The organism is Puia dinghuensis (assembly GCF_014642875.1).
In the GTDB taxonomy this organism is placed as follows: Bacteria; Bacteroidota; Bacteroidia; order Chitinophagales; family Chitinophagaceae; genus Puia; species Puia dinghuensis.
The window spans coordinates 1,032,406-1,263,091 of record NZ_BMJC01000001.1; the positions used below are offsets into that span (position 1 = coordinate 1,032,406).

The window sequence follows — 230,686 nt, forward strand, 5'->3', positions numbered from 1 at the left end:
CTGAACCGGTTGTTCAGGTAGTTGAAATTATATCCCGCGCCGGCGGTCACCGTAGGGATATAGGCCCATTTGTTGTATTTGACGTTGGCTTGTTCCAGCCGCTTCTGCGTCATCAGTTGCTGATATTCGATGCGCTTGGAATAGTCCGGAAGCGCCAGGGTATCGATATAGACTTCGGCTTCCATCTGAGCGCTGTCATAAACAAGGTGCAGGGAATCCGGTGCGGTATATCCCATCAGCTGTTTCAACACGGCATATTTGGCCTTGAGCGTCTCTTCGTTGGTTTTCTTCTGGGCCTTGCTGTTGTTGAGGGAAATGGTGGCGCGTTTGTAATCGGTCTTATCCACAAGCCCGCCGCGGTATTGGTTATAGGTATCTTTTAAATTCCGCTCTAATCGCACAATATCATCATTCAGCACATCGATCTGTTTCTCGGTGAGCAGGACATCGTAAAAGGCCTTGCTCACGTTGACCGTCACATCGATCTTGTCACTCACCGTCGTCTGGCGGATATTGGTCATAACGTCATTCTTTGTCCTGGCCGCCAGAAGCACGTCGCGGGTAAACAGGTTCTGGGAGAGCGCAAAGCCCACCGTCGAGGTATTGTAGACTCCGCTCTTGATAACCTGGCCATTGAAAGCGATGGATTGCAGCTGGAAGTTATTCTGGTAATTGGCGTTGAGGTTGATCTGCGGATACCAGTCAGCCAGTTTGCTCTTCACCTGCCGTTCGGTGATCTGCTCATCCAGCAAGGCCTGCTGGACCAGGGGATAATGTTTGAGGGCATACTGTACGCAAGCCTGCAACGTCGCACTGGACAAGGTGTCCGTTGCCTTTTGAGCGCTTGCGAAAAGAACTAACATACTAAATCCACTGCTGATGAATATTCGCTTCATATTGTGAATGCTATGGTGATCGCCTAATCTTATGTCTGGCCTTCGCCGTCGAACCTCCGGTCCGCCCGAGGCTTGCAAAAATCGTTAGAATTCCGGGTTGCCCCGAGCCGTTGATGGAATACCCACCTACGTGTCAAAATAAGAGGCCAAAGTTAAACAAACGTTTGAATTAAACAAACGTTTAATCAAATCTTAACCCTACATCTTTGTAAACAATTATATAACAATATTTTACAAAAAACATACTATGGTAACCCAGGGTCTATCTATCTTTATGCCCTAAATTCGAACCCATGTCGATCCATACCATCCTTGGCGCAGGTGGCGCCATCGCCGACATCCTGGCGAAGGAACTCATTTCCCGCGGGCTGCCCGTTCGACTCGTATCCCGGCATCCGAAAGAACAGCCCGGAGCGACCATAGTCGCCGCCGACATTACTCAACCCGACCAGGCATTGCAAGCTATCAGCGGCTCATCCGTCGTCTACAATTGCATCGGGTTGAAATATGATTATTATCTCTGGCGTGAACAGTGGCCACGCATCATGGACAACCAGATCGAAGCCTGTAAAAGGGCAGGAGCAAAACTCATTTTCTTCGACAACGTCTATATGTACGGGAGAGTCGATGGCCCGATGACGGAAGACACACCCTACGACCCCTCCAGCCGCAAGGGTGATCTTCGGGCCCGCATCGCAACAAAATTGATGAGCGAGGTTCGAAAAGGGAACATCACCGCCACCATCGCCCGGGCGGCTGACTTCTATGGCCCCGGTACGAATAAGACTAGTGTCCCCGACATTCTCATTTTTCAAAGAATGCTAAAAGACCAGCCTGCTCAATGGCTGGTAAATGCCCACGCAGGGCACTCTTTCACCTATACGCCGGATGCGGCAAAAGCACTGGCGCTGCTCGCCACAGACGATAATTCCTGGAACCAGGTGTGGCACCTGCCGACGGCGGCGCCGACCATCACGGCAGCGGAATTCATCAGGCAGGCAGCCATGGCCATGGGCAAAAGCGAAAGGTACAAGATAATGCCGAAATGGATGATCCGGCTGGGAGGGGTTTTCGATACGACGACGGCCGAATTGTACGAAATGCTTTATCAATATGCCTTCGACTACCACTTCGATTCGACAAAATTTCAAATAGCCTATCGCTTCCAGCCTACCTCGTACGAAGAGGGTATTAAAGCGACAGCCAATGCACATCTGCATGGCACTGGCTTTTAAAAGGATTGCTGTAATCGGGTCTAAGGTGACAGATCAGAAACGGGCTTAGGCCTTCCACTCAAATATAGTGCTTTTTTTCATTACTGGCATCAACGATGTATCCTATAGTAAGCTCGATGAAGATTGATCTTCGTCACTGGCGCCACCACCAGCGGCAGCTTCTCGACAACAGTCTCGCTGGAATCCAGGCCAAAAGCCTTTTCTTCGGCCAGCGCCAGCTTCTTCAGGCTGAAATAGCTGTTCAGGATGAACCCGTCGCGCACGGAGAATTCGTTGTCGTAAGAAAGGAATTTCTCGAGGATGACGAATCTAAAGTCCTCGGCGATATTATGCTTCTTCAGGGAAGGATAACGGCTGACAATATCCAGCTCTTTGTTACAGATCATTTCCGTCACCACTTTCCTGAACATCAGGCCAACGTTCTGCTTGACGCGGAAGCCCAGCCGAAACTCTACCCGGATCACCTTGTCGTTCATCAGCTCTTCCACGCCGTATTCCATCGTATAGGGTTCGTCGGTACGTTCGATATGGACAAACCAGTAGACATCCGCTCTTTTGGGGTTATGGCTGAAAATGGAATACAATATCTTTTCTTCTATCTGGTTGGGCCGGTTGGCTTTGGTGAGATAGATGAGGTGTGACGAGAATTTCGGGATGGATTCATCCTTGCTGAGGCCTTCCAGCAACGGGATGTGCTCATTCAGATCGATAAAGTTGAGGAACCGGTTGTTGATCTTTCTGGCATTATACCAGATATACATGGTAAAGATGAGCCCGAATTCGAAGACCAGGAAGAAAAGGCGCTTGACGATCTTCACTGCGTTGGCGACAAAGAACGAAGACTCCACGCTGATAAAAACAACCAGGATGGGGACCACTAGCCACATAGGCAGGTGCTTTGTCCTTCGCAGGAAGTAATACATGAGGATGGTCGTCATCAGCATGGCGACGGTGATGGAGAAACCATAGGCCGCCGTCATGGCTTCCGATGTCCTGAAATACAGCACCACCAGGAAACAGCCGGTACAGAGTATCCAGTTGATGCTGGGGATATAGATCTGACCGCGGACATCAGTAGGAAATTTGACCGTCACCTTTGGCCAGAAATTCAAGCTGATGGCTTCGTTTATTAGGGTGAACGACCCGCTGATCAAGGCCTGGCTGGCGATGATGGAAGCCGCCGTGGCGATAAACACGCTAGGGATGAGAAACCAGTGAGGGACGATGGCGAAAAAGGGGTTGACACCGCCCAGGCTGTCTGTATGCTGCAAGAGCACCCACGCGCCCTGTCCGAGATAGTTGAGCACCAGGCAGATCTTTACGAAGATCCAGCTTACCTGGATATTCTTGCGGCCGCAATGGCCCAGGTCGCTATACAACGCTTCGGCCCCGGTGGTACAAAGGAAAACGGCGCCCAGCAGCCAGAACCCGTTGGGATGGCGGATCAGCAGCTCCAGGCCATAATGCGGGCTCAGGGCCTTCAACACCATGGGGTAATGTATTATCTGGTTGACACCCAGGATAGCCAGCATGGAGAACCAGACGAACATGATCGGTCCGAAAGACCCACCCACCACCTTCGTCCCAAACCGCTGGAAGATGAATAGCAGCAACAGAATGACCAGCACGATCTCTACCACCAGGTTGTTGCCCGGGACGATGATGTTCTCCAGGCCATGAACCGAGTTCAACCCTTCGATGGCCGATGTTACGGAGATTGGCGGCGTGATGATGCCGTCGGCCAGCAACGTTCCGGCGCCGATGATGGCGGGGTAAACCAGCTTTTTCCCATACCGGCGGACGAGGGCGTACAGGGAGAACACGCCACCCTCCCCCTTGTTATCAGCCTTTAGGGTTATAAAGACGTATTTGAAGGTCGTCTGCAGGGTCAGGGTCCAGAAAACGCAGGAAATGGCCCCGAGGACCAATTCTTCCGTTACTTTTCCGCCTTCTGTCATGATTGTCTGGAAAGTATACAGCGGGGATGTACCGATGTCACCGAAAATAATACCAAGAGTGATGAGGAGTCCCGCGGTCGAGATCTTCTTTGAATGGCTTAAATCCATAATGCGGCCCGGGGTGCAAAAAACGTACCCGGCGCGCAAAGTAACAGAAAAATTATGTCATTTTAAGAATGAATATTATCGATCTTCCCGAAGCGAGCGGACCTGCTCCCCATAGGCCCGGAGCATGTCGCCAAAACTCATCTTTTTCATCATCGCATCCACGATCTGGCTGATGCGACGGGTCCGCGTAGCTTCCATTTTGGCAGTCTTGACCCAGTTGCCATACCAGTTCTGATGAGATTTTGGCAGGCTCTTGAAATGTTCCAGCGCCTTCGGCTCGTCGGCAAGGCAGTCCAGGAGATCTTTTGGCGGAAGGATGACCTTGCCATCCACCTCCAGCTGCACGTCCAGGGTGTCCCCTTTTTGCTTGCGAAGGGATTTGCGGATCGCGGCCTTCAGCGCCATGATAAAATCCCCCTCCCCCATGGGAAGCAGGGCCATCCCGCTAATGGCAAGGTCATCCAGCTTCCCTTTTACGCGGAATGATTTCTTATTACCAGGTTTTAACTGTTCGGCCAGCTTCGCAGAGATCTTGATATACGACCAGCCGCTTTTATCCCCCATCTCCTGGAATTGCAATATTTTGGTCTTAAACTTTACCATATATCAAAAAATCCGGGGCCTTCAGCCCCGGATTTTTTATGCTCTCTTCTTTTTCTGTTTCAGCTTTAGTGCGTCTTCGATCCCCTTCCGGAGATTCTCGAAGGTAGGCTTCCCGGTAAAAAGGACGCCGTTGATAAAGAAGGCCGGCACATCCCGCACCCCCTTATTCAGTCCTTCCAGCAGATCGCTCCGCACTTGCCACCCATAGGTGGAATTGACCAGGTGGTCCAGGAATTTCTTGTCCACTACTCCAACATCTTTCGCATATTCCCGGAGGCTGATCGCTCCCAGCCGGCGGCGATGGGCAAAAAGGGTATTGTGCATCTCCCAGAACTTGCCTTCCTGGGCCGCACCAAGGGAAGCCTCAGCTGCCTTCATGGCATGTTGATGGATCTTAGTCAACGGAAAATGCCGGAAATTGAATCGTAGCTTTCCATCAAACTGTTCCAGGAGCTTCCCTACCACCTCATTGACCTTTGCACAGGCCTCGCTTTCATAATCTCCGTACTCCGTTAAGGTTACGGGAGCTTTTGGATCACCCACGAAAACATCCTTAGTCGGGATGATCACGGCTGCTTCTTTTGCTTTCATCATATGTGTAACACTTTACCGCTCTTTTGGTTCGGCAAAATGTGGCTGTTCGTTGCGGAATACTACGACCCCGTCAAAAACATCCACCAACACCGGGACGGTCCGATCGATATCCCCAGCCAATATCTTCTTACTCAACTGGTTAACTATTTCCTTCTGGATCAGCCGTTTCAGCGGCCGGGCGCCGAACTGAGGGTCGAATCCGTTTTCGGCAAGGTAGTCGACGGCATAATCGCTGAATTGCAGATTTATCCCGTTTTTAGCTACCAGCTGCCGCAGGTTGTCCAGCTGGATCTTGATGATCCCCCTGATCTCCGTTTTCAACAGCGGCTGAAACAGGATGATCTCGTCTATCCGGTTGAGAAATTCAGGCCGGATGGTCTGCCGCACCTGGTCGATGACTTCCAGCCGGGTCCTTTCCATCACTTCTTCCCGGTTCTTCTCCGTGACATTCTCAAAATTGGCCTGGATCACCTGGCTGCCCATATTGCTGGTCATGATGATGATGGTATTCTTAAAGTTGACCACGCGTCCTTTGTTATCAGTCAGCCGGCCATCATCCAACACCTGCAGCAGGATATTGAAGACATCCGGGTGGGCTTTTTCAATTTCATCCAGCAGGATGACGGAATAGGGTTTCCGCCGTACGGCTTCCGTCAGCTGACCGCCTTCATCATACCCGACATAACCGGGAGGGGCGCCGATGAGCCGGCTAACCGTGTGTTTCTCCTGGTATTCGCTCATATCGATACGGGTGATCATGCTTTCATCATCGAAAAGATATTCCGCAAGGGCCTTGGCTAATTCGGTCTTACCGACACCGGTCGTCCCTAAAAAGATGAAGGAACCGATGGGCCGCTTGGGGTCCTGGAGACCGGCGCGGCTTCTGCGAATGGCATCGGCCACGGCGGTGATAGCCTCATCCTGGCCTACCACCCGCTTGTGCAGCTCATCTTCCAGGTTAAGCAATTTATCCTTTTCGCTCTGCAACATCCGGGTTACCGGGATACCGGTGGCTTTTGCCACGGCTTCCGCGATGTCCTCGGCATCCACTTCTTCCTTCATCAGGCGGGAACCCGCGCTGATGGCAGAAAGTTGGGCCGAATACTCGTCAATGATCTTTTCCTGCTCCTTTATCTTTCCATAACGAATCTCCGCTACCTGTCCATACTGCCCTTCCCGCTCGGCCTTTTCTGCGGCGAGTTTTAGATTTTCGATACTGGCCTTGGCATTCTGTACCTTCTCCACCAGTTCCTTCTCCTGTTTCCACTTGGCCTTCAGCGTATCTCTCTCCACACTTTGATTCCCGATCTCGGCGCTGAGCTCGCGCAGCTTTTCTTCGTCCTTTTCCCGCTTGATGGCTTCCCTTTCGATCTCCAATTGGCGGATCGATCGCTCGAGCCTGTCGAGCTCTTCCGGCATGGAGTTCATCTCCAGCCGAAGCTTGGCGGCGCTTTCATCGATGAGGTCGATGGCTTTGTCCGGCAGAAACCGGTCGGTAATATACCGATGTGACAATTCCACGGCAGCGATGATAGCTTCGTCTTTTATACGTACATGGTGATGCGTCTCGTAACGGTCTTTCAATCCCCGCAGGATCGAGATCGCGTCTTCCACGTTGGGCTCATCGATCATCACCTTCTGGAAACGACGCTCGAGCGCCTTATCCTTTTCAAAAAATTTCTGGTATTCATTAAGGGTAGTAGCGCCGATGGCCCGAAGTTCGCCACGCGCCAGGGCCGGCTTCAGGATATTGGCGGCATCCATGGCCCCTTCACCCCCGCCGGCGCCGACCAGGGTATGGATCTCATCGATAAACATCACGATCTCCCCGTCGCTGCCCGCCACTTCTTTTACGACGCTCTTTAATCTTTCCTCGAATTCCCCTTTATACTTGGCGCCCGCGATCAGCTGTCCCATGTCGAGGGCATAGATGGTTTTCGACCGGAGATTCTCCGGCACGTCCCCGTTGACGATGCGATGGGCGAGCCCTTCAGCGATGGCCGTCTTACCAACACCGGGTTCCCCAACGAGGATGGGATTGTTCTTGCTTCGGCGAGATAGAATATGAAGGGTTCTTCTGATTTCTTCATCCCGGCCAATAACCGGGTCCAACTTCCCCTGCCGGGCCAGCTCGTTGAGATTCTTTGCATATTTATTGAGGGCATTAAAGGTGGTTTCGGTCGTCTGGCTGTTGACCGTAGACCCTTTCCGCAGATCTTTAATGGCCGCTATTAATCCTTTTTCAGTAAGGCCGGCATCCTTTAGAAGCTTGGCCGTATTATCACTACCTTGTACCAAACCAAGGAGAAGATGTTCTACGCTGACGAATTCATCGCCAAACTGCTTCAGATCGCTGCCCGCCCGGAGAATGACATTGTTCAATTCCCGGCTGATGGTCTGAGCCGGTTGAGCACCGGCGCCACTTATCTTGGGAAGCTTCTGAAGACTCTCTTCCAGTTTACTCTCCACAAACCCCACATTCACATTGTTCTTCTTAAGCAGAAACTCCACCAGCGAATCTTCCTCATTGAGCAACGCCTTCAGAAGATGATCCGTATCTATTGCCGGGTTCGAACCGTCAAATGCCAGTTGCTGCGACCGGGCGATCGCCTCCTGGGCCTTGATGGTAAAATTATTCAGGTTCATAGATTTATATGGTTTTCCTTTTTAATTAATAAATAGTAATCTTGTGACGCAAAATCCAAACCAGGACCTCAATCCCGATATTATGTCATATCAAATCAGGTTTAACTGCCGACGCTTCAGTTTGTTCGTTCTTCCGCTGCTATTCTGTCTGCATTCCCTTGCACAGGGCAATTTTGATGCTGTAGATCAATTACTTAAACAGAATCAGAAGGCTTTCGGTGGGGGGTATGTCATGCTGGTCTGGAAGGATGGCAAGATCGTTTATCAGAAGCAGGCAAACCAGGATTTCACGGGCAAGACCCCGGCTCCCATTGCCGGCGCGGGTAACTGGCTGACGGCCGCCCTGGTGATGACCTTCGTGGATGAGGGCAAACTATCGCTGGATGATAAGGTGACGCAATATATCCCCCTGTTCGGGAAATATATGAAGGGATACATTACCATCCGCAACTGTCTGACCAATACCACCGGCATCAAGACCGATCAAAGCGTTACAAGCGTCCTGGCGAAACAAAAGTTCGAGACGCTTGAAGACATGGTCAATTCCTACGCCAGCAAGCATGATATCGGGACCAATCCCGGCACTGAGTTCTTTTACAGCAACTTCGGACCCAACATCGCCGCCCGGGTACTGGAGATCGTTTCGAAAAAATCATTCGAACGGCTGATGCGCGAACGCATCACGAATCCCCTTAAAATGCGGGGCACCAACTTTGCCAATGAAGAAGGCGGGGCGACCAATCCCTCCGGCGGGGCCAAATCTACCGCCAACGACTATCTCAACTTTCTCACCATGCTCCTGAATAAGGGAACGTTCGAAGGCAAACGCATCCTGAGCGAAAAAGCGGTAGAAGAGCTGGAGGCCTCCCAGTTCGCCGATCTCCCGATAAAATACCTGCCTAAGGAATTAACCGGTGCTCATTTTGGGCTCGGGGAATTCATCACCGGAACCAACGCCTCGGGCGGCAGCGCCATCCTGGCTTGCCCCAACCTGTTGGGCACGGCTCCCTTCATCGATAAATGCCGGAATTATGCGGCGATCCTGATCGCCGAAAAACCCGAAGAAGAAAAGAAACCGCTCTATCAAAACCTCGTGAACCTCGTCGGTGAAGCCATCGGCGGTGGATGTCAGTAAGGCGGGCGCGCCGGGCGGTGCTACTCTTTCTTCACCAGCACCACCTTTTGGTTGTCCGCCTGGTATAACTGCTCATAGAAGCGAACGAGGCCGGGATAGTCGGCAGGCGGATAGTGTTTAATGGATTGCTGCAGGTAGCGGTAGTAGATCAATTTGTCGTTGTCGAATTTTACACTGGCCTTAAAGCGGCCGTACTTCCCGTCAATGGTGACATCTTCCGGCATGGCCTCGGGCTGGTAACCGGGAGGAACCGATATCTCCACACTGTCAATATCGGTATAAGCCCTGTCGGTGATATAATCGTATTTGCGGACGCTGTCTGCCGGCAGACGTTTGTGGCTGCGGTCAACGAGATTGGGTGCGATGAAGAGCCGCCGGCCCGATACCCCGGCATAGTTGGGCGCCAGCAAATGCAGGTCTTCTTTTACGACAGGCAGAGGGCCCTTCTCCTCCTCGTAATGGCTTTTGTCCACCGTATAGGTCGGCAAAGAGAAAAGCTCATTCAGGTATTTCGTCCTGTCCTCCGCCGACATCTCATCTATCATGGACTGCGGCAGGTCCTGGCGGACGCAGCGGTACATCGTGTTCACACTGGCGTCAAGATTACCGTCAGCGCCGATCTGTGCCCGGATGACCCGGCATCGCGTATTATCATCTGCAGAATAGGAAGGTGTCGCAACTATATGCGCACCATCATCATCGATGAGGATCGCTTTGCGCCCGCCCGTAAATGTGCCCATATACCCAACAGGTACCGTCTGGTTGGTGCATTCCAGCCAAAGGCTGTCCTTACCCATAGGCACGCATGTAATGATATGGTTGGACTGACGGCTGGAGAATGCTTCGATCATCGGCGGTGCATCATTTCCTGACATGATCTCTACATATCTTGCCGGGATGCCAGCTTCCTTCAGCAGGGCTACCATGTAGTTGGACAGGGCCTTGCAGTCACCATATTTCTTCACGGCCACATATTCGGCAGGGAATGGCTGCAAGCCGCCGATACCCAATGACACGTTCATATAATGGGTGTTCTGCTGAAGATAATGATACAGGGCGTATACTTTCCGTCGCTTGTCGGGAATGGTGTCCACCAGCGCATGCACCTGTTGCCGGATATTGTCAGGCAGGATGTCACGCCCGGCGCGCAACTGGGCGATAAACTTTCCGTAGTTCTCCCAGGTGGACATGTTTCCCTTATATCCCTGGGCCTCGAAGTCAGAAGGCGCGATGAGGACATAAGGGACCATCTCCCGCCAGCGGGGTCCCGAGGGTTCGGTATTACGCGCGGGGAGATTGCTTGCCTCCCAGGTGTAGATCTTTTTATCCCGGTTTTCCGTTATCAGCGGCGGCGCAGCCCCGTTCATCAGCATATAACGCACAGTGTAATCCTTTGGGGCAATGATGGTATACTTGCAGTGCTGAGTAGAGATACCGGAGTTGAGGAGGGGTATCCAATCGCTGAAATCAAGGATCCCATTTATATCATCTTCTTCCTGGTAATCCACTGTATAAGGATAGACCTTGCAATAGAAATTGTACTCGAGATAGCGGGTATCGGAAACAAGACTCATATCGTCAACATAAGTCTTGTCCTGCATATCCTTTCGCTTCACCTTCCGCACCTGTTTCCCCAGGCTGTCATAGAGCACCCCCGAGATTTCGTTGATGGAATTAAACTTACCAAAGGAGGAGGTATAGCCTCCCAGGTTATCGCCATTGGGGCTAAGGATGGTATAGACATTGTGCTCTTTTTCCACCGCTTTCCCCGGCGATTTGATCTCCAATATCAGCTCCGATTCCCGGATAACCGCACGCGCGCCTTTTCGCAGCGAGTCGGGTAGCAGCGCCGTGCTGTAGTTTTGCGCCTGCGCCAGGCAAGGGACGGCCAGCAACAGAAGATACGCTATTCGCTTCATGCTTAGGAATTATTTCTTTTTCAGAACGATCGGCTCGCTTTCCTTCTTGACGATAAAGGCAAAGAAGTCCCGGAGAGCGCTATAGTCTTCCGGCTGAAACTGGGCCCTGTTCAACTTTACCCTGCAGCGCATCTGAATCATCCCGCCGCCCTGTTGTATCAGGTATTCGAAATAGCCCTGGTCGGCGTTGAAAGCCACTTTGGCCGATTTTGGCAGTTCGTCCACACTGTACCCCTGGGGTATTTCCATCGATAAGATATAGGTCTCGTCCATGGTGTAAGGCATTTCGACGGGATACTTCCGGTCTTCAGCGGGATAGGGATTTTCCCGGTAACCTTCGCCCAGCATCGGGGTCAGATAGAACACCGAAGCACCCGCAGTCTGCTTCAGGAGAAATTCATAATGTACCTTTATGGGCTCCTCCGGTTTGTCCAGGGAATCGATGCCGCCATTGCTGATGTCCATGTCTTCCCCCCAGCTTGTCTGGATATCTTTGAAGTAAGCCTGCTCCCCTTTTTCACTCACTCTTTTTCGCACCTCATAGGATTCTTCCGGACCCAGCGTTGTTTGCCACTGTCCTTCTATTCCTTTGTCCGTATTGGAGATCAGCACCATCGTGGTCTTCTTTTCCTTCAGGGAGTCGGCCCAGAACCATACGGACGCCGAGTCGCTGTTGCTGATGATACGGGCATGCCCGTTGTAGCAGTTGCCGGCCAACTGGCCAAAACCCAATTGGGGATGGGCCGCATCAAGATAGTAGATATGGTCATCTATCTTTAGCCGGGCGACCACATAGTTCAATCGCTGCAGAATGGGATAGGTCGCCAGATTGAACCCATGCTCCCTCGTGCTCAGCACGACAGGATCGACGTGCATGGCCTTTCTGCGGAGCATGGCGATGAGCAGGAGATTGATATCGCCGACGGTTCCGCGGTTGCTCTTCAGGACATCCCGCAGATTGGTCTTGATATATTTATCGTAATGGTCGGTGCAGGTGAAATGCCGGCTTACATAATAATAGATGGCCTTTGCCTGCGCTAATTGGCCGTCGCCGGTAGCGATCTTATCGGTCAGCGCATTCAACTGATCATTGTCCTGCTCCAGGGCGCCGCCAAAATCATCCCTTTTCAACAGCTCCTCAGTGGCTTTGGCCCAGCTGTTTGTCTGATCATAGGAGGTCTCTCCGTCATTGGTGGCGGACAGTTGAAAATCTATCTTGTCGAGATAATTCTCCGGGGTGGTGAGGAATCGTTCGTCGCCAAAAGCCGGGATCTCTTTCATGGCCCAGGTATGTTTGATGGTATTGATGCTGTAATACCGATCCTGGTCCAGGCTTGTTGCGGTGCGGCTGTTGTGGATGTTATAGGACCCGCTCCCCTCCGCCCCCTTATCCGTCGAATAGGGATGGGCGCCCTGACGGACAAAAATGAACGATAGGGTTCTGGGTATCTCCACCTGGTATTGGCTGAACAGGCAGGGGTAGCTCTCCCATTGGAATTGCCAGTAAGGAAGATAATGCCAGTACTCCGATGTTATCGTATAGGTGTATTCGATAATAGACCCTTCTTTTACCCCGGGAAGGGAAAATTTTGCTTCCGTTTGTTCCTTATCCATCCGGTTGAGGAAAACGTCCTTTGCTTCCAGCTTGGTCTGAATCACCTGTCCATTATCCATATTATAGGTGGCGGCTTGTACATTGCTGATCCTTTCCGCACTCTCATCCCGGCCATAGAGACCGACGGAGATGGTAGCCAGGTCGAATGCTTTCTTGTTGATGATCTTTATCCGGGTCTGCCGCGTATAAACATACGAGAACCACCCGGTCTTGCTGCCGATGTAGTGGACGCTGCCTTCATCGTCAAGGATGACGGCGTTGGTATTGTTGTCGATTATCGGCGATTTGGCGGAGAGGGAAAAATCCGCGGGAGTGATCTTTCCCCATGTATTCTTAGCTTTGCCCTGGGCAGAACAAAGATCACTCAGAAGACATAGGCATACAATCGCGGCGATATAGGTTAACGGCTTCAGGGGGACCATAATGGCTCGGTTAGGGAGTAATCGATCCCAAAATAAATAAATTACTCATATATTTCTGCTCCCTGGGGATAAAAATGTAACAGTTGACAAAAAGCGACCATACACATCTCATTAAGAAATGGAGCCACGAGCTGGGTTTTCAGTATTGCGGCATCGCCCGGGCCGTCCGCCTGGACGACGATGCCCGGCGCCTGGAAGCCTGGCTCAACAAGGGTATGCAGGGAACCATGCAGTATATGGAAAACCATTTCGATCTGCGCATCGATCCTTCCCGGCTGGTTCCCGGCGCCAGATCGGTAATCACCCTGCTGATGAACTACTATCCACCCGTCCGGCAACAACCGGAGGCGCCCCGGGTAGCTAAATATGCGTATGGCAAGGATTATCATGAGGTGATCCGAAGCAGGTTAAAGGAATTGCTCGCGAAGATGCGGGCGGCCATCGGCGAAGTGGACGGCCGTGGTTTTGTCGACAGCGCCCCGGTGCTCGAACGGAGCTGGGCGGTACGCAGCGGCCTTGGATTCGTAGGCAGGAATGGTAATCTCCTCGTCAAACAAGCCGGATCCTTCTTCTTCATTGCCACCCTGATTGTCGACATCGAGCTTGAATATGATTCTCCATTCTCCGGCGACTATTGCGGCACCTGCCGCCGGTGCATCGATGCCTGTCCCACGGATGCCATCGGCGAAGATAAAGTGGTGGACGGCAGTAAGTGTATCTCGTATTTTACCATCGAGCTAAAAGACCTGTTGATCCCCGATGAGATGAAAGGGAAGTTCGATAACTGGCTGTTTGGCTGTGATACCTGCCAGGACGTATGTCCCTGGAACCGCTTCTCGCGGCCTGCGACGGAGCTGGAGTTCACCCCGATTCCCGCCATCCTGAATTTCAAGACCTCGGACTGGGAGCAGTTGACGGAAGAGGGGTTCAAGGAGATATTCCGTCATTCGGCGATCAAGCGCACCCGTTATACCGGAATACGCCGCAACCTGCGTTTCCTGGAAGGGGAATGAGCGCACCCGCCGGCAGCGGCAATCCACCCGGGCATCAACCTCCAGGGCCTATTTGTGCGCCGGCACTACCACCACGCGGATGCCGGTGTAAAGGAAATGCTGGTCGCCCAGGTTGCTGCTATTGATCAGCGGCGTCAACCCATACTGCACCTGCGGCCCCAGCTGGATGCGGATGCCGTGAAAAGGCAGACCAACCATCAGGGCGGAGGAAACATCGAACTGCGTTTTTTGAATAACGTTGGCGTCTTTATAATAAATTCCGGTACTGCTGTTATAGAGCAGGGCATTGGCGCCCATCAGGCGCGACAGGGAAAAGCCACCCTCCAGGAAGAGGGGAAGCATCCTGCTCTTGTTGATCTTCCATTGCAGACCTACCGGCAATTCCAGGAAATAAAAGCGATTGGTATAGAATTGCTGGTCACCCGCAGTATAGACCGCGGCACTTTGGGTAGCGCTAAGCGTGGTCGGTGTGATCAGGGAGACGGATGCCGGCACATAGGTGCTCACCTGCTGGCCGATGGTGATCCGGGTAGAATAATAATGCAGGTTCATCCCGAGATTGATGCTCCACCGGTCGGAAAGCGGTTTCTCCAGGTAGATGCCCGCCATGTAAGATATCTCCGACCGTACATCGGAAACATAGTGTTTACCCCCGTAGGATTGGGACGTGGCCAGCGACGATACCGATCGGTTGGTAGCAGAGGAATAGTTAAGATTGACAAAGGAAGTGGCATTCGTGGCCACATCGGAAGCACTGACACTCAACCGGTTGAGACGTGAAAGACCGGCCCCGGCCATAAATCCGGCTTCCCAGGGCCTTCCCGGCTTTTGCAGGGTCTTCACCGCGACAGTGGTCTTTTTTGCTGAAAGGTTCGCAGCCCGGATACCAGCGGCGATGCCCTGAGCGGCCCGATCGGGCTGATAGAGATAAGGGGCAGGAAGGGCAAGGGTTGCTGCGGACACAGCCGGTTCAACGTCGGTGATGGCCCGGTCTCCGGCATCGCCTTCCGTGGTTTGGTCGGGGTGATCAACAGTTTTGCCGTGACGATCACGCCGGCCAGGGATAGTGGTCTTGCCATCGACAGCAGATCGCTTGCGGGTAGCGGCATGGACAGCAGCGACGGTCTCGTCCCTGTCACCGGCAGCAGTAATCGCAGCAGGCGAAGCAGGCTTGGAGATCGCCTTTCCGGTCGGCGTCACCGTCCTGGACGTGGTGGCGGCAGCAACATTGGCTGGAGTAGAGGCAGCAGTGGCCGGGGTAGCAGCGGCTTTGGTTGAGGTAGCAGCGGTGGTTGAGGCAGCGGTGACCGGACTTTTCGCCGGGGACGAGGTAGCAACAGGCCGGACCAGCAGAAACAGCCCACCTACCGAGCCGGCCAATATGATACCGGGGACGGCAAACCGCCAGAAGAAGAACGGCATGCGCCGGCGACGACGGCTGGCAACGGCATTTTCTATGTTTGCCCACACCGACTCTGAAGGAATGAATTGCAATCCCTCCATCTTTTGCCGCACTCCTTTTTCGAAATTAGGGTCGTACATAGGTCGATTCATTTTTATTAGCGGCCGAATACTTGTGTATCCAGCTTATCAGCAAAGACCTGGCCCGCGCATATTGCGACCGGGAGGTCCCTTCCTTGATACCTAATATCTTTCCTATCTCTACATGACTATACCCTTCTATAGCATGTAAGTTGAAGATCGCCTGATAACCCGGAGGCAGTTGCCGGATCAGCTCCGCCAGCTCCTTCGTGCTGAGAGAAACCTCGGGGTCATCGTCGGACACCGGATGAAGGGTCCCCTCCGTGAACAACAGATCGGCCTGATAACGGCTATGTTTTTTAAGGTAATTGATGGCCGTGTTGACCATGATCCGGCGAATCCAACCACCCAGTTCGCCTGTGAAGCTGAACTGGTGCAAATTCTTGAAAACCATGATAAACCCTTCCTGTAAAACATCTTCCGCGTCGACCATGGATTTCGTATAGCGGTAGCAGACGCCCAGCATCCCCGCAGCGAAATGCTCGTATAGTTGCTTTTGTGAAGCAGCATCCCCTCTAAGGCAGTCTTTTACCAACTGATGATAATCCATATCCGTTGTTGCGCTTGTTGACAAGCAAAATGGGTTGTTCGTTGCACCGGCGCCTCTATACCCCCCTTTTTTCGCTATTACGTACCTTTACGCCCATGACAACATCATTGACGCAACGGGACAGGCAGGTAATCTGGCACCCCTACACCCAGCATAAGGGTTTTCTCCCCCCCATCCCGGTTGTTAAAGGCAAAGGTAGTCTGTTATTTGATGACGAGGGCAACGCTTATATCGACGCAATCAGCAGCTGGTGGGTCAATATCCATGGACATGCGCATCCCTATATAGCGGAAAAGCTTTATCAACAGGCCCTACGGCTCGAGCACGTCATCTTCACCGGCTTTACCCACGAGCCGGCGGTAGCGCTTGCCGAACGACTGCTGCCGCTGCTGCCGGGCGACTTTAGCCGGGTCTTCTATTCCGACAACGGGTCTACTGCGGTGGAAGTCGCCATCAAAATGGCCATCCAGTATTGGAGCAACCAGGCAGACACCGGGCCTTCGGCATCCGGCGCTCTCCGGGCACGTCCCGGCGGCCGAAACAAAGTGTTAGCCTTCCACCACTCCTACCACGGAGACACATTTGGCGCAATGAGCGTCAGCGAACGCAGCGTCTTTACGGACGCCTTTCGCGAATATCTCTTCGAACCCGTTTTCATCGACACCCCATCACTGGAGAACCTGGACGAGCTGTTGTCCTTCCTCCGGCTGCGGGGAAAGGAATTCGCGGGCATCATCTACGAACCGCTGCTACAGGGTGCGGGAGGAATGCGGATGTATGATGCGGCCTCGCTCGACCGTTTTCTTTCCGCGGCGGCCGGACAAGGCATCCTCTGCATCGCCGATGAGGTCCTCACCGGCTTTGGGCGGACGGGGAAATTATTCGCGGGAGAGTATCTGCAGCATAAGGCCGACATCATCTGCCTGAGCAAGGGGCTCACCGGCGGCACGATGGCCCTGGGGGTAACGGCCACGACCGAACGCATTTTTGAGGCCTTTCTCAGCGATGACAAACGAAAGACGCTTTTCCACGGCCACTCTTTCACCGCCAATCCGCTGGCCTGCACCGCCGCCCTGGCCAGCCTCGACCTCCTCGAAGAGGGCCGGCGCGGCATCAGCTATATCTCCGGCCGGCATGCCCGCTTCCTGGAAACGCTCCCCTCCTACCCCATCGTCCGCAACGCACGGGCGCTGGGAACCATCCTGGCCTTCGAGATCAATACCGGGCGCGATGAATATATCAACGCCATCGCACCGGTCATTACACGTGACGCGCTTGCAGCAGGCATCTATCTGCGTCCCCTGGGCAGTACGGTCTATTTCATGCCGCCTTATTGTATCACGGAAAAAGAAATGGACCAGGTGTATGATTTCCTGGTCCATTGCCTTGTGCAATATGCTGAACAACCGGTTACTTGACGGGAACAGCAACCTTGGTCTTGTCCCATGCCATCGTGATCTCGTGGCCATTGGTCGTCATGGTCCATTGTTCTACCGGGGAGCTGAGGCTCTGGACAGGCACGTCCACCTTCAGGACATCCTGGTCGGCATGCTGATCATGCTGCGTACCCCACATCGTCAGATTGGAGTTGAGAATCACCGTCCATTTGTCTTTCTCAGGAACGGCAAACAAGGAATAGGTTCCCGCCTTTACAGGCTTACCACCGAAGGTCACGTCCTTGGCGAAGGTCACCTTCGTAGGTTCATCGGCCCCGCACCGGTAGGTCTTCCCATAGGGGACAAGAGCGCCGAAGATATCCCTCCCCTTCTTGTACGGGCGGCCGTAGGTGATAGTGATATCTTTTGTCTTGATGGTGTCGTGCGGGCTGTTCGGATGGCTGGGTTGTGCATAGGAAACCGTCGCAGCCAGTAACATGGCAGACAAGCATAGAATAGCGTTACGTAATCGCATATGGTGGTTTTTTTAAGTGACTCATGTAAGAACAGGGTACGGGCCGGACTCCGCCGGTCTAAGTTAACGGGATTTTTCCAAAAACAGCTTCAGGCTATCCAAAGATTCCTCCATGATGGGGCCCAGTTTCCGGTCGTACACAAAGACGCCCAGTTTTTCCCAGGGATACCACCGGAAATCGAAATTGAACCACCATTGAATGGTGAGGCTGTCGCGATTCACCGACAACAGGTCAAAACCGCCAACATACCGCTTTCCACCCTTGAGGTCCCACTGCAAGGCTACTCCGTCGGTATCTACCGCCGTCTCCCGGATAGTAAGCTCATCGGAGGATAGCCACGCGCCTTTCCCGCTGGCGGGTATGGAATATTGCTTATGGGTCAGCGGGGTATTCCGGATAAACCCATTCCATTCGTCCCAGGTGCGCAGATCGCCGATCACGCCGGTTACGCTTGACCGCGGTTTCGCTACATTGATCACCCGGGATATGTGCAGATGGGCGGGAACGAGCAGGGAAAGTGCCATCAGCACCAGGAAAAACGTCACGACAAAGAATATAAAGAATTTCACGAAACGCATAGACTCAGATTTATTCCCACTTGAAGACCTTTACAGCCACGGCATAGGTGGCAATACCCCACAGCGTCAGGATACCCAGCTGCTTCCAGCAGTCGGTGAGATGTGCGCCTTCGAAGGCCACGTTGCGCATGGCGTCGTTGAGCTGTTTCAACGGCAGTATCTCACAGATCTTCTGGAGCCATTTGGGAAATGCCTCCACGGAAAAGAAGGTTCCGCCAAGCAAAAACTGCGGCAGGGTGAACAGGTTGGCAAATGGCGGGATGGTGCTCTCGCTTTTGGCCGTACTGCTGATGATGAATCCAAACCCCATAAAGACGATGAGCCCGAAGAGACTCAGCACCAGCATCTCCATAAAAGTAAGCCAGCCATGCACCAGCGTGAAATGGAACACCACTTTCCCAATGCCGATGATGACAACGGCGGTTATCAATTGAAAGATCACCCGGGAAAGTCCTTCGCCCAACACGATGTATCGCTTGCCGATGGGTGTAGCATAATATCTTTTCAGCACCAGTTGCTGGCGAAGACTAAAGAACAGGAAGGCGACTCCGAATACGGCAGCGCTGAGCAGCGAGAATCCGAGCATCCCGGGCAGAATGAAGTCGATCATCGAATATTCGCGCCCGGCCAGTTGCGGCAGCTCCGTGATAATGATGGGCCGGTATTGCTCCGGCATATTCTTATCCACTGCATATTCCAGCACCTGCGCCAGGGCCGCTTTCAATATCGGATATTTATCGGCACTTGCCGAAGAGGTACGGGTACGGATGATATATTGTGTAAACCCTGCCGGAGATTTTGTCGAATCCACGGACACGATCGCGGCAATGCGACCCTTTATCAGATTATCCCGGATGGCAACCGTATCCGTCACATCGGACAGCCTGATCATCGGGTTCTTTAGCAACCCCCTGATCACCACTGCGGACGTGTCCTGCCGATTAGTAAGCGCAATGGATACAGTGGGTGCCCCCCCATCGATAAAACCAAAAACAAGAATAAAGATCAGCGGAAAACCGAAGCTGAACGCCACGGCAGATGGGTTTCTCAGGATCGCCTTAAAACTGCCTTTCGTGATCGCCAGCATCGCCCGCAGCTGGCTATAGTTGTTTGCCATATCATTCAATAGTCAGATCGAAGGGAAGCCTGGTCTCGGTGACCCCGATCATACTCTTTACTTTTTTCAAAATGGTATAGGTACGGTATCCATCCTCGCCAATCTCGGATTTGACGGCCTGGACACTCGCATTGCGCTTATATGTTCCGAGCAGTCTGTCCAGGAAGCTCTTTGGCTCGGGATATTCCACCAGCCGGTAATTGCTGGTCTTTGCCATCCGCGCCGCACAATCCACCGCGTCCTGCAGCGTCCCGATCCTGTCTACGAGGCCCAGCGAAAGTCCCATCGTACCACTCCAGACCCGGCCCTGGGCGATGCTGTCGACATAACCGATGTCTTTCTTTCGGCCGTCGGCGACCCGCGACTTGAAATCATGATAAATGGTGTCGATCACATTTTGCACCATGGTCCGTTCATTAGCCGTCAACGGCCGGGTGGCAGACAGGATATCCGCCTCGGGCGCCGTTTTCACCCCATCAAAGGTGACCCCTAATTTATTTTTGAAGAAGGACTGGAGGTTGGTAATGATCGTAAAGACCCCGATGGAGCCGGTGATGGTGCCGGGTAGTGCAAAGATGCTGTCGGCGTTGCAGGAAAGATAGTAGGCGCCGGAAGCGGCCACATCGCCAAAGCTGATGACGACCGGCTTCTCTTTCCGGGCAAGCGTAATTTCCCGCCAGATATTCTCGCTGGCCAGCGAACTGCCGCCACCGGAGTTCACCCGGATAACGATAGCCTTTACATCTTTATCGAACCTTGCCTTGCGGATAAGCCAGCGATAGGTTTCCGAACCGATCTCATCCTTTTCTCCTTTGCCGTCGACGACCTCCCCTTCTGCATAGATGAGGCTGATCTTATCCTTCCCCGTGGCTTTGAAATTAACCGCCTTGGCATACTTGCCGATCGGGATGAAATTGAGCCAGGCATGGCTGTCGACTTTGAGCTTCGAACGGATCAAATCCTTTACTTCATCGTCGTACAGCAACCCGTCGACGAGTTTATAATCCAGGGCGTCGGCCGCACGACGAATAAGGCTTTGGTTGACACATTTCCGCAAGACGGCCGTATCCAGTCCCCTGGCCTCGGCCGTGGTCTCCAGAAACCGGTCGTAAAAACCGTTGAGCAGCTCGGTCAGCTGAATGCGGTTGGCTTCGGTCATATGATCTTCCCGCAGGGGCTCCGTGGCGCTCTTGAATTTGCCGGCATAAAAGATCTGGGGTTGTATCTCGAGCTTCTGCAAGGCCCCTTTCAGGTACAACATTTCGGTGGCAAACCCCTTCCATTCTACTTCGCCCTTGGGGTTACAATAGATCTTGTCCGCCACGCTGGCGACATAATAGGCCTTCTGGCTGATGCCTTCCCCATAGGCATATACGAATTTTCCGCTTTTTTTGAAATCGGCAATCGCGATGCGTAGCTCTTCGTTGGTGGCAAACCCGTTAGGATCGTTGTTGCATTTGAGATAAATTCCCTTTATCGCCGTGTCCTCCTTTGCATGTCGCAGCAACCGGACAACGTCATAAAGTCCCGGCACATCATACTGTTCGTCCGAACCAAGATCGGCAAAAGGGTTGTCCTGCACCTGCTCTTTGTACGTCTGGCCGAGATCGACAACCAGGACGGCCCTCCCGCCAACCTCTGGCTTCGAAGGCGAAAGCACGCCACCGATGATCCCCAACAGCAGGAAGAAGACCACCACGGCGAAGACCACCAGCGCCAACAATGCCGCAAAAAACGTTTTAAAAAATCCTCGCATAAGTTTTTTAAGCTAAGTCCAAAAATAAAGATATTTGGGCCCCCGAAAGTAAGGAATCTATGAACATCTCCTATTTATTGATAGGTGGCAACGAAGGCGACCGGATGGCTGCCCTGGCCGCGGCAAGGGCGAACATCGAAGCGGCCGCCGGCTCCATCCGCACTTGCTCTTCCCTGTATGAAACGGAGCCCTGGGGCAAAACCGATCAGGCCGATTTTCTTAACCAGGCCCTTTGCCTGGAGACGGTAGCGGACGCACCATCCCTGATGAATATCCTGCTGGGTATAGAAGAAAAAATGGGGCGAAAAAGGATGGAGAAGTATGGTTCGAGGATCATCGATATAGATATACTCTTTTTTAATGATGCGATCATCCACCAACCCGGATTGATCATCCCGCACGCTGAGGTGCAGAACCGCCGTTTCGCCCTGGCGCCATTGGAAGAGATCGCGCCCGATTATATTCATCCGGTTTTGGGCGTATCGGTACGGGAATTGCTACTCACCTGCACCGACCCGTTGGCGGTGAAAAAGATCAATGCATGAAGTACCACTTTGTAACCATCGAGGGCAATATTGGGGCGGGAAAGACGACACTGGCGCACATGCTGGCCCGGCATTACAATGCCCGGCTCATCCTGGAGCAGTTTGCCGATAACCCCTTCCTCCCCAAATTCTATGAGAACCCCGCACAATATGCTTTTCCGCTCGAGCTGTTCTTTATGGCCGAACGCTATAAGCAGCTCAAAGAGCTGGTACATACCGGCGATCTCTTCCAGTCGCTGACCATCTCCGATTATCTCTTTACAAAATGCCTGCTCTTCGCCCGGGTCAATCTTCCCGAACAGGAATACAAGCTCTACCAGGGGCTTTTCGAGATCATGCAATCACAGCTGGTACAGCCGCAGATACTGATCTACCTGCATGCCCCGGTTGCGAAGCTGCAAGCGAATATCCGTATACGCAACCGACCCTATGAGCAGAACATTCCCGACGAATACCTCGCCAGCATCCAGGAAACCTATACCCAGTATATCCGTCAACACAATATCCGCACCCTTTTCGTGGACGTAAGCAATGCCGACTTCCTGGGCAATGAAGCACATCTGAAAGTAGTGCTGGATGCGTTGGAAAACGATAGCGAAGACGGGCAACAATATTTTACGTTACCTTAGTACCGATGGAAGACCGAAGACGCCCCACCGCACTGGATGTATTACGCATTCCTGAATACAGGAATTTTATCACCGCCCGCTTCTTCTACATCATGGCCCTGCGAATGGTAACGACCATTGTCGGCTGGCGCATCTATGAGATCACGCACAATCCCTTTGCCATCGGGCTCATCGGCCTCTCCGAATTCCTGCCGGCTTTTTGCCTGGCGCTCTATGCCGGTCATGTCATCGATAAAAGCGATAAGCGCACCCTGCTTCTCCGTACGACAGCCTTTTATGCCCTTTGCGTAGCGGGCTTGCTGGCCCTCGCGTTTGGTCCCATTTCGAATTCGCTTCAGCATCACTGGGTCCAGTGGCTGACATATACGATCATTTTCTGTACGGGAGTCATCCGCGCCTTCGCCGGGCCCGCGCTGCAGGCCATCATCGCGCAGATAGTGCCAAAGGAAAAATTACCCGGCGCAGTCACGCTGAACACCAGCGCCTTTTTATTTGCATCGGTGACAGGGCATGCCACGGCGGGATTCCTCATCGCGCACACCAGCTATCTCGTCTGTTTCAGCGTCGTCGCCCTGTATGTGATCATTGCGTGGACCTTCCTTTTCACTCTATCGCCGAAAAAACATTTCATGACAGCCGGGGAACAAAAGACCTGGGATAGTATAAAAGAGGGCCTGCGTTTTGTCTTTCACACCAAGGAAGTGCTGGGAGCGCTGGCGCTCGATCTGTTCGCCGTCCTTTTCGGCGGCGCCGTGGCCATGATCCCCGTCTATGCCCGCGATATCCTGAAAGTAGGACCGATAGGTTTTGGCTGGCTCAACGCAGCCGATGACATCGGCTCCATCTGCATGATCACGGCGATGGCGCTCAGGCCCCTGCACCGCCGCCAGGGCTATATTCTCCTGTACGCCGTATTTGGCTTTGGCGCCTGCATCATCGTTTTCGGGCTGTCGAAATGGTACCTGCTCTCCTTTCTGGCGCTCTTATGCAGTGGCATGCTGGACGGCATCAGCGTTGTCATCAGGGGCACCATCGTACAGGTGAAGACCCCCGACAGCATGCGGGGAAGGGTATCATCGGTGAATTCCATGTTCATCAATTCCAGCAACGAGCTGGGACAATTCGAAAGCGGCGTAATGGCCCGTCTGCTGGGAGTCGTACCTTCCGTCGTCTTTGGCGGATGTATGACCATCCTCGTGGTGATCACTACCTGGTTCAAAGCGCCTACCCTGCGGAAATTACAGTATTGAATGACTGCAGGACGCATCCCTTACCCGGTGCTCTTCGAATGCAAACAATTGAATATCAGATGATTTAAAATACACATCAATTTTTTCCCGCTTAATAATACATAGCTGAGAAAATATTTTTACTTACCTTTACACCAACAACACCCGCCACGCCTCTGATTCAAGCGCACTTTGGTGGGTTTCCTTTTTTTAAACCCGTCCAATGAAATATACTGACCCCGCCCTTACAATCGACGAGCAGATCATTCGTCTTAAAAGTAAGCACCTCATAATTCAGGAAGAAGATTCAGTCAAGGCCATCTTGTCGTCTATTGGTTATTTTCGTTTGAATAACTATATGAAATATTTCATAAAAGGCGGTCAGTTCCTTAATGACACAGTGATCGAGGACATTCTCGCTCTTTATGAATTCGACAAGTTTTTAAGAATAACCCTTTTTGATGCGATTGCCGATATTGAGGTAGCAATGAAGTCCCTCATTAACAGTTCTCTGTGTTGCAAATATGGTTCCCACTGGCTTACGAACACTTCGATATTCAAGCCTGAATTTTACGGTTATCATCAGTCGATGATGAATGAAATAGTTGAATATTGCAAGAATACTCCTGATGAACAATTCATAAAGAAATATAAGCAAACGTATAATGAACCAGACCTGCCCCCGACCTGGATGATCCTGGAAGTAATGTCCTTTGGAAAAATATCTATGATCTATGACGGGCTTTTGAAAACAGAGGACAGGGTAAGCATTTCTGCCTTCCTGAGAACACATGACAATATTCTTAATTCCTGGCTGCATAGCCTTGCCTACGTTCGAAATCTATGCGCTCACCATGCAAAAATATTAGACAGGACACTTACGATTAAACCGACCATGCCTAGCCGAAAAAAGAATCGCTTTTTGACCGATATCGAAGAGTTAGATGTATCAAAAATATACGCTGTGCTGTGCGTAATTCAATTTTTACTAAAGAGTGTGAAACGGAATCGCGATTTTAAGGACAACATCGTCAATTTGATCAATAATAATCCGATAATAAAGCCTGCATCATTAGGGTTCACGTCGCAATGGAATAGGGAGGAAATCTGGCAATAGCGGGTCATTCGCCGGCTGCGATCAATTTCTCCAGCACAAAATAAACAATAGGACAAAAAGTAGAATTCTTTTGCGTCAGCGCAGGCCGGCGCACCAGGACATCCTCATCGGTATATGGGAAACGCTCGCAGTCGGAGGGTCTCACCTCATAGATGCTGCAATAATTATCGGCGCCCAGAAAAGGACAAGGGGTCGACTTGGCAACGTAATCCCCGTCCTCATCCAACCGAAGATAACGCTCGATGAAGTCGCTCTCTTTCAGCTTCAGATGTTTTGCAATACGTTTTATATCCGGCGTTTTAAACCGGGGGGAATAATGCTTGCAGCAATTGGCGCACTGAAGACAATCGACCCGCTGAAAAGCTTCCTCATGCAGCTCGGGGAGCTGCTCCAAAACCCGGTTCCGTACCGCCGGTTTCCCGGCTTTTTCCAGGAAGCGCTTATATTCCTTCTGTCTGTCCTTCGACTTTTTCTCCCAGTTATTCAACAAATCACTCATATGTAGGCATTTGCATTTACGTAACAATACCCTGCTGCAAAGGTGCGTTATTTGCCGTAATTTTAGCTCGTGGAAAACCTTAGGGAACAAATACTCATACTGATCAGTACGCCCATCTACATTATTATCATCGGGTTGGAGATACTTCTTAGCAACTACCGGCGTAAGAAGGCCTATACCTGGAAAGATACCCTCAGCAATCTCTACCTGATGCTGCTCAACAGCGCCATCGACCTGTTGTTCAGGGGCATTTATCTATTGATACTAGAGCTGTGTTACCGGCATCACTGGATATCCATCACCAACGTCTTTTCTTATTGGTTCGTCCTGCTGCTGGCCGAGGACTTCCTGTACTATTGGCTGCACCGGTGGGACCATGAGATCCGGTTCTTCTGGGCGGTGCACGTTACCCACCATTCCTCCGAACACATGAACTTCTCTGTCGGTTTCCGATCGTCCGTGTTTCAACCGCTATATCGTTTCGTCTATTTTATCCCGCTGGCTTTATTGGGTTTCAAACCGTTGGACATCGTATTCATGTATTCGGCCACCCAAATATGGGGAATCTTCGTCCATACCGAACTCATCCGCAAGATGGGCTGGCTGGAATATATCCTGGTCACCCCTTCCCACCACCGTGTCCATCATGCTTCGAATCCCCGCTACCTGGATAAGAATATGGGGATGTTCCTCATCATCTGGGACCAGCTGTTTGGAACCTTCCAGCCCGAGCTGACGCCGGAGGAATACCAGCCTACCAGATACGGACTCACAAAACCTGTGGAAAATGACGGTCCTGCCGGCATCGTTTTCCATGAATGGCAGGCCATCGGGAAAGACCTGTCGCGGAAGGACATCGGCTTGCGGGAAAAATGGCAGTATCTTTTTGGCCCCCCTGGCTGGAGTCATGACGGCAGCCGCCAGACCAGCGAACAAATGCGGGAGGCAGAATCCGTTGAATCACTGGATTTTGCACCTGACCCTCAATTTTAATTCCGTTTTAATATTTTCTATTTTCCATTTCGGGCCTGCTGAGGTACTTTTGTACCAGCAATTCATTCATGCCTACGCACGAATAGTTTAGCATTCAATTTTTAGGGTTTAGGGGTTTTTAAGAGAAAAGGCCAGTCCCATCTTGTCAAAGTAGGGACGGCCTTTTCTCATTTATCGTCCTGCGCGGCCTTCGGCCGCGCAGGACGGCGTTATACACCTCTTCCCCACCGATGTGCCAATTTGCAATGAATTCTCCCCGCATCGTCGTACCTTTGCAGTTCTTTAAAAAATGGTCAACTCTAGCTATGAATCTATTCGAACAGCAAGCGAATGAATTTGCCGGGCGCCACATCGGCCCGAACGAGAAAGAAACCTCCGGAATGCTGAAATCCATTGGAGTAGGCTCTCTGGATGAACTTATCGACCGGACCATCCCGGCTTCCATCCGAAGCAAAAAGCCCTTGAACATCCCCGGCCCCCTGAGCGAAAATCAATACCTTACTTCGCTGCGGCAGATTGCCAACGGCAATAAAGTATTCAGATCATACATCGGCCAGGGCTACTATGGCACCATCGTACCAAGCGTGATCTTGCGCAATGTCTTCGAGAACCCGGGCTGGTATACCCAATATACCCCCTACCAGGCAGAGATCTCCCAGGGCCGCCTGGAGAGCCTCCTCAACTTCCAGACCATGATCGCCGACCTCACCGGCCTGCCGCTGGCCAATGCCTCTCTTCTCGACGAGGGGACAGCCGCAGCGGAAGCCATGACCATGTTCTTCAACGGGAAGAACAAGGACCATGACCATATCACCACCCCCCGGTTCTTTGTCGACAGCAATATCTTCGACCAGACAAAAGACCTGCTGCTCACCCGTGCACAGCCTATCGGCATCGAGGTGGTTGTCGGGGACTACCACAAGGCCGTCATCGATGGCTCCTACTTTGGCGCTATCGTTCAATACCCGGCCAGCGACGGGTCCATCCACGACTATCGTACCTTTATCCAGCATGTTCACAAAGCAGGAGCCTATGTGGCGATGGCCACCGACCTGCTGGCCCTTACCCTGCTGACCCCGCCAGGCGAACTGGGTGCAGATGTAGCGATCGGCTCCTCCCAACGCTTTGGCGTACCGATGGGCTTCGGTGGTCCGCATGCCGCCTTCTTCACGGCAAAAGAGGACTTCAAGCGCAGCATCCCCGGCCGTATCATCGGCGTAAGCATCGACGCACAAGGCAACCGCGCCCTGCGGATGGCGCTGCAGACCCGCGAACAGCATATCAAACGCGAAAAAGCCACCTCCAACATCTGCACCGCGCAGGCGCTGCTGGCCAATATGTCGGCCATGTATGCCGTCTACCACGGTCCGGAAGGACTTACCCGCATCGCCAAACGCGTGAGCCTGCTGACCCGCACCCTTGCAACTGAACTGGAGGCCATGGGCTACCCCAATCTGAATGACTATTATTTCGATACGATCAGGCTCAAAGTAAAAGACCTTATCTCCCTCCGGCAAACGGCGGAAGCACACGGGATCAACTTCCATTACCACGTCGACGGAACAGTAAGTATCACCCTCGACGAGACAACGTCCCAGGAAGACGTAGTCGATATCCTCTCGGTGTTCGGCCATCTCACCGGCATCTCACTGGTGTCGGCAACCTTCGATGTGGACAATACCCTTGCCAACATCCCTTCCTCCGTCACCCGGGTATCGGAATTCCTGACGCATCCCGTCTTCAATACCTACCACTCCGAGACAAAGATGATGCGCTATCTGCGCAGCCTCGAGAACAAGGACCTTTCCCTCAACACCTCCATGATCTCCCTCGGCTCATGCACGATGAAGCTGAATGCGGCCACAGAACTCATTCCCGTTAGTTGGCCGGAATTTGGCACCCTGCATCCTTTTGCCCCCGCCGATCAATGGAAAGGCTATCGCCAGATCCTCACTGAGCTCGAAGATTGGCTTAGCGAGATCACCGGCTTTGCGGCTACTTCCCTGCAGCCGAACAGCGGCGCCAACGGTGAATATGCCGGTCTGCTGACGATTCGCGGCTATCATAATGCCCACAACGGCTCGCATAGAGACGTAATGCTGATCCCCATCTCCGCCCACGGCACCAACCCGGCCAGCGCTATCATGGCAGGCATGAAGGTAGTCGTCGTGAAGAGCGACGACGAGGGTCACATCGATGTCCGGGACCTGAAAGAGAAAGCAGAACAATACAAGGATTCTCTTGCTGGTCTGATGGTCACCTATCCTTCCACGCATGGCGTATTTGAAGAGAGCATCAAGGATATCTGCCGCACTATCCACGATAATGGCGGTCTCGTCTATATGGATGGCGCCAATATGAATGCCCAGGTCGGGCTCACCAGCCCCGGGCTCATCGGCGCCGATGTCTGTCACCTCAACCTGCACAAGACCTTTGCCATCCCCCACGGCGGTGGTGGCCCCGGCATGGGGCCCATTTGTGTGACTGCCCGGTTGAAGCCTTATCTGCCGTCCCATGTATACGGTACGGATACCCGGCGCCGGTCTGCCGGCAACGGGCAGGCAGCAACAGGCGCCGCCGGACATGCCGTATCGGCTGCACCCTTTGGCTCCGCCAGCATCCTGCTCATCAGCTATGCCTATATCAAGATGCTGGGCGCGGAAGGCCTCACCAACGCCACCCGCTACGCTATCCTGAATGCCAACTATATGAAGGCCCGCCTGGAGAAGCACTACAAGATCCTCTACACCGGCGCCAACGGCACCTGCGCCCATGAATTTATTGTCGACCTGCGTCCCTTCAAGGCCAGCGCCGGTGTCGAAGCGGAAGACGTGGCCAAGCGCCTGATGGATTATGGCTTCCACGCCCCTACCCTCAGCTTCCCAGTACCGGGTACGATAATGATCGAGCCAACGGAAAGCGAGGACAAAGCCGAACTCGATCGCTTCTGTGATGCGATGATCGCCATCCATGAAGAGATTCTTGCCATCGAAGATGGTAAGGCCGATAAAACGGACAATGCGCTTAAGAATGCTCCCCACACGCAACATATGATCATTGCCGAAGAGTGGAAGCACGCTTATACCCGCAACCAGGCCGCCTTCCCGCTGCCATATGTCAGGGAGAACAAGTTCTGGCCCAGCGTCGCCCGCGTCAACAATACGTATGGCGACCGCAACCTCATCTGCACCTGCGAGCCGGTAAGCTCGTATGCAGAGGAGGTGATAGCGAATTAATACTGGGCCTGTAACACGTTGATCGACATGCCGGAATTATTCGAAGACTTTATCCCGCTAAGCCAGATGGTGTAGGCATTTCCCGCCTGCAGGCTGACGGTGGGGGAAGTAGCGATAACGCTGTCGGTAACGGCATTCTTCACCGTAATGGTATAATTGGCAGCCGTCATCGGTTGAAATTTATTAAATCCATCGTTGGCGGCATTGTCCGCCGGAGTCCGGTTGGATTGGGTAAGCAGGCCATTGAAATACACGCTCACCTGGGGATAGTCCGGCGCCAGATTAAAGAAGCGGTAATAAGCATTGGCGGAAGTGACGCTGCTGAAATCATCCCAGATCTTCAGGACATGGGCTGTGCCGCCGGTGACACTTGCGCCGCTGTTAAAACTATTATATAGCAACAGAGTATAAAAGTTAAGCGTGTCGTAAGAGGAAGAGACCAACTGGTCGAGAATGCTGTCAGTCCCTGCTTTTTTAAACTTCACCGCATAGGACCCCGGCCGGATCGTGCCGTATTTAGGGGAAAAGGCGCCGGTAGCGATACCGGTTGTCTGGGTGATCAGCGTATCATTAAGGTAGATGGTGGCGGCGCTGGTATAAGGGGCGCCATGAATCACCGCTAAGTAGGTAACCGCGCTGGTTGTGGTCGTAGAACCGGCTTTCGAGCAACTGTCCAAGGAAATTGCTAAAATTGCTAAAATCCCGATCGTCCAATAGAAATGTCGTGTGCTTTTTCTCATGATTTCCATGACAACTCTTACGGCTTTTTCGTTGCGTTGGTTGCTTAGGGCAAAGAAAGCCCCCGGCGAAGCCGGGGGCTTGAATGAAGAGTCTTATTTCACAGTGACGTTGATCGTAGTCGCCAGCTGGCTGCCATAGCTGCGGTGGATGCCATCCGCAAACTGGAGGGTCAACACATGCTTCCCGGGAGCAAGCTTTACTTCAGCGCTGGACTGAGCCTTACCGAAGTGCAGATGCGTGGAATCCTTTGGTACAACCGTCCCCTTCGGGATAGAATCCCCCGCATCGATCAGCAGGTGGTGGTGCCCCGTACCGGCAACTATTGCCCCGGCAGTATCCAGTTTCAGGCCATCAACGCCCATCTCCACTTTCACCGGCGACGTCACCGTCTGGCCGTTCTTAAGGTTCTTGAAATATACCTTGGCGCCCGCCGGAACAGGCGGAACATCCGGAACTGCCTTGGTAGAATCAACTGGGGCCATAGCCATACCCGTATCCTTGGTGGCCGTTTTGGTCGTATCCGCACCAGCAGCGGATTTGTTGTCCGCATTGTTGCAGGCAACCATTCCCACCAGCAGGGCAGCAGGAAGAAAATAGATCTTGCGCATGATAAGTAGTTTATTTTGTGCAATAAAAGTACAGAAAAAACAAACGAACCAGCCCCAAAACAAAAAACCCCATCCGCTTGAAAGCGAACGGGGTAATAAAATCTCTGTAAGAGATGGACGTTTCTTACAGCAGAGCCTAAAACGTCAGGCGGACATTGGACACTAATTCACAGGTATGGATAATCAGTTTGGCAGTTCGAAGGATACGGACTAAATTTTCATTCATTCACTGGCGCAAAGTTCCATTCCTATTAGGGATTTTCAAAAATCGAACATGAACAATTGATTACCTTTTGTGGTTATCTTACTCTCTTCTAACAAGAAACCCCTATGCCTTCGTAGATGCCGAAGAGTAGCCCGGAAATCCCCTAGTTCCATTTCTCGTATACTCCCGGTGGCTGGACCGTAAATTCCGAATCCTTCTTTTTTATTATCTTGCGCGTATTCAATTCTTCCACAAACTCAATAGCCACCGGATGCGTTTCCTACTTTCCATCGCACTTCTGCTGCTGTCCCTCACAGGCTTCTCGCAGCAATACTATCTTTTTGTCGGCACCTATACAGATGGTCCGTCTGCCGAAGGCAGCAAGGGTATCTATGTGTATACTTTCGATGCAGCCACCGGAGATCTCAAGCCGGTGAGTACGATCGCTACTCAAAACCCTTCCTATCTCACCATCGCCCCGGGCGGAAAATTCGTCTATGCCGTGGGCGAGACGCATGGAGCCACCCCGGGCAGCGTCAGCGCCTTTTCTTTTGACAAGACCACCGGAAAGCTCACCTTTATCGACAAACAGCTAAGCGGCGGGGCAGATCCCTGCTATGTCACCGTGGACGCCCATCGCAAATGGGCGATGGTTGCTAACTACAGCGGTGGTAATTTCTCCGCCCTGCCCATCGCCGCCGACGGCTCGTTGCAGCCCGCCACCGAAACCATCCAGCATACGGGCGCCGGCGGCAACAAAAACCGCCAGGATAAAGCCCATGTGCACTCCACCATCCTCTCCCCGGATGAAAAATACCTCGTCGTTTGCGACCTGGGGATGGACAATCTTTCCGTCCTCCATTTCAATCCCGCTGCCACAAAACAGCCGCTCACCAACGCCACAGATTCGGTGGTGACCCTGCAACCCGGCGTAGGCCCGCGTCATTCGGCCTTTGTTCCCGGCAAACCTTACGCCTATGTCATCGATGAACTCACCGGTACTGTGGATGCATTCCACTACAGCAACGGTAAGTTCACGCCCATCCAACATATCTCTTCCCTCCCCGATGGATTCAAGGGCGACATCGGCAGCGCCGACATCCATGTTTCGCCTAATGGGAAATTCCTCTATGCCTCCAACCGCGGCGACGCCAACAGCATCGTCATCTACGCCATCGATGCGACGACGGGGAAATTGACGGTAAAAGGATTCCAGTCCACGATGGGAAAGACACCCCGTAATTTCATGATCGACCCCACAGGCCATTGGCTGCTGGCAGCCAACCAAAACGGAAAGAATGTGGTGATCTTCAAGATCGATCAGCAAACAGGTATGCTGACCCCGACGGGTAAGCAGCTCGAAATACCAGCCCCCGTCTGCCTGAAGATGACGCCGGTGAAGTAGGAAGACGCCGGTCGCCGGACACTATGTCCAGGCCTTACGCAGCAAGCGCAGCCAATTGCCATGCAGGATTCCCTCGATATCTGTCTGGCTGTATCCCCGCTTTGTCAGCAGTTCGGGCAACTTTTGCAGATCGGCGATCGTCTCCAGGTCGTAAGGACACTGTTCCTTGCCGAAGGCGCCATCCAGATCGGTGCCGATGCCCACATGCAAGGCATTGCCGGCGATTTGGCAGATATGATCGAGATGGTCGATCACCTTCTCCAGGTTACAACCCATGCCCTCCGGGGTCGACTTGCCCCTCACCCACCCCGGCACCATCATCCATGCATCAAGGGCGCCGCCGATCACCGCCCCTTTGGCTATAAGCGCTTTGATCATCTCATCACTGAATTGCCGGTTGTGATCGACCAGCGCACGACAGTTGTTATGACTCGCCCATACAGGGCCATGAAAGAGGTCCATCGCGTCCCAGAAAGCATCATCACAGAGATGGGTGGCGTCCAGGATGATGCCGAGACGTTCCATCTCGCGCAACAGGTTCTTGCCCTGCGGCTGCAGGCCACCCTGACTGTCGGTGCCATTGGCGTACCTGCCGGGGCCATAATGCGCCGGACCGATGGCCCTCAGCCCATATTCATAGGCAACGGATAAATAATCGGTCGTCACCATCGAATCTGCGCCTTCGAGACTGAGGATATACCCGATGGGCCGCCGGGCACCATCCGCATGCGAGTCAACCACGCCTGTCTCCTCTTCCATCCAGGCAGCCACGTGTTTGTCCAGCGAAGCCAGGTCTTTTATCATCACCATCTCCCCTGCCGCCTCCATCGCTTTATACCAGGCCAGCTGTCCCTGGGTCTGCGCCCACGCCTGCCAGGGAGAATGCCAGCCGGGAAGCGGGTTGTCGGGCGCAACGTACCGGGCGATCTGCGTAGCTACCACCAACCCGATATGTCCCTGGCGCAACGCCGGCAACGAAACCGTGCCTTTGGCCCTGTCAGGTTTGTCGGCCAGGCCGGCCTCGCGTTTTCTGATATCGTCAACGGACAGCCGCAGATCGCGGTTCCACTCCATAGCATTCATGCTAAGATCAAGATGTGCATCGATTATAAACATAGAGATTCAACGAATGATACGGCCGGAAGAGCCGTGCTGAATAAATTGTTCGACCTCCGATTTTGTGACGAGCGCCCAGTCGCCTGCAATACTTTGCTTCAGGGCGCCGCAAGCAACGGCAAACTCAATTATTTGCTGCGGAAGAAGCCCCCGCATCAGCCCATACAGCATACCCGCCGTAAAGGCATCGCCGCTGCCGATCTGGTCGGTGATGAACGGCAGCTCATGAACAGTGGAAAAATAATATTCCCCTTTATAATACAACGCGCCGCTGTAAGCATGCTGGATACCATGGGGAGTCCGGAAGCTCATCGCCAGCACCTCGAGGGGAGGTATCCTCTCCTTCAACGTCCTGCTGCATTGCCGGAAACGATCTTCGAAGGACGCCGATTTGTCCGTCTCTATCCCATAGTACACGGCAGCCGAATCGAGGTCGGCCACCGCCACCGTACTGTGCTGCAGGAGGTCGGGCATCACTTCCCGCGGATGCTTACCATATTTCCACAGCGTAGTCCGGTAATTGAAGTCTGCGGAAATGCAGACACCTTTTTCCCGGGCAATGGCAAGAGCTTCGGCGGAAGCCTCGGCGGAATGCTGGGATACAGCCGCGGCAATCCCACTCCAGTGAAACCAGGCTGCTCCATCCAGACAGCTTCGCCAATCGATGACACCCGGGCCCGTCTTCGCATAGGAAGAGCCGTCCCGGTCGTAGATGACCCGGGTAGGACGAATAGCATTTCCCTGCTCGGTGAAATAAACGCCCAGCTTCTCGCCTGTGTAAACGATGTGATCCGTGCCAACTCCCTGCGCCTGGAGCTGCCGGACACCCGCCATAGCGATGTCGTTGTCCGGCAGGACGGTAACATAGTCGACGCCGATGCCCAGCCGCGCCAGCAACACACAGGCGTTCGCCTCCGCGCCTGCATAATAAGCATCATAACCGTCCGTCTGCGCAAAGCGCCGGCCCTGCCTGCCATGCAGGCGTAACATCAATTCTCCAAAAGCAACCAGTTCGACGGTATTTTTCACTACTCAAACCTACACAAAAAAAATGTCAATGCAACAGGAAAACGGCTTCTATCTCCACCGGGATATTATCCGGCAACGATCCAAACCCAACCGCGCTGCGCACGCCGATGCCGTTGTCCTTTCCCCAGATGGAAGCAAAGAGTTCACTACACCCGTTGATCACATAAGGATGACGTTCGAATTCCGGGGTGCAATTCACCATCCCGAAGATCTTTACCACCCTTTTTATTCTATCCAGGCCTCCCAAATGGGTATGGATGGTGGAGAGCATCGTAAGGCCGACCTGCCGGGCCGCCAGCTTCCCCTGCTCGATATCCAATTCCCGGCCGATGCGGCCGATGATCAGGCTTTGGTCGTCTTGTACAGGTCCATGCCCGGACAAATAGAGGTAATTTCCTTCGATAAGATAAGGTTTGTACACTCCCAGGGGGGCAGGAGCCGGTGGCAGCTTCAGGCCCAAACGGATTACTTGTTCTGCTGTGGTTTTGTTTTCCATGTCTTATTATAGTTTCATTGGCGCTATTGCTTATCCCACCAGATGCGGGTCATCAGGTTATCGGGCCCCTGGCGGGCGACAGCCGCGTTATAGTTCGTCGTGTTCAGCGTTTGTTCGGAGATGGGGTATAAAAATCTTCTGAAGATCTGGCCACCCGTGGCATTCGTCGGATAATTGTTGGGCACCAGCGCGGGATATCCCGTACGGCGGTAATTATTATACACTTCCTGCGCGTCGGGGAAGATACTCACCCAAAACTGGGTATAGATCTGTTTCATCTGCTGGTCTAAAGTACCCGTTACGAGGGGGTTGTTGTTCACATAGGTGTTGATCGCCGACGCGGAAATAGTCCCTGCGCTGCCGGCGACGATCGACCAATGTCGCATGGCCGCCTGGATGCCAAGCGTGTAAAGCGAACTGGCGGTTGCCCCGCTGTACCAGCCGCGAAGCGCTGCCTCCGTCAGCAGGAAATAGGATTCAGCCGCCGTGAACAACAGCTTGGACGAGCCCAAACCGAGCACCGTTGCGGGATTGGGTTCGGAAAAAGTGACGAAGTTGGCCGGTATCTTGTTTGCGATGTCCTGCGACATCCCCAGTTGTTTGGAAGATGTGGTGTCCGGTTTTCCGCCGATCCACACCACGGAGATGATGGGCAGCCGGGGATCGTTCGTCGACTGCAGATAACTGATCCAGGTGTCCGCGTATTTGCCGCCTTCCGTATTGGTCTGGCCGTTCTGGGCAATGTAGTCATTGTTCCAGAGATCGAGCACGAGAGGATTCTTGTTGATGTTCTGACCGTTGGCGATATACGTCATCTTGGCGATGTCGGCATCCTGGAGGATCACCCCGCCGGCGATGGCTTTCGTCACCCAGGTCTGTGCGGAGGCGATATCCACTTTGGTCAACCGCATGCCCATCCGGAGCATGAGGGAATAGGCGAACTTCTTCCATTGCGCCGTATTCCCGCCATAGATGAGGTCGGAGGCGCCGAACGTGCTTTTGGTCGCGTCGAGGCTTTGCGCCGCCGCATCCAGCTCGGACAGCAGGTTCATATAGATGCTTTGCTGCGGGTCGTAGGCGGGTTTATACAGCGAGGAATCGTAGCCAAGCCCAGCCTGGGAATACGGGATGTCACCGTACAGGTCAGTTTGCCGCATATAGCAATACACCCGCCAGATCCTCGCCTCCGCCAGCCAGTTGATCTTGGTAGGGTCGGTCTTCACCGCCTTCATTACAATGCCCAGTTCGTTGATCTCGTCGGGATAGGCAGCGTTGAAGGCGCCATAGGTCTGCTGTACCTGGCTGTTGATGTACTTGGAGCCAAAGCCGGCCACATCATTATAACTGGTGGTATACTGCATCGTCCCCAGCAGGAAGTCAGCGGCGCTGCTGCCATATTGCCCGCCATAACCGCACCCGTCATATTCGGCCAGCGTAAAGACATACTGGGGAGTGGGCGAACTCACCGCGTCGGGGTTTACGTTCAGCTGCTTGTACCCTTTGTCACACGAGGCCAGCAGGATGGCCGCCATCGCAGCCGAAAGAATTCCTTTATAATTCAATTTGACTATTTTCATCGTTGTTGAGTTTAATGTTTGACCTTCGGTCGATCCGCTTCCAGCGGATCAGGGAGGATTAAAACTTCACAGACAGATTGAGACCGTAACTTCTTGTCCGGGGTAGGCCGATGGATTCGAAACCCTGGGCATTGCTGCTGGTAAAGCTCTGCTCAGGATCGAAGTTGTGGGTCTGCCGGTAGAGGATGAACAGGTTTCGCGCAACGAAGGAGATATTGGCCGACTGTATCTTCAGCGTCGAGATATGCTGAACCGGTATCTGGTACGTCAATATCACCTGCCGCAGCTTGATAAAGCTGCCGTCATGAAGGAACAGCTCCGAGTAGGTCTTGTAGTTGTCGTAATAGTTGCGCAGTACCCCATTGGTCTGGGTGATGACGGTGTCGTAGGGCGCACCGGTCTGGTCGACGCCCTTCAGCTCCAAACCACCCGCACGGCCCGGTAACGTGCTCTTCAGCTTACCCATACGCGTTGCATACAGCTCGAAAATGGAAAAGATCTTGTTCCCGAATTTTCCATCCAGCAGGATGCTCAACGTAAAGCGTTTATACTTGAAATCGTTGGTGAGCCCCATGGTGTAGGGAGCCACGCTGTTACCCAATATCTGGGTGGCGGTGGTCATCACCGGAGTGTGCGTAGTACGATTGAAAACAACCAATCCCGTCTTGGCATCCCTTGTCATCCTCGTACCAACCAGTGTTCCGAACGGCTGGCCGACTATCTGCTGCAGGGTAGCCCAGCCGTTGACGCTGGCAGCTATCTGGATGGAAGGCAAACCTGGCGCCAGTGCCACAACTTTGTTGGCGTTGTAGGCAACGTTGTAGCTGACATTCCAGCTGAAATTATTCGTCCGCACAGGTTTTCCGGTGAGCAGGAGCTCGACGCCGCTGTTGCGCAATTCCCCGATGTTGAGGATCACATTGCTGTAACCCGAAGTGGTGGAGACCGCCGTATTGACGATGTCATTGGTGGTTTGCCGGTTATAATAGGTGAAGTCGATACCCAACCTGCTCTTCAGCATCTGTAATTCAAGCCCCCCTTCGTATGTGGTGGACGTATAGGGCTTCAGGTTGGGGTTAGTAATGACATTACTACCGGAGTTGGCGTCGGGCGTCACATTCTGCAAGGTGGGGCCACTGCTGGTCACATTGCTGTATGTGAGGTTGATCTGGTATGGATCGGGGGCCCCGCCACCCACCTGCGCCCAGGAACCTCTCAGCTTTGCATAAGTGAAGAAGTCAGGCAGATGCACGGCATCCGATAGAATAAAGCTGCCACCGACACTGGGATAAAAAATATGATTATTCTGCGGACTTAATGTCGAGAACCAGTCCTCCCTTCCGGCAAAGGTGAGGAAGAGCAGGCTTTTGAAATCCAGGTCGACCGACCCGAAGATCGAGTTGACGCCGATGCGCGGAGAATACGGAACGGTCGATTGTGACGCCAGGTTGGAGAAGCTGTAAAAATATGGAATGGTAAAATTGAGGCCATTCAGCGTCAGCCGGTTCTCTGCATACTTGCGGCTGTTGGCCCCCGCCAGCGCGGAAAGTCCGATGTCCTTTGTCAGCGCCGTCTTATAGGAGGCGGTGACCAGACCGTTGAATTCGGATACGTCGGTCTTCAGCGCCGTATACTGCCCGTTGGGTATATACAGCGTTCCCGTCGGCAGGATATTATAGTAGTTGTAGTTGTAAAAGTCCTCGCTCGCCGTTCCCTTGATCACGAGGTTCTTCACCAGTTCGTAGGAGACCGAAGCCTGACCGATAAACCGGTTCTTCGTATCCTTTTCCTGGTATTTGTTGATCACAAAATATCCGTTGGAGGCGATGGCGGCATCGTTCCATATCTGTTCGTTGCCGTTGGAATCATATCCCGGCTTCAGCCAGCGCACATCGGCCGTGTTGGCTATCTCCAGCGGCGTCCAGTTGGGGTTGCCGAGCGCATCCCCGGCGCCGGTGCGGTTGACACCCGTCTCGAGGTTGTACTGCGCCAGCGCCTCGATGCCAAGCCGGTCGGTCAGTTTGCTGTTGAGGGAGAGATTAAGGGTCTTGCGGTCGTACGTCGTCTTAGGCAGGATGCCATTGCTGTTGAGATCGGCCGCGGAGAATCGGTATACCGTCTTTTCGTTGCCGCCGGCAAAGGCAATGCTGTTGGTGAAGGTGCTGCCCGTCTGATAGAAATTTTGCAGGTTGTCTTTCTTTGCCGTATAAGAATGGTGTTGACCGTCGACGGCCACATAGTTATTGTTGCCGTCTATCAGCGCTCCCCAGGACTTACGGCCCGATGCCCGTGCACTGTTGAGGTCGGTGGACATAACGCCATCCAGCCCCTGTCCATACGTATATTGAAAATCCGGTATAACCGCTACATTCTCCAATGTTGCGGTAGAATTGTATTCGACACCGACGCCCCGCTGCGCGCGGCCTTTCTTTGTCGTGATAAGAATGACCCCATTGGCAGCACGGCTGCCATACAGCGCGGAGGCGGTGCCCCCTTTCAATACGCTGATGGATTCGATATCATCCGGGTTGATGCCGGCGATGCCATCACCGCGGTCGACGTTATTGGTAATGCCGTTGACGGTGGGTGCTCCGCCAGGAACGGAGTTGTCGATGGGCATCCCGTTGACGACATAAAGCGGTTGATTATCCCCGCCCAGTGTCCCGTTGCCGCGAATGGTCACCCGGCTCGAACCACCCGGCCCGGTAGAAAGACCCGCCGCATTGACGCCTGCCACCTTTCCGGTGAGGGCGTTGGCAATATTGTTCTCCCTGGCCGTTGTAAACTCATCACCCTTCACCGTGGTAACGGCATAGCCCAGTGATTTCTTCTCCCTGTTGATACCAAGGGCCGTCACGACCACTTCATTGAGCGAAGATTTTGTGTTGTCCATTGTTACGGCTACGACATATTGCCCCCGCTGGACAGATACCCGCCGGGTCTCAAAGCCGACAGAGCTAACTTCCAGTTCTATCGGTCCGGCCTCGCCCGCAGGCAGGCTGAGCGTAAATGCACCGGTGGCATCGGTGGCAGTGGCCGTTCTTCTGTCGGTGACGAGCGCAACAGTGGCGCCGACGAGAGGGTTGCCGTCAGGACCTTTTACAGTACCCCTGAGCCGGCGATCGCCCTGCTGGGCCTGGCTGAAGAGCAGAAAGAGACAGCAACAGGCCAAAAAGCAGCCCCGGAGGGCCGATTCGAATTTTGTCATGAGCAGTTGTTTTATGTTTTGGTATAGCCGAATTTGCATTTTCTGCAAATTCTAAACCGAATATATTATTAAAAAACCGAAATGAGAAAAATTATTGCAAATAATTTGCAATAACTGGTACAAATTCGATCAATCCTGGGCCAACTATGTCTTATCGGCGCAAAAATTGCAAAAAATGCAAATTAATGGCGGTACAACGCAACAGATATCCTATCTTTATCCATCCAAGAAAGCATCATCTGCTGTCATGATCAAACCAAAATCCAACGGTTCTACACCTGTCGCCTTGCAAAAAAAAGATCGGAAAAGTCTGATCCTTAAGCAGGTAAATATCCACACGCGTCTGATGTACAACGATCTTGTAAACCTGATAGACGTGTCCGAGGACACTATTCGCCGGGATGTCAACGAACTGGCCGAAGAAGGACAGCTCATCCGGATTAAAGGTGGGGCCATGTCGGCCGCCTATCATTATGGACATGACGCAAAGACCTATGCGCAATCCAGCAAACTGGTCATCGCCGAAAAATCCCTTACCCTGCTGCGGGACGATATCATCGTACTCATCGGCGGCGGAACCACGGTGCGGGAGTTTATCAAAAAGATACCCAATACGCTTCGTGCTACCTTTATTACAGTCAACGTCCTGACGGCGGTCGAACTCCTGGACAAACCGATGATCAAGACGATCATGATCGGCGGGCAGCTGTCCACCTATAGCCAGATGACCGTGAGCGGGGAAGTATTCGAATACCTCGCCAACATCCGCGCCGATCTTTGCCTGATGGGGACCAATGCCATCGACAGCAGCGCCGGCCTCACCGACTCCGACTGGGAGACGATACAGGTGAAAAAGGCCATGATAAAGGCTGCGGAAAAAGTGGCCATCATCGCCATTTCCGAAAAGCTCAATTCTTCCATGCAGATGAAGATCGCCGACATCGACGAAATAGATTATCTCATCACCGAGTTGTCCCCCGATAGCCCGGAGCTCCAGTCCTATCGTTCTAAGAACCTGACCATCCTTTAATATGCCGGGGCAGGTTGGTACAGGACAGTTGATCATCCTTCCTGCTTATATTTGCCCCTCAACCGTCTTCGCCATGAGAAAAACTCTCGTATTGCCTGCCCTTTTGCTATCCTCTTTGTCCGTCTTCTCCCAAGTGAGCGTATCCCATCTCCTGACCGAGAACCTCCCCAACCCCATCAGCATCGACAATAAGACGCCGCGTCTGAGCTGGCAGCTGTCATCTCCCGACCGCAGCGAACTCCAGACAGCCTACGAGATACAGGTAAGCGATCGCCCCGGCGGCAAGCCTTCCGCCTGGAATTCCGGGAAAGTGGCATCCGAACAATCCGTATGGGTCACCTACGGCGGCACAGCCCTGCAGGCAGGAAAAAAATATTTCTGGCGCGTACGCGTCTGGGATAATAAAGGCCGGGAGTCCGGCTGGAGCAAACCGGCTTCCTGGCAGATGGGCCTCCTTACACCGGCGGATTGGAAGGCCCAATGGATACAATCGGCTGCCAAAGAGGATGCTTCACAGCCAAGCCCCCTGTTCCGAACCACGTTCACGGCAAAGAATGGTATCGCCTCCGCAACGGCCTATATCACGGCCCATGGGTTATATGAAGCACAGCTAAATGGCCAACGCATCGGCGACGCTTATTTCACTCCGGGCTGGACCTCCTATAATAAACGACTTCAATACCAGGCATACGATGTCACGAGTCTCATCCACCCCGGTAAGAACGCGGTAGGCGCAATGCTGGGCAGCGGCTGGTACCGGGGATATATTTGCTATGACTGGCAGCATAATTTCTACGGCAGCGATCTGTCCCTGCTGATGCAGATCATCATCCGCTATGACAACGGGCGCATCGATACCATCGCGTCGGATGGCAGCTGGAAAACTGCCACGGGGGAAGTACGGCATTCGGAGATCTATGACGGAGAGCTGATCGACCACCGGCAGGACCAAAAAGGTTGGAGCCTGCCCGATTTTGACGATGCCGCCTGGACCAGCGTACAGCCGGCCAGCTATCCAAAAGACAATCTTGTCGCTACCGGCAACGAGCCTGTGAAAAAACAGGAGACCTTTCATACCGGGAAGCTGCTGACCACTCCAAAAGGCGAACGGGTCATCGACTTCGGGCAGAATCTCACCGGGTGGGTGATCCTAAAGCTAAAAGGCCGGGCCGGCGACAGCATTCGCCTGTCCCACGCCGAAGTGCTGGATAAAGCGGGCAACTTCTATACGGACAACCTGCGCCGGGCGAAGGCCCAGGACGTCTTTATTCTGAAAGGTAGAGAAGAAGAGACCTTCGAACCGCATTTTACGTTTCATGGTTTCCGTTATATCCGCATCGAAGGGACGGCTGGTGAGATAAACCCGGATGACTATACGGCCGTAGCCCTCTATTCGGCGATGCCCAAAACTGGCGAATTCGAATGTTCCGATGCACTGATCAACCAACTACAGCACAACATCCAATGGGGACAACAAGGGAATTTCCTGGATATCCCCACCGACTGCCCGCAACGCGACGAACGCCTGGGCTGGACAGGGGATGCGCAGGTGTTTTCCCGGACTGCTGCCTTCAACCGGGGCGTAGATAACTTTTTCGCCAAATGGCTCAAAGACCTTGCGGCCGATCAAAAGCCAAACGGGGCCGTCCCCTTTGTCATCCCCAATGTCACGGGCAACGGCACAAGCGCCGGCTGGGCCGATGTCGCCACGATCATCCCCTGGAATCTCTATCTCGCGTATGGCGACCGCAAAGTTCTCGAAGATCAATACTCCAGCATGAAGGCCTGGGTGGAATATATCCGGGGACAGGCAAAGAACGATCTCTGGAACACCGGCTTTCACTTCGGCGACTGGCTTTTCTACCGGCCTGCGGATGACAACGACGGCCGCTCGGCTGTGACGGATAAATATTTCATCGCCCAATGCTTCTACGCACACTCCACACAATTGCTCATCAACGCCGCTACCGTGCTCGGTAAAAAAGAAGACGCCGATGCGTATTCGGCACTGCTGCGTCGGATAAAGGATGCCTTCTTAAATGAATATGTGACACCCGACGGCAGGCTTGTTTCTGGCACACAGACGGCCTATGTGCTGGCTCTCGAGTTCGACATGCTGCCGGAGGCGACCCGCAAAAAGGCAGCCGCCAGACTGGTACAGAATATCCAGGACTATAATTATCATCTTACCACAGGTTTCCTGGGTACGCCCTATCTCTGTCATGTGCTAAGCCAATATAATTATACCACCGTGGCCTACAAGCTGCTGTTGCAGGATACCTACCCTTCCTGGCTCTACCCTGTAAAGATGGGGGCCACGACCATCTGGGAGCGCTGGGACGGCATCCGGCCGGACGGCAGTTTCCAGACCCCGGGCATGAACTCTTTCAACCATTACTCCTATGGCGCTATTGGGGACTGGATGTACCGCGTGGTAGCCGGCATCGACACCTATGAGGACGGACCCGGTTATCATCATAGCCGCATTTCGCCGCATCCGGGAGGAGGACTCACCTCCGCCGCTGCCGACCTGGAGACCTGCTATGGTAAGATCAGCAGTCACTGGCGCATGACCAGCGATTCCCTTGCCATCGACATCGATATCCCCGCCAATACCACGTCCACCGTCTATATCCCCGCGCCCGAGGGCGGGGTCATCACGGAAGGCGGGCAAAAACTTTCCGCGGTTGCTTCCATCCACATCGATGGAGTGGAAAAAGGCTATCTTGTCCTCGGCCTGGGGTCGGGTAGTTATCACTTCCTGGTGCGCGCAGACTACCAGGAAAACTAAACCAATGAAGCAATTTTTACTGTCAACCTTCCTTATCCTGAGCCTGTCCGCACTGACGACCCCTTCCATAGCCCAATCCCCGGCTGCCGCCGGAAAGGATAGCATCACCAGGCTGTTGCGCATCTATGAAGACAATGATGGGATCAATATCTTTGGCCAATGGACGGATGACGCTTATACCGCCGGCACCCGCATCGATCTTTTTTACCAGCCTGCTACACGTCCCCACGGGCTGCTGGGGAAATATGCGCTCCGGGCGGGCGACAGCAGCATCGATAGCTATGGCTGGGGAGTCATGCAACTGATGTACACTCCGGAAGACCTCAGCCAGACCACTTTTCAGCCGAACGACTATCCCTATTCAGGCGGACTCATCGCCACACATGCCCGGTATTCCTACAACCCGGTGAAGCACTACGATCTCCAGACCGAACTGGTCATGGGGGTGCTTGGGCCCGCATCCCTGGCCCAACAAACCCAATCCCTTGTTCACCGCCTGACAGGATTCATGGAGCCCAAGGGCTGGGGAACACAATTCCGCAACGCCCCCCTGCTGAATATTAATATTACAGCGGAAAAGCAGTTGTTCGCCGCCGGCAACACCCTGCGCATCATCGGCGGGGGACAACTCTATGCCGGGACGATGCAAAACGGCGCAGCCGTATATCCATTGATCTTATTGGGGAAAATGGCTCCCTATTTCGACGGGTTCTTCAGCCAGTATACAAGCCCCGGGCGGGACCACCGGGGGCGAAAAAAATGGCAGCTCTATTTCATGGCCAAACCTGAGTTACAATACTTTCTGACAAACGCCCTGCTGGAAGGCGGCGTGTTCTCTACCAATCCCAATAAACCCAAGTATACAGCTTCCATCCCCGCCCTGCAACCCTTGTTCAGCACGTTTGCCTTTGGGGGTGTTCTTACTTACGGCCGCTTGGGCATCTCCTTTGTCCAAAACGTTTCTTCCGCTGCACTAAAAGGACTGTATTGTCACGATGTAGGGAATGTCTCCGTTTATTTTGGCTGGTAAAAATTTTTTTTCGCGCACGTTGAACCTTTTCGTTTCAAAAGGGTAATATATACATCGACAGAAAAAATAGGATAAGATTAACAGTTGAATTGACAAGCGGCCGCGCATGGCATTATTTGTTCATCAGGAAAAAAGATTGAATGGATAGGAACATGATCATTAGACGAGCACAAGCTAAACAGACAGGAAATGACACGAATTCTACTACTGCTCTTCGTCGTTGGAGAGCTATTGGCGACCACTGGCCGCTCCCAGACACAATCCCCGGAGACAACAAAAAATGATAAGAACAAGGTAACCGCATTATTCCGCAGTTACGAAGACGATGACTTTATCAATTTCTGGGGTCATGGAACCGACAACGCCTACACCAACGGCACCCGCCTCGATTATTTCTATCAACCGGCACAACGCCCTCACGGCATCCTGGGCCGGCACGCCCTCCGGGCAGGTGACAGCAGCATAGATATTTACAGTTGGGGTCTCATGGAGATCATGTATACCCCCGACGACCTCACCGTAAAAGAGTGGCAGCCTAACGACTATCAATATGCAGGTGCATTGGTAGTCTCGCATGCTCTCTACTCCTACAACCCGGTGAAGAAATACGATCTTCAGACGGAAGTAGTCTTTGGCATCATCGGACCAGCAGCCCTGGGACGCGAGTTCCAAACTCAATTCCATCGGATGATCCATTACATCATACCCCAGGGCTGGGGCCATCAGTTTCGCAACGATGCCCTACTGAATCTCAACCTTACCGCGGAGAAAGAGATATTCTCGGCAGGCAACGGGTTAAAGGTCATCGCCGGTGGACAGGTCTATGCCGGTACGATGCAGAACGGTGCAGCTATCTATCCGCTGATCCTTATCGGCAAAATGAACCCCTATTTCAACGGCTACTTCAGCCAGTACACCAGTACCGGAGCCGGCCGGAAGAAATGGCAGACCTATTTAATGTTCAAGCCCGAACTCCAGCTCTTCCTGCAGAATGCCATGCTCCAGGGCGGAATGTTCACCCATAATCCCAACCTGGAACAAACCAAATCCAAATTTCATAGCAGCACGGCCAGCACGCCCCAGGCGAATACGGCGCCACCAAAACTGCCCGAACTGCAGCAATGGCTCCCTTCGTTCACCTATGGCTTTGTCATCACGCGCGGCAAATTCGGTTTCTCCGCCTCGCAACATGTTTCCTCCGCCTATATGAAAAATTTGTATTGCCATACCGAAGGGAATATCTCCCTTTATTTCGGCCTGTGAAAAACATAACCAATGGTTCAATTATTCGTAACAATAAAACACACAAAGATGAAAAAGACACGTAAGATTGGCATTGTAACAGCCCTGTTAGTAAGCCTGTCCCTGGCATCCCAGGCACAAACCACCACCTCCGGCAACAGCAGCTCCGGTACAACCGGTAAAGAATGGCGCATCAGCGTAGGACCGGATGCTGGTATTCCCCTTGGTGATTTTTCCAATGAGTATAACTGGAATTTCGGCGGATCGGCACAAGTCGACATCCCCATCATTAAAAGCCTGTACGTAACCGTGAATGCGGGGTACCAGAATTTCTTTGTCAAAAACGGGTCCTTTGCCGACAACGTCGCTGACAAGAACCTGCAACTCATCCCTGTGAAGGCCGGCCTGAAGTATTTCTTCCTGGGCGACCTGTTGTATGTCCAGGGTGAAGCCGGCGCTTCCTTCCTGGCCAACAAGTCAGATGTGGGCGCCAGCAATGCCGCGGCCTTTGTTTATGCTCCCCAGGTAGGAGTGCTGTTGAAACTGGCGCCGAAGAATTACATCGACGTAGGTTTCCGGTTTGAAGGCACGAGTTCGTTCTACAACGGCGGGTCCAGCAACAACTTCCTGGGCCTTCGCGTAGCTTATGCTTTTGGCCTGTGATTCCTCCGGACCATCCTTAAAAAGCGCCCCAAGTGGGGCGTTTTTTATTTGTAGAAGTCTTAATGTAGGTTAATGGCGGGCAATTCCATTTGAACATACCTTTGTATAAACATTAAAACGTATTTTTTATGGCTATTACTAAATGGATTCTTGATCCTTCCCACTCGGAAGTAGAATTCAAGGTAAAACACATGATGATCTCCAACGTCAGCGGAGAATTCACGAAATTCGACGCCACAGTAGAAACCCAGGACGAAGACTTTATGACGGCAAAGGTGGAGTTCTCCATCGATATCGCCTCCATCTCTACAGGCGCCGACCAGCGGGACGAACATCTCAAATCTCCCGATTTTTTCGATGCAGCAAAATTCCCGCAGTTGAAGTTTGTAGCCACAAAGTATGAGAATGTAGATAATGACGGTTCTTATGAAGTATATGGCGATCTCACCATGCACGGCGTGACAAAGAATGTCAAATTCGACGCAGAGTTCGGTGGGGTTATCAAGGATCCGTGGGGCAACACCCGCGCGGGTATCACCATCAGCGGCAAAATAAACAGAAAGGATTTCGGTCTTGTATGGAATGGCATAACGGAAGCCGGCAGCCTTATCGTCAGCGATGACGTCCGGGTTCACGTCGGCCTGGAATTTGTAAAAGCGTAGCCAAAGAGAAAAGGGGCCAGCCCCCCCTCCGGTAAGCATAGCTTACCGGTCATCATGGGAAAATAGGCCGTCTACTTTTGGCATACAGACGGCCTATTTTCTCTTTATATTTGCACATGCATTATGTTTCCGTCGAAGGGTTGACCAAATCATACGGAGTCAAACCGCTTTTCCAAAAAATAACATTTCACATCGAAGAAGGCGACAAGATCGCCCTGGTCGCCCGCAACGGCAGCGGCAAATCCACCCTCCTCCGCATTCTTTCAGGTCAGGATACACCCGAAGACGGCACCGTTTGGATCCACAAGGATGTCACCGTAGCGCTCTTCGAACAGGAGCCGGTCTTCATCGAAGACCGATCGATACTCGACAACATCTTTCATCATAACCATCCCGTCATCAACGCCATCAAGGCCTATGAAGCAGCCAGCGACGCGGAAGACGTCGATCGGCTCACGGATGCCATCGTCCGGCTGGACGAGCTTGGCGCATGGGATTTTGACACCAAGGTGAAGCAGATCCTCGGAAAGCTGAACATCCATCATCTACATCAGGCGGCGGGGACCCTTTCCGGGGGACAGCGCAAACGGGTAGCTCTGGCCAAGACCCTGATCGATATCGGTTTTGAGCACAAGCATGTCCTCTTGATCATGGACGAACCCACCAACCACCTCGACGTAGAAATGGTGGAATGGCTGGAACATTATCTCAACCAGGAAAAAGTAACGCTCCTGCTGGTGACCCACGACCGCTATTTCCTCGACAATGTCACCGATGAGATATGGGAAATGGATGGCAGCAGCCTGCATGTCTATAAGGGCGACTATGAGAACTACCTGGAGAAAAAGGCTGCCCGGCTGGAAAACGACACCGCCAGCATCGAAAAAGCCCGCAACACCTATCGGAAAGAGCTGGAATGGATGCGCAAACAGCCCAAGGCTCGCACTACCAAGAGCAAGAGCCGCCAGGATAATTTTTATGCCGTCGAGGCCAGGGCCAAACAACGCATCGAAGACCAGCAGGTCGAATTGCAGATGAAGATGAACCGCCTTGGTGGAAAAGTGGCCGAACTGAAAAAAGTATATAAGAGTTATGGCGACAAGACCATCCTGAAAGGCTTCGATTACACGTTCAAACGCGGCGAACGCGTAGGCGTCATCGGTCGCAACGGTGTCGGCAAATCCACGTTTATTAATATCCTGCAAGGGCTGGAACCCGCAGACAGCGGAAAGATCAATATCGGTGAGACCGTTATTTTCGGCAATTACAGCCAGCAGGGACTCGTAGTAAAAGAGGATATGCGGGTCATCGAATTCGTAAAAAATATTGCCGAGGTTTTTCCCCTCGCCGCCGGCGGTTCCCTCAGCGCAGCCCAATTCCTCAACCTCTTCCTCTTCCCACCCGACCAGCAATATACCTATATCTCTAATCTCAGTGGTGGCGAGAAACGACGGCTGCACCTGCTGTCTATCCTTTTTCGGAATCCCAATTTCCTTATTCTCGACGAACCCACGAACGACCTCGACCTGCCTACCCTCGCCATCCTGGAAAACTTCCTCAGCGAATACCAGGGCTGCCTGCTCATCGTCTCCCACGACAGGTATTTTATGGACAGGCTGGTCGATCACCTGCTCGTGCTGGAAGGCAATGGCGACGTCCGGGATTTCCCGGGCAACTACTCCCAATACCGCGAGTGGCTTAAAGACAACGAAGAAACCGCCCCCTTCCCAAACGAGCAACCCGCACCCAAAGCCTCCCCTGTCGCGACGACCGCGGCAGCCAAACGCCAGCTATCATATAAAGAAAAACGAGAATTCGAGGAACTCGAACAAGAAATTGCCAGTCTCACCCGGGAAAAGGAGGAGATCACCGCAAAGCTCGGCAGCAGCGACGCTTCCTTCGATGAATTACAAAAACTCTCTATTCGTATCGGCGAGATCAGCCAGCTGCTCGATGACAAGGAACTGCGCTGGCTCGAGCTGAGTGAAATCGGTAATTGATCCCTATATTTGGTCCTATGAAAAAATTCATCCTATTGCTTGCCGTATGCGCAGCAGGTGCCGCCCAGGCTCAAAAGCTGCCCGATCCCCGGCCTTTTGCCAAAACCATCACCGCAGACGATCTGAAAAAACAGCTCTTCATCGTGGCCAGCGCCGATTTCGAAGGCCGCGAGACAGCAACCGAAGGCCAGCGCAAAGCAGCAGCTTATATCGAGAACTACTTTCGCACCCTGGGACTAAAACCAGGCAACGGCGATAACTACCAGCTGTTCTATCCCGTCTTCCAGGATTCCCTCGAACAGGCAAGCCTATCCGTAAACGATCAGCCTTTCACCTTCAATAAGGATTTTTTCGTCCCCGTTGCACTCGACTATAGCGCCGAACTGGGGAGCAGTGAGGTCGTGTTTGCCGGCTATGGCATCAGCGACTCCACCCGCAATGATTATAAGGACCTCAACGTAAGAGGTAAGATCGTGCTGGTATTGGGCGGCCAACCCGCCGGAACGGCTCCCGCACCCGGCAGAAGAGGCTTCATCGCCAAACAGGAGGCTGCGCAAAAGAACGGAGCGGCCGCCCTGCTGATCCTCCAACCGAATATTCCCCGCAACGTCCGTGATGTCAAAGGCAATATGTCGCTCACCGAATACCCAAGGACCATTTATCCCAACAGCTACTACATCACCGAGCCGGTAGCCAGGGCCATTGTAGGGGATGATCTCACGGCTTTGCAAAACGGCAGCGCCCAGCCCAAGACCTATACCGTCAACCTCCACCTGGGCCTGCAAAAATCAACCCTCCACCTGCAAAGCAGCGATGTGCTGGGCTTCCTCGAAGGCACCGATCTGAAGGACCAGATCGTTGTCCTCTCCGCACATTATGACCACCTCGGCAAACGGGGCAACGATATCTATTATGGCGCCGATGACGATGGATCGGGCACAGTCAGCATTCTTCAGCTGGCAGCTGCCTTCGCAAAGGCAAAGGCAGCCGGCAAAGGCCCACGGCGCAGCATCCTCTTCCTGGCTAATTCCGGCGAGGAAAAAGGACTCTTCGGCTCTCAGTATTATTCCGAGCATCCCACCTATCCATTAGATAAGACCACCGTCGACCTCAACATCGACATGATCGGGCGCATCGATCCCAATCGCAAGATTGGCGATTCCACCAACTATGTCTACGTAGTCGGCAGCGACAAATTATCAACCGATCTCAAACCCATCAGCGAAGGCAATAACAAAAAGTATTCAAAGCTCGAACTGGACTATAAATTCGATGACCCGAACGATCGGGAAAGGATCTATTATCGCAGCGACCACTACAATTTTGCACGCAAAGGGGTGCCGATCATCTTCTATTTCGACGGCATCCACGCCGACTATCACCAGCCGACCGATACGCCGGATAAGATCAACTACGATATCATGGAGAAAAGGGCGCACCTCGTGTTCTTCACAGCTTGGGAAATGGCCAACCGCAACGACATGCTGAAGCGCGATATTGCGCTGCCCGTCGGAAGCCGGTAAGCAGACCACGCCGGCTCACGGCCATTCACGCCAGTCACTTTATGATCCTGTAACACCAGCGGAAAAGCTTCCCTTCAAAATCGAAAGGCGTCGTGGCCCGGGTGATATCTTTCAGGGAGGTCGCGACGATCTTTTCTGTCTCGAGCTGGAATCGTCGAAAATTGGTGCTGAAATATAAGACCCCGCCCGCCCTCATCGCCCGCAGGGTCTTGTTGATCAGCTCAGCATGATCGCGCTGAATGTCTAAAAAATCCAGCATGCGCTTGCTGTTGCTGAAAGTAGGCGGGTCCATGACGACAAGGTCATAGTAGTCGCGCGGCGCTTCATCCAGCCATTGCTTTACATCGGCATGAATAAATTGGTACCTCTTTGCATCGGCCGGCATATTCCCGTTCATGTTGGCTTCAGCCCAATTAAGATAGGTTTTCGAAAGATCGACCGAATCCACCTGCGCCGCACCGCCCGCCGCCGCATAGACGGAGAAGGACCCGGTATAACAGAACAGGTTGAGCATTCGTTTGTCTTTTGCCTCTTCCCTCACCATCCCCCGGGTGATACGATGATCGAGGAAAAGACCCGTATCCAGGTAATCCGTCAGGTTGATGCGGAAAGAAAGCCCGGATTCCTTTGCTATAAAGAACTCCTGTTCGCTGGCTAATTTCTCATACTGGTCCTGGCGGCCGGCCTTACGGCGGCGTTCGCGGAAATAGATACGTTCATCAGGAGTTTCCAATACTTCACTGATGGTGGGGATACAGGACTCGAGCCAGTCGCGGTGTTCTTCCTCGGTCATGCCATGACGACGCTGGTATTCGGCAAGATAAAGTTTATCCTCATATCGCTCGATGCAGAAGGGAAACTCCGGAAGATCATGATCATAGATGCGATAGCAGGTGATCCCCTGGCGCCGGGCCAATTTGGCGACATGACGAATATCCTTCGTCAGCCGGTTGCGGAACATGGGTAATTTTTCCTCCTTCATCACTTATTAATTTGTCTCAACCATCTGAATCCCATCGCCGCCACAAAACAAACCCCGCCTACCAGCCACCAGAGCGGTTTAAAGCCCACCCGATCGGCAATTTCAGCGCCCCCCGCGGGTCCTACCACCTGTGCGGTACTCCAGGCGATGGTATATAGGCCCGCATACTGACCACGGGTGGTGCTCGTCGTCCGGGATACCCAGAAGGAGTTCATAAAGGGCATCGCCAGTATCTCACCTACTGTCGTCAACACCATGCAAAAAAAGACGGCGGCCACCGATAGTGGAAGTATATTCAGCAGCAGGTAAGATACGCCAACAAGTCCGGCCCCGTAAACAATATAATACAAATTTTCCCGCCGGCCTTCCAGCCGGAAGACGAGGATCATCTCGAAAACGGCGATGATCAGTCCATTCATCGTCATCAGCAGCCCGATCATGTATTCCGGCATGTGCAGTGTGCGTTTGTAGTACACCGGAAGCACAGAGAACAATTGGAAAAAACAGGTGGCAAAAAGGATAGTGCAGCAAATAAACCAGAGATAGATCTTGTCCCGATAGGGCGTCAGCATCGCATCGGCGGGTTGCTGGTCTTCTCCATGCGTGGCGACCGATGTCATGGCTTCCCCCAGGAAACGGCGAAGCAGAAAGGCGGCGAGCAGGTTGGTACAGCCATCCACCCAAAAAAGCAAATGATAATTTATCGAAGCCAGGATACCACCGATGGCGCCGCCTACGGCCCAGCCCAGGTTGATGGCCAGGCGGTTGAGGGAATAGCTCCTGGTGCGGTTCTCCTCCTTGCTATACGCGGCGATGGCCGTCGAGTTGGCAGGGCGAAAGGCTTCGTTGACCACGCTCAACAGGAAGGTGCAACCGCAGATCAGCGGATAGCTGCGCATTTGCCCCAGGAGTATGAACAGCATGCCCCCGCCCGTCAGCGTCACCAGTTGTACCCGATGAAACCCGAACCGGTCGGTCATCCGCCCACCAAGGAAGCCGCCGCAGACGGCCCCCAGGCCAAAGATACCGATGACCGCACCCGCCTGACCAATGGTATACCCCATGGAAGGCTGCGTCAGGTAGATGGTCATAAATGGAATCACCATCGTCCCGCTGCGGTTGACAAGCATCACCACGGAGAGAAGCCATGTAGAGCGGGAAAGACCGCTATAAGCGTCGCGATACAGAGAGATTGTGCGGGTCAGCACTATTTACCAAACACTTTTTTCAATAGATCATCTACCTGGGCAGCGGGATTCTGCCGGATATTCTTTTCTTCAACAGCGACATAATAGAAGACACCATACAGTGCCTTGTCCGTCGTATAGGAAGGCAGATCGCTGTTTACTTTACTATGGAACGGGATCTTGTTGTACAGGTCGAATATCTGTTTCCAATACTTGGTTGCACCCGTCTTTTGGAGGGAGCTGTCGATCACCGGACGGAAAGAAGCGGTCAGCTGCGCCGATGTAGATTTCCGCAGATAGCCGGTAGCCGCCGTATCCGGGCCTCTCAGGATGCTAACCCCGTCAGACACCGTCATATTTTTTATAGCGCTGAGAAAAATTGGTGCAGCGGATTTTGCCGCGTCTTCAGCAGCCCGGTTGATGCTCAGGATGGCATCGTCCACCTCTTTATTAAATCCGGCGCTGCGCAAAGCCTTTTCTACTTTTGCCGCCTCGGGAGGCAGAAGTATCTTCACGGCAGCGTCTTTGAAGAAGCCATCGACGGCCGACAGCCGGTCCGTACTCTTCTGGGTGCCGTGGTTGAGCGCATCTTTCAGACCAGCCACGATATCTTCCGAACTAAGGCCTTTTCCGCTACCGCCTGTTATGGCGTTTTTGGCCTTGTCGAACAAGCTGCCCTGGGCGTTAACGATGACAACGGAGAATAAGAAAAGGGTAAGGAATGAAGTAAGCTTCTTGATCATTGGATATTTTTTGTAAAGGTAAGGAACGCCGGTCAGTCCCGTTTATTGCCCGTCCTTATATTGCCAATAAACCATACCTTTGCGTCTCATATTAACAAAATAGTTATGGTATTGTATAGAACATTGCTGGCATCGACCCTCTGCTTATCCGCCGGTCTTTCCGTCTTTGCACAGACTGCCAAAACCACCACGCCCGCGCATAAAGCCCCGACTGCTTCCACAACTGTTACAAGTGTCTCCACACTGAAAACGAACCAGGACTCCCTGAGCTATGCCATCGGCCTCAGCGTCGCAAGGTTCTACAAACAGTACAATATCACCAATATCAATACCGCGGAGGTAACCCGCGCCATCAACGATGTCAATAAAAAAGGTAAGCTCCTGCTCACCGAAGAACAGGCCGACGCCTGTATCCGGGCTTTCATGATGAAGAGAAATGCCGAGATGCAGGCAGTGAATAGCGAAAAAGCCTCGGCTAATAAAAAACTCGGTCAGGACTTCCTCGCCGCCAACAAGAACAAGCCCGGTGTGGTCTCCTTGCCCAGTGGTCTCCAATACCAGATCATAAAAGCAGGAACGGGTCCCAAGCCGGCGATCACCGATCAGGTAAAAGTGCACTATCATGGTATGCTTATCGACGGAAGAGTGTTCGACAGCAGCATCGAAAGAGGCGAACCCATCGAGCTGGCCGTCAACGGTGTCATCCCCGGCTGGACGGAAGCCCTGCAGCTGATGCCCGTAGGCAGTAAGTGGAAACTCTTTATCCCTTCCAATCTTGCCTATGGCGACCAGCAGGCCGGCCAGATGATCGCGCCTGGCTCTACGCTCATCTTCGATGTGGAATTGCTCGACATCGTCAAGCATGGCGGCACTAATGCCCCCGACAGCACGACAAATCATTGATTATTTTATTTCCCCGAACAATCCGTGGATGGCATACAATGGAATGTTTGCCATCCACTCCTCTTTACGATAGTCGGACATCGATGTTCTGAAGGCTTGCGGCGGCTTATACTTTTGGTGATATACTTTTAAGCTCTTGGCTTGCAGGTTCTCGGCAGCCTTCACTTCGAGCGGTGCTATGTGGCCCCAATACTGCACCAGGAAATCTATTTCAGCCCTCGAGTCGGGGGACCAATAGAAGATACCGGCTTCCTTTTCTGCCATCAATTGCTGCAGAACATATTGCTCCGTAAGGGCCCCTTTGAATTCCTGAAACAGGCTGTTACCTTCCAGCAAAGTTTTGACATCCAGGCCGGACATAGCCGAAAGCAGCCCTATATCTACCAGGAATAATTTGAATGCACCAATATCATCAAATGCTTTCAAGGGGATAGCCGGTTTGCTCACATTGTTCACCTTATAGATGAGACCACAATCGATGAGCCAGTTAAGGGCAAGTTCATATTCCCGGGCTCTCGCTCCTTCCCGGATAAGCCCATAAATAAACTTCCGGTTCTCCTTTGCCAATTGAGTCGGAATGGAATTCCAAAGGGAGCGGATACGCGGAACAATATCCCGGGGTGCATGCTTGGCAAAATCGTGCTCGTACCCGGAAAGGATACGTGTCTGAATGTCGCGTACTGCCTTAAAATCTTTATGCTGCGCGAACGACCAGACCGCCTCCGGCATACCACCGACAAAGTAATATTGTTTCAGCAGTTCGATGTACCGGGTTTTGAAGCCCGTGATCAAGGGCCAATCACCGTTCCGCAATAGATCGGCCATGGGTTTTCCGTCGACGACTTCCACGAACTCCACAAAACAAAGTGGGCGAAGGTCGAGGAAGGCAACTTTTCCTACGGGAAAAGAAGTCCCCCCCATCAATGCAACACCCAATAAGGACCCTGCACATATCACATGGTATTCGGGCGCATTCTCATAAAAGTATTTCATGCAGGTGAGCGCGCCAGGCGCTTCCTGCACCTCATCGAAAATGATCAGCGTATTCCCTGCATCGATTGTCACTCCGGTCTCGATCTGGACAGCCGTAAGGATACGTTTGATATCGAAATCTGTCGTAAATAAGGTCCTCAGAACGGCATTGCTTTCCAGGTTGACATAGGCGCATTGCTGATAATGGGTGCGGCCAAATTCCTTCATAAGCCAGGTCTTACCCACCTGTCTCGCACCCCAGATGATCAATGGCTTACGGGGCGCCAACTGCTTCCATCGCTCCAAATCAGAAAGTTGGTTTCTATTCATTTTCAATAACTTGACAAAAAGACGGACGACTTTTTGCCCAAAATTACAAAAAGATGGACGACTTTTCGGAAATTCTTCCAAAAAGACGGACGACTTTTCGGCAAACTCAGTGGGAAATCCAATTGCCGGCCCCGGAGAGGGTTATCCGTAAAAATCGTATTTTGGGCCATGATCAGACCTATCCTGCTGCTCGCGGCTCTTCTTCTGCGTGGGATGGACCAGGACGTCAAAGTAGCCACCTGGTCTGTCGGAAAGCCGGAAACCGCAGCCTATGAAAGTCTCTCGTTCTGGATAAAGGAGAACCACCGTGCCTATATCCGTTATTCCCACGGAAAAAGCAATGACGATACCGAGCTTCAATGGCTGGGACCGGACACCTACAACGGCCGGAAAGCTTTCCGCGTCACTTTGCCAAAGTCGGGCGCCTGTTGCCTCGTCATCGCTCCCGACACTGTTGGGATACAGGTAATAGATAGCCGGCGACATTCCACAAAATCCTTTTATTGGGAAGATGAGAATCCCGCCGGCGACTCTATAGCTCGTTGTTCTATTTGCGCACAGGACGAGAAGGAAGCCGTGGGCTGGCTTCGCCGCTACTTCCTGCGTTAGAACGGACGCAATCTTTAGTTGCCCTTTTCATCCGTTTTTTTACGCAACTGCTCCAGCAGCTGCAGACCAAGGAGCCCGCTGATCGGTGCGCCCGCGCCATCATGGCCACCGATGAGAATATCAGGCATGATCTTGATATGCTGCTGGCCTATCGCCTCCATCACCTTCAGTTGGGTGAAGTTGCCTCCACCCATGGCTTCCACGGCTAATTTATAGGACTCTGCGGAGGACTTACCGATGGCGAGTATCTTCTCGGCTTCCGCATTACCCGTGACGGAGATCTTTTCTGCATCCGCTTTTGCGATCAGTTCTATCTTTTCCGCGTCGGCCTTTGCCAGCAGGCGGGTCTTTTCCGCCTCGCCGCTGGCCAGCAGTTTGAGCCGGTCGGCTTCGGCATTGGCCTGCAGCCGGACGCTGTTGGCGTCACCCGTCGCCTTCTTCACAGAAGCATCGGCGATGCGTTCGGCGATGAGCACGCCCTGGTCGGCCTTTACTATCTCTTTCTGGATGTCGGCGATAGCCGTTTCTTTCTCCAGGCTTTGCCTCGTCTCCTGCGCCTTCATCTGGGTCTCATATGTCACCTTCTGTTCTTCGGCGATCTTACGGTCCGTAAGGGTCTTCATCAGGCTTTCGGGCGGAACGATGTCGCCAATAAGCGTGTCTACGCCGATGACATTGTATTGCTCCAGCACCCGGCCGATATGCAGCCGGGCCGACTCCTGTCTTTCCTTGCGGGTGCCGAGAAAGGCGATGACATCGCTGTCCTGCGCGGAGTTGCGGAAGTAGTTACCGATGGTGGGCTCGAGCACCTGGCTCACCAGGTTCACCATATTGCCAAAGCGGGCGATCACCTTTGGCGCCTCCGTCGTCGGGATATGAATGATCTGGGCTACGTCGAGATTGAAGGGGAAACCGTCCTTGCTGCGCACCGTAATGGTAGAAAGATTCTTATCCAGCTGATGCGCCTCACTACGGGCACTGGCCCAGTTGAGCACAAGATTGGTGGTGGGCACCAGCTCCGTTTTCTGGATATATGGGTTGATGGGGTACTTACCCGGGCCGAACGGCTCCGCCCATACGCCCTTATTCCCGCGGGCTACGATATTGCCGTGTTTGAAGTCCACGCCGCTGAGATCGGCCCCTTCGTTGCCGACAAAAGAGATGACGACGCCGACATAACCGATGGGGATCTCGGTCATTTTCACCATTTCCACTTTCACGAACCAGGGGTTGAGGAAATAACTACCGGCAAGGATCACCTGCTCCTGCAGGCCCTTATAGCCGCCGTTGGCCAGAAAGAGATCGGCATCCTGAAATTTGTTGTGCTCACCGATAAGCCGGCCGGCGATCTGCCCTTCTTCAAGCGGCTTTCCTTCCAGCGTGGTCACAATGCCGACGGCATTGTCCGGGATACTGATCATATCGGTGATCTCGACATCAAAAAGAAAGGTGTTGATACGATAGGACCCCGGCGTCATGATGGCGGTCTGCCTCCCCTTTCGACCGCCGTTCTTCAGAAAGGCAGCGGCATCCTGGAAAGAGTCACAGGGAACCTTCCGCGCGAGGATGGCGCCGGTCTCGAGCTCGCCGCCATCGCGGGCCAGCACCAGGCCGATCTTCCCCGTCGGGATCACCGTGAACGGCTGAAAGTTGATCGCATATTGCCAGAACCATTTGCCGAAATAGACGCCAGGCGCCAGCGTCTGCGCCTGAAAGCCGGCTTCGCCTTCGGTGGCGATGATATGGCCTTCCGGCAGGGATTGCTTCCCCCACAGCACGAATTTTTTGGTTACCAGGCCTATCCGGTCCTCCGGCACGATGACCAGGCCAAAGAAGACCCGCAGGATGATGCGGTAGAGCAGGATACATAATAAGGGGATGCCGATGATCAATCCCCATTTGATCAGTTGTGAGTTGTCCATTTTGTTATAGAGGTTTGTCCGTTGAAGATACAAAGTTTGTCCACAGCCACCACCCGCTCAATAAAATTCGGATAAACGGTAAAAAACAGACAGGACTAACGGCAACATGGGTCCCAGTAAAACCTCTACATTCAATTAATATTCAGAACCTTGTCCTTGGGATATTTCACACTGTAGCTGATTCGGTAAGAGCGGCTTTCGCCCGGCGCCAGTTCCAGGTTCCAGGTGAGGATGCCGGTATCCGGATTCACCACAGCCCCGCTGCTGTCGAGCAGTTCCGTCTCGATGTCTTTATCAGTGGACAGCGGGTATTGGTCCTTCAGGATCATCCGTGCCTTCTCCTTCTTGTTGTTCCGCACGGTAATCAGGAAGGTATACACCTGCTTCTTGCTGGACCCGAGGAATTTCACGCTGCTGTAGTCGACGAGCTTTTCCCTTTTGACGACGATGCGCTTGTCGCGGCCCAGGGTCAGATTCAATGTGTCCTGGATCGACCCCGGATCGATCCGCGACTTACCGATATACGTTCCCTCCACCATGATGCTGGCCTCCCCCGGCAGGAGGTTCAATTTTTCCCAACCGGTTAATTGCCCCAGCAGGTAAGCATCCTTGTCCACACCCGGAGCGGCATAATATTGGTAGACGCAGGGCAGTTGGTATTCCTTCAGCACGACGCCCTGTTCCATTCCATTGCCGGGAACATCATAGGGGATATCGATGTCGAAGACGGCATCCATAGTGCGATCGTTGAGGGTGACGTAGTCACCCAGTTCGTCTTTTGCCCCGACCGATGCCGCTCCCCGAATGACTACGGATTCCTGCAACGCGAGTGTTTTATAGTTGCCGCTTATCTTGTTGTCGAGGGTATTGGCCGGCGATGGGGCGGCAAAATATCCGACGGCCCTCATGGCCTCCACAAACCGCAGGAACCGCGCCTTCAGCACGGGTGCATTTCCGCCCTGCGAGGGAAGCGAAGTGGACAGGCTCAGCTTCACCTGTTTCCAGTCGATGCCGGAGGTCTGTACCACCTGGGCCTTGTAGAAGAGATGCAGCGGGTCGTTGCTGTTGATCACCTTCAGGTCATAGGAGGGCTCCCAGTGCGCGGCCGTCGTCAGATAAGAGACGGTAAGATCACAGGGGCCGGCCGAGGGGCTCAACAGTTGCAGGACCAGACTGCCGCCCGTCGATGCTTTCTTTTTTTCCTCTTCCTTTATCTGGCTGTCCAGCCTGTAGGCAAGTTGATTCAGCTCCGTGGTGCGCTCGTTGTAACCGCTGATGTCCATCCTGATCTCAACCTGTTTCTGCCGCTGATAGTCGATCATCTTCGCCAATTCTACGACGCTGACCCCGGTATTCGTACCGCCGACAGTCTTATTGCCATTCAGCACCTCGAGTAGTTCGCCGGCCGATTTGCTCAGTACCTCCAGCCGGGTCAGCTCTTTTTTGATCGCGGCAATCGAATCCTGTAGTTTTTTGACAAAGCGGCTCACCGTTTCGGGTCGGAGGTAGTCGGTGGAGAATGTCACCGACATAACCGTGACATTCGATGAGCAGGTGACCCGAACGCTGGAGATATCGATGGCATTGCTGAGATCGCCGATCACCAGTTCATTAGCGCCGCGATCCAGGTGAGCGATTGCGGTGTGCACGAGTTCAGCCCCGCTGCGGTAAACCGTGGCCGAGCGGAGGGTGGAAGAGACGACATGCTGCCCTTCTTCTGCCGTCGCAGACAACAGGGACAGATTGAATAAAAAGACTAAAAAAGTGAGTGGTCGCATATGAGAGGATTTACTCCCAGGATGCAACCACCCGGATAATTACATAAACCGCCTATTTGTACAGCTGCTCGTAGTACTCGTGCGCCATCCTGCCTGCATCGAACTGGTAGCGGACATCCCGCATCCCGTTCTTGGCGATCTGCCGCCAGGTATCGTACTTCTCATAGTAGGTGGGCAGAATATCATTTTCCAATATCTGGTAGAGTTTGTTCATATCGTAATCATCCACCTCCTCTACATGCATATTGGCATAATCTGCCTTGGGAACGACAAAACCGTTGTTGCCGTGATTGATGAATTCGGGTATCCAGCCGTCGTCGGTGGAGAAGTTGACGGCGCCATTCATGGCGGCGGTCATCCCACTGGTGCCCGATGCTTCACGCGGGACGCGCGGATTGTTGAGCCAGCAGTCGGCGGCCTGTTTCAGGCGTTTGGACAAAGACATCTCATAACCGATGAGCACCGCCACATTCTTATAACCCTTGCTGAGATGAACGAGATGATTGAATTCGTTTATCGCGGGATAGTCCATGGGATAGGGTTTGCCGGCCCAGACGATCTGGATGGGATATTTGGTGTCATGGATCAACTTGTTAAAGCGGTCCATGTCGCGCGCCAGCAGACCCGCGCGTTTGTAACCCGCAAACCGCCGCGCCCAAACGATCGTAAAGACGTTGGGATCGAATAATTTTCCCGTCTGGTCCGCCACCAGCTCAAAGGCCCTCTTCTTCATATAGCGCTTCCGGTCGTCCCACCAGTGATCATTGCCTTCTTCCATCTTCCTGTACAGCTCCTTGTCGGCCCAGTAACGCCAGTTCTGGGCATTGGTGATGGCGATGATAGGACAGATATCCTTATACTTCCCCCACATGGCGCGGGAGACTTTACCATGTAATTGCGAGACCGCGTTGGCCAGATGAGCGAAGCGCAAGGCGACAAGCGAGTGGTTGAAGGCATCGTCCTCAAGCCCCGTCAGTTTCTTTACTTCCTCGACAGACAACCCGCAGAAGTAGCTCATCTTATGACAGAGATAGATATCGTGTTTCTCATTGCCGGCCTCTTCAGGTGTGTGCGTTGTGAAGACCAGCCTCTTCCGTACTTCTTCGATGTCGCGGTTATATTTCTGGTAGAGATAGAAAGACGAGCTGATGGCATGTGCCTCGTTAAGATGATAGAGTTCGGGGTTGAAGCCGAGTTCGTCCACGAGTTTGGCGCCGCCAACCCCCAAAAGAATGAATTGGGCCACTTTTGTCGCGACATTGGCGTCATAAAGCCGGTGGGTGATCGTCTGAGAGACATAGTCGTTCTCCGGCACATCAGTGCTCAGCAGGAACAGCGGGGCACTTTTGAACGTCTCAGGGTTGAGATACCACACCTTCACCCAGACGGGATGATCATGGATGTTCACCTGGAAGCGGATGCCCGTATCTTCGAGAAAGCTGTACAGCTTTTCCATCCAGGTCACCTGCAACGTCTGATCCAGGTTGCGGGCCTGGTCATAATACCCATACTTCCACAAGATACCGATGTTGATCATGTTCTGACGCAACTCATACGCGCTGCGCAGGTGGGAGCCCGCCAGAAAGCCAAGTCCACCACTATAGATCTTCAGGGGCTGGTGCACCGCAAACTCCATCGAGAAATAAGCTACCTTTTTCGAATACCGCTCATCGACAGCGTATGGCACAGCATAATTTTTAAAGCTCATATCAGATCCAAACATTTTTTATCCATGTAAAATGTACGCAATATAACGCATAAACCCGATTTCAATTGCAGTCATGTCTCATTGACCTTTATTTTTGAACGTTTATGTTCTTCGGCCTTATGTTCGGGCTTTTGTGGCGTCCTCCGGCGCTGGAAATACCCTTCGAAGAAGCATTTGATGTCGCGATGCACACCGCACCCACCCAGTTCTTTCAGGGATACGCCTTCGGGGATGAAGGTGAATTCGATCGCACAGGGGTCGGAATATGCCCGGTAGCGTGCGATACCCGGAGCAACAAATTTCGCCTCGCCCTTCAATTCCCCCTTGCAGGTGCCATTGTCCTTCTCGAAATGAACAAAGAACCAAAACCGGGAAGCGTCTTTGCCATCCCGGATGGAGACGATATTCCGTTTGTCCTGTGCATAGTCGCCCGAGAATTTATGTTTTCGGGGCAAGGTATCTATCGGATCATAGACGGGGACGATCTTCGCCTTTGTCTCGTTGGATTCGGTGAGGATCAGCATAAAACCAACATCCCCATTGTAAATGTAAGCGTCCTTGTGATAAAGGAGCTGCCCGTCGGGCCCCTTTCGCTGATGCTGAATGGTGAGCGTATATTTATTGTCCATCCCCGCCTGGCCGCTGACCCCGGGTTCATTATCCGAATAGAGGATGGGGCGGGCGGCGGCAAAATGGTTCTTCTTGTCGAAACAAAAGATGTAGAGGGCCCGGCGTTCTTTTGCCGTTGCCTTTACGAACAGGTACTGCTCGGCCTCGGGGACACTGATCTTTCCGATGGCGTAGAGATGAGGATGCTGTTCCTTGCCGAAGAGCCGGCTGAGGATCGAATCCGGTACAAAGCGGGCGAACAATTTGGCATTAATGATGGATGTCTCGGGCTCTTTTCGTCTCAGGACAGTATCCGTCACGTTGTAGGGCAGTTTCATGGGTTGGAAGAACTCCAGGAAATCAGAGATATTCACCTTCTCATCGTTGACTGCCAGGGAAACCTTCTTCTCCTTACACGAAACCAACAGCACCGGCAGCACTAGAAGCAACAAGTATTTGCTCATACGAGTATAATTATCTTCGGGCGACCTACCGGCCGCCTCGCCAGATTTTCAGGACTAAAATAAAGAAATTTTCCCGGGAAAACCGTATCTTCAATTTTAGATTTGTCTAAAATTAATTTTAGCCGAACCGAATATGAAGTATTCCGTAAGCAAGGAGAATCATCTCAAGGCCATCTTTCATCTGCAGCAGGAGCAGGGCCTCGTCACGACCAATGCCCTGGCCGCGGCGCTGCGCACCCGGCCGGCGTCCGTCACCGACATGCTCAAAAAGCTGAAGGAGCAGAAGCTGCTCATCTACGAGCGGTACAAGGGTTTCAAGCTGAATACCGAGGGCAGGAAGGCCGCAGTCCAGGTGATCCGCAAACATCGCCTCTGGGAATATTTCCTCGTGAAGAAGTTGCAATTTGGCTGGGACGAGGTGCATGACATCGCTGAAGAGCTGGAGCATATCAGCAGTCGCGCATTGATCGACCGGCTGGACGCCTTCCTCGGTCACCCCGAAACCGATCCCCATGGCGACCCCATACCCGACAGCCAGGGACGGCTGCAGGTGAGACGGCAGACATGCCTGGCCGACCTGCCCTTGAACAAGACCGTTCAGGTGTCAGGCGTCGCCAGCCAGACCCCCGAAATGATGGAGGTGCTGCAGCATAACCATATCCGGCTGGGCACCCGGCTGGAGATAAAAAAGAAATTTCCATTTGACGACTCCCTGGAAATAAAGGTCCGTAACCGGCCACCGGTTACCCTCAGCGCCCGGGTAGCAAAAAATGTCCTTGTAACCTATGATGAATCTCTCACAGAAAGACGTTAGCCTTGGTGAAGCGCATGGCAGCATTGACACTACCCAACGAAAGGGACCCTGGTGGCGGCAACTCTTTGTTTTCTTTGGTCCCGCCTACCTGGTAAGCGTCGGGTATATGGACCCGGGCAACTGGGCCACCGATCTGGCCGGCGGCAGCCGTTTTGGCTATTCGCTGCTTTGGGTGCTGCTGATGAGCAACGTCATCGCCATCCTCCTGCAAAACCTGGCGGCCCGGCTGGGCATCGTGCGGGGCCGCGACCTGGCCCAGGCCAATCGCGAGGTCTATCCCGCCTATATCAATATCCCCCTTTATATCCTGGCGGAGATCGCCATCGCAGCCTGCGATCTGGCCGAGGTGCTGGGCATGGCAATCGGGATCGAGCTGCTCACCGGTCTCCCCCTTGCCTATGGAGTATGTATCACCGTCCTGGACACTTTTTTGCTGCTTTTCCTGCAACGGCTGGGGATGCGACGGATGGAGGCCTTTATCGTCGGGCTGATAGCGGTGGTAGGTCTTTCCTTCCTGGTTGAGATCATATTGGCCCGACCGGCGGCAGGGGATATCCTCACCGGCTTCGTCCCGGTATTGCATGGGAAGGAAGCCCTTTATATCGCCATCGGCATCATCGGGGCCACCGTCATGCCGCACAACCTCTATCTGCATTCCGCCCTGGTGCAGACGAGAAAGATCGGGCAGGGCGCGGAACACATTCGCCGGGCACTCAGGATCAATTTCTTAGACAGCGCCGTAGCCTTAAATCTCGCCTTCCTGGTCAATGCCGCCATCCTCATCCTGGCCGCCACCGTCTTCTTCAAGACAGGCAAGACGGACGTAGCCTCCATAAAAGAGGCCCACCGGCTCCTGCCCATGCTGGGGACCCAATTAGCGCCAAAACTTTTTGCCATTGCCCTTATCGCTTCGGGCCAGAGTTCCACGCTCACCGGTACGCTGGCCGGACAGATCGTTATGGAAGGCTATCTGCAGCTGCGGATAAACCCCTGGGTACGGCGGCTGATGACCCGTCTGCTGGCCATTATCCCGGCAGTGATCGTGATCATCCTGTTCGGCGAAAAAGAAGTGGACGACCTGCTGGTGCTGAGCCAGGTGATCCTGAGCGTGCAGCTGGGATTTGCCGTGATTCCACTCATCCATTTCGTCAGTGATAAAGCAACGATGGGGGCCTTTACCATCCGGCCCATCATAAAATTGCTGGCCTGGGGCGCTGCCCTCCTGCTGCTCTATCTTAATGTGAAACTGGTGATAGAAGAAGCAGTACCGGTGATGGCTGCGACCGGTCACCCCGGCTGGAAAGTACTCATCACCCTGGGAAGCCTGGGCGCGGCTGCCCTGCTGCTGTACATCGGCCTTCATCCGTGGATCGAAAGACAGGTACGCCATAAAACACTCCAGCTACACCCCCAGCCCGATCACCTCCAGGACTGGACACTCCCCTCTTTCCGGCATGTCGCCGTAGCCCTGGACTTCAGCGAACACGACGAGAAATTGCTGGCCTATGCCGTCGGCCAGGGTGGAGCTGCAGGCCGATATCTCCTCATCCATGTCGTGGAGAGCGCCTCCACCCATTTGCTCGGCAGGGAGACCGATGATTTCGAGACCCGAAAAGACCAGGAACGACTCGACCGCTATGGCGCCATCTTACAGGAAAAAGGGCTGCAAAGCCATACTGTCCTGGGCTTCCGCCATCGCAGCCGCGAGATAGCCCGCATCATCCGTGAACAACAGGCAGACATGCTGGTCATCGGCTCCCACGGCCACACGGGATTAAAAGACCTCCTCTACGGAGAGACAGTGAATGCGGTGCGGCACGAGCTGAAGATCCCGGTGCTGGTTGTGAGCCTTTAGCCCCAACAGCCGCCAGGCGCTGCTACTCACGCGACGCCGTTCCCTTCCTGCCCGGCCGCATCAAATGCTTCAACCTGCTGAAGGTCTCCGGCTTTATGTTCAGGTAGGAGGCAATGTATTTCTGCGGCACCCGCTGCAGCATCTGCGGATGCGAAAGAACATAATCCAAAAAGCGTTCGCGCGTGTCCTTACGCAACTGGTCGAAAAAGCGGTTGTCTTTCTTGACAAAGAGGTCGGACATCAACAACCGGCCAAGCCGCTCGGCTTTTGGAAAAAGGTCGTAGGCTTCCTGCAGGTTCTCATAGGAAACAGAAAAGAATACAGTGGGTTCGATGGTCTCGATGACACATGAAGACGCCGTGCGGAAGTGAAAGGAAAGGTCGGAATGGACGATATGCCCTTCCGAAGCCAGTTGAATAGTAATCTCCCGGTTGCGAACCGGCAGGTATTTTCGCACCAGCCCCCAGGCAACGATATTCAGATAGCGCTCCACCTCTCCCATGTCGATAACCTTCGTCCGCTTCTCAAACTCCCTGATCTCGATATAGGGCAAAAATTGGTCGAATTCCTGCTTTGACAAAGCCGTGTAGCGGGAAAGGTAACCATGCAGATACTCAAGGGCAGCCTTATACGACGTCGGGGGCTTGCTCATTTGATTGACATTTTAACGACAGCCGGCCTTTTTTTTATCTGGTTTTTTAACCGGCTGAACGTCTCCGGTTTCATATTCAGATAGGAAGCCAGGTCCTTCTGCGTTACCCGCTGCAGCAGATCGGGGTATCTCTCCACAAACCGGGTGAACCGTTCGCGCGTGTCCAGCCGCATACACTCATACTCCCATTCCTCCTTCTGCATCACAAACTGCGTGGTCATCAGCCGGCCCACCCGTTCGATCCGGACGCTCTTCCCGTAAATCTCGTCAAGATTGTCGTGGGTAATGGACAACAGGGTGGTCGGTTCCAGCGTCTCTATATAGTAATGGGAAGGCATCCCCGAGAGAAAGGACGAACTGCTGCTGATAAGCTCCCCCTCCCGGGCGATATTGGTGATCACTTCCGTCTTACCCCGGTAGAAATACATCCGGACCAACCCTGCTACCACAAAATTCATGTAATACTCCACCTCTCCGGCCCGCAGCAACTGTACCCGCCGTTGAAAGGTGCGGACCTCGAGCTTTTCTGCCAGAAGCGCGAACTCCTCGTTGGTCAACGAAACATACCCCGACACATATCGCCGTACTAATTCCAGCATAGCAGTAGTAACCTGGTTAAATAGCTACAAACTTACAAAAAAGAGGATTTTGCCCAATGGCTCATTTCGTGTAGGTTTGCTATCTTTTTAGCGATAAAATAGCAGAAATATGCCCAAAAAAATCAAAGTAGCCAACCCTGTAGTCGAACTGGATGGGGATGAAATGACCCGGATCATCTGGAAATTCATAAAAGACAAACTGATCCTTCCATACCTTGACATCGATATCAAATATTTTGACCTTGGCGTCGAACACCGCGACCAGACCAACGATCAGGTGACCATCGATGCAGCCAACGCCATCAAACAACACGGCGTCGGCATCAAATGCGCAACCATCACCCCCGACGAAGCCCGGGTGAAGGAATTCCACCTGAAGCAAATGTGGAAGAGCCCCAACGGCACCATCCGCAATATTTTGGATGGCACGGTATTCCGTGAACCCATCGTCATGAAGAACGTCCCGAGACTGGTCACCAACTGGACAGCCCCCATCATCGTCGGAAGACATGCCTTCGGCGACCAGTACAGGGCCACGGATACTGTCATCAAGGGCAAAGGCAAGCTCACCATGACCTTTACCCCCGAAGACGGCAGCGCGCCGCAAACATTTGAAGTTTTCAACTTCAACGGCGACGGTGTGGCCCTCTCGATGTACAATACCGACGAGTCCATCAAAGGCTTTGCCCGCAGCTGCTTCAACATGGCGCTCAGCAAGAAATGGCCGCTCTACCTTTCGACAAAGAACACCATCCTGAAAAAATATGATGGCCGGTTCAAAGATATTTTCGAAGACATCTATCAAAAGGAGTTCAAGCATGCCTTCCAGGAAGCCGGCATCGTCTATGAACACCGGCTCATCGATGACATGGTAGCCAGCGCGCTGAAATGGAATGGCAATTTCGTCTGGGCCTGTAAGAACTATGACGGTGACGTCCAGAGCGACTCCGTGGCCCAGGGCTTTGGCTCGCTGGGGCTGATGACCTCCGTGCTGGTCACCCCCGATGGCAAGATCATGGAGGCCGAAGCCGCCCACGGTACGGTTACCCGCCACTATCGCGACCACCAGGCCGGCAAGCCAACCTCCACCAATCCCATCGCCTCCATCTTCGCCTGGACCCGCGGTCTCGCCTTCCGGGGCAAACTGGACGGCAACCACGAACTGATCCATTTCGCCGACGCCCTCGAAGCAGTATGTATCGAGACCGTAGAAAGCGGTAAGATGACCAAAGACCTGGCCATCTGCGTACACGGTAACAAGGTCGAACACGGCAAACACTTCCTCTACACCGAGGAATTCCTCGACGCCATCGACCAGAACCTGCAAAACAAATTAAAATAGGCTACCCGCCAATCCGGCGGATCGAACCCCTTTGCACCACAGGCAAAGGGGTTTTTTCTATTTCATGCAGCGATACTGCAGTCAATCCCACTAACATTTTTATTAGTATATAATGTTAGTAGATTTTGAATTTGATCTCATTCCGGCCTTTACCTTGCTAAAGCTCTACTAAACTACTCGGAATGCTCCAAACCGTTTATCAGATAGCCCCCCACGGCAGATAATATCAAATAAGGATAATTTCTATTGAATATATAACGTAAATTTTATATGTAACTATTCCCTATATTAGGTCCTCATTATAAACACACCAAAACTACTTAACCATGAGGACACTACTCCTGCTTCTATGCAGCTGTCTGCTGCTTTTTGACCATCTCCAGGCACAAAATAGAACCATCACCGGAAAGATCACGGACAACAATGGCAGACCGGTACCGGGCGCCAGCGTGACGATTAAAAGTACCCGTAGAGGCACTAGTTCCGGACCAGACGGAGTCTTCAGCATTCCCGTTCCGCCAAACTCAAATACGCTGGTCATCTCCGCCGTCGGCTGGACCTCGAAAGAGGTTGAGATCGGTGACCAGACATCCATCACCGTTACCCTCACCGCCAAAGAGAACACCTTGTCGGAAGTGGTCGTGACCTCCCTCGGCATCGCCCGTGACAAGCGCTCGCTCGGCTATGCTACCCAGCAGTTGAAAGCCGACCAGATCGCCGACAAAGGACAGGTTAACCTCGTCAGCGCCATGGAAGGCAAGGTGGCCGGGGTCAATATCACCGGAGCCAGCGGGGGAGCCGGTGCTTCCGTCAATATCAATATCCGGGGCATCACCTCCTTTACCCGGAGTAACCAGCCGCTCTTTGTAGTGGATGGGATCCCCATCAGTAATGATGTAGACCGCACAAATGGCGGCCCCAACGGCACATTGGGCGACCAGCAACCCGCCAACCGGGCACTCGACCTCGATCTGAATAATATCGAGTCGATCAACATCCTGAAAGGACCGGCCGCCGCCGTTTTATATGGTTCGAGGGCGGCAGCAGGCGCTATCATCATCACGACCAAAAAGGGCGGCGTCAACGGGAAAAGCGAAATTGTCGCCAGCACCGCCTACAGCCAGCAATATATGGAAGGCCTCCCGCAAGTTCAAAATGCGTACGGCCAGGGCTCTGCCGGCATCTACAACCCGGCATCGGGGAACTCGTGGGGTCCAAAATTCGGGTCAACCCCATCCGTGGCCAATGGTCTGCTGGTGAACGGTCAACCCGTACCTTTCAAAGCCTATCCCAATAACATCAACGATTTCTTCCAGACGGGGACCATCTCCGACAACAGTCTTATCATCAACGGGGGAGACGCCAAACAAAACTTTACCCTATCAGGCGGTTATCTGACACAGAACGGTATCCTGCCCAATACTTCCCTCAAAAGGGCAAATGTCAAATTCGCCGGAAATACGATATTCCGAAACAAGATCAAGGTGGGCGGCGTGGTCAGCTTCTTCAATACCCTGCAGACCGGCATCCTGGATGGTAACGGCGCCAGTTCCCTGGCTGTCGTCGAAGGCCTGGCCCGCAGCATCGACCTCACATCCACCAGGGTCCTGGGAACCTATCAAAACCCGGATGGCACCAATAACTGGCCGATTCCGGGTCAGGATAATCCTTATTATGATGCATATATGAACCCCTTGAAGAGCAATCTTTATCGCATAATCGGCAACGTGAACCTGGGCTATGATCTCTTTCCCTGGCTAAACATCAACTACCGGCTGGGCATCGATGCCTATACCGACCGGCGGAAGCAGATCTTTGCCATCAGCAGCGCCCGTGTTCCCGCCGGGCAGGACCTGGAAAGCGATATCTATCGCAGCGAGCTCAACGGCGACCTGATCATTACCGCACATAAGAACGACTTCCTCACCAAAGACCTCAACTTCAGCGCGCTTCTCGGCCAGAACATCAACCAGCGCCGCTTCCAGGTGGTGACGGTAGAGGCGGACGCCCTGGCCTTTTCCGGCTTCTATAATACCAGCGTCGGCAGTAATTTCGCCATCGGCTCGGCCGAGTCCACTACGCTGCAACGACTGCTTGGTTATTACGGCCAGCTTTCCTTTGCGTGGAGAGGCTATTTATACCTGGAGGCAACGGCCCGTGCCGATGAATCCTCGACATTGTCCACCAGTAAGAATACCTTTTTCTACCCTTCTGTGAACGCCGGCTTCGTCTTCACGGATGCCTTCCACATCAACTCCGGCATACTGTCCTACGGCAAGCTGCGGGCCAATATCTCCAAGGTCGGTACCGATGCGCCTCCCTACCTGCTGGCTAATACGTATCAGAAGAGTACGTACGGTAATAATGTGGCCAACTTTAGCTTCCCCGATGGCGCTATTGCAGGTTTTACCCTCAACCCAACCATCGCGCCAAATGTGCTTTCGCCGGAATTCGTCACCTCCTACGAGATCGGTACAAATCTGGGCTTCTGGAACAACCGCGCCACGCTGGACGCTACCTACTATAACACAGTGAGCACAAGCCAGATCTTTTCAGTCGGCATTCCTCCTTCCACCGGATTTACCACGAAAACGGTGAACGCGGGTAAAATGACCAATAAGGGCGTGGAACTAACACTCTCGGTAGAGCCTGTTGTCACCCACAACTTCAGGTGGGATATCATCGGCAATTTCACCAGGAATGTAAACAAGGTAGTCAGCATCTTCCCCGGCATTACCCGTTTCTCCATACCCGGCAGCGCTTTCATCGGATCGATCCCATCCATCCAGGTAGGACAGCCTTACGGAGTCATCATCGGCGGTCTGATCCCCCGGGACAGCACTACGGGCGCCCGGCTTATCAATCCCGGCACAGGTGTATACGCCACGACCATCGCTAACCAGGTGCTCGCCAATCCCAACCCCGATTATATTCTCGGTATCTCGAATACAGTCCGGTACAAGTCCCTCTCCCTTGGGTTTACCTTCAACTTTATCAAGGGCGGGCAGGTGTTGTCTTTCACGGCAGCTTCTTATAAATCCAGGGGAGCCTGGGTAGAAACCGGAAAGGACCGTGACAAACCCTGGACCCTTCCCGGCGAGATCCTTTCGAATGGAAAATATACGCAAAACAATATCCAGATACCGGCTCAGACCTACTGGCAAACCCTGGGTGGTTTGCAAAGCGAGTTCAACGTCTATGACGCTACCGTGCTCCGGCTCCAGGATGTGACCCTGGGCTACGATCTGCCGGCCAGCATCATCAAAAGCTGGAAGATAAATTATGTACGGATATCCGTTTTTGCCAACAACGTGTTCCATATCGCCCCGAATACTTTCATCGATCCGGAGATCAATACACAGGGCGCAGGCAATATTCGCGGACTCGACCTCCAGGGCACGCCCAATGCTCGGACCATAGGAGGCAGTCTAAAGGTTTCTTTCTAAAATCATTAAAAAATCGCTTATGAAACGAATGCTCATATTGTTGTTACTGGCTGGAATGGTCTTGGGCTCCTGTAAAAAATACCTGGCCGTCAATACCTCGCCCAACACTCCGACCACAGTGCCCCCATCAGTGTTGTTGCCTACTACGGAGATCGGTATAGCCTTTGCCAACAGTAATGATCTCGACAGGGCTACCTCCGCCATTATGCAACAGATCGCCGGTGTAGCCAACCAGACACAAGGTTACGATGTCTACAACTTCAGCGGCGCCTTCGACAACCAATGGAACAGCGAACTCTATGGCGGCAGCGTCAACAATTGCGTTGCTATGATCAATCTGGACTCCGCCACCAGCCCGGCCTATTCCGGCATCGCCAAGCTGGAGATGGCCTACGCTTTTTCCATCCTCACCGATATCTGGGGCGATGTGCCTTATTCCCAGGCTGGTCAGGGCAATAAATACATTTACCCCCGCTTCGACAAGGTGCAGGATATCTACCAGGGCAATCCCAGCCTGGGGATCACCAGTCTTTTCGATCTCGTAAACAGCGGCCTGGCCGACCTCGCCAAAACGAGTACGCTGAAACCGAAGACGGACGATCTCGTCTATGGCGGCGACCTCACCAAATGGACGCGGGTGGGGAATACCCTGTTGCTGAAATTCGCCATCATGCTCACCAATGTCAATCCCACGATGGCCAAGAGCGTTATCACCAGCGTGCTCAGCGGTAATAATTACATCAACTCCAACTCCCTGGATTTTGAAGTTCCGTTTGGTACGGCTACCGGCAACCAAAACGCCCTCTATAATTTCAACTATATCAACCGGCCCGGAGATCAAATGCTCAGTTCGCGTTTCCTGGCGCTGGAACAAAGCCTCAACGATACCCTGCGACTGGCGAAATTCTTCACCAAGCCAAATGGCGTCTTCACCGGGTTTAACAATGGTTCCAACGCACCCGCACCGCCGCAGGCCACCCGGTCGCAATACGGCAGCTACCTCATCGCCCCGGTAGCCAACCCTACGCAGTTGGGCGCCGCACCCATCCGGCTGCTGACCAATTTCCAGGTGAATTTTATCCTCGCGGAAGCCGCACTGATCCTGGGCACACCCGGTGATCCGAATGCCTATTACCAGGCCGGCATCCAGGCCAGCATGCAAAAAATAGGAATGGCCCAATCGGATATCAATGCTTATTTCATCGCCAACCCCAACGTTGTCACGCTCACCGGGACCACACAGCAAAAGCTGCAACAGATCATCACGCAGAAATATATCGCTTTCACCGGGAATGGCATCGAAGTCTTCGATGATTACCGTCGCACCGGCTACCCCATACTCGCCTTACCACTCAACCCCGGAGGCGATGACCCAACAGTTATCCCTACCCGCCTGCCTTATACGAATGGCGAGCTCTCCACCAACCCCAATGCACCGAATCCGAGGCCGCTGGTGGACGTAAAGCTCTGGTGGGCAAAATAATTTTTTATCAATGCAAAAAGAGATCATATGCTCATAAATAATAAACCGGTTTCCCTTCTCTTCCTCTCGGTCGCCGTGCTTTGCAGCTGTACAAAACAACATGGTTTTGGGCCTGACTACACCGATTATAATCCCGCGCAGACGCCCATCATTGTTACCAATGCCGTGGATTACCGCCCCGATCCAACCGTGACCACTTCGCTCAGCGGAGACAGCAGCATCACCATCACGCTGAGCCTGACCGGCAACAGCGGCAGGAGCCTGAAACAGATCACGGAAGTCATCGGGTCTACCAGCTATGCAGCCATACAAAACCCCAATTCCAAGTTCTATAATGCGGCTCCTATCCCGGCCACCAATAATTCGGTGACCTTCCAGACATCGATCAGGGAGTATTTTCAGCACTACCCGGTAAGTGTGGCTAATCCGAAAGCAACAGCCAATGCCGAGCTGACCAACCGTTTTTATTTCCAGATAACCCTGGACGATGGCAGCGTCGTGTATCCAACTCCGGTGAGAGTATTGGTCCTGCAATAATTTTAAGGGGCGGCCGTGGCCGCCCCTTATTATAAGCTATTGTAATTGCGGAAAGCGGCCGGTTCACCGGGCAGCCGCCGGAGATTGCCGCTGCGCAAAACGGCCTGCAGACTGTCCATCCGCATCGTCGCATCCGCCCTTGCCAAAGCCATCGCCGTATAGATGGCGCAGAAAGGCTGGAGATATCCCTCCACCTCATAGGCATAGCAATCGGCTTCTTCTATCCGGTAGGCAGCGATCAGTCCCATGATCGTCCGCTCATCCAGGTCTTGCATGTCACAGGCTACCAGCAGCAGGTCGTGCCGCGGAAATTGTCGGTGTACGCTGAGAAGCCCGTTCAGCGGGCCCTGGCTTTCATCCATATCGACGATGAGACTGTCTGCGGAAAGTATAGCGGAATAGGCAGGCAACTGCCCTTTGTTGATGGAATAGACCACCGGAAGCTGGTGATGTGCTAGTTTATCGCCCATGGAAAGGGCCCAGGGCTTTCCGTCGGTATTTAGCAGCCCTTTGTCCCGGCCCATCCGGCGGCTTTCGCCACCACTGAGCACAACACCCAGCAGGTTACCCGCCGGTATCATAGATATGCTTATTGACATCGCCCGTCACAGTGTGGCAATTGCAATTGTTGCCCCACTCTTTTGTTCCATCGGCATAGTGTTCGCATTTCCAGATGGGCGCCTCGTGCTTTATCCGGTCGATGATATACCGGTTGGCCGCATAGGCTTCGCTGCGATGGGCAGAAGCCGTGATCACGACGACGGCGGTGTCGCCGATCGCTACTTTTCCAATACGGTGCTGGGCAACGGCGATCTTCAACGACCATTTCTGTTTTGCCGTGGCCACGATCTCCGCGATCATCGATGTCGCCAGCGGGATATAGGCTTCATATTCGAGTAAGGAAACCGCCCGGCCCGCGTTGTTATCCCGCACTTCCCCGCTGAACAATACGACCGCACCAGCACCGGGGTGATGCGCACCTGCCAGCAACCCGGCCATATCGATGGGCGCTGCGCTGAGGGCCGCTACAGCCCTACCCTCCGCAAAACCTCCCGGGGGCATCCCCGCAGGCTCTACCCTGCTCTCCGCCGCCGCGGGTGTCCCCGCTGCGACTCCCCTGCCCTCTGCTGCTTCTCCCCTACCCTCCGCTGCTCGGGGGAATGATGACGACGGTGTCATATTCGTTCAATTTAAATTCGTTGTCGATGAATCCTTCTTCAACGGCAAAGCGGCAGGAAGACAGTATCTCTCCGGCCTTATCGTTAAGGGTCAGCAACAGTGCCTTTAGTTCGTCGGTATTCCGGACGTGCTCTCCTGCGACCTCGAATTCCGGCTGAAAGTAGTCTTTCAACCTGGCGTATACGTGAATTTTCATTGTCAACCTCCCGGAAAATGCTCCGCCTTTTCCCTATCCACCAATCCTTAACATACTGAGATCACTTCCCACAAAACGCAACTCCTGCTTCTGCGCCAGCGCCTGCCGCAACTTCTCGTCCCACTCACCCTCCTTCTCCCCCATATTTAGCTCTATCGGCTGATTACTGCTCAGGCATCCATAGATATGCCCGCTGCTGTCGAGCCGGAGCCGGTCGCAATCCCGGCAGAAAGGTTCACTCTCATTAGCAATGACGCCAAAACGATGTCCATCTTCCGTCGTCCAGTATCGCGCCGTGGCCGAAGCCGCCCTGGCCTGCGGCGTCAAGGTATAACGGCTGCCGATGGTCTGTAAGATCTCTTCCTGCGTCACGAGATAACGGTCCGCCTGGTCGTGCAGATGACCCATGGCCATCACTTCCAGGAAGCGAATGGTAAGCCCGCGGGAAAAAGCAAAATCGAGCAGCGGTAATAGCTGCGAGTCATTCATCCCTTTCATGACGACCGTATTGATCTTGACTTTCAGCCCTGCGGCTATGGCAGAATCGATGCCCTTAATGATCCGCGTCACCGAATGACGCCTGCTCATCCGGAAGAACACATCTTCATCGACGGCATCCAGCGACACATTGATGGCCTCGAGCCCGGCATCCTTCAACGACCCGGCCAGCCTTTCCAGCAGGAAGCCATTGGTCGTAAGCCGCACGGCGGGAATACCTGCGGCACGGATACCCCTGATCAGCGACGCCAGCCCCGGATACAACAGGGGCTCGCCCCCCGTCAGCCGGACAGTGTCCAACGGCAATTGGTCCCTAAGCCGGCAGATGATGGCCAACAGCTCGTCCACGGGCAGACTCGGATGGGTGGCATTGGCCTGCTTTACTTCCTCATCTCCTGCGACGCAATAGACGCATCCAAGGTTACAATGCTGCAACAGGCTTACCCGCAGGGTCCGGAAAGTCCTTCCATATCGGTCTTTTATCTCTGCCATCATAAATGTGCGCAAAGCGCCTTCTGTAAAGGTACGACAGTACTACTCAACCGCGGGGGATTTTTCCATGGGCCGAAACTCGGATTTCGACCCGCCGCAAACGCTGCAGGCATAGTCCGATGCCACCTGGGCGAAAGGGGTGCCGGGCGCAATCCCCTGTTCTTCATCACCGTATTGTTCATGGTAGACCGTGAGACAGTTGCAGCACTGCCAGCCGCCCGCCGCCTCCTCTTTTCCCGCATGCATCGCGGTGGCTTGAGAGGGAAGAGGAGAATGCCGTTCGCTCTGCAGCCGGTAGAATTCCTTGCAGAGGGAGACTATGTAGGGGAAGAGATGTTCTTTTTCCAGGTCTTTTCGGTACAACACCGTTTCCCTGACATGCGGACTGAAATCGGGTGTATGCCAGATGGAGTATCGGTCGAGCAATTTCAGCTGGTCGGGCCGGATACCTTCCTGTTTCCGGATGACCACCGAACCCGGCAGGCCGGACCCGGCCTTTGTTTTGACGGAAAAGCTCAGTCCTTCCGTCCGGATATCGTCCTGGTCCAGCAGCCGGACAAGATAGCGCTTTAACCGCAAGCCATCGGGACAAAGGTCCTCGATCTGCCAGTTCAATTCATTGGAAGCATGACGCACATTCATCCGGTATTTACCTAGTACATATTCCCACAACGGCACGTCATGCTCTTCAATGTCTTTTATCAGCAGAGACTTCCAGGGCGTCGTATACAACTGCCCCACTTTTGTCTGCAGGGCGATGAGACAGACGTCCTTTAGAAAGGCCAGGGGGAAGAGTTCTTCCCGCCGGTAGATGCCCAACCAGTTCTTATTACCACTGCGATTGAACCCCTCGTAATAGGGCAGGCGAAATTCCGGCAGGCGTAGTGCCGGCAGGAGAGGCTGTTCGGAGAAGCCACCGCGGGTTTGAACGGCCTCGGCTAACCGCTGTCCCCAATCCTCCCCTTCGCCTGCGAGCGGGAAGCATTCGTCTACTAGTTGGCATATCCGGGGGATCTCGGGCGAATAGATGCCGGCCTTCCAGTAATATAATCGATTGGAGCCCCGCTGGCGCAGAACCAGATACCAGTGATTATTGACGGGGCTACTAACAAAATTGAGATGACCGGTGAAAAACGGGACAAAGGACTGGCTGCTCTCCACCAGGTTGATCTTTAGCCGCGGGCGAAAATCGAATCCCCCCAGAATATCTTTATACAACCCCTCGCTCACCCAGGCGCTTCGCCCAAAGACCCCCTCGGCGACATAAGAGCTGATGATGTTGGGATGCACTTCGTTTTCCGTCTCGTAGAAGATGCCGGCCTGGTCGAGCTCTTTTAAAAAAGCCGGTCCATATTTATCAGCCACCTTGCAAAACAGCTGCTGCCGGCTGCCCAGCTGCATCTCTTCCACCCTGGCGCGACCTGCCGCTTCCACAATGGAATAGAGCTCACCGGCAGCGACGATGCCGCCGGGCAGGTTGATCTTGACGTTATAGTTCTTACGAAACATAGGCCTCCAATATCCTTTTTACTTCGGGCCGGCAGCTTCCGCAACCAGTGCCGGCCCCCGTTGCGGCGCACAGGTCGGAAAGTTCGGTGCAGCCTTCCGCTATCTTCTGTTCCAGGTTGCCCTTGCCAACATTGCTGCAGCTGCAGACCAGCTTTCCCTCCACCGGCGTAGTCCTGCTGCCGTTGCGCAATAGTTGCAGGCGCCGTTCGCTAAGCTCGATCTTCCCCGTGATCCATTCGCGGAATTCCCTGAACTCGTCCTTGTCGCCGACCAGGATGGCGCCCACGAGCCGATCCTGGTGAATGATACATTTCTTGTAGTACCGCCGGGCCTTATCGATAAAGACGATCTCTTCATATTCCTTGTTGTTGGGACAGTCCGGCAGCCCGATGCTGCAGAGATCGAAGCCATGAATTTTGATGATGTTCATCGGCACGGTGCCGCTATAGTGGCTGGTAATGTCGCCATTGAGAAATCGGGCCAACGCCTCGGCCTGCTGTTCGGCTGCGGCCGTAAACCCGTAAAGATTGCCTTCGAATTCGGCAATCTCCCCGATGGCGTGGATATGCTCATCGCTTGTCCGCAGATAACCGTCGACGATAAGTCCCCGCCGATGGTCGAGCCCGGCGGCCTTCGCGATCTCGATATTGGGCACCGTGCCGATGGCGAATACAAGTGCATCACAGTCCAAAACCCGGCCGCTACGTAAGCGGACGCCGGTGAGTTTGGTCTGGCCATAAAACAGCTGCACTTCATCGGAATAATAAATGTTGCAGCCCTGATCGGCGATCTCGTCCTGTAACAGCTGGCTTCCCAGTGTGTCCAGCTGCCGGTCGAGGAAACGGCTGCTGCGATGGACAATCGAAACGGCAATGTCCATTTCCCGCAGAGAAGCGGCCAGTTCAAGACCCAGCAGCCCACCGCCAACCACGACACAATGTCCTCCGGGCGGTATCTGATGGCGGAAGCGGTCGGCATCCACCCGGCTGCGCAGGGTGAAGATACCTTCCAGCTGCGGACATTGCTTCGGCAGGGCAGCCCGACTACCCGTGGCCAGGATTAACCGATCATACGCAGTGACGGCGCCCGTCGAGTCGGTTACCGTTTTCGCGACTCGATCGATCTGTTCGATGCTGACGCCACGGCGGAGGTCGATGTCTACATCTCCCTCTTCTTCGTCGGTCATTTTGACCAGCTGCTCCCAACGCTGTGCACCGCTGATATAATCCGGCAACTGTACCCGGTTGTAAAAAGGCAGGTTCTCTTTACTAAAGACGACGATCTCGTCTTCCTGGGTCAGCGCCCGGTAACTCCGGACGAACCCGTGCGCCCCCGCGCCCGCCCCCACAATGACAATGCGCTCTTTTCTTTTTTTGTATTTCTCCACGCTTACCGCGCAGAACTTGAAGTCCGGCTCTTTGGAGACGGGATCGAGCAGCTTGTTGGTCACATTATTCGTCCGATTCAGATCGTTGCCCAATATCTTCCCCCAATGCATCGGTAAGAAAACAGTCCCTTTCTTTATACCGTCCGTTATCCGCGCCGGCACCCGCACGTCACCACGCCGCGACCGGGCAACTATGATATCGCCTTCGGCAATGCCCAGCTCACGGGCGTTGTCGGGATGTATTTCCAAAAAAGCCTGGGGGATATGCTGTTTAAGCTTGTTCACCTTCCCCGTCTTTGTCATCGTATGCCATTGGTCGCGGATGCGCCCTGTCGTGAGGATCAGCGGGTAGTCGTCATCGGGCTGCTCGCTGCGTACTTCATCGGTTGGAGCATGAAAAACGGCTTTCCCGGAAGGGGTATAAAACTTGTGATCGATAAACAATCGCGGCGTCCCCTCCGCACTGGCAGCCCCGCCATCAGTAGGATACGGCCATTGCACCGAACGGCGGTCGCGCAGGATAGCATAGTCCAGTCCGCTGATATCGATAGATGTTCCCTTCGTCAAAAGCGCATGTTCGCGGAAAATATCTGCAGGACCTTCATAATCAAATCCGCTGAAACCCATTTTCTGCCCCAGCCGGCTAAAGATAACGGAGTCCGGCAGGGCTTCACCGGGCGGGTCGACGATCTTGTCCAACAGGCTGATCCTGCGTTCGGAATTGGTCATCGTTCCCTCCTTCTCCGTCCAGGCAGCCGCAGGCAGTATCAGATCGGCATAGGCCAGGGTCTCCGGCCGCCGGCTGACTTCCTGCACGACCACAAACCGCGCCTTCTTCATCGCTTCCTCCGCCAACCGGACATCGGGCAGGCTTACCAGTGGATTTGTCCCCATGATCCAGATGGCTTTCATCCGGCCCTCGGCCAGCGCTTCGAATTGTTCGGTGGCGGTGAGCCCGGGCTTCGCGGATAGAGGCCCGCTGCCCCAATAGTCCTGTACAGCGCGGCGATGTTCGGCATTAGCCAGATCGCGGTGTGCCGGCAGTAGATTAGCCAGCCCGCCCGTCTCACGTCCCCCCATGGCGTTGGGTTGTCCCGTGAGAGAAAAAGGACCGCTGCCCGGGATGCCGATCTTGCCCGTCAGCAGGTGAAGATCGATCAGCGAAAGCACCTTGTTCACCCCCGATGCGCTTTGGTTCAGCCCCATGGTCCACATGCTCAGGTATCCTTTGGCGGCCCCGATCCAGCGCGCGGCCTTCCGAATATCTTCCTCGGGCAAACCACAGATAGCGGCAGCCTCTGTCACCGTCCGGGCGAATACCCTTTGCCGGTAGCTTTCGAATCCTTCGGTATGATCCATGATAAAATCCGGGTGAAGATGCCCCTGCTCGATCAACAGCCGGCCGATGGCGTAATGAAGGGTGCTGTCCGTACCGGGGTTCAGCGGCAGGTGCAGGTCGGCAACGGCGGCAGTATCCGTCCGGCGCGGATCGACAATGATGATCTTCACACGTGGATTCGCGGCCTTATGGGCTTCCACCCGCCGCCACAGAATCGGATGACACCAGGCCGGGTTGGCTCCAGTGACAAAGAAACAGTCGGCCAGTTCAATATCGGCATAGCTCACCGGGACACTGTCCTCACCGAGCGACAATTTATGGGCCGCCACCGCCGTGCTCATACACAGCCGGGAATTGCTGTCGATATTATTGCTGCCGATGAAGCCCTTCATCAACTTGTTGACGACATAGTATTCCTCGGTAAGACACTGTCCCGAGATGTAAAAACCAACACTATCCGGACCATACCGTGCGATCAGGCTGCGGAATACCGCCGCGGCCCGGTCGAGGGCGGTATCCCAACTCACCCGTTGCAGGGGCATGCTTCTGTTCATCCGCATTTGCGGATAGAGCAGCCGGTCCTGCCGGTCGTTCACCGTATAATGCAGGTTCAACCCTTTGCTGCACAACATCCCTTTGTTGACAGGATAATCCGGGCTGCCCTCCACCGTTATACGACCTTTTCTATCCTTATAGACAGTGACGCCACAACCTACGCCGCAATAGCAGCAGGTGGAAAAGAATCGTTCGGTGTGACGGTGGTTTGTGGCAGCCATACGAATCTAATTAGGTGGAATTGGACTCCGTCCAATTCGGGTTAAGCCGTTGCCGGCGTAGTGGAAGCGGTCTCGCCCTGCGCCAGCGTTCGCCAGCGGGTGATCGAGACGATACAGGCGATGGTGACAACCGTCAGCCCGATATAGGTAAATGCCTCCGCATATGTGATCGACTCTGATTTGAAAAGGAACCCGAAAAGCATACCGCCGAGATTGCCGCCCGCGCCGACGACCCCGCTGATGAGTCCCACATTCTTCTCATTGACAAAGGGGACGATGCCATACGTCGCGCCATTGGCCATTTTCAGGAAGAGCGCGAAGGACAGCATGAGGACAATGGCAAGGACAAAGCTTGGAGCATGGGCAAAGGCGACCAGCCCCAACCCCTCCAGCCACAGACAACAAGCCAGCAGGATACCCTTACCGCGCATCCCCCAACGGGCGCCCACCTTGTCAGAACAGATGCCGCCAAGCGCACGGGCAAAGAGGTTCATAAAACCGAACAGCCCGGCCCAGAACCCGGCGCTGTGCTGCGACAGATGGAAATTGTCGACAAAATGCAACGCCGCCACATTGTCGAAGGTGATCTCCATCCCGAAACACATGGCATAGGCCAGGGTCAGCACGACTACCCGCCAGTCGGCAAGAACTGACCAGTCGGTGCGGCGCTTGGCGGTAGGAACAGCCCGATTTATCTCGGAAAAATTGCCCGCCGGAGTATCTTTCGTATAACGGTAATAAAGCCAGGCGACGATCCACATCATGACGGCTGGCACGATCATGGCATAGCGCCAGGCAAAGTGCGGCAAATAGCCAAAACCTACAATAGCAGAAAAGATCAGCGGCATCACCATGTTGGTGACCCCGCCGCCCAGGTTACCCCAACCGCCGGTGATCGCATTGGCCGTCCCACGGATCTTCGCGGCAAACATCGTCGAAGCGTGAAACTGCGTAACGACAAAACTGGCGCCGATGATCCCGATAGCCAGTCTGAACAGCAGGAAGGTCGTATAGTCTTTAGCCAGCCCTACCAGCAGCACCGGGATCGACCCGATGAGCAGCAGACGGACAGCCGTCTTCCGGGGCCCAAGCACATCACACAATTTCCCGATGATCAATCGGGCGATGATGGTCGAAGAGACGGAGGCGATGATCGTATTACCCACCTGTGCCTTTGTCAATCCAAGATCGGCACGGATGGTAGGCATCAGCGGCGCCAGGCCAAACCAGCCAAAGAAACAGACAAAGAACATGAGCCAGGTGATATGGAAGGTCCGCATCTGGATCGTATCCAGTGAAAAGAGTCGTATTTTATCGAGTGGTTGATTGATCTGTTGCATTTTAACGGATTTTATTTTTGGAGAAAGTCGGGTCTGATATTTACTTGCAGGTAGGCCCAGGAGGCATTCAGCCGGGCCGTGTTGGGAGTGATGCCCTTCGCATACTCCATGCTGTGGGTTGCCCACATACCGCAAACCCCCAGTTCGAGTGTAGTGATCTTGTTGAGCCCGTAGGTAGCGACAGCATCCACTTCACTGCCAAGGTATTTGGACACCTGCGCGCCCTTTACGTCCTTCTGGGAAGCAGCCAGGCCGAAATAATGATAACACAGTTCGACCGTCAGCCTGCTGTTGGTAGAAGTATATTTCTCTTTAAAGAAAGGGTTGTTCAACCCGCCCGTGGCCGAGCCCGTACCGGCATAGAAGTAATCCATATATCCCCAGAACTTATGCGGCGTGCCATACAAGGGGTCGAAGCGATGGTTGGTGGTGGAGGTGGAGAAGGCGTCGTTACCCGAGACATAATCCCAGCCGATGGTCGTTGCAAAAAGATGGGGAACGTAGGTGAGGCCAAACGTCGTCGTATACGCGGCAAGGGTAAGCCCGTCGCGGTCATGCCCCGCCTGGTAATACGCACCCGCCGACAGCCGCCAGTACTTCCGGTGATCGAGCGGTGTTGTCAGCATCAGGCCGCCGGTAACCCGGGTATTCACCCCCGCCTGGTTGAAATGCCGGCCATAGAGGTAGCCGGTATCTGTGCCGGCGATGTTCTTCACCGAATCCAATTTATATTTGCCGAACTCATCGACAAAGACCAGCCCCGACAGCCGGGTCTGACCCCACGTTTTCGCCACATAGAGATACTGCATCGACTTGTAGTCCTGGGTGGCGCCGTTGGTGCTGGGGGCAATGACAAAGGAGGGACTGCCCGTCCGCGAGCTGACCCCGGCAGCATTCATCAGGGGAAGATACCCGGCGGGAACGGCCATCAGGTTGCCCTTGCTGTCCTTGATATAGGCCGGAACGTTAGCCGGCACATAAGTAGTGCCGTTATAATTGAAGGCGTCGGTGTTCTGGTTGAAGGCGACGCCGAGGTCGGCCTGCCAGCCTTTGTTCAATAATTTGAATACGATGGCGTCATGACGGCGGCCCTGCTGCAGCCAGTCGAGGTTGCCCAGCAACCGCTGATCGTCATAGACCAGCTCCTGCCGGCCGACGCGGACGCCGAAATATTCGACAGGGCTCTTGCCAAAGCTGCTGTCATGGGCGTTGGCCAGCACCAGTTCGGCCCAGGCTTCATGGACGCCGAGCCGTGCGCCATCCGCATTGTTGATCGTGGAGGCATCCGCGCCCCAGACCCGGACATCCTGTACCGACGCCTGGAAGATGACCCGCGAACTCCGGTAATTGAAATTGAGCCGCGCGCGCTGGGAGGTGAGAAAAGCAGGCTGACTGCCAATGGTCTCGAGCGTGCCATAGCCGTTGCGGACTTCGGTCCGCGTTCGTAGCTGCCCCGTGAGGGAAAGTTGCGCCCTGACGGACGCCGTGGAAAGGAGAAGAAAACTGCTCATTCCGGTGATGAATTTGTGCATGTTGGTCGTTTTGGTTACAATGGGCTCAAATGGCAGCAACCGGACGGCCTGTAAGCCTGAGCATGGATGGCAATCGGAGACAAAGAAATGGCTTGTAAATATTACAAATATTTACATTTAATGAAAACAGATATAGTGATTATGAAAATTTCTTCTAAATATTACTCATGTAATAAAAATAGCAAAATTCATTCAAATTTTGAATCCAAATATGCAAAATTGATATATATTTATTTAAATAATATATTTATTTCCCGCCATCGCTTCTTAATGGAATCTCCTTATATAAGCCTATTTTGCGCCTATGAATAAAAAGTCGAGTCACTGTGATGGGAAAAGCTGCTTTCTCTGCCAACGATGTATGCCGGAATGGCTACCGGCTGTGACAACACATCGTAAAAATCTATCATTCAAGAAAGGGGAGCTGATCTTCCACGAAGGAGAAGCCGTAAAAGGCATTTATTTTGTTTACCAAGGCACCGTAAAAGTGCACAAGAAATGGGGCTCGGAAAAAGAGCTGATCATCCGCTTTGCCCGCCAAGGCAGTCTCTTTGGTCATCGTGGACTGGGCCAGGACCACCATTATCCTATTTCGGCGACAGCCCTCTCCCCCGTAGAAGCGTGTTACATCGACCTCGACTTCTTCCAGGCGTCGCTGAAAGTGAACCAGGGGCTTTCCCAAGGCCTGCTGCAGTTCTTTGCGGACGAATTGCAGAAGTCCGAACGCAAAATGCGCGATCTGGCGCACATGCAGGTAAAGGGCCGGGTAGCCCAGGCCCTGCTCCAGCTGCGGGAAGATTTTGGCGTCACCCCCGACGGCTATATCGGGCTTACCCTTAGCCGCCAGGACCTTGCTTCCCTGGTAGGTGCCACCTACGAAACGGTCTTTCGCATCATTAACGAGCTTGCACAGGAAAAGCTTATCCTGGTCGACGGCAAGGACATCGCCATCGCCGACGCTATAAAACTCACCGATTATACAAAGGAATAACAAAGAACAGAGGCGCCTTCGGGCAGATCGCCGCTGGCGGCGGAATGCAACGCAAGGGCGTTGGCCTGCATGCCAAGCCGGATATCACCCGATCCGTTGAGGCTCACGGGTGTCAGCCGCGCAGGCGATCCATGGAGGCATACCGGGAAGAATTCATCCAGCGGCGATCTTTTCTTCCGCGCTGCGCCCAGCGCCAGACCAAGGGGTTCCTCCGGTCGCAGGCCATAGCAGGCCTGCAGGTAGGGCCGTATAAGCAAGACCATATTGACAAGACAGGAGAACGGGTTGCCGGGCAGGGCAAAGACCATTTTGCCATCCGCCGTCGCGCCACACCAGACGGGCTTACCGGGCCGCATCGCCACCTTGTGGAACAGCTTCCTGACGCCTGCCGCTTCCAGCGCACCGGGAACATAGTCGGCATCACCGGCTGAAACTCCACCGCAAACGATCAGGACATCATTAACAAGCAGCTCTTCGATCCGCTGGCGTAACACCACCGGGTCATCGGGCGCGTGAGCCATGGCAGCGACCCCGACACCCGTCTTTTTCAACGCCGCTTCCAGCAGCCAGCGATTGCTGTTGCGTATCTGTACGGCGCTCACCGGCGCATCCGCCGCCACTACTTCATCCCCGGTGGTGAGCACACCGATACGCGGGAGACGTTGCACTGTCACCGTCGTATGACCCAGCGTAGCCAATAATCCGATGATTGCCGGTTCGCAGGCACAAGGTCCGTCGATGACAACAGCGCCTGCCGTCAGGTCTTCTCCCTTCCGGGCAATGTTCTGGAAAGGTTTCCAGGGAAAGGATGGATCGGCCGGCGCCGGCAGGACGGCTGCCGGCAACGCTTCGGACAGTACGCCGGGCAGTTGGATCATCCCCTGCCCTTCGGCTACATTCTCCCTTCGAATGATAATATCGACGCTTCCCGGCACAGCCGCCCCGGTCATGATCTTATAACATTCCCCCGCAGCAACGGGCCTCGTAGGCAGGCTGCCCGCAAACAGCGTCTCGACAACAGCGAAGCGCCGTATCCCATTCTCCAGGTCGGCAAACCGCACCGCGAATCCATCCATCGACGCCCGGTCGAATGGCGGATACTCCCGATCGGCCCGGATGGTTTCCGCCAGGACACGGCCCATGGCCTGCTCCAGCGCAACGGTCTCCTTGCCAAAGCTATGTGCGCGTTGCAGGATCATCTCCTGCGCTTGCCGGTAATCGATCATAATAATTCATTTAAGCCCCCCGGAATTCATTAACCCCCGTGGCATCAGTGCCCCCCACCCTTCATCATCTTCCGCGCATGGAATACCGCCGGGAGGATGGCTTCCAGCGATTCACGTGCCCCATCGCTGCTACCAGGCAGGGTGACGACAAGCGTCTCCCCGATGGAACCCGCAACTCCCCTGCTCATCATAGCCATCGGGGTCCGCAGCTGGCCATAAGCCCGCATCGCCTCGGCAATGCCGTCCGCATCCCGTTCGAGCAGTTCTTTCACGGCGGTGACAGTATTGTCACGCGGCCCAAGACCCGTACCCCCCGTAGTAAAAATATATTGGATATCCTTCTCAACCCACTGACGCACCTGCTGCTGGATAGCGCTTTTCTCGTCAGGAACGACCACATAATCGACAACATTTGCATTCACGGCTTCCAGCATCTCCTTAATTAGCCGCCCGCTCTTGTCCTCGCGTTTTCCGGCGGCCGTGCTGTCCGAACAGACCAGCACCGCACAGGTTGGCGGCGTGGCGAAATACCGTTCACGATCGCTCTTGCCCCCTCTCTTCTCCAACAAACGGACGTGGCCTATCTCCAATTGTTTATCCACGGGTTTCAGCATGTCGTATATCTCCAGCGCCGCCACCGATACGCCCGCAAGCACCTCCATCTCGATCCCCGTCCGGCCGATGCTCCGGGCTTCCCCGGTGATGACGATCCCGCTGCGGCCAGCGACAGCTTCTCCAAAGAGCTCGCCATGGACTTCCGGATCGAGAAAGGCAAACGTCATCTCCATCCCGTCGATGGCGACAGGATGACAATGCGGTAACAGCTGCGGAACCTGCTTGGCCCCGAGAAAGCCGGCTGCCCGCGCTACATCGAATAGATTGCCCTTGGGAAGTTGTCCGTTCTCGATCAAAGGGATGGTGGCAGAGCTGCAAAAAAGAATGCCTGTCGCCCTGGCTGTACGAAGCGTGATGGGTTTGTGTGTGATGTCGCGCATAGCGCAAGTTACCACGGAAAGCCGATATATACCTTTCCGTTCTTCACCTTCACCGGGTAGGTGCGGACCCGGTAGTCTTCACCGCTAAGACATTCCCCCGTCCGCAGAGAGAAGGTTTTTTTGTGAAAAGGACAGGCTACCTTGGGCTCACTGTCAGGTCCTGCGCTGCCGGTCATGCCCCGGGAGAGCACCATCTGCTGTTTATGCGGACAGCGGTTTTCGGTGGCATACCATTGGTCACGCCGGGAAAAATAAAAGATGGCGATCTGTTCACCGCCCAACAGGACACAGGCGCCGCCGTCACCAGGAACATCTTCCACCCGGCAGGCCGCCAGCCATTTCATCGCAGGCGATTGAACGTCGCGGGTCGCCTCCCCGCTATTGATTGTCGTTTGCATGTTGTAAGGGTTGTTGTTCTACCATTCCTGCGCCTTTATCTGGCCGCGCATGTTATCGAATTGCAGCTCGGGGTCTTTTTTCCGGGGCGCATTGACGAAGTGGGAAAAGCGTTTGCGTAGTTCGGGGTTTTCAACCACTTCCTTCCACTCGCATTTATAGCTGTCCACCAGGGTCTGCATCTCTTCCTCCCACTGCTGATTCATCCCCAGACTGTCATTGATGACGACATTCTTCAGATAGCTCATCCCGCCATCCATCTTGTTGAGCCAGGTGGCGGTACGGGTCAGCGGGTCGGCCGTCTTGATATAGAACATCAGGAAGCGGTCGAGGTATTTCACACAGGTGGCCGCGTCGATGTCGGTGGCCAGCAGCTGGGCGTGCTGGGGCCGCGATCCGCCATTGCCGCACACATACAGGTTCCAACCCTTCTCGGTGGCGATGATGCCAAAGTCCTTACCCTGCGCTTCCGCACATTCCCGGATACAGCCGCTGACCCCGCCCTTTATTTTATGCGGGGCACGAATGCCGCGATATCGCTCTTCGATCTCGATGGCGAAAGAAACGCTGTCGTGCAGGCCAAACCGGCACCAGGTGCTGCCGACACAGCTCTTTACGGTACGCAGGGCCTTGCCATAGGCGTGACCGCTTTCAAAACCGGCTTCGATCAGCTCTTCCCAGATGTCGGGCAGGTCGCCGACATGCGCGCCAAACAGGTCGATGCGCTGACCGCCGGTGATCTTTGTATAGAGATTGTATTTCTTCGCCACCTTGCCAAGGACGATCAGCTTCTCCGGGGTGATCTCGCCACCCGGGATCCGCGGAACGACCGAATAGCTGCCCCCCTTCTGGATATTGGCAAGGTAACGGTCATTGCTATCCTGGATGATCGGCTGTTTCACCGCCGTCTCGCTCCACAGGCTGGCCATGATGCTGGCCACTACCGGCTTGCAGACCTCGCAGCCATCCCCCTTGCCCCAGTGCGCCAGCGCCTCATTATAGGTGTGTACATTGTGCAGCTTGACAAGATCGAACAGCTCCTGCCGGGAATGGTCGAAGTGTTCGCAGATGACATTGCGGACATACATCCCGCCCGCCTTCATCGTAGCGGTGATCAGGTCTTTCACCAGGGGGATACAGCCCCCGCAACCGGTGCCGGCCTTTGTACATTTTTTCATCGCATCGAGGGTCGTCACCTGCTTATCCGTCACGGCGTTGCAGATGGCCGCCTTGGTCACCGACTCACAACTACAGATAAGGGCCTCATCAGGCAGACTCATTACCCCGGCGCCTTCCGACCCACCTTCACGATGTCCGAGGATCAACGCCGCCGGGTCGGGAGGCAAAACCAGCCGGTTGTTCACCGTCTGGAGCAGTATGTTATAGGCCGCCGCATCGCCGATGAGCACCCCGCCGATGAGGTATTTCCCATCCTGGCTGACGTTGATGCGCTTGTAAATTCCTTTATGCCGGTCTTCGAAAACGATGGTTCCGCAATCCGGTTCGGCGGCAAAGGGGTCGCCAAAACTCGCCACATCCACCCCGATGAGCTTTAGCTTGGTGCTCATATCATACCCGGTGAAGGATTTGTTCCCGCCCGACAGGTTGGTGGCCACCACATCGGCCATCTCATAGCCAGGTGCAACAAGCCCATAGATCATACCCTGGGCAAGCGCGCATTCGCCGATGGCAAAAATGCGTTTATCGGAGGTCTGCAATTTCTCATTCACCAGGATACCGCCACGGGTGCCCACGGAAAGCCCGGCCAGGCGGGCCAGCTCATCACGGGGCCGGATACCCGCCGAGATCACCAGCATGTCGATATGCAACCGGCTCTCATCTGCAAACTCCAACGCTTCTATCCGCCCGCTGCCTTCGATGGACTGGGTCGTCTTATTAAGGTGTATCTGCAGGCCTAATTTCCGGAGGCTGGATTCCAGGGCATGGCTGCCCGCGCTGTCTATCTGCCGTGGCATCAGCCTTGGCGCAAATTCAATAACATGAGGATTGGCGATACCCAGATCGAGCAGGGCCTTTGCCGCTTCCAGCCCAAGCAGGCCCCCACCCATGACGGCGCCCGTCTTCACCCTGGCAGCATACGCTTTTATTTTGTCCAGGTCTTCGATCGTCCGGTAAACAAAGACCCCCTCTTTTTCAATCCCGGGGATATCGGGTACAAAGGCCGAAGAACCGGTAGCCAGAACTAAGTAATCATATCGTTGCACGACACCCTTGCTGGAATGCACTAGTTGCTGTTGCCGGTCGATCTCGCGAATCGGATCGCCTAGATGGAGCACGACCTCTTCGTCATCGAACCAGCCAGCCATCGACAGGCTCAGCTCGGAAGCCGATTTCCCGGAAAAATATTCACTCAGATGCACCCGGTCGTAGGCAAAACGCGGTTCTTCGCCAAAGACAATGATGCGGAACTCACCCGACTTCCGCAGCTTCTCGCAGAACCGGTGCCCGACCATCCCATTGCCGATAACGACCACTACAGGGAGACTCCCATTGCTCATATACAACAGATTATTAATAGGTAAAAATGGAAAGCAGTCGTTAGATATTAGTAATATTTAAATATAATACCGTAGTACAAGTATAGTGATTTTTTTACTTAAAAATATATTTCATATCATATAAAAAAGAAAAAAATCCGATTTTTATGCCTAAATTGAGGTAAGTAAAGATATAAAAAATAATTTAATATATGAAATTGGTTCCTCCCGCTGATGCAGAGCTCATTCTCATCGGGGCCGGCCCCGGTGACCCGGAGCTGATCACCGTCAAAGCCTGGCGGGCCCTTCAAAAGGCAGATGTCATCCTCTACGACCATCTCGCCAACACAGCCCTGCTCGACCTCGCGCGTCCCGGTTGCGAACGCATCTGTGTCGGTAAACAACCCTACGAGGCGACCACCACCCAGGAAGAGATCCACGAGCTCATCAGACAAAAAGCGGTAAAAGGCGGAAAGATCATCCGGCTAAAAGGCGGTGACCCCTTTATTTTCGGGCGCGGGTTCGAAGAAGTGTTGTTTGCCCGGCAGCTGGGGTTACGTGTCTCTTATATCCCGGGCATCACCAGCATGCAAACCGCCGGTCTTTCGGACATCCCGCTGACCCACCGGGCAGTGAGCGAAAGCATCTGGGTCGTCACCGGGACAAAAAAGGACGGCTCCCTCTCGGCCGATTTGCGGCTCGCGCTGCAAAGCAAGGCTACGGTCGTCATCTATATGGGGATGAAAAAACTGGCGGCTATAGCCGAATTATATACACAAGAAGGTTTTTCCGATATGCCCGCAGCCATTATCCGGCACGGCTCCCGGCCCGATCAACAGGTGGCGGTAGGCACTGCCGGCACCCTGCCCCAGTTGGCAGCCACCCACGGACTCTCCCACCCCGCTATTATCCTCATCGGTGAGGTGGTGGGCATCGGTACGGCGGCGCAATCCGACACAACAGCGCAAGAAAAAAGCCACAGGACGATTCCATTATATGTAGAACCGCCTGCGGCTATTATTTAATGTCTTTGGACCTTCCCGGCCCTTCGTCGTTACACCTTACGCCCAGGACTTCGCATCAGCCAGGAACTTGGCCAGGCCGATATCCGTCAACGGATGCTTCAGCAGTCCCATGATGGATTCCAGCGGGGAAGTGACGACATCGGCGCCGGCTTCCGCACACTTGACGATATGCAACGGGCTGCGGATGGATGCAGCCAGGATCTCCGTTTCAAATCCCTGGATAGAATAGATCTCGGCTATCTGCGCGATAAGCTCCAAACCATCCCAGTTGCTGTCGTCGATGCGACCGATGAAGGGAGAGATATAGTTGGCGCCTGCCTTTGCAGCCATGATAGCCTGACCCGCAGAGAAACAGAGCGTACAGTTGGTCTTGATGCCGTTGTCGGAAAACCATTTCAGCGCCTTGATGCCGTCCTTGATCATCGGAACCTTTACGACAATGTTCGGGTGGATAGCGTGCAGCTTCTTGCCTTCTTCAACAATATCCTTGAATTCAGTCGATACCACTTCCGCACTTACATCCCCGTCTACCAGTTCCGCGATCGTCTTATAATGGTTGATCACCGCTGCCTCACCCTTGATGCCCACCTTGGCCATCAGCGAAGGATTTGTCGTAACACCATCTAAAATGCCTAAGTCGTTTGCTTCTTTGATTTGTGCCAGATCGGCCGTGTCGATGAAGAATTTCATAAAATTTTGCTTTATTATGTAGGGCAAATGTAGGGCAAAAAAGAATTTATGTGGGGGCAAATAAAAAATGGCAAAGTTACTTATATCGCACCGCTACGACCACCTACCGTTGCTGCCTTCCGGCCCTGGCGGGGTTCAGCGGGAGCTGGTCGTATAAGACTTTGCCGGTGCAAAGATACGGAACAACACACTAATGGCGGAAAAAAAATTTATTATTTGTTCAAACTGTTGAACCCGGAGATCCCGACCAGTTCGTCCGCACGTGCGCCCAGCGCCCGGTAATAAACGAGTATCATATAATCATTCTCGGTCTCCACATGATTCCCCTCCGTTTGTCCAAAGGAAGGTTTCATCGAAGCATCATTCTTGTCCACCGTAACATACGCATAACTATAATACCCCTGCTTTAATAAAAAGTTACGCTCGTACCACCCCTTGTCCGCATTGAAGACCATCCGGGTGCTGTCGTTGAGCCCGCCGCCATTGAACCGGCCGATAAGATATACATCTTTGTTATCGATCGGTGCATTCCCCGCCGGCACAAACTTGAAGTGCACGGTGGCATAATCCGTCTGCCATAAAGGATTGAAGTTCTCCGTTGTCGTAATAAAGAACCCGCCATTATAATCCTGGTAGAAGTAGAAGTCGCGCTGACTCCTGTCCGGATCAGGCCTCAGAAAGATATCCGTCGCCGTCTTCCCATAATTGGCCGACAGTATACGGTCGCTCAAAAACCGGATGCTTCGCAGGTCGACCCATCGCCACTCCGACCCACCCTCGAAATTGATATCGTCCGTGTTGTTGTACTGCAGGTCGTTGTTGAGAAAAAGCCGCGGCTTCACCCCATGGATAGCGTTGTCCCAACGATAGTTCTGTAGAATGACCACTCTTATCTGGTCCAGCGGATTGGGCGGATTGATGGCGGCAGTGTTTAACCTGAACTGAATGTTCTGGTGCGTCCTGGCGATCTCGAAATTCAGTGGCGTCAGCAACTGGCTTTGGATCCGCACCTTGGCGTCCGTCACTAAAAAACGCTTTGTAAAAGCAAGCTTGGACGTATCACCATCCAGGTATACCTTCAACATATAGTTCCCCGAATGAATAGGGACACAGTTGGCATCCGGAACAAGGGCCGAATAATGTACATAATGCGTAAGCGCCACCGACGAGATGCGATAGTTCTCGATACGCATCTGGGAAAAGCCCTTGATATAGTCGAACTCGGTGACCTCGGCCGGTGTCCAGTCCTCGTTACAAAGCACAATGGTATAATAATAGTTCTTTACATTCTCGTCGATATCGTCAAAATGCAGTTCGAGCTGGTCGCTGCTGTTCAGCCTGATGATGGGATATCCCAACTGATTGGCCGCAGTGAACAGCTGCGGCGACCCGATCGTCGGCGAATAGACAAAATCGGGCATCTGCGCCTTCCCGCTGATGGCCGCCGCCAATAGGAATAACAGGTAAATACAGGTTTTGCGATCCATGGGAAAAGAATTAACCATCGTAATATTAGAATATTTATTTTTGACCACCTAATAACAATAATACCATCATCCGTTTGAATGTACCTGCCTTTATAGCCCGTCGCGTCGCCTTCAACCGGGAAAGGTCCTTCTCCCGCTTTATCATCCGGCTGGCAATAGCGGCAACGGTGATCAGCGTTGCGGCGATGTTGCTGACCCTGGCATTTACCAACGGTTTCCAGTATGCCATCAGTCAAAAAGTATTCAATCTCTGGGGACACCTCCGGGTGCAACATTTTTCGGCTAACAGGGCCGCCATCGCGGAAGAAGCGCCGATGGAAAAGAACGACACCGTCCTTCACACGCTGCGCAGCGACCCCGGAATAAAGACCATTCAGGCCTTCGCCACCAAATATGCCGTGGTCCGCAGCGGCGAAGGCATCGACTATGTCCAGGTGAAAGGGGTGGAAAAGGATTATGATTTCGGCAACCTCCGGGATTTTCTGAAGAGCGGCCGCTGGCCACACTTCCCCGACAGCGGCTACAGCAACGAGATCGTCCTGTCCGAATATACCGCCGGACAGCTGAAGATAAAGGTGGGTGATAAGGTGATCATCTATTTTATCCAACCCGGGGGTGGCCCGCCCCGTGTCCGGCCCATGATCGTCTCCGGGCTCTTCAAGACAGGCATCGAAGACTATGACAAACTCCTCGCCATCGGCGATCTGCGGCTGATCCAGCGGCTGAATAACTGGAAGCCCGACGAGATCGGCGGCTATGAGATCTTTACCAACGACTACCACCAGGCGGCAGCCGTGAACAACCGCATCTACGATCAGCTGCCAAAAGACTGGGGCAGTACTACCACGGAGGATACCTATACGAATATCTTCGACTGGCTCAACCTGCAGAATACAACCATCGCCATCGTCCTGGTCATTATGATCGTCGTCGCCACGCTCAACCTGGTCACCTGTCTCATCATCCTGGTGCTCGAACGCACCCGCATGATCGGTATCCTAAAGGCCATCGGAGCGCCCGATGCTTCCATCCAGACGGTCTTCCTCTACCAGGGCAGCATCATCACCCTCTTTGGCATCGCCCTTGGCAATATCTTCGGTCTGCTGGTCTGCTGGGCACAGGAAAAGTATGGGTTTATCACGCTGCCGGAAGAGGCATATTTTATTTCCAAAGCAGTGGTTCGCCTGGAGTGGTGGCATTTTGTCCTGGTCAACGCCGGCACCTTTCTCATCTGCTTCCTCGTGCTGATGATCCCTACGGTCATCGTTCGCCGGATGCAACCCGCGAGGGCGATCCGCTTTAGCTAGCCACCCACTAAATGCGACAAAATGATCCCCGTCGCCACCGCCGCATTCAACGACTCGGCACTTCCGATTCGGGGTATGGTCACCCGGTGCGTCGCAAGCCCCTGCAACTCCGGGCGAATGCCCTTCGACTCATTGCCGATGACGATCCACCCCCTGGTAATCCGGCCAATCCCATAAAGCCTCTCCCCTTCCAGCAGCGCCGCATACACCGGTAACCCCGATGCGCTTATCGCCGCACCGGGCTCTTCATACAGCACCTGCACCCGGCTGATGCTCCCCATGGTAGACTGGACGGCCTTGGGATTAAAGACATCCGCGCTGTCGGGGCTGCAGAGAACAGTACCGATGCCAAACCAGTCGGCCAGTCGGACGATCGTGCCCATGTTGCCCGGGTCCTGGATACCGTCCAGCACAAGATGGATTCCTTTATCGAGCACCGGCGGCGGAAACACCGGCTTTTCAAACACCGCGATCACCTGGTTGGGGGTGCTTAGAAGAGAAAGCCGCTCCAGCTCAGCCGGCTCGACGGCCCGCAGCATCGTAGCATCATGGCTTACATCGGGCGGCCCTGCCATAAGCCCATGACGGGTGGCCACCGGCAAGGCATTGATCCATTCGGGCAGCGCATAGACCACCCGGGGTCGCATACCCGGCGCGCGCAAGAGCTCGTCCGTTAGCTTAGGGCCTTCCACGACAAAAACGCCTTCTGTATCACGGAATTTTTTATGGCCTAAACTTTGAATATATTTGACCTGCGATTTTGTGATCGGCATTGCACACTATTAAAAAAATGGACCACAGGTCCGGTTAAAAACTCGGTTTGTTTAATTTTTCTATGTTCCGGCGCCGGCAAGTTACTGTATCTTTTTTCAACCCTGCATTGCTGCTATCCATTGGTATCATTTCCCTGCTCTTTTCCTGTACCGTCCCCCGTCACTACCAATACCACCAGCCCTTTGTCTATGCCGTCAATGTGAAAGTAAGCGGCCCCCTGTCGGCGGGTGAGAAGCAAGACCTCGAAACAAAACTGCCCAACCAGCTGGACGACAGTCTCCGCACCCAGATCGTTTCGATCGCCGGCATCTATCGGAAAGTGATGTATCCCCCCGTATTCGACACCGCCAACATCCGCCGGAGCAAGCTCTTCATGGTCGCCCTGCTCAATTCCCAAGGCTATTATACACCCGATGTTAAAGGTACATACCATATCGACACGGTCAGGTTCAAAAAACATCCCGAACGCAACGAGTACCGCGTCACCATCGACTTTACGGTCAACCCCGGCAAACAGCTCAAACTGGATTCCATCGGCTTCAACCTATCCACACCGGCGTTGCAGGAGCTGGCCTTGCAGCATCGCAACGAATCCCTGCTGAAAAAGGGCGTACCCTATTCCAAACAGCTGATGTCAAACGAGCTCGACCGCATCGTCCTGCTGTTTCGCAACAACGGCTACTATTATTTTGCCAGGGAAGACCTGGTCATCATCCGGGATACCGTCGTGTCGGCCCTCATCGATCCTAACCTCGACCCCTTCCAGCAGGCCGCACTGCTGGCCGATCTAAAGAAGAAAAGGGAACATCCCAGTATCAATGTCGAAGTCAACCAGCGGCCCGTCCGGGATTCCAGCCATATTACAAGGTATTCCATCGGCCATGTCAGCATCTATCCCGACCTGCCGATCATCCTGGAAGACACAGTCACGGTGAGCAACATCGATACCAGTTCGGCCCGCGGATTTACGATCATCTCCCGCGCCAACAAGTTCAGACCCTGGGTGCTCACCGACAACGTGTTCATCCGGCCCGGTCATCTCTACCGTCAGCAGAATACGATCCGCACGCTCAACCGCTTTAACCAGATGGGCGCCTGGCAGCAGGCAACGATGAACTTTGTGCCTTCCGACAGCGCCGATACCGTTCTCGACGCGACGCTAAAACTATACCCCCACATCAAACAGGCCTTCAACGTGGACTATGAAGTAGCCCGCAATACCAACGATATCGTCACCGCCACCAACCTGTTCGGCATCAACGCCAACATCGGACTGCGCAACCGGAATGCCTTCAAGGAGTCGGTGTTGACGGCCACTACCCTGCGGGGCGGCGTCGAGCTGGGGTCGGATTTTATCCAGACCACCCAGGCCAGCATTTCGCACACTATTTCCTTTCCACGGCTGATCCCTTCAGGCCTTGTCCGGTTCCTGCCCCACTGGGTGATCCCCAGGGCGAGCCGGCTGGACAGCCTTCGCTCCCTCATCAATGTCAATGCCTCGTATATCGATCGCCGCCAGTTCTTTACCATGCGCTCGATCAACGGCTCTTTTGGCTGGGAGTCTACGTGGGGTAACCGTTCGCTCCTGCTGCGGCCCATCAATATCGAATACACGCAGCTGGACAAGACCGACAGCTTCAACCGCTATCTGCAAAAAGTGCCGTCCCTCAACCTGGCCTTCCGCAGCGGTCTGGTCATGAGCATGCAGGCCGTCTATAAGTCCTTCCATAAAGTAGGTAACCGAACCGACTTCCTCACCCTCAGCGGGGAATCCAGCGGGGCCCTGTTCGGGCTCATCAAACAACTGGATGAGGGCTCCCTTTGGCGGTTTATCAAAGGGGAGGTGGACTACCGCCGCCATTACGACTTCCGGCGGACCCAGCTGGCCTTCCATGCTTATGCCGGCGCCGGGTGGGCCTATGGCCGGCAAGGCACCGGCGGGGAGGAGACCCTGCCCTTCTACAAGGCCTTTTTTGCAGGCGGCCCCAACAGCATGCGGGGCTGGCAGGTGCGGCAGCTTGGGCTGGGCTCCTCCAAATTCTACGATACCGCAGGCAAGGCCGAGGGCACCTTTCCGCTCGACCGCTTCGGCGATGTACAGCTGGAAGGGAATGTCGAATACCGCTTCCCCCTCGGGTCTATCTTTGGCGTCAAGATCCTGAGTGCGCTATATGTGGACGCCGGTAATATCTGGGACCGCCACGTGCTCATCGACACCCCCAACATTACGGCCATCGCCGACAGGGGCAGTGATTTTAAGTTCAACCGTTTTTACAAGGAGATAGCCGTCGACGCGGGCTCCGGCCTCCGCTTCGACTTCGAATGGTTCCTCATCCGCCTCGACTATGCCTACAAGATAAAAGACCCGCAACGGTCCGATCACAGCGATAGCTGGTTCTATGGCCTCCAGCTCTTCAAAGGCCAGTTCCAGCTGGGCATCGGCTACCCGTTCTAATTAGATGCTTCAAAGGATCAGGCTTGGTGTACTCGTAACAATCGTGAAAGGCAATAGCTGCTTTGTCTGGTCGTAGGAAACCTATAGGTGCTTATGCCTCCCAGAAATAAATCTTCAAACAGCATTCCAGCAAGTCGTGACTTCTGCTAAAGCAAATAGTCCTACGGCTCAACCGTTTAATATGGGTTCGAATCGACAGATTTTTGCGTTCGATGCGGTTGGTGCAATACCTTCGGTATTCGTGTATTGCAGGGGGAATCAATGTACGATAAATATTGAGTTGGTCTGTGTTGATCTTAGAGGCTCCGGAAAGCAACAGCGTGTTGACGAGCATTCTCAGCGTACGCTTGCTCCGCCTGCCGATCACAAAGTCCAGTACTTTTCCCGTGGCCCGGTTTAAGGCATACGCGATCCAGAACTGGTTCTGCTTGTTTCCGATGAAAGTATGCAGCTCATCTACTTCGATATTCGCCTGGTTTAGCGGAATAGGAGGCTTGCTAATCTGATTACCTGCCCATTTTAAATATGCCTGTACCGTATTAACCGAAATTTTCAGTATCCGGGCAATGCCCCTAACTGAAACGCTTTCGCATATCATTTTCGAAATCAACCGTTTCGTTTCTTTAAGGCAGGCGTTGCTCCGGTAGACAGATTGCTGGTATTTATTGCACCCCTTGCAATAGAGCTTTTGCGTGCCATTTTTCTGCCTTCCGGCCTTTTGACAGGAATAGTCACAAAACTTGCATTTCATTCAACCAGATTTTCTGATACACGAGAACGAAAAAAGGCAGGAAGTAACCTTCCTTTTGGTCAAGTTTGTTTGTTTTTTGATTTGTTTGGGGTGCAAGGCACAAGCTAAGCGCCTTTGTAGTGGCGGCTCTTAAGAAATATTCTGACGGCCAGATATTATGATACACTACCCATTTTCTTTGGGCGTTCCCCTTCGGGTCGGGTCATCCGCTGCAAATCCTCGCTGCGCTGCGGGTTTTCCGCTTCTATCCCTAACGCATCCCGGAAGAATTTCAACCCGTTGTACTTTCCCTTGTTCTTCTCCGTTCGCTGCAGCAGGGGATCGCTCGGCCTCCATCTCCCGGCTGGATTCTCCGCAGGCCGTCCGCCATATCTTCACAACGCGTCGGCGCCTCGGACTAAGCACCGGGCTTCGGGTCAACTTTCAGCCGACGGACTATCAGCAATAATACAACCCCCTTCTGCCGAGTCAAGGCCGCTTATGCGAAATATGGACGGACGGCTGGCCGCGGCGGGGCAGGTGCGTAGTAGTGAAGGTAATCCTCTCCGCTTGCCCACGATCAGCGTGTCGGCCATCGTAATCTCCTGCGTCCTTATCAACGGGGTCGCGGTCATTTTCCTGCCGAGCCATCCGTCATTTCAGATGAAAAAATAAATCCCCCCTTCTCCGGGTGCGGGGAATTTATTTTTTCATCCTAAAACCACAGTTATGACGTATTATCTCATCTATCAGGAAAATGAATTGCGGCTCATCCCGGTCCGACCAGAGCAGGAAGAGGACTTCTGTCAGCGGTTCGCTCAACGGATACTGGCATCAGGAACAAGCCCTTTGGAAGCTTTGCAGGTGTTCGATGACCTGCCGCTTGTTTTTTGCGACGGTCTGTGACCGTCGCTTTTTTCCACCATCCTAAGTGGATGCACACCTGGTCAAGTGTAAGGCCGCGTCGGTATTTTGTGCTGCCATCAATAATTTTTCCGTATGTCAAAGAACTCCCGATAAAATTCTAGTGTAATTGAGGCTGTTAAGATTTATCCCCAAAAGTAGACCAGCAGGCAACTTTCCAACATCAGCAGGCTGCGACTGAAACAAATCGTCTGTCGGCTTAGGCGTTTCAAATGCGTTCGGATCGACAAGTTCTTTCGTTCGATCCGGTTGATACAAATTGATCCAGCCCTATGCATACGTTTTGGGATCAGTCGCTCGTACAAGGTCAACTTATCCGTCCGGATGGTCTTGGGCTTTAAGCACAATAATCGATCTATCAATTGCTTTAGGGTAGACTTCGTTCGCTTTCCTACCACAAAATCAACTACTGCGCTGTTGCCCCTATTGATGGCGTACGCGACCCAATATTCGTTGTCTTTACGGCTAACATAGGTCCACAATTCATCTACCTCTAAACTGACCTGGTCAGGCTGACTAGCAGGGCGCATAATGGTCGCCGCCAAGCCGCGTATTCTATCCAGCACGGTTCCGCGGGCAATGCCTAAGACTCTGGCTATGCCTCGGATACAAACACTTTCACGGACCAATGACTTGATCTGGCTATCCGTCGATCCCGAATAAGCTTTGTATTGATACCGGGCTTGCTGGTATTTTCGGCATGTCGGACAATAATAGCGCTGTAAGCCATTCTTTTGCCGGCCTGATCGCCAGCATTTACCCTGGCAGTTTACACAGTCCATAAATAAACCTGCTAATTTGAACCACAAGTAATAAAAATTCCGGGTATCAGAGCGTAAAAATGGACGAACTCACCGGATTTCAGGTACCAAAAAGATGGTGAACTCCCAAACAAGCCTCGCTCAAGGCTTACGGAGCCTGTATTTTGGGAAAACCTGCTAATTTGAACCACTACCTAATTCATGGCTTAATGTAGCCATAATGCCCGGTAGGCAAGTTAGGATAAATGTCATCCTTGGTGTTCGGAAAACCATCAATGCCCACAGAGAAAAGTATATAGTTATCACCTTTATTTACATAGTGAAAATAGGGCTTAGGGTTTTTAAATTCCTTTCTGACCAACAGCGGATCTGCAATAATGATATCGGAATTCCAATGACTTAACTGATCCAGATCATCTGGATATTTTCCATTTCTAGCCTTGTATGATTCTAGTTCATTTGCTAGGTTATTTATTTGTTTTTGAGCAATTCTTGCAAATGCCTCTCCTGCATCTTTCCCATATTTGAGATCATAGGCTAGGAAGCTATATACACCTATTGTAAATACTACTCCAAATGCACCAATAGCGATAAGCCATTTATCTTTATATTTTAGTACTCCGTAAAGTATCAATGCTACACCAACAAGGGCTCCGACTAATGGGATTAAGCAGAGGAGCCCGATTAAATAAGGTGGTTTCGAATTCTTTTCCATAGTATCAAAGCATTGATTTAAGCGAATTGATTTTAAAATGCATAGCCTCCGATCACAGGGATCGGAGTTGACAGTATGTTTCCAATTCCCTTATCGTAAGTCCAATCCTGACCTTCCACGTTGCCTTCTGAAGTACGACTCCACCCAACTCCAACCTGTCCATATCCATTGCCTAATCCAGCCGAAAGGTGGCCCTCAGAACCATTAAAACCTAAACCTATCGAGATAGAGTATTCCGAACTGAAGGTAATTGTTAATGGTCCGACGGCAAAAGAAGCGCCCTCAAATTTATTATTCGCTGTAGCAAAATCCACTGTGATGTAACCCTCTTTGCCTGTAACTTTCCCTGCAAAAAAACTATGTTTCAGGCTGCCCCAAAGAACGGAATTGAAATTTTCCTGTTCATCAATTGCTTTGTTAGTATATGTCAACCCAAATATAGGCTTTTCTTCCTCTTCTTTATCCTCAAACCTAAACGTTGGTCCACTCATTCCGCCAAACCTGAAACCACCAGTGCCCCAATCGGAAGCGAAGTTTTCAGGCAAACCGCTCACTACAGTAGTCCCCTGATACATATAATCCTCGCCCTCGGTAAAGGAAACAAAGCCATGGTAATTCGGTGTTTCAAAGGCGGCTGAGCCACTGCCATTTGCATAGTTGTATACTGTGTTAAAAACGTCTGCACCAACATCTGCTTTGAATAAGTGCCACGCACCGTCATCCGGCACGCTATTCCATAAATTTTCCCAATAAGCACTATAGTCGCGAGTCCCACCACCGCCTCCACCCCAGCCCCAACCATTGATCCCCCATTCAGCCTCATACGATTCCAACTCTCCATGAGGATCAAATTCATTTCCTCCGGGTCCGGCTACCCCTCCCTCATTAGGATTCGGCAACCTGAACTGCAAACCCATGGGGTCAACATAGGACACCGGATTATTTCCGCTAAAATGATACGGCGAAAGGCCCGCCGTACTCTCGCCCAACATATCCACCCCCCCAAACCTCCCGATCTGCGGATCATACTTGCGGAACCAGGTGTTGTAATACTCCAACCCATAATCCTCTTCCAACTCCGTCCCCACATTGGCCTTATACGGCGTATTGCTCTTCAGCAGCGCCTTGTCACTGATGCCCGCCATCGGCAGGCCGAACGGATAATAGCTCTGCTCCTGCTGCAACGGGCCGGTCATCTGCTTCACCGTCAGGTTGTCGAAATACACATTCTGCGGGCTCTCATTACTGACATAGACATAGAGATACCCGTTCTTGCTGATCGACTGCGTCGGGGCCACCAGCGCCTGCTTGCTGCTGCCCGGCGTCACCTGCACCACCCCGGAATTACCCGCCACATAATTGAACTGATCGTCGAACAATATCCAGTTGAGGTAAGCCTTCGGCCGCGTGCTGTCATAACTTCGCCCGTTATTGAGAAATTGAGTCACATTCGGATTCAGCGCATTGTCCACACCCGTCAGATCGCCCGCCGCCAGGTGCGTGTTGGCGCTAATGACGCCCGTACCGAGCACGCTCAGAATATTGCTCAGCAGGTTGATCCCCGACTGGGGCGCCTGCACCGCTGTATTGTAGAAAGCGTACGTACTCAGCTGAACGTTGTCGCCCCGCATCACCTTCAGCACGATGGAAGGCCCCACCTGCGGACCGCCGTTAGCAGGGTTTAGCATCGCCACATTGTGATTGCTCGTATCCGTATCGAACCCCGACGGCTTGGGCCAGACAGTATACACCGGGCTGTACACATCGCTGAACGTGGCCGCCACCACTGCACTGTCCTTCGACTCCATCGTCGCCGCATAGGTCGCCGTATCGCTGCCCTCCGTCAGGATCGTCCGGACATTACCCTGGTGGTCCTTTATGAAGTAATCGTACTCGAAGGCATAATAGATCGCCCCCGTCGAACTGTTCACCTTCCGGGCATTGCGGATCTGGCCTTCCTCCTGCAACACGTATTGCAGGGTATCATTGAGGTAGACGAAGGGCCCTACATACTGGTACGTCTTGCCCACGAGGTGCCCCGTAGTATAGTCATTCACCTGCTTGGCCAGCTGCATCCCTCCGGCATCGTAGACATAATGGATGCCCGCCCGGCCGTTAAGCACGATCGAATCCGGCTTGTTCAGGAAGTTATATACCGCCCCATTGCCACCCGCAGCGGTGACCATGTGCCGGTTGTAATCGATGGTCGTGTTCCCGTTGGCATCATAGGCATAGTGATTGCCCGCATAGCTCGTGTCCTTGAAATCGCCCAGGGGGGTGGTCACCGAACTGCCTTCCGACACCTTTTGCAGCTGGTTGCTGTTGGTGAAATAATTGTAGCTGAGGCTGTCCACCGTCGCCGGCTTGCCATCGACCAGCCCCTTCTGCATCAGGCTCGTGATATTGCCGCCGCCATCATAGGCCAACCCGCTCACCGTATAGTCCACCAAATCCTTCGCCCAGGAAGAAGAACCCGGGTCCTGCTGGGTGAAATTCGCCCCGGTGAGGCGGTTGACGCTGTCATAGCTGTACCCATAGGCCCGGGCCACTCCATCACCCGCCGCCTTCCACATCACCCCGGCCATATTGCCGTTCAGCTGCGCACTGGTAAAACCATAGTCATAGGCCAGCGTCTCACCGAAGTAATTGCTCGTGCTGCCCGAAGTGCTCACATAGCTGCTGTTGATACCCAACAGCCACCCCCGCATGTTATAAGCATACGCTTGGGTCTCAATACTACTGCCGTACACCTTCTGCCGCAATTGTCCCAGCTCGTTATACGTGTTTTGGCTCACTGTTTTCGACGTCGCACCATCCAGGCTCTTCGCCACCGAAAGCAGCCTGCCCACATGATCATAACTATAGACCGTCAGCAAGGTATGGGTCTGCGCATTGAATCCTCCCTTCCCGTGCGCCACATGCGTCCGCAGCAATAGACCGGTAAAGCCGTATTGCGTTGTAGCCACATCCGTCCCGCCGGTATAGTTGGCCTGTTTAGACTGAATTTGCCTGCCGTGATCATCATAAATATTCACCGTGTACAGATACGTACTCTTACCCACCACCAGCCGCTTTATCCCCGTCACCGCACCTCTTGTCCGGGTGCAGGCCGTAATAGACTGTGCATAGTCCGGGGCTGTATTGTAGGTCAGATTGAAATTCGCGCTGGTAATATTGGTGGTGATCAAGGTACTATCCAGGCCCGACACCGGTTGCGCCTCGAGCCAGTTGTAATTGTCGTAATACAGCACAGCCAGAAAGCTGAAAGGCGCCCCGCTGGGCAGCGGCGACCCCACCAGCGTCACCGAATTCTTCGAGCCGCCCCCGGTCGCGATCGTGCCGCTAAAGGTGGAGCCGCTGGGCACCCCGAACCCGCTGGCCAGTCCAATGCTGCTGCTGGCCTGATAGCTCCCGGTAGTAGGATTGTTGTTCAAGGTCAGATTCGCGGTGATCGAACTATCCAAAATGATGGTCGTGCTCGTCCCGCTACCCGTCTGCGTGGTGACCAGCGCTTGCAACTGCGCCTCCGTGGCGGCATAGGTCAACAGGCCGCTGATCAAAGGCCGGCTTTGCCCATCATACAGCGTTCCCGTCCATTCATTCAGGTTTCTTAAAGCCGAGTCCTGCGCAAATACCGGCCGGTCGAATACATCATACACCACGTACGTCTTGCCCTTCCCCGGGATGCGCTTCATCGTCACCCGGCCGCGGCTGTCATAAAAATAGCTATAGCAGAGATTCTGGTTGATGGTCGCGTCAGCAGTAAGGCTCCAATTGATGGCGGACGTATTCAGCGCCGCAACCGCCTTTGGCGGCAACATCATCCGCAGGTGGTTCATCTCGTCATAGACATAATACGTACAAAGCCAGCCCACATGCCCCGTGCCGGGCGATGGCACAGCCTGGGTCTTGGTGAGCACCTTTCTGCCCATATCGTCTACATAGACGAGGCTGTTCACCCCCCGTTCGTCCGTCACCTGCGCCACCTGCAAACTGCCCGGCTGATAGGTTGTCGTGGTCGTCGCCAGATCGTTCTCCGCAGCTATAGGTATCGTCCACAACCGCACGCTGTCCCCCGTATTGTTCGCCCGCCAGGAATAGCCAACGCCCACACCAGCCCCCGTCCAACTGTTGCCTGGCGCCGTTGTCTTGACTGTCCGTTGCAGGGGTGAAGCGTCATAGGTGGTCTGTCCGTAATAGATCTGTTCACCCGGGATCTGGCTCTTATAAAACGCGCTGTCATCGGCTATGGGTGTCAGCTTGAACAACCCATCGTTCGTATTGCCCGACTGTTCAGCAAAGGGCAGATAACGGGAAGCAGGACGGCTGAACTCATCGTATACCGCCGCCGCCACAAAATCCTTTTTCGAAGGGGACGCCTGCTTGGCGATCGTTTCATACGGCCGCCCCAGCGGATCGCTATACTGCGTACTGATGAGCACACTGTCTACTATCGTCGTATATTTCACCTTGCTGGTATCCTGAATGGGCATCTTGGGCGCCAGTGTCCGAAAGTAGAGCGGCGATACTGCCGGGTAATAATACGTAGAAGTCGGCTTCGGCGTCGCCGATGCAGGCCCCGTAGCCCCATTGGGAATGTTGCCCTGCCCGAAGCCGGCTACAGCTAGGGAAAATACATACAGCGGTAGTAGTACAAATCGCTTCATGTAAAAAATATAGTTTTACTGCTTTATCGCGTTCTGCATTTCAGCACTCATCGGGTCCACTTCATCGGAAAAAACGCCCTTCCAATTGCCGGCACTGTCGACCAGGAATTTATAAAAATCGTTTCCCACCGGGTTGGAGTCCAGCCCATTCAATGCCGCACTGGTCAGCCATTGGAATACGGGATGCGTAGTAGCACCGGTAACGGAGATATTTGCCGCCATGATGAACTGAATGTTGTACTGGCTGACAACATTCTGACTGATGACGGCGCCGGTAGCCGGCTCGTGCCCAAAATCGTTGCTGGGAAAGGCGATGATCACCAGGCTGTCTTTATACAGCTCGTACAGCTTTTCCAGGCTGGCATATTGGCTGGCGCGGGACGAACCGCTGGCGGTATTCACCAGCAGGATCTTCTTTCCCTTGAAGGCACTCAACTGCACCAGGTGACCCTGTGCATCCGTAAAGGAAAGGGAATAGATCGGTCCCGGACCGGCCAGCAGGAAATAAAATAGAAGCTTAAGCATAATGCGTTTAATTAGGTTTTCGATTCAATGATTTATCACGGAAAACCGCCAGGCGGTGGGCAGCTGGACGACACTGTCTGTGCCGTAGCATCCTGCTCCGTGTAATTCTGGCTGACGCTACAGTCAGGCCAGATGTAGTGATAGGTGCACAAATAGTAATTGCCGGTCTTGTAATAAACACAGGACGAATATTGTTTTGCCCCTTGTGTACACACCCCGTTGATGGTCTTCCATTGCGGGTAGTTGGCGCTGTAACTGCACGTGCAGTAGTTATATCCCTCAAAGACCGTCTGAACGGTCGCATAATTGTAAGAATCGCTCCAGGGATTCACATCCCTGGTAGTAATTACACTATCGTAGCCGCATTGATAGACCGGGTCCCATTGGAAAACGGCTGTCCTACTCCAAACCGGCGCCGTGCTGATGAGCGAATCCTTATCGGAATAATCAAACCGGCGGATGACGTTCCCGTCCTTATCCTTTATCAGCTTGGGCCGGTTCAACAGGTCATACGTGGTATACTGCACCGTGCTGTTCGCGTCGCAGCTGGTGGTCGGTCCCACCAGGGGCTCATAGGTGGTCGTAGCCATATTGGCGTCCTTCGGGTACAGGCGTAACTCATCGATCGTCCCGCTGCCACTGATGGTCACCGTGCTCACACCCCCAACCATCGTGAAATACAGGTTCCAGCCGTTCTGCTGGGCCAGCGGCGATGATTGCGCCGTTCCGTTCACGCTGACGCTGGCGGAAGTCTTCGCCCATACCGAGACGATATAGGTGAGCGCCGTATTCAATCCAGACTTGGTAACATTACCGTTAGACAGGTTATAGGCCCATTTGCCCGTCAGCGCCCCGGAATAGTCCCGCGTACTGTTGCCGATGGTCCAGTTGCCAGAACCATCGGATTCAAAACTCGTATACGCCACATCTCCATTTGCAGCATTGCTGACGCTCGCCACGGCATATTCATCATTATAATCCCGGATGGTCGAAGTGCTCTGGCCGCTAACCGCACTCGTCACCTGTAACAGGTTGCCCTTGCTGCTGTAATTCGGATAACTAGCCTGCGCCACGAAATACGTGCTGTTCCGGTTGAGTTTCGAGGAATCGAAAAGGCCGATCACCGATTGCACCACCGGGGCGTTGGATTGCAGCGCATAGGAAGTGAGTGGCTTGATATAACCTCCCGACAACTGCTGATAATCCGTGATACTCCCACCGATCATCCGCGGGTTGGCATCCCCGGTGATCCAATTCTCGGTTGCAATGACAGGAGACAGAATGCCACTCGTTCGCATGGTCCCGATCGGTCCGGTGATAATATAGTTGTAAGGATAATAATACCTGCTCTCGAGCTGCAACCCCCTTGTCCGGTCATAGCTCGTGATCATCTTCGTCACGTTGTAATTGGTGTCATAGACGTAATTCCGGTAAATCGTATTCACCGACCCATCCGACTGGTACAGGGTGTCCGTAGAGGCGATCACAAAGGCCCGGCCACTGGAAGGATAGTATTGTTGCCCGACAAAAGTCTTTGTCCTGGGAGAAGCGGGATTGGATGGTGCCCCGTTTATCTGTGTGAAAGTATTGCCCAATTCCAGCGACAGGAAGTCGGAAGTACTATAGGCTACCGTATCCACCTCATAGGTGTTGACCGTCCGTTTAACCAGGTTGCCAAGGCTGTCGTATAGGGAAACCCGTGTCGGCAGCCCCATGCCCCATTCCCGCATATCCTGCGGAGTATACGGGAAGACATGCGTGGAAATATTGCAATTGACATCTGCCGGCCCGGTGAACTCATACACTGTCTTGCCCAGGTTGTGCGTCGAAGAGCCCTTGTATACGATGACCCGACTATAACCCACCGGGCTTCCCTGGGTATAATCCAGGGTATTGGTCGGGTCGCTGGTGATGTAGTTATAGTTGGTCGTCGTAGTACCCCCGTTGATCACCGTTTCCGTGTAGGGATGACTATAGGCGGCGGTGTCCCCCAGGAAACCCGAGCTTTTCCCGTCTACGGTGAAGTATTGAAAGTCTTCCGTCGTGATGTTCGGGTCGTCGATGTCGTCCTGCCGCGTCACCCGCTTGACACGTAGTCCGCCCGCCGTTACCGCAGTCTTGGTACCATCCACCGCCCGGTTCTCCCAGGAAACATCAATCGGGAAACTTCCCGAAACCGAGGTACCGCTACTCAGCTGCGAGACAAGCGTATAAGCTCCATTTGGGATATTGAACGACCAGGTCTTGGTCCCCAGGTAGAAGAGATCATAGAGGGAGAAGGTGGTGGTCACATAGGTGATGGTCCCGCTGGAATTCTGAACACTGATCGTAATCGATCCGTTGCCGCTCACCGGCGCGCTGCCGCTTCGGGATACGGAGGGATCGAGGGTGAAGACCATCCCTTGCTTCGTACCGAACACTTGGTTGAAAGATGCGCTGGTCGAGGTAGAGGAAGAACTACCCTGAATGATCGCCGTACCCACAGTCTTTACCAGTGGGTAATGATCATTCAGCTCATACTGGTAATGGATATACCCCCCGCCCGGCAGGTAGAAAGTCTGCAGGGTATTGTACACCGCGTAAGTGATATTAGGCGACCTGTTGGCATCGTAGGAATTACCTTCTGGCGGGATCAGGTTGCTGTTGCCCGTCGCCCCATTGTAGAAGCCCCAGTAATCCTTCTGGTAGAAATCGGTCGTATTATAGGGAACAAAGGTGGAATTGTAAAAAAACGTGTACCCTTTTTGCTCCTCGCCGGCTGTATAGGGTGTTACACTGCTCAAATACAGGTTTTGTGCCGGCCCGTTGGTTGCCGTCGTATACCCCAGGGCAAATCCGTATCGGAACACAGAATCGCTGATCTTTATCTTGGCTACCGCCGCATCGCCATACGCATAGTTGTATACATTACTATAGATCACCTGCAATGTCCGTTTGTCTGGGAAAACAATGCTATTGAGTTTGTAGGACGATACCGACGAGGAAGCCGTCGGCATCAACACGCTGGGTGCGCCTGCGTAGTAATTGGTATACGTATATTGCGGATAATTGACCGTACTCGAAAAGTTGACGGCATTATAGGTGAACTTGATCGTGTCGGCACTAAAAGGGGCGATAATATCCGTCAGCCACCACGCACTGCCATATGTTACGCCGCTATAGCCGCAGACAAAGCCGTTGAAGTTGCTCATGTCTGTCGTCTCCCGGTTGGCAAAATCATACTTGACGCCGTCTTCCGTCACGATGCGGAAGCTGATAATGGTACTGTTGTCGCCGGAAGACACCAGGTAGGAGATATTCATTTTGGTGTTCGGCAGTTGCACGATCTCCTTGCCCTTCCCGATGAGGAACTGGCCGTTACGCCCCCCGAAATTGAACTCGAACACATCCTGCTGCGCATCCAGGCTGTCGAAATAGAACTTACTGCCATTGCTGCGAAAATCCGTCGGAACGGCGGCGCTATAGAGGAACCCATTGGTGGGGAGATCGTCCGGCATCCCCCGCACGGTCCGTGTAATGACGCCCGTGCTGTTGAAATACCAGCCCAGGCCTACCGTCGAGGATGTTTCGCCCAGTTGCGCCCCGCCGGCAAAATAGCTTAAAGAGACAGGCCAGCTGAGGCCGCTGCCGGCATTGCTATAGTTGTAGATCGGCACCGATACGTTGGGCGATCCGGTGTAAATGTTCACCGGAACGGACCCTAGTTTGTATTGCTGTTCCGTATTACCCGCAAACGAACTGAGGTTCGCCAGGTTGGGCGCATCCTGGGCATGGAGTAAAAAGGCGCCCAATAACAAACAAGTAGTCAACAGATATTTCATCCGTACATTATGTCTTTTCAATTGTCGGATGGAGCCTCGCAGCTCTTCGCCCAGTATATTCAATATTGTCATGCTCGGGTTCATACACGATTTGTCTAATTGAAGCTGTAGCCAACCCGAAAGATCAATGGAGAAGAAGCTGGCACATGCTGTTTGTACAAAGCATCGAAAAGCAGTTGCAGGCTGCTGGTCCTGGCGGCAGACAACTTGAACTTTTTACTAAGGCCGAAGAGGGCGCTCTTTTGCCACTCGTTCCAATGGGATAGATCCCGCCAGGTACTAAAGCCGCGGACATAGTTGTATTCCCAACCACCCGTCAACCACAGGCTGCCCCTCGCCCGTACATCGATATAACTTCGGATTCCCGCTCCCTGCCCGCTATAGGAGAGATGCCCAAGCCCGCCCTTCAGCCCGATATTGTAACTGCCCCCGACGCCAATGGTCGCTTTCGAACTCAGCTTATAGCCGAGTAGCAGGCCCAGGTCGGCGGTTGCCGGCATGATCCCATAGCTTTGCTGGGTCTGTAGATTGACGCCATACTCGATTCGATGCAGAAAAGTTTTCACCTTTTGATCATTAGGGGTAAATCGCGGCATCACCACATCTCCACCGCCGCTGAAATTACCCAGCGACCGCAGTTTGCTCTTGAGCAGGCCGAGCTGTTGTTGGCCGTTATCCACCTTTTGCTGTAAAAATTGGCCGGGTTCTGCACCACTGCCACCGGATGGTCTCGAAGAACCCTGGCCCAGTCCGAGACGTTGTTGTACCATCGTCTTTGTCTGCAACCCGGATAGCGATGCCGGGCTCCCATAATTCTCCGGAAGGCTGAACATTCGTCCTACATAGCTATTGGTTTGCATGAAATGCTGAAATGCCGGGCTGTTGCGCAGGCTGTTCAATACCTTTTGCTGCAACCTGTCCCTGTCCGCTAGCAGCGATTTATATTCCACTAATTGCTGCTGAAAATAGAAGGCCGATTTGTTGATGCGCAGCAGCGATTTGCTCAGGCCTTGACCTGTCAACTGCCCGGAGAGTTGCTGTTCCCGCTGCCGGATAAAGCTTTCTACGTCTCGGGCCTGCTGCCACCTGCCTTCCAATTGCTGCAACTGCCCCGCCGCACTGCCGATGGCTTCCAATTTGCCCAAGGACAGGCCCGCCGTCGTTGCGCCCGGCCCGCCGAGAAAGTGCAGCGCCGCATGCAGGCTGTCCACTACCGGCAAATATTCCTTCAAGGCCGGGAGATGGTTGGTGCTGGAAGATGACAGCAGGGTAGTCAACATTGCCCGGTATTGCTGCTGCGATCCGCCAAAGAGTCTCTTCGCCGCACCGCTGTCCCGGCCATAAAGCGCTTTTTCCAGCCGGCTTTCCTGTTTCGCCAGTTGATCCAGGTGCTTCGCTGTCTGCCGGGTAATCCTCTTTTCCGTTCGTGCGGCCCAGGCGCCAATACGGTCAAAGGTCTTCGCGGAAAGCTTGTTTATGCCGGATAAAGCCGTATCCCCCGTTTGTCCGAAAACAACCGAGCAGGAGAGCAGCAATGCTGTGACAACTGGAAATATCCTCGTCATGGCTTGGGATTTATAGCCGTTGAGCGTTCCTTTTTGCTTAGTTGTTCGACCAACTGCTCCAACCGGTCGATCCTTTCCTGCTGCGCTTGTAGTTGGGCATTCTGCTCTTTGAGCGCCGCTATTTCCTTTTCTTGTTTCTCCATCGCCTTTTGCTGCTCTATCAGGTAAAGGGTTAACTCTTCAATCTTTTTGAGCAGCACTGCCTGGTTGCCGCCGAGATCGATGCCTTTCTGTGCGACAGTCTCCGCCGAGGGCACATCCGGCAAATGGTTGTTGGACTGGATATACTTCGAAAGGCTATCCAGGCTGGGCAGCCGGTAATCCTTTCGAAATACATAGTCGGGCCAGTTGGCATACGGTTTGACCCAGGCGGCGGTGAAGATGGCCGAGCCGTTGACTGCTAATTTATAGCCCTGCGTGTTCGAGGTCCCGATGCCCACATTCCCAGCAGAATCGATACGCAAACGCTCAGCATTATTCGTCCCCAATACCAACGGCTGTGCCGTCAGGGTTCCAACGCCCAGACCTAAACTGTTTGCTCCTTGTGTCACTAAATTGCCTCTGTTAATGGGGGAAAGGCCAAAAAAGTTTGGATAGGAGTTTGTCGAACCGCCAACAGATAACGAAACGGTGGAATTAAGACCACCAAGATTGTTCTCCATAATCAGCGTAGCGAATCCGATTGCGTTGGTATTCTGTATATAGATCCCTCCCCGGCCTCCCCCACTGGCTGTAATACCGAGGATATCATTGACAGACCCAATCAAATGCAACGGAAAAGTGGGGCTTGATGTCCCGATCCCTACATTCCCGGTATTGGAATTGTAAATATTATTGCCGCTAGTTTGCCATTGACACAGCGCGGCCTGCCACGTGAATGCGAAGAAAAGAACGGAAAGACGTTTCATTACACAAAATGGTTTAGGGTCCACAATGTTGTTGATGGATCAAATGGGGGCTACGATCCGGACGCGCGGGAAAAATGCGCATTCGCAATCCGAGTGTTCAAATGAAAAATAGAAGGATGATAATCACGCTACTAAAGATGCGACAAGGTCTGTGGGCCGGGTAACGGTGGGGGTTGAAACAGTGTGAGAGATTAATAACATCGAACTTAAACACTTTTCCTCGTACATCCAAACGCCGACGGCAAAAAAGGACGAACAACGTAAAATACCGTTTTTTCACCTGATTTTGGTGGACGCGCTCATTTTTCAGTATTTTTTCCTAAACTTAAAACTCTTTACGTCGATTTTGTAGGAGCAGAAGCCTGGGAATTCTCCAATTTTTGCCTGATATACTCCCCCGCCGCTTCCATGCTCATGGCTTGTTCGACCCTGAATTCCCCGATGCGGGTTCGCCGCAGGCCGCTGAGATAACCACCGCAGCCAAGGACGGCGCCAAGGTCATTAGCCAGGCTACGGATATACGTTCCTGTTGAACATACCACCCGGAAGTCGAGTTCAGGCAGCTGAAACCGGGTGATCTCGAATTCCTTCACCACGACGCGCCGGGGTTCGAGCTTTACCTCCCTGCCCTTGCGGGCTAATTCATACACCCGCTTGCCCCCCACCTTTATCGCCGAATGGATGGGAGGAGTCTGCATGATCTCCCCGGTGAATTCACGTTCAATGGCGTCCCGGACGATCACCTCGGTCAGATAGCCCGGGTCTTCCCCCGGCTGCGGCTCGCTCTCCAGGTCATAAGTAGGCGTACTGGCGCCCAGCACGATCGTCCCGGTATATTCTTTCTCCTTTGCCATATACTCGTTGATACGTTTTGTGAACTTACCGGTGCAAAGGATAAGCAGTCCGGTTGCCAGAGGGTCCAGGGTGCCGGCGTGACCGATCTTTTTTGTCCTTACCAGCGGACGTAATTTGCGCACGACGTCGAAAGAGGTCCAGTCCAGCGGTTTGTCGATAAGCAGCACCTGGCCCTGCTCGAAGAAATGGGGAGTCGGTTCCATCACGCGAAGATAGCTTTTCAGGGGCATTCCGCCCGGCGGTGGCGTTATCATCAAATAGCCAGCCGGGCCTTTATCTCCAGGTATTTATTGACGGTCTGGATGGTGAGATGCTCAGGAGCAGTGAGAATGGTCGCAATGCCATGCTGGTTCAGCTCTTTTACAATGAGCCGCTTTTCATAGGCAAATTTGTCGGCGATGGTCTTGACATAGACGCCTTCGATGTCCGTTGCCTCCTGCTCCCTTATCTGCTGCAGCCCGGTATTCTCGAAGAATACGATCAGCAGGAGATGCCTGCGTGCAATAGCGCGGATGTACGGCATCTGCCGCTCGAGACCGGAGAGGGATTCGAAATTGGTGAACAGTACTATGAGACTCCGCTGCGTGATCCGTGTCCGCACCATCGCATACACCTTTTCATAGTCCGTCTCCTGCCACCGCGTCTGCTGGTTGTAGAGGATTTCCAGGATACTGGACATCTGCATCGACTTCCTGTCGGCAGGAAGAAAGGTTCCTATCTGGTCGCCAAACGTCAGCAGCCCCGCCTTATCCTGGCGGATAAGCGCCACATGGGATAATACAAGCGCGGCGTTGATGGCATAGTCGAGCAGGCTCATGCCGTCGAAAGGCATTTTCATCACCCGCCCCTTGTCGATGAGACAATACACCTGCTGGCTCTTCTCGTCGGTGAAGGTGTTGACCATCAGTTGCCCACCCTTACGCGCCGTCGCCTTCCAGTTGAGGCTGCGGATATCATCGCCGGTGACATATTCCTTTATCTGTTCGAACTCCAGGCTATGCCCCAGCTTCCGGATACGCTTGATCCCGCTTTCGGCGAGGTTGTGGGATGCGGCCAACAGCGCATACTGCCGCAGTGCAAGATAAGAAGGGAGCACCCGCACCATCGTTTTTGCCTCTATGATACTGCGCCTGATCAGCAGCCCAAAAGGACTCTTGATAAAGACATTGATGTTGTAGAATACATATTCGCCCCGCTCCTTTGGCCGCAGCTGGTAGTCCAGCGCCCTGACCTCACCCGCCTTCAGGTCGGCGTAAAGCGAAAAATCCCTCAGCTGAAACTGATCGGGCAGCTCATCGATGATGCGCAGCCGAATGGGAAAGGGATAATCGTTCTTCACCTGCAGGGCAACGGTATTATTGTCCCCATTGCTCATCCGATCTCCTACATCCCGCCGTACAGGCACCGGCGCCTTGCGCAAAAACAGCACGAAGTAGTCGAGCACCGTCACCACGGCAAAGAATAACAGCAGTAGCTGCCCGACGGTGAACAGAAACGGAACACCATAGGAGACCACAAACACCAGGATGATCCCGACAAACAGCCAATAGAAGCGGCGGGAGAAATAAAGGGATATGTAGAATCGTTTTAACATTATCGGGGAACTTCTATCGACTTCACAATCTCGGCAATGACGTCATCCGCCGAAACACCTTCCATTTCTTTCTCGGGCGTAAGCACCAGCCGGTGACGCAGGACTGGCGGCGTGATATACACGATATCCTCGGGTGTCACGAAGTCACGACCTCTCATCGCCGCCAAAGCTTTTGCCCCGTTGAGGATGCCTATAGAGGCGCGTGGCGACGCCCCGAGGTAGATCGACTTATGATTCCGCGTAGCCGTCACAATGGCCGTTATAAAATGGATCAGCTTTTCCTCTATATGCAGCCCCCTCACCTTATCCCGTAATTCCCTGATCCGCGCCGCGGGCAGCACCGCATCCACCGTCTCGATACGCTGGTCGCCTTTCATCAGGTGGTGGTTGGAGACGATGTGGAACTCCTCTTCCTGGGAAGGATACTGGACCCTTATCTTGAAAAGGAACCGGTCGAGCTGCGCTTCCGGCAGGTGGTAGGTTCCTTCCTGTTCGATAGGGTTCTGCGTAGCCACGACCATAAAGGGAGCCTGCAGATGATAGGTCGTCCCATCGACGGTGATCTGTCGCTCTTCCATCACCTCGAACAAGGCAGACTGGGTCTTGGCCGGCGCCCGGTTGATCTCGTCGATGAGTACGATATTGCTGAAGATAGGCCCTTGCTTAAACTGGAAGTTGCTGTCCCGGGGATTGAATACGCTTGTTCCGATGACATCACTTGGCATCAGGTCGGGAGTAAATTGGATACGCGAAAAGCCCACCGAGACGACCCGGCTGAGCAGCTTTGCCGTCAGGGTCTTGGCGACGCCCGGCACCCCCTCTATCAGGATATGCCCATCTGCAAGGATACCTGCCAGCAGCAATTCGATCATGGCTTCCTGGCCCACGATCACTTTTCCTATCTCGCTCTTCAATTGTTCTACTGCCAGTCTCAGATCATCGAGATCCGTCCGCTGTTGGAATAAATAATCTTCCATGTTTATGTATGTTTATAAAATGCTTCCAATTGTTGATGAAAATGCAATAATTCCTCATCCGGGATAGCGCCCCTTGCCGGCAGTTGCTGCATATAGTCTACCAGCCATTGCAGTTGCTCCTTCGGGTATCCTGTCCTGTAGGAAAGCCGCTTCACCAGTTCTTCGTCCAGCGCCGGCACCGGCAGGTGATAGCGGGTACGCACCTGGTCCATGAAATGCACGGCCATCTTTGTCGCCAGGTTTCGGTTGTCGCGTCGCTGAAAATACAGCCTTCCGATGGTGCGGACAAAGTCCAGGGAGGTATTGCGCAGGGGGTTGATCACCGGGATCATCCGCTGCCGCCGTTTGGAATCGAAGGCATAGATCAGAACAAAAAGCAGCAGCAGGAGCCAGAAGCCCCAGCGCAAGGCGACGTTGCCCAGGATATACTGGAAGGCCGAGAACGACCTGCCATGATCGTACCGGAAATAGTCGTCCCAGAACACCTGTTTTACCGACGGCGACATATAAGATAGCGCATTCTCGTAATACCCGATGTTCTGTTTGTGGAGGAGAAAGAAATTCGAAAAGGCAAGCGGGGCAAAATGAAGATAGATGGCCCCTCCGCCCTTGTACGTGATGCGGACAAAATTGGGATGTCCGCTCCCGTCCCGGCCAAGGATGGATGTGTATTGCGAATCGAGCGTCGTGATATAGCTGGCATAGCCGTCCCCGGGATAGGTAAAGGTTGTATAACCGGTGTTGACGGGGCTATAAACGCCAACGGTGAGGCTGTCCATGTCGTCGGTGCGCGCCATCCGGAAACGAAAGGCATAGCTCGTCCGGATGCCAAGCGCGTGCAGCAGGGTATCACTCATCCCCATGGCAGAAATAAAGACCAGGTTGCCATCGCTGACAAAATTCATCAGCGTCGCTACCTCCGAGGCGGTGGCCTCCACCCTGGTCCCGATGCAGATGAGGGCCTTCTTGCCCTCTCCGCCGGAAAGCGCCTGCGGATTCGCAGAACTAACGGAAATGTCCGCGTCGGGGAACATCGAGGTCAGCCCTTCATAGGCGATGCTGGCGCCATAGGGATTCCGGTCGTTCCGCCGGAGCGAAACGCGCCGGTTCAGCTTTTTCTCGTTGCCGCCTGTACAGGAAGCGAACAATACCACCAGGAGCAGCCCCGCTATGCATCCTCTTTTAACGTTCATGCCTCCAGGGTTTTATAGAATTGGATAAAATGTTCGTAAAGGCGCCGGAAAGTGGCTTCGCTAAGGACAAACTCCCCATACCATACCATCTCGTAGGCCCCGGTGAGAAAGCGGAAGGCTGCTTCCGGCGGAGTCCCTTTCAATTGTCGCAGGTATTCCTGGTTGGTCGACTCCGCATGCCAGCGGATCAGCTGGCGGTCCCGCAGCATATACAGACTCTTCCGGTAGAGATAACGGGTAGCCTGGCGCTTGTCCCCGGTATTAAGGAAATGTTGTATCCGCTCGTCGACGTCTTCTTCCAGCTCCGATTCATCGAATTCGTCCCCCGCGGCGCCTTTCTTCGAACGCCGGCGATAGAAAAGGCTCACATTATTTTCCATCGAGATCCGAACGATCGCATACAGTAGCAAGGCCCCCAGCAGCAAAAGGACGGTGTACCGGAAACCCTGGCTAAACAACAACTGTGCAAGCCAAAGACTGAAAGCGCTCGGTTCCTGCCGGCGAATCTTCCAATAGGCCGGGTCGTTGGCATAGGCGTAATCCGGATCACGCTGCCAGCGGTGCACCGTCGAGTCGGGAAGCGATCGCAACACCGGCGGTTGTTGATCCGCCGAAGCCGTCGAATCCCCCGCCTCCGGTGAGGCGCTATAAGAGGTATCGATATGAGTCACGACCGGCACATCTGCCGGCGCATCTCCACCCACGATAATGGTATCGTTCACCGTCGTATCCACAGACCGGACGGTGTCCGGTCCGTCCACGAGGCCTACGGCCAAAGTGGACAGACATTGTTGAGTCCCGCCGGTCTTCCCACCCCCCTGCGCAGAGACGGAAAGGATACCAGCCGGAAGGAAAAGGAAGAGCATTCCGAAAAAGCGGCGCATCATCATAAGGGTCTGCTTTTTTTCTCCAGTCGGATGGGATAAACGACAAAATACCAGATGACAAACAGCAGGGAGCCTGCCAGAATAGAGGCGCTCAAAGCCACCGGCATCCGGGAGTAGCGGGTGACAAACCCCTCCAGGAAAGCGGCCATGATAAATATCGGCACCAGGCCGATCATCAGCTTCAGGCCGTCCTTGCCCCCTCTTTTCAACGAATCCAGGCGTTTGCGGGTGCCGGGAAAGAGAACGCTGTTGCCCAGCACAAGCCCCGCGCCACCGGCAATAATGATGGAGGATATCTCCAGGGTGCCGTGGATCCAGATCACCAGGATGGATTGCAAGCCAAGTCCTTTGGCGAAAAAGTAATATTGAAAGGCGCCAAGCATCACCGCATTGTGAAACAATTGCCAGATAGTGCCTATCGAGACCAGGAATCCGGCGATAAAGACCATGAACGATACCTCGATATTATTGGTGGCGATATAGAAGAACATGCTCACCTGATCTTCGCTTTTATACACGCCAAAAGGATCGCCTTTTGCGATATTATCCTCGGTCATGTCTACATACTGGTCACCAAGGACACCCCGGACAAAGGTCTCATCGTGCGCCGCCGAAAAAGCGGCCATCACCGAAAACAGAAAAAAAATGATAAAAGAATAAAGGATCTCCCTGTGATACCGTCTCACCACCATCGGCAATTCCGTCTTCCAGAAACGGACGATACGTGAGGATTCTTCTTTTTTATTGCGGTAGATGCCAAGATAGATGCGGGAGGCAAGCCCGTTCAGATAGGCGGTCACCTTGCTATGCGGATAGAAGGTTTTAGAATATCCCAGGTCATTCACGAGGTCGGTGAATTGCCCGGCCATTTCATCAGGATCAGTTGCAGGCTCATATTGATATTGTTTCCACTTATCAATATTTTTTTTTATAAAGAGACCTTCTCTCACTGGAAAAATTTAGCATTATATTTACCCCTACAATATAGTGACAATACTCTAAATAATATAATCCGGCCAAAAACAGGCTTTCATCTATGCTGCAGGTTAAACTGGACACCGGCTTCAACATCGAGGTGGATTTTCTGATCCCTACCTTCTTCAGGCGATTCTTCGCCTGGGTCGTCGACCTGGCGATCATCATCGCTTACTACCTGGTGGGTTCCAACCTGCTGGCCAGAGCGCTTGGCCCCTGGGAAAGCAAGATCTGGATATGGGTGTTGTTCGGCCTCCCACCCCTGTGTTACCACCTTTGTTGCGAGGTCTTCCTCAACGGCCAGAGCATCGGAAAGAAAGCCACGCGGATAAAGGTCATTTCCGCAGACGGCGGACAACCTTCCATCAGTCAGTACCTCATCCGCTGGTCGTTCAGATTGGCAGACTTCCCCTGGTGGGTACTCGGAGCCGTCACGGTAAGCGCGCTGCCCTGGTGGTGCAGCGTCTTCCTCTTCAGCGGGCTGGCCAGTATCCTTGCCACACCTTATTCCCAGCGCATCGGCGACCTCGTCGCGGGGACCATCCTCATCGACACCCGGAACCACACTTCCTGGGAAGATACCGTTTTTACCGAACTGGCCAATGATTACAAACCCCGCTATCCACAGGTGATGCAGTTGAGCGATAAGGATATCAATACCCTCAAGACGATAATTAATACGGTGAGCAAAAACGGCGATTACGATCTGTCCATGCGCATCGCCGACAGGATCCGGAGTAAGCTGGGCATCGCCAGCGACCAGGATTCCCTCGAATTCCTGCAGACCCTGCTAAAAGATTATAATTATTATTCTACCCGGTGACCGTCCCATGCGCCGCTATCAGGTCGTAACCCTTCCCGCTGTGCCGATGATGAGCACGAGGATGAACAGCACCCAAAAGCCAAGGACGATGATCATCAGCACTCCCACAAACCGGAACAACGCCCGGATATTCTTAAAGGAGATGTTCAGCTGATCCTGGTCGTTATTGAGCAAGGCTATCTTCATCCTGTTGGCAAAATTATAGAGATAGAGGTTGGGGAAGAAGTTGAGCAGGGCGATGCCGATGTACACCACCGCAATAAAACCAGGCCCCAACCCGCCGACAGCCGAAGAAGTGCCCATGGTCGTAAAAAGACCGGCCAGCACCGTTGCCACGAGAAGGGCCACAACGACAAAAAGTGCGCAAAAAACAAAACCGGCCACGGCGAGAAATTTGGCCCAGCGGGCGGCGTCCCGGAGATAGGCCATAGCGGTCTGGTCAACCTGCAGCTCGAATAGATTGGTTTGCATCGTTGGTTCCATAATCAGGCCAAAGTTTACTGTAAGGTAAACAAAATCCTGATAGGCCGAATCAATACGCCCTTGCAAACAATACCCGTTGTTTACTCGGCCTGCCCGTCAGGATACACTTCCCGTCCTCGGCAGGATTGTTCAGCGGGATACAGCGGATGGTTGCCTTTGTCTTCTCCTTTATCGCCTCTTCAGTGGCAGGAGTGCCATCCCAATGTGCCAGGACAAAGCCGCCCTTTTCATCCAGCAGCTTTTCGAACTCGGCCATCGTATCCGCACGGGTGATATGGGCATCCCGATAAGCCATGGCCTTGTCGTACATGCTCTGCTGGATCGTCTCCAGCAGCTGCCTTACATAGCCCGTCAGCCCCTCCATCGGAACAGCAGTTTTTTCTTTGGTATCCCGGCGGGCCACTTCGACGGTGTTGTTGTCGAGGTCGCGCAGGCCCATGGCGATCCGCACGGGTACTCCCTTCAGTTCATACTCCGCGAATTTGAAGCCCGGACGGCTGTTGTCATTGTCGTCATATTTTACACTGATGCCCACGGCTTTGAAAGCTGCCGCGAGTTCCCGGCCCTTTGCGTCCAGCGCATCCTTCCTTTCCTCGCCCTTATAAATGGGGACGATCACCACCTGCAGGGGAGCGATCCGAGGCGGCAGGATAAGTCCATCGTCGTCACTATGTGCCATGACAAGCCCGCCGATGAGTCGCGTACTAACACCCCAGCTGGTGGCCCACACGTAATCAAGCTGATTGTTCTTATCGGAAAACCGTACATCGAAGGCCTTGGCGAAGTTCTGTCCCAGAAAGTGGGATGTGCCGGCCTGCAAAGCCTTGCCATCCTGCATCAGCGCCTCGATACAATAGGTGTCGACGGCCCCGGCAAAACGTTCGCTCTCCGTTTTTACTCCCTTGATGACGGGCAAAGCCATATATTCTTCCGCAAAGGTCGCATAGACGTCCAGCATTTGTTTGGTTTCGGCGATGGCTTCCACCGCGGTGGCGTGCGCCGTATGCCCTTCCTGCCAGAGGAATTCGGCCGTACGCAGGAAAAGCCGCGTACGCATCTCCCAACGCACGACATTGGCCCATTGGTTGATCAACAGGGGCAGATCACGATAACTCTTGATCCAGTCCCGGTAGGTATTCCAGATGATGGTTTCGCTGGTGGGCCGGACAATGAGCTCTTCCTCCAGTTTGGCCTCAGGGTCCACTATGACCCCACCCCCGTTGGGGTCATTCTTCAGCCGGTAGTGGGTGACCACCGCGCATTCCTTCGCAAAACCTTCCACATGGGCAGCTTCCCTGCTGAGAAAGCTCTTGGGAATAAAAAGCGGGAAGTAGGCGTTTACATGACCGGTATCCTTGAACATCCTGTCCAGCTGGTCGCGCATATTCTCCCAGAGCGCAAATCCATAGGGTTTGATGACCATACAGCCCTTGACCCCGGAATGATCGGCAAGACCACCCTTGATCACCAGATCGTTATACCATTGCGAATAATCTTCATTCCTGCTTGTAATTTCTTTGCTCATTATTAATCAGCTTTTAACAAGAAAACGTTAACTTTTCCGGTTAAGGCTCATTATTTATTGTAACTTTAACTCGGAAGGACGCAAATATAAATATGATATTGCCATGGCACGAGAATTTATTCGACTGCATGGCGCCATTGAAAAATAATAAACTCGCCATGAAACACCTTTTTCCCTTAATAGCCTTTACTTTAGTCATTGGAGCGACGGGTTGCTCATCCTCCCGCAACGCCCAGACGACTGACGATGTATACTACTCTTCCGGTAGCAAAAGACCTGCCGCCGCCGCCGCCAACAATGACGAGTATTACAGCACGGCGCCCAGCGACAATTATGTTCGCATGAAGGCACAAGATCCCGCCCGCTGGTCATACTTCGATGATTACAACGCCTACGATTCTTATTACTATTCGCCCGTCACCGCCTCCATGGGCTTTGGCTACGGCTATCCCGCTTATGGGTTCGGCTATGGCCTGGGATACCCCTACGGAATGGGCTTCGGCTATGGTTTGGGTTTCTATGACCCCTATCTCTGCTGGAACAGCTATTTCCTCTGGAACAGCTGGTACAATCCTTATTTCTACAATCCTTACTATGGCGGCGGAGTCTTCGTCGTCAGCCACTCGACACCAACGGCCATCTATTCCAATCTGCGCCCCTTTAATTCGGTGGCTTACCACAACGGGATTTCACACCACACCGGTACGACCAGCTACAACAACAGGTTCTACCGCCCGGGAATGTCTACTACTTCAACCTATAACTCCAGTCTCACCGGCCAGGGCAGACAGGTGAACAACACCTATTATCGTCCCGGCAGCAGCAACAGCAACGGTGGATACCGCCCGTATACCCCTTCCAATAATAATGGGGGATACCGGCCGGCTCCGTCCTTTAGTCAGCCTACCCGCAGCTATTCGCCCTCTTTCGGCGGTGGCGGTGGCGGTGGTGGCGGCTTCAGCAGACCCGGACACCATTAACAAACATTACTGCGCTAACCCAACACCACTCATATGTATAAACACTTGTTTATCATAGGTCTATTTCTATGCTCACAAGTGAAGGCCCAATTGCCGGAAGATGCCCTGCGTTCCGCCTGGACGGTACCCGGCGGCACTGCCCGCCAGCAGGCTATCGGCGGGGCCATGGGCTCCCTCGGCGGCGACATCACCGCGGCCACCGTCAACCCCGCCGGGCTGGGCCTGTATAAGACAAACGAATTCGTTCTCAGCCCTGGCTGGCGTTTTCTCACGGATAAAGGAAGCTACCTGGGACAGAACAATACGGGTCCCGTCGCCAACCGCTTCAACATGGGGGCAAGCGGAATCGTCTTTGCCTATGAAGGCATGAACCCGGGCGTCAACAACGCCTTTGCCATCACCGTCAACCGCATGGCCGACTTCAACAGTCATGTTTCCTACCAGGGCATCAACACCTACAGCAGCTTTGCCGAACAGTACGTGGAAGAGTTTGCAGCATCAGGGCTCGATATCAACGGCGGCATCGCCAGCTCTTCCCTCAGCTATGGCACCCGCATGGCCCTCTATACATCCCTGATAGATACGGCCACCATCAACGGTACCCTGCAGGTGATCGCTCAGCCGAATAAGGCGGGAAAACTGGTGCAGCAGAACGATCTGCTGTCCAAGGGCGGCATTACAGAGATCGATCTCTCACTCGCCTCCAGCCGCCACGACAAATGGTACATAGGTGGCAGCCTGGGCATCCCCATCCTGGATTACACCCGCTATCAGACCTACACGGAAACAGACGCCACGGGCAACACCAACAATGATTTTGCCTCCTTTGTCTATCGGGAAAAGTATACTACCAGCGGGTTTGGCTTCAATCTGAAGCTGGGTGTCATCTACGCCCCTTCTACACCCCTGCGGCTGGGACTGGCCATCCATAGCCCCAGCATCTACGGACTTACCGACAGGATCAGCGCATCCATGATCACCCGCACGGAAAACTATACCAGCCTGCCCCAGGTGTCCATCAGTTCGGACTCCCTCGACCGGCTCACGGGCGTCTCCCCTCCACCCAATTCCATCCAGTACGATATGTATACCCCCTGGCATTTCCTCGTCAGCGGCTCTTACATCATTGGTAGCGGGGAAGCCGACGTAAAAAAGCAAAAGGGATTCATCACCGCCGACCTCGAGTATATCACCACCGGCACGGCTCACTTTACGGCCCCCACCGACCAGAACGGCAACCCGGGTGACAACAGCTATTATGACGCCGTCAACCAGGCCATCAAAGAATCGTATAAGGGCACTTTCAGTGCCCGGCTGGGCGGCGAGATGAAGTTCGACACCTGGATGGTCCGGGCAGGCGGAGCTTACTATTCCAGCCCTTATTCCGGACGTGGAATTTCAGCCGACCGGCTCTTCCTGAGCACCGGGCTGGGCTATCGCAAGAAAATGCTCTTTCTCGACCTCACCTATGTTGCGCGTTTCAGCCGCGACATCAACGTCCCCTACTATCTGGCCGATAAGGACAACTATGCAGCGACATTGAAAGAAACAGGTGGGATGGTGTTGTTCACCGTTGGGCTAAAGTGGTAGACAGCCAGGGCTCCATTAACCGGGCCCAGATGGCATATTCCTTCCCCGAAAAATGCAATCCGTCGGCGGCGATAAGACTGGGGTCGGCGCCGGCCTTACGACTTTCCGTCGTCACGTCGAGATAATTCACCTTGTACATCGCGGCGATGCCGCTATTGATGGCATTGAAGGAATCTATCTGCGCGGCAATACGCGCCGTATTACCCTTACGCGCAAAAGGAGTGACGGAATAATCAGGAATGGACAGCACGAGTACATGACTGGGCCGGTTGCCCGCAAGCCCGATGGCCGCCTTCAGCAAAGCGATGAATTGTTCCCGGTATTCGGCCTGGCTGCGGCCCTGGTATTGGTTGTTGACCCCGATGAGCAGGGAGACAGCCTGGTAGTCGCCGGCGGGTCTGGCTGCAGCCAACGCATCGAGCAGGTTACCCGTCGTCCAACCCGTGGTAGCGATGATCTCCGGTCTTGCATCGGCAATCAGATGCAGAGCCTGTACAGGGTACCTGTCGTTGGAGTCTACCGCTTCCCCGATAGTATAGGAGTCCCCCAGTGCAAGATAGGATGCCACCTTCGGTCTCGTGGTATGGGGTGCGATCAACAACAGTATTATGGCCAGTAGGAGCCTCACAGTAATATATACGTAAAGAAAAAGCCCCGCGGATTTCGCGGGGCTTCAATATTGAGACTAAGACTCTTAGTAATCCATTCCACCCATGCCAGGAGCACCACCCGGATGAGCATGTGCTTCTTCCTTCTTGGGCTTGTCGGCGATGACACACTCGGTGGTCAGCAACATACCGGCGATGGAAGCGGCATTTTCAAGCGCGATACGGCTAACCTTAGTGGGGTCGATAACACCGGCCTTGAATAGGTTCTCGTATTTTTCCGTACGGGCGTTGAACCCGTAATCGGCCTGGCCTTCCTTCACCTTCTGAACGATGATGCTGCCTTCGAGGCCGCTGTTAGCAACGATCTGGCGCAGGGGCTCTTCGAGCGCGCGTTTTACGATGGCGACACCGGTGGTCTCGTCTTCGTTGGCGCCTTTCAGCTTTTCGATGGCCTCGATAGCGCGGATGTACGCGATGCCACCGCCCGGTACGATGCCTTCTTCAACGGCAGCGCGGGTTGCATGCAGGGCGTCGTCGACGCGGTCTTTCTTCTCCTTCATTTCCACTTCCGTGGCAGCACCTACATAGAGAACGGCTACGCCGCCGGAGAGCTTGGCGAGACGCTCCTGTAATTTTTCCTTATCGTAATCGGAGGTCGTGGTTTCGATCTGGGCCTTGATCTGGTTGACGCGGGCATTGATATCATCCTTCTTACCCTTTCCGCCGACGATGGTTGTATTGTCCTTGTCGATGGTGATGGAAGCTGCCGTACCGAGGTAGCTGAGGTCAGCACCCTCGAGTTTGTAACCCTGCTCTTCGCTGATCACGATCCCCTTAGTGAGAATAGCGATGTCCTGGAGCATTTCCTTGCGGCGATCGCCAAAGCCGGGAGCCTTTACAGCAGCAACTTTGATGGTGCCACGCAGCTTGTTGACGACCAATGTAGCCAGTGCCTCACCTTCGAGATCTTCGGCGATGATCATCAGCGGACGGCCGCTCTGCGCAACCTTCTCCAGGATATGCAGGATATCCTTCATAGCGGAGATCTTCTTGTCGTAGATCAGAATATACGGGTTCTGCAGTTCGGCTTCCATCTTTTCGCTGTTGGTAACGAAATAAGCGGAGAGATAGCCACGATCGAATTGCATACCTTCAACTACTTCAACCGTAGTGTCGGTGCCCTTTGCTTCTTCTACAGTGATGACGCCTTCCTTGCCCACTTTGCCGAAAGCCTCCGCGATGAGCTTTCCGATAGTCGTATCGTTGTTGGCGGAGACGGAAGCCACCTGCTCGATCTTGTTCTTGTCGTTACCGATGGTTTTCGACTGTTCACTCAAACTTGCGACCACCTTTTCAACGGCCTTGTCGATACCACGTTTCAGGTCCATGGGGTTGGCGCCGGCAGCTACGTTCTTCAGCCCTTCACCGATGATGGACTGGGCCAGAACGGTGGCCGTCGTAGTTCCGTCACCGGCAATGTCGGCCGTCTTGGAAGCTACTTCTTTTACCATCTGGGCGCCCATATTCTCGATGGGGTCTTCCAGCTCGATCTCCTTGGCAACGGTTACACCGTCCTTGGTGATAGCGGGAGCGCCGAATTTCTTTTCCAATACTACGTTACGTCCTTTGGGGCCGAGTGTCACCTTTACGGCGTTGGCCAGGGTATCGACACCCTTTTTCATTCTATTGCGGGCTTCGATATCGAAGAAAAGTTGTTTTGCCATAATTATTTCAGTTAAGCTATTATCTTTTAAACGATTGCTAAAATGTCAGATTCCCTCATGATCAGGAAATCATCACCTTCGATCTGGATCTCGGTACCGGCATATTTACCATATAATACCGTATCTCCAACCTTTACCGTTACCGGCTCGTCCTTCTTTCCAGGACCAGCGGCTACTACCGTACCACGTTGCGGCTTTTCTTTTGCCGTATCAGGGATAATGATACCGCCGGCAGTTTTTTCTTCAGCGGGAGCTGGCTTCACAATTACCCGGTCAGCCAAGGGGGTAACGCTTAACTTTTTGCCCATAGTTGTATTTGATTTATTTGTTTTGATGAATCTTCCTGCCGGATATGGCAGGCTGGCAAAGGTAAACGAATTTCATACCAAAACAGGAATCTATGCCAATTTTTCAGTCAGGCCGCGATCTGTTTGTCAGACCGTTTGTCAGGGTTTTTCCTATATTTGCAGCTTCATAAGCTCTTAATTTATAAATGATCAGTAGAAGAAATATCCGGGTAAAGGTGATGCAGACCCTTTATACCCTGGAAGCGCAGGAACAGGCCGCGGGCGAGGAAGTTCAAAAACAGCCCGGTAGATCGGTCGATCCCCTCAGAATCCTGCAGAAACATTTCGACCAATCGAGGCAATTGTTATCCTATCTCATCTATTTTATCACGGAAATCGCCCGCTATGCGGAGACGGATTCCCGGCTACGGGCCTCCAAACACCTGCCCAGCAAAGAAGACCTCCATGTGAACATAAAATTAGCCGGCAACGAAACCCTCTGGAAGATCCTGGAAGACCCCTCCTGGAAGAAAGCGGTTGAGACGGACAAACCCCAGCTGCAGGATAATAAAGATCTCATCCGCCGGCTTTATCTCGAACTGGCGGCGACGCCCGAATACCAACAGTACACCGCCATCGAAGGCCGGGATAAAAAGTCCGAGAAGGAGGTGCTGGAATTCATCTTCTCCGAAATGATGCTCGCCAATGAGGCATTCACCTCGCACATCGAAGAGCTGTTCACCAACTGGGACGACGACGGAGAAATGATCAGCCAATTGGTGATGAGCTATCTCGCAAAGCCGGGTTCGCTCGATCTGCAGGAGATTGTCAGCAAGGAAAAGAACGAATTCGCCCGGCTGCTGCTCCAGACGGTGATCGACAAGAAGGAAGTGGTGATGGGAATGATCCGGCCCCGGCTCAAGAACTGGGACCCCGAACGTATCGCCACCCTCGACATGATCCTCATGCAGATGGGGGTAGTGGAGTTCCTTTACTTCGAGACCATCCCGCCAAAGGTGACGATCAATGAATACATCGACCTTGCCAAGGAATACAGCACCCCTCAAAGCGGACAGTTTGTCAATGGCATCCTGGACAATATCCATAAGGAGCTGGTGAAGGAGGATAAGATGCATAAGACCAATTTCAAGGCGAATTAGTAGGTTTGCAAAAAAAATCTGTTCTTCATGCGTAATCTGATAACCGGCTGTCTCCTTGTCGCTATGTTCGCCGCCTGTTCGGGCGGAGACCAGAAAACCCCCGCCCTTAGCTCCGGCACCGCCAACACCCTCGCAATGGCCGACACCACCCATTTTACCACGATCGAATGGCTCGACTCCGCCAAGGACTATGGTAAAATACCCGAAGGGCAAAAGCTGGATGTGTCCTTCCGCTTCCGGAATACGGGAAGCTCACCGCTGGTCATAGGTCGGGTACAACCCAGTTGTGGATGTACCATCGCCGAACAACCCCGTGAACCCATCGCACCGGGCGCTGAAGGCCAGATAAAGGCTTCCTTTAACAGTGAAGGGCGGACAGGAGTCAATCACAAAACCCTATTGGTCACCGCCAACACGAAGGGCAGCCAGAGCTACTCCCTGCAATTCGTGGTGGAAGTCCAGAAAAAGGCCTCGTAAGCAGAAAAAAACTTCGTAAAACACAATTCAAACAATAAAAACAATGACGCATTTATTATTCGTGCTGTTGCAGGCTTCTCCTGGCGGTGGAGGTTCTTTGCAATTGATCCTGCTGGGTGGTATGATCCTCGTGTTCTGGCTCTTCATGATCCGCCCCCAGGCGAAAAAAGCCAAGATCGCCAAGAAATTCCAGGAAGATATGCAGAAGGGCGACAAGATCGTGACCATCGCCGGCATCCATGGGACGGTGAATAAAATAAACGACGATGGTACCATCATGATGGAAACAAGCCCCGGCAGTTACCTGAAGATTGAAAAAAGCGCCATCTCCATGGAATGGACAAACAATCTGAATAAAGCGGCCACAGCCACTACCGCCAAATAATCCATAAGCCCGGCTACGCCGGGCTTCTTTTTACAAAAGACCGATTTTTGCACCAAGAGCCGCTGGAAGCGGCTCGCCCGAAGGGCAGACATTAGATGTTTGCGAAAATCGGGCTTATTTTTTACCAAAGACCGATTTTTGCAAATATGTTACGAGTCGGATTGACAGGCGGCATCGGTTCTGGAAAAACGACAGTAGCCGCAATATTTGAAACCCTGGGAGTCCCCGTCTCCTACGCCGACACAGAAGCCCGACGGCTGATGAACGAAGACCCCGAGCTAAAAGAAGCCATCAGCCGCCATTTTGGCGTCGAAGCCTACGCGGAGGGAAAGCTAAACCGGAAATGGGTGGCCGGGCAGGTCTTTAATGATCCCCCAAAACTCGAACTGCTCAATAGTCTCGTGCACCCGGCTACTATCCGCGATGGTGCAAGATGGATGCAGGAAATGACAGGACGCTATCCTTATGCCATCCGCGAAGCAGCCATCATCTTCGAAACCCGCGCCGCCGGACAGCTTGATTTTATCATTGGAGTATATGCGCCTCTGTCGCTGCGACTCCATCGCATCCTCGGGCGGGATCATTCCACCCGTGAAGCGGTATTGCAGCGTATGCGCAATCAGATAGATGAAGATATAAAGATGCGGCTTTGTGACGCCGTCATCCGCAATGATGAGCAGGAAGCTGTCATTCCTCAAGTATTATCTCTTCACCAACGGCTCCTTACTTTAGCCTCGCCAGCGCATCCTTGATCCTCGCCCATGCCTTCTCGATATTCCCCATGCTGTTGGCAAAAGAGAACCGTACGCAGGCCGGCTCACCAAACGCATCCCCCATCACTGAAGAGACATGCGCCGTATTGAGCAGATACATGCTGAAATCGGCGGAATTGGTGATCTTAGTGGTGCCATCGGATTTACCATAGTAATAAGATACATCCGGGAAGATATAAAAGGCTCCCTGCGGTTCAAAACATTTGAGTCCGGGAATGGCTTTTACGAGTTGGAGCGTGCGCTCGCGCCGGGCAGTGAATTCCTTTACCATGTCGAAAGAAGGTGTCAGATCGGCTGTCAGGGCCACCACTGCCGACTTCTGGGCGATACTGTTAGTTCCGCTGGTGAACTGTCCCTGCAATTTCTCACAGGCCTTGGCGATCTCGGGGTTGGCAGCGATATAACCCAGGCGCCATCCTGTCATGGCGAAACCCTTGCTCAGCCCGTTGATGATCACTACCCGGTCCTTCAGGTCGCTAAACTGCGCGATACTTTCATGCTTACCGGTGAAATTGATGTATTCGTAGATCTCGTCGGAGAGGATGACGATGCCGGGATGCTTGCGGAAAACTACCGCCAGCGCTTCCAGTTCAGCCTTGGTGTACACGGCTCCGGAAGGGTTACAGGGAGAAGAGAAAAGGAAGGCTTTTGTCTTCGGCGTAATGGCCTTTTCTAATTGTGCAGGTGTAAGCTTGAATCCGGCTTCGGTAGTGGTGTGCACCTCGACTACCTTTCCACGGGCTATCTTCACCAGCTCGGAGTAAGTGACCCAATACGGCGTGGGGATGATCACCTCGTCGCCCTCATCTACCAATGCCAGAATAACATTGGCCAGACTTTGCTTCGCGCCCGTGCTGACAACGATATTCTCCGGCTTGTATTCTAAGTTATTATCTCTCTTGAACTTGACGCAGACGGCTTCCCGGAGGTCCGCATAGCCGGCCACGGGGGTGTAATGGCTCCAGTTATCATCGATGGCCTTCTTAGCGGCTTCCTTGATATGTTCGGGAGTATCGAAATCGGGTTCACCAAGGCTCAGATCGATGACATCGACGCCCTTTGCTCTCAGTTCTCGGCCAAGCTTGGCCATTTTCAAGGTTTCCGGCTCTGCAAAGCGGGAAAGAAGGGATGATAATTGCATAGTAAACAAAAATTGGTCATTTTGGGCGGCGAAGGTACGAAAAAAGCGGGAGAAGGTCTGAAAAAACCTATATTTGCCGCTCTTAAAATATCAAACGAAACTTCCAATGAGAGCACTGGTAAGTATTTTTGCTGCTTTATTGATCGTCATCTCAGTATACCAGCTTTCCTTCACTTATTTCGTCAACAGTCATGAGTCGGCGATGGAGGCAAAAGCGAAAACACAGGTAGCGCGGCTGTATCCGCAGTCGGCTGCTCAAAAATATCCCGGTAATAAGGAAGTGCAGGCGTCCTACCAGGATACTCTCGACCAGGCCTTTAACGCCCGGCGGAAGAAATTGTTGGATAGTTCGAAGGACACGAAGATCACCCCCTGGGGAACAACGTATCAAAAAGCAAAAGAAAGCGAGCTCCTGCTCGGCCTCGATCTGCAGGGCGGTATCAGCGTCACCATGGACGTTGCACTGGACGGCCTCATCAAGGGTCTGGCCAATAACTCCCACGACGCCCAGATGCTCCAGGCGCTGAACCTCGCTACTCAAAAGAAACAGACCAGAAGCGGCAACCTCATCGACCTCTTTGCCGAGTCATATAAAGAGATAAACCCCAGCGGCAAATTGGCTCCCCTCTTCTCCAACAGCGGCCGCAATAAGTTAACCTTCGATGCTTCCGACGCCTCCGTCATCAGCTACCTGCACGACCAGGCTACCGCTGCCATGAAGCAGACCTACCTGATCCTCGAAAACCGTATCAACCAGTTCGGGGTCGCATCGCCCAATATCAATCTGGATGATGCAAAAGGCATCATCACTGTCGAGCTGGCTGGCGCCACCGACCCCGAACGCGTTCGCAAATACCTGCAATCAAGCGCCAACCTGCAATTCTGGGAAGTGTACAACCTTGGCGAAGTGGCGCAGTCCATCCAGAGTGCCGATAAGGCCCTGCAGAACTATCTTAATGGAGTAAAGGTCGATACCACGGCCAAGACCGATTCCGCGAAAAAAGATACCAGTACCACCGCGGTAAATGCCAATCCGCTGCTCCACGCCATCCAATTCATCCAACCACAACAGGACCCGAAGACCGGTCAGCCCCATTATTCTGCTGAATTGGGTGTAGTACGGCTACGCGACACCGGGCTTGTCAACAGCTATCTTTCCAACCCCATCGTCAAGAACAACTTCCCGCAAGACCTGAAATTCCTCTGGGGCAAACAAATGACAGACGAGGACGGAAAGCCGCTCGATGTCTTCGATCTCTACGCGATAAGGACGGTGCCCGGAACCGAGAAGGCAAAGATCGAGGGGTCCATCATCGAAAATGCCAACCAGGACTTTAATCCCACCACCGGAGAAGTGGTTGTCGAGATGAGCATGAACAAACAGGCCTCCAAAGCCTGGGCCGATATGACTACCAAGAACGTCGGCAAACCCATCGCCATCGTCCTGGATAACATCGTTTATTCGGCTCCCAACGTAAGCGAGCCTATCACCGGTGGCAATTCACAGATCACCATGGGCCGCGGCCGCGGCTCCAATCAACAAAGCATCACCGAAGCACAGGACCTGGCCAACATCCTCAAGTCGGGTAAGCTGGATGCCCCCGCCCGGATCGTATCCGAGACCGTGGTCGGTCCAACCCTGGGTAAGGCAGCCGTCCATGGCGGTATGATGGCCTTCGGCATCTCCTTCCTCGTCATCTTCATGCTGATGCTGGTGTATTACAACACCGGAGGCTGGGTGGCCAACTGCGCGTTGATCCTCAACCTGCTCTTTACCATCGGCGTCCTTAGCGCCCTGCACGCAACCCTGACGGCTCCCGGCATCGCCGGCCTGGTTCTCACAGTGGGGATGGCCGTCGACACCAACGTTATTATTTTCGAACGTATAAAAGAAGAACTGACTCGAGGCAAGAGCTATCCCGTGGCGGTGAAAGACGGTTACCGGCGATCGCTGGCCCCCGTGCTCGACGCCCACGTCACTACCCTGCTGACGGCGCTGATCCTGTTCTACTTCGGCCTCGGTCCCGTGCTCGGCTTCGCCACCACACAGATTCTCGGTATCCTGTTGTCCCTGTTCTGCGGTATCCTGGTATCCCGGCTGATCACCGACTTCTATACCAACAAGAACCGGCACTTCAATTATTTCAGTGCGATCTCGCGCCGCATCTTCACACATAAGGCTTTCAAGTTCATCGAATACCGGCGAGTGGCGTACGGCATTTCCGTCGTCGTGCTCATCCTGGGTGTCAGCTCCTTCTTCCACGGGTTCAAGGAAGGCGTCGAATTCTCGGGTGGCCGCAGCTATATCGTCAACTTCCACAAACCCATCAACCAGGAAGACGTGCGGGCTGCCTTGAAAAAAACGCTCACGGGTACCGAGCCGGAGATCAAGACTTACGGTAGCCAGGAACAGCTGGACATCACCACCGACTATAAGGTCAAGGAGCTCGGCCCCATAGCGGACTCCACCGTACTCGCCACTACCTTCCAGGGCCTGAAGCCCTTCCTGCCCGATGGCGTCACATATTCGGAGTTCATCACCACGAAATACCTGCAAGGCAACGTGAAGGTAGAACCGAGCATCTCCGAAGAACTGAAGTCGGGTGCGGTGAAAGCCACCATCTTCGCCCTCGTCGTCATCTTCCTGTATATCTTCATCCGATTCCGCGACTGGCGCTATTCACTGGGTACGATCATCGCGCTGCTGCACGACGTCTTCGTCACCCTGGCGGTATTCTCCTTCCTGAAAGACGCAGTACCCTTCACGCTGGAGATCGACCAGCACTTCATCGCAGCGGTGCTCACCGTCATCGGTTACTCGATGAACGACACGGTCATCGTATTCGACCGTATCCGGGAAGACAGTAAGCTGATGAAGGGTGCCTCCAACGGCGAGATCATCAACAAGGCGGTGAACGATACGCTGAGCCGTACGATCATGACCTCTCTGACGGTGTTCCTCACCATCCTCATCCTCTTCCTGGTAGGCGGCGAGGTAACCCGCGGCTTTGCTTTTGCGATGCTCATCGGGGTCATCACCGGTACGTACTCATCCATCTTCGTAGCGGCGCCGTTCCTGGTAGACTTTGCAAAGCGCCGCCCGCTCGGCCAGGCGCAAGAGGCCGTAAAGCCCGCAGCCAAATCGAATAAAGTAACAGCATAAGCAGGCCGTCAGGCCTGGCAACAAATAAAAAACCCGGAGTTTCTTGCTCCGGGTTTCTTGTTTAATGGTGCTGGTCAGGCCGATCGTCGTGATGTTGCGGGTCGATTATCGTGATGCACGGGTCGATGCGATGAATGATGCACCGTGTGATGATGATGCACTACGTGATGGTGATGAACAGGCCGGTGATCCTTATGATTATGATCCTGCGCCATGGCAAAACTTGTCATACCGATGAATACCAATGCAGCCAGTAAGAATTTTTTCATGTTGTTGATTTTAAATAGGGGGGCGTTTTTAGCCCCATCATATTTAGCAAAAAAAATGCCTAATTCGTCTTCTTCTGCTTGGCAGCCGCATCCTTGTTCTCCTTATAACGCATGTCCGGGGTACCATCCTTCTTCAGATGCTGGGGCGGAGTTTTCGCCGCATCCTTGTTGGCCTTGTACCGCATGTCGGGCGTACCATCTTTCTTCGTAGGTCCGGCCGTGGTAGTTGCCGTCTTGGGCGGAGTAGTGGTAGTCGCAGCCTTGTTGGAAGTGGTGGCTGTGGTCTTGGCCTTCGCATCCTTGTCCTTGGTCTTGGCAGGCTTCGTCTGGGCAAAACTTAATCCGGCAAAAACAAGCAACAGATTGACAATCAGAAAGATCTTTTTCATAATCCGGGTGTTTTCTGGTGATAAATTGGAAATTTCGTATATTATAAAGATAGGGGATATTTAGTGTTGACCCTTAACCAGTACTTAACCATTTTCCTGGTATGAAAAGCCCAAAGCTTACCAAATTTGCATCCATGCGTTCTTCAACCCTAAAATGGATCGTCCTCTCCGCCACCCTGCTCGCAGCCATAGTGGTGACCGTCCAGCTGTACTGGTTGAAAAAGGTCTATTCTTTCGAACAACGACAGTTCAATCTCAATGTGGTAAAGAGCATCCGCGGGCTTTTCGAAGACCTGGAAATGAACGACCAGCCAGGCACCCGGCTCAACGACCTCATCGATGCCCCGGACAACAACTACTTCTCTTTCAAAGCGGATACCATCCCCCCCAAAGATTCGCTGGTCTTCTATATCCAGGACGAATTCGCAGACTTTGGGGTGCTGACGGACTGTAAGCTGGGAGCCTACAGCGCCGCAGATAAGAAATTCATCTACGAAGAATACATCTCCGCCCCTGCCTCCCGTTATGCAACCGCCAAACCGGCTATGAAAGAGCTGCCCGTCTTCGACAACGCCAGAAAGACTGACCACATCCTGCTGTATTTCCCTCACCGCCAGGAATATGTGTTGGGGCAGATGGATTTCTGGATCGTCAGTACGGTAATACTCTTCCTCGCCCTCATCGGCCTGGCGGCAAGCCTTTTCTATTTCTATCGCCAGAAGTTTCTGTCGGAGATCCAAAAGGACTTTGTGAATAATTTTACCCATGAGTTCAAGACCCCGCTGGCCGTCATGAAAATAGCCTCCGATGTGCTGTCTCAGGAGTCGATCGTCCAGCAGCCCGACCGGCTCGAACGCTATGCCGCCATCATTCATAACCAGACCGATCACCTGCAGGGCCAGGTAGAACGCCTGCTGCGGGCCGCCTCCACCGAAAGCAACAACCTGCCCATCCGTAAGGAAGATATCGACCCCCACCTGCTGATAGAACAGGCCCTTGGAAAAGTACAACCGCTCATCGAACAGAAAAAGGCAAAGATCGAGGTGAAAGAGGCAGCGGTAAACGGCCATGCAAGGGTACAGGCAGACAAAGCCCATCTCGAACTGGCCGTGGTCAACCTCCTGGAGAACGCGCTGAAATATTCGAACGACCCCCACATCGTGGTCGAAACGGGGCGCGAGGAGGATGACTTCTTCATTTCCGTAAAAGACAACGGGGTCGGAATCGAAAAACAATACCTGAAGAACATCTTCAAAAAATTCTACCGGGTACCCACCGGGGATATCCACAATGTAAAAGGATTTGGACTGGGGCTCAACTTTGTCAAACGGATCATCGACGCTCATAAAGGCAAGATCAGGGTCAACAGCCTGCCGGGCATCGGTACGGAATTCAGATTATTCATACCCCTTAACTAAGATTTATCTATGCAACAAGCGTCAAAAGTAAAAGTGTTATTGGCTGAGGACGACCTTTCCCTTGGATATGTCATCAAGGATAATTTGATTGATGCCGGTTATGAGGTAGTGCTTTGCCCCGACGGCCAGGCGGCCATCGAAAAGTTCGACAAGAACGAATTCGGCATCTGCCTGCTCGATGTCATGATGCCCAACAAAGATGGATTCGCGGTTGCCAAAAAGATCCGGCAGCAAAGCGACATGGTACCCATCCTTTTCCTCACCGCCCGGTCGATGGAAGAAGACAAGCTTAAGGGCTTTCAAAGCGGTGCGGACGATTATATCACAAAACCCTTTAGCATGCAGGAGCTGCTGATGCGGATGGAGGTCTTTCTGCGCAGAACCCGCAAGATGCACTCCGAGCGGACGGTCAACTTTACCATCGGTCAGCTCAATTTCTCCTACACCGATCTCAAGCTCACCATCGGACAAGAGGTCTTCAATCTCACCCAAAAGGAAGCCGATCTCCTCAAATTCCTTTGCGAACACTCCAACCGCATCCTGAAAAGAGAAGAAGTGCTCCTCAACGTCTGGGGCAAGGACGACTATTTCCTGGGGCGCAGCATGGACGTGTTCATCACCAAACTGCGGAAATATTTTAAGGCCGACCCGCAGGTGAACCTGGAAACCATCCATGGAGTGGGTTTTCGCTTCAATACGCCACAGGCCTGATCGGCCATTTTCCCTTATATTAAGAAAAAACAGAATTTAATGTAAGAAGGAAGAGTTAACCCCCGATTAACGTTAAAAATCAATAGTTTTGCACACTCTAAACATAATCATTCAAACCTATGCAAAGAAAGTGGCTCCTGATTGGCTTTTGTTTTTTCTTCTGTAGTTTGGTTTCCCTGGCTCAGCCACCGCAGTTGGACACGATGCAACTTTCTCTGCCCCAGGCCGAGAAGATGTTCCTGGACAGCAACCTTCAATTGCTGGCCCAGCGGTATAATATCGATGCCAGCCGCGCCCTGGTCATACAGGCCCGGCTCTGGCCTAATCCCAACCTCAGCCTTGCACATGTCCTCTATTCCGGGACGCTGCACAAATGGTTCCCAACCCACGGCGATGAAGACGAAACGTCCGGCAACCTCTCCCAGCTCATCCTGCTGGCAGGAAAGCGCAACAAACAGATCAAACTCGCACAGGAGAATGCTCACCTCACAGAATACCAGTTCTTCGATCTTCTCCGCACGTTGAAATATACCTTACGCACGGATTTCTTTCAGATCCATTATCTCCGGCAGTCCGCCGCGGTCTATGACGAAGAGATCAGGGCGCTCGACCAGATCGTAAAGGCCTTCATGCAACAGGAAGGAAAAGGATATATCGCCGAAAAGGAGGTCATTCGGATAAAGGCCCAGCTGTATAGCTTCCAGAGCGAATATAACGACTTGATCAACCAGATCAACAGCACAGAAAGTGAATTGCGGCTCGTCCTGCAGATGAAGCCCAATTTTTTCATCGAGCCCATGGTCGATTCTTCTGCACTCAGCAAACTGGACCCCGGCCAGTATCCGCTCACCACCCTCGTGGATTCGGCCTATAACAACCGCACCGACCTGCAGATCGCAAAGACCAACACAGCCATCAATCAGTTGAACTACAAATACCAGAAAGCCCTGGCAGTGCCCGACCTCACACTCGATCTGGGATTCGATGAAAGAGGCAGCTATCTTCCGTATTATTATTACATCGGCGCCTCCATGGACCTGCCTTTCTTCAACCGCAACCAGGGTAATATCAAGTCAGCCAAGGCCCAGATAGCCAATACGCAGGCCCTCCAGCGGAGCACCCAGGCTACCGTGGAAGAGAATGTGTCCAATGCCCTGCGGAAAGCCTTTAACGAGCAGCGGCTTTACCAGACCATCGACCCGAAATTCTTCCAGGATTTCAGCCGCCTCCTGCATGAAGTAGTCCTCAACTACCAGAAACGCAATATCACTATCCTCGAATTCCTGGATTTTTACGATTCCTTTAAAATGAACACGCTTCAATTGAACACGATCCAGTTCAACCGGGTCAGCGCTTTCGAAGATATCAACTATTACACCGGAACTAACTTTTTTAATTAGACACTATGCAAAAGCCCTTCAAATCCGGCGGCCCCTTTCTCATTCTGCTTTCTGCGGCTGCCGTACTTTTCTTTTCCTCCTGCGAGACCCAGGCAAAAAAGCCTGCCGGCGATAAAGACAAGTATATCATCCCCGACACCATCATGAAGAGCCTGACCATCGATACCGTGAGCGTCTCCCAATTGGTGAATGCCATTACGCTCACCGGAAAAGTGGGCACCAATGACGACCGTGTCGTCCCGGTGTATTCCCTGGTCAGCGGTATTGTACAGGATATCAAGGTCGTCCTGGGAGACTATGTGACGGCAGGCCAGGTGCTGGCAACCGTAAGGAGCCAGGAAATGGCGCAGTACAGCAGCGACCTGTTGAATGCGGAGACCAATTTGCGCATCGCCCAGACCAACCTGCGCAAAACGATCGATATGTACCATGGCGGCCTGGCTTCCATGCCGGATTCTCTCAACGCGGAAGTCGCAGTACAACAGGCGCAGGCCGAGCTCGACCGCGTCCACCGGGTGCTAAAGATCAATGGTGGCAACTCCCAGGGGGAATTCGTGGTAAGGGCGCCGATCAGCGGCTTCATCGTCCAGAAAGGGGCTACCAACAACATGACCATCCGCGGGGACAACAGCACCAGCATCTTCACCATCTCCGACCTCAAGGATGTCTGGATCCAGGCCAATGTCTATGAGTCCAATATCAGCCATATCCGCCTCGGTGAGAATGTCGATGTCACCACCCTCGCCTACCCCGGCAAGGTCTTCAAAGGAAAGGTGGATAAGATCATGAACGTGCTCGACCCCAGCAGCAAGGTCATGAAGGTACGGGTCGTACTGCCAAACGAAAATTATGCCCTGAAGCCGGAAATGTACGCCAGCATCACCGTGAATGATAAGGAGAACCGGCAATGTCTAAGCGTACCTTCCGGCGCCGTGATCTTCGATCACAGCCAGTATTACGTCCTGATATTCCACAGCAAGTCGGATGTGAAGATCACCCCAATACAGGTGATCAATGCCGTAGGCGACAAGACACTCATCGCCTCCGGAGTGAACGAAGGCGACAAGGTCATCTCATCTCAGGCACTGCTTATTTACGATGCCCTCAACAGCTAAGAACTAATTATGAATAAATTTCTCAAAAATATAATCGCCTTTTCGCTAAAGAACAGGTATTTCATATTCTTTTGTACCGGCCTGCTGTTGATATCGGGTATCATCACCTTCCGCAACATGCCCATCGAGGCCTTCCCCGATGTCACCAATACGGAGATCAGCATCATCACCCAATGGCCGGGCCGCAGCGCGGAAGAGATAGAGAAGTTCGTTACGATCCCCATAGAGATCGCCATGAACCCCGTGCAGCAGAAGATAAGCCTGCGCTCGACCAGTATTTTCGGTCTGTCCTTCGTCAAGCTCATTTTCGAGGACGGTGTCGTCGACAAGGACGCCCGGATGCAAGTGAACGCCTTATTAGCCAATGTCACGCTGCCGGAAAATATCCAGCCACAGGTGCAGCCACCCACCGGCCCCACCGGTGAGATCTTCCGTTATACCCTCCAAAGCGATATCCGTGACGAACGCGAACTGAAGACCATGCAGGACTGGGTCATCGACCGCCAACTCCGCTCCGTACCCGGGGTGGCCGACATCGTCAGCTTCGGGGGAAGGGTAAAGACCTATGAGATCCAGGTAGACCCGGGAAAACTCACCAACCTGGGCATCACCCCGCTGGACGTCTATTCCGCCATCCAGAAAAGCAATATCAACATCGGCGGCGATTTCATCGTCCGCAACAACCAGGCCTATGTGGTAAGAGGCATCGGCCTGCTCAACGACATCAATGAGATAAAGAACATCATCATCCAGAATAACAATGGCGTACCGCTGCTGGTAAAGGACGTGGCCGACGTGCAGATATCCAATGTCCCCCGCCTGGGTCGCGTTGGCAGGGCCGACCCCGTCACCGACTCCGCCGGACACCGGACCATCGTCGACCAGGATGATGTCGTGGAAGCTATCGTCGTAATGCGCAAGGGCGAAAACCCCTCCCAGGTGGTGCAGGCGGTGAAAAAGAAGATCGATAAGCTCAACTCCATGGTGTTGCCGCAGGATACCAGGATCGTTCCCTACTACGACCGGGAAGACCTCATCCATTATGCCACCCATACCGTACTCCACAACATGGTGGAAGGCATCCTGCTGGTGACCATACTGGTCTCCCTGTTCATGTTCAATTGGCGGACGACCCTCATCGTGTCGATCATCATCCCCTTGTCCCTGCTGTTCGCCTTTATCTGTCTGCACCTCATGGGGATGAGCGCCAACCTGCTCTCCCTGGGGGCCGTAGACTTCGGCATCATCATCGACGGCGCCGTGGTCATGGTGGAAGGGCTCTTCGTGGTCCTCGACCACCAGGCGCGCGACTTGGGAATGGAGCGATTCAATAAAATGGCCAAGATGGGCCTGATCAAAAAGAACGGTGCACAGCTCGGCAAGGCCATCTTCTTCGCCAAACTGATCATCATCACTGCCCTGATACCCATCTTCGCCTTCCAGAAAGTAGAAGGCAAGATGTTCTCTCCTCTGGCCTATACCCTGGGCTTTGCCTTGCTCGGCGCCCTTATCACCACCCTGACGCTCGTCCCGGTGCTGATCAATATGCTGCTGCGCAAGAACGTACATGAGAAACACAATCCCTTTACCCATTTCCTCACCGGGATGATGGTCAGGGGGTTTATATTCCATTGGAAACATAGGAAAACAACCGTTATCGGCTCCTTTTTGATCATCGGCATCGGGTTCTATTCCTTCACCCTGCTGGGTACGGAATTCCTGCCGCAACTGGATGAGGGCGCCATCTGGCTGCGCGCCCAGCTTCCCTACAGCGCTTCCCTGGACAAGTCGGTGGAGGTTGCCCGGGAGGTACGCAAAATGATGATGGAGTTCCCGCAGGTAAAGGTTATCGCTTCCCAGACCGGCCGGCCGGATGACGGGACAGACGTAACGGGATTCTACAACAACGAGTTCGACGTGCTCCTCTACCCGCAGGATGAATGGAACCCCAAAATGACCAAGGAAGAGCTCATCGACACCATGAACCGGAAGCTAAGCGTGATCCCGGGTGTCGACCTCAACTTCTCGCAGCCGATCATGGACAATATCGAAGAAGCGGTATCCGGGGTAAAAGGCTCCATCTGTGTAAAGGTATTTGGCGATTCCCTCGACTATATGGAAAGCAAGGTCTCCCAGGTATACGATATTCTCAAAGGAGTGCGCGGCATCGAAGACCTTGGCATCATCAAAAATGTTGGCCAGCCGGAGTTGGATATCGACCTCGATCAGCAAAAAATGGCGCTTTACGGCGTAGCTACCGCGGATGCCAATGCCGTCATCGAGATGGCCATCGGCGGAAAGGCAGCTTCAACGCTTTATGAAGGGATCAGGCTCTTCGATATCCGCGTTCGTTTCCCGGAGCAATACCGGGTATCGGCCGATGATATCGGCAACCTGATGGTGCCAACGCAAAGCGGCTCCAAGGTTCCGATCAAGGAAATTGCCCACATCACCATGAAGACCGGTCCCTGCCTCATCTTCCGGGATGACAACGAACGGTATTCCGCGCTGAAGTTCTCCGTTCGCGGCCGGGATATGGGCAGCACCATCGCCGAAGCCCAGGACAAGGTGAACAAGGTGGTTACGCTTAAGAGAGGCTACTCGATGGTCTGGCAGGGGGATTTCGAGAACGAACAGCGCGCCACCAAACGGCTGCAGCAGGTGGTTCCCATCAGCCTGTTATTGATCTTCATCCTGCTCTTCGTGATGTTTGGCAACCTGAAGGATGCCGCGCTGGTATTCCTCAACGTACCGTTCGCCATAGTAGGCGGCGTAGCCGCCCTGATCCTGACGAATACCAACTTCAGCATCTCGGCGGGCATCGGCTTTATCGCGCTGTTCGGCATCTGTATCCAGGACGGGGTACTACTCATTACGGTGTTCAAGCATAACCTCGAGCACATGCACAACCAAAGTCATACGCTATACACCGCTATCCGGCTGGGTGTCATCTCCCGTATCCGCCCGGTGATGATGACCGCGCTGATGGCAGCTATCGGGCTTCTCCCCGCAGCCACCTCGCATGGCATCGGCTCGGAAAGCAGCCGCCCACTGGCGCGGGTAGTCATCGGTGGTATCCTCTGCGCGATGGTCTTTTCGCTGCTGGTATTCCCGCTGATATTCGGCTGGGCCTACCGCAAGGTGGATACCTTGCATCGGGGCCCCATCGACGAGGGTCCCGTAGTTCCGACGGCCTCCTGATCTCACCATCCGGGGTTGTTCGGTGCAATATGCGGATTGGCCAGCACCTCCGCCTGCGGGATAGGGATATAGTAATAGAGGCTGGAAGGCGTCAGCTTTCCGGCCGCAGCACCCTGCGGCCAGTCTACTGGCTGCCGCACCACATTCATCCCTGCCCGCTTCAGGTCGTACAGCCGGTGGCCTTCATAGCATAACTCTTTATATCTCTCTGCGAACACCGCGGCCAGCAGATCGGCGGCCCCCACAAAGCTCACCGGCTGGTACCCCGCGATACGCTGCCCACGCAGGGTATTGAGGTCGGCCGCAGCAGCCGCCAGATTACCACTCCGCGCATAGGCCTCCGCGAGGATCAGGTATTGTTCACCGGTACGAAATACTTTCAGGTCGTTTAGATTCTGCGCACCCGAACTGCCCGCATATTTGGAAATAATATCCGGCAACTGCCCCGTCGCCACAAGAGAAGAATCCGTCGCAAAATAACTGTGATACCGTATATCATTGGTCGTATCGTATAGGCTCATCAGCGTCCTGGACGGAGCGAACAGGTACACGCCATAAGGGATATTGTACCAGCAATCGCCTGGTCGTAGCCCGCTCTGGTTGGTCCTGCTCAGTTTGAAGATCACTTCGGCAGTACTGTTATCGGTCCAGATCCCCGGAAAATTCGTAGCCGGTGCCAACGGCACAGCAGCAATCACCTTCCCCGCCCGGTCGATCGCCGTAGGCCAGTCACTGGTATACAAGGCAACTCTCGCTTCCAGCGCATACAGAGCCGTCAACCCCATCCGGTTGAGGGCGCCACTGTTGCCGATGAGACCTTCGGCTGCGGCCATGTCCTGCTTCAGCGTGGTGAAGAAAGCGCCCGCCTGTGGCCGGGAAGGCTCTTCGTAGATATTCGTACCCGTTACATAAGGCACGGCATAGGCCGTCGGATCATAGACGCCGGAATAGGCATACACCCGGTAAAGGTCGAAATGCTGGAAGGCCCGGATAGCCAGCAACTCCCCTTTGAGCTGTTGTTTCTCCAATGCGTCGGCAGCCGACTTCGCCGGTACGCCGTCGATCCCCGCCAGGATCAGGTTCACTTCATTTATTACTTGATAGCCGTTGGCCCAGGGTTCCGCTATCTCCGAAGTCGTCCCCGTAAAGGCCCAGCGAAACAGGTTCTGGCCGGCATCGGTAAGACTGACACCCGTATTTTGCAGCCCGATACGGCATTCGTCCGCCACTACCGAGCCGATGCGGATGAGGTATTCTTCCCGCCAATTGGCATAGACACCCGCTACCCCCTGGTTCAGGGAACCTACACTGGAAAAGACCGTATGGGCATCCACCTGGTCGGTGGGCGTAATATTCAATTGCTTGGAGCAGGAAGAAAACACCAGGGCCGATAGCCCAAGGAATTTAACTATTTTCATTTTCATCATTTTATTTTAAAAGGAAACATTCAGTCCGGCAGTCACCGTCCGGGGCATCGGGTATTCATATTGCGCGATATCGTTTGCATCTTCCGGATCGAACCCTTTCCACTTCATCCACGAGAACAAGTTCTGCCCCTGCGCGAATACCCGGATAGCACGGACATGTTTGCCTAAACCAGGACTCACCGGCAGGTTATAGTTTAGTGAAAGGTTGCGGAGCTTGACATAATCCGAGCTGCGCACGTCGCTGGAGTTGACCTGCCGCGGATAGGCCGGCGCCTGGAAATCGGTGATGTCCCCCGGATGCTGCCAGACCTTGAGCATATCCGCAGACTGGTTGTACACCCGGTAGTTGGGGTCGGCGGAATGACTATACAAATAGGGGTAGCTGAGCCGGGACATCCCGTGGATAAAGCTAAACAGCGCGGAAGCTTCGAACCGCCCGCAGACAACGGTAAGCGATACTCCACCCTTATACGGCGGGTCCCAGACAGCCTTCAGCGGGACGGCATTATCCGCGCTATAGGTAGTAGTCACCTTGCCGTTCTTGTCCAGGTAGCGGGGGGCGCCCGTAGCGGGATCGACACCGGCCCAACGGACGGCATAGAAGGTCCCAAGGGGATCCCCCACCCTGTTGATGGAGATGTTGTCGATGAATTGTTGCTGATCACCGCCAAGGGAAAGGACGGTGTTCTTATTATAAGCGAAATTGAGCCCCACGGTGACGGTCAGCCCGGTTCGTTTCACAACATCCGCATTCAGCTCCCATTCGACGCCCCTGTTGCGCACGCGGCCTAAATTGGCGGCGACATTCGACCAGCCAGAGGTAAGAGAAAGATTCTTATTGACAAAAAGATGGTTGGTGACGCGATTGTAGATATCCAACTCTCCATAGATGCGGTTGTGCAGCACGCCGTATTCGAGACCGATATCCCCTGCCTGGTTGTATTCCCAGTTATAAGCAGGATTGCCGGGCGTCTGGGGCGCCAGAGCCGGCGCACCGCCATAATTGGTCACCCCGTACAGCGAGCGATAACCATAATCGCTGGCAAAGCCCCCGGCATTCGCCGTCAGGCCATAGCTTCCGCGAAGCCGCAGCGTGCTTACCACCGGGGCACGATCCATAAAGTGTTCGGCCAGGATATTCCATTTGCCGCCGACAGCCCACAGATTGATATACCGGTTCGCCGCCGGCACCTGCGAAGAACCATCCCGCCGCAGGCTGGCGGTTACACTATACTTGCTCCCCATGCTATAACGGAACAGGGCGATCGAAGAGATCAGCAGGTTATTGGCGATGGTGCTCCCCGCGACATTGGGGATAAAGTTATTCGCCGGCGTACCCTGGGTGATGGCCGAAGGAGTGTTGCCCAGCTGCGAGACCAGGCCATAACCGGTGAAGCCGAAATAGGTTCCGTAGAGCCGGTTGGCTTCCTCCAGAAGGTTGACCTCGATCTCGTTATTCCCCTCCCAGGGGTGCAGATAGCGAACGCCACCGTTGGCCACGAGCCGGTAGCGCGTCGTCAGGCTGTCCTGGTACATCCCCTGGTTGCCGTTGCCCACCTGCTGCCCAAAATAGGAGTTGGGAGCCAGATAGTCGGTAATCTTATCCTGCTGGTATTCCAGACCCGTCGTCGACGTCAGTTGCCATTCGCCCGTCAACCGAAACACTTCGTTCAGCGAGACCACCGATTTGAGCTGGATATCCTTCAGACTGGAGTTGGCGTATTCATTCAGTGCATCTGAACCAAAATTGGCCACACCGGTATTGTTGACATCGGGCTTTTCATACGGCAGGGCAAAATAAAGGGCCGCGATGGGATTATTGGCCGAGATGCCGCCGCCCCCGGCAGCCGCACCACCACCCGCCGTAGGCGCCACACCTTCATTTTGGATATAGCTTATCTGCGACTGCACCAGCCCCATGCTCAGAGTACTCTTCAACCGGCCGCTGGTATGCTGGACATTTCCCCGGAGACTATACCTTTCAATCCCCGAATTCAAGGCCACACCCTGCTGATTGAGATAGGCCATGGAAATATAAAAATTGGTATTCGCATTCCCGCCCGAAAGGCTCAACGCATCCGATTGGGTCAGACCCGTACGCAACAGGTATTTCCGCCAGTCGGTGTTGATCTTGCGCAGGCTGTCGAGCAGCTGGTCGCTACCTGCCGGTCTCGCCGGGTTATTGGGGGAATATTTCCAGCCTGGCAGGTTAGGGTCCTGGATCATCTCTTCAAACTGCAGGCGTTGGCCGGTATTCATCTGATCCCACTTCGAGCTGTTGACCCGTGACGCACCGAGATAACTCTTAAACTCCACCTTTGTCTTGCCATCTGCCCAGGCCCTTCCCTTTTTGGTCGTGATCACGATGACGCCATTGGCCGCCCTGCTGCCATATTGCGCCGTGCCGGCCGCATCCTTCAACACAACCACCGATTCGAAATCATCCGGGTTGAGCCCCGAAAAGCTGCTGTTGGACACCTGTACGCCATCCAATATATATAAAGGTTGCACATCGCCGTTGATCGAGCCCATGCCCCGCAGCGTGATCCGCCCCGATTCGCCGGGTTGACCGGTGGGTGTGCCCACATAAAGCCCAGGCACCCTGCCTTGCAGCATGACATCGAAGGAAGCAACCGGGACATTCTGCAACGTAGTGCCCGGGATGGTCGACAGCGATCCCACTGTCTTCACCTTGCTTTGCGTGGTATAGCCGGTAACCACCATCGCATTAAGTGTAGCCACATCGGTGGCCAGCCTCACTGTGATAAAGGTGCTGCTGTCTGCCGGTTGCACCTCCTGACGCTTGTATCCGACAAAGGAGAAAACGAGGACGGGATGCGGCTCCGTGACCCGAAGCATCCACTTGCCATCAGACCCGGTGGTCGTACCCGCGCCTTTCCCCTTTACCGAGACGGAGACCCCGGCCACCGGCTGCACCCCGGCACTGTCTTTCACGATACCCTGGAAGGTCCTCGCCTGGGCAGATGCCAGTACGGGCAACGCGCTCATCAGTAGTGCGATCAGTCGCCCCGCAATTGTCTTTCTCATAATTAGCCTTTTTGCCACAAAGCTAGAAGGCGGGCATTAGGCCGGACTTAAGCGCAGATGAAAGCGGGATTAGTATTCAGTTAGAAGTTGCTGAAACAGATTAGACCCTGCTCATTAGAAGTTACTCATGTGTTCAGGGCTCCTTTAACATATAGCCCTCATTGATCACCGTTAGTATCAACGGAACGTCGAACCCTTTATCGATCTTGCCGCGGAGATAATTGATGTATACGGATACCAGGTTGGTCCTTCTTTCGAAGTCGATACCCCAGATGGAGGCCGAGATGAAGGCCTTGGACAATACTCTGTTCTTGTGCGTGATGAGCAATACCAAAAGAGAGAATTCGGTAGCTGTGAGTTGAAGGGACTTGCCGCCCCGGGTCACCGTTCGTTTAAAGGCATCCACCTCCAGATCTGCCGCCTTAAAGCTCCTGCCGGCAGCATTCGGCGCCCTCCGGCGCAGGAGCGCATGGATGCGGGCCAGCAATTCCTCGAAATGAAAGGGCTTCAGCAGATAATCATCCGCGCCCGACCCGAGCCCGGCCACCTTATCCTGCGTATTGCCCCGGCCCGTGACGATAAGGATGGGCAGATCGCTTCGTTTCTGGCGCATCTGCCGGCACAACTCCAGGCCGTCGATATGCGGCAGCGCGATGTCCATCATCACCAGGTCGTAGTTGCCGGTCTCGAACAGTCGTTTCCCTGCCAGTCCGTCGCCGGCGATATCTACCTGAAAACCATTCTCAGAAAGACCTTTTTTGATGAAATCTGCGGCAAGAATATTACCGTCCACCAATAAAATGATCATATCCTTTTATAGTTTTGCACACTCGTTGCATGCTTCCGGGAGCTCTGACCGACCTTGCCTGAAGCTTAATGAGTGGTAATACCCTCACTTTATGGCTGTGCAACCAGCCGCAGAATGTATTATTCGACCAGGACGGTGATACCGTATTTGGCCGCCTTATAGCTGATCTTTTCTTTCAGTCCGTAATAGGTCCAGTTGCGGAGCAGGAAGTTGCTTTCCCTGGCCGTAGCCTCTTTTTCCGACTGGTGGCGCAACACCAGCACCCCTGCCCCTTCTTCGAGACAGAAGTGGATCAGCCGGGCGGAATATTGGTGCAGCCGGGTGCGGACATAGTTCTTTTCCAGGTCGTGAAACCGTTCCAGGGCCTGGAGCTTCCGGGTGCGGCCCCTGCCGCCGCTGTTATATCGCACCGCGGCCTGCGTCCGGCGCATGGCCTCCTGGATAGCCAGCCGCCGGTGGAGGTATTCTTCCTTGCTGCCGATGCGGATCTCTTTCCCACCGCTGGCCGCAATGATGGGGACATCCATCGATAGCCAGGCTTCCACCCGCGATTCAGGAGACAGTTGTCCGGCCACCTTGTCCTGATCAAACACCGCCAGCAAAAAGAGTTTCTGTTGCTTTATCTGTATTGAGCTGTCCCGCAACCGGCCTTCCCCCATGATAACCTTTTCAAAAAGCTGCCGGTTACCCGACGTATCACGGCCGAAATGGGTGTGGAAGTGAAGCCCGTAGAGCGAAAAGCGATACTCCCCCTTCTCTACGGGCTCGATATGGATAATGTCCTTACTGACGATGGGAATGGGCTGATCCCGCCGGTAAATGCGGAGCGATCTCTTCCCCTCCCGATAGTCGGCTTTTTCCTTGTCAAAGACCGATACGATACGGCTGTTCAGGGCAGTGATGATGGACATCGGTATCTCCCCCTTGAACTTCGCCGACAACAGCCGGTAGGTCGTATTCATCCGGGACGTTGTGAGTATGCCTTCCTCGTCCTTCTGTTGATCGGCCAGCTTCACTTTGATGCCATCCGCCAGGTACAACAGCTCCTTCAGACTGTCCTGGACATAATGATGGGTAACGATCCAGTTGGCTGCCTTGGTGACCATCTGTTGCCAGGTCAGCAGGGTACGGTACTTCTCCTTCCACTCTTCTTTACTATCCGCCTGCAGGAGAAGCTGGATCTTCCGCGTGATCATCACTGGTTTCTCTGTGCTCATAGCTGTGACGGCTTACTCATGACTGAGACGACGACCACCTGCTTTTCCGCTTATGAAAATGCCGGTATGACCAGCCGAAGATCAGCGGGAACACCCACAGGGAGAAGACCATGGCGCTCAGAATACCTCCGATGACGACACGGGCCAGTGGACGGCTGCTCTCCGAACCGATGCCTTGGGATAACGCCGCAGGCAACAGACCGATGGCCGCCATCAGTGCCGTCATCATCACCGGCCGGATCCTCGCCCGGACACCCATGCGGATGGCGTCATACAGGGATAAGGAACCATCGGGCGAGCCAGGCTCTTTAGCGCCGGTCTCCATGGTTTGCATATCGTAGTAGAAGGAGTGCTCTCCCCGTACATGCTGCAGGTTCTCCTTGAACATCGTGATAAGAATGATACCATCCTGGATACAGATACCAAACAGGGCGATGAAGCCGATACCCGCGGAGATACTGAAAATGGTGCCGGTTATATACAGCGCCGCAATGCCACCCACAACCGCAAAGGGCACATTGGCGAATACCAGCAGGGCATCCTTGAAGTTACCGAACATACTCAGCAGCAGGATAAAGATCAAACACAGGCTGATCGGAACCACCTGCGACAGCCGTTTCTGCGCCCGCTGCTGGTTCTCGAAATCTCCCTGGAAGGCCATGCTGTAACCTCTTTTCAGATGCACCTTTTCCGCCACTTTCTGTTGGGCCTCGGCGATGGTGCTGCCCATATCGCGGCCGCGGATCGAGAACTTCAAAGCGGCATACCGGCGGTTGTCGTCGCGATAGATGAGACAGGCGCCCGTACGTTGTTTAATATCAGCGATCTCTTTGATAGGCACCTTGCTGCCGCTCATGGTCGGCACCAGCAATTCGCCGATCTCTTCAGGCGTCTTTCTATACTCCTCCGGCAGCCGTACACGGATATCGAATATCTTGATGCCTTCGTACAGCTGGCTGGCAGGCACGCCGCCCGGCCCGAGCCCCCCGATCGCCATACTGATCACCGCATTGGCCTGGGCAGACTGGACGCCATATAAGGCCATCCTCTGCTGGTCGAGGTTGATGTCGAGTTCCGGCTGACCGGTATTGTGCATGATGCCCAGGTCTTCAATACCCTTGACATCTCTTAATACATTATAATACTCCTGCAGTTTCTCTTCCATATAGGGAAGAGAATCACCGAATACCTTCAGGCAGATGCTGCCTTTCACCCCCGAAACCGCTTCTTCCACGTTGTCCATGATAGGCTGGGAGAAGTTGAGGTTGGTGCCCGGTATCACGGATAAGGCCTTATTCATCCGATTGATAAGTTCTTCCTTGGTGATCTTCGGGTTCCAATCTTCTTCGGGGAACATGAGGATATCGAACTCATTGTTATAGTATCCGGTGACATCCGTACCGTCATCCGGCCGGCCGGTCTGCGACACGCAGTACTGCACCTGCGGGAATTGCATGATGATATCCCTGGCCTGTTTGGAGATATCGACGGATTTGGCCAGACCGGTACTATAGTTGGTCTGGATACGAAGCCAGATGCTGCCCTCGTTCAGCTGCGGTAGGAATTCCGACCCCAGGTATTTGAAGGAATATATCCCAACGACCATGACGATCAGCGCGCAGACAACCACGATCTCCTTGAACCTCCAGGCCAGCTGAAAACCTTTTTGCATGAATTCCATCATCGGCTCGACGATGGGATTGTGCTTTTCTTTCACATTTTTGCGCATCAGAATGCTGATCAGCACCGGTACGAGGGTAAGCGTCGTGATCAGCGAACCCAATAAGGCAAAGCTCAGCGTATACGCCAGCGGTGAGAACATCTTCCCCTCTACCTTCTGGAAGGCGAAGATGGGCAGCAGGGCGGTGATGATGATCACGTTGAGGTAGAACGGTCGTTTCCCGATCTCCGCCGCGCTCTTCTTGATCAGACCGAGCTTGCTCATCTTGTTGAACCGCTCCATTCCCACCTGCTTGGCCTTATGGTCCAATATGACAAAAATACCCTCCACCATCACGATCGTCCCATCAAGAATGATCCCGAAGTCCACAGCGCCCAGCGAAAGCAGGTTGGCCGACATGCCCATCAGGTGCAGACAGATAAAGGCAAACAGCAGGGAGATGGGGATGATCACCGCCACCACCGCCGTGGCCCGCCAGTCGAACAGGAAGATGGAAATGAGTACGATCACCAGTAACACGCCTTCGATCAGGTTGTGAAGTACGGTGTGGGTAGCATAAGAAATGAGATCCGAACGGTCGTAATAAGGGACAATCTTTGTATCGGCAGGCAGAACGTAATTATTTAGATATTTGATCTTGGCCTCGATGTTCTTCACAACGTCCGAAGGGTTCTCCCCCTTGCGCATGACTATGATGGCCTCCACCACGTCGTCCTCTTTATCTACCGTCGAGTCCTTTCCGGTCTTATCTTTCATTCTCTCGGCCCGCGTGATCCATCCCAGCCTGGGCACATTGGATATCTCCACCGTAGCCACATCCTTCACCAGCAGCGGTACCCCGTTGTTATTCAGGATGACGATGTTCTTTATCTCCTCTACATCGTTGAGCAGACCAATGCCCCGCACGACAAAGGCCTGGTCGTTCTGGAAGATCATATCCCCGCCCACATTGATATTGGTATTCTGGATAGCATTGAATACGTCCAACGGCGTCAGCCCGAGATTGGTCAGCTTCCCGGGATCGACCTTTATCTCATAGGTCTTGGTCTTCCCCCCGAAGCTGTTGATATCCCCTACCCCCTGGACACTGCGCAACGCACGGTCGATGACCCAGTCCTGCAGGGTCTTCAGTTCGCGCACGTCGCGGAAGGTGCTCTTTATCGTATACCGGTAGAGCTCCCCGGTGGGACCGGTAGGCGGTTGCACTGCCGGCTGCACATTGGGGGGCAGCTGCGCATTAGGCAGCAGGTTCATCACCTGCTGTCTTGCCATGGGGTCCTTTACATCGTCATCGAAGATGATCTTGATAAACGACAGACCGAATATGCTGGTCGACCGCAGACTCGTCTTCTTCTGCACCGGGTTCATCGCGATCTCGATAGGTATCGTAATAAACTTCTCAACTTCCTCGGCGCTGCGGCCCTGCCATTGCGTTATGATGTCGATCTCTGTGTTGGTCACATCCGGAAATGCCTCGATAGGCATGTTCATGAAGGTGATGATACCGCTCACGATCAGCAAAGAGGTGAGGAATAGTATGAAGTACTTATTCTTAAGCGAGAATCCTATAACTCTTCTAAGAAACTTGGTCATTTGATGGATTTAAGCGGTAAAACTTAATTGTTCAACTGGTCGTAGATCTGCAGAGCGCTGGACTTGATCACCGTGTCGCCGACCTTTACCCCGTCCGTCAGGTATATTTTGTCCCCCAGTGAGCTCAGTTTCTGTACGGGAGTAATATTAGCCTTGCCTGCCCCGTGATAGACCAGGACATAGTACTGGCTATGATCGAAGATCAGGGCGCTCTGCGGAATATAGATCGCCTGCTGGTGCGTGGTGCTGGTAGCCGTGACGCTGGCGAACATCTGGGGCCGCAGGGCATAATCCTCGTTGAGGATCACCACCCGCACCTTCATAACCCGGCTGTTGGGGTCCAGCACATGCATGATCTTGTCCACCTTACCCTTGAAGACCCTGCCGGGGTGCGAAAGCGTCGTTACATCGACGTTGTCGCCCAGGTGTATCTTATCCACATTGCCTTCATACACATTGGCCCAGACCCAGACGTCTTTCAGATCGGAGATGGTGAACAGCGGATTGCTGTTGTCCGGACGGATGGCCTGGGAATTGGTCGCAAATTTCTGAACGACGAATCCACCGATGGGGGCCTTGATGACATAGTTGCCCGAAGTGTCGTTACCATTGATCCGGAGTATCCGCTTGACCATTTCCAGCTGGGCTACCGCCTGGTCATAGTTGGCCTGCGCATTGGTGACGTCCAGGATGGAGGCAAGACCGGCCTTGTATAATGCATTGGTTGCGTCCAGCTGTTTCTTGGCAGCCACAAGATTGGTCTGCGCCTGGATAAGATTGTTGGTGTAGCCGGCCATTTCACTACTCTTTACAATGGCCAGTCCCTGACCCGCCGTAACATAATCCCCCAGCTGAACCTTGATATCCTGGATATTACCGCTCACCAGGGAGAAGATATTCACCTGTTTATCCTGGTTGAAATCTACCTGCCCCGTCAGGGTGATGGCATTGATCAGTTCGCCTTGTTTCACCGAATCGAACTGCAGCGTCTTCAGCAACGAATCGGGGATGATATAAGGAGCCCTGTCGTCGTTGGGCTTTTCTGCACTCGTATTACAGGATTGTAAGAACAAAAAACCTGCCCCCAGGAAAAGGGCGCCTGTCAGGGTTTTTATCGTCAAGTTTGCTTGTATCCGCATGGTATGGCTTGTAGTTTGAAGAGTTTAGTTAAAGAAGTTAGTTCCGGTGTTGAGATTGATGGTCTCCAAGGCATTGACCCGGTTGTACAGAATCGTATTCAGCTGCACGATATTCGTTTTATAGGAGTCGTAGAAAGTCAGGAAGTCCAGCAGGCGGACAAGCCGGTTCTTATAGTTCTCCAGCATCGCCGCAGCTAACTTGTCGAAATGCGCAGCAAAGGCGGGGTTCAGCTGTTTGTAGAGCCTATCCGCATCGACGGCCCGCTGCAATCCCCGGGTCACCTGCTCTTCCAGCGTCTTTTGAGTCAGGGTCAACTGGGTCTTGTTCATGTCGATGTTGATCCTGGCAGACTTGATATTACCCTGGTTGCGGTTGAAGATCGGGATATCGATGCCCAGGCCGACGGAGGTGAAGTTGGGGATATAGCTACCATGACGGTCGAAGCCGAGCCCAGCCGTCAGGTCTGGAACGGCCAGGGCTTTTTGCAGGGAATAGTTCTGCTGGCTCAGGGTAAGGTTGCCCTTGGCGATCATCAGATCGGTGCGGTTCTTGTATGCCGAATCCATCAGGTTCTGCATCGGATATTGCAGGGGGCTGGTGGAATTGATAACGGTGGTGTCTATCTGCGGTACGACGTAGATCGAAGGCTTGGTCTGCAACAGCAGCCGCAACTGGCTCTCCTGGTCGTTGAGATTGTCAATCAGCGTCTGGTATTCGGCCTGCAGGGAGTACAGTTGGGCCTGGACGCGGACCACATCAACTTGCGCAACATATCCGCTGTCTACCACTTTCTCGAAGGTGCCGACGACAGTCTTCAGCGAGCTGATCTCTTCGTCATAGACCCTGGCGGTCTGCTGGAGATAGTAGATGTTGAAATAAGTGCTGCGCAAGGCATATTTCAGCGTGCGCAACAGGTCAAACAGCCCATATTCGGACAGCAGATAGTTGGTCTCGGCTATCCGCGTCTGCTTTTTGATCTTCCCCGCCAGCACGATCAGCTGAGAGAGCTGCGCCGACTGCTCCGCATCATTCGGGTCGAAGACCTGAAACCACTTATGCGTCTGGGTGTTGTAGAGGCCGTTGCTGATGTTGATGTTGGGGTTAGGCCAGAGACGCGCCTGGATGATCAGCGCCTTGGTGGCATCCACGTTATACTTCTGGGCCAGTATTTGGAGGTTACTGTCCAGGAACATCTTTTCGGCCTGCGGCAGGGTCACACGAAGCGAGTCCGTGTTGAACGACTGGGCACGGCCTGTAAAACAGAGGAATAACGAAACTGATACGATTGCCGTTGTCAAAAATTTGTACATGCTGTTGTGTATTTAATCCGGTCATATGGCAGGCGGGAAAGCCGAAAGCAAGCATTCTTGGAGTATGCGAGCGCGAAATTAACAGGAGGTGGTTAGGCAGATATTAACCGGACATTAAAGCAACATTAAAGCGGGATTAGAAAATTTTAATCTAGAATGCAAGTAACTATATATCAAATAATTGTGGGAATCACCGCGCTGGGCTTACCAGTGGGGCTTAACGGCCTGTTAACGAAATGAACCGGTTTGACCGGCCGGTTCGGTAAAAGTTTAAATCGAAAAATAAAGGAGGAATTCGGTGCCCTTGTTCAATTCCGAACGGACGGTAACCTTGACATTGTGCAGCCGCAGGATCTTATCGGCCAGGGAAAGCCCCACCCCATATCCCGCATAGCCAAAGGTATTGGCGCCCCTGAAAAAAGGCTGGAAAATATTAGGGATGTCTTCCGGGCTGATGCCGATTCCCTTGTCCCGGATGCTGATCACGGGCGTGTTGTTCTGCAAAAAAAGGCTGCAATAGACCACCTTATCATGTGAGAATTTTATGGCATTGCGAAGGATATTTCCGATGGCGAGGAAAAGCAGGTAATTGTTCGCCTGTATAGTATATTTCCGGGTGTCCTCGGGCAGGTGGTATTGCAGCTCGATCCTGCTTTCTGGCATGCGGGTGATCCACTCATCCTTCAACTGCCACAACAGTTCGTCCAGCCGCAATTCCCTGAATTCCGCAAATCCGGTATTGGTCTGAGCCAGCTCGAAGAGGGTATTGATCAGGTCGCTCAATTTCTCCGCCTCGGTGAGGACGCCACCCAGCGTCTCCCGGTATTCCTTCTCTCCTCTCTGCTGGGAAAGGGTTACCTCCACATCCCCGATGATGGAAGTGACGGGGGTTCGCAATTCATGGGAGGCGTGTGCGACAAAGGAGCTTTGCGCTTCAAAAGCCTGCTGCAGGTGCTCGAGCAGGTTGTTGAAGGTAATGGCCAGTTCGTTGATCTCGTCCTTGCCTTCCTTGGTGTTCAGCCGCCTGTCCAGGCTGGTGCTGCGGATGATGCGTACATCGTTCATTACCCTGATCATGGGGGAAAGCGCTATCCGGGCAAAGAGCCGGCCGGCAAAAAACAGGATGAACACGGAGATAAAAAAAGCGACGAACATCACCCAGAACAGCTGGCGCATCTCCGCCTGCCCAAACGTATCCACGGCCGATGCAAGGACGGTGAAATTGCCCGAGTTGTCCACATAATAGACGCCGGAAGTGTACTTGTCCCCTTGTTGCAGCTGCACCGTCCGCTGTTTCCTCACCCGGTCGATCGTCTCGTGCGGCCACTGGAAAGAACCGCTCGTCAGGAATACAGGTTTGTCGCTGTCGTCATAGATGCGCACCACCTCCTGCGAAAGCGAAAGAGGATATTTCTTCTGCACGTCCCTGAATTTTTCGGCGGACATATTATCCTGAGCGAGGAAGATCTGGGCATTTGTGATCGCCCGGTCCATCAGCTGCTCGCGAAAATCGTTGCGCCGGTAGCGGCTGGTAAGCAGGTAGATGCCTGCCAGTACCCCGAACAGGAGCACCGCCGACACGAGCGTGAATTGCAGGGATAGCCGGTCCCGTATGGTCATGCTTCTTCTTTTAGTACGTACCCCATGCCAATGACCGTATGGATCAGCGCGCTGGTGAACCCTTTGTCGATCTTGCTGCGAAGGTAATTGATGTAGACGTCGATCAGGTTGGTTCCGCGGTCGTAATTGATACCCCACACCGTCTCGGCGATGAAGGTCCGGGATAATACGCGGTTCTTATTGACGATAAGCAGTTCAAGCAGGGAGAATTCCTTGGCGGTAAGGAAGATCTCTTTGCCCGCCCGCCGCGCCGTCTTCTTATACGCATCCACTTCCAGGTCGGCGATGCGGTAAATGATACCGGGGGGCGAAAGCAGCTTACGCCTGCCAAGGGCCTTCACCCTTGCCAGCAATTCTTCGAAGTGAAAAGGTTTCACCAGGTAGTCATCCGCCCCGGATTCGAAACCGGTCACCTTATCCTTGGTAGCGCCCAGGGCCGTGAGCATCAGGATAGGCATATCCGGCTTGAAATGCCGGATACGTTTACAAAGCTCAAGCCCGTTGATCCCGGGCAGGATCACATCCAGGATAGCCAGATCGTATTCGTTTTCCAGCGCCAGCTTTTCACCAAAAAGCCCATCATAGGCCATGTCTACATTGTAAGACTGCTCCTTGAGGCCTTTTCTAATAAAGTCAGCAACTTTGGGTTCATCTTCAACCAACAAAATATTCATACGCCCATTGGTGTTTGGACAACGTGTATGTTTGAATAACGCGTATCCGCCGCGAAATTAACCATTTGTCGACTGCTGTCCCAGTAATTAATTGATTCTAATTTGTTAAGGCAAGAAGCTCCGCAATTAACAATTGATAGACATAAAGTCTTTATTTTTACCTTTTATGGAGTTAAAACGCTGTTTTGGTCTGATGGCGGTGTTGCTGGCCCAAAGCCTCTCATCCCTTCAAGCCCAGGATTTCTTCAAACCCGCCCCGCATTATGATCCCGGTCGTGTCAACGGCACTATCATCGTGGAATCCGCCATCGGTACCCTCGCTACCATCGGCCTCAATTATCTCTGGTATAAGAAGTTCGCCCATAGTAAATTCCATTATTTCAACGACAACAACGAATGGTTACAGGTAGATAAGGTGGGCCACGCCGCAACAGCCTATAACATCGCGGCTATCCAAAGCGACGTCCTGCACTGGGGCGGGGTCCGCAGCGGGACATCCGCCCTCATCGGTACGGCTACCGCCTTGAGCTTTATGACCATGATCGAGATCATGGACGGACATTCCACGGGATGGGGCTTTTCCAAAGGCGATATGCTCGCCAATATCGCCGGTTGTGTGCTGTTCGAAGGCCAGCAGCTCCTGTGGGGAGAGCAACGCATCAGCTTGAAATTTTCCTACCACGGCACCATCTTCCCACGGTACCACCCGGCCGAACTCGGCAGCAATCTTCCCCAGCGGATGCTAAAGGACTATAACGGCCAAAGCTACTGGCTGTCGTTCAACATCGCCTCCTTCCTCCCCGCATCCGCCAACTTCCCCCGGTGGCTCAATCTGTCCGCCGGGTACGGAGCGGAAGGCATGATCGGCGGCGCAAGCAACCCCACCGAAATAGACGGCAAACCCATCCCCTATTTCCGGCGCTACCGGCAATTTTATTTCTCCTTCGACACCGACGCCTGGCGCATCGATGGACTCTCCCCCCTCGCCACTACTCTGCTAAAGGTGAACAGGACGATAAAAACCCCCGCACCGGCCCTCGAATGGAATGAGGTGCAGGGACTACGCTTCCACCCCATCTACTACTAGCCCCGACCCTACTTTTCGCGGAAGGGTCGGCGCCCCGAAACGCCCCGCGTTTTGGACATGATGCGAAAAACGCCGGCCCTACTTTTCGCGGAAGGGTCGGCGCCCCGAAACGCCCCGCGTTTCGGACATGATGCGAAAAACGCCGACCCTACTTTTCGCGGAAGGGTCGGCGTTTTTATCCTATTTTTACTCCATGGATTCCAACATGCTAATCATTGCCGTCGCCTTCGCCGTCCTGGTCGGGGGCTTTCTTATATTCCTTTTCCTCAAACAGCGCAGAGAACTCAAGGCAGCCCAGGCCACAGGCGAAAAAACGGGCGACGCCAACACCCGCCAGCTACAGCTCCAGGCCTACGAACGGCTCATCCTCCTCACCGACCGCATCGCCCTGCCCAACCTCGTGCAGCGGCTCAACCAGCCCGGACTCGAAGCCCGGGACATGCAGGCCCTGCTGACCCAAAGCATCCGCCAGGAATTCGAACACAACATCACCCAGCAGATCTATGTTAGCTCCGAAGCCTGGGACGCCGTCCGCAATTACAAGGAACAAAACCTGCTGATCATCAACCAGGTGAGCTCTTTCCTCCCCCCCGAAGCCAGCGGCATCGACCTGAACAAGCATCTGCTCGACCTGCTGGTGCAAAATCCCAAGGCCTCGCTCCAGAACGTCGTTTCCGAAGTCCTCAGCTTCGAAGCGAAAAAACTCATGTAGCGTCGCCGGAACCGTCCTTTTTTGCCGAAATCTTTTCAACTAACGATCATGTTCAAAAAGAAGGTTTTTACTGACAGCGGAATCGAGGTCAAAGGAGTGTATACGGCCGCCGACCTGGCCGTCACAGGCCCTCACTCCCTTCCCGGGGGTGCCGGCGGCGAGATGCCCGGCGAATTCCCCTTCACCCGGGGCATCCAGCACGATATGTACCGTGGGAAATTGTGGACCACCCGGCAATACGCGGGTTTCAGCACAGCCGAAGAAAGCAATGCCCGCTACCACTACCTGCTTGAACACGGCGTTATGGGGCTTAGCGTCGCCTTCGACCTGCCCACCCAGATCGGCTATGACAGCGATCATCCCCTTGCCGAAGGCGAGGTAGGCAAGACCGGCGTCGCCATCGACTCCATCGAAGACATGCAGACCCTCTTCAAGGGCATCCGGCTCGAAGACGTCTCCACTTCCATGACCATCAACGCCACCGGCTTTATTCTCCTTGCCTTTTACGCTGTGGTGGCAAAACAGCAGGGCGCCGACTGGAAGAAGATCACCGGGACGATACAGAACGATATCCTGAAAGAATATGCGGCCCGCGGAACGTACATCTACCCGCCCAAGCCTTCGATGCGCATCATCACCGACATCTTCGAATGGTGCAGTCATCAGCTGCCCAAGTGGAACACCATCTCCATCTCCGGCTATCACATCCGCGAAGCAGGAAGCACCGCCGTACAGGAAATAGCTTTTACACTCAGCAACGGGAAGGCCTATGTAAAGGCCGCCCTGGAAAAAGGATTGGACATCGACGTCTTCGGCAAGCGACTGTCCTTCTTCTTCAATTCCCATAACAACTTATTCGAAGAAGTGGCCAAATTCCGCGCCGCACGCCGCATGTGGGCCCGGATTATGAAAGAACTCGGGGCCACCGATCCCAAGGCCATGATGCTGCGCTTCCATACCCAGACGGGCGGATCCACGCTCACCGCACAGCAGCCGATGAACAATATCAGCCGGGTCACCGTCCAGACCCTTGCGGCCGTGCTGGGCGGCACCCAGTCCCTGCATACTAACGGCTATGATGAAGCGCTTAGTCTTCCTACCGAAGAAGCGGCCCGCATCGCCCTGCGGACACAACAGATCGTCGCTTATGAAAGCGGAGCCGCCGACACCGCCGACCCACTTGCCGGCAGCTATTATGTCGAGGCCCTCACCCGGGAAGTGGAAGAAGCCGCCTGGAAACTCATTGAACACATCGACCGGCTGGGCGGCAGCGTCCCCGCCATCGAACAGGGCTTTATCCAGGAAGAGATCGCCCGCAGCGCCTACGAATACCAGCGGCGGGTCGAATCAAAGGAAAAGCTCATTGTCGGCGTCAACAGCTTTCTCACCGAAGAAAAGGACAGCATCCCCATCTTCCGCGTCGATGACTCCATCCGCGCGGTGCAGATAGAAAAAATAAACGACCTGAAAAGAAGACGCGACCCCGCCAGGGTCGACTCCGTCCTGCAAGAGCTAAACGACAAGGCGGCCTCCGGCGAGAATATCATGCCCGCCGTCGTCGAAGCCGTCGAAAGACGGTGTACCCTTGGCGAGATCGCGGATACTTTGCGCGAGGTGTTTGGGGAATACAGATAAATATATTATTTTGGCTGAAATCCTGACATCCATGACCTACCGTAGACCGCTATCCCTCCTGCTGCTGCTTGCTTTTACCGCCTGTTCCCATCACGACAACCCCGCCCCTGCCTCAACGACCACCACTACTACCAGTCCCAATCCATCGGATACCATCACCCGTACCACGGCGGGCAGTGACAGCATTTACTGGAAGGTGGCCTGTCCCGCCAATACTGCCGGATTCGATGACATCTGTTTTACCGATACCCTTCACGGTATTGCCGCAGGCGCCGATAGTTATATCTATACTTCCGCGGATGGCGGCTCCACCTGGACCAAAACCGCATTGGCGCAACGCGGCAACCCGGCCAACGGATTGAGGACCCTCTTTTTCCTGACTCCCAGCCAGGGCTATGTGATAGGGGCTAATAATTTTGCGGTGACCACGGATGGCGGCCAGCACTGGACTATAAAAGGAAGGCCGGACTCCGTCGTCACCAATAGTAGCAAATGGCCAGCCTGTCAATTCCTATCTCCCGCCACCGGCTATCTCAGCACCGGTCTGGGGCTTTATCGCACCGATGATACGGGTACAACCTGGCACGCCGTGGATGCGGATTCCGTAAACGCCCTGTCTTTTGCCAACTCCAATATGGGGACGGTCTTTTCTTTCCCCAACAAAGTGAGCACCACCACCGATGGCGGGAATACCTGGCAATCGCTGGGCGCCCTGCCGGCCTCCTCCCTGAATACGGCCTACACCGTCCTCAAATATTCGGACAACCTCCATGGCTGGTTTATGGACCTTTTCCGGCTTTCCGTTTCGGCCAACGGCGGCGCCACCTGGCAGAACGTCTTCCAGCCCGGCTCCGGCGACTATCTCACCGACCTGAAATTGTTGTCCGGGCAGTCGGCCTACCTGGCTTCCGGCCGCAGGCTCTACAAAACAATGGACGGCGGGGTCACCTGGCTGCGGGAGTATACGCCTGCCATTGCCTCGGGAACAGTGTTCATCAACGAACTCTTCTTTCTCGACGACCACCATGGCTGGGCCTGCGGTACCAATGGCTTTGTCCTGCGATTTAGTCATTGACGCACTTCCAGGTGATTTCCACAAACAAAAATAGCGGGTGCCAGCCTGTGGAATGCCGCAATGCGGGTGTCTCATTAAAAACATCCCGCTCATGGACCTCCAACAAATACCCCAGGCCGACCTGCTCGATATTCTCTTCGACGGTCGCAACAAAGACTACGGTGCCTACGATCTGCGCAAGACCTATAACAACCGGCTGAGCCGGTCTATCCTCACCACGCTCGCGATTTGTCTGCTCTTATTCATCGGCTACACCGTGGCCGGGAAGATGCACCACTCTACCTCACGCCCTAATGTAACCGAAGTTTACCTGGCCGCAGTCGATCCCCCCGCCTTGAAGAAAGAGCTACCGCTGACGATACCGAAACCAGCGCATGTGACGCCGCCCGCCCCAACCATCCGCATCGTCACCACGAAGATCGTACCCGACGACCAGGTGAGACCCGAAGACAAGCCTCAGCCCACAGAGGTCCCCGACAATGCCCATATAGCGGCAGTCACCAATCTGAATGCAACGGGTGATGACGTTGCACGACCACTCTCTAATGACAATGGCGCCGGCCCGGGCACAGGGGTTATCGAAAAACCAGTGGCAAAAGACAACATGGAAGATGGAATTGTGGATATCGTTCAGATCGAATCCAGCTACAAGGGAGGTATGGCCGCCTGGCAGCGTTTCCTGTTAAAGAATTTTCGCGTACCGCAGGCTACCGAAGACCAAAGTGGTGATGTGACAGTCGTCGTCCGCTTCATCGTCGACAAAGAAGGAAACGTCAGCAATGTCGAAGCCATTAGCGGACCCGCGGAGTTACAAAAAGAGGCCGTCCGCGTCATCAGGCTCAGCGGCAAATGGGAGCCTGCCATCCAGAATGGTCGAAAAGTAAAATCCTACAAGACCCAACCCATCACTATTCACTGGGAGAATTAAGCGGCTCCCCCGAAGCGTTGGCCTTACCGGATTGCCCGTCGGCAGTACCGGCCGGCTTCATCGACCGGTCCAGCTCCTGGTAAATAGCAAGCAACTGCTGGCTGCTGGCCTGCAATTTGTTCACCAGCTCATCTATCTTCCGGCGTTCGGCCACCAGCTGTCCTTCTAATTGATCGATATAGGCCTGTTTTTCCTGCAACAAGTGTCCGGTGCGCAGCTGTATCTCCTCCAGTTGCAGCAACCGGTTCTTGTTTTCCCGGCCATCGAGCTCAAGCTGATGAAAGATTTTTATCCGGTTATCCAACTGTTGCTGCAGAAAGGCAATATGCTGGTTCTTTTCTTCCAGCATATCCGGGTAGGATGCCTGCTCCACTTCGGATAGCGGCCCCTCCTTACCACTTTCCGGCGTCTCCCCGGCCGGCCGCACCCCGCTCTCCAGCAGGTCCTGGTACTTCTTTTCGGTACGAGATAGCTCTTCCTTCAATTCCTCGTAGCGCCTATCCGCCATATCGCGATACTGCTCATATTTCTCCTTCATCCAGAGGATGCCCTTATAAATTTTCTCCCTGTCTTCGGGCTCTTCCGCTTCTCCTTTAGGAGCCTGGCTTCCCTCTTCACGGGCCTCCCGCCCGTTGCCGGTCATTTTTGCGGCAGCCAGCAGACCTTCCGATCCTTCAAGGCCCTCGAAAGAAAGTAATAATTCCAAATCTTCCGGCAGCCGTCGCTTGCGACGGTAGTGCAGGAAAGTAGTCACCAGCATGGACACGATCACCAAAGGGATGAAGATCCATAGAAGGATACGCAGAAATTGCCCGAACTCATACAGGCTGATAAGTAGTAGCGACATGATCGAGAGGTTTAGGTAAAATTCTCTCAATATTGATATACAGAAACTTACAGTTAGAAAAAAGAATCGGTTCGATTCTGCGGTGCGGGTAGGCGGGAAAAGTTAAAGAAGCAATATTCACGCCAAAAAAGCAGGTATTGACCGACAGCAAAAATGCCGGATTGCCGCCTATCTAAAAGCCGGGAGGAGCAGGGGATTTTAGCACAAATTTGGTACTCAACCAATCATAAAAACTATGTCAATCATGAGCAAAAAAATCATCGCTTGCGCAACCCTGGTCATAGCGCTTTTCACCGTCACCTCCACCTTTGCCCAGGATGGACGGATGCCGGATACGGCCGCCATGCGCCAACGCCAGGAAGCCATGTTAGCCAAGATGAAGACCGATCTCAATCTTACCCAGACACAGGCAGATTCCGTCAAAGCCATTATGTGGGAATTCGGGGCCAAAAGGCGGGCAATCTTCATGGACCCGGCCAACCAGGGCATGAGCCGGGAAGACCGGATGGCCAAAATGCAACCCCTCAACGAAGCCATGAACGCCCGGCTGCAGGCTGCGCTCGGCGCCGACCTCTTTAAGAAATACCAGGACTGGCAACAGCAGAATCGCCCTCAACGTCCTAATCAATAAAAAGAAAGGGAGTGTCAGCTCCCTTCCCCCCGGCAAAGTCCCTTTGCCGGACATGATGCGGAAAAAAGGCCGGCCCTACTTTTCCTGATTGGGCCGGTCTTTTTTCTTCTCTTTCTCCCAAGTATCCCGCAAAGTCGTCGTCCGGTTGAAAATGAGTTTCTCTTCCGAACTGTCCTTATCGAGATAAAAATACCCTTTCCGGAGGAATTGGTAATGTTCGTTGAATTTCGCATCCCGCAGCGCCGGCTCTGCATACGCCGCCGGCAACACCTGCAGGGAGTCGGGGTTGATATACTCCGAAAAGTCGGCTTCTTCATTGGCCGGGTCATCCACCCGGAACAGCCGGTCGTATAGCCGCACCTCCGCAGTGATGGCATGCGGGATACTCACCCAGTGGATGGTCGCCTGAACTTTTATATTGGACTGCGCCCCGCCACTCTTGCTCTCCGGCAGATGCGAACATCTCAGCTCCGTGATCTTTCCCGCAGCATCCTTTATCACTTCATCGCACTTTATGACATAGGCGCTCTTCAGCCTCACCATCTGCCCCGGCGACAGCCGGAAGAATTTCTTTGGCGGATGCTCCATAAAATCCTCATTCTCGATATATAATTCGCGGCTAAAGGGCACCTTGCGATGACCCGTGGCGGCGTCTTCGGGGTTGTCTTCGCTCGGCAGCCACTCTTCCTCCTGCTCATAGTTGGTGATCACCACCTTCAACGGATCGAAGACCACCATGCGCCGAAGCGCAACTTTATTAAGGTGTTCACGCACACAAAATTCCAGCAGGGATACATCGATGAGATTCTCCCGTTTCTGCACGCCGATCTTGTCCGCAAACATACGGATGCTCTCGGGTGTATAGCCCCGGCGGCGAAGTCCCGAAATGGTCGGCATCCGGGGATCATCCCAACCGGTGACGTACCCCTTATTGACCAGCTGCAACAGCTTCCGCTTGCTCATCACCGTATAGTTGAGGTTCAGCCGCGCAAACTCATACTGGCGGGAAGGATAGATCTCCAGCTTCTCGATAAACCAATCATACAGCGGCCGGTGCGACACGAACTCGAGTGTACAGATAGAATGCGTGATATGCTCGATGGAGTCGCTTTGCCCATGCGCAAAATCATACATCGGGTAGATGCACCAGGCATCCCCCGTACGATGATGATGGGCATGTTTGATGCGATACATGATAGGGTCGCGCAGCTGCATATTCGGGGCACTCATATCTACCTTCGCCCGGAGCACTCTTTCTCCGTCCCGGTATTTACCCGCCCGCATGTCCCTGAACAGTTGCAGGTTTTCCTCCACCGTCCGGTTACGATAGGGACTCGCGGTTCCTGCCTCCGTAGGCGTACCCTTCATCAGGGCAATGTCTTCGGCCGAACTGTCATCCACATAGGCAAGGCCCTTGCCAATGAGGTCCTCTGCAAACAGATATAATTGCTCGAAATAATCGGAAGCATAAAATTCATTCGCCCATTCAAAACCCAGCCAGCGGATGTCCTCTTTGATACTTTCCACATATTCAGTATCTTCCGTGACGGGATTGGTGTCGTCAAACCGCAGATTGGTCTTGCCGCCATACTTCTGCGCAAGGCCGAAATTGAGAACGATGGATTTGGAGTGACCGATATGGAGATAGCCGTTCGGCTCCGGGGGAAAACGAGTAAGGATGCTTTTGTACTTCCCGGCCGCCAAATCTTCTTCCACAATCTCTTCCAGGAAATTGAGGGACTTTTCTTCTTCTTTCTTAATTTCTTCCATGCGCGAATTTACGGCTTCCCGCCGACCCTGCCAAAGCGTTAGCCGCGGCTCCCAAACAGCAGACTCCCGATCCTCACCATCGTACTGCCTTCTTTTACAGCCAATTGATAGTCCCCACTCATCCCCATGGAAAGGATGCCGTCCGCCGGGAACCACCGGTCGAGCAAAACTTTTAGCCCCCTGAACTCGGCACTCACGGCGGAGACATCATCCGTATTGGAAGCCATCCCCATCAATCCCCGGATGCGGACATGCGCCCACTCATCCGCCGCGCCCCGCACGGTCTCCATCACCTGCTCCAATTCTCCGGCATCGAATCCATACTTCGTTTCCTCCCGGGCAATATGCACCTGTAACAGCACATCCACTACCCTCCCCGCTTTGGCGGCCTGGCGGTCGATCTCTTTCAACAACCGGAGGCTGTCTACTCCATGGATCAGATAGACAAAAGAAATAATATACTTCACCTTGTTGGACTGAAGGTGACCGATAAAATGCCAGCGGACGTCGGCCGGCAGTTGTTGTTGCTTCTCCGTCAGCTCCTGTACATAGTTCTCACCAAAATCTCTTTGCCCTTCGCTATAAAGTGCTAAAATAGTTGAAACGGGTTTTGTCTTCGAAACCGCTACCAGCGTGATTTCCACACCCAATTCCTTCCGTATCTCCCAATAGGCCTCCCTGTTTATCGACATGTTAAATAGGTTTAACGCGAAGATACCTACACGAGCGGTAATAGCTGCCGTTCGCCTTCTTGCTAAATCGATTTAATTTTGTCGCGTGAAACACTACATATCTACCCTGCTCATCTTTTTTCCATTCTTCGCCGTCGCCCAGGTCAGGCCACAACAACATAGTCTTTCCACTCTCACCGGTAAGGTGATCGATGGCGACACCAAACAACCCATTCAATCGGCCACGATCGTTCTGCTTCGAAAAGACTCTTCCGTAGCCGCGCAGGTCATCAGCCAGCCCGACGGGGATTTTACGTTAAAGAACCTGCCGGAAGATCCCTATATCCTACAGATCACCGTCGTCGGTTACCAGCCTATTTACCGGCCCATCCCCGGCGGTCATCGTACAGCCGGTACGCCTTTGAATACCGGCACCATCCGGTTGAAGCCTGTCGCTGCCCAGATGCAAGAGGTGGCGGTGGTAGCGCAACGGCCCGTATTCCGCACCGAGATAGATAAAAAAGTATTTAATGTCGATCAGAGCCTGGCCAGCAAGGGCGGTACAGCACAGGATGCCCTGCGGCAGGTACCCACACTCAACGTCGACGCAACGGGAAATGTCACGCTCCGCAACGGGTCGCCAACCATCCTGCTGGATGGCAAGCAAACCCAGCTTACCCTCGACCAGATCCCCGCAGATCAGATCCAGAGCATCGAGGTGATGCCCAACCCCTCTGCTAAATATGATGCGCAAGGCAACCATGGCATCGTCAATATCGTGATGAAACGCAACCGTAAGCCCGGTATGAACGGTTCGTTAACCGGTGTCGGCAGCACGCTCGGCGAGACCTATGGCTTCGCCAACCTCAGCGTCTACAAACACAAATGGAATTTCACGTTCAACGGAATGGCGCACGGCCACCGGTCGCTGGCCAATACCACGACCACATACCACGATCTCCTTTCCAATACAACGGCGGTGCAGCACGGTCATTCCGTGACCATCGGGCCCTTCCAGAGCCTGCGGCTGGGCGTGGATTATAACATGGACGCACACAATACTTTCAGCCTGTCCGGTCATGTCGGGTTCGGCTATCACCCCACCGGTGGCTCACAGACCACCGATTACCTGGGCAAAGGAGGTGTGCTCGACACTATAGGTTCCCGCGGTACCTACAACGCCGATCGCTTCGTCTTCACCCACAGCAACTTCGACTACGCACATACGTTCGACAAATCAGGCGAGAAACTGACGGCCAGCGCAGCCCTCGAAACATATCACGGCAACGACCACGGCAATTATTCCTTTCAATACCTGGATAAAGGCGGTGCAGCCCTCGGCAACCCCTATCTCCAGCAATACCGGGGCTTCGGCAGTGCCCACAACCTTACCCTCCAATCCGATTATACCGACCCCCTGCAGGACGGAAAAGCAAAACTCGAGGCCGGCGTAAAGACGATACTCCATGGCAGCCGCAGCTTCCAGGATTTCGAGGATGATAGTGCCCAACGTTATGTCATCAACCCCAACGCCAGCTACAACTACAGCTACGACAACAATACCTATGCGGCCTATACCAGCTTTAGCCAACAGCTGGGCGCATTCAGCTATATGGCCGGCCTGCGTTTCGAGAAATACGATTATACGGGCCACCTGCTCGACAACAACACCAGCTTCGGCTACCACCAGAATGGCCTGTATCCCAGCGTGTATCTGACCGAGAAATTCGACGACAACAACGATCTGCATCTCAACTTTTCGCGCCGTGTCAACCGCCCGCAGTGGTGGCAGATCACCCCGCGAATAAATTATTCCAACCCGCTGAATCCCCAGGCAGGTAATCCCAATATCAGGCCGGAGAATACGAACCTCTTCGAGCTGGCATATAATACACAGTTGTCCTCCATCGGGCTCAACACCACCCTATACGTAAAGAACACACTCGACCCGATGATGGCCTACAACAAGCCCATATCATCCACATCGAACGATACCCTGCTCAGCACCTATGAGAACGGCAACTACAGCAACACCTATGGGGCGGAGGTCATTGCGAGGATACCCATAACCAAATGGTGGAATACGACGACCAACTTCAACCTCTTCGAAACCGATATCAATGCGGACAACCTGTCCCAGGGACTTTCCAACTCCGGTTTCAGCTGGTTTGCCAAGCTCAACTCCGACATGAAGCTGTTTCGGCTCTATACACTGCAGCTGACAGGCAACTACAATGCCGCCAACGTGATCGCGCAGGGCAAGGTGCTCGCCTCCGGTGGCATGGACGCAGCCGTCAAACGGGAATTCCTCCGACACAACGCCGGCACGCTCGTGCTCAGCCTGTCGGATATCTTCAATACGCAGCGCAGCCGCATCGACACGTATTCGTCGGGCGTCTTCTTCCAGGACGCCATCACCAAACCGGAGACGCGGGTGCTAAAGGTGAGCTTTATGTTTTCTTTCGGGAAAGAGCTGAATGGCGAACGCCACAAGGCTACTTTAGAATCGAACGGCTGATCACGATACGCTGCACTTCGCTGGTGCCTTCATAGATCTGCGTGATCTTTGCATCCCGCATCAGCCTTTCAACGTGGTATTCCTTCACATACCCATATCCGCCATGGATCTGCACGGCCTCCGTCGTCGTCCACATCGCTGTCTCTGAAGCAAAAACCTTGGCCATGGACGAGCTGAGAGAATAATCCAGGTGCTGGTCTTTCTCCCACGCAGCCCGCATACAGAGCAGCCTCGCCGCCTCGATACGGGTGGCCATATCCGCCAGCTTGAACTGGATGGCCTGGTGCTGGGCTATCTCTTTCCCAAAGGCCTTGCGTTCTTTCGAGTAGGCCAGTGCTAATTCATAAGCGCCGCTGGCAATACCCAGGGCCTGCGAGGCGATGCCGATGCGCCCGCCGGCCAGCACCTTCATCGCAAAGGTGAAGCCAAACCCATCCTCGCCGATACGGTTCTCCTTTGGCACCCGGACGTCATTGAATAGTATGCTATGTGTATCGCTGCCCCGGATGCCCAGCTTGTTCTCTTTTGCACCGACGACAACCCCGGGCCAGTTCTTTTCGACGATCAATGCATTGATCCCGCGGCTACCCTTGGAAGCATCGGTCTGCGCCATCACCAGGTAGACGGAAGCGGAATTCCCATTCGTGATCCAGTTCTTCGTACCATTCAGCAAATAATAGTCACCCTTATCTTCGGCAGTAGTGCGTTGCGACGTGGCATCGCTCCCCGCCTCGGGCTCACTTAAAAGAAAAGCGCCGATGTAGAGTTGGCCATCCTTCTTGCCCTGGGCAAGAGGGGTCAGGTAGTTGTGCTTCTGCGCCTTCGTGCCATAGGTGTCAAGCCCCCAGCAGACAAGACTGTTATTGACACTCATACACACGCTGGTGCTGGCGTCGATCTTGCTGATCTCTTCCATGGCCAGAACATAGCTCACCGTATCCATCCCCGAGCCGCCATAGGCGGGGTCAACCATCATCCCCATGAATCCGAGGTCAGCAAGCTTAATGACCTGTTCCTTTGGAAATTTTTGGTGTTCGTCCCTTTCTATCACGCCCGGGAGGCATTCGGTGCGGGCAAAGTCACGGGCAGCCTTCTGGATCATCAGGTGTTCTTCCGACAATTGAAAATGCATGTGGGCTAATAATTTGATTTTATTGCCCCAAAAATAATAGAAAGTTGTTTAACAAACTAACGATAGTTAGTATTTTCGCAGAAAGGCTTGTGGAAAGGTAGCCTAACCCAATATTTTATCCGCCTTTTTGTGGAGCAGGGCAATGGCGGTCTTGAAAATAACGATGAAAAGTCCGGCTTCTTCTTCGGTGAAATTGCTGGCTTCCTCTTCCTCACCGCCATCGCTATAGATGGTGGCGGCGGCAAACTGCAGCAGATCGGGCTGGCAAAAGGATTCGATGACGGCCATCGCATCCGCCTCGTCAAACCCATCCTGGAAGATGGTCTCCATCGTGTCGAACTCGTCGTTGAAGGTTTTCTCGAATTCCTGTTCGGTGATGGCAGGGATACCGGGACGAAACTCCCGGAAGCTAAGCAGGATAATGGTGAGGACGTAAGCAACATCCTCGCGCGCATCGGGCATTTCCAGTTCCCGGCTTTCACCCAGCACATAACCCACCAGGGCAGGCTGTTCCCTGGCGAACGAATCCCACACCTTCCCGATCTGGTTTTCGTCCATATGCTGGATCCGGTCATTGATAAGGTCGATCGTCTGATCGGTGATTTGTTGCATCCGGAATTTTTGCCAAACCTACGGAAATTGTTCCGCCCGGCATGGCGTTTTTGGAATTTACGCCGCCGGGCGGAACCCATGCCACCCGCCCCCGAATCGCCGTCCGCTAAAAAAAACCTAATTTGCCATATGTCTAAAAATTTTACTCAAAAAGCTAAAATAGCCGTCTCGGTCTCTTCCGAGGTGGGGAAGCTGCGCCGGGTGCTGGTACATAGTCCTGACAGCGGCCTGGGTAAAGTTGTACCCTCCAAAGCCCAGGACTGGCTCTTCGAAGATATCGTCCACCTGGATACCATCCGCCGGAAGGAGTATGATTTTTATACCAAGATCCTGCTTTACTTCCTCGACCCGGCCATGATCCGCGGCCGCCTGGCGGAGATCGACGATGAGAAGAACCGGCGCGCCTTCTATAAACCCGGTCATGACCACTTCTTCCGCAGCGACAAGGTTGTGGAATTGCAGTGGCTGCTGGCCGACATCCTCATGGACCATTCGATAAAACTGACATTGGTGGCATCCGTCTGCGCCATCGAAGCCTGCTCCTATGAGACCCAACAAGACCTCCAGGAGCTGGACCCCGTACAACTGGCTAAAACGTTTATCAGCGGTGCGACCAATGACGACCACCTGCTGTTTGCTCCCATCCCGAATTTTATTTTTACCCGGGACATCGGCATCGTCATCAACAACTATGTATTGCTGAACAAACCCGCCAAAAAAGCCCGGATGCGGGAAGCGCTGCTGGCAAAATACATCTTCTTCAACCACCCGCTCTTTGCAGAATACCAGGACAACGTCATTGAACTTTCCGACACCCACCATCACTTCCTGCTGCCGCGCGAAGGCGACGATCGCAAGGTCACCCTCGAAGGAGGTGATGTGATGGTCGTCTCTAAAGATCACCTGCTCATCGGCGTCAGCGAACGCACCTCCCTCGAAGCCGCACACCAGGCCATCCGCATCCTGTTCGAAAAGAACGTGGTCAAAAAGATCACCATCATCCGCATCCCAAAGAAACGGGACTACATGCACATCGACACCATCTTTACCCAGGTAAAAAGGAATGTATGGATACTGCTTGGTTCCTTTTCCCGGAAAACGATGCTGCGCGAAGACGAAGATGATATCTCACGCATCCTCGACAACGGCAAGAAAGAAGACAAATTAAAGATCATTCAGTTCAGGAAGAAAGACCCGGGCAATCCAGAGTATTACGAGAATTTGGAAGACCTGCTCACCGACATCAGCAAGAATGACCTGGAATGTACCGAGAAAGTGCAGTTCATCTACTCCGGCAACAACGAATTCCCTTTCGATGCCCGGGAGCAATGGACGGATTCCTGTAATCTGCTTGCCCTGAAAGAAGGAGTAGTGCTCGGTTATGACCGTAACGACAAAACCGTGGAAGCCTTCAAAGCCAACGGATTCGACGTCGTCCATGCGGAAGACCTCATCACCCGGATGGAAAAGGGCGAGATCGATGCTGAACAAATAGAAAATACCCTGATCCTGATGCCTTCCGCCGAACTGTCCCGCGCCCGCGGCGGCTTCCATTGTATGAGCATGCCCCTGCACCGGGACGACCTGATAATTTGACCCACTATGCAAACCACTTCCCACTTATTGATGATACGGCCCGTCAGCTTTACTTTCAACGCGGAGACGGCCGTCAACAACGCTTTCCAGGTAGCAGGCGCCGACAGGGATGCGCAACAAAAAGCGCTGACCGAATTTGAAGGCCTTGTCCGGCTGCTGCGTGACAACGGGGTCGATGTCACGGTTATCGATGACACCCCCCAACCGCATACACCTGACTCCATCTTTCCCAACAACTGGGTCTCTTTCCACCAGGATGCCATCGTCTGTCTCTATCCCATGTATGCGGTGAACCGCCGGCTCGAACGCAAGCCCGGCATAATGCAGACCGTCGGCCAAAAGTTCAGGATCGATGCTACGCTCGACTTCAGCACCTATGAAGAAGAGGGCCTGTTCCTGGAAGGTACCGGAAGCATGGTTCTCGATCGCGATAACAAAATAGCCTATGCTTGCCATTCACCCCGGACAAACCTCGCCGTCCTTCAGGATTGGTGCCAAAAAATGGGTTATACCCCGGTAACCTTCACAGCAAATGATGCCAGCCAGCAGTTGATCTATCACACCAATGTAATGATGTGCGTCGGCGATGCCTTTGTTGTCGTATGCCTCGACGCCCTGCCAGTCGCAGCCGAACGCGAACACCTGGCCGCCACCATCCGCACCTCCGGCAAGGCGATCATCCCGATCACCCTTCAGCAGATGAATCACTTTGCAGGCAATATGTTGCAGGTGGAGAACACTAACGGCGAAAAACTACTGGTCATGTCATCCCAGGCCTTTGAGTCGCTCACCCCGCAACAAATTAAGCAGCTCGAAACCTTCAACCGCATCCTGCATTCGCCCCTGACGACCATCGAGACCAATGGCGGCGGCAGCGCCCGCTGTATGCTGGCCGAGATCCATCTACCCCCGATCTAACTCACCAATTCGACCCCATGAAAGATAATATTTACTCATACGATCGTACTCAAGGCAGTAAATACACTTTTATCAGCATTGGCAAAAAAAGAATTGTCAAACAAGTGATTTTTACTCACACTGGCATACGAAACATTGTGAACATGGGGTTTGGCGACCTTATGCCAGATGGATCCATAGATGACAAGGCCAATTCCAACAATGGAGATATCGTAAGGGTGTTGACTACGACAATTCAAATCCTTATCGATTTTACATCCCGGTTTCCGGATGCAGAAATCTTCTTTAGTGGCAGCACTCAGGAAAGAACCAAACTTTACACAAGAATTCTTCGGACATATCATGCAACGTTTAGTAAAGAATTTGTTATCAAGGTTCTGATACAGGAAGGTGAGGATTTTATCGAATTGCCGTTCGAGCCCAAAGCCCACATCAAATTCTATGGCTTTCTTATTAAAAGAATTCATTAACTTTGGAATATGCCACCCATTAAAAAACATGCGGCAAGCACGCGGAAGCGTAAAAAAAAGCTGCCGCCGGTAGTTGTGGTTACTCATGAGTTCTTCCCGGCCGAAGAAAATCCCATGCCGGAGAAACTTGAAAAAGCCAGGGATATCCTCAGCAGGACAAAATTCATGGACCGCTAGTTGCTTTCTATCACACCACATCAAAACAAAGAAAGTGTCTCCGCCTGTCCCCCATTGGCGAGATTGGGAGGCCGCAACCCCGCATCCAACCGTTCATTGAACCGCCCGATCACATACGCCATCATCTCCGGAGAAGTCTGTTCATCGGGACTATGGACAAAAAAGTAGAGTTCCCGTAATCCTTTGCCGGCCCAGGTTCTTATCCTTTCCGCCCAGGCATCGGCCCGCTGAAAGTCCTTCGTGTGAAGGCCGTTGGTGACAAAACGGATAAAGGCGATGGGCGCCGTCAGCCGCATATGCAACACATCCCTTCTGCCCGCTACATCGGTGATCACCGTGCCGATGCCCAACTCTTGCAACAGGCTCCACATGTTGGAAGATACGCCGGCGCCAAACCAGGCGGGATGCCGCAACTCGACACAAACCCGAAAACCGCCTGGCAAAGCGCGCACATAATTTTCCAACACACCCACCCGGTCGGGACCAAAGCCCTCCGACAATTGCAGAAAGGAAGGCCCCAGCCTCGGGCCAAAATGACGCACGGCTTCGATAAACAAGCCCGTGTCCCTGGAAGCATTCACCAATTGCTGTTTGTGACTGATCGTCTCCAAAAACTTCGGACAAAACCGAAATCCCTCACCCGCCATCGATGCCCAACGTTGCAGGACGGACGGCGGCTGCAGTCCGTAATAAAGCGTATTGAGCTCTACCGTGTTGAATTGTTTTGCGTAAAAAGCTAAAAAGTCTTTTGACTTTGCCCCCCGGGGGTATACTCTACCGACCCAACTGCTACGCCCCCACTCGGTGCCGCCGACATGTACCCGTAAAGGCTCTTTCATGGCCGGCGCCAGCCGCTGCCAGAGCCGGTCAGTCACCGGATCATCAGGCGGCAACGAGAAGTCTATATTATCTATATATTGTACTTTACCAAATTCCATAGAACCTTTTCGGTTGTTGCTTGTGATTCAACGTCAATTCCTTACTTTTGGGACTTCGATTGGCTTAAGGCCTTAAGGTAGAAATTTTTCAACAAATCCTGTCATTGGTTAAAGCTTTTTTAAATTTCAAAACTAAGAACTGATTTCCAAGATGGAAAGCAAAGTCACAAAAATAGGCGTACTCACTTCCGGCGGTGATGCCCCGGGAATGAATGCAGCCATCCGTGCCGTTGTTCGTACCGGTATTTATAATGGTATGGAGGTATTTGGTATCATGCGTGGTTACAGTGGAATGATCGATAACGATATTGTTCCTATGCACTCCCGGAGTGTTGCAAATATCATCCAGCGGGGCGGCACCATCCTCAAAACCGCCCGCTGTAAGGAATTCTTCGAATACGAGGGCCGGAAAAAGGCCTATGGCAATCTCAAGAAATTGGGCATCAACGGACTGGTGATCATTGGCGGCGATGGCTCTTTTCGCGGCGCCCACAAGCTAAGTGAAGAGTTCGATATCCCCTGTATCGGCCTCCCCGGCACGATCGATAAAGATATAGCCGGTACGGACTTCACAATTGGCTTTGACACAGCTGTCAACACAGCGGTTGAGGCTATCGACAAGATCAGGGATACGGCGGATGCCCACGACCGCCTTTTTATCATCGAGGTCATGGGAAGGGACGCCGGCTACATCGCCTTGCACAGCGGCATCGCCACCGGGGCCGAGAACATCCTCATTCCCGAACGCAAGACGGACATCGAAGAGCTGGTAAACGGCCTGCTTGAAAAAGAAAGACGGCGCAAACTGGTCAATATCATTGTCGTAGCAGAAGGTGACAGAGGGGCCGAAGACGTGGCCGACATCATCAAAGAACGTATCCCTTCCGCCGACACCCGGGTTTGTGTCCTGGGTCATATCCAACGCGGCGGCGCTCCCACCTGTATGGACCGGCTCATCGCCAGCCGCATGGGCTATTCAGCCGTGGAAAGCCTCATCGAAGGCCGGCACAACGTGATGATCGGCATCGTCAACAACAAGATGCACTATACCCCCCTCGAAAAAGCCGTAAAAGCAAAACAAAAGATCAGCGACGACTGGCTGAAGATCGTAAAAATATTAGCATCCTGAGGCCCTGGAAGGGCCTCGTCCCAAACTTAAAAAATCCCCGTCAATGTCAAAACATTTATCGAAGTACCTGTACCAGGATATGGATAAAGAAGCAGGTCTGCAGCACACTTTTCATAAAACGAAGATCGTCGCTACCGTAGGCCCTGCCTGTGACACCTATGACAAATTGCTCGACCTGGTAAAGGCCGGGGTTAACGTATTCCGGCTCAACTTCTCTCACGGTACGCACGAGGATAAGGCTAAGATCATTGAACACATCCGCAATATCAACATCTCCGAGCCCTATAATATTTCTATTCTGGCCGATTTGCAAGGCCCTAAATTACGGGTAGGCGATATTAAAGACGGTAGTCTCACCATCGCCCCCGGCGACATCCTGACTTTTACGTCCCGGGAAAAGGTGGTCGGAACAAAGGAAAAGATCTATGTCTCCTATCCCAATCTACACCACGACGTACAGGTGGGCAACAAGATACTCATCGATGATGGCAAACTCGAAGTAGTCGTCGTCAACGTCGCCGCCGATGGCGATGTAAAGGTGGCCGTCACCTATGGCGGGGTTCTGCTGCCGAAAAAGGGCGTTAACCTGCCCGATACAAAGATATCTTTACCGGCCCTCACTGAAAAAGACCTGATCGACCTGGACTTTATCATCGATCAAAAAGCAGACTGGGTAGCGCTGTCCTTTGTCCGCAAGGTGGAAGATATCATCGATCTCAAACGCCGGCTCGCCGAAAGGAAAAGCCAGGGCAAGGTCATCGCGAAGATCGAGATGCCTTCGGCCATGGAAGACCTGCGCAACATCATCCTTGAATCCGACGGGGTCATGGTGGCCCGCGGCGACCTCGGCGTCGAACTGCCCGTCGAAAAGGTTCCCATGGCACAACGCGAGATTATCAGAAAATGTATCCACCGCGCCAAGCCCGTCATCGTCGCTACCCAGATGATGGAAAGCATGATCGACCGGGTAAAACCCAACCGTAGCGAGATCACCGACGTCGCCAACGCCGTACTCGAAGGCGCCGACGCGGTCATGCTCAGCGCCGAGACAGCTACCGGTCAGCATCCCGCCCTCGTCGTGGAGACCATGCGCAAGATCATCCTCGAAGTGGAAAGGACGGAATATCGTTACAACCGCGAGGACGACCTGGCCCCCCAGCCGCACTCACCTTCGTTCCTCAGCGATGCCATCTGTTATAACGCCTGTAAACTGGCAAAAGATGCAAACGCCGATGCCCTCGTCGGGATGACGCAAAGCGGATATACGGCCTTCATCCTTTCCAGCTATCGGCCGAAATCGCCGCTATATATCTTCTCAAAGGAAAAAAGCCTGATCAATCAATTGAGTCTCAGCTGGGGGGTACGCGCCTTCCACTACGACGAAGAGGTCAGCGTGGACGACATCATCCACGACCAGCATACAATTCTGAAAGAACGCGGGTTTGTCAAACCAGGGGATGTGGTCGTCAACACCGGCAGTCTCCCCATCGAAGAGCACCTGCCGACCAATATGCTGAAGATCACCAAGCTGAAATAACAGGGCCCTGCCCGACACGATACTTAAGCGCCTGAGCGGCTAACTTTCCAGCGAGAGTAGCCGCTCTTTTATTTTTCTTATCTCTTCCTCTCCCGCCATCACCATATCCTGGGCTTCTTTCATACAGGCATTGACATACTCCATGGAGCTCGCCTGCCACAAACGCGCCGACGTATGGAATTCAGAAGCACCGGTCTTTTCCGCCAGCGCGACGATATTGGCAGACCTTACCCCTGAGCCGGGCATGATCACGATACGATCGTCCGCTTCCCTCACTAATTGATCGATAAGGCCGGCGCCTTCATCAGCCGTCGGCCGCTGACCCGAGGTAAGTATCCGTTCGCACCCCATCTGAATGATCGTCTCCAACGCTTCAAATGGATTGGCCGCCCAGTCAAAGGCACGATGAAAGGTGACCCCCAGCGGATAGGCGGTCTCCACCAGCCGGGCGCAACGCGCCTGATCTACCGAACCGTCTGGGCTCAGCATTCCGATGACGACGCCGTTGCATCCCACCTGTTTACAATACTCGATATCTCTAAGCATCACCCGAAACTCTTCCTCCGAGTACAGGAAATCCCCTCCCCTCGGCCGGATGATGGGATAAAGCGCTATACGCAGCTTCTCACGCGCCAACCTGATGACGCCTGGAGAAGGGGTGACGCCGCCTTCTTCGGGGGAGGCGCAAAGCTCTATCCGATCGGCCCCCGCCTGTTGTGCTATCATCGCAGAAGGCAGGTTAAAGGCGCATATTTCAAGCAGGTAGTCCATATTACTTTTCAAAATAGCTTTTTGCAACCACCATTCTCTCTTCGTTGTCGTTCTTTATCGCATAGGAGAACCCGGGATGTATGGCATAGGCCCCTGTCTCCCCTTTCTTGTTCAGCGCGATGAAAGCAACCTGGATGTCCGCTGATTTTTCTTTTTTGATGCGGACGATCCGCTCCACCACCGCCTTGCAGGCCTCTTCGGGCGAAAAGCCATGGCGCATGAATTCTACGACGGTATGGCTGCCGCAGATGCGGATCACATCTTCACCCTGTCCAGTGGCCGCCACCGCGCCGACCTCGTTGTCGACATAAAGCCCGGCCCCGATTATAGGGGAATCCCCTACCCTCCCCCGCATCTTAAAGCCCATGCCGCTGGTGGTACAACTCCCGCTGAGATCACCCCGGGCATCCATCGCCACCATCCCGATGGTGTCGTGATTCCACTCCCCGTTGGGCAGCCGCGCAGGGGCGGCGGCCCCAACAGCATACTCGCCCGCCACGCCGCCGGCAGCACTGCTACCCTTTGTATTTTCAATATTGATCACCGGCTTATATTCCGACTTCTTCAACCATTTATCATATTCTTTTCGGGCATCATCGGATAGCTTGCCGTCTTCCAGCGGAAACCCCTGCGCTACCGCAAATTCCTGGGCCCCTACACCGACCAGTATGACATGAGGCGTCCTCTCCATCACCCGGCGTGCAACGGAGATAGGATGCTTTATCCGTTCGAGAAAGGCGACACTGCCGCAATTGAACTGATGGTCCATGATGCTGGCGTCCAGGGTCACAAAGCCATCCCTGTCGGGGTTGGCGCCAAGCCCCACACAGCAATTGACCGAAGACTCCGTCACCCTCACCCCGGCTTCCACCGCATCCAGCGCCGTGCCTTTACTGCTTAGCACTTCCCATGCGCCCTTATTGGCCGCCAGCCCGGTATCCCAGGTCGAAATGACAACAGGCTTGCCCGTCACCGTAGCGACAGCCCCACTGCTGCCCGGCGCCGCTGCCACTTTCTTCGTCAGAAAGATCCCAAGCGATCCTAAAAAGGTAGAATGTAAAAATTTCCGTCGGTTGGACATAATAGCAGAGTTGGTGCACCGGGTCTGGTTTATGCCGAAAAATAACCCATCCCCGGTGCACGGCTTATGATGGGCCTTCGGCCTGCGGACCCGTGGTCCGCACTGCACAAATTTACAGAGAAGTAGTCTTGGCAGCGATAAATTTATCTAGGTTGCGCCGCGCCTTGTTACGGATGCCATTCCGCAACGTGGATGTCCATCCGAACAACAGCCCCTGCAGACCGAGGGCCTGGGTACTCCACCGCCAGAGATTGAAATCGTCATGGTGCTCGGCGATCTTCCCTTCGCCGATGAAGAAATAGGCCTGCCCTTTATTGATCACTTTCCTTCCCGTTGGAGGAAAAGTATATGTCGCAGTCCATTCACAGGAGCCATACCCATCCCCGCCGCTGACATTGCTAAAGTCCAGCGTCATACCTTTAGCGTTACTCAACAGCATTTCCCACATGGCCCTGACCTTGGAGCCCTCCAGGTTGCCGAAGACCGGATCATAAAAAAAAACTTCCTCATGATAGCAGTCCAGCATGCCTCTCCAGTTGCCCTGCTGAAAATTTGCATAGAATGTGGTTATCAGTTGTTGTTCAGCATTCATAAAAAAACAGAGCCAAAGTAGCAGACATTTAACTATATTGGTTAGCCATCGATACAGGCAGTCAGCCTGTAAAACACGACTAAAATTAATGGATAAAATGAGAAAACTTCTGCTTTTTCTGCTTTTTTCGGCCGCTATAGAGGCCATGTCACAGGGTACGCCACAGGACAGCGCCTGGATAAGGGAAAATTATTACAAAATAGAGCGCTATATACAGATGCGGGACGGTATAAAACTGTTCACATCTTTCTATATCCCAAAGGATACGACCGAACAACACCCGATCCTGCTGACGCGTACGCCCTATTCCTGCGCGCCCTATGGGGAAGACAGGTGGCGTAATTTTGCTGCGGGCTATCTCCGCTACTATCTGCGCGAAGGGTATATCATCGCAATACAGGATGTACGCGGTCGCTGGATGAGTGAAGGCGAATTCGTGGACGTCCGGCCATTTATAAAAGACAAGAAGTCGGCCACCGACGTCGACGAACCAAGCGATACTTATGACGCCATCGATTGGATGGTCAAAAATGTACCGCACAACAATGGCCGCGTAGGGGTCTTTGGCATCTCCTATCCGGGCTTCTATTCTACGATGGCTTCCGCCAGCGCCCACCCGGCCTTAAAAGCCGTCAGTCCCCAGGCGCCGGTGACGGACTGGTTTATGGGCGATGACTTCCATCACAACGGCGCCTTCTTTGTCATGGATGGATGGGACTTCTATTCCTCTTTCGGCAAACCCCGGCCGCATCCCACGACAATAGGTCCCTCCGGTTTCGACTATTATACAAAAGACAACTATAAATGGTACCTGGAAACGGGCGCTATGAAAAATATTTTAAAGCTCACAGGCGATAGCATCGCTTTTTGGAAAGAGTTGTATCAGCATCCCAATCGCGATGCCTGGTGGCAGGCACGCAATGCCCGGGTGGCGCTGTACGATATCAAACCGGCCATGCTGGTAGTCGGTGGACTTTATGACGCGGAAGACTGCTTCGGAGCCTGGAATGTATATAAAGCATTAAAGGCGCAGAGTCCCGCCACCAACAGCCATCTCGTCATGGGCCCCTGGTATCACGGTGAATGGGCATCGAATGACGGCACCCATCTCGGTAATGTACAATGGGGCTCCAACACTTCTTTCTGGTACCAGAATAATATCGAGATACCCTTCTTTAATTATTACCTGAAAGGCAAAGGCCCCGAACCAAAACTGTCAGCGGCCACCGTCTTCTTCACCGGCGAAAATGCATGGCATCAATTCGATCGTTGGCCCCCGGCCGCATCTCATGAGCAGTCCATCTACCTGCAACCGGATGGCGGCCTGACCTGGGAAGCGCCGGCGAAAAAGAACAGCTTTAGCGAATACGGCAGCGACCCGGCTCATCCCGTCCCCTATACGGAAGATGTACATTTCTCCCGCACGCGGGAATACATGACCGACGACCAGCGCTTCGCCTCCCGGCGCCCCGATGTCCTCACCTTCCAAACACCGGTATTACAGGAAGACCTGACCCTGGCAGGGCCAGTCATCGCCGATCTGAAAGCAAGTCTCAGCAGCACCGATGCAGACTTTGTCGTCAAGGTCATCGACGTCTTCCCTGATGACTTTAGCTATGTCCCCACCGGCCCGCTGCCGGTACGCAGTCACGACAACCCGGCCGCCTATCCTATGGGCGGTTACCAGATGCTTGTCCACGGTGAAATAATGCGCGGCCGCTTCCGCGAAAGCTTTGAAAAACCCGTCCCCTTCACTCCCGGCAAGGTGGAGACGGTGAAATTCTCCATCCCCGATGTCGCGCATACGTTTAAAAAAGGCCATCGGTTAATGATCCAGATCCAGAGCACGTGGTTCCCGCTGGTCGACCGGAATCCGCAAAAATTTGTGGACATTTACACCGCCGACGACAGCGATTTCCAAAAGGAGACGATTCGCATATTCCATGACAGTGAACACGCCTCCCGCATCATCCTACCCGTAATGAAATAGACACGACGCCTAAAATAGTCCATATGCTAAAACCTATCTTATTATCACTGCTCCTCCTGCCTCTGCTGAGCACCTGTCAGAACAACAAACCCACAGCCCCGGATCCCGATTATGTAAAACATAATTTCGACAAGACCGAGGTCAACATCCCGATGCGCGACGGGCGGCGGCTATTCACCGTCATCTATGCGCCAAAAGACCATAGCCATCCCTGGCCCTTCCTGATGGAACGAACACCCTATTCGGCCGGGCCCTATGGCGACACCATCTATAAGCGGGGTATTGGTCCTTCCGGCCGGCTGATGCGCGACGGTTATATCTTCGTCTACCAGGATGTCCGCGGCCGCTACATGAGCGAAGGCGATTTCCAGGAGATGACACCCGCAAAGGACCATACCCGAAATTCCAAAGCAACGGATGAAAGTACCGACACCTGGGATACAGTGGACTGGCTGTTGAAGCACGTACAAAACAACAACGGGCGCGTCGGCCTCTGGGGCATCTCCTATCCCGGCTTCTATGCCTCCGCATCACTGCCCGACGCCCACCCGGCCATCAAAGCCGTCTCGCCACAGGCGCCCGTCACCGACGAATTCATCGGCGATGACGCCAATCACAACGGCGCCTTCTTCCTGCTCGACAACTTCGACTTCGACAACTTCTTCGACATCCCCAGGCCCACACCCATAAAAGACTACGGCCGTACCCTTTTCCGTGCCGATATCCGGGACGCCTATCAGTTCTTCCTCGATCTCGGTCCGCTGAAGAACAGCAACAACGCGGAGTATTTCAACAACCAGGGCAAGATCTGGAACGAATACCTCGGCAACTCCACCTATGACGACTACTGGCAGGCGCGTAACATCCGCACCCACTTGAAGAATATCCGCCCTGCCGTACTGGTTGTTGGCGGCTGGTTCGACGCCGAAGACATGTTCGGCGCCCTGCGCACCTATGAAGCCATCGAAAAGCAATCCACCCCAAACGACAATCACCTCATCATGGGCCCCTGGACACACGGCGCCTGGGCCGGTGGCAACTGGACCCGGTTTGGCCCGCTTGACTTCAAACAGAATGTCAACGAATACTATCACGAGCTGGAAACTCAATTCTTCAACCACTACCTGAAAGATTCAGCGGCGCAGCCACTGGCGGAAGCTACCGTCTTCGAAACAGGCTCCAACCAATGGAAACAATATGCTACCTGGCCGCCGAAGGAAGCCACACCGGTGAAATTCTTCTTACAGGATAAGGGCGGCCTGTCCCGCGAAGCCCCCACCCCGGGAAGTTTCGACGAATATACCAGCGACCCGGCGCACCCCGTTCCCTATATCGACGGTATCCATGGCGGCCGCGACAATCAATACATCGTCACCGACCAGCGCTTTGCCGCCCAGCGATCGGATGTGCTCGTTTACCAAACCGATCCACTGACGGATTCGCTAACCGTCACCGGCCGGTTAAAGGCGGATATCTTCCTTTCTTCAACAGGCACAGACGCCGACCTCATCGTAAAGCTGATCGACGTGCTGCCCGCTAGGGAAGACGGCATTATAACCACCACCGAGCCAACCGGCTACCAGCGCCTCGTTCGGGCGGAGGTCTTCCGCTGTAAATTCCGCAACAGCTTCGAGAAACCCGAACCCCTGGTACCCGGACAACCCACCGAAGTAGCCTTCGACATCAACGAGATAGCCCATACCTTTAAAAAAGGCCACCGCATCATGGTCCAGGTGCAAAGCAGCTGGTTCCCCCTCGTCGACCGGAACCCGCAGACCTTTGTCAATATCCCGACCGCGACACAAAACGATTTTCAAAAAGCAACCATCCGCATCTATCATGACGCTTCCCACCCTTCAGGGATAATATTGCCGGTGCTGCGATAAAGAAGCCAGGCAATCGTTTGCTTAAGTATGCTAAAGGAATTTTCCTTTATATTCGTCGCATGAGCAAAAATATCCTGGCCATGCTCGGGCTCCTCGCCCTGGGCATCTTTGTACATGCCCAACCTGCGGCTATCATCCCTCAACCCGTCAGTACCCAATGGCACGACGGTCATTTCTTTATCGACGCCCACACGGTCATCGTAGCGGACGAAAGCGAAAAACCCTCGGTTGATTTCTTCAACGACTATCTCCAACGTTTCTACGGCCTGCGGCTCCACACCGGCGCGGCTCCAACCAGCAACTATATCCTGCTCAAAACACAACCCACCGGCCAACCAACGGATGGCCGTTACACCTTGAGTGTAACTCCCGGCGTCATCACCATCACAGGCGATACGCATCCCGGCACGTTCTATGGGATGCAGACCCTCATCCAGCTGCTGCCGGTGAGTCCGTTCGAGAGTACCTCCAACGGCCCGGCTATCCGGCTCTCCGCCGACGGCAACCTGGCCATTCCCGCCGTGTCGATAGAGGATTATCCCCGCTTCGCCTACCGCGGTCTTCACCTTGACGTCGGCCGGCACTTCTTTCCCGTAGACTTTGTCAAACGCTACATCGATTACCTCGCCCTGCATAAGATGAACTACTTCCACTGGCATCTCACCGAAGACCAGGGCTGGCGCATAGAGATAAAGAAATACCCCCTGCTCACGGAGGTGGGCGCATGGCGCAGCGGCACCATCATCGGTCATCACCCCGGCACGGGCGATGACAGCACCCGGCACGGCGGTTATTACACGCAAGACCAGATAAAAGAAGTGGTGCAATACGCGGCCGAGCGCTATATCACCATCATCCCCGAGATCGAGATGCCCGGCCATGCCACAGCCGCCCTGGCATCTTACCCTTACCTGGGTTGCACCGGCGGGCCGTATACGATACCCCACAACTTCGGCGTCCATAAAGACGTATTCTGTGCCGGCAACGACAGTGTCTTTACCTTCCTGCAGGACGTCCTCGACGAAGTCATGACCCTCTTCCCGTCAAAATATATCCACATCGGCGGCGACGAATGTCCCAAGGATAGCTGGAAGGCCTGTCCCAAATGCCAGAGCCGCATAAAGACCCTGGGTCTGAAGAACGAAGAAGAGCTGCAAAGCTATTTTGTCCAACGGATAGAGAAATACCTCAACTCGAAAGGCCGCCAGGTCATCGGCTGGGACGAGATCCTCGAAGGCGGCATCGCCCCCAACGCCACCATCATGAGCTGGCGTGGCGAGAAGGGCGGCATCGACGCGGCAAAACAACACCACAACGTGATCATGACGCCCGGCGATCATGTCTATTTCGATCATGCCCAGACCCACAACGACGACTCGCTCACTATCGGCGGCTATCTGCCCCTGGAGACGGTGTATAGCTATGAACCCGTGCCAAAAGAATTGTCCGGCGACGAGACCAAATACGTACTGGGAGCCCAGGCCAATATCTGGACGGAATACATGGCCAACACGCGTAAAGTGGAATACATGATCTTCCCCCGGCTCAGCGCACTTAGTGAAGTCTTGTGGAGCCCGAAGGAAAGCCACAACTACATGGACTTCCAACATCGTCTCGCCACACAATACAAACGTTACGCCCTGTGGAAGGCAAACAGCTACCAGGTGTATTTCAAACCGACCGACAGCCTGGTACGGCAAAAGATCGCACAATGGCAGGACAGCAAGTTCGGCCTGCTAATGCACTGGGGAACGTATAGCCAATGGGGCGTCGTCGAGAGCTGGAGCATCTGCCCCGAAGACGAAGGCTGGGAGCAAAGACATGGCGCCTATTCCGCCAATTATTTCGATTATGTGCAGGCCTATCAAAAATTGCAGACGACCTTCAACCCCGTCCATTTCGATCCGTCGAAATGGGCCGCGGCGGCAAAAGAAGCAGGTATGAAATATGTCGTCTTCACCACAAAGCACCACGACGGGTTCTGTATGTTCGACACCAAACAGACGGACTATAAGATCACTTCCGATCAAACCCCTTTTCATACCAACCCGAAGAGTAATGTCGCTAAAGAAGTTTTCGACGCTTTCCGCCAAAACAACTTCATGATCGGCGCCTACTTCTCCAAACCGGACTGGCACAGTACAAACTACTGGTGGCCCTATTTCCCGCCGAAAGACCGCAACGTCAACTACGACCCGGCCCGTTATCCTCAACGCTGGCAGGCATTCAAAGACTATACCTATAACCAGATACAAGAGTTGATGACGGGTTATGGAAAGATGGACCTGCTTTGGCTCGACGGCGGCTGGGTGCGACCGTTATCTACCGTCGACCCCGGCATCGACTGGCAACGGGGCATCCGCTATGACCAGGATGTCGATATGCCGAAGATCGCCGCTATGGCCCGCAACCATCAACCGGGACTCATCGTGGTCGACCGCAGCGTCCCCGGAGAATACGAGAACTACACCACCCCCGAACAAAGCGTTCCGGTACACCCCATGGACGACCCCTGGGAAACGTGCATGACGATGGGAGATTCCTGGAGTTATGTCCCCCACGATCATTATAAGCCCACCACCCAACTGATACAGCTGCTGGTAAAGATCGTCTCCCGCGGCGGCAATTTCCTGCTGAATGTCGGCCCGTCACCGGAAGGCGACTGGGATGATACGGCCTATGCGCGGCTAAAGGAAATAGGCGCCTGGATGAAGATCAATGGCGAGGGCATCTACAACAGCCGCCCCATCAGCCCCTGGTCTTCCGGTAATGTCTACCTGACCCAATCCAAGGACAGCAGCAACGTCTATGCCTTCTTCCTCGGTGAAGGAAAGGATGTCGTCCTGCCGGCAGAGGTAACAATCAACAATTTCTCCGCCCGGCCCCAAAGCCACGTCACTATCCTGGGTCGTAAGGAAAAATTGAAATGGCGGCAGGAAGGGAAGAACATGATTATCTCCGCGCCGCCCAATATCCACGGCGATTACGCAATAACTTTCAAAATATCCAAATAAAAAGGCCCACAGGGCCTTTGTCCGAAGGACCATCATTAGCCGTTTTGGGCCGGGGCGTATTTTTCCCAAACGCCCTACGGCCCAAAACAAGAGGGGGCCAAATGGCCCCCTCCGCGTTTGAATGGTCACAATCGGCTCATTCCATGAGCCGAAAGACTTTGACAGGCGCATCATTCATCCCAAAGAGCAGGTCATCGCCGATGATCTCGATGCTGCGGTTATCTCCCCTGAGGGTTAATCCCGATCGGGCGGGTGGCAGATAACGGAAATTGCCTTTGCCGTCGTTCAGCAGCACCACTCCATGATTCGCATCGTCCCGGCCGAGAAGTATCTTATTGTAAATATTATTCCCGCACAGGATCAGATCTTTATGGCCGTCATGGTCAAGGTCAACTGCCGCGATCGAATATACGGGCGAATACTGCACCTGGATGGGTAGCTCCCTTCGTTCGAAGCCCTTACCCGTGTTCCGAAGCCAGCAGCTTTCGAAGGTATTCGCGGTCAGCGGCCGCAGCGACCGCAGTTTCTCTTCCGGTATCACATCCTTGATCGTAGCGCTGGCGTAGACCTCGTAGTCATAGAACTTCTTTTTCAATGAAGGCACCTGCGCAAGAATGTCATCCATGGGGAAGAAAGGATAGGATACATGATCATTATAACAGGTCATCATCGGGTCCGGGATACCATTGTTGTCGATATCCGTGGTATACAGTTCAACGGGCTCCGTCGGTGAAGCATGCAGGGGGGAATTGAGGCCGTAATTGCCCAGCACCAGGTCGTCGTACCCGTCGCCGTCGAGATCGGCCACCAAGATCTTGTGCCACCAGCCATTGCTGGCAAAAGGAATGTATTCGCTGCTCCGGTCGACCAGCCGCCCCTTTTCATTGACAAACACCTTCACCGGCATCCATTCTCCTACCACAACAAGATCTTTAACCTTGTCGCCGTTGACATCTATCCAGGCGGCATCGGTCACGATGCCCAACTGCCTCAGCGCGGGGTTCCACTCATCTGTCGCATCTCTGAATCGCCCATGCCCGTCATTGATATAAATGCTACTGCCACAGCTGCGGGGATAGCCACTGGGCACTACCGAGCCACCTACAAAAAGATCAGGTTTTCCGTCATTGTTCACATCGCAGACCCGCACACAACTCTTGCTGCCGGTGTTTGGCGGCAGGGCATCCCGTTTCCGGGTAAAATGGCCCGTGCCGTCATTGATATAGAGTCGGTCCTGTAATGCCGGGGAATTCTCTGCATATTCATATCCCCCGCTTACTACGTAAAGATCGGGATGACCGTCACCATCGGCGTCAAAGAAGACGGCGTCCACATCTTCACTCAGCGAATCGGCCAATAATGCCCCGGCCGGAGAGCGGTCGCGGTCGCGGACAAACCGGTGATCTTTCGTCTGGACATAAAAGGCGCCGGGGTTGCCTTTAGAGCCCCCGATAAAAAGGTCTTCGAGCCCATCGCCGTTGATATCCGCCTTTGCCATACACGGCCCGTTATGCGAATAATAATGAGGCAACATATGTTGCCGGGTGAAATCGCGTTGGGGGTCTTCATGATGCGTATAGTCCATCACCCCAGTGGCAGGAGCAAGGAGGGGCTTCGCCCGCGGCCGCTCATAGCTAAACCGTTCCCCCGCATCCGCCTGCGCCAGCGTCAGCAAACGGTTTACGCCAACCCCGGTCAACAGTTGAGTCCGGTCGTCCGGCCAGATGATACGCAGTGAATCCAGCTGCTGTAGCTTTCCAAGCCCGAGATGCAGCGTCATGTCCTGGCTGGACTGAAAGCCCCGCACCGGTTGCTGTTCCACATAAAAGGTCTGGCCGCCGCCATAACCATACACCTTGGCGCCATACCCAAACGAATTACCTTTATCTCCTTTCAGCTGGATGCGCAGGTAATTGTTCTTTAACAGCGATTCGCTGTTGTTGCGATAGATGCCCGCATATTCATCCTGGTTGCTGACGATGAGATCCAGATCTCCATCATTGTCGAGGTCGGCATAAACAGCGCCATTGGAAAAGGTCTTATCATCCAGGCCCCACTCCGCAGCCTTATTTACAAACCGGTCGTTACCTTCATTGTGATACATAAACTTATTCAACAGGATACCCTTCATCTTTGCCACATACTCGCCTACGGCGACAGCCGGCGCGCCCTGCTTTATCTTTATGGCCTCATCGATGGAATATTTAACGAACTCGATGTTGGTATTGTCACGTTTGTACCCGTTGGTGATAAAGATGTCCTTCCGCCCGTCGTTATCGAAGTCGGCGATCAGCGGGCTCCAGCTCCAGTCGGTGGCGGCAATACCCGCTAACTGCCCGATCTCGCTAAACGTGCCGTCCCCATTGTTCTTTTGCAGGCTGTTCTTCATATACTGGTAATAATATCCCTGGCTGAACAGGTACTGAAACTTGTCGAAGTTATCCCCCCCGACATGCATCTTCAGATCGTGGTTGGTCGGCGGCAGCATATCCAGTTCGAGGATCTCGGGTAGCCCGTCATTATCGAGATCGGCAACATCGACCCCCATCGAATACTGTGAGGTATGATCGACCTTTTCGCTTAGCTTGTCCGTAAAGGTACCATCATGGTTGTTGATATAGAGGTAGTCCTGTTCATTGAAATCGTTGGCCACATAGATATCCGGCCAGCCGTCCTGGTCGATATCGGCCGTACTGATTCCCAGGCTGAAGGTTAGCACATTCGATCGGATGCCCGCCTGCGTGGTGACATCGGTAAAATGTCCCCCGTCATTGCGATAGAGGTGATTGCGCAAGGTGCTGTCGGATGGCTTATTGCGCAACTGTGAATAATCAAGCAACCCCCGGGAATATTCGGGTGAAGATTCATTTATGACAAACAGATCGAGATCGCCGTCTTTGTCATAGTCGAAAAAGGAAGCCTGGGTAGAATAGCCGATATCGGCGAGCCCGTATTCGGCGGCCCGCTCGGTAAACGTGTTATTCCCGTTGTTGATAAAAAGCAAATTGCTCCGGTAAGCCTTATTGGTCAGGCCGGCCCGGCAGACATAAATGTCCAGCAGCCCATCTCCATTGACATCGGCCATGGTAACACCCGTGCACCAGCCTTCTTTGATGGCCACACCGGCTTTCTCGGTGATGTCTTCGAATTGAAAATTGCCTTTGTTGAGGAATAACCTGTTCTTTACCATATTGCCCGTAAAGAAAAGATCGGGCAGACCATCGTTGTTGATATCCCCCACCGCAACCCCGGCCCCGTTGTAGAAATACGGGTTGACCATAACGTTGAATCCTTCGTTATCCTCCTTAAGAAGGTTGCGGAAATTCACACCCGTACGCGACTCGGGCAGTCGCGTAAACAACCTGGACCTATCCTCCATACAGGAGGATAGGCCCAGGATAACTAATAAGATATATATCGGTCTGCTCATAAGATCAATTCACGTCCCACCACAACGGCGTACCACCCGTATCGGGTCCGCCAAGCTTCTTGACAGCATCCGCAACTCCATTGGGATTGGTGTTTCTTTCACTGAGGGCGAAGTTGATCCGGCGGATGAATTTGGCCGTGGGGATGGACCCATTGCTAAAGTTCACGACGTTGGGATAAAGCTTGGGATAGAGGGTACGCCTGAACTCCGACCAGGCTTCCTGGCCGTCGGGGAACATCGAGATGTATTTCTGGGTAATGATGCGCTCGAGCTTCTGCGCGAAGGTAGCGGAATTATCCCATTTGATCGTGATGGTGCTCAGGTAAGGCGAACCGGTGGTGATATCGTTCTGTCCCGGCGTGATGGCCTTGGGATCGATATACTGGGCACAGGTGCTGGTTGCGTCGGCCAGGTAGGCGGTGGCATCCAGGCCGTACTGCGCAAAGGATTGCGTGACCCCGCTATTGTAATCCGTTCCCGCATTGCCTGCGCCGGCCCATCCGCGAAGTGCGGCCTCCGCTTTCAGGAACCAGGCTTCGGCAGCAGTCATCAACTGGACGAAGTTGGCGGCTCCATTCGCGGCGCTGTAGTTCGGGAAGGTAATAGGCTGGGAATATCCTTCATACCGTCCTTTGGCATCGATGTTGATCCCGTTGCGAACCCCGATGACCTTGCCGGCAACGGCCGGATCAGTGGCAGGAACCGCGTATTTAGGAGCCCGGGGATCACTATAGCCTGTGAGATAGGATGCCAGCGGCGCGCCGAACCGGCAGTCCCCCCAGGAGTTGTTCATCGTATTCAGCGGGTGAGTGAAAGTGCCGATGTTGACGTTGAAATTATCTGCCGGTGCCGTCATCAGCCCGATGGGGTTGGCCAGCGCTGCCTCGCCTTCCGCCTGCGCCTTTGTCGGGTCTATAAGCGAGATGCGAATGGCCAGTCGTAATTTTAGCGTATTGGCGAACTTTACCCATTCTTTGAAGTCTCCGCCGTATACCTGGTCGAAATTGGTAAGGGTTTTGGGCGCATTCGCATTTTGCGCCAGCGGCGTAAATACGGCCAATGCGGAGTCGAGGTCGGTGAAAAAGGCGTAATAAGCATCCTTCTGGGAGTCATAGGTGATGCTTCCATCGGAGTTTACCTGACCGTAATGCGAGTAAATGATCGGCCCGTAAATATCGCTCAGCCGGTGCATGGCTTCCACGCGCAGGATCTTGGCCCAGGCGGAAAAAACGGGATACTGGGTCCCGGCATTCTTCAATACGGCCTGAACAGGGGCCATCACGTCGTTATAAGCATCCGCCCAGGGTTGACCATTCCAGCCGTCCACCAGGGCATAGGTCATGTTGTTCTGGTTGCCGAGGAAGGGTGTGGGGCTTGCCATATAACCGGAATAGTTATCCCCGATGAGGTTTTGCTGCAGTTGGGTATCCCAGGCGGGTTGCGCCACATAGATGTCCTGCTGCACCTGCACAAGGGGCTGGCCCAGCAATTTGTAGTCGGCAGCAAGGTCCTCGTTGGAAATGCCGAAGGGATTCGTATTGTATTCGTCAAATCGCTTGGTACAGCCGCCCAGCAGCAGGCTGCCGGCGAGGATCGCAAATCCCGCGACAGTGAAGCGTTTTTTTATAGTACTATAGTTCATAATTAATACGATTAAAGTTTTAACTCGTTAGAAGGCGACTTTTACACTTGCACCGATGCTCCGCGTGGAAGGCTGGCTGAAGGTTTCAATGCCTTGCAGGCTGTTGCCGGTAGACATCGACGTTTCCGGATCGAAAGGTGCATCCTTATGGAAGAAGAAAAGGTTTCTTCCGATGACGGCTACCTTCAGGGAATTGATCCAGGAAACATGCGTGGGGATGCTGTACCCAATGGACAGCTCTCTCAGTCTTACCGCCGTGGCGCTATACATGTAAAATTCGGTGAGGCCGTTGCGGTCGCCCACGCTCTTGTAGAACGTCTGAGCCGGGATGAGACCCGAATAGGTGGTACCGGTAGAAGCATCGGTGGCCTTGATATTCACCCCACCGGCGTCCCGGGCTGCCCCGCTGGCTTTGCTGTCGCCGTATTCATCCAACACCGCCTGGGTCATGCTGAGGACCTTGCCACCAAAACGACCGTCGATAAGCAGGCTCACTGAGAACCGGTCGATATCGAAGCTGTTATTCCAACCCAGGGTATATTTGGGATTGGGGTTACCAACTAATCCAAGCGAATCCGAACCACCCACCGTTGACAGCTTGATGGCGCTGCCGTCGTGATTGACCATAATGGTCCCGTCCTTGGTATTGCGCTTGAACATATACCCATAGATATCACCCCACTGGCCCCCCTGCTTGATCTCCGACTGATACATGTTCACGCCCGCACTCGAGAGAATAAAGGCATTGCCGGGTCCTGCGCCGGGCACATTCGCATCCGACAGTTGGATCACCCGGTTCTGATTGGCAGCGAAGTTGATAGTGCTCGTCCATTTGAACTTCCGGGTCTGCACCGGCACAACGAATGCGGTCGCTTCGACCCCGGTGTTCTGGATATTGCCCAGGTTAAGGTAGTAGGTTTGGTAGCCTGAGCCAAGCGGCGCAGGTATCTCCATGTATTGGCGATAGTTGTTGTTCTTATAGTACGTAACATCCACCCCTACCCTGTCGCGGAGAAAACGCCATTCCGTACCAGCCTCGAACGACCGGTTGTCCTCGGGTTTAAGATAGGTACCCGGCAGGAAAGTCTTGGTGTTCGTCACCGATCCCGTCTGGTTATTGATAGTGTTCTGTGGCGGGTTGGTGCTATAGATCGATACGGCATTTCCTACCCTGGCATAGGAGATCCTGACCTTTGCGAAGGTGACCGCCTCCGGCAAATGAACCGCATCGGAAAGGATGAAGTTAGCCCCGGCCGAATAATAGAAATAGCCGGAGTTCTTAGTGGGCGTGAAGGCAAACGTCGAGGACCAGTCGTTGCGGCCTGTGACGTCAAAATAGAGATACTGCTTGAACCCGAGTTCCGCGCTCCCGAAAACGGCCTGCTGCTGGGTCTTCTGATCAAATTGCTGGCTCACCAGGGCGCTCGGAGTGATAAAGGGTAACCCGAATTTGTTGGCGAACCAAAGTCCTTGTGCATCATTAGGATTCGTATCGAAGGAAATATCCGCCAACTTGGTATCGTTGATGCTTGACCCCAGGTTCACCTGCAGGTTCCAGTCCGGTGTCAGGTTCTTGTTGGCCATCAGGATAACGTCGCCATACAACTGTGTATTCACATCATTGGCATAGGAATAGCGACCGTTGGGCGCCGACTGCACCGACTGGGTGCCGGCATAAAATCTCGAATCAAAAATATCCCAGGATTTGTCCACGTTGCCGCGGGCCTGGATGTTCAGCCAATCGAGCAGCTTGAATTTCAGGCTCAGGTTGGCGATGACGCGATCGCGCTTGTCTATACGGGGCATCCGGTTGAGGATCCAGTAAGGGTTCTGTTCATGGTCCTGTCCGATAAACCCTTTTTCATAATTGATATCGAACCAGTTTTGCAGGTTTGTGTTCCGCAGCACGGAGAAGTACTGATAATTGTTCTTGTATTGATCGAAATTCCGTCCGCGGGGGAAAAGCTCAAGCCCTGTAAGCGGGTTGGCATACAAACCACTTACAGGCCGGTTGTCTGCTTCCTGGTCGACGAAATTAAGATTGGCGTCGGCCGTCAGGCGGTCATTCAGGAATTTGGCCGTTTCACGGAAATTAAAGATATGCCGGATAAAGCTGGCCGTCGGCTCTATCCCCTTGCTGGATGTATTGCCGTAGGAAAAATATGTTTGGGACTTCTCGGTGCCGCCGGCAAGGCTCACCGTAGTCACTTCCGTCAGACCCGTGTTGAAAAAAGGCTTGACATGATCGGGTGCATTCACCACCGGCCCCCAGCTGTTTTCATTCGTGGTGTCAGTTGCCGCCACTCCGGCGAGCCCCTGACCATATTTGAATTGCAAATCCGGGTAATACATGGGCTTTTCAGCCGTCAGATCAGAAGAGACATTGATCCGGGTCCTGCCGGCCTTACCGCTCTTGGTAGTAATAACGATAACCCCGTTGGCGGCGGCGCTTCCATAAAGCGCAGCACCCGACGCGCCTTTTAAGATGGTGACGCTTTCGATATCGTCAGGGTTGAGGTTGGAGATACCATCTCCGCCGTCCCGCCCGGAAGTGCCGGCGCCGGAAGACTGGCCCCAGGCATCCGTGGGCTGGGCAGGGCTGTAATTGGCCAGCGGGATACCATCGATAACATACAGCGGCTGGTTATTCTGCGTAGACTTGTTCCCACGCAGCACCACGCGGGCCGAACCGCCGAGACCCGAGGCGCTCTTGGTAATGGTCACCCCGGCGACTTTGCCCGTAAGGCTGTTGACAAAGTTGGCGTCCTTCACCGTGGTGAGATCGGAATTGGCCAGCTTCTGGGTCGCATAGGTAAGATCCTTGGCCTTGTGCTGGATACCGAGCGCCGTAACAACCACCTCGTTGAGTTGCAGGTCACTCGCCTGCAAGGTGATCGCCAGGTCGCCGTCACCGACAACTACTTCCTGTGTCTTATACCCAACGTAGGAGACGACCAGCACATCGCCTTTTTTGGCATCGATGGTAAAGACACCCGAAGCATTGGTGGATGTCCCCCGCTTGGTGCCCTTGACGGTCACGCTGACGCCGGCGATAGGCGCACCATCGGCACCGGCGATCTTCCCCGAAATAGGCTCGAATGTGGGAGCCGTGATCAGGTTATCGGCTACCGGTGATATGATCATATTCCGGGTGAAATCTACCGGCCTCGCCTCCGACGCGGAATTGCCGGCCGTAGCGTAAAGGATCACAAAGGTCTTGTCACTAACCTTTTTAAATTTCAGCCCGGTGTTCCTCAACACCTGCTCCAGGGTCTTTTCAATGCTGCCGCTACCGTTGCCGGCAGGCAGAGCATTCACCAGTTTTGTACCAAGAGATTGCTCGGAAAAAAGGAAATAGATCCCCCGCGTCCGGTTCAATTCCTTCAGCACCTTGAACAAGGTCGCTTTCTGAAGGTTGTCGGCGGGTTGATCCGTGTCCGGGGCTCGTTGATCCGTCACCATGACATTCTTCCTTGCATAGGCATAGGTAGACTGCGCATGGGCGGTAGCAAAACAAACCGCTTGTACGCCCAGCATGATGCCGAGCACGCGAAGAGTGCAGCGCATTTTTCTCATTTTTGCAGCGTTTGATTGATAAAAAGAAAATGAAACTTTAGTTATTGAATGGTCCTTAATTCGTTTTGTCTTTGATCATGATGTTGTCGCCGTCGCGGGTGATATCGAAATCTCCCGTAGCCTGTAAGGTCGCCAGCAACAGATCGAGGTTGTTTGTCTGGATGATGGCATAGATCTTCTTTTCTTCGACGGCCGGCCCCGATGTCGTCACTTGGACGCCGAAATTCTCCCGCATCACCACGATCAGGTCCCTCAAGGGCGTGCCGTTCATCTGCAGCTGATGTTCTTTCCAGGCGATGACACTATCCACTTTCACTTGCTTTTTACGGAGGTCGTCATTGCGGAATTCCACGAAATCCCCGGGAGCCATCTTTACAACCTTCCCTTCTTCGGTGTGGAGAATGACACTGCCTTCCTTGAGCGTGACATTGGCTTTGTCACTCCGGTTGACGACATTGAACTGGGTGCCCATGACAATGATATCGAAGTGATTGACGTGTACGATAAACCGGCTTTTCAGGGGTGTCTTAGCCACATGAAAAAAGGCCTCTCCCGTAAGCCAAACTTCCCTGTCCTTTCCATCCTTCCAGCCTGAAGAGAAGCTCAGCTTACTGTTGGCATTGACGACAACACTGCTGCCGTCGGGGAGAAGGTTTTCTTTCACTTCGCCATAGGCGGTATGTACCATCGGTTGCGAACGGAGGGACAACTCCCGGATCATATAGACTCCGGTTGCTACTAACAGAACAGCGGCGGCAGCCATCCACCAGCGCCGGGTAGAAAGAACCGGACGCCGGTGCTCTTTAGGCTCCGTTTCCCGGTAGCTTCTGTTCTCCGCTTCACGGATTTGCTGCAACAACCGCATCTCGGCCTGTGTCAGCTGATCCGCCGTAATTTCCGGTTCGTCGAGGCGGAGGGATTGGAGAAATGCAACGGCCTGCTCCGCGCGTGCGCGGTGAAGAGGGTCTGCAGCCATCCAGGCTTCCCACTGCCGGATACAGCGGGCATCCGTTTGAAAATACCAGGATAAAAACGATTCGTCCGATAAAAGATCCTCTACCCCGATATAGTTTTTTGACATAGCAGTAGCCCTCTGACAGTAAAAGTGTCAACGCCGATAGCTTTGTAATGAAGTTTTTGTAAATTTTTTTTATTTATCCCACCAAACCCGGGAATTCATCTTATCCCCGCCGGACAACCGCGAAACGGCATCGGTATAATTGGATCCATTAGCGGAAGCCTCGCTCTGTGGGTAGGTAAATCGTCGGGGGATGGTGCCCCCAGTGACGTTTCCAGGGTAGTTGACAGGCGTCAGTGCCGGGTAGCCGCTTCGCCGGAAATTGGCAAAACATTCGTTCTCATCCATAAATCCGGCGATCCAGTATTGGTCATTTATCTGTTCGAGTCCCTGTGCCGCATTGTAGGGGTGCGCGGCAAGCCAGGCATCGATCGACGCCTCGTCCGGCCCAGCGCCCGCCTGCAAAGCCAGTTGCTGCATCGCACCCCGCACCCCGGCGTTATAATATTGTGCGGCATCGCCAACGATCCAGCCCCGTTGGGCGGCCTCTGCCAGCAGCAAGGCCGTCTCCCCATACGTGAGAAAGAAAGTAGGCACATCGAGGCGGGCAAAGGTATACCGGTTGACGACCGAATAAGCTTTCTGATCGCCGGGCCAGCCGGGCGCACCAGTGAGATCGTGGGCGCCGCCGCTATTCGGTGGATCGTATCCTCCCGGCTGACCCAACTGCCGGGCTGCAGTAGTATCACCCTTGTCGGCCGGCTGACCGGGATTTGCGCATACAGTTGCCAGGTAGGAGAGACGGGGGTCGGCCGTCGACCGCAGGAATTGTACAAAGGTGGCATGGAGACGGTAACCATTGGGATCGTTTCCCAGCAAAATGAGCCCGTTGCCGTTGACAAACGGTGTTCCGGTGACATTCTGGTGATGTACCATCGCATTGGCGGCATTCCCCGTCATCACCCCACCCTGCACCGCCGTCTGCACCCATTGCCCGGCAGTAACCGGGTCTGCCTTGGAAAGCCGCATCGCCACTCTGACCATCTCGGAATAGGCAAATCGCTTCCAGGAAAGCGGGTCGCCGCCATATAACAGATCGGCAGCCCCGATGGTGTTGGGCCGCCCGGGGTCGAGCGCTGTGGCCGCATCCCGGAGTTCGTGGAGGATGTCCATATAGATATCCTGCTGCCGGTCGTAGTGCGGTGCAGTGATGCCGCCGATATACCCGAGCCCGGCCTGGAAATAAGGGCAGTCCCCATACATATCCGTCATCCGCTGAAACATAAAGGCCTTGAAGATGCGGGCTATCTGGTAGAAATTGAAGGAAGCAGTATCTTTTTGCACATGGTTTATCACTTCCACGATGTCGGCGATGCTGTTGGGATAGTTGGCGTCCCAGTAGGCGGAATTGTAATTTCCGTTATAGAAGTATTTATCGCCATCCCAGTAGGAAAAAGTGGACGACAGGTGCTGGATCATACACCCCGAATAAATGAGATTGTTCCGCCAGTCCTCGAAGCCATTGCCATCCGAATTGCCGGCAGTGATCAGTTCGGCATTGGTGAAAAGATAGTTGAAATTTATCTGGCTCCCGGATATCGCCGTAGGGTCGGTATTTATCGCCACAAAATCCTTCTTACACCCGCTGGCGGCCAGCAGGACGCAAAAGAATAACAACAGTTTCGATCTCCCTCTCATCCGGTCAGAATTTTATATTCATATTGAATCCCCAGCTCCTTGTCGCAGGATAGCCGGTCAATTCCAGCCCCTGCCCATTGGTATTGTTGATGCTGGACTCGGGGTCCACATTGGGTACATGTTTCATCAGGATAGCAAGATTACGACCCACCAGCGAAAAATTCAATCCTTTTATAAACCGCTTCTTCAGCGCAGTGGCCGGGACGGTATAGGTCAGTGTGGCCGAACGCAGCTTGATAAAACTCGCATCATAGACGAACTCCTGCGCAATATGGTCCGTACCCCCGGCGGAAATATCCTGGAAGTATTGCTGCGCCGGTACGACAAACGTATTAGGGTGGCCGTTCTCCAGCACGCCTTTCCCGACATATCCCCCATCCCTGCCCGCCAATGTCGCCTTTTGCAGTCCATAATAATAAAGGAGCAGGTTGGTGCCGGAATAGATCTTTGCGCCAAATTTGAAATCCACCAGGGCGGAAAGCGTCAACCACCGGTAATGCAGCTCATTGGTGATGCCACCGGTTTGCTTATAGACGGTAGACCCCAGCGGCACTACACCGGTAGGTTCCGGCTCACCCGCCGGAGCGGGATTGCTGACCCCATCGCTATAGATGATATTACCCTTTGCGTCATGCCGGTAAGCATAACCCATTATCTGGCCATACGGCAGTCCCACGACATTGCTGATGCTCACCTCGCTGCCCCAGCGGGGATAGGCGCCATTGATCACGATGCTGGGAAGACCGCCGATATAAAGCACCTTGTTATGGTTGATGGCATAGTTAAAGGAAAGACTCCAGCTGAAGTTGGTCGTCTTCACCGGCGTCGCGGTCAATAGTCCTTCGATGCCGGTATTACGGATACGGCCGATGTTCTCGATATACTGGCTATACCCCGACGTTGTGCTTACCGTCGTCCTGACTATATCATCCGTCGTCTGTTTGCTATACCAGGTGAGATCGAGGCCCAGCCGGTTATGGAAGAACTGCGTACTCAGCCCTATCTCTCTCTCCGCGATGCTCACCGGGCGAAGGTTGGGGTTGGGGATAAGGCCACCGGTAGCAATATAGCCAAGCGGCTGACCAGGAAGGGAATAACTCTGTATCCCATATACCAGGGCGTTCTGATAAGGTTCTGTTCCATTGGAGGATGCCGCGTAGGAAGCCCGTAATTTTCCGAGACTCACCCAGCCGGGCAGCCGCCAGACTTCAGAAAAAAGAAAGCTTCCCGATACGGAGGGATAGAGAAAATCATCGGTGTTGATGTTCAGCGTCGAGAACCAGTCATTGCGGGCGGTCACATTCAGGAAAAGATAATTCCGGAAGCTCAGGTCGGCGCTGCCATAGATGCTGTTTACGCGGTAGCGCCGGAGATGCGAGCTATAGGGAGGATTGATAATATCGGCTGCATTATAATTCCCCGCCACAAGGAAGGGGCCCGCGGCCCGGTTGTTGGAAAAAGGGACAGCGCCGATACCCGATATCGTGGAGGAATTATCCTGGCGGTTGGCGCCAAAGTCGGCATTGAAATTTAGCTCAGACGCCAGCTTTTTATGCGCTCCGACCATAAAACTCGTGTTCAGTTCGTGATAATCGACTTCGTACTGGGTAAGGTTCCCGCCATGAACGCCGTCGCTACGCGTATACTCGACACCGGAAGGAACGATATTGGTCACATCGAGCAGGTAGCCGTCGCGCGTCACCTGGCCCTGGACATACAGCCAGTCCAGCAAATGGTATTTTAACGTAAGCCCACCGGTTAACCGGTTGCGGCTGGTCATATCCTGGTAATCGTAGGCGATGTAATAAGGATTCTCGAAATAAAGATCGGTGGTGCCGGGCAGCCATTCCGTCCCATCGGGATGGGCGGTGTGTGTCTTCATCCAGCGGATATCAAATGAATTGGCCAGGTACATCGGGGCCGCGATCACATTGCCGGCGTCGTCGGAGAGCGAGACGCGGTTGGTCACGTTCTCGAAAACATAGTCCGCCGTCAGGTCCATTTGCAGCCGGTTGGTCACATAATAAGTGGAGTTGAGGTTGAATCCCTGCTGCTTCATAGAGGAATTGGGTACAACGTCAGCCAGGTGGAGATCGGAGATCCCCAGCCGGAAATGGCCTTTGGCATTGGCGCCGGTGAGCCCCACCGAAGGCTGGTTCATGACCCCGGTGCGGAAGAAATCCGCGAAATTGTTTTTTGCCGGGCTGTACGCATAATTATCGCTAAGGTAATTCACGGCGGAGGTCCCATCCATCCTGGCCCCCCAGCTATAATAAGGTGCCGCCAGCGCCATCTGGCCGGTCGTTGGCTTTATCCCCGAAAGCCCCTGGCCATAGACGTACTGATATTCCCGTTCGTCCATCACCGTATTCACCGTCAGGTTATTATTCACCTGTACGCCGATGCCATGCGTTCGGGAGCCGGACTTGGTCCGGATAAGAATGGCGCCGTTGCCGCCGCGATATCCATACAGGGCGGAGGCCGCTACCCCCTTCAGCACGAGAACGGATTCGATATTGTCAGGATTCAGATTGGACAACCCGTCACCCAGATCCTGTCCGCCGTATTGCCCGGCGCTGCTCTGCGTAGTATTATCATATGGGATGCCGTCTACGACGAATAGCGGTTGATTATTACCACTGAGCGATGCATTCCCGCGGATAAGGACGCGACTGCTGCCATAAGGTCCCGTCGCATTCTCCGCTACGCTGACCCCCGCCACCTGGCCCGCAAGGGCATTACCCAGGTTGACGGCTCTCGCCCCGGTGAAAAGCCCCCCATCCAGTTCATCGGTAGCATACCCCAGCGACCGTTCCTGTTTTTGAATGCCAAGGGCCGTCACCAGCACCGCGGTCAATGGCTCTTCGGAGGCGTCGAGGAGGATACCATCGGCTCCGACACTGCCTGCTGCCATCTTTTTTGTTTGATAGCCGACAAAGGAAAAGACAAGCGTGTCCTCCCTGGCTGCTTCCAGCGAGAAGGCGCCGCTGAGATCGGTGATGGTTCCTTTTTGGGTATGCTGGATGGTGACACTCACCCCCTGTAAATGCTGACCATCATGCGCGATGACATGGCCTGTGACAAACTGCATCCGCGGTGGGGCCGCAGAGACCGTCGCCGGGTCGGGGTAGTCCGGCGTAGCAGTCGAGTCGCTGGTACTGGCGGCGGGGCGCCTGTCAAGGATGACAAAGGTTCTATCGTCCACCTTCTTATAGCGAAGACCGGTATTCTTCAACACCTGGGTAAGTATCCTTTCGATGGAGATGCCGGGCGTCATCACCGGTCCGTTCACCGGGGTCCTGGCAAGAGATTGCTGGGAGAAGAGAAAATATACTCCACGCACCTTGTTCAGCTCGATCAGCACATCGATCAACGGCCGCCGGGACGGATCAGCCGGCAATTGCTGCGCCCGTATCCGGGATGAGCCGGTGAGGATGAGACCGAGAAAAAATACAAGCAGAAAGCCGTAAAAGCTTGATTTTCTCATGGTGCAGTGTTTGGTATGTGCGCGAAGCTCTATCGAACCGCTTTCAGCGGTTCCTGGATCACTTCTGTCCGGACTGGGCGGCAATCACAATCTGGTCGTCCTTTCGGATGATGTTGAACTCCGAGGTCGCTTCCAGGGCCTGCAACAGGACATCCAGGTTGTTGTTGGGCAAAATGGCCGAGATGGTGCTATCCCCGAGCGAAGCATTCTCCAGTTGTATATGGACTCCGTAATGATCATTGACGATGGACACCAGTTCCCGCAGCGGCGTTTTGTCAAATACCAGTTTCATGTCCTTCCAGGCGGTGACGCTGTCAGGCTGGACAGTTCTTTTTTCCAGTTCTTTTTCAAAGCTCACAAACTCACCGGGCGTCATCGTCATCTCCCTCCCATCCTTGCCGTGAAGGATAACACTCCCTTCCTGCAGCAGGACATTCTCGACACCATTGCGGTTGACGACATTGAACCGGGTGCCGGTGACGATGATATCGAAATGGTCGGTATGGACGATAAAGCGGCTGTTCGAAGCGGTCTTCCGGACATGAAAGAATGCCTCGCCGTTGAGCCACACTTCCCGGCTGGAGCCGTCCTTCCACCCTTTAGAGTACTGCAGCCGGCTGTTGGCATCCATCGTCACTTCGCTGCCATCGGGTAATTCGCGATGCACGACTTGCCCATAAGCCGTCTTCATTACCCGGTCGCCGGCCGAACGGATGGCGACAACGACGACACCGGCGCCAAGTAGAACGAGGACGGCAGCAGCGACCATCCAGCGGCGATAACTATACAGGTTCAACAGGCCAGCGCGAGCTTGAGAAGTTTCGGCGGCCGGGATTTCATCCAGCCTGCTAAGCAGCGCCTTCTCTGCAGCCTGTATGCGCTGTATCGGAACCTCTGTCTCGCGCACCCGCACCGTGTCAAGCAAGGCTACAGCATCCCGGACAAGTTGCTCCCGATCGGGATGGCCCGCCATCCATTGATCCCAGTCCTCCGTATCCTTTGCACCCGATTTAAAATACCAGGATAGAAAAGACTCATCCGCTAAAAGCTCTTCCGGCTCTGTGTAATTTGCTGACATAATATGGTTCTGGGGCTCCGCGGCTCCTGGGCATAAAGATAATTTCCAAAACCGTGATTGCCCGTTTTTTTGATCTTTTTTGCCAAATCCGCTAAAATATTTTTTCCCGACAATAGGTTTAGTGTATTTTCCTTGTTGAATAATGCTCAACCACCACCCTTGAACAGTGCCAACCAGGACATAATGCTTTGGGAATCCTTTCGCAAAGGTGACAAAGAAGCCTTTGCAACGCTTTTCCGGGTGCATTATGAGGCCCTCTTCCGGTTTGGCAGCAAGTTCACCACTGACACTACCCTGCTGGAAGATTGTATCCAGGAATTGTTTATCGAACTCTGGCAGGCCAAATCTGCGACACCCGTGCTCTCGATAAAGGCATACCTTCTTAAATCACTAAAATACAAGCTGTTAAGAGCATTCAGCAAGAAGGGGAAAATGATCCCGCTCGCCGGTGGCGCCGACATCGCTTTTGAATGGAGCCATGAGATGGCCCTCATCAGTAAGCAGGATAGCGATGAGAAGAAACAACGGGTGCTGAAAGCCATGGGCCGGCTCTCCAACCGGCAAAAGGAGATCATCTATCTTAAATACTACCAGAACCTCAGCTATGAGGAAGTCAGCGAGATCATGAACATCAATTACCAGGTGGCCCGCAATCTCCTTTATCAGGCGATCAAATCCCTCAAGGCGCTACTCGCCGGAACAATGGAGATTTTTTTGCTGTTTCTTTAGCAGATTTTTGTCGCAACAATGGTTACATTTTTGGGACAACAAACACCTTGATGTAAATTCGCCCCGGTTTTAATAATAAAAACACTCTGATTTATGAGCATGGTAGACTCGTTCGAGAAAATCCCGGTAAAAATTTTCAGTTCTTTGGAAGAAGGTTCCCGTTTTATTGGAAAAGAGATCGCAACGCTCATCCGTGAAAAGGAAGCAAAAGGGCAAAAGATCGTCCTGGGTCTTGCGACGGGTTCCTCACCCAAATCGCTCTATACCGAACTGGTAAGACTGCACCGTGAAGAGAAGCTGAGCTTCAAGAACGTGGTCACCTTCAATCTCGACGAATACTACCCCATCGATAACGATGCCCTGCAGAGCTACAACCGCTTCATGAAAGAGCAGTTGTTCAGCAAAGTGGATATCAACCCCGCCAACTGTCATATTCCTAACGGCCAGTGGAAGAAAGAAGATATCAAGCAGCGTTGTCTGGAATACGAAAAAATGATCGAAGAGGCCGGCGGCATCGATCTGCAGATCCTGGGTATCGGTAATAATGGACATATCGGTTTCAACGAGCCGGGCAGCAGCATCTATTCGCGCACCCGCCTGGTGCCGCTGGACAACTCCACCCGCATCGCCAACTCGCACGACTTTCAGAATATCTCCGCAGTACCGCGGCTGGCGATCACGATGGGCATCAGCACTATCCTCAAGGCCAAACGCATCGTCCTGATGGCCTGGGGTCAGCTCAAGGCGCCCGTCATCCAGAAAGCAGTGGAAGGCAATGTCACCGAACAGATACCGGCCTCCCTCCTGCAACAACATAATGATTGCATTTTCGTCACCGATGAGGTAGCCGCATCCGAGCTTACCCGCTTCAAATCGCCCTGGCTGACGGGGGACACAGTGTGGACACCGGCGATGGTGCGCAAGGCCGTCGTCAACATGGCCCTCAAACTGGGCAAGCCCATTCTCAGCCTCACCAACAGCGATTATAATGATAATGGTCTCAGCGATCTGCTGGTGGAAAAAGGCGATGCCTATGAGACCAACCTCCAGGTCTACTATCTGTGTCGGGACAGCATCACTGGCTGGCCAGGCGGTAAGCCCGGCGCCAACCTGCCCACGCATCCCGAACGGTCGGAGCCCTTTCCCAAACGCTGCCTCATCTTCTCGCCCCATCCGGACGACGACATCATCTCCATGGGCGGAACGTTCATGCGATTGCACGACCAGGGCCACGACGTACATGTCGCCTACCAGACCTCGGGGAATATCGCCGTCACCGATGAATTCGTCACCCGTTTCCTCGATTTTGCCGTAGGCTTTGAGCAGCTCTCGGGCATCGATAGCAGCAAATCTTCCCAAATCCTCGAGCAGGCTACCCGTTATCTGAAGACAAAGAAGCCTAGCGATATCGATACCCCCGAGATTCGCGCCATCAAGGGCCTCATCCGCCGTTGCGAAGCCAAGGCCACCTGCCGTTATGTGGGACTGAAAGACGAGAACATCCACTTTATGAACCTTCCCTTTTATGAGACGGGAACGATCGAGAAAAAGCCCATGGGCGAAGCCGATGTGCAAATGACCGTCGATCTCCTGCGGAAGCTCAAGCCCCAGCAGATCTATTGCGCCGGTGACCTCGCCGATCCGCACGGGACGCACAAGGTCTGTCTCGACATCGTCTTTGAATCCTTGCGCCGGTTGAAAGCCGCAGGCGACGAGTGGTTGAAGGACTGCTGGCTCTGGCTCTATAAGGGCGCCTGGCAGGAATGGGATATCAGTGAGATCGAGATGGCCATTCCCATGAGCCCCGACCAGGTGATGAAGAAGCGCTTTGGCATCTTTATCCACCAGTCGCAAAAGGATATGGTTCCCTTCCAGGGTAGCGATAGCCGGGAGTTCTGGCAACGCGCTGAAGACCGAAATGCCAATACCGCCAACCTCTATGCACAATTGGGTCTGACCAAGTATGCTGCTATGGAGGCGTTTGTAAGATGGCATTATTAATCGGCCAAAAACCTCGCATTAAGTTTGTGTTAATTTAATCTTTGCCTTATTTTTGTGGCTTGTCTAACTCACAAACACTCTTGGTCGCCGTACGGCAGGAATGGCAGGAAGCCTGGCTTATCACTGCTTTTCGTCGGCGGGTAATGGCAGGACTCGTCGTTTTAGTCACGGTATTATCGCTTCTCCCGCTCTTCTTCCAGGCGATCGAGCGCCGACATGGGGTGGTATTGAATGACGCCGTGCTGCGCATGCTGCCCCCCCATAATGTCTCGGTAGCTCTCTTTATTGTTATCTGGTCCTTCACCGCATACTGCCTCTTCCGCGCCGCACAAACACCGCAGATGTTCCTTACTTATCTGTGGTCATTCATTTTCCTATGTGCATTACGGATATTGACGATAACCGTCGTTCCGCTGGATCCACCGGCGGGATTGATCGGTTTGGTCGACCCGGTGAGTAATTTCTTTTATGGCTCGGATAAGTTCGTGACCAAGGACCTTTTCTTTTCCGGCCATACCTCCTCGGTATTCCTGTTGTATCTGACGGTCCCCGGTAAGACGGATAAGAAGCTCGCGCTGGCTGTTACGGCGATCGTCGGTTTTTTGCTGTTGGTACAGCATGTGCACTACACCCTGGATGTGCTGGGCGGGCTGTTCTTCAGCTGGGTGTCTTACCAGTTGGCAACACGGGTCGTATTGCGCTAGGGGGCCTCGCGATCAAAAAATGTGGATATAAGTATCTATAATCTGCTTAAATTTATAAGCTGCCTGTGCGTTAGAGATTCGGCTGCTATCCATCGGGTAATGGTTGGCAGTACGAGAATAGGGCGTATATTTGCGTGACTTTTTATTGACAGCAGTAGGGGCACATCAGGAAAACCCAAGAAAATAGATAAATATTGCTTTTCCGAACGAAAAGAGGAGCAATGTTGTAGTATATTTATTTACGTTTATCGATAAAAGCGAGGCAAATTAACGTCGAAAATACTAATTTTCATACATTTGATACTTAATGAAGAATTCACAATTTGTTAAAACTCAATTAACCCAATATTTCAAAGCGCTGAAGCGGAAAGGGATGGACCCTTCCTTTTCTTAAATAAAGCTAGCATTTATGAAAAAATTCGAATGCCCCGATTTTGTCTTGGGAGATAAGCTAACGGAAGAACAATTTAACTTTTTCGACAAGTATGGAGTTATCATTTTTAGGAATTTTCTGAATTCGGAGACCGTTCAATTATTCATACAAGAGCTCAACAGGATTGAAAAACAATGGCTGGATGAAGGCCGGGATAAGGTCAACGGTATCCCGTTGAAATTTGGAAAGGATCAGGACGGCAATAAGATGATCCAGCGGATGTGTTTCCTGTCCCTGTACAGCAAGCCGCTGCATGAAATGCTGCAGGATCCTCGTGTCCAGGCGCTTGTCGGCCTGTTATATCCTTACGAAGGCCGGATCAGCGAAAATGAGAAGGATGGATTGATCCTCAACCACTATGTCCGGATGCCGGAAAGCAATTTTACCCAGATGGGTTGGCATACCGACAGCCCCCGCGATCTGTTCCTTGGGCAGAAGATCATGCCCATGCTGAATGTGGGACTTCACCTGGATGACACCCCATTCGAAAATGGCGGGTTGCGCGTATTGCCGGGTACCCACAAACAGGGGATACTGCGGCTGCTGTTCGGCAAGAAATACTTCATCGACAATAATCCCGATCGCCGCGAGATCGGTTTCGACCTTTTTGCGGGTGATCTTACCGTGCATGACGGCCGCATCTGGCATCGTGCCCAGCAGTCGCCGCTCTATGGAGAAGCCAGCCGTCGCCGCGTGATGTATGTGCCGATCATCACGGGAAAATATATGCCGAAAGATGCGAATAGCAAGACGCCCTTTTATCATCGGTTTGCCTCGAAAGTACAGAACTAAACTAATTTACATACCAATACGGCCGGTTCCTCGGAGCCGGCCGTTTGCATTATCTTTACCCCATTATGGAATATGCATTAATAACCGGCGCCAGCAAAGGTATCGGCAGGGCGATCGCCCGCGAGCTGGCGGCCCGTGGATTCAATGTCCTGCTTATAGCCCGTTCGGCAGACCTGTTGCAGCAGCTCGCCGCCGAGATCGGCTCGCGGTATACTGTAAAGACCGACTGGCTGGCGCTCGATCTGTCCACCGCCGAAGCTCCACAGAATGTCTATGACTGGTGCCGTGCCCGGGGGTATGCCGTCAGCATCCTCGTCAACAATGCCGGCTATGGTCTCAGCGGATCGTTTGAGAAGTACACCTTGCCCGAACATCTGAATATGATGCAGCTGAATATGTCCACGCTCGTGGGAATGACGCGGCTCTTCCTTCCCGATCTGCACCAACGGCCAAAGGCCTATATCCTCAATATCGCCAGTTCGGCCGCCTATCAGGCGGTACCCAAGCTCACCCTTTACGCCGCCACCAAGGCCTTTGTCCTCGCCTTCAGCCGCGGCCTCCACCAGGAGCTCCACAAAACCACAGTCTCCGTCACCTGTGTCAGTCCTGGCGCCACGGACACCGACTTCCCCAACCGTGCCCAATTGGGCGAAAAAGGCAGGAAGGCCGCCGAAAAGCTCAACATGACACCCGAGACCGTCGCCACCCTCGCCATCAAAGGCATGTTCGCAGGCAAGGCCGAGATCATCACCGGCTTCATCAACAAACTGGGTGCCGCCATGGCCTGGCTCCTCCCCAAATCCGTCGTCGAGCGCACCGCAATGAAAATCTACGAGTAGCCGCCCCCGCCGCATGCCACTCGCCACTCGCCGCATTCCCCTCACCGATGCCGGCCCGCCTCGCCCGCCCCCGCCGTTCGCCCCACCCGGCTCCGCCACGTGCACTCGCCCCTGCCGTCGCCGGCAAATAAAATGCCTTGCATTTTTTCCATTCTGGATTTTGTCCTATATTTGCAGCCCCTTAGCGATTGGGACCCAATCCCTCGCAAGTCCCGGCCCCGTAGCTCAACTGAATAGAGCATTTGACTACGGATCAAAAGGTTTCAGGTTTGAATCCTGACGGGGTCACATAACACACTGATAATAAAGCACTTAGATTAAACATATTCTAGGTGCTTTTTATTTGACTAACTATTTGACTAACACAGACCACCATACGCGAATCTCAATACCATTTGGGTTTCATCGGCAGGCATGACGTCGAAAATAACAAACGTAGTTTCTTCTTTTTACCTTTAGGCTTGCACGATATATGAATATTGATCTCGATTTAAAAGTTAAATTATTCAACGAATACCTCGAAAACGGCGGTATTGAAAAGATCGTATTCCCTGATCTCTTAAAGGATTTGCTGAAGGTCAAATCATTGCCAAACGGAAAGGTCGATCCCAGGACTGTTTCTCCTCTGGTAAATGCCGCCATGCTGGCATAATATAAGTGAACATATTACGGCACCGTTAACATCGAACCAGCAACTATCCGAATATCGGTCGCTCCTGCAAAAAGAAATCTTCTTTGACCAGGAAACCGTCGAAACCAAGGAACATTTCGACGCCATATTAGAAAAAAACAGGTCATTAACTGGCTTTTTATTTCGAGGACTTAACCAAGCTCGATATCGCTTATACAGCTCTCTGCAGCGTACCTGGATCTCGAAAGAATATGTTGAAAAAGGCGTTGACTTTAAGGCCTTTCTCGAATTGATGGTACAAAACGCTCGTACCAATTACGGTGAGATACTTCCCCGATTCATTGAAATTTCCGGTCTCGATCCTCTTAACGATCTGGGGATTTTAAGTTTCCTACAGCATCATGGATGCCCCACTCCATTGTTAGATTGGACGTACAGCTTTACTAACGCCCTCTACTTTGCTACGGAAACGGTCGCGGCTCCGACGACAACCCGGGAAATAGACAAGTATTTTTGCGTCTATTTTATTGATGAGAAAGCGCTTATTAAAGGAGCGTTGGATGATGTCATAGTCCAGTCGCTGGCCAGTGGTCGGGCGAAATTTAAGGAGGGACTTCTTAAGGAAATGGCAGCGAAATTCACCAAAGAACAGATCGATAGTTACTGGCCAGACAGCAGAATAGATTGGTTTTTCTTAAAAACGCAGGGGCCGGGCCTCATTACTCATTTGACGAAAATATCTAACCTGATTGATGCCGATCTTTTGTTCTTCTCCGATTTCAAGGAAGATAGCCAGTTGAAATACTCGCTAAATAACAGTATGAATATTGTCAACCAAAAAGGCGCGTTCACTTGGAACGCTAACCCAACGTTGCCTCTCGAACACGTCGCCAACGAAATCGTCAAGGTTAGCGACCCGAGTATGAACTATCACTTTTGCAACTGCATCAACATCAACAAAAATCTCGCGCCGTATGTGCGAGAAAAGTTGGAATCGCTCGGTGTCACTAAGGATTATATCTATCCAGACCCTCAAAAGATTGCTCGGGATGCTTTCGCCGCGACCGAAGCTCAGCTGATACGGTAACATAAGGGATGGATGAGTAAAAAGCAATGAGCGGCGAAACTATTGAAGACACAATGGATCGAATTGGTCTCAACCTGCACCCTGATTTAGCATGGTTTCGGTGAAAAGGAAGAATATCCGAGAAAAACCGTCCCCCCTCGGGAGAATTCTGTTTTGCCCCAACTTCCTCAAAAATTGGGTTTAAATACGGGAGTACCAAAGCCTGATTTTTCGTTTCTTTATAGACAATGGGCCGGGGCCCATCGCACCATTTTTCGAAAACCATTAATCAGCTTGAGTGGCAGAATTCAATTTTATCCTGGAAAATGAGCTCAACGGTTTAAAACCTGGATTAATGACCTTCCGGACGACACCAATCTTATCAGAGAGTATATAAATAAAATTAAAGAAAATAGTGTCCTTGAAAAATTGCCGGCAAAGGGGATCAGGTTTTATCTGTCTACCGGTATCGGGTCCATTCTTAGTGCGATCAAGCCCGAAATCGGCATTCCACTCACCATTGGAATAAATGGGTTTGATTCTCTCCTACTAGATAAACTGACCAACCATTGGTCGCCGAATCAATTTATTGAAAATGAATTACGCCCTTTAGTAAAGGCCAGCGATAAAATTTGATCCGCCTGGCTTTCTCTGAATATTTCTCGCCATTTTACGGACTCCCCTGCCAGCTCTATTTCTTTACGCGATGGTCATTATCGACCTTTAGGATTCGTTCCTGAATGATTTGACTTTGCGGGTATATATCGGCCAGTAGGGTGAAGAAGATCTTTTCCACCATATCCCTATACGCAATACAATTGTCGATCGTCACGCTACCAGAACCATAAGGTTGATGCTCCACGGGTTGACTTGGAAGGATTTTATCGTATACCCTAGCTACTCGAATGAAGGTTATAGCTGCAATATGGCAATTCACCCAAATACTGTTGATAAATATTTGGAATTCAAGAAAGTCATTCGCTTCAAACTACAAAATAAGGTTGGTAATTATTGGACTATTTCGACAGGCCAATATGGGGAAGTTAAAAACACCAACATAGAATGGAAGACCGCTGCGCCCGGAGAGCTCGATTTCTCAAAGTTGCGGGCATAAAACTACTGTCTTTATATTTTGCTTACGATCACTTATCGGGAAGCAACACCTGAAGAGTTTTTTAAAGATACACCTTCATTGCTTTAAAAATATAGGTCTTGGGCGAAGCCTCGAGGATCGGGAGTCTAGTTAGTGGCGTACAAAGGTTGCTGACAAATTCTTCTCTGCATCGAGGACAGATTTTATTTAAAGATTCGGCTGTCGAAAGGAAACTTTTTGGTGTCGACAATATGAATACGTCGGAAATCTGGATGAAATGGATTTATAAGAAAATTATAATCTCCCTGTGTAACGGCAGAAGGAACACGCAGAATGGGATATTTATTATCTATGACAAAGCGATCACCAATTACTTGTGTAGATACTGTGTGAGGCCAAGCGTTCCAATCATTGGGAAGATCGGTAGCTGAAAGATTGTAAATATTTGCGTCATCGGGCACAAATATGGTCACCATAACGTAATCATCCGGAATAGTGGCCAGCGTAAAATGCACAACAACTTCGGCCATTGCGAGAGACCGATTTGCTGCTGTATAAATCATTTCGACACCTGGTGAGTTCCAACGGGCACCTTTCAGAGCTGCGCCTATGCCTGACAAAGTGCCAGCAAATTTTTCTCGGGAGAGACGATAAATTTCCATCAGGCTAGGATTCCGTAGTTTATGCGGGTGAGCTCTCCAATGACCATTTCCTTGCCATAAGAATCTTTCAATAATTCGATGGGTTTGAGTTTACCAAGAGCAAAGTTGGGAGTGCTGAGCCACAACTTAAATTTATCAATATTGCCAAAAACATCCAGGCCAATATTTGTGACCTCAGCCATTTCTATGATCTTCTCAGATTGAAGTCTCCCAAAATGCTTTTCTAATTGCTTGTAGCGTTGGATGGATTTAGTTGAAAGATCAAGTATTTTTGTCCAATCATTTTCATCAAGCGGAGTATAATCTTGAATGATGTTAAATAGCGAATAAGGAACCCCTTTCTCGATTAGGAAGATAATCGCTAATTTATTTGCCAGGAAAGCATCAAAGGTGCAATGACTAATGAAGACATTGAAAACTTGCCCTTCATTTTTCCATCCCTTGAAAATGGAACATATTTCGTTATCAAGCTTCTTGGTTATTTTTGAATTTGTGCCTACCATTTTACGGACATTTGTCCATAAATTTAAGACATTTTTCCAAACTGACAATATTTTTTATAGTTAAAGATATCTAATTTATTATTTTTCAATGACCGTTGTACTCAATAGGCTGTCTCTCTAAAGTGTAAAAATCCACAATGGCGATTGCAATTCTCCCGAATTCGCGGAATTATGAAGTTCTAAATAGATTAGAAATTAGATAGGTACTTTAACTCGTTCCATAGCCGGTTTGAAATCTGTCCAATCCGGGTCACAAAGTCTACCAGCCGAAAGTCTGGCCTGCTTTTCTGTTTTGGAGCAAGGTGAGATTGCTCACCATAGCGGAAAAACAGAAAAGCCGCGGGCCGCGATAGCGGACTGGGCGGCCTTGGGTAAGGTCCCTCGCAGGGTTCAGGAGATCAGCGGAGGCGGCGATAAGCGCCGAAGCTAATCCCGCCCGGGTCGCTAATCTCCCCACAATTAAAAAACCCGCTCTGGTAGCGGGCTTCTTGTTTGAGCACCTTGTGTCCGTTCGATATGCTTTTGATAAAATAACTCTTACGGTATAAGCGCTTGCTAGGGATGGGAATATAGTTTATACACAAGAGTGCCGGAAGGCGGCTGACCCGGATCACCGCCGGTATACCCTAAAGAGATAAGCGTCCCGTTCACTGGGTTGGTGTCTCCACCAGTCACGAATTCCGCATTCACCAGCGTGCTCCAGGCGACGAACTGTCCGTCAGGCGTGTACCAGGCATAGTTCAGGATGTTCGCCTTTGTGTTCCTTTCCGGCTTGGCAATGAATGAGCCGAACAATAATACCGCCGCCAGCAATGGCAGCAAGATAAGGGCTTTGACCTTTTTCATTTGACATGTTTAATGATTAAAAAAGAGGTGAACGCAGGCAAGATGCGTTTTTCCAATGCATCGGGGGCGCAGTTGCACCCCGGATTCGCCTACCACTCACATATATCCGGCCTAAAGACGAATCGCCAAAACACAAAGCCGGCCAAAATTCCAAGTAAAAAATACACGATCAGCCTCAACCATGAGCGATGTTTATCCATAGTGCCAAAATGATGAAATCGAAATACGATCGTGTGGGTGCGACAGGAAATTTGAGATATACCGGCCCGATCCGGTTGAGGCGCAAAGATATTAAATACCTTAAAGTGCAACTGAGTATTCCAGGAAAATATTCACGAATAGACCCTGGGGTTATGTCCCCCGTCCTGTCGTCAGTTTACAGCGCTTTGCCTGTCGAAACCAACCGTATCCCTGTATAATTGCGGCGAAACATCGGTATTGGTTTTGAAAAACCGGCTGAAATAATATTCATCCTCGTAGCCCAATTCATATGCAATCTGCTTCACTGGCTTGTTGGTGAGGTATAATTCCCTTTTTGCCTCAATAATAATTCTTTCGGAGATCAATGCCGACAAGGTTTTGTTCAGGTGGGCCTTTGTGATCTTCGCCAGGGATTTGGGTGAAATATTCAGCATCTCCGCATAGTCACTCACGGCATGTTTTGCTTTATAGTTCTCTTCGATGGCATCCTTCAATGATTGAAGGACCAGGGGCTGCTTTGCTTTTGCAACAACCAGGTCTGTTCCCTGCTGTTGTTTGGCCTTCACGCGGGAAGCGGTGATCAGGAATATTTTCAGATAGGAAATGAGAAGTTCATATTGAGCCAAAGCCACATTTTGCATTTCGGTCTTCATTTGCCCGATGAGCATCTCAAACATCGCGGCAGTGTTGTCGTCAATCCAAATAAAAGGTGGCTGGTAAATATTATTGAACAATACTCCATTACACGCGACTTCCTGGTGATGCTTGTGGATACAGAAAAAGTCCGGGTGAAATTGTATCACCACCCCGTTTATGGTGCTCGCGGACGACAACATAAAAGGCTGGTAGGGGGAAAAGGAAAGCAAATAATTGTCCTTAAGATCATACTCGGAAAAATCCGCTCTCAACCGCCCCACCCCTATCTTCACCCATATAAGCGAATAGTAATTGTTCCGCTGAATGTGGTCAAAGAAACTATTGTCTGTAAATGTGTGAATTTTAAAGGCAAGGTTCCCATTCTGCGGGTTTACCAGAGTTGCTGTATTCGGATCGCTCATGTCAATTTCCTTTCTTTTTCCGTTATGGGCAGATCATTTATGCTCGCAAAACGTTTTTTCATCAGGCCATTCTCATCGAACTCCCATAATTCATTGCCGTAGCTCCTATACCATTGGCCCTTGTGATCATGCCATTCGTACTCGAATCGGACGGCCATCCTGTTATCCCTAAACCCCCAGAGTTCCTTTTTAAGTTTGTAATCCAGCTCTTTCTGCCATTTCCTTCTCAGGAAATCTTTTATTTCTTCTCTTCCGTTGAGAAACTCCGTCCGGTTTCTCCACTCCGTGTCGGTGGTATAGGCCAGGCAAACCTTTTCGGGGTCTTTGGTATTCCAGGCATCTTCAGCCATTTGCACTTTCTGCAGCGCCGTTTCCAGTGTAAACGGCGGCAGCGGGTATTTTTTTTCTTCCATATATCAATTTTTTGTCTCCCTTTTTCAAAGGTAAGGCAGGGCAAGCAATCCAATGCCTTGCCCTGCTGTATCAGCTCAAATCGCTTTTGCAACCGGAAAATCGATTTCCACCTTGGTGATGCCATGCAGATAATTCATTGCGGACTTCTCCGCAACCAGCATTACCAGCTCTACAACCTGTCCCTTGTCATAACCCGCATTAAAAAAGGATGTTAACGTGTCATCTAACACAAAACCTCTCTTCTCTGTAATTTCCTTTGCCAGCTTTACCAAAGCATTCAATTTATTGTCGAATGAGGCGCTGCCTTTCCTGATCTCGATGGTCTGCGCCTCGGTCAAGCCATTCATGGTGCCCAATAGCGTGTGCGCGCTCAGGCAATATAAACAATTGTTTACCTGGCTCACCACCAGGTTCACCGCCTGCTTTTCCTTGTTGGAAAAACGTGTTTTCGCCCCTTGGAAGGCGAGGTAATTGCCCAGGGCATTTTCCGATAGTGCCATCACCGCATACAGATTGGGAACCATACCCAGTCCCTTTTTGAGATTGTCAAACAGCGTTTGATTGTTCGCGGATACTTCGTCCCTGCCGGGAACTTTAAACTGTGTCATTGCTTACTGATTTAATTTACTGTTTATACCGTTATCGATACAGCAAAGATGCGAAGACTGACACCGGATAAAAATGGATATATGCCGTAAGGTAATGGACAATTTTCCCTCCCCTTAATCACCAAATTAAGTTTTTTGCAGCTTTCCATACTAATTTCATTCCTCGATCCGTTGTTACGGTACCAATATTCAATCATGAAAAACAAGATCCTCTACCTGGTCGATCGGCTTACCGATATTTATTATAAGTTGTTCAAAGAAGTACTCCAATAATAAAACCCCCGACACTTGGTCGGGGGTTGATCAACGCCTATCTATAGATCAATGCCGGCCTGTCATGCAGCCATGCTCTGATTTTATCTCCTATCCTGTCCACACTGTAATAGACCATCGGCACCACAAATACCGTAAGACAGAGGCTGGAAGAAAGCCCGCCAATGATCACCCAGGCCAGGCCGCTCTTCCATTCGCTGCCCGCCGCAGTAGACATAGCTATCGGAAGCATGCCGATCACCATCGCCAGAGTGGTCATCAGGATAGGGCGAAGCCTTTCCTGTCCGGCGGCTATCAATGCCTTCCAGGTACTGTCGCCATGTTCCTTCCGGTGGTTGGCAAAGTCGACGATGAGGATAGCATTCTTGGCCACCAGGCCCAGTAGCATGATCATCCCTAGGATGGTGAAGATGCTCATGGACGATTTCGTAAGCGCCAGGGCCAGGAATACCCCGATAAAGGCCACCGGGATAGAGAACAGGACCACGAACGGATACACGAAATTATTGTACAAGGCTACCATCACCAGGTACATCAGCAGCACCGCCGCAATGATGGCCATCCCCATTGCACTGAAAGAATCGCCCTGCCGTTCGATATCACCACTCCAGCGCAGATCGATGCCGGCTGGCAAGGGCTTCGCGAGAAGGGATTTTTTAATTTCATCTGCCACCACGCCAGAGGTGATCCCCAGCACATTGCTTTTTACCGTAACCGAGGTGCGCCGGTCTTTACGTTCCAGTACACTGGGTCCGCTTCCTTGTACTACATCGGAAAATTGCGAAAGCTTTATCAGCTGTCCTGTCGCATTGACAAACGAGATATTCTTTACATCATCCACGCTGTGCTTGTCGAAGTCGTCAAATTTCACCCTGATATCGTATTCATTCGTTCCCACGCGGTACTTGGCATCGTCATTGCCCGCATAAGCGTTTTTCATAACAGAACCTACCTCATTGATCGTAAGTCCCAGTTGACTCATCTTTTCCCGGTCGATATTTACCTCCACTTCCGGGTTGCCTTCTTCCACGCTGAGGATGACATTTATGGCGCCGGGTATGGCCTGGATGCGTCGTTTCAGGTCGTTTGCGGCGGCCATCAATTCGGTGGAGTTCTCTCCATTCAGTACTATTTGAATGGGCTCGCCGGTGTTGATCATGTTGACCATGGTGGGGCTTACCTTTACCCCCGCAAAATGCTGCGCCACATCCTGTCCTTTCTGCAGCATCAGCTTTTCGGTCGGAAGCCGCCGGTCTTTTTTGTCTACCAGGGTGACGGTGAGCTCGGATTTATAATCAGAACCTACACCGGCTACTATCGCAGAAGTGCTCGCCCCTGCCACATTGCTGAAAACAGTGGTAACATCGGGCTGTTGCCGTAAATAGTCCTCGATCTCCCTGGTGCGTAGATTATTTTGCAATACGGTGGTGTTCTTGTCATATTCCAAAGCGAGCCTGAATTGCCCTTTATCAGTCTCCGTTACGAACTCATTCCCAATGACACCCAGTTTCATTATACCTGCTACCATGGCAAAAAGCAGCAGGACCCCGACCGTCATGATCACCTTATGACGCAGTACCCAGGCAAGCGCCCCGGCATACCACCGGGTAAGCCCGCTGATCAATTTTTCAAACACGATCAGGGGCCTGTGCTGTATCTTTCTGTTATCCAGATGACTCAACTTGCCAAAACGGGATGCCAGCCAGGGCGTGAGCGTATAACAGACAAACAGGCTCAATAAAGTGGCTACCACAATGGTGGAGGAATAGGCCCGCAGGATCGAGCCGATGCTGTTTTGTATCAGCATCAGCGGACCAAACACTACCACATCCACCATCGTGATCGCCACAGCGGAGAAGCCTATCTCCTTACGTCCATCGAGGGCTGCGGTTCGTTTATCCTTGCCCATGCCAAGATGCCGGTGGATATTTTCCAATACCACAATGCTGTCATCCACCAATATCCCAATGACCAGCGAAAGTCCCAGCAGGGTCATGAGATTAAGCGTGTACCCAAACAGATACAGGGCAATAAAGGTCGAGATCAGCGAAGCAGGGATGGCGACCAGCACGATCAGCGAATCACGGATACTGTGTAGGAACAGCAGCATGATGATAGCCACCAGGATCACGGCCAGCATCAGGTCGTCCACCACGCCGTTGGCAGCTTCCAGCGTATAGTCGGCCGTATCATCGGCAATGGTAAATTTGACGCCGTCTCCGGCATATCTCTTCTCCAGCGCCGTGATCCTTTCCTTCACCTGTTTGCTGATGGCCACGGCATTGGCATCGCCCTGTTTCTTTATCAGCATACCGATGCCGTTTTGTCCGTTGTACCGGAAAACCGTCGACACATCCTTAGTCACATCTGCAACCGTAGCTACATCGCTAAGCCTGATCGGGCTGCCGGCAACGGGAAGGCCGACCACCAGGTTGTTCAGCTGTTCAACCGAACTGTATTTGCCCGAAAGCCGAACCGTCATTTGTCCCAGCGTCTCCGACTTTACCTTTCCGGCGGGGAATTCCTGGTTGCCATTGGCTATTGCCTGGGTAACATTCAGGATGGACAGTTTATAATAATCCAGTTTCTCCTTGTCGATGTTCACCTGTATCTCCCGTTCCTGTCCGCCGATGAGGGAGATCTCGCCGATGCCCTGCACCTGCTGGAGCAGCGGGTCGATCTGGTTCCGGATAAGATCATAAAAAGCTGCGTTGTCCAGGTTGGAAACGGCCATCAGCTGCATAATAGGCTGGTCGCTGGGCGACACCTTGGAAATGCCGGGTGATTTTACATCCGTGGGCATATCGCCCAGGATATTGTTTATCTTTCGTTGTACTTCCTGCTGTTTCAGGTCGATATCAGTACCTGTGTTGAATTCGGCAGTAATGATGGACACTCCTTCCAGTGATTGGGAAGTGATGGTCTTTATGGCATCTATCGAGCTAAGCTGGTCTTCTATCTTCTTTGTCACCGTTTGCTCCACGTTGGCGGGCGCCGCCCCCGGATAATTGGTAGTGATCACCAGTGTAGGTTGTGAGATATCTGGCAAGAGCTCGTAGCTGAGCCTGGTGTAGCAAAACAAACCGGCGCCTATCAGGACAGTAAATATTACGATGATGAGGGAGGGCCGCTTTATGGCTATTTCTGTTATTGACATGATGATCGATTTTATTTGATACTGACTTTTGTTCCATCCGTAAGGTTGACCAGGCCGCTGGAAACGACCACTTCCCCCGAATGCAAGCCCTTCGCTACTTCGATACTTGTAGCATTACCTGCGCCCGTCTCTATATCCCTGACCCTTGCTGCTCCGTTCTCCACAACGTATACCTGTGGATGCCGGGCAGAGCCGATCAAGGCCGATCTCGGGATGCAGATCGCCTGATGCGCCGATGTATTGCCAATCGTGACATTGCCATACATGCCTGCTTTCAGCGGGTGTTGGGTGTTGTTTGGTACCAGTACCTTTATGGTGTAGTTGTGCGAAGCGTCGGCTTTGCTTGCGATCATCCAGACGGTGCCGGTGAAGGACGATCCCGGATATACGTCGGTGTTGACCGTGATGGGCATCCCATTCTTAAATTGGGCGACATATCGCTCAGGAACACTTACCTCCAGTTTGAGGGAGCTGATATCCGTCAGCGTTGCGAGGGGAGTACCCGGAGATACCACGGCTCCCAGGTCGAAATTGCGTGCTGTGATCACGCCGGAAAAAGGGGCGGAGATGGTGTACTGGCCGATCTGTTTCTTCAATTGTTCTATCTGTGCCTGGCTGGTCAATAGCTGGGTACGGGCATTGTCCATTTGCAGCTGCGACACGCCGTTGGGCGCCTGCTCATATCTTTTCAGTGTACCGGCCGCATTATCCAGGCTGGCGGTTGCGGAATGCAATTGGGCCAGCAGGACTCCGTCATCCAGTTTGGCCACCAGGCTTCCCTGCCCCACCTGGTTGCCTTCCTGCACCCCGACGGTTATCACCTTTCCCGAAGTTTCGGACGCAATGGAAACTTCGCGATTGGCTGCGAACGATCCTAAGAACTGCGTAGCCTTGCTAAAGGGGCTTTCCTTCACCGTATCGGCCTGTACTGTGGCCGCAAGATCGAGGTCTGGGTGATAAACCCTCGCCTCTACATCCTTTTTATTGGAGTTCAGTTTAAAGGCTGCCAGCGCCGCTATGCCGGCTACCGCGAAGACGATGATCATGTATCGAATTGTCTTTTTCATATATTAGTTGTTTATGAGTGTACCATTTGCTTTCTTAAGATTCAGCTCTGCCTGTTTTATATTGATCAGGGCAGTGATGTAGTTATTTTGTGCGGTTTCCAGTTCCGATTGCGAATTGATCGCATCCGTGAGTTTTACCAGCCCGCTTTTATACTGGGTATCGATGTCGGTCAATACCTTTTGTGCTAATGAGAGATTGCGTTTTTGACTCTGCAGGGTGATATAATTGCTTTCCAGGTCGGCGTAGGCATCTGCCACGTCCTTTCTGTTCTGCTGCAGCGTTTGTTCGGCCTGTACATCGTATTTGCGGATGGTGATCTCTTGTTGTCTGATCTGGTATTTTTTGCGGAAGCCATCGAAGATGGGAATGCTTAAGCTAAGACTGACATAGGACGAAGGATACCAGGTATTGTTCAGATTTTTAAAGGGATCGGCATTGGAGTTATAGCCCGCTATACCATAATTCGCGTTGAGTGAGAGGGACGGCAGATAGCCGGCTTTTATGTTGCGGCGCTGCAGGTCGGCAACCTTCTTATTTTCCAGGATCAGTCTGTAGTTTGTTTTTTGGGTGAGGTCGACATCCGTCTTTTGCCGGCCCGGGGCAGCCACTTCTTCGTCATAGTCATCCTGCACTACGACCATATCACTTTCCAATGGGACGTTCATCAGCAGCTTGAGTAAATTGTACTGTTTTTCCAGGCTGTTGACGGTATTCTGCAAAGTGGCCTTGGTATTGTCGCGCTGGACCGTAAGCCTGTCGACATCGGTTTGCGTGGCGAGGCCCGCCCGCAACTGGTCACTGGTGACGGTTAAAAGGACCTCGTCGTTGGCAAGGTTTTGCCGGGCGAGCGCCTGTTGTTTCAGAATGGATTGGATGTTGTAGTAGGTAGCCGAAACATTATATACCAGATCCTCTTTGCTGCCGCGGATTTGTAGCTCGTCGAGACCCACAGCCACTTTAGCAGCTTTCAAGGCAATGAGGGAGGAAGCATTGAAAAGCGTTTGATTCAATTGTACGCCCAGGGATTTGCTCTGGGGAGTGCTCAAAGATGCAGCTTCGTATTTTCCGGCCGGTCCACCGAAGACATTGGCAGGGATCAACTGCTTTTGCAGCTTAAAATAATACTGATAGCTGCCGCTTGCGTTGACGGAAGGCAGCAGGCTGCTGTATGCCTCCCCGATGCCGGCCTGGGTCTTGGCGAGGTCATAGTTGTCGCTTTTCAGCTGCAGGCTTTTTTGGAGGGCCGTGTCGATACACTCCTGCAGGGTGTATGGCCGCTGGGCTATGCTGTGGAAGGCAGCGGCCCAGCCGAGAAGGAACAGAAGGGATGCTTTTTTCATTTTTGTTTTATAGTTATGTTTAACAATTTTGTTAGATTAGGGGCAAAAAAAATGTGGTTTTACAGGTCCAGAAAAATCAGCTTCATGATCACCGCCTTTCTTTCACTAATGAATTTCACATAGCCTTCTTCTGACAATTCGATCGCATTCTTCACGATCGGCTTTGCCAGGAAGGGGAAGGAGCACAAGGAGATGAGGTTCACAATAAAGTGTTCTGCCTCAATCGGTTTCATCGTTCCGGCTGCTACTTCTTCGGCAATATATTCCTTCAGCATCATTCTTCGGGCCCTCGCCTCTTCCGGCAAGCGGGCATGCTTCAGGTGGGGATCCTGGTTCAGTTCCGCCACGAGGAACAGTTCAAGAAAGGGATGTTCCAAGGACTTTTTAAGCAGGAAGTCGATGACGCTTTCCACTAATTTTCTGAATGTCAAATTCTCTTGTGAAACAACCACCGTCAACTTCGCATGGAATTCCGCCATGGCCTCTTCGAATACCTTGTCGAAAAGTATCTTGCGGCTACGGTAGTAATAGTGTATTGAAGCCCTGTTGATCCCCGCGGCATCGGCAATATCCTGAGTGGTAGCATGCAACTTGCCTTCAACAAAAAAGATCCTTTTGGCTGTATCTTTTATAAGTCTCTCAACATCAGTTGATAATGTTTCCATCCTCTCGCGTTTAACAATTTTGTTCAACACAAAAGTATAACATATTTTGAATCGGGCAAATTTTTTTTGAAGGGACACCTCACCCCGGCCGTTTCACCACGGCCTTTCGAAACTTTCCTTATTGAAATCCTTATTGGTTTCCTTGAACAGGCTATTCGAGGTATTTTTTAGATGTAACTGATTCTTCTCACCGAATATTTTCGACAGAAAGGCAATAGGCGTCAGAAAAACAAAGAAGATCACCGATAATAGAATATTCGGAACGACAAGACTCAGCAGCCAGGTCAGCTTCATCCAAACTATCTCGATCTTTTTGGACAAGCCGTCCCATAACAGTCCTATAAGCCCGATAACTACGGAAACTTTAATGATCCATACTTTTTTGGTCATAAAGTAAATGAGCAGGGTGCCCACTACAATGGCTAACATTGTTTTGGCGGTCTCGGTCTTGCGCGGTGTCATTTTGTATGGTTAAAACAAACTATAAATAAAGGGAGCGAGAGCGCTGGTGCCTCCAAAAACGATCAACAGACCGATCAATACCAGGATTATTACCATTGGCAATAGCCAATACTTTTTTTTAGCCTTCATAAAAAGCCAAAGATCCTTTAGGTACTCCATGATTGATTTATTGTTTAGTTAGGAAATGAGAAATAATATAATTCACATAGTATTGGTTGAAATATTTTGACGGATGGATATCATATCTCATAGAAATATGGTATTTGGCCGGGTTTTGACAGTAATCGCCGGGTACAGGGACATTGATTATTTTAATGTTTCTATCGACATACCTTACCCACGCAGTGTCATTCGAAAATACAGGGTACAAACCAACCACGAACTGATTCCGGGGAAATAGCTCCCGATATTTGGACGCGGTGTAATTGATGATAGCTGCAAAACGCCTGTAAAAGCTCTCCGACCTGGGATACGATCGTTGAACATTGAAATATTTCAACAATTCGCTTTTGTCTGAATAGCTGTTAATGGCAAAGACGATCCCACTTCTTTTTTTGACGATTATTTTATTGTTTTGGATATAGACATCCGGAGAGCTGCTGCCATATGTCAAATACCTGCTTCCGCCATAGACCCGGTTCAGATGATCATCTATATAAGTATATAAGGCGAATCCGGAATCCTGCTTTATCGAGGTTTTATTGATGATAGCTGTGCCAGGTTGGAAGAATAAGGCAAATTGATGCGGACCGCCACCAATAATTCCATAGTTATACGTGTTGTATCCTTGTAAAGCACTATCAAGATCATAGGAAATGGTTTCATGATACGGAAGTCCTTCACCAAAAGTAAACGAACAGCCCAATAGCACTATGTGTTTATTTCCAGGTTTCCCCGTGTCATGGGCGTTATCGATCCTCCTCCCCCAGTTATCGGTAGAATAGGTCACCTTGTATAAAGTGTCACGATCGACCACCTTTGCAGATATTTCGTTATCCATGTCGGGCTTAGTCTTAAACCCAAGTAAGCTATCGAAGGCAGCCGTTGAGTTCCCGATCTCGATGCTATGCTTCGCCTTTGCCATATTTAATCTCCCCGCAATAAATTCAAAACAAAGACAAATGATAAGGAAACAACGTATGCCATAAAACAGATAGCTATTCTGAATTAAAAGCAAGATTTGAATGACGTAAGAGATGAGCAACAGCAGCAACAGGTTACGGAAAAAAGGGCCGCCGGTTCCTCTAAAGGCTGAAAAGACGAACAACACCGATACCAGAATGACGAACAGGCCTTTTTTCCGCAGTACTTTTATTAGGGAATCAGCGTACGAATTAAGGTTGGTCATGCTAGTCTTTTTTGAACGTTAAAGACCATTTTTTCCTGTTTTCCCAATCCGCCTGCTCCGTCTTGCAATAAAGGTAATTATTTATGACAAGGTAATCCATTTCTGTACTCATAAAGCAGCGATAAGCATCGAAGGGGGTGCAGACAACCGGTTCGCCTCTGACATTAAAGCTTGTATTTACCAGCAGGCCGTAACCGGTTTGCTTCTTGAATTCATTCAGCAACAGCCAATAACGTTCATTAGTATGCTTGTGGACACTTTGTATGCGGGCGGAAAAATCCAAATGGGTTACTGATTGTATGTCGCTTCTTTTGTAGTAAAGCTTTTCCCAAAGGGGAAGCTCATAATAATTATCGGGCAGTTGATTTCTCCTGTTCTCTTTTACCGGGGCAACGACCAGCATATAAGGAGAATCAGTATCCAGATCAAAATATTGTGCAACATCTTCTGCCAGCACCGAAGGCGCAAATGGCCTGAATCCTTCACGATATTTGATCTTGAGATTTAGCTTTTTCTGCATTTCGGGATTCCGGGCATCTCCCAGAATGCTTCTATTGCCCAGCGCCCTTGGTCCAAATTCCATTCTTCCCTGGAACCAGCCAACTACATTGCCCGCGGCGATCTTTGAGGCGACGAAGCTTGCCAATTCATCGAAATCAGCATATTCCTTGCAAACTGCTTTGGTCTTCCGGTTCATTAGCCCTACTTCCTTACCCGAATACTCCGGGCCCAGATACGAACCCGACATGGAATCGTTCTTTCCATCTGCATCCCTTTTTTCATCGAAGTACATATAATTGACAGCCAATGCTGCTCCCAGGGCGCCGCCCGCATCGCCGGCCGCCGGTTGGATAAAAATATCCCGGAAGATATTTTCCCTTAATAATTTGCCATTTGCAACACAATTCAATGCTACTCCTCCTGCAAGGCATATGTTCTCACATTCGGTGATCTTTTTTGCTTCCCGGGCCATCTTTAGGACTATTTCCTCGGTCACCTGCTGAATGGCAAGCGCAAGATTGCAGTGTTTTTGTTCCAGTTGATCCTCATCGCCTCTTTTTGAAAAGCCGAATAATTTTTTCCACTTTCGATCATGAACCATTTTAAGGCCCGTTGCATAATCGAAATACGATTGATCCAGCCAGATCGAACCATCGTCTTTTATATTAACCAGTTGCTTCTTTATAAGGTGAACGAAACGGGCCGTCTCATCCGAAGCAGAATTACCATAGGGCGCAAGACCCATTAATTTATATTCTCCTGAATTTACGGTAAATCCAAGGTAATAGGTGAATGCGCTATATAAAAGCCCAACGGAATGGGGGAATTCCAATTCTTTCAGAATGCTGATCTTATTTTCCCTTCCAACCCCGATCGACGCAGTACACCATTCGCCAACCCCGTCGATGGTTAATATAGCTGCGTCTTTGAAGGGAGAAACAAAAAAACAGCTTGCTGCATGCGATAGGTGGTGTTCGGAGAATAATAGCTTGAGCTTTGTCGTATCGAAAGGACCAACCTCCTTCAGACTTTTGTAGATAAGTCTTTTTAGAAACAATTTTTCATCTAACCACACCGGCATCGACTTTAAGAAAGAGGAAACCCCTTTTGGCGAAAAGGCATAATAAGTGGATAGTAACCTGTCAAATTTCAACAGCGGCTTGTCATAGAATACAACAGCATCGAGATCATCGAGCTCCAATCCGCCCTCGGCCAGACAATAGTTGATGGCATTGATCGGAAAATCGGGAGTATGTTTATTTCTGGTGAATCGCTCTTCCTGAGCAGCGGCGATGATCTTATTTCCTACAGTGAGTGCAGCGGCCGAATCATGATAGAAGGCCGAAATGCCCAAAGTAATTTTCATTGGCGTCAAGATAAAAGCTATCGTTATAAAAGCAGCTCAAAATAGTTATAAAATTGAAAAAAACCTAAAAAGGTACGGGCCGCATAAGCGGCCCGTATCAGTTACAATATCCGCGGTCGAAAGACCTTCCCATCGGCATCCATAACAGCCTCGATGATATCGCCGGTAAAACTCACCTTATAACCCGGTGGCAGCGTCAGCACATCCAGCACCGAATACCGGAGATTAAATACCTCATAGACATTCATGCCCATCACCTTATCAGGCGTCACCTCTTCCTCCTTTTCCCCAAACCGCCCGATATACCATCCCGTAAACGCTCTGTCGGGCTGCTCCCGCACGAGATGGATATGGTCTTCCTTCAGACAATCTTTCGCAACGACCAGGCTTTCGTTAAACCGGACGTCCACACCCGTGATACCTAATGTTCGCAGCAGCTTCACCTGCCGTGAAAGAACCCGCAACGTGTCATCCACGGTCGGCAGCACTTCATGCAGCGCATCGCCGCGAAAATAGGGCTCGCAAACATACAGTTCCCCATCGTTGCCACGCAACGTCAGCAGCGACCATCCAAACTGGATGGTCGTTCCGTCATGAAGGGCTGGCCCCCTGGCGTTCATCAGTTCCAGCTGGTTCAACAGCTCTTCTGCCTGCGCAGCCAGGTCTTGCCCACATTGGGCTACCACGGTAAATCGGCCGATCGTGCGTTGATACCTCATTTTATGGTGTCGGTTTCTGTGTCGTCGTTGTTTGCGGTTGCGCCGCCCCTCCCTGGGCGCCACCCGGGTCGGGATGAGGCGGTTTATTCCCCAGCCGCTCTGCAATAGCATTCTCCACGATTTTCTTGGCAATATCCTCCCTTCTTATCAGCTCCTTCCTCACTTTTGGATCGATCTCCTTGCCGCCAAGACCTTCATATTCGGCCCACGACCGGTCCTTCCGGCTTTCATTGACGGCAAGATCGATGCCCATCAGATTTTCTTTCAGGTTGAGCACTTCCACCTGCTGCGCACGCGAAAGTTCGTTAAAACCGGGTAATTTCTCGATCTTACTTACGGGATAAATATGGTCGGGGCTAAGCTTTCCCACCGGTTTATTATAGACAGGATCGATGGGTCGGCCCTTCGCATCGAACTTTGCGTCACCCTCGGCCGAATTGACAAAATCGCGCATCCAGTCCTTGACGGCGGCTTTGCGCAGGTCCGCTTTTACATCCTCACTCAGTTCGGTGCTCCTTTCTATCTCCCGCTGCAGCTCGGTTTGAGCAACTTCTATCTGGGTGTTCAATTTGGCACGCTGTTCCTTCAACGGGTTCAACACGTCTGTCGCCTTGTTCAGGTCATTTTCCAGTTCGTGTACTTTTGCCAATGCGGCTTCCCGCTCCGCGCCCTTCTTATTGGAGACTTGTCTGGAGGCTTCACTATACTTCCTCTGTGCACGATCTACTTCCTTCTGTTGATCGGCAATACGCTTCTCCAATTCCACCCGCTGTGTCTTCAAACCATCTATTTTATCGGCCATTGCTTGCCGTTTGGGCATCGAAGCCTCCGTCGTGGCGATGGCCGACAGCTGCCTGGATTCGGATTCCACCTTTTTAGCCACCTTCTGTGCATCGATCGCTTTGTCCAGCTCGCCCTGCGCCCTGTCCGAATCGGCTTTGGCCGCGGTAGCATCCTCCTTGGCCTGGGCCGCCGCTTGCACGAGTTCTTCTGCTTTCTCCGTCCCCTTGGCTTGTTCGGCCTTTTGTTGCGCTTCCTTCGCTTTCTTGGCCGCTTCGGCCGCAAGTTCTTTCTTGAGTTTGGCAATTTCTTTGGCCGCACGCGTCGTCGTTTCGGCATCCGCCAGCCGGTCGATAGCCCGTTGCAGATCATCCTGGAAATCCTTGGCCTGAGCTTCTAATTTAGCCTGCTTCGTCTGTTGTTCCACTTCTGCCGGGGTGACTGCCTTTCCGGATGCCGCAGCCTTGTCGCCCTCCGCCGCGGGAGTCACCGGTGTATCGGCCACTTGCCCTTTCGGGGCCGGGTCTTTGACCACATCGGCTGCCGGTGGTGGTGGTGGTTGGTCTTTCACCGGCGTGCCCGCTTCGGGCGGCGGAGGCTTCGATGCAGGTGTCCCTTTTTCGGCCGCAGGTGGGGGCGTTGCCGGCGCTTTTTCCACCGGCGGCTGATCTACCGCCGGCTTATTCGCAGGCGTATCGACTGCCGAAGGCGGCGGCAGTTTCTCATTCGGCGCCGGCGGAGGTGCCCCCGGCTTCACCTCAGGCGCATGGATGGTCGTATCCGCAGCCGGCGGCGGTGGCGGAGCCTGCTGTTTGGCCACTGCATCGGCTGCCGGTGGCGGTGGCGGGGGTGCCTGATCTTTGACAGACGTACCCGCCGTGTCGGGTGGCGGCGGAGGTTTCGAACCAGCCGTATCCTTGCTCCCACCTCCCGCGGGTGGCGGCGTCCCTCCCTTCTCCTGCCCTCCCCCTCCATGCGGTGCCGGCAATCCCTTTATCTGCGCACCCTTGCCATGCCCATATCCTTCGATAGCCCCCAACAGCACGTTCATGATCTGAGATTTCGGATCGGTCAGCTCCGTGATCAGCTGATCCAGAAAGGTCCCCCAGGTCATGTTCTGATTTCTGACCTTTGCATAAACGGAATTGACAACCGTCGTAAACGTCACAGCCGCCACGCCATTTATCTCACTCGACACGATCCTCGCCACAATGTGTTTTCCCAGACTCTGCGCCACAGGGTTCTGCCCGATGATCCGGCCCGCCACACCTTCGCCAAGCTTTCCGCCAAACTTGCTCAGGATGGCGGTGACAATGCCATCGATAGCCAGCTTCGCCCAATCGACTTTATCGCCTTCGGCTACCCGCACCCCGGCCTCTCCCACCTGCGCGACAAAAGGAGTCCAGGTGGCAATGGCCCCTGCCGCCGCCGTGCCACCCGCACCAATGTCCGCGGCCGTCAACAGCCCTGCCGCAGCACCGGCCGACGCTATCGTAGCCAGGATGCCCAGCAACAGAAACGAGGCATCCCGCGTATATTCCAGCACGGTAACCGTGGCTTCGCCGGCCGAAATGATGCCTTCCCAATACATCCGGTACATGCCCTTAGCCCTGATGGCGGCCGACTCGCTGTCAGCCAGAAACGCGGCAGCACCAGCATAGTTCTTCACCTTCAGAGCCTCCTGAGCCGCAGCAGCCAGATTCCTCGATTGAGCGACCTCGGCGCGCAGAAACGGACCAGGGTCCTTGATGTTACCGATGAATTTGATTGCGCTTGAAACGATCCAGTGTTTCTTGTCCAGCTCGGACTGGCTGTTATAGCCCGTCTCCGCATACTCGGCTTCACTTGCCGTCCTGCGCAAGCCTTCCTTTATGGCGCCTATGATCCTCGCATTGGCTTCGTCGAGGTCCTTCTGGGTGACAGAGACCGTCTTATTATCGATCTCGACAGTATACATCCCGTTGCCTGTGGGCTTGACATTCTGAATGATCCGGATAGCGTTGATAAGCCGGTCCCGGTCCGATGCTCCCTGCACATTCGGAATGAGGGGATTCCTCAGCTTCTTGGCCATGCCATTCCGCCGGACAGCCTCCGCCTCGATGCGGGTCAACGCCTGGACAAGGCTATCGGTGTCGGGATCGCTTCGCCTGGCACGTTGCATCAGCTCTGTCCGTAACAGGTTGTATTCCTGCTCCAGCTGCGCATCGGTCATCTGCACCGGATTCAACGTCTTGATGAGGGACTCTGCCTGCCGCATCAACCCCGGCCTGCCGGCGCCCTCCACCCGCACGGATGCGCCGCCTGCCGCAGCCGTCGCCACCTGGTCTGCTTCCTGTTCCAGACTGCCCCCTGGCAGGAGGGAAGACGATTCGCCGCCTCCCATATCCTGCTGTATGACATGGGTAAGCTCATGCGCCAGCAAATGCCGCCCCGCAGGCGTCGATGGGTTATATTGACCGCTGCGGAATACAATATCCTGCCCCACCGTATAGGCCAGTGCATTGACGGATTGCGCGGAAGCAGAGGCCCTGCCATCCGTATGCAACCTTACATTGGCGAAGCTATAGCCGAACTGCGGTTCGAAGAAGGCGCGGGTCTCCTCATCCAAAGGCCTCCCGGCAGAGGCGATCACGTCCTGCACAAGCGGTGGCGCCTCATCATGCCTCACCGGCCGCTGTCGCTCGGCTTTCGCCGGCACGGCAGCAACCTTTTGTTTCACCGTAGCAGCAGTAGCCTTATTCATTACACGGTATTTTCTATAAAAGATCACCTGGATCAGAGACCCGGACCGATGTCATTGACAAACGCCGATATATTTATCTTTTTCAACGCCTGCGCAAAGTCGGCAGGCATCTGCACCTTCGCCTTCGCGGCCCTTGCAGAGAAATCCGTTACCAGCGCATCGATCACATCCTTTTGCAGATCTATCTGCTCGTTGTATATCTCGCGCAGGCTGATCGCGATCGGCGCATACGAATAATGCCAGGGTTCCGGATTATACCCGCCCTTCCTGCCCTCCGTATAAGCCTGGAGGAACCCGGCCTTCGACGCGTTCGCCTGCAGCCAGTCACCGAGATCAGAGAACTTGCCTGCCGTCTGCCCTCCGCTGGCAGGCTGCCAGTCCTTGTTCTCTACCGAATTAAAGTCAACATCGGTACCCCAGTGATGACGGGAAGTGCCCGGCAAAGAGGAGAATTGCAGAATGATGTCCAGCCTATCCTTGGAAGGTGTTTTCAGCCACTTATCCTTGTCGACCCCCTTTTTCCGGTTGCCATCCTTAAAGAACTCGTCGGGTAGGGTATCCCATCCACCAGAGCGAGAGCCGGTGAGAAAGAATTTTTCGA

179 protein-coding genes, 1 tRNA gene and 1 other RNA gene (2 of these 181 running past the window's edge) are annotated in these 230,686 nt (G+C 53.1%); 71 read left to right on the forward strand and 110 right to left on the reverse strand.

Annotated features, from left to right (window positions below):
• Nucleotides 1–896, reverse strand: the 5' portion of a protein-coding gene (locus IEY39_RS04070; protein WP_188928790.1) for a TolC family protein. The gene continues 415 nt to the left of window position 1, outside the view; only the first 896 of its 1,311 coding nucleotides appear in the window; it begins with the start codon at nt 894–896; its stop codon lies off the left edge, out of view.
• 293 nt (nt 897–1,189) lie between these two features.
• On the opposite strand from IEY39_RS04070, the gene IEY39_RS04075 reads away from it, so the two are divergent.
• Nucleotides 1,190–2,131, forward strand: a complete 942-nt coding sequence (locus tag IEY39_RS04075) for an NAD-dependent epimerase/dehydratase family protein (RefSeq protein ID WP_229688758.1) — start codon at nt 1,190–1,192, stop codon at nt 2,129–2,131.
• A gap of 89 nt (nt 2,132–2,220) precedes the next feature.
• Here IEY39_RS04075 and IEY39_RS04080 read toward each other — a convergent pair whose 3' ends face one another.
• From IEY39_RS04080 to clpB, 4 genes are all read right to left on the reverse strand, one after another.
• Nucleotides 2,221–4,197, reverse strand: coding sequence for a KUP/HAK/KT family potassium transporter (locus tag IEY39_RS04080; protein WP_188928792.1), 1,977 nt, complete (start codon nt 4,195–4,197; stop codon nt 2,221–2,223).
• Nucleotides 4,198–4,272: 75 nt separating this feature from the next.
• Nucleotides 4,273–4,800, reverse strand: a complete 528-nt coding sequence (locus tag IEY39_RS04085) for a YdeI/OmpD-associated family protein (RefSeq protein WP_188928794.1) — start codon at nt 4,798–4,800, stop codon at nt 4,273–4,275.
• A gap of 36 nt (nt 4,801–4,836) precedes the next feature.
• Nucleotides 4,837–5,394 carry a DsbA family protein gene (locus IEY39_RS04090; RefSeq protein WP_229688759.1) on the reverse strand — a complete coding sequence of 186 codons (558 nt, stop codon included), beginning with the start codon at nt 5,392–5,394 and terminating at the stop codon, nt 4,837–4,839.
• Nucleotides 5,395–5,406: 12 nt separating this feature from the next.
• Nucleotides 5,407–8,040, reverse strand: coding sequence for an ATP-dependent chaperone ClpB (clpB, locus tag IEY39_RS04095; RefSeq protein WP_188928795.1), 2,634 nt, complete (start codon nt 8,038–8,040; stop codon nt 5,407–5,409).
• 82 nt (nt 8,041–8,122) lie between these two features.
• Here clpB and IEY39_RS04100 point away from each other — a divergent pair, with 82 nt between their 5' ends.
• On the forward strand, nt 8,123–9,175 hold the full coding sequence (locus tag IEY39_RS04100; RefSeq protein WP_188928797.1) for a serine hydrolase domain-containing protein: 1,053 nt from the start codon (nt 8,123–8,125) through the stop codon (nt 9,173–9,175).
• A gap of 20 nt (nt 9,176–9,195) precedes the next feature.
• Here the strand turns inward: IEY39_RS04100 and IEY39_RS04105 are convergent, their stop codons facing one another.
• Both IEY39_RS04105 and IEY39_RS04110 read right to left on the reverse strand, forming a co-directional pair.
• Nucleotides 9,196–11,094 (reverse strand): DUF3858 domain-containing protein, encoded by a 1,899-nt coding sequence (locus IEY39_RS04105; protein ID WP_188928799.1) that lies wholly within the window; start codon nt 11,092–11,094, stop codon nt 9,196–9,198.
• A gap of 9 nt (nt 11,095–11,103) precedes the next feature.
• Nucleotides 11,104–13,131 (reverse strand): DUF3858 domain-containing protein, encoded by a 2,028-nt coding sequence (locus tag IEY39_RS04110; protein WP_188928801.1) that lies wholly within the window; start codon nt 13,129–13,131, stop codon nt 11,104–11,106.
• Between the two features lie 83 nt (nt 13,132–13,214).
• On the opposite strand from IEY39_RS04110, the gene queG reads away from it, so the two are divergent.
• The gene (gene queG / locus IEY39_RS04115; protein ID WP_188928803.1) at nt 13,215–14,144 is read left to right on the forward strand and encodes a tRNA epoxyqueuosine(34) reductase QueG; all 930 of its coding nucleotides are present in this window, start codon (nt 13,215–13,217) and stop codon (nt 14,142–14,144) included.
• A gap of 48 nt (nt 14,145–14,192) precedes the next feature.
• On the opposite strand, the gene IEY39_RS04120 is transcribed toward queG, so the two are convergent.
• On the reverse strand, nt 14,193–15,686 hold the full coding sequence (locus IEY39_RS04120) for a porin family protein (protein WP_188928805.1): 1,494 nt from the start codon (nt 15,684–15,686) through the stop codon (nt 14,193–14,195).
• A complete protein-coding gene (locus tag IEY39_RS04125; protein ID WP_229688760.1) occupies nt 15,673–16,260 on the reverse strand; it encodes an RNA polymerase sigma factor in 588 nt (195 codons plus the stop codon). The genes IEY39_RS04120 and IEY39_RS04125 overlap by 14 nt, the downstream gene beginning before the upstream one ends.
• 71 nt (nt 16,261–16,331) lie before the next feature.
• Here IEY39_RS04125 and bioA point away from each other — a divergent pair, with 71 nt between their 5' ends.
• Entirely contained in the window at nt 16,332–17,654 is a 1,323-nt protein-coding gene (bioA, locus tag IEY39_RS04130) for an adenosylmethionine--8-amino-7-oxononanoate transaminase (protein ID WP_188928807.1), read from the forward strand.
• Here bioA and IEY39_RS04135 read toward each other — a convergent pair.
• The 4 genes from IEY39_RS04135 to sppA form a co-directional block, all read right to left on the reverse strand.
• Nucleotides 17,647–18,147, reverse strand: a complete 501-nt coding sequence (locus IEY39_RS04135; RefSeq protein WP_188928808.1) for a DUF2911 domain-containing protein — start codon at nt 18,145–18,147, stop codon at nt 17,647–17,649. The two genes, bioA and IEY39_RS04135, sit on opposite strands and share 8 nt — an antisense overlap.
• 63 nt (nt 18,148–18,210) lie before the next feature.
• Entirely contained in the window at nt 18,211–18,726 is a 516-nt protein-coding gene (locus IEY39_RS04140) for an SRPBCC family protein (RefSeq protein ID WP_188928810.1), read from the reverse strand.
• Between the two features lie 10 nt (nt 18,727–18,736).
• On the reverse strand, nt 18,737–19,843 hold the full coding sequence (locus IEY39_RS04145) for an ABC transporter permease (protein WP_188928812.1): 1,107 nt from the start codon (nt 19,841–19,843) through the stop codon (nt 18,737–18,739).
• Between the two features lies 1 nt (nt 19,844).
• Nucleotides 19,845–21,599, reverse strand: coding sequence for a signal peptide peptidase SppA (sppA, locus tag IEY39_RS04150; RefSeq protein ID WP_188928815.1), 1,755 nt, complete (start codon nt 21,597–21,599; stop codon nt 19,845–19,847).
• A gap of 59 nt (nt 21,600–21,658) precedes the next feature.
• Between sppA and folK the strand changes: the two genes are divergently transcribed.
• The 4 genes from folK (at nt 21,659) to IEY39_RS04170 (ending at nt 25,119) form a co-directional block, all read left to right on the forward strand.
• Complete coding sequence (folK, locus tag IEY39_RS04155; protein ID WP_188928817.1) at nt 21,659–22,144, forward strand: 2-amino-4-hydroxy-6-hydroxymethyldihydropteridine diphosphokinase; 486 nt, start codon at nt 21,659–21,661, stop codon at nt 22,142–22,144.
• Complete coding sequence (locus IEY39_RS04160; RefSeq protein WP_188928819.1) at nt 22,141–22,773, forward strand: deoxynucleoside kinase; 633 nt, start codon at nt 22,141–22,143, stop codon at nt 22,771–22,773. The genes folK and IEY39_RS04160 overlap by 4 nt, the downstream gene beginning before the upstream one ends.
• Nucleotides 22,774–22,778: 5 nt before the next feature.
• Complete coding sequence (locus IEY39_RS04165) at nt 22,779–24,023, forward strand: MFS transporter (protein WP_188928820.1); 1,245 nt, start codon at nt 22,779–22,781, stop codon at nt 24,021–24,023.
• Nucleotides 24,024–24,225: 202 nt separating this feature from the next.
• Nucleotides 24,226–25,119, forward strand: coding sequence for an Abi family protein (locus tag IEY39_RS04170; protein ID WP_188928822.1), 894 nt, complete (start codon nt 24,226–24,228; stop codon nt 25,117–25,119).
• A gap of 4 nt (nt 25,120–25,123) precedes the next feature.
• On the opposite strand, the gene IEY39_RS04175 is transcribed toward IEY39_RS04170, so the two are convergent.
• Nucleotides 25,124–25,618, reverse strand: coding sequence for a YkgJ family cysteine cluster protein (locus IEY39_RS04175; RefSeq protein ID WP_188928824.1), 495 nt, complete (start codon nt 25,616–25,618; stop codon nt 25,124–25,126).
• A gap of 69 nt (nt 25,619–25,687) precedes the next feature.
• Between IEY39_RS04175 and IEY39_RS04180 the strand changes: the two genes are divergently transcribed.
• Nucleotides 25,688–26,611 carry a sterol desaturase family protein gene (locus IEY39_RS04180; protein ID WP_188928826.1) on the forward strand — a complete coding sequence of 308 codons (924 nt, stop codon included), beginning with the start codon at nt 25,688–25,690 and terminating at the stop codon, nt 26,609–26,611.
• A 305-nt stretch (nt 26,612–26,916) separates the two neighbouring features.
• Nucleotides 26,917–29,847, forward strand: a complete 2,931-nt coding sequence (gcvP, locus tag IEY39_RS04185; protein WP_188928828.1) for an aminomethyl-transferring glycine dehydrogenase — start codon at nt 26,917–26,919, stop codon at nt 29,845–29,847.
• Here the strand turns inward: gcvP and IEY39_RS04190 are convergent.
• Both IEY39_RS04190 and IEY39_RS04195 read right to left on the reverse strand, forming a co-directional pair.
• Entirely contained in the window at nt 29,844–30,524 is a 681-nt protein-coding gene (locus IEY39_RS04190) for a DUF4397 domain-containing protein (RefSeq protein WP_188928829.1), read from the reverse strand. The two genes, gcvP and IEY39_RS04190, sit on opposite strands and share 4 nt — an antisense overlap.
• Before the next feature lie 156 nt (nt 30,525–30,680).
• On the reverse strand, nt 30,681–31,196 hold the full coding sequence (locus IEY39_RS04195; RefSeq protein WP_229688761.1) for a DUF4399 domain-containing protein: 516 nt from the start codon (nt 31,194–31,196) through the stop codon (nt 30,681–30,683).
• Nucleotides 31,197–31,672: 476 nt separating this feature from the next.
• On the opposite strand from IEY39_RS04195, the gene IEY39_RS04200 reads away from it, so the two are divergent.
• Complete coding sequence (locus IEY39_RS04200; RefSeq protein WP_188928831.1) at nt 31,673–32,806, forward strand: lactonase family protein; 1,134 nt, start codon at nt 31,673–31,675, stop codon at nt 32,804–32,806.
• A 21-nt stretch (nt 32,807–32,827) separates the two neighbouring features.
• Here IEY39_RS04200 and IEY39_RS04205 read toward each other — a convergent pair whose 3' ends face one another.
• Genes IEY39_RS04205 through IEY39_RS04225 form a run of 5 tightly spaced genes read right to left on the reverse strand, consistent with a single transcriptional unit; the run spans nt 32,828 to nt 40,232 of the window.
• Complete coding sequence (locus IEY39_RS04205; RefSeq protein WP_188928833.1) at nt 32,828–33,922, reverse strand: dipeptidase; 1,095 nt, start codon at nt 33,920–33,922, stop codon at nt 32,828–32,830.
• A 6-nt stretch (nt 33,923–33,928) separates the two neighbouring features.
• Nucleotides 33,929–34,951 carry a sugar kinase gene (locus tag IEY39_RS04210; protein WP_188928835.1) on the reverse strand — a complete coding sequence of 341 codons (1,023 nt, stop codon included), beginning with the start codon at nt 34,949–34,951 and terminating at the stop codon, nt 33,929–33,931.
• A gap of 25 nt (nt 34,952–34,976) precedes the next feature.
• Nucleotides 34,977–35,447, reverse strand: coding sequence for a RidA family protein (locus tag IEY39_RS04215; protein WP_188928837.1), 471 nt, complete (start codon nt 35,445–35,447; stop codon nt 34,977–34,979).
• A 23-nt stretch (nt 35,448–35,470) separates the two neighbouring features.
• Nucleotides 35,471–37,024, reverse strand: coding sequence for a SusD/RagB family nutrient-binding outer membrane lipoprotein (locus tag IEY39_RS04220; RefSeq protein ID WP_188928839.1), 1,554 nt, complete (start codon nt 37,022–37,024; stop codon nt 35,471–35,473).
• A 58-nt stretch (nt 37,025–37,082) separates the two neighbouring features.
• On the reverse strand, nt 37,083–40,232 hold the full coding sequence (locus IEY39_RS04225) for a SusC/RagA family TonB-linked outer membrane protein (RefSeq protein WP_229688762.1): 3,150 nt from the start codon (nt 40,230–40,232) through the stop codon (nt 37,083–37,085).
• A gap of 175 nt (nt 40,233–40,407) precedes the next feature.
• Here IEY39_RS04225 and IEY39_RS04230 point away from each other — a divergent pair, with 175 nt between their 5' ends.
• From IEY39_RS04230 to IEY39_RS04265, 8 genes are all read left to right on the forward strand, one after another.
• Nucleotides 40,408–41,262: a DeoR/GlpR family DNA-binding transcription regulator gene (locus tag IEY39_RS04230; protein WP_229688763.1), complete on the forward strand. Its 855-nt coding sequence runs from the start codon at nt 40,408–40,410 to the stop codon at nt 41,260–41,262.
• 73 nt (nt 41,263–41,335) lie between these two features.
• Nucleotides 41,336–44,053 carry a family 78 glycoside hydrolase catalytic domain gene (locus tag IEY39_RS04235; protein ID WP_188928843.1) on the forward strand — a complete coding sequence of 906 codons (2,718 nt, stop codon included), beginning with the start codon at nt 41,336–41,338 and terminating at the stop codon, nt 44,051–44,053.
• 4 nt (nt 44,054–44,057) lie between these two features.
• Nucleotides 44,058–45,083, forward strand: a complete 1,026-nt coding sequence (locus IEY39_RS04240; RefSeq protein WP_188928845.1) for a lipid A deacylase LpxR family protein — start codon at nt 44,058–44,060, stop codon at nt 45,081–45,083.
• A gap of 189 nt (nt 45,084–45,272) precedes the next feature.
• A complete protein-coding gene (locus IEY39_RS04245) occupies nt 45,273–46,346 on the forward strand; it encodes a lipid A-modifier LpxR family protein (RefSeq protein WP_188928846.1) in 1,074 nt (357 codons plus the stop codon).
• Nucleotides 46,347–46,394: 48 nt separating this feature from the next.
• On the forward strand, nt 46,395–46,988 hold the full coding sequence (locus IEY39_RS04250; protein WP_229688764.1) for an outer membrane beta-barrel protein: 594 nt from the start codon (nt 46,395–46,397) through the stop codon (nt 46,986–46,988).
• 128 nt (nt 46,989–47,116) lie between these two features.
• Nucleotides 47,117–47,650, forward strand: coding sequence for a YceI family protein (locus tag IEY39_RS04255; protein WP_188928850.1), 534 nt, complete (start codon nt 47,117–47,119; stop codon nt 47,648–47,650).
• Between the two features lie 116 nt (nt 47,651–47,766).
• Complete coding sequence (abc-f, locus tag IEY39_RS04260) at nt 47,767–49,650, forward strand: ribosomal protection-like ABC-F family protein (RefSeq protein WP_188928852.1); 1,884 nt, start codon at nt 47,767–47,769, stop codon at nt 49,648–49,650.
• A 17-nt stretch (nt 49,651–49,667) separates the two neighbouring features.
• Nucleotides 49,668–51,173, forward strand: coding sequence for a M28 family peptidase (locus tag IEY39_RS04265; protein ID WP_188928854.1), 1,506 nt, complete (start codon nt 49,668–49,670; stop codon nt 51,171–51,173).
• Between the two features lie 34 nt (nt 51,174–51,207).
• Here the strand turns inward: IEY39_RS04265 and IEY39_RS04270 are convergent, their stop codons facing one another.
• From IEY39_RS04270 to IEY39_RS04280, 3 genes are read right to left on the reverse strand one after another with little or no spacing between them, the layout of a single operon-like run.
• Complete coding sequence (locus tag IEY39_RS04270) at nt 51,208–52,155, reverse strand: class I SAM-dependent methyltransferase (RefSeq protein WP_188928856.1); 948 nt, start codon at nt 52,153–52,155, stop codon at nt 51,208–51,210.
• Nucleotides 52,155–53,363 (reverse strand): MDR family MFS transporter, encoded by a 1,209-nt coding sequence (locus IEY39_RS04275; protein ID WP_188928858.1) that lies wholly within the window; start codon nt 53,361–53,363, stop codon nt 52,155–52,157. Before IEY39_RS04275 ends, IEY39_RS04270 begins: the two co-directional genes overlap by 1 nt.
• Nucleotides 53,363–54,085: a DUF4197 domain-containing protein gene (locus tag IEY39_RS04280; protein WP_188928860.1), complete on the reverse strand. Its 723-nt coding sequence runs from the start codon at nt 54,083–54,085 to the stop codon at nt 53,363–53,365. Before IEY39_RS04280 ends, IEY39_RS04275 begins: the two co-directional genes overlap by 1 nt.
• Nucleotides 54,086–54,190: 105 nt before the next feature.
• On the opposite strand from IEY39_RS04280, the gene bamJ reads away from it, so the two are divergent.
• Nucleotides 54,191–54,988 carry a BamJ family beta-barrel-assembly machinery protein gene (bamJ, locus tag IEY39_RS04285; RefSeq protein ID WP_188928862.1) on the forward strand — a complete coding sequence of 266 codons (798 nt, stop codon included), beginning with the start codon at nt 54,191–54,193 and terminating at the stop codon, nt 54,986–54,988.
• Here bamJ and IEY39_RS04290 read toward each other — a convergent pair whose 3' ends face one another.
• Nucleotides 54,989–56,290 (reverse strand): ATP-binding protein, encoded by a 1,302-nt coding sequence (locus IEY39_RS04290; RefSeq protein WP_188928864.1) that lies wholly within the window; start codon nt 56,288–56,290, stop codon nt 54,989–54,991.
• Nucleotides 56,291–56,458: 168 nt separating this feature from the next.
• On the opposite strand from IEY39_RS04290, the gene IEY39_RS04295 reads away from it, so the two are divergent.
• Nucleotides 56,459–56,899, forward strand: a complete 441-nt coding sequence (locus IEY39_RS04295) for a hypothetical protein (RefSeq protein WP_188928865.1) — start codon at nt 56,459–56,461, stop codon at nt 56,897–56,899.
• Nucleotides 56,900–56,913: 14 nt separating this feature from the next.
• On the opposite strand, the gene IEY39_RS04300 is transcribed toward IEY39_RS04295, so the two are convergent.
• The 4 genes from IEY39_RS04300 to IEY39_RS04315 form a co-directional block, all read right to left on the reverse strand.
• On the reverse strand, nt 56,914–58,821 hold the full coding sequence (locus IEY39_RS04300) for an SPFH domain-containing protein (RefSeq protein ID WP_188928867.1): 1,908 nt from the start codon (nt 58,819–58,821) through the stop codon (nt 56,914–56,916).
• Between the two features lie 131 nt (nt 58,822–58,952).
• Nucleotides 58,953–60,599, reverse strand: coding sequence for a DUF4139 domain-containing protein (locus IEY39_RS04305; RefSeq protein ID WP_188928869.1), 1,647 nt, complete (start codon nt 60,597–60,599; stop codon nt 58,953–58,955).
• A gap of 52 nt (nt 60,600–60,651) precedes the next feature.
• Nucleotides 60,652–62,307, reverse strand: coding sequence for an alpha-glucan family phosphorylase (glgP, locus tag IEY39_RS04310; RefSeq protein ID WP_188928871.1), 1,656 nt, complete (start codon nt 62,305–62,307; stop codon nt 60,652–60,654).
• 71 nt (nt 62,308–62,378) lie between these two features.
• Nucleotides 62,379–63,380: a hypothetical protein gene (locus IEY39_RS04315; protein ID WP_188928877.1), complete on the reverse strand. Its 1,002-nt coding sequence runs from the start codon at nt 63,378–63,380 to the stop codon at nt 62,379–62,381.
• 133 nt (nt 63,381–63,513) lie between these two features.
• Between IEY39_RS04315 and IEY39_RS04320 the strand changes: the two genes are divergently transcribed.
• Complete coding sequence (locus IEY39_RS04320; RefSeq protein ID WP_188928879.1) at nt 63,514–64,194, forward strand: metal-dependent transcriptional regulator; 681 nt, start codon at nt 63,514–63,516, stop codon at nt 64,192–64,194.
• The gene (locus tag IEY39_RS04325; RefSeq protein ID WP_188928881.1) at nt 64,166–66,049 is read left to right on the forward strand and encodes an Nramp family divalent metal transporter; all 1,884 of its coding nucleotides are present in this window, start codon (nt 64,166–64,168) and stop codon (nt 66,047–66,049) included. Before IEY39_RS04320 ends, IEY39_RS04325 begins: the two co-directional genes overlap by 29 nt.
• A gap of 22 nt (nt 66,050–66,071) precedes the next feature.
• On the opposite strand, the gene IEY39_RS04330 is transcribed toward IEY39_RS04325, so the two are convergent.
• Together IEY39_RS04330 and IEY39_RS04335 are read right to left on the reverse strand one after the other, a co-directional pair.
• Nucleotides 66,072–66,701: a Crp/Fnr family transcriptional regulator gene (locus tag IEY39_RS04330; RefSeq protein WP_188928883.1), complete on the reverse strand. Its 630-nt coding sequence runs from the start codon at nt 66,699–66,701 to the stop codon at nt 66,072–66,074.
• Nucleotides 66,698–67,300, reverse strand: a complete 603-nt coding sequence (locus IEY39_RS04335; protein WP_188928885.1) for a Crp/Fnr family transcriptional regulator — start codon at nt 67,298–67,300, stop codon at nt 66,698–66,700. The genes IEY39_RS04330 and IEY39_RS04335 overlap by 4 nt, the downstream gene beginning before the upstream one ends.
• 109 nt (nt 67,301–67,409) lie before the next feature.
• Here IEY39_RS04335 and IEY39_RS04340 point away from each other — a divergent pair, with 109 nt between their 5' ends.
• From IEY39_RS04340 to IEY39_RS04355, 4 genes are all read left to right on the forward strand, one after another.
• The gene (locus IEY39_RS04340; protein WP_188928886.1) at nt 67,410–68,642 is read left to right on the forward strand and encodes an NADP-dependent isocitrate dehydrogenase; all 1,233 of its coding nucleotides are present in this window, start codon (nt 67,410–67,412) and stop codon (nt 68,640–68,642) included.
• Nucleotides 68,643–68,968: 326 nt separating this feature from the next.
• Nucleotides 68,969–72,088: a SusC/RagA family TonB-linked outer membrane protein gene (locus IEY39_RS04345; protein WP_229688765.1), complete on the forward strand. Its 3,120-nt coding sequence runs from the start codon at nt 68,969–68,971 to the stop codon at nt 72,086–72,088.
• A gap of 19 nt (nt 72,089–72,107) precedes the next feature.
• Nucleotides 72,108–73,571, forward strand: a complete 1,464-nt coding sequence (locus IEY39_RS04350; protein WP_188928888.1) for a SusD/RagB family nutrient-binding outer membrane lipoprotein — start codon at nt 72,108–72,110, stop codon at nt 73,569–73,571.
• Nucleotides 73,572–73,598: 27 nt separating this feature from the next.
• Nucleotides 73,599–74,108, forward strand: a complete 510-nt coding sequence (locus IEY39_RS04355) for a hypothetical protein (protein WP_188928890.1) — start codon at nt 73,599–73,601, stop codon at nt 74,106–74,108.
• Nucleotides 74,109–74,137: 29 nt separating this feature from the next.
• Here the strand turns inward: IEY39_RS04355 and mobA are convergent, their stop codons facing one another.
• From mobA to IEY39_RS04395, 8 genes are read right to left on the reverse strand one after another with little or no spacing between them, the layout of a single operon-like run.
• Nucleotides 74,138–74,689, reverse strand: coding sequence for a molybdenum cofactor guanylyltransferase (gene mobA / locus IEY39_RS04360; RefSeq protein WP_188928892.1), 552 nt, complete (start codon nt 74,687–74,689; stop codon nt 74,138–74,140).
• Nucleotides 74,673–75,287, reverse strand: coding sequence for a molybdenum cofactor biosynthesis protein MoaE (locus IEY39_RS04365; protein ID WP_229688766.1), 615 nt, complete (start codon nt 75,285–75,287; stop codon nt 74,673–74,675). The genes mobA and IEY39_RS04365 overlap by 17 nt, the downstream gene beginning before the upstream one ends.
• Nucleotides 75,247–75,483 (reverse strand): MoaD/ThiS family protein, encoded by a 237-nt coding sequence (locus IEY39_RS04370; RefSeq protein WP_188928894.1) that lies wholly within the window; start codon nt 75,481–75,483, stop codon nt 75,247–75,249. Before IEY39_RS04370 ends, IEY39_RS04365 begins: the two co-directional genes overlap by 41 nt.
• A 33-nt stretch (nt 75,484–75,516) precedes the next feature.
• A complete protein-coding gene (locus tag IEY39_RS04375) occupies nt 75,517–76,488 on the reverse strand; it encodes a GTP 3',8-cyclase MoaA (RefSeq protein ID WP_229688767.1) in 972 nt (323 codons plus the stop codon).
• 27 nt (nt 76,489–76,515) lie between these two features.
• Nucleotides 76,516–77,982, reverse strand: coding sequence for a rubredoxin (locus IEY39_RS04380; RefSeq protein ID WP_188928896.1), 1,467 nt, complete (start codon nt 77,980–77,982; stop codon nt 76,516–76,518).
• Entirely contained in the window at nt 77,972–81,484 is a 3,513-nt protein-coding gene (locus IEY39_RS04385; protein ID WP_188928899.1) for a nitrate reductase, read from the reverse strand. The genes IEY39_RS04380 and IEY39_RS04385 overlap by 11 nt, the downstream gene beginning before the upstream one ends.
• Before the next feature lie 41 nt (nt 81,485–81,525).
• Nucleotides 81,526–82,824: an MFS transporter gene (locus tag IEY39_RS04390; protein WP_188928901.1), complete on the reverse strand. Its 1,299-nt coding sequence runs from the start codon at nt 82,822–82,824 to the stop codon at nt 81,526–81,528.
• 11 nt (nt 82,825–82,835) lie between these two features.
• Complete coding sequence (locus IEY39_RS04395; protein ID WP_188928903.1) at nt 82,836–84,356, reverse strand: alginate export family protein; 1,521 nt, start codon at nt 84,354–84,356, stop codon at nt 82,836–82,838.
• A gap of 304 nt (nt 84,357–84,660) precedes the next feature.
• Here IEY39_RS04395 and IEY39_RS04400 point away from each other — a divergent pair, with 304 nt between their 5' ends.
• Nucleotides 84,661–85,347: a Crp/Fnr family transcriptional regulator gene (locus IEY39_RS04400; RefSeq protein WP_188928904.1), complete on the forward strand. Its 687-nt coding sequence runs from the start codon at nt 84,661–84,663 to the stop codon at nt 85,345–85,347.
• Here the strand turns inward: IEY39_RS04400 and IEY39_RS04405 are convergent.
• The 4 genes from IEY39_RS04405 to nirB are packed head-to-tail and all read right to left on the reverse strand — an operon-like array spanning nt 85,332 to nt 90,483.
• A complete protein-coding gene (locus IEY39_RS04405; RefSeq protein ID WP_188928905.1) occupies nt 85,332–86,573 on the reverse strand; it encodes a molybdopterin molybdotransferase MoeA in 1,242 nt (413 codons plus the stop codon). The genes IEY39_RS04400 and IEY39_RS04405 overlap by 16 nt on opposite strands.
• Nucleotides 86,574–86,617: 44 nt before the next feature.
• Nucleotides 86,618–87,568 (reverse strand): bifunctional molybdenum cofactor biosynthesis protein MoaC/MoaB, encoded by a 951-nt coding sequence (gene moaCB, locus IEY39_RS04410; protein ID WP_188928906.1) that lies wholly within the window; start codon nt 87,566–87,568, stop codon nt 86,618–86,620.
• A gap of 8 nt (nt 87,569–87,576) precedes the next feature.
• Complete coding sequence (gene nirD, locus IEY39_RS04415) at nt 87,577–87,966, reverse strand: nitrite reductase small subunit NirD (protein ID WP_188928907.1); 390 nt, start codon at nt 87,964–87,966, stop codon at nt 87,577–87,579.
• Between the two features lie 18 nt (nt 87,967–87,984).
• Nucleotides 87,985–90,483, reverse strand: coding sequence for a nitrite reductase large subunit NirB (gene nirB / locus IEY39_RS04420; RefSeq protein WP_188928908.1), 2,499 nt, complete (start codon nt 90,481–90,483; stop codon nt 87,985–87,987).
• 191 nt (nt 90,484–90,674) lie between these two features.
• Here nirB and cobA point away from each other — a divergent pair, with 191 nt between their 5' ends.
• Entirely contained in the window at nt 90,675–91,487 is an 813-nt protein-coding gene (gene cobA, locus IEY39_RS04425; RefSeq protein ID WP_188928910.1) for a uroporphyrinogen-III C-methyltransferase, read from the forward strand.
• 36 nt (nt 91,488–91,523) lie between these two features.
• On the opposite strand, the gene fsa is transcribed toward cobA, so the two are convergent.
• From fsa to IEY39_RS04440, 3 genes are all read right to left on the reverse strand, one after another.
• On the reverse strand, nt 91,524–92,177 hold the full coding sequence (fsa, locus tag IEY39_RS04430) for a fructose-6-phosphate aldolase (protein ID WP_188928912.1): 654 nt from the start codon (nt 92,175–92,177) through the stop codon (nt 91,524–91,526).
• Nucleotides 92,178–92,244: 67 nt separating this feature from the next.
• An RNA gene (gene ffs, locus IEY39_RS04435) (signal recognition particle sRNA small type) lies at nt 92,245–92,343 on the reverse strand.
• Nucleotides 92,344–92,389: 46 nt separating this feature from the next.
• Nucleotides 92,390–93,664: a type IX secretion system plug protein gene (locus IEY39_RS04440; RefSeq protein ID WP_188928914.1), complete on the reverse strand. Its 1,275-nt coding sequence runs from the start codon at nt 93,662–93,664 to the stop codon at nt 92,390–92,392.
• Nucleotides 93,665–93,738: 74 nt separating this feature from the next.
• On the opposite strand from IEY39_RS04440, the gene IEY39_RS04445 reads away from it, so the two are divergent.
• Nucleotides 93,739–94,971 carry an ABC transporter permease gene (locus IEY39_RS04445; RefSeq protein ID WP_188928915.1) on the forward strand — a complete coding sequence of 411 codons (1,233 nt, stop codon included), beginning with the start codon at nt 93,739–93,741 and terminating at the stop codon, nt 94,969–94,971.
• Here the strand turns inward: IEY39_RS04445 and IEY39_RS04450 are convergent.
• Nucleotides 94,968–95,744 (reverse strand): TrmH family RNA methyltransferase, encoded by a 777-nt coding sequence (locus tag IEY39_RS04450; protein ID WP_188928917.1) that lies wholly within the window; start codon nt 95,742–95,744, stop codon nt 94,968–94,970. The genes IEY39_RS04445 and IEY39_RS04450 overlap by 4 nt on opposite strands.
• Before the next feature lie 107 nt (nt 95,745–95,851).
• On the opposite strand from IEY39_RS04450, the gene IEY39_RS04455 reads away from it, so the two are divergent.
• Nucleotides 95,852–98,200 (forward strand): BamA/TamA family outer membrane protein, encoded by a 2,349-nt coding sequence (locus IEY39_RS04455; protein WP_229688768.1) that lies wholly within the window; start codon nt 95,852–95,854, stop codon nt 98,198–98,200.
• 91 nt (nt 98,201–98,291) lie between these two features.
• Here the strand turns inward: IEY39_RS04455 and IEY39_RS04460 are convergent, their stop codons facing one another.
• The gene (locus IEY39_RS04460) at nt 98,292–98,951 is read right to left on the reverse strand and encodes an IS1 family transposase (protein WP_188928921.1); all 660 of its coding nucleotides are present in this window, start codon (nt 98,949–98,951) and stop codon (nt 98,292–98,294) included.
• 480 nt (nt 98,952–99,431) lie between these two features.
• Between IEY39_RS04460 and IEY39_RS04465 the strand changes: the two genes are divergently transcribed.
• Together IEY39_RS04465 and IEY39_RS04470 are read left to right on the forward strand one after the other, a co-directional pair.
• The gene (locus IEY39_RS04465) at nt 99,432–99,605 is read left to right on the forward strand and encodes a hypothetical protein (protein ID WP_188928922.1); all 174 of its coding nucleotides are present in this window, start codon (nt 99,432–99,434) and stop codon (nt 99,603–99,605) included.
• 54 nt (nt 99,606–99,659) lie between these two features.
• Entirely contained in the window at nt 99,660–99,836 is a 177-nt protein-coding gene (locus IEY39_RS04470; protein WP_188928924.1) for a hypothetical protein, read from the forward strand.
• Nucleotides 99,837–99,979: 143 nt separating this feature from the next.
• On the opposite strand, the gene IEY39_RS30185 is transcribed toward IEY39_RS04470, so the two are convergent.
• The 13 genes from IEY39_RS30185 to IEY39_RS04535 all read right to left on the reverse strand — a co-directional run bounded on the left by IEY39_RS30185 (nt 99,980) and on the right by IEY39_RS04535 (nt 119,272).
• Complete coding sequence (locus tag IEY39_RS30185) at nt 99,980–100,636, reverse strand: IS1 family transposase (RefSeq protein ID WP_188928926.1); 657 nt, start codon at nt 100,634–100,636, stop codon at nt 99,980–99,982.
• A gap of 178 nt (nt 100,637–100,814) precedes the next feature.
• Nucleotides 100,815–101,330, reverse strand: a complete 516-nt coding sequence (locus tag IEY39_RS04480; RefSeq protein ID WP_188928933.1) for a type II secretion system protein GspG — start codon at nt 101,328–101,330, stop codon at nt 100,815–100,817.
• Between the two features lie 32 nt (nt 101,331–101,362).
• Nucleotides 101,363–105,997, reverse strand: coding sequence for a DUF6443 domain-containing protein (locus IEY39_RS04485; protein WP_188928935.1), 4,635 nt, complete (start codon nt 105,995–105,997; stop codon nt 101,363–101,365).
• A gap of 15 nt (nt 105,998–106,012) precedes the next feature.
• Nucleotides 106,013–106,522 (reverse strand): glutathione peroxidase, encoded by a 510-nt coding sequence (locus IEY39_RS04490; protein ID WP_188928937.1) that lies wholly within the window; start codon nt 106,520–106,522, stop codon nt 106,013–106,015.
• Between the two features lie 35 nt (nt 106,523–106,557).
• Nucleotides 106,558–110,415: an RHS repeat domain-containing protein gene (locus IEY39_RS04495; protein ID WP_188928939.1), complete on the reverse strand. Its 3,858-nt coding sequence runs from the start codon at nt 110,413–110,415 to the stop codon at nt 106,558–106,560.
• A 23-nt stretch (nt 110,416–110,438) separates the two neighbouring features.
• Nucleotides 110,439–111,908: a hypothetical protein gene (locus IEY39_RS04500; protein ID WP_188928941.1), complete on the reverse strand. Its 1,470-nt coding sequence runs from the start codon at nt 111,906–111,908 to the stop codon at nt 110,439–110,441.
• Complete coding sequence (locus IEY39_RS04505) at nt 111,905–112,816, reverse strand: DUF3450 domain-containing protein (protein WP_188928943.1); 912 nt, start codon at nt 112,814–112,816, stop codon at nt 111,905–111,907. Before IEY39_RS04505 ends, IEY39_RS04500 begins: the two co-directional genes overlap by 4 nt.
• A 335-nt stretch (nt 112,817–113,151) precedes the next feature.
• Nucleotides 113,152–113,874 carry a tRNA pseudouridine(55) synthase TruB gene (gene truB, locus IEY39_RS04510; protein WP_188928945.1) on the reverse strand — a complete coding sequence of 241 codons (723 nt, stop codon included), beginning with the start codon at nt 113,872–113,874 and terminating at the stop codon, nt 113,152–113,154.
• A 50-nt stretch (nt 113,875–113,924) separates the two neighbouring features.
• Nucleotides 113,925–115,265, reverse strand: a complete 1,341-nt coding sequence (locus tag IEY39_RS04515) for a DUF58 domain-containing protein (RefSeq protein WP_188928947.1) — start codon at nt 115,263–115,265, stop codon at nt 113,925–113,927.
• Nucleotides 115,265–116,242, reverse strand: coding sequence for an AAA family ATPase (locus tag IEY39_RS04520; RefSeq protein WP_188928949.1), 978 nt, complete (start codon nt 116,240–116,242; stop codon nt 115,265–115,267). The genes IEY39_RS04515 and IEY39_RS04520 overlap by 1 nt, the downstream gene beginning before the upstream one ends.
• A 2-nt stretch (nt 116,243–116,244) precedes the next feature.
• A complete protein-coding gene (locus IEY39_RS04525; RefSeq protein WP_188928950.1) occupies nt 116,245–117,435 on the reverse strand; it encodes a DUF4350 domain-containing protein in 1,191 nt (396 codons plus the stop codon).
• A complete protein-coding gene (locus IEY39_RS04530; RefSeq protein ID WP_188928952.1) occupies nt 117,432–118,325 on the reverse strand; it encodes a DUF4129 domain-containing protein in 894 nt (297 codons plus the stop codon). The genes IEY39_RS04525 and IEY39_RS04530 overlap by 4 nt, the downstream gene beginning before the upstream one ends.
• The gene (locus tag IEY39_RS04535; RefSeq protein ID WP_188928954.1) at nt 118,322–119,272 is read right to left on the reverse strand and encodes a stage II sporulation protein M; all 951 of its coding nucleotides are present in this window, start codon (nt 119,270–119,272) and stop codon (nt 118,322–118,324) included. The genes IEY39_RS04530 and IEY39_RS04535 overlap by 4 nt, the downstream gene beginning before the upstream one ends.
• A gap of 86 nt (nt 119,273–119,358) precedes the next feature.
• On the opposite strand from IEY39_RS04535, the gene IEY39_RS04540 reads away from it, so the two are divergent.
• Nucleotides 119,359–120,120: an RDD family protein gene (locus IEY39_RS04540; RefSeq protein ID WP_188928956.1), complete on the forward strand. Its 762-nt coding sequence runs from the start codon at nt 119,359–119,361 to the stop codon at nt 120,118–120,120.
• Between the two features lie 18 nt (nt 120,121–120,138).
• Here IEY39_RS04540 and IEY39_RS04545 read toward each other — a convergent pair whose 3' ends face one another.
• Both IEY39_RS04545 and proS read right to left on the reverse strand, forming a co-directional pair.
• Nucleotides 120,139–120,603 (reverse strand): hypothetical protein, encoded by a 465-nt coding sequence (locus IEY39_RS04545; protein WP_188928958.1) that lies wholly within the window; start codon nt 120,601–120,603, stop codon nt 120,139–120,141.
• A gap of 49 nt (nt 120,604–120,652) precedes the next feature.
• On the reverse strand, nt 120,653–122,128 hold the full coding sequence (gene proS, locus IEY39_RS04550; RefSeq protein WP_188928960.1) for a proline--tRNA ligase: 1,476 nt from the start codon (nt 122,126–122,128) through the stop codon (nt 120,653–120,655).
• Between the two features lie 158 nt (nt 122,129–122,286).
• On the opposite strand from proS, the gene IEY39_RS04555 reads away from it, so the two are divergent.
• Entirely contained in the window at nt 122,287–123,108 is an 822-nt protein-coding gene (locus IEY39_RS04555) for a DUF5320 domain-containing protein (protein ID WP_188928962.1), read from the forward strand.
• Between the two features lie 33 nt (nt 123,109–123,141).
• A complete protein-coding gene (locus IEY39_RS04560; RefSeq protein WP_188928964.1) occupies nt 123,142–124,698 on the forward strand; it encodes a hypothetical protein in 1,557 nt (518 codons plus the stop codon).
• Here the strand turns inward: IEY39_RS04560 and IEY39_RS04565 are convergent.
• The 3 genes from IEY39_RS04565 to IEY39_RS04575 all read right to left on the reverse strand — a co-directional run bounded on the left by IEY39_RS04565 (nt 124,676) and on the right by IEY39_RS04575 (nt 127,338).
• Nucleotides 124,676–125,326 (reverse strand): SGNH/GDSL hydrolase family protein, encoded by a 651-nt coding sequence (locus IEY39_RS04565; RefSeq protein WP_229688769.1) that lies wholly within the window; start codon nt 125,324–125,326, stop codon nt 124,676–124,678. The two genes, IEY39_RS04560 and IEY39_RS04565, sit on opposite strands and share 23 nt — an antisense overlap.
• 66 nt (nt 125,327–125,392) lie before the next feature.
• Entirely contained in the window at nt 125,393–127,030 is a 1,638-nt protein-coding gene (gene groL, locus IEY39_RS04570; protein ID WP_188928965.1) for a chaperonin GroEL, read from the reverse strand.
• A 26-nt stretch (nt 127,031–127,056) separates the two neighbouring features.
• Entirely contained in the window at nt 127,057–127,338 is a 282-nt protein-coding gene (locus IEY39_RS04575; protein ID WP_188928968.1) for a co-chaperone GroES, read from the reverse strand.
• A gap of 185 nt (nt 127,339–127,523) precedes the next feature.
• Between IEY39_RS04575 and nusB the strand changes: the two genes are divergently transcribed.
• The 4 genes from nusB to coaE all read left to right on the forward strand — a co-directional run bounded on the left by nusB (nt 127,524) and on the right by coaE (nt 130,091).
• Complete coding sequence (nusB, locus tag IEY39_RS04580) at nt 127,524–128,477, forward strand: transcription antitermination factor NusB (protein WP_188928970.1); 954 nt, start codon at nt 127,524–127,526, stop codon at nt 128,475–128,477.
• 27 nt (nt 128,478–128,504) lie between these two features.
• On the forward strand, nt 128,505–128,954 hold the full coding sequence (locus IEY39_RS04585; protein WP_188928972.1) for a DUF1573 domain-containing protein: 450 nt from the start codon (nt 128,505–128,507) through the stop codon (nt 128,952–128,954).
• Nucleotides 128,955–128,997: 43 nt separating this feature from the next.
• Nucleotides 128,998–129,339 carry a preprotein translocase subunit YajC gene (gene yajC / locus IEY39_RS04590; protein WP_188928974.1) on the forward strand — a complete coding sequence of 114 codons (342 nt, stop codon included), beginning with the start codon at nt 128,998–129,000 and terminating at the stop codon, nt 129,337–129,339.
• 146 nt (nt 129,340–129,485) lie between these two features.
• Nucleotides 129,486–130,091: a dephospho-CoA kinase gene (gene coaE, locus IEY39_RS04595; RefSeq protein WP_188928976.1), complete on the forward strand. Its 606-nt coding sequence runs from the start codon at nt 129,486–129,488 to the stop codon at nt 130,089–130,091.
• On the opposite strand, the gene IEY39_RS04600 is transcribed toward coaE, so the two are convergent.
• Entirely contained in the window at nt 130,063–131,253 is a 1,191-nt protein-coding gene (locus IEY39_RS04600) for a pyridoxal phosphate-dependent aminotransferase (protein WP_188928978.1), read from the reverse strand. The genes coaE and IEY39_RS04600 overlap by 29 nt on opposite strands.
• Nucleotides 131,254–131,359: 106 nt before the next feature.
• Between IEY39_RS04600 and secDF the strand changes: the two genes are divergently transcribed.
• Together secDF and IEY39_RS04610 are read left to right on the forward strand one after the other, a co-directional pair.
• Nucleotides 131,360–134,416: a protein translocase subunit SecDF gene (secDF, locus tag IEY39_RS04605; protein ID WP_188928980.1), complete on the forward strand. Its 3,057-nt coding sequence runs from the start codon at nt 131,360–131,362 to the stop codon at nt 134,414–134,416.
• Between the two features lie 43 nt (nt 134,417–134,459).
• Complete coding sequence (locus tag IEY39_RS04610; RefSeq protein ID WP_188928982.1) at nt 134,460–134,654, forward strand: hypothetical protein; 195 nt, start codon at nt 134,460–134,462, stop codon at nt 134,652–134,654.
• Nucleotides 134,655–134,744: 90 nt separating this feature from the next.
• Here IEY39_RS04610 and IEY39_RS04615 read toward each other — a convergent pair whose 3' ends face one another.
• Nucleotides 134,745–135,074: a hypothetical protein gene (locus IEY39_RS04615; RefSeq protein WP_188928984.1), complete on the reverse strand. Its 330-nt coding sequence runs from the start codon at nt 135,072–135,074 to the stop codon at nt 134,745–134,747.
• Nucleotides 135,075–135,208: 134 nt separating this feature from the next.
• On the opposite strand from IEY39_RS04615, the gene IEY39_RS04620 reads away from it, so the two are divergent.
• The 5 genes from IEY39_RS04620 (at nt 135,209) to IEY39_RS04640 (ending at nt 142,919) form a co-directional block, all read left to right on the forward strand.
• On the forward strand, nt 135,209–136,492 hold the full coding sequence (locus IEY39_RS04620; RefSeq protein WP_188928985.1) for a sensor histidine kinase: 1,284 nt from the start codon (nt 135,209–135,211) through the stop codon (nt 136,490–136,492).
• A 9-nt stretch (nt 136,493–136,501) separates the two neighbouring features.
• Complete coding sequence (locus IEY39_RS04625) at nt 136,502–137,203, forward strand: response regulator transcription factor (RefSeq protein ID WP_188928987.1); 702 nt, start codon at nt 136,502–136,504, stop codon at nt 137,201–137,203.
• 119 nt (nt 137,204–137,322) lie between these two features.
• Nucleotides 137,323–138,603 (forward strand): TolC family protein, encoded by a 1,281-nt coding sequence (locus IEY39_RS04630; protein ID WP_188928989.1) that lies wholly within the window; start codon nt 137,323–137,325, stop codon nt 138,601–138,603.
• A 5-nt stretch (nt 138,604–138,608) separates the two neighbouring features.
• Nucleotides 138,609–139,718 (forward strand): efflux RND transporter periplasmic adaptor subunit, encoded by a 1,110-nt coding sequence (locus IEY39_RS04635; RefSeq protein ID WP_188928991.1) that lies wholly within the window; start codon nt 138,609–138,611, stop codon nt 139,716–139,718.
• A gap of 9 nt (nt 139,719–139,727) precedes the next feature.
• On the forward strand, nt 139,728–142,919 hold the full coding sequence (locus IEY39_RS04640; protein WP_188928993.1) for an efflux RND transporter permease subunit: 3,192 nt from the start codon (nt 139,728–139,730) through the stop codon (nt 142,917–142,919).
• Nucleotides 142,920–142,921: 2 nt separating this feature from the next.
• Here IEY39_RS04640 and IEY39_RS04645 read toward each other — a convergent pair whose 3' ends face one another.
• From IEY39_RS04645 to IEY39_RS04685, 9 genes are all read right to left on the reverse strand, one after another.
• Nucleotides 142,922–144,337: a RagB/SusD family nutrient uptake outer membrane protein gene (locus tag IEY39_RS04645; protein WP_188928994.1), complete on the reverse strand. Its 1,416-nt coding sequence runs from the start codon at nt 144,335–144,337 to the stop codon at nt 142,922–142,924.
• Nucleotides 144,338–144,352: 15 nt separating this feature from the next.
• On the reverse strand, nt 144,353–147,394 hold the full coding sequence (locus IEY39_RS04650) for a SusC/RagA family TonB-linked outer membrane protein (RefSeq protein ID WP_188928995.1): 3,042 nt from the start codon (nt 147,392–147,394) through the stop codon (nt 144,353–144,355).
• A 133-nt stretch (nt 147,395–147,527) separates the two neighbouring features.
• A complete protein-coding gene (locus IEY39_RS04655; RefSeq protein WP_188928996.1) occupies nt 147,528–148,202 on the reverse strand; it encodes a response regulator transcription factor in 675 nt (224 codons plus the stop codon).
• 119 nt (nt 148,203–148,321) lie between these two features.
• A complete protein-coding gene (locus tag IEY39_RS04660) occupies nt 148,322–149,419 on the reverse strand; it encodes a hypothetical protein (protein WP_188928998.1) in 1,098 nt (365 codons plus the stop codon).
• Nucleotides 149,420–149,435: 16 nt separating this feature from the next.
• Nucleotides 149,436–152,693: an efflux RND transporter permease subunit gene (locus tag IEY39_RS04665; protein WP_188928999.1), complete on the reverse strand. Its 3,258-nt coding sequence runs from the start codon at nt 152,691–152,693 to the stop codon at nt 149,436–149,438.
• A gap of 23 nt (nt 152,694–152,716) precedes the next feature.
• Nucleotides 152,717–153,832, reverse strand: coding sequence for an efflux RND transporter periplasmic adaptor subunit (locus IEY39_RS04670; RefSeq protein ID WP_188929001.1), 1,116 nt, complete (start codon nt 153,830–153,832; stop codon nt 152,717–152,719).
• Between the two features lie 24 nt (nt 153,833–153,856).
• Nucleotides 153,857–155,143, reverse strand: coding sequence for a TolC family protein (locus IEY39_RS04675; protein WP_188929003.1), 1,287 nt, complete (start codon nt 155,141–155,143; stop codon nt 153,857–153,859).
• A 270-nt stretch (nt 155,144–155,413) separates the two neighbouring features.
• Nucleotides 155,414–156,763, reverse strand: a complete 1,350-nt coding sequence (locus IEY39_RS04680; RefSeq protein ID WP_188929005.1) for a sensor histidine kinase — start codon at nt 156,761–156,763, stop codon at nt 155,414–155,416.
• A complete protein-coding gene (locus tag IEY39_RS04685; RefSeq protein WP_188929008.1) occupies nt 156,760–157,437 on the reverse strand; it encodes a response regulator in 678 nt (225 codons plus the stop codon). The genes IEY39_RS04680 and IEY39_RS04685 overlap by 4 nt, the downstream gene beginning before the upstream one ends.
• Nucleotides 157,438–157,603: 166 nt before the next feature.
• On the opposite strand from IEY39_RS04685, the gene IEY39_RS04690 reads away from it, so the two are divergent.
• The 5 genes from IEY39_RS04690 to IEY39_RS04710 all read left to right on the forward strand — a co-directional run bounded on the left by IEY39_RS04690 (nt 157,604) and on the right by IEY39_RS04710 (nt 162,874).
• Entirely contained in the window at nt 157,604–158,524 is a 921-nt protein-coding gene (locus IEY39_RS04690) for a DUF2279 domain-containing protein (RefSeq protein ID WP_229688770.1), read from the forward strand.
• A gap of 193 nt (nt 158,525–158,717) precedes the next feature.
• The gene (locus IEY39_RS04695) at nt 158,718–159,236 is read left to right on the forward strand and encodes a DUF948 domain-containing protein (protein WP_188929010.1); all 519 of its coding nucleotides are present in this window, start codon (nt 158,718–158,720) and stop codon (nt 159,234–159,236) included.
• Nucleotides 159,237–159,284: 48 nt separating this feature from the next.
• Nucleotides 159,285–160,871 (forward strand): acyl-CoA mutase large subunit family protein, encoded by a 1,587-nt coding sequence (locus tag IEY39_RS04700; RefSeq protein WP_188929012.1) that lies wholly within the window; start codon nt 159,285–159,287, stop codon nt 160,869–160,871.
• 31 nt (nt 160,872–160,902) lie between these two features.
• Nucleotides 160,903–161,946 carry a WD40/YVTN/BNR-like repeat-containing protein gene (locus tag IEY39_RS04705; RefSeq protein WP_188929013.1) on the forward strand — a complete coding sequence of 348 codons (1,044 nt, stop codon included), beginning with the start codon at nt 160,903–160,905 and terminating at the stop codon, nt 161,944–161,946.
• Nucleotides 161,947–162,037: 91 nt separating this feature from the next.
• The gene (locus IEY39_RS04710) at nt 162,038–162,874 is read left to right on the forward strand and encodes an energy transducer TonB (RefSeq protein WP_188929016.1); all 837 of its coding nucleotides are present in this window, start codon (nt 162,038–162,040) and stop codon (nt 162,872–162,874) included.
• Here IEY39_RS04710 and IEY39_RS04715 read toward each other — a convergent pair.
• Nucleotides 162,855–163,721, reverse strand: coding sequence for a tol-pal system YbgF family protein (locus IEY39_RS04715; protein ID WP_188929018.1), 867 nt, complete (start codon nt 163,719–163,721; stop codon nt 162,855–162,857). The genes IEY39_RS04710 and IEY39_RS04715 overlap by 20 nt on opposite strands.
• Nucleotides 163,722–163,965: 244 nt before the next feature.
• Here IEY39_RS04715 and IEY39_RS04720 point away from each other — a divergent pair, with 244 nt between their 5' ends.
• Nucleotides 163,966–164,352 carry a hypothetical protein gene (locus tag IEY39_RS04720; RefSeq protein ID WP_188929019.1) on the forward strand — a complete coding sequence of 129 codons (387 nt, stop codon included), beginning with the start codon at nt 163,966–163,968 and terminating at the stop codon, nt 164,350–164,352.
• 75 nt (nt 164,353–164,427) lie between these two features.
• On the opposite strand, the gene IEY39_RS04725 is transcribed toward IEY39_RS04720, so the two are convergent.
• Together IEY39_RS04725 and IEY39_RS04730 are read right to left on the reverse strand one after the other, a co-directional pair.
• The gene (locus tag IEY39_RS04725; RefSeq protein ID WP_188929021.1) at nt 164,428–166,122 is read right to left on the reverse strand and encodes a glutamine--tRNA ligase/YqeY domain fusion protein; all 1,695 of its coding nucleotides are present in this window, start codon (nt 166,120–166,122) and stop codon (nt 164,428–164,430) included.
• Between the two features lie 38 nt (nt 166,123–166,160).
• Nucleotides 166,161–166,814 (reverse strand): YggS family pyridoxal phosphate-dependent enzyme, encoded by a 654-nt coding sequence (locus IEY39_RS04730; protein WP_188929023.1) that lies wholly within the window; start codon nt 166,812–166,814, stop codon nt 166,161–166,163.
• An 85-nt stretch (nt 166,815–166,899) separates the two neighbouring features.
• Here IEY39_RS04730 and IEY39_RS04735 point away from each other — a divergent pair, with 85 nt between their 5' ends.
• Entirely contained in the window at nt 166,900–169,311 is a 2,412-nt protein-coding gene (locus tag IEY39_RS04735) for a TonB-dependent receptor (protein WP_188929025.1), read from the forward strand.
• Here the strand turns inward: IEY39_RS04735 and IEY39_RS04740 are convergent.
• Nucleotides 169,289–170,443 (reverse strand): acyl-CoA dehydrogenase, encoded by a 1,155-nt coding sequence (locus tag IEY39_RS04740; RefSeq protein ID WP_188929027.1) that lies wholly within the window; start codon nt 170,441–170,443, stop codon nt 169,289–169,291. The genes IEY39_RS04735 and IEY39_RS04740 overlap by 23 nt on opposite strands.
• 102 nt (nt 170,444–170,545) lie before the next feature.
• A complete protein-coding gene (locus tag IEY39_RS04745; protein WP_188929029.1) occupies nt 170,546–171,055 on the reverse strand; it encodes a hypothetical protein in 510 nt (169 codons plus the stop codon).
• A 129-nt stretch (nt 171,056–171,184) separates the two neighbouring features.
• On the opposite strand from IEY39_RS04745, the gene IEY39_RS04750 reads away from it, so the two are divergent.
• The 4 genes from IEY39_RS04750 to IEY39_RS04765 are packed head-to-tail and all read left to right on the forward strand — an operon-like array spanning nt 171,185 to nt 174,216.
• Entirely contained in the window at nt 171,185–172,651 is a 1,467-nt protein-coding gene (locus IEY39_RS04750; protein ID WP_188929031.1) for an arginine deiminase family protein, read from the forward strand.
• A gap of 6 nt (nt 172,652–172,657) precedes the next feature.
• Complete coding sequence (gene ctlX / locus IEY39_RS04755; RefSeq protein ID WP_188929033.1) at nt 172,658–173,569, forward strand: citrulline utilization hydrolase CtlX; 912 nt, start codon at nt 172,658–172,660, stop codon at nt 173,567–173,569.
• A 17-nt stretch (nt 173,570–173,586) separates the two neighbouring features.
• Complete coding sequence (locus IEY39_RS04760) at nt 173,587–174,039, forward strand: DUF6934 family protein (protein WP_188929035.1); 453 nt, start codon at nt 173,587–173,589, stop codon at nt 174,037–174,039.
• Between the two features lie 9 nt (nt 174,040–174,048).
• Nucleotides 174,049–174,216: a hypothetical protein gene (locus tag IEY39_RS04765; protein WP_188929036.1), complete on the forward strand. Its 168-nt coding sequence runs from the start codon at nt 174,049–174,051 to the stop codon at nt 174,214–174,216.
• A gap of 20 nt (nt 174,217–174,236) precedes the next feature.
• On the opposite strand, the gene IEY39_RS04770 is transcribed toward IEY39_RS04765, so the two are convergent.
• Nucleotides 174,237–175,154 carry a DUF72 domain-containing protein gene (locus IEY39_RS04770; protein WP_188929038.1) on the reverse strand — a complete coding sequence of 306 codons (918 nt, stop codon included), beginning with the start codon at nt 175,152–175,154 and terminating at the stop codon, nt 174,237–174,239.
• A 151-nt stretch (nt 175,155–175,305) separates the two neighbouring features.
• On the opposite strand from IEY39_RS04770, the gene pfkA reads away from it, so the two are divergent.
• Nucleotides 175,306–176,283: a 6-phosphofructokinase gene (pfkA, locus tag IEY39_RS04775; protein ID WP_188929040.1), complete on the forward strand. Its 978-nt coding sequence runs from the start codon at nt 175,306–175,308 to the stop codon at nt 176,281–176,283.
• 43 nt (nt 176,284–176,326) lie between these two features.
• Nucleotides 176,327–177,820, forward strand: coding sequence for a pyruvate kinase (gene pyk / locus IEY39_RS04780; RefSeq protein ID WP_188929041.1), 1,494 nt, complete (start codon nt 176,327–176,329; stop codon nt 177,818–177,820).
• A 39-nt stretch (nt 177,821–177,859) separates the two neighbouring features.
• On the opposite strand, the gene IEY39_RS04785 is transcribed toward pyk, so the two are convergent.
• The 3 genes from IEY39_RS04785 to IEY39_RS04795 form a co-directional block, all read right to left on the reverse strand.
• Nucleotides 177,860–178,603 carry a copper homeostasis protein CutC gene (locus IEY39_RS04785; RefSeq protein WP_229688771.1) on the reverse strand — a complete coding sequence of 248 codons (744 nt, stop codon included), beginning with the start codon at nt 178,601–178,603 and terminating at the stop codon, nt 177,860–177,862.
• A complete protein-coding gene (locus tag IEY39_RS04790) occupies nt 178,593–179,672 on the reverse strand; it encodes an isoaspartyl peptidase/L-asparaginase family protein (protein ID WP_188929043.1) in 1,080 nt (359 codons plus the stop codon). Before IEY39_RS04790 ends, IEY39_RS04785 begins: the two co-directional genes overlap by 11 nt.
• 112 nt (nt 179,673–179,784) lie before the next feature.
• Nucleotides 179,785–180,264 (reverse strand): nuclear transport factor 2 family protein, encoded by a 480-nt coding sequence (locus IEY39_RS04795; protein ID WP_188929045.1) that lies wholly within the window; start codon nt 180,262–180,264, stop codon nt 179,785–179,787.
• A gap of 97 nt (nt 180,265–180,361) precedes the next feature.
• Here IEY39_RS04795 and IEY39_RS04800 point away from each other — a divergent pair, with 97 nt between their 5' ends.
• From IEY39_RS04800 to IEY39_RS29715, 3 genes are read left to right on the forward strand one after another with little or no spacing between them, the layout of a single operon-like run.
• Complete coding sequence (locus IEY39_RS04800) at nt 180,362–182,254, forward strand: CocE/NonD family hydrolase (protein ID WP_188929046.1); 1,893 nt, start codon at nt 180,362–180,364, stop codon at nt 182,252–182,254.
• 23 nt (nt 182,255–182,277) lie between these two features.
• Nucleotides 182,278–184,140, forward strand: coding sequence for a CocE/NonD family hydrolase (locus IEY39_RS04805; protein WP_188929048.1), 1,863 nt, complete (start codon nt 182,278–182,280; stop codon nt 184,138–184,140).
• A gap of 59 nt (nt 184,141–184,199) precedes the next feature.
• A complete protein-coding gene (locus IEY39_RS29715) occupies nt 184,200–187,154 on the forward strand; it encodes a family 20 glycosylhydrolase (protein WP_229688772.1) in 2,955 nt (984 codons plus the stop codon).
• A gap of 136 nt (nt 187,155–187,290) precedes the next feature.
• Here IEY39_RS29715 and IEY39_RS04815 read toward each other — a convergent pair whose 3' ends face one another.
• The 7 genes from IEY39_RS04815 to IEY39_RS04845 form a co-directional block, all read right to left on the reverse strand.
• The gene (locus tag IEY39_RS04815) at nt 187,291–190,584 is read right to left on the reverse strand and encodes a VCBS repeat-containing protein (RefSeq protein WP_229688773.1); all 3,294 of its coding nucleotides are present in this window, start codon (nt 190,582–190,584) and stop codon (nt 187,291–187,293) included.
• A gap of 4 nt (nt 190,585–190,588) precedes the next feature.
• Nucleotides 190,589–192,226 carry a RagB/SusD family nutrient uptake outer membrane protein gene (locus tag IEY39_RS04820; RefSeq protein ID WP_188929050.1) on the reverse strand — a complete coding sequence of 546 codons (1,638 nt, stop codon included), beginning with the start codon at nt 192,224–192,226 and terminating at the stop codon, nt 190,589–190,591.
• A gap of 27 nt (nt 192,227–192,253) precedes the next feature.
• Complete coding sequence (locus IEY39_RS04825; RefSeq protein ID WP_188929052.1) at nt 192,254–195,793, reverse strand: SusC/RagA family TonB-linked outer membrane protein; 3,540 nt, start codon at nt 195,791–195,793, stop codon at nt 192,254–192,256.
• Between the two features lie 64 nt (nt 195,794–195,857).
• Entirely contained in the window at nt 195,858–196,883 is a 1,026-nt protein-coding gene (locus IEY39_RS04830; protein WP_188929054.1) for a FecR family protein, read from the reverse strand.
• A 69-nt stretch (nt 196,884–196,952) separates the two neighbouring features.
• Entirely contained in the window at nt 196,953–198,518 is a 1,566-nt protein-coding gene (locus tag IEY39_RS04835; protein ID WP_188929056.1) for a SusD/RagB family nutrient-binding outer membrane lipoprotein, read from the reverse strand.
• 4 nt (nt 198,519–198,522) lie between these two features.
• Nucleotides 198,523–202,005 (reverse strand): SusC/RagA family TonB-linked outer membrane protein, encoded by a 3,483-nt coding sequence (locus tag IEY39_RS04840; protein ID WP_188929058.1) that lies wholly within the window; start codon nt 202,003–202,005, stop codon nt 198,523–198,525.
• A gap of 58 nt (nt 202,006–202,063) precedes the next feature.
• Entirely contained in the window at nt 202,064–203,083 is a 1,020-nt protein-coding gene (locus IEY39_RS04845) for a FecR family protein (protein WP_188929060.1), read from the reverse strand.
• Nucleotides 203,084–203,242: 159 nt separating this feature from the next.
• Here IEY39_RS04845 and IEY39_RS04850 point away from each other — a divergent pair, with 159 nt between their 5' ends.
• The 8 genes from IEY39_RS04850 to IEY39_RS04885 all read left to right on the forward strand — a co-directional run bounded on the left by IEY39_RS04850 (nt 203,243) and on the right by IEY39_RS04885 (nt 210,299).
• On the forward strand, nt 203,243–203,812 hold the full coding sequence (locus IEY39_RS04850) for an RNA polymerase sigma factor (RefSeq protein ID WP_188929062.1): 570 nt from the start codon (nt 203,243–203,245) through the stop codon (nt 203,810–203,812).
• Nucleotides 203,813–203,905: 93 nt separating this feature from the next.
• Nucleotides 203,906–205,813, forward strand: coding sequence for a glucosamine-6-phosphate deaminase (gene nagB, locus IEY39_RS04855; RefSeq protein WP_188929064.1), 1,908 nt, complete (start codon nt 203,906–203,908; stop codon nt 205,811–205,813).
• Nucleotides 205,814–205,872: 59 nt separating this feature from the next.
• Nucleotides 205,873–206,517: a phosphatase PAP2-related protein gene (locus IEY39_RS04860; RefSeq protein ID WP_188929066.1), complete on the forward strand. Its 645-nt coding sequence runs from the start codon at nt 205,873–205,875 to the stop codon at nt 206,515–206,517.
• Between the two features lie 409 nt (nt 206,518–206,926).
• On the forward strand, nt 206,927–207,742 hold the full coding sequence (locus IEY39_RS04865; protein ID WP_188929068.1) for a phytanoyl-CoA dioxygenase family protein: 816 nt from the start codon (nt 206,927–206,929) through the stop codon (nt 207,740–207,742).
• 65 nt (nt 207,743–207,807) lie between these two features.
• Nucleotides 207,808–208,581 carry an SDR family NAD(P)-dependent oxidoreductase gene (locus tag IEY39_RS04870; RefSeq protein WP_188929070.1) on the forward strand — a complete coding sequence of 258 codons (774 nt, stop codon included), beginning with the start codon at nt 207,808–207,810 and terminating at the stop codon, nt 208,579–208,581.
• A gap of 214 nt (nt 208,582–208,795) precedes the next feature.
• Nucleotides 208,796–208,869: transfer RNA gene (locus IEY39_RS04875), tRNA-Arg, on the forward strand.
• Nucleotides 208,870–209,053: 184 nt separating this feature from the next.
• Complete coding sequence (locus IEY39_RS04880) at nt 209,054–209,233, forward strand: hypothetical protein (protein ID WP_188929072.1); 180 nt, start codon at nt 209,054–209,056, stop codon at nt 209,231–209,233.
• Nucleotides 209,214–210,299, forward strand: a complete 1,086-nt coding sequence (locus IEY39_RS04885) for an FRG domain-containing protein (protein WP_188929074.1) — start codon at nt 209,214–209,216, stop codon at nt 210,297–210,299. Before IEY39_RS04880 ends, IEY39_RS04885 begins: the two co-directional genes overlap by 20 nt.
• A 1,275-nt stretch (nt 210,300–211,574) precedes the next feature.
• Here the strand turns inward: IEY39_RS04885 and IEY39_RS04890 are convergent.
• The 17 genes from IEY39_RS04890 to IEY39_RS29720 all read right to left on the reverse strand — a co-directional run.
• Nucleotides 211,575–212,033: an RES family NAD+ phosphorylase gene (locus IEY39_RS04890; RefSeq protein WP_188929076.1), complete on the reverse strand. Its 459-nt coding sequence runs from the start codon at nt 212,031–212,033 to the stop codon at nt 211,575–211,577.
• Nucleotides 212,033–212,536, reverse strand: coding sequence for an Xre family toxin-antitoxin system antitoxin (locus IEY39_RS04895; protein ID WP_188929078.1), 504 nt, complete (start codon nt 212,534–212,536; stop codon nt 212,033–212,035). The genes IEY39_RS04890 and IEY39_RS04895 overlap by 1 nt, the downstream gene beginning before the upstream one ends.
• Nucleotides 212,537–213,091: 555 nt before the next feature.
• Nucleotides 213,092–213,382, reverse strand: coding sequence for a hypothetical protein (locus tag IEY39_RS04900; RefSeq protein ID WP_188929080.1), 291 nt, complete (start codon nt 213,380–213,382; stop codon nt 213,092–213,094).
• 371 nt (nt 213,383–213,753) lie between these two features.
• On the reverse strand, nt 213,754–214,641 hold the full coding sequence (locus IEY39_RS04905; protein WP_188929082.1) for a helix-turn-helix domain-containing protein: 888 nt from the start codon (nt 214,639–214,641) through the stop codon (nt 213,754–213,756).
• Complete coding sequence (locus tag IEY39_RS04910) at nt 214,638–215,054, reverse strand: nuclear transport factor 2 family protein (RefSeq protein ID WP_188929084.1); 417 nt, start codon at nt 215,052–215,054, stop codon at nt 214,638–214,640. The genes IEY39_RS04905 and IEY39_RS04910 overlap by 4 nt, the downstream gene beginning before the upstream one ends.
• A gap of 75 nt (nt 215,055–215,129) precedes the next feature.
• A complete protein-coding gene (locus IEY39_RS04915; RefSeq protein ID WP_188929086.1) occupies nt 215,130–215,663 on the reverse strand; it encodes a carboxymuconolactone decarboxylase family protein in 534 nt (177 codons plus the stop codon).
• Between the two features lie 310 nt (nt 215,664–215,973).
• Complete coding sequence (locus IEY39_RS04920; RefSeq protein WP_188929088.1) at nt 215,974–219,093, reverse strand: efflux RND transporter permease subunit; 3,120 nt, start codon at nt 219,091–219,093, stop codon at nt 215,974–215,976.
• Nucleotides 219,094–219,104: 11 nt separating this feature from the next.
• Nucleotides 219,105–220,160, reverse strand: a complete 1,056-nt coding sequence (locus IEY39_RS04925) for an efflux RND transporter periplasmic adaptor subunit (protein WP_188929090.1) — start codon at nt 220,158–220,160, stop codon at nt 219,105–219,107.
• 3 nt (nt 220,161–220,163) lie between these two features.
• A complete protein-coding gene (locus IEY39_RS04930) occupies nt 220,164–221,501 on the reverse strand; it encodes a TolC family protein (RefSeq protein ID WP_188929092.1) in 1,338 nt (445 codons plus the stop codon).
• 59 nt (nt 221,502–221,560) lie between these two features.
• Nucleotides 221,561–222,166, reverse strand: a complete 606-nt coding sequence (locus IEY39_RS04935; RefSeq protein ID WP_188929093.1) for a TetR/AcrR family transcriptional regulator — start codon at nt 222,164–222,166, stop codon at nt 221,561–221,563.
• Between the two features lie 93 nt (nt 222,167–222,259).
• Nucleotides 222,260–222,628 carry a hypothetical protein gene (locus IEY39_RS04940; protein WP_188929095.1) on the reverse strand — a complete coding sequence of 123 codons (369 nt, stop codon included), beginning with the start codon at nt 222,626–222,628 and terminating at the stop codon, nt 222,260–222,262.
• A gap of 9 nt (nt 222,629–222,637) precedes the next feature.
• Nucleotides 222,638–222,787 (reverse strand): DUF5989 family protein, encoded by a 150-nt coding sequence (locus IEY39_RS30190; protein WP_373285416.1) that lies wholly within the window; start codon nt 222,785–222,787, stop codon nt 222,638–222,640.
• 7 nt (nt 222,788–222,794) lie between these two features.
• The gene (locus IEY39_RS04945; RefSeq protein ID WP_188929097.1) at nt 222,795–223,976 is read right to left on the reverse strand and encodes a hypothetical protein; all 1,182 of its coding nucleotides are present in this window, start codon (nt 223,974–223,976) and stop codon (nt 222,795–222,797) included.
• Between the two features lies 1 nt (nt 223,977).
• Nucleotides 223,978–225,843, reverse strand: coding sequence for a carbamoyltransferase family protein (locus IEY39_RS04950; protein WP_188929099.1), 1,866 nt, complete (start codon nt 225,841–225,843; stop codon nt 223,978–223,980).
• 101 nt (nt 225,844–225,944) lie between these two features.
• Complete coding sequence (locus IEY39_RS04955) at nt 225,945–226,562, reverse strand: immunity protein Imm33 domain-containing protein (protein ID WP_188929101.1); 618 nt, start codon at nt 226,560–226,562, stop codon at nt 225,945–225,947.
• Nucleotide 226,563: 1 nt separating this feature from the next.
• Entirely contained in the window at nt 226,564–230,085 is a 3,522-nt protein-coding gene (locus tag IEY39_RS30055) for an eCIS core domain-containing protein (protein ID WP_262892845.1), read from the reverse strand.
• 32 nt (nt 230,086–230,117) lie between these two features.
• Nucleotides 230,118–230,686, reverse strand: the final stretch of a protein-coding gene (locus tag IEY39_RS29720) for an eCIS core domain-containing protein (protein WP_229688774.1). Its footprint extends 1,942 nt past the window's final position; the window shows 569 of its 2,511 coding nt (coding positions 1,943–2,511); its start codon lies beyond the right edge, outside the window — the gene reads right to left on this strand; it ends in the stop codon at nt 230,118–230,120.

Excerpts from the sequence above, each read along its gene's own strand:
- IEY39_RS04075 (WP_229688758.1), top strand. The coding sequence starts at position 1,190 with ATGTCGATCCATACCATCCTTGGCGCAGGTGGCGCCATCGCCGACATC.
- IEY39_RS04080 (WP_188928792.1), bottom strand. The coding sequence starts at position 4,197 with ATGGATTTAAGCCATTCAAAGAAGATCTCGACCGCGGGACTCCTCATC.
- IEY39_RS04085 (WP_188928794.1), bottom strand. The coding sequence starts at position 4,800 with ATGGTAAAGTTTAAGACCAAAATATTGCAATTCCAGGAGATGGGGGAT.
- IEY39_RS04090 (WP_229688759.1), bottom strand. The coding sequence starts at position 5,394 with ATGATGAAAGCAAAAGAAGCAGCCGTGATCATCCCGACTAAGGATGTT.
- clpB (WP_188928795.1), bottom strand. The coding sequence starts at position 8,040 with ATGAACCTGAATAATTTTACCATCAAGGCCCAGGAGGCGATCGCCCGG.
- IEY39_RS04100 (WP_188928797.1), top strand. The coding sequence starts at position 8,123 with ATGTCATATCAAATCAGGTTTAACTGCCGACGCTTCAGTTTGTTCGTT.
- IEY39_RS04105 (WP_188928799.1), bottom strand. The coding sequence starts at position 11,094 with ATGAAGCGAATAGCGTATCTTCTGTTGCTGGCCGTCCCTTGCCTGGCG.
- IEY39_RS04110 (WP_188928801.1), bottom strand. The coding sequence starts at position 13,131 with ATGGTCCCCCTGAAGCCGTTAACCTATATCGCCGCGATTGTATGCCTA.
- IEY39_RS04120 (WP_188928805.1), bottom strand. The coding sequence starts at position 15,686 with ATGTACGACCCTAATTTCGAAAAAGGAGTGCGGCAAAAGATGGAGGGA.
- bioA (WP_188928807.1), top strand. The coding sequence starts at position 16,332 with ATGACAACATCATTGACGCAACGGGACAGGCAGGTAATCTGGCACCCC.
- IEY39_RS04135 (WP_188928808.1), bottom strand. The coding sequence starts at position 18,147 with ATGCGATTACGTAACGCTATTCTATGCTTGTCTGCCATGTTACTGGCT.
- IEY39_RS04140 (WP_188928810.1), bottom strand. The coding sequence starts at position 18,726 with ATGCGTTTCGTGAAATTCTTTATATTCTTTGTCGTGACGTTTTTCCTG.
- IEY39_RS04145 (WP_188928812.1), bottom strand. The coding sequence starts at position 19,843 with ATGGCAAACAACTATAGCCAGCTGCGGGCGATGCTGGCGATCACGAAA.
- sppA (WP_188928815.1), bottom strand. The coding sequence starts at position 21,599 with ATGCGAGGATTTTTTAAAACGTTTTTTGCGGCATTGTTGGCGCTGGTG.
- folK (WP_188928817.1), top strand. The coding sequence starts at position 21,659 with ATGAACATCTCCTATTTATTGATAGGTGGCAACGAAGGCGACCGGATG.
- IEY39_RS04160 (WP_188928819.1), top strand. The coding sequence starts at position 22,141 with ATGAAGTACCACTTTGTAACCATCGAGGGCAATATTGGGGCGGGAAAG.
- IEY39_RS04165 (WP_188928820.1), top strand. The coding sequence starts at position 22,779 with ATGGAAGACCGAAGACGCCCCACCGCACTGGATGTATTACGCATTCCT.
- IEY39_RS04170 (WP_188928822.1), top strand. The coding sequence starts at position 24,226 with ATGAAATATACTGACCCCGCCCTTACAATCGACGAGCAGATCATTCGT.
- IEY39_RS04175 (WP_188928824.1), bottom strand. The coding sequence starts at position 25,618 with ATGAGTGATTTGTTGAATAACTGGGAGAAAAAGTCGAAGGACAGACAG.
- gcvP (WP_188928828.1), top strand. The coding sequence starts at position 26,917 with ATGAATCTATTCGAACAGCAAGCGAATGAATTTGCCGGGCGCCACATC.
- IEY39_RS04195 (WP_229688761.1), bottom strand. The coding sequence starts at position 31,196 with ATGCGCAAGATCTATTTTCTTCCTGCTGCCCTGCTGGTGGGAATGGTT.
- IEY39_RS04200 (WP_188928831.1), top strand. The coding sequence starts at position 31,673 with ATGCGTTTCCTACTTTCCATCGCACTTCTGCTGCTGTCCCTCACAGGC.
- IEY39_RS04205 (WP_188928833.1), bottom strand. The coding sequence starts at position 33,922 with ATGTTTATAATCGATGCACATCTTGATCTTAGCATGAATGCTATGGAG.
- IEY39_RS04215 (WP_188928837.1), bottom strand. The coding sequence starts at position 35,447 with ATGGAAAACAAAACCACAGCAGAACAAGTAATCCGTTTGGGCCTGAAG.
- IEY39_RS04220 (WP_188928839.1), bottom strand. The coding sequence starts at position 37,024 with ATGAAAATAGTCAAATTGAATTATAAAGGAATTCTTTCGGCTGCGATG.
- IEY39_RS04225 (WP_229688762.1), bottom strand. The coding sequence starts at position 40,232 with ATGACAAAATTCGAATCGGCCCTCCGGGGCTGCTTTTTGGCCTGTTGC.
- IEY39_RS04230 (WP_229688763.1), top strand. The coding sequence starts at position 40,408 with ATGCAAATTAATGGCGGTACAACGCAACAGATATCCTATCTTTATCCA.
- IEY39_RS04235 (WP_188928843.1), top strand. The coding sequence starts at position 41,336 with ATGAGAAAAACTCTCGTATTGCCTGCCCTTTTGCTATCCTCTTTGTCC.
- IEY39_RS04240 (WP_188928845.1), top strand. The coding sequence starts at position 44,058 with ATGAAGCAATTTTTACTGTCAACCTTCCTTATCCTGAGCCTGTCCGCA.
- IEY39_RS04245 (WP_188928846.1), top strand. The coding sequence starts at position 45,273 with ATGACACGAATTCTACTACTGCTCTTCGTCGTTGGAGAGCTATTGGCG.
- IEY39_RS04250 (WP_229688764.1), top strand. The coding sequence starts at position 46,395 with ATGAAAAAGACACGTAAGATTGGCATTGTAACAGCCCTGTTAGTAAGC.
- IEY39_RS04255 (WP_188928850.1), top strand. The coding sequence starts at position 47,117 with ATGGCTATTACTAAATGGATTCTTGATCCTTCCCACTCGGAAGTAGAA.
- abc-f (WP_188928852.1), top strand. The coding sequence starts at position 47,767 with ATGCATTATGTTTCCGTCGAAGGGTTGACCAAATCATACGGAGTCAAA.
- IEY39_RS04265 (WP_188928854.1), top strand. The coding sequence starts at position 49,668 with ATGAAAAAATTCATCCTATTGCTTGCCGTATGCGCAGCAGGTGCCGCC.
- IEY39_RS04270 (WP_188928856.1), bottom strand. The coding sequence starts at position 52,155 with ATGAAGGAGGAAAAATTACCCATGTTCCGCAACCGGCTGACGAAGGAT.
- IEY39_RS04280 (WP_188928860.1), bottom strand. The coding sequence starts at position 54,085 with ATGATCAAGAAGCTTACTTCATTCCTTACCCTTTTCTTATTCTCCGTT.
- bamJ (WP_188928862.1), top strand. The coding sequence starts at position 54,191 with ATGGTATTGTATAGAACATTGCTGGCATCGACCCTCTGCTTATCCGCC.
- IEY39_RS04290 (WP_188928864.1), bottom strand. The coding sequence starts at position 56,290 with ATGAATAGAAACCAACTTTCTGATTTGGAGCGATGGAAGCAGTTGGCG.
- IEY39_RS04295 (WP_188928865.1), top strand. The coding sequence starts at position 56,459 with ATGATCAGACCTATCCTGCTGCTCGCGGCTCTTCTTCTGCGTGGGATG.
- IEY39_RS04300 (WP_188928867.1), bottom strand. The coding sequence starts at position 58,821 with ATGGACAACTCACAACTGATCAAATGGGGATTGATCATCGGCATCCCC.
- IEY39_RS04305 (WP_188928869.1), bottom strand. The coding sequence starts at position 60,599 with ATGCGACCACTCACTTTTTTAGTCTTTTTATTCAATCTGTCCCTGTTG.
- glgP (WP_188928871.1), bottom strand. The coding sequence starts at position 62,307 with ATGAGCTTTAAAAATTATGCTGTGCCATACGCTGTCGATGAGCGGTAT.
- IEY39_RS04315 (WP_188928877.1), bottom strand. The coding sequence starts at position 63,380 with ATGAGCAAATACTTGTTGCTTCTAGTGCTGCCGGTGCTGTTGGTTTCG.
- IEY39_RS04320 (WP_188928879.1), top strand. The coding sequence starts at position 63,514 with ATGAAGTATTCCGTAAGCAAGGAGAATCATCTCAAGGCCATCTTTCAT.
- IEY39_RS04325 (WP_188928881.1), top strand. The coding sequence starts at position 64,166 with ATGATGAATCTCTCACAGAAAGACGTTAGCCTTGGTGAAGCGCATGGC.
- IEY39_RS04330 (WP_188928883.1), bottom strand. The coding sequence starts at position 66,701 with ATGAGCAAGCCCCCGACGTCGTATAAGGCTGCCCTTGAGTATCTGCAT.
- IEY39_RS04335 (WP_188928885.1), bottom strand. The coding sequence starts at position 67,300 with ATGCTGGAATTAGTACGGCGATATGTGTCGGGGTATGTTTCGTTGACC.
- IEY39_RS04340 (WP_188928886.1), top strand. The coding sequence starts at position 67,410 with ATGCCCAAAAAAATCAAAGTAGCCAACCCTGTAGTCGAACTGGATGGG.
- IEY39_RS04345 (WP_229688765.1), top strand. The coding sequence starts at position 68,969 with ATGAGGACACTACTCCTGCTTCTATGCAGCTGTCTGCTGCTTTTTGAC.
- IEY39_RS04350 (WP_188928888.1), top strand. The coding sequence starts at position 72,108 with ATGAAACGAATGCTCATATTGTTGTTACTGGCTGGAATGGTCTTGGGC.
- IEY39_RS04355 (WP_188928890.1), top strand. The coding sequence starts at position 73,599 with ATGCTCATAAATAATAAACCGGTTTCCCTTCTCTTCCTCTCGGTCGCC.
- mobA (WP_188928892.1), bottom strand. The coding sequence starts at position 74,689 with ATGATACCGGCGGGTAACCTGCTGGGTGTTGTGCTCAGTGGTGGCGAA.
- IEY39_RS04365 (WP_229688766.1), bottom strand. The coding sequence starts at position 75,287 with ATGACACCGTCGTCATCATTCCCCCGAGCAGCGGAGGGTAGGGGAGAA.
- IEY39_RS04370 (WP_188928894.1), bottom strand. The coding sequence starts at position 75,483 with ATGAAAATTCACGTATACGCCAGGTTGAAAGACTACTTTCAGCCGGAA.
- IEY39_RS04380 (WP_188928896.1), bottom strand. The coding sequence starts at position 77,982 with ATGTTTCGTAAGAACTATAACGTCAAGATCAACCTGCCCGGCGGCATC.
- IEY39_RS04385 (WP_188928899.1), bottom strand. The coding sequence starts at position 81,484 with ATGGCTGCCACAAACCACCGTCACACCGAACGATTCTTTTCCACCTGC.
- IEY39_RS04390 (WP_188928901.1), bottom strand. The coding sequence starts at position 82,824 with ATGCAACAGATCAATCAACCACTCGATAAAATACGACTCTTTTCACTG.
- IEY39_RS04395 (WP_188928903.1), bottom strand. The coding sequence starts at position 84,356 with ATGCACAAATTCATCACCGGAATGAGCAGTTTTCTTCTCCTTTCCACG.
- IEY39_RS04400 (WP_188928904.1), top strand. The coding sequence starts at position 84,661 with ATGAATAAAAAGTCGAGTCACTGTGATGGGAAAAGCTGCTTTCTCTGC.
- IEY39_RS04405 (WP_188928905.1), bottom strand. The coding sequence starts at position 86,573 with ATGATCGATTACCGGCAAGCGCAGGAGATGATCCTGCAACGCGCACAT.
- moaCB (WP_188928906.1), bottom strand. The coding sequence starts at position 87,568 with ATGCGCGACATCACACACAAACCCATCACGCTTCGTACAGCCAGGGCG.
- nirD (WP_188928907.1), bottom strand. The coding sequence starts at position 87,966 with ATGCAAACGACAATCAATAGCGGGGAGGCGACCCGCGACGTTCAATCG.
- nirB (WP_188928908.1), bottom strand. The coding sequence starts at position 90,483 with ATGAGCAATGGGAGTCTCCCTGTAGTGGTCGTTATCGGCAATGGGATG.
- cobA (WP_188928910.1), top strand. The coding sequence starts at position 90,675 with ATGAAATTGGTTCCTCCCGCTGATGCAGAGCTCATTCTCATCGGGGCC.
- fsa (WP_188928912.1), bottom strand. The coding sequence starts at position 92,177 with ATGAAATTCTTCATCGACACGGCCGATCTGGCACAAATCAAAGAAGCA.
- IEY39_RS04440 (WP_188928914.1), bottom strand. The coding sequence starts at position 93,664 with ATGGATCGCAAAACCTGTATTTACCTGTTATTCCTATTGGCGGCGGCC.
- IEY39_RS04450 (WP_188928917.1), bottom strand. The coding sequence starts at position 95,744 with ATGCCGATCACAAAATCGCAGGTCAAATATATTCAAAGTTTAGGCCAT.
- IEY39_RS04460 (WP_188928921.1), bottom strand. The coding sequence starts at position 98,951 with ATGAAATGCAAGTTTTGTGACTATTCCTGTCAAAAGGCCGGAAGGCAG.
- IEY39_RS04465 (WP_188928922.1), top strand. The coding sequence starts at position 99,432 with ATGCGAAATATGGACGGACGGCTGGCCGCGGCGGGGCAGGTGCGTAGT.
- IEY39_RS04470 (WP_188928924.1), top strand. The coding sequence starts at position 99,660 with ATGACGTATTATCTCATCTATCAGGAAAATGAATTGCGGCTCATCCCG.
- IEY39_RS30185 (WP_188928926.1), bottom strand. The coding sequence starts at position 100,636 with ATGGACTGTGTAAACTGCCAGGGTAAATGCTGGCGATCAGGCCGGCAA.
- IEY39_RS04480 (WP_188928933.1), bottom strand. The coding sequence starts at position 101,330 with ATGGAAAAGAATTCGAAACCACCTTATTTAATCGGGCTCCTCTGCTTA.
- IEY39_RS04485 (WP_188928935.1), bottom strand. The coding sequence starts at position 105,997 with ATGAAGCGATTTGTACTACTACCGCTGTATGTATTTTCCCTAGCTGTA.
- IEY39_RS04490 (WP_188928937.1), bottom strand. The coding sequence starts at position 106,522 with ATGCTTAAGCTTCTATTTTATTTCCTGCTGGCCGGTCCGGGACCGATC.
- IEY39_RS04495 (WP_188928939.1), bottom strand. The coding sequence starts at position 110,415 with ATGACAATATTGAATATACTGGGCGAAGAGCTGCGAGGCTCCATCCGA.
- IEY39_RS04500 (WP_188928941.1), bottom strand. The coding sequence starts at position 111,908 with ATGACGAGGATATTTCCAGTTGTCACAGCATTGCTGCTCTCCTGCTCG.
- IEY39_RS04505 (WP_188928943.1), bottom strand. The coding sequence starts at position 112,816 with ATGAAACGTCTTTCCGTTCTTTTCTTCGCATTCACGTGGCAGGCCGCG.
- truB (WP_188928945.1), bottom strand. The coding sequence starts at position 113,874 with ATGGAACCGACTCCCCATTTCTTCGAGCAGGGCCAGGTGCTGCTTATC.
- IEY39_RS04515 (WP_188928947.1), bottom strand. The coding sequence starts at position 115,265 with ATGTTAAAACGATTCTACATATCCCTTTATTTCTCCCGCCGCTTCTAT.
- IEY39_RS04520 (WP_188928949.1), bottom strand. The coding sequence starts at position 116,242 with ATGGAAGATTATTTATTCCAACAGCGGACGGATCTCGATGATCTGAGA.
- IEY39_RS04525 (WP_188928950.1), bottom strand. The coding sequence starts at position 117,435 with ATGAACGTTAAAAGAGGATGCATAGCGGGGCTGCTCCTGGTGGTATTG.
- IEY39_RS04530 (WP_188928952.1), bottom strand. The coding sequence starts at position 118,325 with ATGATGATGCGCCGCTTTTTCGGAATGCTCTTCCTTTTCCTTCCGGCT.
- IEY39_RS04540 (WP_188928956.1), top strand. The coding sequence starts at position 119,359 with ATGCTGCAGGTTAAACTGGACACCGGCTTCAACATCGAGGTGGATTTT.
- IEY39_RS04545 (WP_188928958.1), bottom strand. The coding sequence starts at position 120,603 with ATGGAACCAACGATGCAAACCAATCTATTCGAGCTGCAGGTTGACCAG.
- proS (WP_188928960.1), bottom strand. The coding sequence starts at position 122,128 with ATGAGCAAAGAAATTACAAGCAGGAATGAAGATTATTCGCAATGGTAT.
- IEY39_RS04555 (WP_188928962.1), top strand. The coding sequence starts at position 122,287 with ATGAAACACCTTTTTCCCTTAATAGCCTTTACTTTAGTCATTGGAGCG.
- IEY39_RS04560 (WP_188928964.1), top strand. The coding sequence starts at position 123,142 with ATGTATAAACACTTGTTTATCATAGGTCTATTTCTATGCTCACAAGTG.
- groL (WP_188928965.1), bottom strand. The coding sequence starts at position 127,030 with ATGGCAAAACAACTTTTCTTCGATATCGAAGCCCGCAATAGAATGAAA.
- IEY39_RS04575 (WP_188928968.1), bottom strand. The coding sequence starts at position 127,338 with ATGGGCAAAAAGTTAAGCGTTACCCCCTTGGCTGACCGGGTAATTGTG.
- nusB (WP_188928970.1), top strand. The coding sequence starts at position 127,524 with ATGATCAGTAGAAGAAATATCCGGGTAAAGGTGATGCAGACCCTTTAT.
- IEY39_RS04585 (WP_188928972.1), top strand. The coding sequence starts at position 128,505 with ATGCGTAATCTGATAACCGGCTGTCTCCTTGTCGCTATGTTCGCCGCC.
- yajC (WP_188928974.1), top strand. The coding sequence starts at position 128,998 with ATGACGCATTTATTATTCGTGCTGTTGCAGGCTTCTCCTGGCGGTGGA.
- coaE (WP_188928976.1), top strand. The coding sequence starts at position 129,486 with ATGTTACGAGTCGGATTGACAGGCGGCATCGGTTCTGGAAAAACGACA.
- IEY39_RS04600 (WP_188928978.1), bottom strand. The coding sequence starts at position 131,253 with ATGCAATTATCATCCCTTCTTTCCCGCTTTGCAGAGCCGGAAACCTTG.
- secDF (WP_188928980.1), top strand. The coding sequence starts at position 131,360 with ATGAGAGCACTGGTAAGTATTTTTGCTGCTTTATTGATCGTCATCTCA.
- IEY39_RS04615 (WP_188928984.1), bottom strand. The coding sequence starts at position 135,074 with ATGAAAAAGATCTTTCTGATTGTCAATCTGTTGCTTGTTTTTGCCGGA.
- IEY39_RS04620 (WP_188928985.1), top strand. The coding sequence starts at position 135,209 with ATGCGTTCTTCAACCCTAAAATGGATCGTCCTCTCCGCCACCCTGCTC.
- IEY39_RS04625 (WP_188928987.1), top strand. The coding sequence starts at position 136,502 with ATGCAACAAGCGTCAAAAGTAAAAGTGTTATTGGCTGAGGACGACCTT.
- IEY39_RS04630 (WP_188928989.1), top strand. The coding sequence starts at position 137,323 with ATGCAAAGAAAGTGGCTCCTGATTGGCTTTTGTTTTTTCTTCTGTAGT.
- IEY39_RS04635 (WP_188928991.1), top strand. The coding sequence starts at position 138,609 with ATGCAAAAGCCCTTCAAATCCGGCGGCCCCTTTCTCATTCTGCTTTCT.
- IEY39_RS04640 (WP_188928993.1), top strand. The coding sequence starts at position 139,728 with ATGAATAAATTTCTCAAAAATATAATCGCCTTTTCGCTAAAGAACAGG.
- IEY39_RS04645 (WP_188928994.1), bottom strand. The coding sequence starts at position 144,337 with ATGAAAATAGTTAAATTCCTTGGGCTATCGGCCCTGGTGTTTTCTTCC.
- IEY39_RS04650 (WP_188928995.1), bottom strand. The coding sequence starts at position 147,394 with ATGAGAAAGACAATTGCGGGGCGACTGATCGCACTACTGATGAGCGCG.
- IEY39_RS04655 (WP_188928996.1), bottom strand. The coding sequence starts at position 148,202 with ATGATCATTTTATTGGTGGACGGTAATATTCTTGCCGCAGATTTCATC.
- IEY39_RS04660 (WP_188928998.1), bottom strand. The coding sequence starts at position 149,419 with ATGAGCACAGAGAAACCAGTGATGATCACGCGGAAGATCCAGCTTCTC.
- IEY39_RS04665 (WP_188928999.1), bottom strand. The coding sequence starts at position 152,693 with ATGACCAAGTTTCTTAGAAGAGTTATAGGATTCTCGCTTAAGAATAAG.
- IEY39_RS04670 (WP_188929001.1), bottom strand. The coding sequence starts at position 153,832 with ATGCGGATACAAGCAAACTTGACGATAAAAACCCTGACAGGCGCCCTT.
- IEY39_RS04675 (WP_188929003.1), bottom strand. The coding sequence starts at position 155,143 with ATGTACAAATTTTTGACAACGGCAATCGTATCAGTTTCGTTATTCCTC.
- IEY39_RS04680 (WP_188929005.1), bottom strand. The coding sequence starts at position 156,763 with ATGACCATACGGGACCGGCTATCCCTGCAATTCACGCTCGTGTCGGCG.
- IEY39_RS04685 (WP_188929008.1), bottom strand. The coding sequence starts at position 157,437 with ATGAATATTTTGTTGGTTGAAGATGAACCCAAAGTTGCTGACTTTATT.
- IEY39_RS04690 (WP_229688770.1), top strand. The coding sequence starts at position 157,604 with ATGGAGTTAAAACGCTGTTTTGGTCTGATGGCGGTGTTGCTGGCCCAA.
- IEY39_RS04695 (WP_188929010.1), top strand. The coding sequence starts at position 158,718 with ATGGATTCCAACATGCTAATCATTGCCGTCGCCTTCGCCGTCCTGGTC.
- IEY39_RS04700 (WP_188929012.1), top strand. The coding sequence starts at position 159,285 with ATGTTCAAAAAGAAGGTTTTTACTGACAGCGGAATCGAGGTCAAAGGA.
- IEY39_RS04705 (WP_188929013.1), top strand. The coding sequence starts at position 160,903 with ATGACCTACCGTAGACCGCTATCCCTCCTGCTGCTGCTTGCTTTTACC.
- IEY39_RS04710 (WP_188929016.1), top strand. The coding sequence starts at position 162,038 with ATGGACCTCCAACAAATACCCCAGGCCGACCTGCTCGATATTCTCTTC.
- IEY39_RS04715 (WP_188929018.1), bottom strand. The coding sequence starts at position 163,721 with ATGTCGCTACTACTTATCAGCCTGTATGAGTTCGGGCAATTTCTGCGT.
- IEY39_RS04720 (WP_188929019.1), top strand. The coding sequence starts at position 163,966 with ATGAGCAAAAAAATCATCGCTTGCGCAACCCTGGTCATAGCGCTTTTC.
- IEY39_RS04725 (WP_188929021.1), bottom strand. The coding sequence starts at position 166,122 with ATGGAAGAAATTAAGAAAGAAGAAGAAAAGTCCCTCAATTTCCTGGAA.
- IEY39_RS04730 (WP_188929023.1), bottom strand. The coding sequence starts at position 166,814 with ATGTCGATAAACAGGGAGGCCTATTGGGAGATACGGAAGGAATTGGGT.
- IEY39_RS04740 (WP_188929027.1), bottom strand. The coding sequence starts at position 170,443 with ATGCATTTTCAATTGTCGGAAGAACACCTGATGATCCAGAAGGCTGCC.
- IEY39_RS04745 (WP_188929029.1), bottom strand. The coding sequence starts at position 171,055 with ATGCAACAAATCACCGATCAGACGATCGACCTTATCAATGACCGGATC.
- IEY39_RS04750 (WP_188929031.1), top strand. The coding sequence starts at position 171,185 with ATGTCTAAAAATTTTACTCAAAAAGCTAAAATAGCCGTCTCGGTCTCT.
- ctlX (WP_188929033.1), top strand. The coding sequence starts at position 172,658 with ATGCAAACCACTTCCCACTTATTGATGATACGGCCCGTCAGCTTTACT.
- IEY39_RS04760 (WP_188929035.1), top strand. The coding sequence starts at position 173,587 with ATGAAAGATAATATTTACTCATACGATCGTACTCAAGGCAGTAAATAC.
- IEY39_RS04765 (WP_188929036.1), top strand. The coding sequence starts at position 174,049 with ATGCCACCCATTAAAAAACATGCGGCAAGCACGCGGAAGCGTAAAAAA.
- IEY39_RS04770 (WP_188929038.1), bottom strand. The coding sequence starts at position 175,154 with ATGGAATTTGGTAAAGTACAATATATAGATAATATAGACTTCTCGTTG.
- pfkA (WP_188929040.1), top strand. The coding sequence starts at position 175,306 with ATGGAAAGCAAAGTCACAAAAATAGGCGTACTCACTTCCGGCGGTGAT.
- pyk (WP_188929041.1), top strand. The coding sequence starts at position 176,327 with ATGTCAAAACATTTATCGAAGTACCTGTACCAGGATATGGATAAAGAA.
- IEY39_RS04790 (WP_188929043.1), bottom strand. The coding sequence starts at position 179,672 with ATGTCCAACCGACGGAAATTTTTACATTCTACCTTTTTAGGATCGCTT.
- IEY39_RS04795 (WP_188929045.1), bottom strand. The coding sequence starts at position 180,264 with ATGAATGCTGAACAACAACTGATAACCACATTCTATGCAAATTTTCAG.
- IEY39_RS04800 (WP_188929046.1), top strand. The coding sequence starts at position 180,362 with ATGAGAAAACTTCTGCTTTTTCTGCTTTTTTCGGCCGCTATAGAGGCC.
- IEY39_RS04805 (WP_188929048.1), top strand. The coding sequence starts at position 182,278 with ATGCTAAAACCTATCTTATTATCACTGCTCCTCCTGCCTCTGCTGAGC.
- IEY39_RS29715 (WP_229688772.1), top strand. The coding sequence starts at position 184,200 with ATGAGCAAAAATATCCTGGCCATGCTCGGGCTCCTCGCCCTGGGCATC.
- IEY39_RS04815 (WP_229688773.1), bottom strand. The coding sequence starts at position 190,584 with ATGAGCAGACCGATATATATCTTATTAGTTATCCTGGGCCTATCCTCC.
- IEY39_RS04820 (WP_188929050.1), bottom strand. The coding sequence starts at position 192,226 with ATGAACTATAGTACTATAAAAAAACGCTTCACTGTCGCGGGATTTGCG.
- IEY39_RS04825 (WP_188929052.1), bottom strand. The coding sequence starts at position 195,793 with ATGCGCTGCACTCTTCGCGTGCTCGGCATCATGCTGGGCGTACAAGCG.
- IEY39_RS04830 (WP_188929054.1), bottom strand. The coding sequence starts at position 196,883 with ATGTCAAAAAACTATATCGGGGTAGAGGATCTTTTATCGGACGAATCG.
- IEY39_RS04835 (WP_188929056.1), bottom strand. The coding sequence starts at position 198,518 with ATGAGAGGGAGATCGAAACTGTTGTTATTCTTTTGCGTCCTGCTGGCC.
- IEY39_RS04840 (WP_188929058.1), bottom strand. The coding sequence starts at position 202,005 with ATGAGAAAATCAAGCTTTTACGGCTTTCTGCTTGTATTTTTTCTCGGT.
- IEY39_RS04845 (WP_188929060.1), bottom strand. The coding sequence starts at position 203,083 with ATGTCAGCAAATTACACAGAGCCGGAAGAGCTTTTAGCGGATGAGTCT.
- nagB (WP_188929064.1), top strand. The coding sequence starts at position 203,906 with ATGAGCATGGTAGACTCGTTCGAGAAAATCCCGGTAAAAATTTTCAGT.
- IEY39_RS04865 (WP_188929068.1), top strand. The coding sequence starts at position 206,927 with ATGAAAAAATTCGAATGCCCCGATTTTGTCTTGGGAGATAAGCTAACG.
- IEY39_RS04870 (WP_188929070.1), top strand. The coding sequence starts at position 207,808 with ATGGAATATGCATTAATAACCGGCGCCAGCAAAGGTATCGGCAGGGCG.
- IEY39_RS04880 (WP_188929072.1), top strand. The coding sequence starts at position 209,054 with ATGAATATTGATCTCGATTTAAAAGTTAAATTATTCAACGAATACCTC.
- IEY39_RS04885 (WP_188929074.1), top strand. The coding sequence starts at position 209,214 with ATGCCGCCATGCTGGCATAATATAAGTGAACATATTACGGCACCGTTA.
- IEY39_RS04890 (WP_188929076.1), bottom strand. The coding sequence starts at position 212,033 with ATGGAAATTTATCGTCTCTCCCGAGAAAAATTTGCTGGCACTTTGTCA.
- IEY39_RS04895 (WP_188929078.1), bottom strand. The coding sequence starts at position 212,536 with ATGGTAGGCACAAATTCAAAAATAACCAAGAAGCTTGATAACGAAATA.
- IEY39_RS04900 (WP_188929080.1), bottom strand. The coding sequence starts at position 213,382 with ATGAAAAAGGTCAAAGCCCTTATCTTGCTGCCATTGCTGGCGGCGGTA.
- IEY39_RS04905 (WP_188929082.1), bottom strand. The coding sequence starts at position 214,641 with ATGAGCGATCCGAATACAGCAACTCTGGTAAACCCGCAGAATGGGAAC.
- IEY39_RS04910 (WP_188929084.1), bottom strand. The coding sequence starts at position 215,054 with ATGGAAGAAAAAAAATACCCGCTGCCGCCGTTTACACTGGAAACGGCG.
- IEY39_RS04915 (WP_188929086.1), bottom strand. The coding sequence starts at position 215,663 with ATGACACAGTTTAAAGTTCCCGGCAGGGACGAAGTATCCGCGAACAAT.
- IEY39_RS04920 (WP_188929088.1), bottom strand. The coding sequence starts at position 219,093 with ATGTCAATAACAGAAATAGCCATAAAGCGGCCCTCCCTCATCATCGTA.
- IEY39_RS04925 (WP_188929090.1), bottom strand. The coding sequence starts at position 220,160 with ATGAAAAAGACAATTCGATACATGATCATCGTCTTCGCGGTAGCCGGC.
- IEY39_RS04930 (WP_188929092.1), bottom strand. The coding sequence starts at position 221,501 with ATGAAAAAAGCATCCCTTCTGTTCCTTCTCGGCTGGGCCGCTGCCTTC.
- IEY39_RS04935 (WP_188929093.1), bottom strand. The coding sequence starts at position 222,166 with ATGGAAACATTATCAACTGATGTTGAGAGACTTATAAAAGATACAGCC.
- IEY39_RS04940 (WP_188929095.1), bottom strand. The coding sequence starts at position 222,628 with ATGACACCGCGCAAGACCGAGACCGCCAAAACAATGTTAGCCATTGTA.
- IEY39_RS30190 (WP_373285416.1), bottom strand. The coding sequence starts at position 222,787 with ATGGAGTACCTAAAGGATCTTTGGCTTTTTATGAAGGCTAAAAAAAAG.
- IEY39_RS04945 (WP_188929097.1), bottom strand. The coding sequence starts at position 223,976 with ATGACCAACCTTAATTCGTACGCTGATTCCCTAATAAAAGTACTGCGG.
- IEY39_RS04950 (WP_188929099.1), bottom strand. The coding sequence starts at position 225,843 with ATGAAAATTACTTTGGGCATTTCGGCCTTCTATCATGATTCGGCCGCT.
- IEY39_RS04955 (WP_188929101.1), bottom strand. The coding sequence starts at position 226,562 with ATGAGGTATCAACGCACGATCGGCCGATTTACCGTGGTAGCCCAATGT.
- IEY39_RS30055 (WP_262892845.1), bottom strand. The coding sequence starts at position 230,085 with ATGAATAAGGCTACTGCTGCTACGGTGAAACAAAAGGTTGCTGCCGTG.